A 224,403-nucleotide genomic window follows, 5' to 3' on the forward strand; every position below is an offset into this window, starting at 1 on the left:
AGAGTGACGTTCTCCCACCCCGCTCGGTCGACGCGCCTGCGAGCCCGTTCGAGCATCCCTGGCGTCAGGTCGATGCCGAGGACGCGCCCGCCCTCGCCGACTCGCTGGCGAAGTGCTGACAGGTTTGCCCCGGTGCCACAGCCCATCTCGACGACGACGTCACCTGGTTGCAACGCGAGCGCGTCGATCACATCGAGCCGCCAGCGGCGGACGACCGGTCCGCTTGCCAGTCGGTCGTACGGTCCCGCGATCCGATCGTAGAACTGCCGGATCGCCCGCCGGTCGGTCGGCATACCTAAACCAGGTCACGCGCCAGTTCGGCGACCGTGGGTGCGTCCGATCCGAGCAAATAGGCGATCGGTTCGACGCCGAACCCGCCAGTCTGGTAGAGGACATCTGCGTCGGCGATGCCATCGACGTCCGGGAAAGTAGTGTCGAGGTCCGCGTCTGCGTCGAACTCGGCCGCGACGTATCCCTGGGCTTGCAGGGCGTCGATCAACTCGGCCTCGTAGGCGACGTTCAGCGTCGCTCGGGCGTCGTTGCCGTACTCGCGGGCCGCAAGCAGGACGCTGGCGACGTGTTCGCTGACCCCAAACTCCGGATCCCCCGGGACCGACGCTCGCCCCTTCACGTCGAGGATCCGTCCGGGGACGGCCACGACGTCGTCGATGCCGTCCCCACCCGGGAGACACTCCACGAGGTTCGACCCGACGGCCGGGATCAGTCGGGCGAACCCGCTCGTGTTTTCGAGAATCCCTAGACCCCGGCGGACCGACGAGCGCGCACGCTCAGATTGGCGGACGCGACTCTCCGGATCGTGGATCGCGATCGTCCCGCCGTGTTCGGAGAGTTGCGGGAACGCCTCCTCGTGGAGTTGGGCGAGCAGATCACCCTCCTCCAGTTGGCGGACGAACACCTCCGCTTCGGCCAGGGCCTGGACGGTGCTGATCTCTCCGTCGGCCAGGCCGTCTGCCAGGCGCTCGACCAGTTCTTCGAGGCGCTGGTCGGAAAGCAGCCGCTCGTTGCGTTCGACCTCGCCGTGGGCGTACTTCGAGACCGCACTCTGGCTGATCCCCAGCAGATCGGCGACCTCTCGCTGGGTCAGGCCCCGATCGCGAAGGCGCTCGGCAAGCAACGATCGGAACGTCGGCAGGAACTCCTCGACGACGATCTCCTCGACGAATTTCATTGGTCACCACCGAACTCCCGGTCGCCCTGGATCCGCGATGCCTGTGGCCCCTCCTGGCCCTGGTACTTCGAGCCGCGTTCCTCGCCGTACGGGCGCTCTGCAGGGCTGGACAGTTCGGTGAACGTCAACTGCGAGATGCGCATGCCCGGATTGAGCGCGACGGGAGCGGTCCCGAGATTCGACAGTTCGAGGGTGATCTGGCCCTCGTACCCGGGATCGCACAGTCCCGCTGTGGCGTGGACCACGACCGCGAGCCGACCCAGCGAGGAGCGGCCCTCGACGTGAGCGATCAAGTCGTCGGGGATCGCGACGCGTTCTTTGGTCGTACCCAACACGAAATCGCCGGGATGGAGAATGAACTCCCCACCCTCCTCGACGACGGTCTCTTCGACGTACTCGTCGACTTCCTGCTCGCTGTTGGGGTGGATGCACGGAATGTTCGCGTGCTGGAACTCTAGGAACTCACGACCGAGCCGAAGGTCGACGCTTGCGGGCTGGACCTGCAAATCAAGATCGTCGAGTGGTTCGATACGGAGGTCACCCTCCTCGAGTCGCCGCAGAATGTCCGTATCTGAGAGTATCATACCCACCTCTCGAATGGCCGTCCTAATGAAGCGTCGGGTTCGGAAAAACGGGCGCGCTGATCGTCGACCCCACGTACAATCGTCGCCCCTTTGTCCACCCAGAACTGATCGCGAGTATGAAACAGGCGATCGTCGCCCGCGCCGACCTGAACATGGGCGAGGGAAAACTCGCCGCCCAGGTCGCTCACGCCTCGCTTTCGGCCTACGAGGATGCCGACCGGCGGACGAAAACCGAGTGGAAAGGCGAGGGCCAAAAGAAAATCGTCCTGCAAGCAGACGGCGAGTCACAGTTGTTCGAACTCGCCGATGTCGCAGAGCGCGAAGGGATCGCTCACGCCATCGTCCGGGACGCCGGCCACACCGAACTCGAACCGGGCACCGTCTCGGCACTGGCCGTCGGCCCGGCACGCGAGGATATCGTCGACCGTGTTACCGGCGACCTCTCGCTGTACTGATCGGCGACGACTCGACCGCTTTCAATCCTCCTATTTACCTCTTACTGAAGCCTTTATGTGTCACGTGCCCTAACTCGGAGTGAACACACGACCTATGCAAGGAAACCAGCAACAACAGGCCTACGATCGCGGGATCACGATTTTCTCGCCGGACGGCCGGCTCTACCAGGTAGAGTACGCACGCGAGGCCGTCAAACGCGGCAGCGCGAGCGTCGGCATCCGGACCGAAGAGGGCGTCGTCCTGGCGGCCGACCGCCAGGCTCGGTCGGACCTGATCGAACGCGACAGTATCGAGAAGACCCACAAGATCGACGATCACATCGCCATCGCCTCGGCAGGCCACGTCGCTGACGCGCGCAAACTCATCGACTTTGCCCGTCGGCGCGCACAGGTCAACCGGCTGCGCTACGACGAGCCGATGGGCGTCGAGTCCCTGACGAAGGCGATCACGGACACCATCCAAGAGTTTACCCAGACTGGCGGCGCGCGACCGTTCGGTGTCTCACTGATCGTCGGCGGGATGGAGAACGGCGAGCCACGCCTGTTCGAGACCGATCCCTCCGGGACCCCATACGAGTGGTCAGCCCTGGCGGTCGGTGGCGGCCGCGAGGATATCCAGGAGTACTTCGAAGAGAACTACGAGGACGGACTGACCCTCGAGCAGGGCGTCGGCCTCGCCTTGGAAGGGCTGGCCGAGCCTGCAGACGACGGCCTCGACCCCGACGGCGTCGACCTCCAGACGGTCGACGAGGAGGGCGTCCTCACGGTCGGCCAGGACGTACTCGAAGAGCATCTCGAAGAACGCGACCTACTTGGTGGTGACGACGAATGAACCCCGACATGAATCTCGACCCGACTGGCGACGACGCAATCGACCCGTACAGTCCGGAACTCGGCTCGATCGCGACCGAGAACGGTGACAAGGAAAACGTAACGAAGACCGGCACGACGACGGTTGGCCTCGCGACCGAGGACGGCGTCGTCATCGCGACCGACCGCCGAGCCAGCCTTGGCGGCCGGTTCGTCTCGAACAAGAACGTCGTGAAAGTCGACCAGATCCACCCGACTGCGGCCATGACGCTGGTCGGTTCGGTCGGTGGCGCCCAGTCGTTCATTCGCACGCTACGTTCCGAGGCCAGCCTCTATGGGACCCGGCGCGGCGAGCCGATGAGCATCAACGCTCTGGCGACGCTTGCGGGCAACTTCGCCCGTGGCGGCCCCTTCTTTGCGATCCACCCGATCCTGGGTGGCGTCGACGACGAGGGCAGTCACGTCTACACGATCGACCCCGCCGGCGGCGTCATGGAAGACGACTACGCTGTGACCGGCAGCGGAATGCAACTCGCCTACGGGACCCTCGAAGGCGAATACGAACCTGACCTCTCGACGGCGGCGGCCCGCGAACTCGCGACGAAAGCGGTCCAGGCCGCAAGCGAGCGCGACACCGGCTCCGGGAACGGGCTCGTGATCGCCGAGATCACCGACGAGGGCGTCGAGATCGACGAGTTCGACGAGCTTACGGACGCACTGTAGACGCGCGCGGTCTGTTTTCGATTTGTCCGTCGTTTCGGCCACAGAGACCAGCACGCTCTTTTCGGCCGACAGTGTAGCCAAACCGAATCCCCCACATGCGCCAGGCACACCCACTCGAGCAAGCGGTCGGGATGGCATACTACGTCAGCGATAGCGACGGCGTCGGCGGGCACCTCCGCCGTGAGCCCGCAGCCTTCGCTGTCCGCGAGATCGAGGCTTTCGACGTCGAGTCGATCGATGCCGAGCGCGGGGCATATCCCCACGTCGTCTTTCGGGCGACCCTCTCGGGGTGGGACACGAACGACTTCGCAAACGTCCTCTCCGATCAGCTGTCGATTAGCCGCGAACGTGTCTCCTGGGCCGGGACGAAAGACAAACACGCCCGGACGACCCAGCTGTTCTCCGCCACGAAAGTCGATCCTGGGGCTCTCGATGGGATCGACCTCTCGGAAGTCGAGATCGAAGTCTTGGGTCGAAGCGGCAGACCGATCCTCTTTGGCGACCTGGCCGGCAACGCGTTCGAAATCGTCGTCAGCGAACCGGACAGTCCAGACCGGATTGAAGCCGTCGTCGACGAACTCGCCACGTTCGCCGGCAGTGGATTCGACGGCGAGGGCGACGCGACGACCGTCGGCGTGCCCAACTTCTTCGGCCAGCAACGGTTCGGCAGCGAGCGGCCGGTCACCCACGAGGTCGGCCTCGCCATCGCCCGGGGCGACTGGAAAGCTGCGGTTCTCGCCTACGTCGGAAATCCACACGAGCGTGAGCGCGAGGAGACCCGTGAGGCGCGGGCATACGTTACGGAAACAGAAGACTGGGCGGGCGCACTCGACCGGTTGCCAAACCGGCTGGGCTACGAACGGTCGATGTGCCATCGTCTGGCCGAGAACGGGGCCAGCGAGCCAGACGACTTCCGGGACGCCTTGGAGGCCGTGCCAACGAACCTCCAGCAGCTGTTCGTCAACGCCGCCCAGTCCTATGCGTTCAATCGTATCCTCTCGGCACGGCTGGAACGTGGCCTGCCCTTCGACGAGCCGGTGGCCGGCGACGTGGTTTGTTTCGCCGACAGCGACGCTCCTGACGGACTCGAACTGCCGGATACCGATCGGATCCAGCGCGTGACCGAAGATAATGTCGGGACAGTTCGCCGACACTGTGAGCGCGGCCGAGCGTTCGTGACTGCGCCGCTGCTCGGGACGGAAAGTGAGCTTGCGGATGGCGAGCCTGGTGAGATCGAGCGGGCTGTCTTCGATGAGTTGGGAATCACTCCGGCGGACTTCGACCTTCCGGGAGAGTTCCACTCGGAAGGGACGCGACGGGCGATGTTGCTGCGGACGGCTCTGGCTGTCGAGCGCGATCCGCTGACGCTCTCGTTTGCGCTCCCGAAAGGTTCCTATGCGACGGTCGTCCTCCGGGAGATCACGAAGGCAGATCCAGCAGCCCTCTGAGTTGGCCAGTCAGCTCCGACGGCAGTCGATCGTACTCGACAGCTTCCCGCTCGGTCTCGCTGTGGGGTCGTTCGTAACTGATCGAAATGCGATCGAACCAATCAGGAACAGTATGGGAACTCCAGAGCACTCCGTACGACTTCGAAGACAGTGAAACCGGCTCACGCCCAGTATTCAGAGACGGCCTCCCGCTGTTGCAAGGCAGTCTAGGCCACCCCCACGGGCTGGTGGTGTTGGAGGGAACTGACGCCGTTTCGGCTCTCGACGCCACTGGCGCCCCTCCCAGTGTGACCGAGAAACCGTGGGGTATCGGCCAGGCTGATTTCCCATTCGCAAGTGAGCAGCAGTGGCCAGCCACAGACGACGAGACTAATCTCGACGCCAGCAGTTGATTCTGGCCCCTGCTTGGGAAGTGTGAGAGGGCTTCGTGATACGTAGCGGGACGATGGCAGCAGATGTCCTGACACGAGTTGTGTATTTGAAAATCTTAATGAGTGAGAGGTGCAATGACGTGGATATGGTGCGCAGTACCCGCCGGCAACTCCTTGCCGGTGTCACCATGGCCGCCCTCCCCAGTTGGTTCAGTATCGCCGCCGCAGGCGAGACGACAACTGGGGCCGAATCGTCCCCCTCCGAAACGGCAACGCCGACGCCCGACTCGGATGAGACAGCCCTCCCCGACGACGTCGAGGCAGTTCTCGATCCCATCCCGGAGTCCGTCGACGGCACGCAGGCCTCGCGCCTCAGTGTTACTGTGCCGTCGCCCGATCAAGAGACCACTGCGATGACGATGTGGGGAGCAGGCACAGATCAGTTCGATCTCGACGAGGAAGCTGTCGATCGAGTTGCAACTGCGATCTACGGTGAAAACCGAAAGCAGATCCTGGCGCTGGTCGGTTCGTTTGACGCCAGCGACCCAACCGTTCCGAAACGAGTACCCGAAAACGGAGTCCATCGCGACGACGGGCTCTTTGTTCTCGGTGTGGCTCCCCAGAGCGGAGCCTGGACCGACGGCCTCTCGGCAGCGAAAGATGCAATCGGTGACGAATTCGAGTTCTCCGAAGAGACGCGCCTGTCGCTGGCACAGGTCGTCGATTCGGCAAGCATTCAAGTATTCCCGTCGTTCCCTCCGAGTTCGGACACTGGCGTTCCCGATATCGACACGGACGGACTAGAAACGGTGGCCATTGGCGTCGATCGGATCGACCCGACGGCGATCAGTTTCTCTATTGTCGGTGTGTATACGGAGACAGCGGCCTACGACGGGGACGACTTCGAGGCGCTGTTGGAGAGTACGAGCGTCGACGACATCGACGAGAAAGCGATCAAACGAGACGGTCGCGTCGCCATCGGCACGACTCGTGTACCTGCCCCTTCAGAGGCACTCCGGGAACGCGCGCCGGATCTCTGGTTACACGTTCAGTATGATGCCCAAGCGGGGACAGCGAAACTCCACCACACGCAGGAAAAAGCGGTCTCGACGGAGGGGCTAGCACTGTACGTCGACGGCGAGAAAGTAACGAATGTCTGGAACGGCGAGACCTTCGACCCGGAAGAGGTCATCACCGTCGAGGCCGATCTGCTTTCGACGATCGTACTGGAGTGGACCGATCCGAAGCATCCCGAATACCAGACGGTCGTCAGTCACGAGCTGATCGCCGACGGTGTGACCTTCCAGGAGGACTACGACCGTGAGTCCAAGACACTGACGCTGACGTACACTGGTCCAGAGCCGATCACAGCCACTGAGCGCATCGAGATCGAACACCGTTCGACATCGGGCCGTGAGGACGACTACCAGCGACAGGAGACGACGGAACGATCTCTTGGGGCATCTCACGAGACGTTGTCCCCGGAAGACGAAATCGAGATCGACGACGTCACACTGTACGATCGGGTCACCCTTTCTACAACACACTCGGTTGAGCGAGGCACCGTGACCGAATCGACATCGACGTCGATTTACTACTTCCATGCCGAGGTCCCCGGGTACTTCTCACTCGATCAACAAGACCACCCCACGCTTGTGTATCAGGGCCGGGAAGCCCGTGACCCCGAACAGTACCGAGTGACCGTCGATGGCACGGAGCTTTCGAGCGGGTTAGACGATGAATACGAAACCCTCGAATCCGGCGACAGCGTGTCCATCGACGCCGATCCGGGGGCCAAAGTCCTCGTCGAGTGGGTCGGGCCGGGCGGGCCAGCGACGGCCTTCAGTGAGTATATCAAACCGCCGGTCTCCTTCGAGTTGCACCACTCTACGGACGGGTTCGAGCTCGTCTATCGGAGTGACGACGGCTATACGGGCGATCCCGATGCGTTCACCGTCCAGTCACACGGATTGGAGGCGAAAACGCCATTCGCCCAAGAGTACGAAACGCTTGCGGACGGCGACAGTATCGACATCGAGTTCGATCGGTTGAGTATCGTCACCGTAGAATGGACTGGGCCTGAAGAATCCGTCCGGATCGATGGGATTAGTCTGCGTCGCATGGTCCACTTCGAGATGGACGGGCAATCCCTGACGTTTGCAGGAGAGGGCGAGTGGTCGGCTGATGCCTTCGAGATGACGGTAGATGGCGAGTCAATCGACGGGTTCTCCGATACCGTCACCGAGGGCGATAGTATCGACCTCGCCGCCGAGACCGGATCGACTGTCGAGGTCGTCTGGAAAAACGGGTCCGACGAAGAGACTGTGTTCTCAGAGACGTTCCATCCACCATTCGAGTTCGACGTCGAATATGACGCCAAAGCGGAATCGCTGACGATCACCTCACAGACAGAGAGCGAAATCGACCCGGCGGAGGTAGCTGTCGCGACCTATGCCAGCCAGCGGACGTCGTATCCGAACGTCTGGGCCGACGAATACGATGTGATCGAGGCTGGAGATTCGATCACACTGTCGGTATCCACAGAGCCACAGGCACTCGTGGTCGAACACGAGTCCTGGGGAGCATACGTCTCAAAGCAGGTAGCCTGAGACGCAGCCAGGCACTATTCTACCGCGGACGATTCAGCGGTGGTTTCGCATTTTCGAATCGGAGTGGCGCCTCGACACTCGAGTGTGGCGGAGCCGAAGATGGGCACGCACGGCGAAGAATTTTGGCGCTCGGCGCTGGAAGCTGGGACATGCCAGACGAGCAGGCCGAAGCCGCAGGCCCGATCGACGCGTTTCGGTCCGTCTTCGCGCTCCGTCGAGACGTCCTCGTCCTCTCGATTGCGATGTTCGCCTTCAGCCTCGGCTTCCAGATGACCAGCCGCTTTCTCCCCGAGTACATGCGTACACTCGGCGCGTCGGGATTCGTCGTCGGTCTCTTCGGGACGTTCGGAAACATCATCTCGGCGGTGTTTCCCTACCCTGGCGGTGCGATCTCGGATCGGATCGGGTCGCGATACGCCCTGACGCTGTTTGGCTTCCTCTCGACGCTCGGGTTCGCTGTCTGGCTGGCCGCGGGCCAACTCGGCGCGTTCACGGTCGCCGGCCTGACCGTCGAGCCGTGGGTGTGGATCTTCGTCGGCCTGCTGTTGGCCCAGGCCTGGAAATCCTTCGGCCTCGGGGCGACCTTCGCCGTCGTCAAGCAGGCGACCGAGCCCTCGCGGCTGGCGGTCGGCTTCGCGGCGACCGAGACGTTCCGGCGGGTCGCCTTTCTGGTCGGCCCCGTACTCGCGACTGTTTTGATCGGCCTCCACCCGTCGTTTACAGTCAGTTTCCGGTACGTGCTCGCGGTCGCAGTCGCCTTCGGTGCTGTCGGGACGCTCGTCCAACATTGGCTGTACGACGCCAGCGAAGACACCATCGGCGATAGCTTCGCTGGCTTGGAACAGATCCGCGCGGACCTCCGAGAGATGCCCCGGGAACTCCGGCCACTGCTCGTCGGGGATACCTTGGTCCGGTTCGCCAACGGTATGGTCTACGTCTTCTTCGTGCTCGTCGTCACCCGATTTTTCGCGGTCGGCCTGGAGACGACCGTCGCCATCGGTGGCGTTTCCTACGCGATCGACCTCTCGCCGGCGGCCTTCTTCGGTGTCCTGCTCGGCGTCGAGATGTTGGTCGCGCTGCTGGTGATGGCACCCGCAGCGAAGGTCGCCGAATACGTCGGCCTCAAACCAGTCGTCGCGGTCGGCTTTGCGGTCTATGCGATCTTCCCGGTCGTGTTGATCAATGCACCGCCAACGGCGACCGCAATGCTCGCCGTCTTTGCCTTCTCGGGGCTGCGCTTTGCCGGCCTGCCGTCCCACAAGGCACTCATCGTCGGCCCAGCCAAGCAAGACACCGGCGGCCGTGTCACCGGGACGTACTACCTGCTGCGAAACACGGTTGTCATCCCCAGCGCGGCGATCGGCGGGTACCTCTGGGACTTTGCCAGCCCCGAGATCGCGTTCACGCTTGCGGCCGCGATCGGGGCGGTCGGGACGGGCTATTTCCTCGTCTTCGGCGAGGAGTTCGAGGCCTACCGGTGAGTCGCCCGAGGCGCGCGGATCGTCCCGCTTATTCGGCGTGAGTCCCCACGAGACAGTAATGCAGTGTCGAGAGTGCGCCGCTGACCTCGACCGACCGGGCGATTACTGTCTGGTCTGTCGAACAGCAAACGCCGACGTAGTCGTACTCGATCTCGATCGGGATCGGGCACGCGTAACGACTCTCGACGGCGAAAAGATCCTGGGGACGCGGGTCGTCACGACGACGCCCGAGGACGGCGAGCTAAGCGGCGTCGAGTTGCGCAACTTCGCCGGGCAAGTTGCCGACGAGGTTCATCGCAAGCGCCCGGAAGAAGTCTACGTCACCGGGGATCGGACGGTCATCGACGCCGTCCGGTCGCAGTTCCATTATGAGTGTTTTCGCGTCAAAGGCGACGATCCCGTCGAGCGCGTCATCGAGCGACAGGGCGAACCTGCCCTCGAGGTCGTCGAGGCCAGTCCCGCCGAGAAGATCGGTGGCACCCACTCGACGCTGATCGGCAACCGGGACGGCAAGCGAGCCATCGAAACCGTCGCGGGGCACCCACACGTCAAGAAGATTATCCCCGGACCGATCGACGCCGGCGGGTCAAGCACCCGTGGTGGCGTCCGGGCGAAAGCGACCCGCGCCGACGAGGGCGGCAACGTCCGACTCCTCATCCGGGATGGATCAAGTGTCCAGGAGAACCGCGTGGTGACGACCGCAGGCGATCGCGAACTCGGCGAGCACGTCCGGGCCGACCTCAACGAAGCACTTCGCGAAGTCGACCTGGCGGAATAGCTGGGCCGTCGTGGTGCAGTGCCCGCGACTCAACAGGTTTATGGGCGCGCTCGCCCGAACTGCTGGTACTATGGCTGAACGAGGAGAGACCGGCAGCGCCGGCCGGTTCGGCGCACGCTACGGGCGAGTCGCTCGGCGTCGCGTCGCACAGATCGAGGAAGACATGCGCGACGAACACGAGTGTCCCGAGTGCGGAAACGACCGCGTCTCCCGCCAGGGGACTGGCATCTGGGAATGTAGCTACTGTGGCTACACGTTCACGGGCGGCGCCTACAGCCCACAGACGCCGGGCGGTCGAGCAGCCGAGCGGTCGATCCGCGCTGCACTCGCCGAGACGGCGACCGAGGAGGAGTAACATGGCCTACAAGTGCTCGCGTTGCAAGCGTGACGTCGAACTCGACGAATACGGCGGCGTTCGCTGTCCCTACTGCGGGCACCGCGTCTTGCTGAAAGAACGGACCCGAGACGTCAAGGAAGTCAACGTCGAGTAGCGACGGACGTCGGATGGACCACGAGGCAGTTCTCACCGCCGCGTACGACGACCCCGATAGCGCTCGCCTCGTCGAGCGGAGCATTGCCCTCGAAGTCGACGAGATCGACGGCGATCGCACGCAAGCGCTGGTCGAGCGAGAGGGGGCGACACTGACCGTTACGATTCAGGCAGCTGATCTGGTCGCGTTGCGTGCTGGGCTGACGACCTGGAGTGGGCTCGTCGAGGTCGCCGAAGGTGCGGCAGGGATCTGAAAGCTGCCAGTTGCTCAGGTCCCACCACAGACGGCCACCTGCATGGGCACAGGGACTGCTTCGGTACGTTTATCCGAGAAATCGCCGTTGCCAGTGGCATGGCCCAGTACAGTCACTCGACACAGGCAAGCAGTGGCATCCCGGTCGTCGGCGGCATCATCGGCGGGGCGAGTGCGTACCTCGTCGGGTTTCTCGCGATCCTCTTTGCGAAGTCGGGAGCGATACAGAACGACCTCACGCAGACTCTCGGCCAGATAGGTCAATTGAGCAGCGACGTGACGCTCCCCGAAGCCTGGCAGGTCGGTGGGTGGGTCTTCTATGCAGCCCACAACGTCGAGATTACGATGGATCTCTCGACAGCGGGACAATCGATAAGTCGGTCCCTGCCGGTCACCAACGGGCTGTTGTGGGAACCGTGGTTCCTCGTCGTCCCCATCGTCGCCCTGTTGATCGCGGGGTTCATCGTGGCGTGGACAGCTCCCGTCCAGACCGCCGCGAGCGGGTTTCAAGCGGGCGCATCGGTCGTCCTCGGATACGGGTCGCTTGCTATCGGAGGTGTGTTTCTGACCGAGTGGGGGCTGTCGATCAGCCAGTTGGGGACCGAAGTCACTGCGTCCGTCGGGCCGAGTCTCGTGCCGGGAGTCGTCCTCGTTGGTCTCGTGTATCCGATTATCGGTGGCGGAATCGGTGGTATCGCGGCTAGTCGGACGTGAGACGGCCGCTTATCGAACGAGCCGTGACGAGTCTCGAAAGGTGGGTTTTTCAGTACGGGTCCCGACTTGGTTGGTATGCAGGGTAATCTACCACCTGAAGCACAAGAGAAGCTCGAAGAACTGCAGGACCTCCAGGAGACGGCCCAGGAAGTCGCCCAGCAGAAGGGGCAGGCCGAAACCCAGCTGACCGAGGCCCAGAACGCCTTCGACACGCTCGAAGACATCGACCCCGAGACAGGGATGTACCGCGAGGTCGGCGAGCTCCTCGTCGAGACCGACTACGAGACGGCCGAGGAAGACCTCTCGGAGAAAGTCGACACGCTCGAAGTCCGCGTCGAGACGCTCGATAAGCAAGAAGAGCGCGTCCAAGAGCAGTTCGAGGAACTACAGAGCGAGCTCCAGGAGATGCTCGGCGGTGCCGGCGGCGGCGGTCCGATGGGCGGCGCACCCGGCCCAGGCGCCGGCGGTGCATGAACACCGGTAACGACCCGGACGCCGAAACCGTCGTCGAGACAGCTGCGGAAGCCGCCGAAACCGTCGTGTTCTCGCGGCTGGACCGCTCGAATATCGAAGACGTCGACATCACTGTCAGCTTCGAAGACGGCCGACTCGAAGTCGACGTGTATCTCGATGCACCCGACGGGCAGGCCGATCCCGAAACTGTCGTCGACGACGCAGCGCTTGCGGCACGTGGCGCAGTTGACGAACTCTTCTCGTCGTAGCTCAGCCGCGATCCTCGAGGGTATGTCCCTCGGCACGATCGCTGATAAATCCCGTCCGGAAGCCGATCCAGGCGAGGACTGAGATGAACAGAATTGGCGGCAGAATCATAAAGCCCCACAGCGGATCGAGTCCCCACCCGAGCAACAAGAGGAGATCCGCGAGGCCAAGTGTTAAAAACGGGATCACCGCTTTGAGGGCCTGTCGACGGTCGAACTCTCGGTCCACGGGTGGCGCGGTCACAGCTACGCTACGGGACGGGCGAGCAAAAGGACGACGGCCCCGGAACCGAGCGGCGGGGGAGTACTTTTCAGGCGTCATGTCCAATTTCGCGGCATGGAACACGAAGCGACGATCGAGGGGGTCGGCGTCGGCGTCGGAGAGGACGGGGCGGGGGCGCCAGTGGTGTTGTTGAGAGCGCGCGAGCAACTGGTCCCGATCTTCGTGAGCGGCGATCAGGCCCAATCGATGCAACTGGCTATCGAAAACGAACCGTTCGAACGGCCGCTGACGCACGACCTCCTCATCGAGATGATCTCGGAGTTCGGCGCGGCGATCGATCGTGTCCGCATCGACGATCTCTCAGAAGGGACCTTCTACGCGAAGATCGATGCCGAACAGTACGTCGAGGGGTCTCGTAAGAGTGCAGTCTTCGATGCCCGTCCCAGCGACGGCATCGCCATCGCCCTCCGGGAAGACTGTCCGATCATCGTGTCCGACGAAGTGGTCGAACAGGCCGGCCAGCCCCCGGAAGCGTTCGAGCCGGACGACGAGCCGGACCTGGACATCGACGAACCCGCGGAGTTTTCCCCAGACCTCGAACCTGACGAGTCCGACGAGCCCGACGAGTTCGACTTCTGAACGGCATCGACCGAAAGCAGGGCGCTGTCGGAATCACAGAATCACTCGGAGCTAGTCTGGGATCGACCAACATCAGGCGGACACACCACGGCGTCACTCACGATGGGCGTCCCGACTGCAGCCCAGTGTAGATTGCTGACCGGGGATGGTTTGACTGGTCTCGTGGGCGAAGACGCAGATACTGATTTGTGTCTGGGTCCCGTACGCGAGTGCAAAGAAATGGCCGCACAATCTACCGACTACCGGGTCGAGCCCGAAACGATGGCGCGGCTCGAAGCGATCCTCGACGGCAGCGACCCCGGTGGCACGCTGGATATCTTCGAAGCACTGTCCGACGAGCGGCGGCTACTCGTTATGCGGCTACTCGGGGAGTCAGCGCTGTGTGTCTGTGATCTGGTCGCACTGTTTGAGGTCGACTACTCGAAGCTCTCGTATCACCTCAAGGTACTCAAGGACGCAGGCCTGGTGACGACAGACCGGGACGGGAACTACGTGACCTACCAGCCAAGCGAGTGTGGCAAAGAGGTTATCGACGTGATCGAACAGTTCGAGTGAGCCCCTCCAGCGCACCGCTCACTCCCGGTTTGTGTCCCACTCACTTTCGAGATGCTGTAACAGACAGAATCGCGCGGCTCGTTCCCCGGAGTAGCCCTGCCCCCAGAAGGGTTTGCGGAACCAGGTGCCAAGCGTCGCTCGCTGCTGATCCCACTCGACCCCGAGGCCAGCGAGGCCGGCAAACGAACCTGCCCGTTCTCCCGAGTTCGGTCGGACAACGTAGGTAGCGCCCTCACCGTTCTCGAAATCCGTCCCGCAGGTCTCGACCCACTCGACGGCCTCCTTCGGGTTCGAATAGGGATCCCAGGTGACGTACTCGGTGATCTCGTCGATCGCCGGCGCACCCTCTTTGACGTGTTCGTACAGTTCGAAGGGGTCGATATTGTCGGGGTGGAGGCGCTCGTACCGAAGGCGCTCGCTCTCCATCTCGGTCGGGAACAGCGACATTGCCGGATCATCACGAGGTGTCGTGATATGCGTTTCTACCGAAACGACGGAGAGTCGAAGCCGGCTCTCGACCATGACTGGGCAGCACCGTGAGAGCACTCGGCAAGTGGCCTACTCGGCTGGCCCGAACAGTTCCTCGAACAGCTCGCGGACGTTGTTCGCAACCTGCTGGCGGATGTCACGAACAGTCTCGGGATCTTCACCGTCGGGGTCGGGCAACGCCCAATCACGAACCTCGACGTCGGCATCGAGTTCGAGCGTCGAACAGCCCATCGTCGCTACGACGTCACACTCGTTGAGTTGGGCGGTCGAGACCGCCCGTGGGACCCGATCAGACAGGTCGACGCCGACGTCGGCCATCGTCTCGATAACTGCATCGTGGACCGCCTCAGCTGGGTCGGTCCCGCCGGTGACGATTTCTACCTCGTCTTCGAGCCCGCGGCGCTCGCGCTCGCGTTCGGCAAAGGCCGTCGACATCTGGCTGCGACCCGCGTTCTGGACGCAGACAAACGCCAGCTTGGTTACGTCTTCTGTCATCGAGTAGCCACAGGACTTCCCCAAAGGAGTAGATTGCTATGTTCGGTACATAGCTCTCGGTATCGTTGCCTTCGGACGCCCGTCTCACTGATACGAAACGGGAGGTGCTTCGAACGGCTCGGCGAGCACCGTCGAGAGCGTCTCGGCCGCACCGACGAACGGCGAGTGTGCGGGTTCCGAGAGTGGGTCCTCGCTGTGCCAGGCATACCGGACCGTCCAGTCGGGATCGACCACGAAGACCGCCCGTTCGGGAACGCCGGCGTGTCCGCGGACGTCCTCGGCGACGACGTCGTAGGCATCGGCGATCGACACGTGCAGGTCCGACAAAAGTGGAATGTCAATCTCGCGAGTTGCGGCGTACTCCTCGTGGGCAAAGAGGCTATCCGAGGAGATCCCCCAGACGACCAGATCGTCTCTGTCGAGCCACTCGCCGGCCGCGACCAGATCCGGCGTAATCGTCGGGACGAAATCGACTGGATACCACAACAAGAGTGCCGCCGAACCTGCCTGGAGAGGATCAAGCAGGTTGTAGTACTCGGGCTCGCCGTCGACGATGCCCGGCAGTGAGAAGTCCGGTGCCATCGCGCCGTCTTCGATCATGCCCGCTACTCCGGAGAGGGGCCACAAGAGCGTGGCGTCCATTCCGTCACTGATCGGCCACTGGGCACTCCCGTGACCGGAACGTTCTCTACGGCCCAGTCCCGTACTTCGGCCATGTACGAGGCCATCGTCTTCGACAACGACGGTGTGCTGGTGGAACTGACCGAGATGGCTCTCCACCGGCGCGCCGCCCGCGACACGTTCCGGCACGTGGGTGTCGACGATCCTGCCGACGAGCACGTCGAGGCGATGAGCATCGGCGTGACTGTCCCGAAGCTGCAGGCCGTCTGCGATCAGTACGGGCTCGATCCCGACCGGTTCTGGCACGAGCGCGACGAGTTGATGGCCCGTCGCCAGCAAGAGGCCATCCGCAACGGGGAGAAAGGCGTCTACGACGATATCGGGGTAATAGACGCAGTGGAGCGACCGATGGGCGTCGTGAGTTCGAACCAGCAGGCGACCGTGGAGTTCGGGCTGCAAACCTTCGACCTCGAGGACCACTTCGAGACGATCTACGGCCGGGCACCGACCGTCGAGAGCCTCCGGCGCAAAAAGCCCGCCCCCTACTATCTGGAGCAGGCCCTCTCGGACGTCGGGACCACGGACGCGCTGTACGTCGGCGACAGCGAAACCGACGTCGAGGCAGCCCACGCAGCTGGCATCGACGCGGCGTTCGTCCGCCGGCCCCACCGTGAAGGCGAGGAGCTATCGGTCACACCGGAATTCGAGATCGACGGCCTCACAGAGTTACCGGCGATTCTCGACGGCAAGCGGCCCGCAAGCGACTGACGACGGCGGCCGAACGCGGTCAGGACCCGCCGGAGACGAGATGCAGACCGACGATGCCGACGACGATCGTCCCAATAAAGAAAATGCGTGCGAGCGTGGCTGGTTCGTCGAAAAGCACGATGCCGAGAGAAGCCGTCCCGACGGCTCCGATTCCGGTCCAGACGGCATAAGCAGTCCCCACCGGGAGTTCTTTGACGGCCTGAGCCAGAAGGAGCATACTGATCACGAGCGCGACAGCCGTCCCAATGGTCGGCAACGGCTTCGAGAGCCCATCTGAGTATTCGAGCCCGATCGCCCAAGCGATTTCGAAGAGGCCAGCCACGAAGAGGATCCACCAGGCCATCACGCACGGGCTAGGCCAGTGACGCATCTAAACGCAGTGATCTGTATCGAAACCTTTCAGTCAGCCGTCCCCTTGGGACGAAGACGGACGCTGAAAAAGACCACAGTGGTTTTCTGTGCAGGACGGATCCGAAAGCGGCGACGGCAGAGAGCCATGCAGGTCTGCTCGCGGCGATCAGTCGGCCTGGATCGTGCTGTGGGAGGAACGAGCACCGCAAAGAGAGGGAGAGTATGCAGGAACTCCGCATCATCGTCGCGCTTGCTGCCGCCAGCATCTCGCTTCTGCTGGCGATATACACGTTCGTCGTCCGCTGGCATCGGCGCCCAAGCAAGACACTCGCGGCGTTCGGCGTGTTGATGCTCGGGACGACAGGATGGGCACTCACAGCGGGATTGGGGTATATCGCACCGACCGCCGACGGGATGAGACTGTGGCTCCACCTCGAACAGGTCGCCATCGTGCTCGTTCCCAGCGCGTGGTTCGCACTCGCAGTGTCGTATACGGGCCGAGAAAATTGGCTCACCCGGGAGACAGTCACACTGCTCGCCGTCGAGCCGATCATGACCCTGTTGGTGACGGCGAGTAATCGCTGGCACGGCCTCATGTGGGCCGAGACGACCGTGGCGACGGCCATGGACGGCACGGTGTCTCTGGAGTACACCTTCGGCCTGTATCACTATCTCCACCTGGCGTACTCCTATACGCTGGTACTGGCAAGCATCGGTCTGTTTCTGTGGATGGTCCTGACCTCCGATCGGCTCTATCGTCGCCAGTCGGTCGCGCTGACCATCGGCGTCCTGGCCCCACTCGCGACGAACATCTTCGCCGGGAGTGGGCAACCGTGGGACGTGCTGTTCACGATGCCGACGGGATTGACGATTGCGGGGCTGGCGCTTGGGTATGCCATCTTCCGCTTTCGATTGTTGGACGTCGTTCCAGTCGGGCGGGCGACCGTTATCGAGAAGATGCGTGATGGATTCGTCGTGCTCGACGAGCACGATCGGATCGTCGATCTGAACGCAACCGCCCGGACGTTAGCTGGTGACGATGTGATCGGCACGCAAGCGACGACGGCACTGCCAGAGTTGTCACAGTTGTTCGAATCTCGCGATCCCGAGAGTCGGACCCACGACGATATCGTCGTCGAGACCGACGACGGACAACGCTTCTATACGGCTCATCTCACCCCGCTCCGGGACGACGGTTCTCTCGGACGGCTGCTGACGATCCGTGACGTCACCGACAATCGACGCATCGAGAAACGCTACCAGGCACTCATCGAGAACGCGTCGGATATCATCACGGTCGTCGATCAGGAGGGAACACTGGCATACGTCAGCCCGTCGGTCAAGCGCATCCTCGGACGCGAGCCGGAGACACTCCGTGGCCAATCACCACTCGAATACGTGCATCCGGACGACCGCGCCCGAGTCAAAACCGCCTTTGCCGATATCGGCGTCGATACCGGAACCGTCCGGTTCGAGTGTCGGGTCGAAGACGCCGACGGGACCGTTCGCGTCGTCGAGTCGGTCGGTCAGGACCTCACCGAGAACCCATTCGTCCAGGGGATCGTCGTACACACGCGTGACGTGACCGAGCGACACCAACGGGAACAGGAACTCGAACGCGCGAACGAACACCTCGAGGCCTTTGCGAGTGCGATCAGCCACGACCTCCGAAACCCACTCAACGTCGCGGCGGGCAACCTCGAACTGGCGCGGACAGAGAGAGAAGAAGCATACTTCCAGCGCGTCGAAAGTGCCCACGAGCGGATGGAGACACTCATTGACGATCTACTCAGGCTTGCAAAGCAGGGCCAAACCGTCGCCGAAACGGACCAAGTAGATCTCGAGACGGTCGCAACCGACGCCTGGGAGACCGTCGAAACGGCCCAAGCGACACTCGACATACGAGAGACGGATACCATCGATGCCGACCGGAACCGGCTCAGGCAGTTGTTCGAGAACCTCTATCGGAACGCGATCGACCACGCCGGAGAGGACGTCCACGTTCGCGTTGGGACACGTTCAGATGGCTTGTTCGTCGCAGACGACGGGCCGGGCATCCCGGCCGACCAACGCCAAGCGGTGTTTCAAAGCGGCTACACCACGAGTACCGACGGGACCGGATTCGGTCTCGCTATCGTCCGAAACATCGTCGACGCCCACGGCTGGTCGATCCAGGCTGTCGAAAGCGAGTCGGGGGGCGCACGCTTCGAGATCAATTGTGTCGAGGCCATCGCGGAAACGACTGCGCCGGCAGCGCCATCCGGACAGGGGTAAGCGGTATCGGGAGCGCTGGTGGCCAAGCGACAGCGATATCCTGCGTAGTCTCGCACTGGCGCGGGACTGGGCGCCGATCAGTCGTCAGCCACGAGCGGTTCAGTTTCTGGTTCGACCAGCCGGTCGATCGCATCGACCATCGCCTCGACGGAGGCCCGAGTGATGTCGGCGTCGCTGCGTGCAACCGTCACCGAGCGATCGCCCCGCGACATCTCGACCTCGACGGTGACGAGAGCGTCCGTCCGGCCGGTGATGGCATCGACGTGGTAGGAATCGAGGTTCCAGTCGACGGCACGGCCCAGCGCGTCCTCGACGGCGTTCATCGCCGCGTCGACGGGGCCGTCGCCGACCGCGGCCTCGGTCCGCTCGACGCCGTCGATGACGACGTTGACGCTCGCGGTCGGTGTGCCACTTCCGGCGATAGTCGTCAGGTCCTCGACTCTGACACGGCGCTCGCGATCACGGTCCTGGACGTCCTCGGCGATGGCCAGCAGGTCGGCATCAGTGACGCGCTTGTCACGCTCGCCGAGTTCCTTGACGCGCTCGAAGATGGCGTCGAGTTCCGCATCGACGACTTCGATCCCGTGCTCGGCGAGGGCGGCCTCGACACCGGCCCGCCCGGCGTGTTTACCAAGCGCAAGCCGTCGCTCCCGGCCCACCTTCTCGGGTGGGTAGGGCTCGTACATCGACTCGTCTTTGAGCGTGCCGTCCGTGTGGATGCCACTCTCGTGGGTGAAGGCGTTCTCGCCGACGACGGCCTTGTTCGGAGCCAGCGGGATACCGGTCTTGTTGGCGATGAGCTGGGCGAGATCGTACACCCGGTCGAGGTCCATCGTCTCGACACCGTAACCGTGCTCTAAGGCGATGGCGACCTCTTCTAAGGCGACGTTGCCGGCTCGCTCGCCGATGCCGTTGATGGTCCCGTGGACGAGATCGGCACCGGCCGCAAGCGAGACCAGGGCGTTGGTGACCGCCAGCCCGAGGTCGTCGTGGGTGTGAGTGCTCGTCGGCCCGAGAGCCGCGAGCCGCGAGACCGCATCGAGCGTGCGATCGGGCGTGGCGTGACCAACTGTGTCGGCGTAGCAAACCCGATCAGCGCCGGCATCGAGGGCCGCGGCCATGAGTTCTTCAAGGAAATCCAGATCGGCCCGGGAGCCGTCCTCGCCGATCACCTCGACCCAGAGGTCGTGATCGACGGCGTATTCGACCAACTCGGCGGTGTCGGCGATCACATCCTCGCGGGTCGTCGAGAGCTTGCCCTCGATATGGCGGTCACTGGCCGGGACGACCAGGTGGACGCCGTCGACACCGGTCTCGACGGCGAGGTCGATGTCCCCGCGGACGTTCCGGGCGAAGCTGGTGATCGTCGCGTCCAGATCCATCGACGTGACGCGGCGGATCGTCTCGCGTTCGCCGGGGCCGGTGACGGCACTGCCGGCCTCGATCACGTCGATCCCGGCGGCATCGAGTTCGCGGGCGATGCGTGCTTTTTCCTCAGGGGACAGCGATACCCCTGGAGCCTGTTCACCGTCACGGAGCGTCGTATCGAGCAACGCCACGTCCGAGAGCGATTCGAGTGGCTCGGTCGCGGGGTGCTCGCCGAACAATCCTGGCAAAATTCGGTCCTCACTACTGGGGGAGAATTTCGCGCCCAGCCGCCGTGGGGCGACTTCCTCTATCCTCGATCGTCGGGGATGGATCCGACATTGTACCCGAGGGAATGTGCTCGACGTTCATGAAGATACTGGTCCCGGCACGGATCGAGTCCAGAAGAGCGCGGTGACGAAAAACGATCAGGCGTTGTCGTCTTCGAGGACAACACGATCGCCCACCTCGACGTCGTCGGCCCCGCCAGGGGGAAGCTCGATCACGCAGTCGGCTTTCGCCAGCCCGAAGCCGATCCAAGACCGGAGCGTCGATACCTGCTGGACGTCGCCATCGCGGACCCACACGACGTCGATCGGCGTGCGGACGAACACCATATCGATATCTCGGCGGCCGACGGCCTCGAAAGGAAAGACGAGAGCGAAGTCCGCTGGGATCGAGGAACGGCCCCGGAGTCCACGGAACTTCGCCCAGAAACCATCGGCGACGTGGACATCCGTCGCGAGCGTTCGACGCTCGGTCCCGTCGCTCGGGTCGTGGACGACGCGCATACTGGCTCGTCTGTGCGCCCGAAAATAATGGTTTGGAAGCAACCGGAGAGAGACAAAGAGCGAAAATTTTAGTGAGAGGGCCGTGAGCGTGGCATATCGATGCCGTATTGCCAGGAGTGCGGGACCGAAGTCGAACAACAGCAAGAGACCTGTCACGCCTGTGGAACCGTCCTGCGTTCCGGGCCAAGCGGGGCGGATACCCAATCAGCGGACCAGGCGCCACAGGATCAACCACCACAGGGCCAACCCCAAGGCGGGCAGCCACCTCAAGGGCAACCACCACAGGGCCAACCCCAAGGCGGGCAACCACCCCAAGGCCAACCACCGCAGGACCAACCCCAGAGCGGGCAACCACCCCAAGGCCAACCACCGCAGGACCAACCCCAGAGCGGGCAACCACCCCAAGGCCAACCACCACAAGGTCAACCCCAGAGCGGGCAACCACCCCAAGGCCAACCACCACAAGGTCAACCCCAAGGCGGGCAGCCATCCCAAGGCCAACCACCGCAGGGTCAGCCACCACAACGAGGCCAACCACCGCAGGATCAGGGCCGGCCCGCCCAGCAGCCACCACAGCAGCAGGGACAGCGCGCCCAGCAACCACGACAAGGACAAGGGCGCAGACCGCCACAACAGCCACGAGCAGGGGGGCAAGACGATGGCATCCGGCGGCGAAATCTGCTCGCGTACGGGGGCGGCCTCGCTGCGCTGCTCGGGGGCGGATGGCTGGCGTACGATCAATTCCTCGGGGGCGGTGGACCGGTCGGGGCCACCAAGTCGTTCATCAACGCCTTAGACGCCGGCAACGCCGAGAAAGCCAGCGAGCTGTTACACCGCAACACCCCGATCAGTGAGGTTCCGGATTACGCGATCCAGCAGTTCGAATCGATCGAAATCAGTGTCGACGAGGCCCAACTCGAAAGCGAGACCGAGACGAGCGCCACCGTCGAAGTAACGCTCACGGCAACGGAGTCAGCGTCCGGGCAAAGCCAATCGACGACACAAACCATCGAGCTGCGGACTGAGGACGGCGAGTGGAAGATCTACAGGACGGAACTCCTCTGAGACGGACATTCGAGACGCACCACACGGACGTTTTTGTCGAGCCGAGCCCTACGAACTGCAGGATGGAGAAGACCGACGCAGGGACGACCGTCGGCGTCGACGATCCATATGCGTTCCTCGACCGCTGTGACTACTGTACCGAAGAGGGGCGCTGTCGGTTCGCGGCCGAACACGGTGACCGAGACCCACCGTTTGCCGACGGGTTGAGTGGCCAAGACTTCCGGTGCCCAGTCGTCGGCGATCCGCTCGACGACGGGCTCACTGGCCCCTGGACCTGGAAAGACTGTCCACACATGCGATCGCGCGATCACGCACGCGAGTGTGCGCGGTGTGGCCTCGAAGCCCGGCGGTCGGCCCACGACGACGAGCGCCCGCTGCTGGAAGAACATCACCTCTCGTATGCCAATCGAGACAGCAACGCCGGTGGTTCGACGGCCGCCAGCGACACGCAGGCCCCCTCTGAGGGTGATACCCAGCGGCCGAGCCACGAGATCACGATCTATCTCTGCCGGTGGTGTCACGCCAAGATCCACAACTCCTGGGCGAGTGTCGACGATCCTGCGAATCCCGACCCGAATGCAATCGCCGCCCGCGAGCGACGGCGGAGTCGTGAACAAGCCCAACTGACTTTCGAGACGGCCGCCGACCGACGGGAGCGCGAGTGAACGCCACCGGATTCAGGCTGTCACCCACCCTCGTTTTCAATCGAGATAATCGGACGCGTACTCATAAGTGAACGTGACATAAATCGCACTATTGCGAACGAATGGTCGTGACGAAACAGGTGCTCGGCGTCAATTACGTGATGGCGACCGGAATCGTGCTGAGCGCGCTGTTCGTCCCGACGCTGAATGTGGCTGGGTCGAGTCCGCCCATCTTGATCGTGGGTGGGATGGGGCTGCTGGCAGCACTCGTCCTCGCAACTGCCGGCTACTGGCTCGACCAGTGTCACATGCACGGCGAGCAGATCTGGCGGGTTGCGACGCACGCGGGACTGGGAATCGGCGTGTTGACGTTAGCAAATCTGGTCGTCCTGCAGGTGGATGGGTTCGTTCGGTTCGGGTCCCCCGAGTCGGCGATTCTGGCGAGTTCCATCGCCATCGGCGGTGCCAGTGGTGCCGCCCTCGGGATCGTCCGGGAGTACGACCGTTCGACGACGACACTCACCCAAAGTACGGAAGTGCTCTCCCGAGCGTTGCGACACAATCTGCGCAACGATATGACCGTTATTCTGGGCCATCTCGACCAGCTCGACGGGAACGAGTCGAAACAGTCCTCTGAGCCGGTACGGGCGATCCGCCGGAAAATAGACGACGTGATGATACTTTCGGAGAAGGCCCAGGAGATAGAACTGGCAGTAACGGGAGAAAATCGCCAGCGACACCCGGTCGACGCAGCGGCGTTCGTCTCGCGGCGCGTGATCGCGATCGAACAAGCCCACGATGACGTCACCATCGAGACGGATATGCCCGACCAGACCTGGGTCGAGGGCGACTGGATGCTCGAAACGGCTATCGAAAACGTGTTCGAAACGGCCATCGGCAACGGCCAACCGGGTGCCGATCTGCTCGTCACGATCGAACACGGCGATCCCGGCTGGACGGCGATCAAGATTGTCGATCCGGACAATCACCTCCCGGCCACAGATTTCGATACGCTCAAAAACGGGACCGAGACGCCCTTACAACACAGCCAGGGGCTTGGACTGTGGCTCGCCAATTGGATCGTCGAAAGCTACAACGGTCGGCTCGACTTGGACCGTAGCGAAGACGGATCGACCGTGACGCTCTGTTTGCGCCGAGCAGTCCCGACCCCGAGAAACCGATAGCACCCACGAGATCCAACAGCGATCGGACGGACAAGAGCCGTGGCGCTCGCTTCTCGGTGGCCCTCTCAGAGATGTTTCCGGGGATATTTATCCGGAAGGGCGCTATCGCTCCCCATGACTCGCATCGACGTCATCGACAATCACGGCCAGTTTACGCATCTCGAACAGCGTGCCCTGCGCGATCTGGGCGTCGAAGTCGATCTCGTGGACAATACGACCCCACCCGAAGAGATCGACGGTGACGGTCTCGTGCTCTCGGGTGGCCCGTCGATGGATCGTATCGGCAACTGCCCGGCCTATCTGGATCTCGACGTGCCGATCTTCGGGATCTGTCTCGGTATGCAGATTCTGGCGAGCGAACTCGATGGCCGTGTCGACTCGGGCGAATACGGTGGCTACGCCGACGTCACGGTCGAGATTCTCGACGACGCGGACCCACTTGTCGGGTCACTCGCGCCGGAAACACGCGTGTGGGCCAGCCACGCTGACGAGGTCAAAGACGTGCCGACTGGTTTTGAGCGGACGGCTACCTCTGGAGTCTGTGGCGTCGAAGCGATGAGCGACACGGACCGCGATCTGTACGGCGTCCAGTGGCACCCCGAGGTCGCACACACCGAACGCGGCCAGGAAGTCTTCGAGAATTTCCTGGCCCTGTGTGAGTGAGACAGACACAAGTGGCGTACACGGGTAGATACTTTTAAGCGGATCGGGCATCCCACTCGTAGCAATGACGGCAACGCAGGGTGATCTCGCCCAGCTCTCCCGCTATATCTTTCGCGCGCCGCGGTGGTACTCGAGTATCAGCTTCGCGCTGCTACTGGCCGCCATCGCTGGACTCGCGGCCTTCGATTCGCGATACCTCCTCGAAAACGCCTGGGAAGGAGTGTTCTACATCGGACTTCCGACGCTGGCCGCCGGCGTCTTTACGCCCTACATCGATCGGGCGTTCGGTGGCCAACTGACACCCAATCGGGCGTCACTGCTCGCCCTCGGCTGTGAGTTGCTCGTGATAGCCATTTTGACGGCCGCGAGCATCGCGACCGTCCTGACTCCGCTAGGACAGATCTTCGTCTTCGACGCGCTGCTGTTCGCGCTAGCGGCGGTCTTCGCCGTGCGCCTGTTGATCGTCATGGCGGTCTCGCGCCACCGCCTCCTGGTGGCGATGGTTCCTGCCAGCATCCAGACCGTCGTGGCGGCCGCTCTGTTGTTCGTCTACAGCGGGACGATGCGCTATCTCGAAGTCGGTGGCCCGCTCGCCAGGTCGTTCCTCTCACGGCCGGAGCAGGCACCCCCGGAGCTGCTGGTCGTCCTCCCCAGTGACTTCGTGCTACTGGGGCTGCTCTGTGGGTTCTATGGGTTCGCCGTGTGGCTGTTCCTCGTGGTTATCGATCAGCCCTGGCGGCGAAGCCTGGGCGTCAGCGCGCTGGATTTCTTGCAGGGGTTTATCGGCCATATCGCGGAGGGGTCCCAGGAACTCGAAAGCTTCTTCGAGGAAATCGGAGAAGACGCGCTCGTCCCGGTGACGGTACTTTCGTTCCGTCGGCCCGATGGAGACGAGAAAGCGCGGTTCGTCCTCCCGATGATTCACCCTGGGCCAATGGGTGATATCGGTGGCGGAAACCTCCCAGAGCGAATCGCGAACGAGGCCGACGGTCTGGGCTTTCCGCCACACGCAACCGCCGGTCACGACTTCAACCTCGTCACCGAGGGGGAAGTCGACTCGATTCTGGAAGCGGCGACAACAGCCCACGATCGGATCGAATACAGCGAGACGGCGACCCAGGGCCAGCGCCTCCAGGAAGGGGAAGCCACGCTGACCGGGCATGCGTTCGGTGACGATGCCTTTACAACGGTCACGTTCTCGCCCGCTTTCGCCGACGACATCGAGTACGCGGTGGGCCTGTCCGCCCGGGCGGAAGCGCGAGCCGGCCACCTCGAAGACGTGATGCTCGCCGACGCCCACAACTGCAACAACGGTCTCGAAGGCCCCAACCTTGGCCACGTCGTCCCCGGCGGCGAGCGCTCCTTCGAGTTGATCCACGGGGCCGATCGGCTGGGCGAACGGCTCGCAGCCGCCGACCAGGGGCCGCTCCGGCTTGGCACAGCCTGGGACGAAACCCCCTGGGAACCCCAAGACGGGATCGGTCCACTCGGCGCTCGCGTCGCGGTCATCGACGTCGACGGACAGACGACGGCCTACGTCCTGATCGACGGGAACAACATGGAGCCCGGGCTGCGTGAGGAGATCGTCGAGACGATCGACTCGGTGGATCTCCTTGAAGTGATGACGTCGGACACACACATCGTCAACACTGTCGAGGCCGAAAACCAGGTCGGCGACGCGATCGAGAAAGCGAAGGTACTCGAATTGATTGACAACCTCGTCGCCGAGGCCATCGACGATCTCGAACCGGTCGAGGCCGGGATGGAGAGCGAACAGGCCGAAGTAACGGTCTTTGGTAACGACCGAACCGAAACACTGGCCAGCACCGCGAACGCGGTCGTCTCGCTGGGTGGTGCGATGGCGGGGGCGTTCATCCTCGCAGTGATGGCACTCAGCTTCATCCTGTTCCTGCTGGCGTAACGGAAGGCCGGCTCGCGGTGGCCGTCGTTCGTCGCCAAAAAGTGCCAAGAGAGTTGCACAGCGTGACTCTCGCTGTGCTCGATTCGCTGGTTCAAATCTCACATCACCGCGACACAGGAATCAGACGACGAGAGCGAGCACTCTGCTCACGGGGCGAGTTCAGAGAGCGCCGAGGGGGAGATTTGAACTCCAGCAAGACGTGCTCGCTTCGCTGCGCGCGTCTTGCAACGTTCAAACTCCCGCGTTGTACAACTTCCTCACGTCCGTTCGGAAGTAGAAGCGCCGAGGGAGAGATTTGAACTCTCGAGTCCGTGAGGACACCTGCTCTCGAGGCAGGCGCCTTGGCCAGGCTAGGCTACCTCGGCAACAATGTCGGGTACACTGCTGTCGTGTTTATCCGTTTCGATCCCAGTTCGGTCCCGATATCACTAAGTTACGCCCAACAGAGAGCCGGGACATGGACGTTTCCGAGGCGAGTGAGACCTGCAATAGACTTCTCGACGAGATCGAATCGGCAGTGATTACCGACCGCGAGTTTCTCGAAACAGTCCTCGTTGGCGTGCTCGGGCGCGGCCACGTCCTGCTCGAAGACGTCCCCGGAACGGGCAAGACACTGACTGCCAGGATGCTCGCCGAAACGCTTGGCGTCTCGTTTTCACGCATCCAGTTCACACCGGATCTGCTCCCAGCCGACGTCACCGGTACCCACGTCTACAACGAGCGCGACCGGACCTTCGAGTTCAGCGACGGCCCGATCTTTGCCCACGTTGTCCTTGCCGACGAGATCAACCGCGCACCGCCGAAAACGCAGAGCGCACTGCTAGAAGCCATGGAAGAAGGCCAAGTAACCGTCGACGGCGAAACCCACGAGCTCCCGGAGCCGTTTTTCGTCATCGCGACCCAGAACCCCGTCGATATGGAGGGGACCTTCGAGTTGCCCGAAGCACAGGTCGATCGCTTCGCGATCAAGACGACGATGGGCTACCCAGAGGCAGACGGCGAGAGAGAACTCCTCCAGCGGCGTCTCGATCGTGACCAACAGAGTCCGTCCGTCGAGACGGTCCTCGACCCCGCACAAGTCCAGGCGCTTCGGGCGGCTCCCGAGTCCGTTCGCGTCGAACCAGACCTGCTGGGGTACATGGTCCAGATCACGCGAGCGACGCGTGACCACCGCCACGTCGAGGTCGGTGTCTCCCCGCGTGGGAGTCAGCGGCTACTGGAGATGAGCCGGGCGCGGGCGGCCCTGGTCGGCCGGGAATACGTCACGCCGGACGACGTCAAACGCGTCGCCCAGCCGGCACTCGCTCATCGCATCGTATTGACCCCCGACGCACGCGTCGACGACATCGCCAAATCCGCCGTCGTCGATTACGTCCTCGAAGACACCCCCGTCCCGACGGTCTGAGAACACGCCAAGAGAGCCGCGTCGTCTGGGCGGAGGCGACCGCACTCGCCTATCTCCCGATTTTGAGTGCCGGAACGAGCGCGAGCAATCCAGCGAGTAGTAACACGACCGCAACCAGTGGCAAGTCCCGCGGTGTCACGGAAAAGCCGACCAGGACGACCGCGAGTGCGCCAACAGCCACGATCGTACTCCCGACAGTGTGTGCAAGCAAGAGGCGACGGCGGTCGGGGCCGGTACCCAGTTGTCTGGCAATGCCGATCGCGTGCTCGGCGATATCCCACGTCAACACGGCGCCACTTCCGGCGACGGCAACGAGTGTGGGGTCATAGCCCGCGACGCCAGCGACCAGAACCGAAGCGAAGAGTCCGGCTACACCGACACCGAGGACGAGTCGACGCCCGCGTTCGACCCCCACGAGGGCTCCGAGCGTCCCGGCGATAGCGAGGACGAAGCCCGCGCCGTTGCCCGATATCGATACCAGACAGACCACGGCTGGCAGGAGTGTCATCGCCACGCCGAACCGCGAGGGCCCAGCGGCTCGACTCATCGCGACCACCGCCGTTGGGCACGGTCAAACGCCAGTGGCAGTGGCTCCGCTGGCTGCCAGTCGACGACGCGGGCATCCGTCTTCCGGAGGGTCGAAAGGCGAAGCGTTCGTTCGATGCGCCCGACGGTCTGGCCGGCGGTCCCGTCGCTCGTCGGATCCGGGCTGATCACTGTCATCGGATAGCCCTGGGCCTGTAACTGGCGTGCGACCGCGGTACTCTCCTCGTCACAGAGGGGCGAGAACATGACGATCTGAGCGTCAGCGGGGAGGCGCTTGCGGAGTTTCGGCAGCCGGACGTGTGGGTGAAACGCCTGGGTCGGTGGCTGGGTCGAAAACGCCGGGTCATCGGTGAGTACCGTCTCTGCCCGTGCCCAGTGGACGTGCCCGGCGCCCGGGGACAGCCAACACCCCCGGGGAGACAGGGCAGCCAATCCAACCCGGTCGTCGGCATTCAGCAAGGCCCGAAACACTTTCGCGGCCGCCTGAACACTCCGATCGACGGCGGATGGCGCTTGCTCGTCGGGAGCGACGTAGGCGGCGGCGCGCGTATCGATCAGCAACACGACCGTCGCCGAGCGTTCCTCGCGGAACTGCAGCGTCGCGAGTCCCTGTCCTTGGGCGGCCCGGTTCCAGTCGATGCGCGAAAGGGGATCACCGGCACGATACTCCCGAACGGAATGGAACTCGAGCCCACTCCCACCGACGTCTGTCAGGACGCGACCGACGTGACTCGAAGCCTGTTGGCGGAGCGGAACCGTCGCCTCGAAATCCGGCCGGAGCCCGTAGGTGACGGTTCGATCGCCCTCGGTCGCCGTCCGAAACGTGCGTTCGATCGAGCCCGAGAGGTTGTGCGTGATCGTATAGGGCGACTCGAAGGTATGCGGGCCACGCGCAGCCTGCACTGAGTACTCGAACCACGTGGAGGCCCCCGGACGCAAGACGGTGCCGTGTCGTGGTGAGCCCTCGACGACGGTCATCCCGGCCGGGACGCCATCGACGATCCGGAGATCCGGGACCCACCGCCCGGAATCGTTGTGAACGGTAACGCGGACCTGAACGCGTTGGCCGGGGTCGGGATCGGTCGGTTCGATCGTCCGCTCGACAGTGATCGATTGTGGAGGCTCGACATCCATGGCCGCGTAGCCGACGACGAGCAACAACGGCCCGGCAACCAGCAACAATCCCGGCTTGCCCAGGCCGGCTCCGAGCCCAATCGCGAGCAACGCGACAGCACCCAACCCGCGCCACCGCCCCGTCGAGCGAACGGTACCGAACGTCGAGGGGCGCCGCGTGTGTGGGGCCGTCTCGGGGGAGTCGAACCCGTCTGTCGTTCGCTCGGGCAGGTAGCGGTCCGCCAAGTCCCCGACGACTCGCTCGACGCCGAGAACAAAGGGATTGTGTGGAGCGAGACGGACGGTCTCGAGACGGTCACGCAGAGTGCGATCGCCGGTCTGTTCGGCGAAAAAGTCCCCGGCCACCGGGTCGTCGCTCCAGGTCCCGTCGGCGAGGGCCGCCTCGATCGAGCCCACAGCACGATCGGCACTGGTCGAATCGAGGACGTCGGTCGTCACCCGCCGGAGGCGTTTCGAAACGCGCCGGCGGGCCTTGATTCGATCGGCCTGTGTCGGAAATGGCCCGCCAAGGAGCCGATCGAACGTCGACCCCGGAACCGACGTCGTCGAGCGGGCTTCGACAGTCGGAGGCGTCGATTCCGACACCGAGGAGACGATCCGGCGATAGCTGTACCAGATGCCCGCGATGACCGCGACCACCGAGATCACGTAGACGGCCAGGTATTCGATCGAGATCTCGACGAGCGACGGATTCCAGACGACGACTAACCCAACGCCGACGAGGAGAGTCCCGATCGCACCGATCACCGGAGAGAGAAGCGACTCGATACGCTGTTCGGTTTCGTCGTCACTCGCTACGGTGGGTGCTTCGGCGGCGTCAGATAGCATGTCTCGCTGCCCGGTCATCGTCGCTCCTCCTGTGGGCCAGTCTCGTCGGGACTCGTCCGCTGGCCAGACCTCTCTGGCGTAGCGTACGCGGCTTCGATCCGTCGGAGCGCATCCTCGGCGCGCTCGACCCGATCGGGCGAGGGCGGCACGTTACCGTATCGGACGGCCTCGAAGAGACGTGTGAGTTCCTGCACGTCGTCGGGATCCATGCCAGCCTGGATCGCCGCCTCCGCGAACTCGCCCGGGGTCGTCGTTTCCGGCTCCGACACTGCGAGGGCGTCGGCCATCTCAGCCCAAGCACGATAGATGGCATTCGTCGAATCGACACCGGCTGCCAAGCGCGACGCCGCCCGGCCGGCAGCCGATCCGACGGCGTCCAGCTCATCGACCGACGCCTGGTCGTCGACGGACGCCGCTTCGGTCGACTCCGACCGCCCACTAGAGAGGACCAGCAGTGCCACTGCCCCGAGGAGAACGACCGCGATCCCCCCCAGCGCCACGATCGGCACATCGACGCCCGGAGCGACGGGATTGACCGATCCCGACCCGCCCGGACCAGTGCCATTCGTGACGTTCTGGGGCTGGCGGCCCGACCCCGGAAAGCGCAACGAGAGGTCGATGAGTTGGAGGACGGCAAAAACGACCCCAGCCGCCAAAAGCGATGTCACGACGCCCTTGAGCGTAAGGGTCTGTATCCGCACGAACAGCCCAACGGCGGTGAACCCGACAAGCAGCGCCACGGCGATGGGCCGAACCAGTGGCGGGATATCGACCGTGATGTCGAACTCGTTGGGCTCCTGAGACGGCTGGTCGAGGGATACGCCACCCGACCCGTTACCAGGTTGACGCTCTGCGGTCTGGGTCGGAACGACCGCCGCCGCAACGATAACAGTCGCAAGCACGGCCAAAATGACTGTCACACCGACGAGGACGCGCTGGCGGTTTCGTCTCACCGATTGACACCCGTTAACACTGTCTGACCGTCCGGCGGTACCGTAGAAAAAGTGTCGAAGTCACCGCCGACACGTCAGGACCGATCAAAGACGAAGTGAGGAGATGATGAACCCGGCACCGATCAACAACAGCAGCAGTGTGCCGACGGGTTGGCCGCCAACAGCGACCGAATAGAGGATATAGACGGGGACGGCGACACCCATCGCGCCGAGACTGCTGATCGCCGCGTGGACGAAGATCGGCCGGTCGAGATCGCCCGCTCGGCCGATCTGGGCGGCGACGTTGATCGACTGCTCGCCGACGTCCCAGACCAGCACAGTCCCGATCATCGCGGCCGAGAGAAACGGAACCGGCAGGCCTTCGCTGCCGGCGAGTAACGTCCCGCCACTCAAGACGAGGACGCCCAGGCCAAGTATGCGCCGCGAGCCGAGTGCCGTGCCGAGCAACGCGGGGAGAGCGCCCGCCAGCCCGACGGCAAAGGCTGGGGGGACCGGCGCGAGCGGAGTTACGGCGAGGAGCGCGAAGGCCCCGGTCGCGAAGATGGCTCTCCCGTGGGGCCGGGGGGTGATCGCCACTAAGACCACCCTCGCTTTGCACGTTCGACGGCGGCGGGAAGGGACTCGTCTCGCTGCCAGTCGACGACCCGCGTGTCGGTCCGTCGCAAATGTGAGAGCCGGATCGTCCGTTCGATGCGAGCGAGTGTGCGCCCCGGTGTGCCGGTATTCGTCGCGTCCGGACTGATCACCGTGACGGGATACCCGTAGGCGCGCAGTTGGCGCACGATCGTCACACTCTGGCTATCACTGAGCGGGGAAAACACCACCAGCTGTGCGTTCGACGGAAGTCGCTTGTGGATCGTCGGCACCAGAACCCGGCGGACGAACGGCCGTTCGGGAGGGATCGGGCCGAAGGCGTCAGCCGCGGCCAGTAGTTCACGGGCACGCGTGAGATGCCGCGACCCAGCGCCGGGTTCGAGCCAGCAGCGTCGGGGGGAAAGCGCCGTGATGCCGACCCGGTCGTCGGCGGCGATCAGGGCCGAAACCAGTTCACTCGCCGCGAGAACACTCCGATCGACCGCCGAAGGGGCACCCGGGGTAGGTGAGACGTAAGCGTCTTGGCGGGCATCGAGCAGAAACATGACTGTTGCCGACCGTTCCTCGCGGAACTGCAGCGTCGAGAGGTCACCACCCTTGGCGGCCCGGTTCCAGTCGATTCGAGAGAGAGGATCACCTGGACGATACTCCCGAGTCGAGTGAAACTCCAGGCCGGCCCCGCCGATGTCGGTCAAAACGCGTCCGACGTGTTTCGAGGCCCTCTCCTGGAGGGGCATCGAGAGAGTCGACGCGGCGGTAATATCGTAGGTGATCTCCGCGTCACCGGCTGGCGTGATCGTCTCGGCACGCTCGATCGTCCCACTCGGCGTCCGCGTGAGTACGTACGCCGGGTCGAACGTGTGGCGGCCACGTGGCGCACTGACTGTGTACGCGTAGCCCGATGACGCACCGGGACGGAGCGACGTCCCGTGGCGGGGTGAACCCGACTCGACGATGAGTCCCTCGGGTACGCCGTCGACGAGACGCACGTCGGGTGCCCAAGTGGAGCCGACATTCTCGACGTCGACCCTGACGCGGACGGCAGCCCCCGGTTGCGGGTCGGGCGTCTCGATCGTCCGCGTGATGGCTAGTTCAGCCGTCGGGCTGTCCCAGACGACGACCGAGGCGGCGATCCCCAGCAATATCGCTGCGACGACGACGAGCGGTGGTTGGGACGTAAGCGTGCCGACGCCCAGCGCCCCAAGCGCCAGGGCCGAGAGGCCGTGCCACCGACGAGTGTATCGCTCGCCCGTCGGTGAGGGATTGGGCGAGGAGTCGGAACTCGCGATACGGCCACTCGAACGCTCAGATCGGTCGGCATCCTCGATGTCGAGTCTGTCGGCCAGTTCCGCGATGACGGCGACGGCCTGTTTCTTCGCGGGTGACGATTGCCCTCCCAACGCGGCGACCCGATCGAGCAACGAGGTGTTCGTCTCGTCTTCGGCAAACAACGACGACGCCATGGGATCGTCCGTCCAGGTACCCGATTCGAGGGCCACGTCCGTCGGCACCGTCGGATCGTCGCGTCGAGTGTGCGTCGTGAGAATCTCCTCGGTGAGTTCGCGCAACCGCTCGGTGAGCACTGTCTGCTGTCGAATACGCTGGCTTGTACTCGAGACCGTCGTCTCCAAGAGACGGTCGAACCTGGTGCCGGGAATCGAGACGGTCGTCCGAGCCTCGACAGCCGACGGCGTGGCCTGCCTGATCGATTCGGTCCCGCGACGCCAACCGAGTTGGACGGCCCGGAACAAAGCGACCGCCCCGATGACGATGACCGGCAGATAACTGGTCGACAGTTGCTCGCTCAGGCCCGGGACGAACAGGATCGCCAGGGCAGCCAGAACAGCAAGCGCTCCCACCACCGCGAGAGCGGTCCCGATCGGCTCGTCCGATTCGGCGTCCGATCCCCCGCCGGACTCGACGAACCGAGAGGGATCATCCCAGGGTGTGCCAGGCGGGGAACTCACGGATCGTCCCCTCCGGTTGTTTCCGTGTCGAGGTCGGCGTACGTCGCTTCGATCTCCCGGAGGGCTGTCCGTGCCCGTTGCTCTCGCTCGTCTGAGGGGGGCTCACCCCCATACCGGACGTCTTCGAACAGCCGTGTAAGGTCCTCGACGTGCTCGGGGTGCATGCCAGCATCGATCGCGGCCCGGGCGAACTCTGCCGGCGTCGTCGCGGCCGGGTTCGAGACCTCGAGGGCAGCCGTCATTTCCTGCCAGGCCTGGTAGACCGCGTTAGTCGTCTCCGTCCCGGCTGCCAGACGAGAGGCAGCGCGACCAGCCGCATCACCCATCGCTTCGAGTTGGTCGCTGTCGCGGTCGCTCGGTTGATCCGTAACTGCCTCGGAGACAGATGCGTCCCCGGAGAGGCGAACGATCGTTCCCACGGCCGCAACGACGACGACCACCAGAACGAGCCAGACCGCGAGTGGGAGGTTGGCGATCGATAGCGTCCGCTCGGGTGCGCTGACGAGCGGACCAAAGCCGCCGGCAGCGCCGCCCGGTAGGATTCCACCACGCCCCCCAAAAGAGCCGGCAAGCAACTCCAGCAACATCACCAACAGCCAGCCGAACAGCACAGCTATCACCGCGAGCATGGCGATTCGGGCGAGGTCACTCCAGGAGAACGTTCGAAAGGCGACGACGACCGCGAGCAGGGTCAATGCAACGGCCAAGACCTGAAACACTGGCAGGACACCCGGCGGAACGACGACATCGACCGACGATTGGTTGTCCGCCCCCGAGAACAATCCGCCCGTCCCGTTACCGCTGAAACCGAATTTCCCCCCACCACCGGTGTTGACTGTCGGATCCGTCAGCGTCGCTGCAGCCAGCGTCAGGGCGATTAGACCGAACACAGTGACGACGATGACGAGACCGCGACGACGATCCATGTGTTTCGCTGAGGTACTCTGTCGAGGACTGTGAGTGTTCGGGCTCGCCCCCTGTTTTCGTCTCCCGTCGTGGCTGTCAGCGCTCCGTAGCCACCGCCAGATGGCCCAAGGAGGGGAAACCGTGAGAGAGCGTTCTGGTCGTTTCGGCCGGGTCGATACCTCCGTCGCTCCGATTCTCTCTGGACTATCCGTCGCCCGCATCGCACATGCCGCCGTTGTGAACAGGAGGAGTCACAAGCGTCTCGAGGCGGTCAAGACCGTGGCGACCCAGTGATGCGGTCGGCTGAGACCGGTACACATCTGTCCAGACGGACAGTTCCTACGTGAGAAATTAAGTAGGCGGCCGTCCTATCGGACCGTATGAGTGGATCAGGCCGCGAAACGGAGTACGCCGTCGAGGACGTAACAGCGGTGTTCAAAGACCGGGACGACTACGCCGAGCCACTGACCGCAAGCGAGGTGGCCGAGGCGCTTGGGTGTTCTCGTCGGACGGCACTGAACAAACTGCACGACCTCGAAGCGTCGACGGATATCACGAGCAAGAAAGTGGGTGGGCGGTCGCGGGTGTGGTGGATCCCGGTCCACATCGACCGCTGAGGGGCCGTCGCGAGCGGGACATCCACGAAAGGAATCACCAGTGACGGCCTGGTCCCATCGGTTAGGCTTTCCCAGCGCCGACCAGCTCGATCGCCAGCTGCGTGGCTTCGAGGGCATCCGTCCCGAGCACATAGGTGATCGGCTCGATCCCGAACGCCCCCTCGTGATAGACGACTGCTGGCACCGCGCCACGATCACGGAACGCGGCTTCGAGGCGCTCGCGGCGGTTCTCGTAGCCGGCGTCGAACTGAAGGGGGTCGATGCCACGATCCCGTGCGGCCCCGATGAGCGATTCGTCGGTCGCGAGGTTCAACGCCCCGCGCTTGGACGGATCGACGGCCATCGCCGCCAGGATTGTCCGGGCGACGTGTTGAGAGCCACCGAACTCCGGGTTCGCAGGGACGTTGATCCGGCCGCGCATCGCGTGGACTCGACCCGGTACGGCCGCCACGTCTCGCTCGTCCTCGGCGTCGGGCAGGGCCATGCCCACGTTCGTCCCGACGTTTGGTACCGACGCGACCATCGCCGTCTCGTCAGCCAACAGCCGTGTGGCCGAGCGGACCGTCGAAAGGACTGCCCGCTCGTCGGCGACCGCTTCGTCGTGGCCGCGCAGGCACAGGTCACAACCCAGGCCGGCCAGTGCCGGGACCGCCTCCTCGTGAATCTCACAGATCGGTCCCCGATCCTCGAAGGCCCGGATCACGTCCAACAATTCACCCAGCGCGTCGTAGGCGTCCATCGACCCGTCCGCGAAGCCGGCGGCGATCTCGTCGATGGTCGACTGCATTCGCGGGTCCTCACTAAATCGGGACTCGACCGCAACGTCGCCACCGACGTACTTGCTGACGGCGGCCTGAGTCACGCCGAGGTGATCGGCGATCTCCTGTTGGGTGAGTCCGTGCGCGGACAATTCGCCAGCGAGCATGGCCCTGGCCGTCGGCAAGAAACGATCGACGACGATTTCGCTCGGAAATCGCATGCTGGGCGTTCCGACAGCGAGACCAAGAATCTGGCGACCCACCGGCCAGGGGTCGTGGCTCGCCAGCGAGAGTGGATATCGGGTAAGCGGACTCCCAATACGTAGCGCATCCGCTCTCGACGGTCGATCCGCCGACAGCGAGCGACCGAGATCGCAAGACAGGTCCCCCGAGGAGTGCCGACCGGATCGCCGTCAGTGATCGTCGACCCACTTCGCGCGCCGCACGTCGTAGCTCCCACACTCCGGGCAGGAGTGATACTGGACGGGCAGCGGCGTCTCACAGGAGAGACAGAGATAGGGAACCGTCTCAGCATCCTCAGACCCCAAGTTGAACCTGCCGCGGTCGAAGACACCCATCGTTACCACGCCTGAACTGTGAACCGAGACACGGAAAAAAGAGTGCTATTGTTCACACTGACAATTCGACCGCAGTCTGTCGATGTGAGCGGTTTTAAAAAGCCGGGAGAACTGAGAGCGGGAGCTGCCACCCAGCATCGCTGAATCCGGCTTCGTTCAAAGAGATGATGAAAACGTACTTTTCAACTGCATCCGAGAGAGCGTCCATGGGAAAACTCAGCACGACACAGGGAACCATCGATCGAGACGAGATCGGTCTGTTAGTCCCTCACGAACACATCTTCGCCGACCTCGGGCCGATGGAAGCAGAGAACTGGAAAGACACCGACCCCGAGGCGGTGATCGAACTCATCGGCCCGGAGATCGAGCGCGCCAAGGAGGCGGGGATCGACGCCCTCGTCGAGTGTACGCCCGAAGGCGTCGGCCGTCGGGTCGACATCGATCTCGCTGTCTCAGAGGCGACAGACTTCCCCGTGGTCGTGCCGACGGGGATCTACCAGGAGCCGAGCATTCCTCAGTGGGCCCGAGAGATGGGCATCGCGGAACTCACCGAGTGGATGCTCGATGAGTTGACCAACGAGATCGAGGACACGGGCGTGCGGGCGGCCTGGATCAAGGTGAGTACCGACGACGACGATCCCGAGGGCCTCTCAGACGACGAAGAGAAGATTCTCCGTGCCGCGGCGCGAGCCGGTGCCGAAACGGGCGCTGTCATCGGCAGCCACACACTGCACGGTAACGTCGCCCACCAGCAACTCGACATCATCGCGGAGGAAGGCTACGACCCCTCGCGGTTCATCTGGATCCACGCCCGCGCCGAGGAAAATCTGGACTATCACGAGCGGGCGGCCAAGCGCGGCGCGTTCGTCGAATACGACTGGATCGGTGGCCACGATCAAGACGATCAAACGTACATCGATCTCGTCGAATACATGACTGAGCGCGGATACACTGACAATATCTTACTGAGCCAGGACCGAGGCTACTACGACCCCAGCCAACCCGACGGCGGCGAAGTCGACCCGTACACCTACATCGTCGAGAAGTTCCTACCGAAGCTCCGGGCCGCAAACGTCCCGGACGCGGCCATCGACACGATCGTCCACGAGAATCCGCTGGACGCCTATTGTCGCTGAGTTCGTCCGAATCGCGTCGTGTTGTGTCCGAGTTGAACAGACGGCAGACGTTCCTGCTTGCCCTCTCCGGTCGCTGTGGGAGGCTGCGACTGGCGTGTTCAAATCGGCTCAAGATGGACTTTCGACTGCTCACGTGGTCCCAGCAAAAGTCCGCCCTCCCCGATTTGAACGGGGGGCAAGTCGATCTACAGTCGACTGCTCTACCAGTCTGAGCTAAGGGCGGTTACACTCACACGTAGGCCCGGTGGGAGACTTAACGGTTATCATTCGGAGCGAAAAACCGACCGGCGTCGGCCGGTCCTCAACACAACCGCTGACGTGCGTCAGACAGTCACGAAGATTGAAGTAGGCTCGCTGTCAAGCCGTAAGACAGGCTGTATGAGTAAAATCACGTTCCGCGCCGACGACGACCTCGTCGACCGACTGGAGGAGTTCGACGCCTCCAAGAGCGAGGTCATGCGCGAGGCGTTGCGAGCCTACCTCGACGGCGAGACGACCGAACCTACGCAGACGGATTCGGCCACCGCCGAGGAGAGTCTCGACGAACTCATCGCGGAACGCGTCGATGCCGTCCTCGAAGAGCGGCGTGACCGCCGGTTGCGGCCACAGCCCGAGCCACAAGACGTCAACGTGAACATCTCACTGGAGGAGGCCGTCGCGTCCTCGCCATCTCCAAGTACGGCCCCCGAACGCGCAACCGAGGAACCGTCCGTGGTCGAGCCGGACGAACAGCCCGGTAATCGGACCTGTTCCCAATGTGGCGAGACAGTCTCGGGCGATCACGTCTACTGCCCGAACTGCGGGGAGAAGGCTTCACGTCGCATCTTCTGTGACTGTGGCGACGAGCTCCGCTCTGACTGGGCATTCTGTCCGAGCTGTGGGCGGCGAACGCCAGCTGCTGACGTACTAGACCAATAAACGCCACGTAAACACACCTCTGGGCCGCTTTTTCAGGTGTTTACGCCTTGGCGTCTTACATCCGCCAAAACCTTTATGTCCCCTCACTCTGTGGTACGGTAATGCGTAAGACGGACTTGTCTTACACAGTGGCGTACCGGATGCCACCGACCGCTGTCTGGCGGTTATCGTGTGTAAGACGAGCGGGCGGCCCGCTGCGTCCGTCTTACCCAAAGGGGAACAATAAATATGGAGCGTGTGACACTACGGATTCCGAAACAGCAGATCGAGGAGGTCGAACGAATGGTCGAAACGGGGGAATACCCGAACCGGAGCGAGGCGATCCGGGCGGCCGTTCGAGATATGCTGGCCGAGCAAGAGACTGGCAAAGAGCGCCCATCCGAAAAACGCAAGCGGCGCACATGGGCGAAGGTGTAGACGATGCAGGATATTGTCAACTCGGCCCTCGAACACGAAGAACAGGAGAGCCGGGACGTCGATGCCGACGGTGACGAGTTCGGCGACCCGCGCATCGTGATCATCGGCTGTGGCGGTGCCGGTAACAACACTGTCAACCGGCTGTACAACATCGGCGTCGAGGGCGCCGATACGATCGCGCTGAACACCGACAAACAGCACCTCAAGATGATCGAAGCCGACACGAAGATCCTCGTCGGCAAGTCCCTGACCAACGGGCTCGGGGCGGGCGGCGACCCCTCGATGGGCGAACGCGCCACCGAGATGGCCCAGGGCACGATCAAGGAAGTGCTGGGCGACGCCGACCTCGTGTTCGTCACGGCCGGCATGGGCGGCGGGACCGGCACGGGCGCCGCGCCCGTCGTCTCGAAGATCGCCAAAGAGCAAGGAGCGATCGTCGTCGGCATGGTCTCGACGCCGTTCAACGTCGAGCGTGCCCGGACAGTCAAAGCCGAGGAAGGCCTCGAAAATCTGCGCAACGAGGCCGACTCGATCATCGTCCTGGACAACAACCGCCTGCTCGATTACGTCCCGAACCTCCCGATCGGCAAAGCCTTCTCGGTGATGGATCAGATCATCGCCGAGACGGTCAAGGGGATCTCCGAGACGATCACCCAACCGTCGCTGATCAACCTGGACTACGCGGACATGTCCGCGATCATGAACCAGGGCGGCGTCGCGGTGATGCTCGTCGGCGAGACCCAGGACAAGAACAAGACCCAGGAAGTGGTCAGCGACGCCATGAACCACCCACTGCTCGATGTCGACTACCGTGGGGCCAGCGGCGGCCTGGTCCACATCACGGGTGGACCCGACCTGACGCTCGACGAGGCCGAAGGCATCGCAAGCAACATCACCGATCGTCTGGAGGCCAACGCTAACGTCATCTGGGGAGCCCGGATCGAAGAAGAGTACAAGGGCAAAGTCCGCGTCATGGCGATCATGACCGGTGTCCAGTCGGCCCAGGTCTTGGGTCCGACGACCCAAAAGCAGGCCAACAAGTCCCGGCAAGCAATCGAGGACGTCGACGTCGAGGACACGTCTTTCGATGCCAGTAGCAACGTCGGCACCGACGCCAGCAGTCAGACCGACCGAAGCTTCGGGGAAACTGACGGCGGCCGAGATGCCGTCGAGCAGAACCACGGTCTAGACGTCATCCGGACAGACTGACCGACCCCTCGATCGGACGCATCACTGTTCGAAAAAGCGCCGTTTTCAGGCACCCAACGCATCCAGCAACTGGCAGCGTCGGCACCGCTCTCCGGTCGTCGGTCGTCCGCACGTGTCACACGACGCGTAGTCTCGGTCTTCGTCGACAGTCCGGGCCGCCTGCCTGGCCAACTGTTCGTATCCGGCCATGATCGAGTGGCGCGTCCCCGGATGGGCGTCTTCGAGTTCGTACAACAGTGACTGTATCTCACCGCGAAACGACTCTGAGGCGTGTGGACACTCGGTGATGTGTGCCGGGAGATCCCGGAGGCGGGCATACAGCGCGACCTCCTTTTCGGGGACATCTCGGAGTGGTTTCGCCCGTGGGACGTGCCGATCGGTCAACGTTCGCTCGTCGAGCGGGCCGAGGCTTGCGTCGAAGTGTTTTGCCATCTGGGCGATGTCGCCTTCGAGGAAGTTCATCAGCGCTGTCTCGGCTTCGTCGTCGAGGTTGTGGCCGGTCAACAGGAGATCGGCGTTGTACTCCTCGGCGTACGTCGAGAGCAGATCGCGTCGGAAGACGCCACAGTACGCACAAGCAGCCATGTCTTCGGGATCGTCTTCGACGACCTCGTCCATACGAACGCCGAACTCATCGGCGTAGGATATCGTCTCGTGACGGAGCCCAAGATCAGCAGTGAGTGACTCAGCGGCGTCGAGACTCTCGTCGCGGTAGCCCTCGATCCCCTCGTGGATCGACAGCGCGACGAGTTCGATCCGGGGATCCTCGGCGAAAGTCTCGGCGAGGATCTGCGTGAGGACGACGCTATCTTTCCCACCCGAGAGGCCGATCAGCCAGGTGACGGGTTCCTCCGGCGTGGCCCGTTCGGGAACGATGCCGTCCTCACGAATCCGACGGCGAACACGCTTCTCGACGGAGCGCCGGAAGTGGTCCTCACAGAGATGGGCCCCGGAGTAGGCCGCATGCATGACCGCCGCCTCGCCACACCGATCACAGTCCATTCACTGGCTCTCGGAGATACGCACCCGAGAGGATTACGCTTCCAGCCCGGCCGGCCCCTCGGACAGCACTGCACGCAGTGTGGCGAGCTGTCGCTCACGCGATCGTGAGGAGAACAGTTCGTGGCCGCCGTCGTAGAGGCGGATCCGCTCGGCCGGGACGCGCTCGCCGATCGCTCGCGTCGAGACGACCTGATCGGTCAGCGAGCAGAAGACGACGGCCTCGTCTTTGGCGGGCGGAAGGGTCCGGTGAGCCTGTTGGACTGTCCGGAGAAAAGCTGGCGAGACGCGATCGGCCCCCTCGGTAACCTGTCGCGCGGTAGCGTGAGCACCGAGCAACGACGGATCGTCGATCCCGCTGGGCAGCAACTTCACGTCGAGTGGGAACCGAGCAAATAAGTCCACCAGGCGTCCCCCATTCGCCGAGGAGAACCCCCACCACGGACTGAGATACGTCGTCGTCGAAGACTCGATGTCCGCGTGGGCGACGGTAAGCCCACCGGCGCTGTGAGCCAGCACGGCGGGGTTCGTGAGGGCGGCGGCATACGCCGAGACGGGATCGACCCACTCACGTTGGACGTCGGTAGCGTGGACCGGCAGCGTCGCTGTGTGGACTCGCCAGTCCTCGGCGAGTCGGTCGAGCAACCAGCGCACGGGCTCGTGGGTCGGCCGGTTCCCCCAGCCCAGGACGAACAACAGATCCGGATCGCTGTCGTCGCCAAAGCGGTCGAACTCCATGGCGGGCGTTGTCACCCGCGGCGGAAAAATCAAACCCCCGCAACGACCGGAAACCGTTTTGTCCATCCCGGCCCGAAGGTGGTCGATGAGCGATTTCGATCGCGACGTAGCTGTCGACCGCCTCGAAGGCATCCTCGAGGCAGTCGAACAGGAGACGATGCCGGTTCCCGTTCGTGAAGTCTGGGTCTACGGCGATCTGGCGCTGGGCCTCGATCCCGTCGAGCGACTCGACGTCTACCTCACGAAGGACCTGCTGTTCGGGCAGGCCAACGCGGAAGCGACGGCGTTGAACGAGAAGTTGGGCGTCGAGGGCATCGGCGAAACCGTCCGGACGGAGTGGGCTCGTGACCACCCGGACGAAATTGCAGCCGCCGCCAGCGGCCACGTCGCACCCGAGCAATGTCTCGCCGCCCACCTGACTGAAGCAGGCGAGCCGGTCCATCTGGAAGTCTGCAACGCTTCCTTCGAGGATAACGTCACTCGACGACTCGAAGGCGCACTCGCCCGCGGGAGCTACGAGGAGATCCTCGATCCACGCGGCGTCTGTCTCTGGCACGAAGGGACGCGATCGTCAGAGGCACTCGAAAAACTCCGGACAGGGGAGTACGTCTTTCCCACCCTCGCCGAGGCCCTCAAGCAGCTGGGGGCCGACGAGCAACAGGCCGCGACGGCCGCACAGACGCTGGGCGAGCAACGCGAACGCGAGCGTGGCGTCACTGTTCGCGGAGACGTACACTGACGGGAGGCGCCAGCGAGCAAATCACTCCGGGACCTGGCCGGTTGCGACGTAGAACGGGACCGTTTCTGTGCGCTCGTAGCTACGATCGCGCATCTGCTCGACGACAGTCCGCCCCATCTCGCGCCAACGTTCACGGAGCGCGTCGTACTCCGAAACGGAAAGGTCGCCCGAGAGCATCGTCGCCCGGTCGTCGTCGAGTCCCTGGCCGCTGACCTTGCGCTTTGCAGCTTCGAGGTTCTGCTGTGAATAGGGTGGCTCGATAGTCCGTTCGTGATCGTAGCGAGCGACGTCGATCGACGAAAGCCCCTCATTCTCCAGCAGTGGCCGCAATTCCGCCCCCAGCGCGACGTTCGTCCCGACGCCCGATAGATAGTGACGCCGTGCGGTTCGTGCGAGCGGCGGCTCGGTCGAGACGGTCGACTCGACGGTAACGGCACCGTTGTCCGGCTCGATTACCGCGACGCCATCCCGCGAAACGCGGACGAACTCCGCGAGGGCTCGCTTGGGTTCGGCAAGATTGATCAAGAGTGCCTGACAGACCACGAGGTCGAACGCATCGTCCGGGAATGGAAGGCGATACGCATCACCAGCAACGACCGGCGACACGAGGTGAGCCAACAATTCGGGGTCAGCGTCACAGCCGATGACGTCGCCATCGGTTTCCTCTCGCAGCACACGCGTCAGTTCGCCGGTCCCACAGCCGACGTCAAGGACGCGATCGCGGGCCGGAAGGTCAAGCGCGGAGAGTGCTTCGCGGGACTCCGCCCACATCCCGCGACGCGTGTGTTCGAGATACTCGGCGTCGAACCGGCGCATACGTCACCCTGACTATCTCCGGTGAAAAGCGAGTCGATCAGCGACTGTCTATGCGAACGGTTAGGCGTCCTGGCGCAGTTCCCGGGCGCGCTTTACGTTCCAGGCGAAGCCGCGTCCGTCCTCAGTTGGGGTCTCGAGAACGAACGGCAGGTCCCGGAGGTCGGGATGAGAGACGATCGATCGAATACCCTCCTCGCCGATCTCGCCTTCACCTAGGTGGGCGTGTTCGTCTTTGTTCGTCCCACAGGCGTGTTTCGAGTCGTTGAGATGGATACACTCCAGAGCATCCAAGCCGACGACCTCATCGAATTCGCTGACTGTCTCCTCGACCGCCTCGGTGGTCGATAGGTCATAGCCCGCGGCGAACATATGAGCCGTATCCAGGCAGATGCCAAGCTCCTGGTCACTTCGATCGAGGACCGTCGCCAGGTGTTCGAACTCGCCCCCGAGTTTGGTCCCGCTGCCGGCGTCGGATTCGATTAATACCGTCACGTCCGCGGGCACGTCGAGTTCATCGAGCGCGCTCGCGGCGTTGTCCAGCCCGGTACCGACACCAGCACCGGTGTGGGCCCCGAGGTGGACGTTCACGTACTGGATATCGAGTTTCGCGGCGGCCTCGACTTCCTGTTGGAGACTGTCGATCGACTTCGCCCGGAGGTCGTCCTTTGGCGTACAGAGGTTGACGAGATACGACGAGTGGATGACCCAGGGTCCGACATCCGCGTCCGCGGAATGCTCACGGAACGTCGTTGCTTCCGCGTCCTCGAAAGATGGGTCCTGCCAGACCTGCGGGGAGTGTGAGAAAATCTGTCCACAGTTGCCGTCGTACTCCAGTTGTTCCTCGAGGGCGTTCGAGACGCCGCCGGCGATCGAGGTGTGTGCACCGATTCGCATAGCAGAGAATCTAACCGGCGCGCTCAAAGTCGCTTCGAAGGTGACAACCGGACCGACACAGCCCTCGGTGGTCGAGATTGTATATAGCTTTATTTGGTTTACGTCGCTGGTGCCCACCCCGACACGTCGGGCTTTTGCCCGACAAACTCCTACCAAGGGATAATGGTCTCGAACGTCGCGCCTCACCTCGCGGAGCTAGAACCCGAGGATTTCCATCTCCTCTCTGGGATCGAGCAGGGAATGCGCTTCTCGGAGTGGGTCGCCCGCGAAAAGCTGCCGGAGTTTTCGCGGCTAACCACAGAGGACGCCGACTACCGGCTGGACCGGTGTGAAGATCGCGACCTGATCGAACGGAAGACGATCCAGTATACGGGGTTCCGACTCACTTTCGAAGGGTACGACGCACTGGCGTTGCACACCTTCGCCGAGCGCGAAACGATCGAAGGTGTCGGTTCGAGCCTGGGCGTCGGCAAGGAAAGTGACGTTTACGAAGTCCAGTCGTACAAGCCGCTGGCGTTGAAGTACCACCGGGAGGGATACACGAATTTCCGGGAAGTGATGCGTGAACGGGAGTACACCGCCGACCGTGAGCACGTCTCCTGGCTGTACACCGCTCGAAAGGCAGCCGAACGCGAGTATGGCGCATTGGAGGAGCTGTACCCAGGGGTCAACGTCCCGAGACCGGTCGATCACAACCGTCACGCGATCGTCATGGAGCGGATGGACGGCGTCGAACTCTCCCGGACCAAACTCGAACCCGGGCAAGTTCGGCCCGTCTTGGATCTCATTCTTCAGGAAATGGCCAGTGCCTACGAAGGCGGCTACGTCCACGCCGACATGAGTGAATACAACGTCTTCGTCGGCGAGGACGGCGTGACGATCTTCGATTGGCCACAAGCGGTCGAAACCGACCACGAGAACGCCGCGGAGTTACTGCAACGTGACGTCGAAAACATTATCGGGTACTTCGAGCGGAAATACCCCAGCCAGACCGATGATATCGATCCGTCAGCGTGCGCGCATGCGATCGAAAGTGGGACGTTCGAGTCGGTAACGGCCTAAGGCGCCGCTCTGCCCAGTGAAAACCCGGCATAGCCGGATTGCGAACGACCCTCATAAATCAGTTATCGCTATAGGAAATGACGAACAGCAACAGAACGTATCGACGGGGACGGCGACATTACCGACCGACGATGAGATGGCGAAAAACAGCCCCAAGCTGGCGAAAGTGATACCACGCGAGATCGCGTGGTCCGGTCAGCTCTTGGAAGGAGATACCCACGGCCTCGATTCGGAGGTCGGCAGCCGTCGCCGCGAGAGCGACAACACCACAGTCACAGGCAGGGCCGACGGAGATATGAGGAAGTGCCAAAGCCCTGATCGCCCACACGTCGGTCGACGGATCCGGGACACCAGTCGTTCGAGTGACTAGCTTGTTCAACGTCCACTCCGAAAGACGATCGAGTGCCGGCCGGGTCCCGAAGACGATATCCGCCTCGCCAGCAACAATCGGGGCAACAACGTCGTCGACCTCTCCGGGATCGTACGCGCCGCTCGGTTCAAACAGTGCAATGATATCACCTGTGGCCTGGTCGAACCCCGTCCGGAGTGCTTCAGCACGACCCTGTGGAACGTCGTGAGAGACGACACTCGCGCCGGCCGCCTCGGCGGCAGCAGCCGTCGCGTCGTCGGAGCCGTCGTCGACAACGAGTACGTCGTACGTCGCGACGAGCGTTGCGACGATTCCCCCGATGCGATCGGCTTCGTCGCGAGTCGGAACGACGACAGTGACCGAGTCGTCCATGGGCACGTTCAGGTCACCCCAGACTTGAGCCTGCGGGTATGGGCTTCGAGAAGAGTTCGAAGCGCTTAAGCGCCCAACGAGGGTACAATCGGCAACTCGCTGGTCTGCGGGCAGCCAGCGGGCACCTGTTCGACAGGTCGGAATGTGGCCGGACGGCCGGCTGAACCATCCAACGCCCGCGGTGAAAACATGGCACGAAGCTTCTATTCACACATCCGAGACGCCTGGAAAGATCCGGACGACGGCAAGCTGGCCGAACTCCAGTGGCAACGCATGCAAGAGTGGCGCGAGCAAGGCGCCATCGAACGCGTCGAGCGACCGACGCGACTCGACCGGGCACGCTCGCTCGGGTACAAAGCAAAACAGGGGATCGTCGTGGCACGGATCAGTGTCCGGAAAGGCAGTGCGCGCAAACAGCGACACAAAGCGGGTCGGCGCTCGAAGCGACAAGGCGTCACGCGGATCACCCGCCGGAAGAACCTCCAGCGCGTGGCCGAAGAACGCGCGACCAAGAAGTATCGCAACCTGCGCGTCCTCAATTCCTACTGGGTCGGCGAGGACGGCAGCCAGAAGTGGTTCGAAGCGATTCTCGTCGATCCCGATCATCCGGCGATCGAAAACGACGACGATCTCAACTGGATCTGTGACGACTCACAGGCCGACCGTGCGCTGCGCGGCCTCACGAGCGCCGGACAGCGCAACCGGGGCCTGAACGTTCGCGGAAAAGGCGCCGAACACACACGTCCCAGCAATCGCGGCGACAGCGGTCGCGCGAAGTAGCGACGCGACGATTCTCTTTCGGTTCGACATACGTCCAGAGGCTATTCTGGGAGTTGAGACTGGACAGGAGCGAAATCGAAGCGACCAAAGCAACGATCGAGAAAACGAGAGAGATTACCGAGCTGCTGCCGCGACGCGCTCTTTCTCTTCTTTCTGGTTGACGGCGTAGGTCCCGACATCGTTGTCGGCAGCGCCCACGAGTTGCTGGGCGAGGGCTTCTTCGGCATCGGTCGGCGTCTTGAAGGAGTCGTTGTAGACGCCTTCAGCGAGGAACTTCAGTGCCTGGTCGACCCGACGCTGCGGGGAGATGTCGACAGCTTTGGGCACCGAGATGCCACCGTATTTCAGGCGGACCGTCTCTTCGCGTGGCGCACTGTGCTCGATCGCACCGACGAGGATCTGGATCGGGTTCTCGTCAGTTCGCTCGTGAACGATCTCGAAGGCCTCACGGACCATCCGAGTCGTCTGCTGTTTCTTGCCCGTGTTCTCGTCGGTCTGCATGAGACGGTTGATCAACCGTTCGACGATCGAGATCTCGGACTTCTGGAACTGCTTGGTGGCGTGACGGCCCATCGTGTGGGCGATCGGCGTAATCGTGATGTACCGTTCGGTCGACGGATCCTGGAACTCGATCTCGTCGGTGGCCCAACGACCGAACAGCTTCGCACCAGTCGTGCTTTCGGCGTCCTCGGAATCGGAATCAGTCTCGGCACTCATGGTTATCGCACCGGTTTCTCGGCGTTACCGCGAACCAGTTCGATCATCGAGACGCCGTTGACTTTCTCGACCTTGTAGTTGACTCCGGAGAGGTCGCCCATCGCACGACCCTTTGCACCGCCGATGCCAGCGATGGTGACCTCGTCGTGTTCGTCGATGAACGAGATAGCGCCGTCACCAGGACAGAAGGCCGTGACCTGTTTGCCGTTCTTGATGAGCTGGACCCGAACACACTTTCGGATCGCAGAGTTGGGCTGTTTGGCCTCGATACCGACTTTCTCTAGGACGATCCCGCGACCCTGCGGTGCTCCTTCGAGCGGATCGGACTTGGCTCCGAGCCCGCGTTCGCGGCGAGCGTAGTCGGAGTCGGACCACCGGTGTTGCTGGCGGTCCTTCTTGAGTTTGCGTGCGGCGTACTTGCCGTTTGCCATAGTGACCGCAAGTACCCCGTGAAGCTACTTAAGCGTCTTCTTTCGAACCTGGAGTTACCAGCCGGCCACGTCGACGACTGGATGGCCTGCCCGTAGGGCGTAATTATCTCGATTGATACTGCTGGCGTAATGTTTAGGCAAGCAGTTCCCGAACAGGATTGCAGATTCCTCATATGAGTGACGCCTCGGGACTGCTGGCACGGTTTGAACGGTTGTTACCGGATACGATCAGACGACGGTACCTTCGAAAGTTCTTGCTCGTGGTGGTAGTCGTTGGCCTGGTCGTCCTAGGGATCGGGATCTTTACCCAACAAACGGTCTCGGCAGAGCTTACCGAAAACCGGAACGATCAGTTGCAGGCGGCCACCGAGCGGACAGCCGACAACGTCCAACGGTGGCTCGAGCAGAAACAGGGGGCAGCGGACTCACTGTCGAAAGATCCGGCGATAGCGTCCGGAGACTCGGATTCGGGGATGGTAAACATCGCCCTCCAACGCGCAAAACTGAACGGCGGGGAGAGTCTCGTCGCAGTACACTACGTCAATGTTCCAAAGCGACTGATCCGCGACAGCAGCGTCGACGGACTCGAAAATACGTCGCTTGAATCCCAAAACCTGCGGTGGGGGACGACATCGAGCGGGGATGGGCTATTGGGGATCGATCGTGATACCGCAGGCACCAAAGAGGTGTACACGGTCGACAATCGCTCGCTGATCGCGTTTTCCAGCCCGACACAAAGCTTCATGCACGGAGTGGTTATGGCCTACGATCTCGACGCCCGGAGCCAACAGTTCCAGAACGTCATCGAAGGCGGAACCACAGAAGTTGTCTCGACGTCGGGATCGGTGATGATCCCCTCAAACGAGAGTCAGGTCTTCGACCAGTATCCGGGCGGTGCCAACGCGACGGCGTTACAGCGGGGCGCTAATACGAGTGGTATCTTGAATCGGGGCGATGAATTGGTCGCCTACGCGCCGGTCAACGGCACCGATTGGGTCGTGGTCAAGAGCGTCCCAACCGCGAACGCGTACGCGCTGAAAAATACGATCCAGACACACCTCATTGGCCTCATTGGAGCGGCACTCCTCGGCTTAGTCGTCCTCGCCGTCTACGTCGGCCGAGACGTCATTCCGCGTATCGCGACCGTCGGCGAGCAGGCATCCGCGATCGCCGAGGGAGACCTAGACATTGCCGTCCAAGACGAAGGACGGATCGACGAAATCGGACAAGTCAGAGACGCATTTCGGGAGACGACGAACTATCTACGGACGGTCGCATCGCAGGCTGACGCTCTGGCACGCCAGGATTTCGACGATCCGGCGCTCGACGAGCGAGTCCCGGGAGAACTCGGGGCATCGCTCGAAACGATGCAAGAGGACCTCCAAGCGTCAATCGAAGAGATCGAATCCGCCAGAGAGCAAGCCCAGGCCTCGAAACAAGAGGCCCAAGCCATGGCCGAATCGCTACAACAACAGGCCGACGAGTTCAGCACGGTCATGGCCGAGGCAGCCGACGGCGATCTTACCCAGCGGCTCGACGAGGACGTCGACGACGACGCGATGCGTGCGATCGCCGTCGCAGCCAACGAGATGCTGATGGAACTCGAACAGACGCTACAGGAGGTGCGTGCCTTCGCGGAGGACGTCGACGCGTCAGCGGAAGACGTCGCTGCGAGCGCCAGCGAAGTACGCCGGGTAAGCGAGGACGTCAGCGAATCGGTCCAAGACATCGCCGAGGGAGCAGATCGCCAGGACGAAACCGTCCAAGACGCCACCGACGAGCTGACCGATCTCAGCGCCGCGATCGAGGAGGTCGCCTCCTCGGCAGAGGGAGTCGCACAGAAGTCCCGACAGGCAGCCGACCTCGGTGAAACGGCAAGCGAACTCGGGTCGGACGCCCTCGGAGAGATGGACGCCGTCGAGTCCCAGGCCGAGACGACGATCACAGAGGTCGAACGCCTCGAAAGCGCCATGGAAGAGATCGGCGAGATCGCCGGCTTGATCGACGACATCGCCGACCAGACGAACATGCTGGCGCTGAACGCCTCGATCGAGGCCGCCCGGGCCGGCGAGGCTGGCGAGGGCTTTGCCGTCGTCGCCGACGAGATCAAGGGGCTGGCCCAGGAGACAGCCGAGGCGACCCAGGACATCGAGCAACGCATCCAAGAAGTCCAAGAGACGACCGACCACGTCGTCGGTGACATGCACGAGATGGGCGAGAGCGTCACCGACGGGATCGACGCCGTCGAAGATGCCGTCCAGCTTCTCGAACAGCTCGTCGAACAGGTCGAGGACGCCGATACGGGCGTCCAGTCGATCAACGATGCCACCGACGACCAGGCCGATTCCACGGAGCAGGTCGTCGCAATGATGGACGACGTAGGTTCGATCAGCGAACAGACTGCCCAAGAGGCCGAGTCGGTCTCGGCGGCCGCCGAAGAGCAGACCGCTTCGATCACGGAAGTCAGCGAACAGATCCAGGCCCTGGCCGACCGTTCGAGTGGCCTGCGCGATGCGGTCGAACAGTTCACCCTCGAGGCGTCTGGTCCCGAGTCCGGACCCGAGACATCCGAGACACAGGACACCGCAGCCGACGGTGGCAGCCAGGAGTGAGAAGGGAGTGACCTGAAAGGGTCACAGCCCCAGGCCGGTACTGTACTCCAGGGTGCCAAAGCCAGTTCCGAGTGAGGCGTCGGCGAGATTCGTGCCCTCGACGTTGCCGGCGAGGCCGGCCATGCGGAACATGTACTCGTTGTAACTCCAGTGAGAGGACGTCCGGCCACCCAGTCGCTCACGTTCGAGCCAGTTGCGTGCGTGGCCGTAGGTCCGGGCGACGAAGCGAACGTAATCGCCGTCGTCGTTCTCGACACGGACATCGAAGTCCGGATGCTCGCCGGTGTCAAGGAGTGGCTCGACAGTGACGCGGTCGAACTCGACGTGACCACTGCCATCGCCCCAGTGCCAGAACCCCGACTGTCTGAGCGGGATCGTCAGTCGTTCGAGACTGTTCGAAGAGAAGAATGTGTACCCCCGTCGGAACAGCTGTGGGCCGACGAACGGAACCATCACCGAGAAGGAGGTCCCATCCGGGAAGATCGCCCAGACCCACTTCCAGGGGAACAGGGGCAGATCGAAACAGACACGCTGGAAGTAACACGACCCGGACAGCGTCTCTTTGCCGTCGGGGAGATCGAAGGTTCCCTCGAAGTCGAGCTGGCGCAACGCGACAACTTCGATGCCACCCAGCGACGTGTCGATGTTCACGGACTGGTGGGGAGCCGTCATCTTCGAGTCGAGGGCGGCCCGAGCCTCGAACTCCGCTTCGACGTCGTCGCCGACAACCGTCACTTCCAGGCCGATCGGATGCTCTGAGAGTGCAGCCACCTCACTCCCACGTCTGGTCCCGTCTGCACGTTCCCGCCAAGCTTCGAGACGCTGGTCGTCTGCTGAGAGTACGGCTTCGGCTGGCTGCGTGACAACGTGATCGTGGACCTGTTCGTCGTCGCCAGCCCACCCGACAGTGGAAGCGTTGAATCTGTCGACGCCGTCGGAGACGGGGCGGTCAGCGTCCATCCCTGGGGCCGGGAGGTCGTTGACGCGACACTGGTCACCCACACAGGCAGCAACCGAGAACATCAGCTGTCGGGGGCCGTACCCCGCCTCGCCTTCGGGGAACAGCAAGAAGAACCACCACGAGGAGGAACTCCAGTTCTGTCGCCCGGGGTTTTGAGACCAAATCTTCTCGAAGACGCGCTGGTGCTCGGCCAGGGATCTATCTGTGAACTCCGCTGTCATCGCTCGTACGTGCCGATTGATGCCACGAACAAAGCGTGCATCGGTTTCGACTGTGGGGCCTCGATGGCGTTCGCCCAAGAACCGAGTTGCCAGTCCGTCTGCCGCGTCCGATTACGCTTCGGTCAATTCGATCTCGTCGAAGTCGAAGTGACGGGCAGCGAGTTCCCGGACGAGTTCGATCTTCCGGCCGTCCGCTCCGATCGCGATACCGATATCACGGTCATCGACGTCGACGCTGGCGAGGCGCCCATCCTCGTCGTCTTCGATCGTGACAGCCTCGATGGCTGCCGGCGCAAACGCATTTGCGAGAAACGCTGCTGGCCTGTCGGCATCTTCGACGAGCGTGACGTCCTGGCCGAGTCGCTGCTCGAGACGATCGACGGTCTCGCCGTCACGGCCGATCGCCTTGCCGATTTCGCCGGTTTTGATGACGAAACCCACGTGGTCGTGTTCGTCGTCGAAGACACAGTCCCGGACGGTCACGTCCGCAACGTCTTCGGCGATGGCGATCGCACGACGCTGTTCGTCCGACAGGGAGATCGTCATGCGTCAGTCGGCTGCGCCGCCGCCGGTGTGACTGCCCATCCGGAGGTCGACGTCACCGGTTCCGAGCTTGATCGGCTTCCCGACGATGACGTTCTCGGTGACGCCGTTGAGGTCGTCGATCTCACCGTGGATGGCCGCATCGAGCAGGTGTGAGACGGTAACCTCGAAGGCGGCACGGGCCAGGACAGACTCTTTACTACCGGAGATACCGTGGCGACCGATCGACTCGATCACGCCACGGTTGGTCATGATGTCTGCCACGAGCATCAGATGGCGGATGTTCACGTCGTCCAGGCCCTGCTCTTCGAGCGTGTTCATCGTTTCTTCGATGATTGCCTCGCGAGCGGCCTCGACACCGAGGTTGCTGAAGATCTCGTGGATGTTGTTACAAGTCGTCCGAGAGGCGTCGACGCCCTCGATACCGATAACGTCGCCAAAGGCCGACCCCTCGGTGTAGAGGACGAACTCCTCGTTGCCGTCTTCGAGTTCCTCTTTCCGAATGACGACGCGGGAGACTTCTTCGATGCCCTTGAAGACGATCTCCCGCAGTTCCTCGACGAGCTGAAGGAGATCCCGGTAGGAGGGTTCTTCCGGACCGAACTGGATAACCGTCTCCTTGCGGATCGTATCGACACCGAGTTGGGACTCGATGGTGGTGGCGATTTCCTGGGCAACCTCGTCGACGCTGTCGGCAGTCGGCCACCGTTCTTTGAGCGTCTCGGGGTTGAGATCGATCTGGACGGCCATGTCGGCGACGTTCGTCGAGACGTCACCCAGCGCGAGGATCCGTGTCGCCTCGATCTTCCAGACGACCTCGTGGGCGCGTTCGCGTTCGGTCGCGTACTCCTCGTCGAGGTGAACTGTCATCATCGGCGTGTCTGGCTCCTTGCGAGCGTCGACTAGCTCGATGAGCCGCGGCAGCCCCTGGGTGACGTCGATCTCGGCGACCCCCGCATAGTGGAACGTGTTCATCGTCATCTGGGTGCCGGGTTCGCCGATCGACTGGGCCGAGACCGTCCCAACGGGGTCGAGCGGATCGACTCGCGTGTCGAGGTACTGCGACTCGACAGCTTTCGCGATATCGTCGGCTTGTTCGATGGTAACACCCTCGCGGTCTTCGATAGTCTCGTAGACGCGCGTCTTGAGTCGGCGCGGCAAGTCGGTGTCTTCGACGACCGCGCTGACGTCGGTGTCGACGTGCTCGAAGCGATCTAACGGATTGTATTCGGTGAATTCGCCGTTCATCAGTCATCACCCTCCGCGAGCCAGCGCTCGTCGGCATGTTCAGAGAGGTTCGTCGGCAAGGCCTCCCGTTCGAGGAACTCCGCCTTTGCCGCGTCGTCGTCGAATTCAGCATCGATGATCCGGTCGGCGATCGATTCGACATCGATGTCGAAGTCATCACTGGAGGAGACGTCGACCGGAGAGGTACCGTCTTCGCCGAATTCGAACTGGACGACAGTATCACTGGTGTCTCGGACTGTCCCGTCGTATTGAGTCTCCAGTTCCGACAGCGCGTTGATGAGTCGACGCTGGAGGTACCCGGACTTGGAGGTACGGACTGCCGTGTCGACCAGCCCTTCCCGTCCACCCATCGCGTGGAAGAAGAACTCCTTGGGATCGAGTCCCTCACGATAGGAGTGTTCGACGAAGCCGTGGGCGTCCGCCGAGAGGTCGTTCGGTTTGAAGTGACTGAGCGTCCGATTCTCGTATCCGCGGTTGATCCGCTCTCCGCGGACTGCCTGTTGGCCAACACAGCCGGCCATCTGCGTCAGGTTGAGCATCGAGCCACGCGCCCCGGAGTCGGCCATCACCACGGCCGGATTGTCCTCTGCGAAGTGGTCTTCGGCGATGTCACCCGCACTGTCACGGGCCTGGCCGAGCGTCTGCATGATCTTCATCTCCAGTGTCTCGTCGATCGTCCGGCCGGGAAGCGATTCGAGATCGCCCTGTTCGTACGTCGTGATCAGTTCCTGAACGCGCTCGTAGGCATTGTCGATGGCCTCGTCGACCTGTTCGGCCGCATTGGGCGGGATCGACTCGTCGTCGATACTGATCGAGAACCCGAAGTGCATGATCGTCCGGACCGCGAGCGTCGAGACCTCGTTGATAAAGATGCGGGCACGGGTCTTATCGTAGATCTTCGCGATCGAATCGACGACGTCTCCGCCGAAGGCACCGACCGCGCTGTCGTCGATCGTCCCCTCGACGAGTTGGCCATCCTCGATGACGACGTCGTCGCCGGCCTCGCTCGTGAATTCGAGGTTCAGATCGTCCGGCAAGAGTTCCGAGAAGATGGAGCGGCCGGTCCAGTAGGCGTTGCCGTCTTCTTCCCCGTCAGGTTCGGGCAGTGTATCGACGTTGGTCGCCCGCAACAGGTCCAAAGCCTGGGTCTCGTTGAACGTCGGGTTCTGGTTGGTCAGCAGGTACATCGCGGTGACGTGGTCCTGGATCGCGCCGACAATGTTCTCACCAAAGCGCGGGGAGAGCATCTGTTCTTGCACCCGCATGAGGACGCGAGCCTCCGCACGGGCCTCCTCGTTTTGGAGGGCGTGCATGTTCATCTCGTCACCGTCGAAGTCCGCGTTGTACGGCGGACAAACCGTCGTGTTCAGCCGGAAGGTCTTGTAGGGCATCACGACGACCTCGTGGGCCATAATCGACATCCGGTGCAGCGACGGCTGGCGGTTGAAGATGATGATGTCACCGTCGACCAGATGCCTGGCGACCTCCCAGCCGGGTTCGACTTTCTCGGCGAGTTCCTCGCAGTTCTTCTCGGTCACTTTGAGTCGGCGACCGTCGGGCCGGCGAACGTAGTTTGCACCAGGATGGGCTTCCGGCCCATTGGCGACGTACCGACGTGCGTCCTCGAGATTCCGCTCGTTGACGTTCATCGTCTGGGTCATCTCGCTGGCGACCCGGTCGGGCACGCCGACCTCGTTGAGCGAGAGTGTCGGGTCCGGCGAGATGACAGTCCGTGCCGAGAAGTTGACGCGTTTCCCCGAGAGAGACCCACGGAAACGGCCCTCTTTGCCTTTCAGGCGCTGAGAGAGGGTCTTCAGCGGGCGGCCCGAGCGGTGCCGGGCCGGCGGCGTTCCGCTGATCTCGTTGTCCATGAACGTAGTGACGTGATACTGCAGCAGTTCCCAGAGGTCCTCGATGATCAGCTGGGGCGCGCCGGCCTCACGGTTCTCCATGAACCGCTGGTTGATCCGAATGATGTCGACCAGCTTGTGCGTAAGGTCGTCCTCACTCCGCTGGCCGTTGTCCAGCGTGATCGAGGGGCGGGCCGTCACCGGCGGGACCGGCAGCACGGTGAGGATCATCCACTCGGGTCGGGACCGGTCGGGGTTGATCCCGATGGCCTCGATATCCTCGTCCGGGATCTCCTCGAACCAGTCCCGGATGTCGCTGGGCATCAGCTTGTCCATATCCTCATCGAGGAGATACGACGACGCACTCTCGAAGTCCAGTTGCTCGCCGAGATGTTCCTCTAAGTCGTTGAATCGGGAAAGCGCCTTGCCGATCTGCTGTAAGGCACCGATGTCGTTGCGGTCGGGCCGGTAGGTGCCAGAGAGCAGTTCCCGGATCCGACCCGCACTGAAGGCATCGTCGATGGCCTCGGCGAGTTCGTCGGGCGTAACAGGCTCGCCTTCGGGCGGATCCATCGCCATGCTGAGGCGTTCTTCGATCTCCGGATGGGGAACCTCGATGATCTCGTAGTAGGTCGTCGGTTTCTCGTGTTTGACGTCGAACTGCTCGGCCCCACAGTAGGGACACCGGCTGGCCGAGCGAGCCTGCCGGATGGCCGACTTCAACACGTCATCTAAGTCGTTGCCCAGCTCTGCCGTCCGACGGAGTTCCTGGCGGAATTCGCGTTTCTTCTCCTCGGCGGCGGCCTCGGCGGCCGCGAGGTCGACAGCGCCCTCGCCATCGGTGAACTTCGCGGCATCGACGGCGGTCAAGCGCGAACACTCCCGGCAGGTCCCTCGCAGTAGTCGCCGGATGAGTTTCGAGAAGCCGACGTGGATCACGGGCGCGGCGAGTTCGATGTGGCCGAAGTGGCCGTTACAGGCCCCGGAGTGTTTCCCGCAAGTCTTACACTCCAGGCCAGGGTCGATGACGCCCAGTCGCGGGTCCATCAGCCCCATGTCGATGGGGAACCCGTCGTCGTCGTAGGTGTCGGCCGTAATGACCTTCGTGGCACTCATGTCCCGGTACTCCTCTGGGTCCATCAGCCCGAAGCTGATCTTGCCGATCGACTTGGGTGATTGTCCGGTACTCATACTGCATCCTCCAGTTCGATCCGCGGCGCGATACCCAACGCTTTCATCTCGTCTAAGAGGAGTTTGAACGCGTAACTCATCTCGACCTCGTGGACGTCGGTCTCCTCATCGCAGTTGGGACAGTAGACGCGGCGTTGATCGACGTTCTCGACGGCGGTCATCCCACACTGTCCACAGACGTTGATCCACTCCTGGTCTGACTCATCGAGCAGGCGCTCTTTGAGCGTCAAGGCGGCACCGTGCCCGATGAAGACGTCCCGTTCCATCTCCCCGATCCGGAGCCCACCCTCGCGGGCACGCCCCTCGGTCGGCTGGCGAGTCAACACCTGGACCGGACCACGCGAACGGGCGTGGATCTTGTTCGAGACCATGTGGTAGAGTTTCTGGTAGAAGATGGTCCCGACGAAGATCTCGGCCTCGATCTTCTCGCCCGTGATGCCCGAGTACATGACCTCCTTCCCCGAGGACTTGAAGCCGTGATCCTCCAAGGAATCGCGGAGTTCTTCTTCGTCCTCGCCAGTGAAAGCGGTCCCATCGACGCGGCGACCTTCCAGGGCACCGACCTTCCCGCCGATCATCTCCAGAATGTGCCCGACAGTCATCCGCGAGGGGAGTGCGTGGGGGTTCAAAATGAGGTCGGGGACGACACCCTGTTCGGTAAATGGCATGTCTTCCTGGGGGGCAAGGTGGCCAACGACACCCTTCTGGCCGTGTCGCGAGGCGAACTTGTCCCCGAGTTCCGGGATCCGCTCGTCACGGACCTTGACCTTCGAGAGTTTCGAGCCATCCTCACCCTCCATAAGCGTCACCGTGTCGACGACCCCACTCTCGCCGGATCGCATCGTCACTGACGTTTCACGGCGCTTTTGCGGGCTGAGGCCGCCCATATCGTCCGGCTCTTCGAGGAACCGGGGCGGGCTTGTCTTGCCGAGCAGGACAGCGTTCTCGCCGACCTTCGTCTCGGGGTTGACGAGGCCGTCCTCGTCGAGTTGCGTGTAGGCGTCTTCGCCGCGAGCGCCCCGCACTTCGTCGTCCGGGATCTCGAAGCGGTCTTCCTGACCGCCCGGATAGCGGCGTTCCTCCCCCTCGTACGTCCGGAAGAAGTGCGACCGCGAGAGGGCGCGTTCGACCGATCCTCGGTTCATGACGAGGGCGTCCTCGATGTTGAATCCCTCGTAGGACATGACCGCGACCGTGAAGTTCTGGGCCGCCGGCCGGTCGTCGTAGCCGATCTGTTCGGTCGTCTGGGTCTTGACCATCGACAGCTGCGGGTAGTGCAGCAAGTGCTGGCGCGTGTCCGGGCGAACCCGGTAGTTCGCACTTGGCAGCCCCAGACTCTGCTTGATCATCCCCGATCCCATCGTAATCCGCGGGCTCGCGTTGTGTTCGGGATAGGGGATCATCCCGGCACCGATCCCGAAGATGAGTTGTGGGTCGACTTCGAGGTGGGTGTGGTCTTCCGTGAGTTCGTCTTTATCGACCGCAACGAGGATGTCCTCTTCCTCCTCGGCGTCGATGAACTCCACGTAGCCCCGGTCGACGAGATCCTCAAAGGAGAGGTCGCCGTCTTTGACCGCCTCGATCTCTTCCTCGGAGACGAGTGGCTCACCGTCACGAATGACCAACAGTGGGCGGCGGGCCCGGCCGGCGTCGGCGTTGATGATAACCTCGTCGGTACGGTCTTTGACCGAGACGTTGACCATCTCGCTGACCTCGCCACGGCGGCGAGCTTCGCGTACCTGGTTTGCGAGCTGTTCCGGTTCGGGATGGGTCCCGACGAGACTTCCGTTGACGTAGACTTTGGCTTCGCGTCCCTGACTCATGTTAATCGTCTGCGGGCTGTTGTGCGCTGGTTTCGATCGCGGGGATGCCCTGTACCCCCATGTCCGCGAGTGTATGTTTCAGATCGCGTTCGTCCTCGACGTGCTGGGAGAGCTCCATCGCCTGCGCGAAGTTCTTCACCAGTCCACAGTTCGGCCCTTCTGGCGTCTCGGAGGGGCAAATGCGACCCCACTGGGTGGCGTGGAGGTCACGCGCTTCGAAGTGGGGCTGGGAACGGCTGAGTGGCGAGCGCAGGCGTCGCAGGTGGGAGAGAACCCCCATGTAGTCGGTACGGTCGACGAGCTGGGAAACGCCCGAACGGCCCCCGACCCAGTTACCCGTCGCCAGTGGATGTTCGAGTCGTTCGGTCAGGACGTCCGAGCGGACGACCGTCGAGACCGAGAGTTGACGGTTACGCATGTTGGCGCGTTCGAGCTGGTATTTGACGTCCCGTGCCAGCTTGTTCAGTGCCGTCCGGAAGAGGTCCCGCATGAGGTCGCCCGAGACTTTCAAGCGCTTGTTGGCGTAGTGATCTTTGTCGTCGGACTCGCGGCGTTCTAAGGCGAGTTCGAAGCACGCCTCGGCCATCCGGCAGAGGTAGTAGGCCTTGTTGATCCGGACCTCTTCTTCCTCGACACCTTCCTCGTGGAGGTGTGGGAGGAGGTACCGATCGATGACGTAGTTGGCCCGCTTGAGCTGGTAGTTTTTGCCCTGGCCCGAGGCGACGCGTTTGCCAAGCGTCTCGATGGCTTCTTCCTGGGACTGGACCTCTGCAGCCTCCAGGTTTTCGAGCATGAACTTCACGATCTCGGGATCGTCGCTGACGCGATGGACGATCTCCTCGTCGCTCTCTAAGCCGAGTGCGCGAACGAGCGTGACGAAGTTGATCGATCCCGAGACGCTCGGGAACGAGACTTCGAGCAACCCATCTCGGGTGCGTTCGGTCAGGACCAGCGCTCGGTAGCCCCGACGCTGACTGAAGGTCTTGGCGACCTGGATCTCGTCGCCGTATTTGGAGTCGTATTCCGCGAGGATCTTGTTCGGCGCGAGGTCCTCGCTGGTCATCAGGACCCGCTCGGAGCCGTTGACGATGAAGTATCCACCGGGGTCGGCAGGGTCCTCACCGATGTCGATCAGTTCCTCGTCGGTGAAGCCGGCAATGTTGCACTTCTCGGAGCCGACCATGATCGGCATCCGGCCGACCTTGGTTTCGGTCTGGTCGACGACCCGCTCTTCTTCCTCTTCGCCGCCCTTGACGATGGCCATCTCCATGAAGACCGGGGCGGAGTAGGTGATGTTCCGGAGGCGCGCTTCCTGGGGGTACAGCAGTTCCTCACTGCCGTCGGCCTCCCGGACGCGGGGCGTGACGACGCGGACGTCGCCGAGTTCGACCCAGACGGGTTCTTCGCCTTCCTTGTCACCGATGTCGGTATCGATGGTCGCCTTCTCGTCGACGACCTCCTGCATCCCCCGGTCGAGGAAGGCGTTGAACGACCGAAAGTGGTGTTCGGCGAGTCGATCCCTCGAGAAGTATTCCCGTGATATGGCGCGATGATCTTCCGTATCCATGTTATTCTACGACGAGTCGGTACACCACGGCGGTGTCGGTTGTTCGTGAATCCCGGATGACCTTGATCACGTCGCCGACTTCCGCCTCGTTAGGCAAGGCGGGATCGGCACGCTTGATCTTCGGCAGGTCAGTCCGTTTGATATCATACTCCGCGAGCACGTCCTCGAGTTCGTCGTCGTCGAGGATGGTGTGTTCTGGAACGAGTTCGTGTTGACTTACGTCTACCATGTGTGTGATGTCGAGTGTGGCGGGCTGGAGAAGGTTGTTGTCACGAGATACTACAGATTGCTACCGGTGGAAGCCATATAACGCTTACCAAAACCGCCGGCAATAGCTGTCGGCGTACAGGCGTTCAGTACCGCCACGTAGGCCGACTGCAGGTAAATGTGTTCTGGTCGGATACCCCCTGGCAGGCGGGGCGATGTGGAGTCAGCGACCGGGGTGGTCGTCGTCGGGACCGATCGGCACGCACTACGTCAATCACCACCACGTGAGTGACCGACAGTCCGGGTCTGTTTGGAAAGTCTTAATATTACCACCCGGATACGAAGGAGTGTAGCAGGCCCGGATGGTGTAGTGGCCCATCATACGACCCTGTCACGGTCGTGACGCGGGTTCAAATCCCGCTCCGGGCGTCCCAGTTTTTGTTTAGGTCCCACCCTTAAGAGGGACTATTACGGATCTAAAGCGGCTGTACCTGCCTTTCTCCAGTGTCCCGATTTCGCTCTAACGAGTGCCGTCCCACCGACCCACCCTCCCGGTTGTACGGTGCGATATAGCCCGACGACCCCCTCGCGGGGTGACGTCGGGCTTAGGCCGGCCCGTCCAGCCACCGGAAGCGAGGTAGAGGGCGCGCGGTTCGTCGACGAACGAGCGACCTTTAGGAGCGACGCGAGGAGATCGGCCGCGAGCGCCAATCGCGGCCGACCGCGCGGCCGGCCGGAAGCGGTCCCCCTCCCATGGGGGACCGACCCGGAAGGCCGAGCGCATGCCCTCGACCGAAGGGAGAGGGCATTCGTCTGCGGTGTGGGGGGCGGTCGCGGTGAGTAAACAATCTTCTATCACCGGACCACACGCTCCCTCTTGGCCTTCCAAGGCTAACCGTACAGACCCACAGAACGACGACGAAAGCGTCTGTACGGGCGAAATCGAGGATGAAGCGTCCGAAACCTATCGCGATATTGCGATGGAGTTCGTCAAGGATGCCGAGGGTGACCTCGCCGGACGGATCTTCCGTGCAATCTCGGTTAGTAGCGATACCAAACTCCGACGTGAAGCGGTTCGAGAGCGACGTGGAGAACCTGGCTCTTTCCGGTCGAAAAGTCTCGCCGGAGTTATGCAGGAGTTTCTGACATGGTATCAGCGCCAAGACGACCTCGTGCTAGAGTTTCCTGACTTTCAGATGGATGCCGGTTCATCCTATGACGAAGATGCAGCACGCGAACGCTACGGCCGTCTGCGTGACCTCGAACGTGGCGCGCTTGAAGCATGTCGGCAAAGCAGCGATGACCTCTATACGGCACTGATCGGGATCACAGCCTCACACAAGAACGCCAATAACCAGTATCGTTGCCCAGCTGATCACTGGCGTGAGATGCGTGACTCCTGGTCAGATCACGTTCGCCAGGAACAGCAACGAGTGTTCGACCAGCTCGGCGCTAACCGGTATGACCCGGATGATCCACCAGAACGCTGGTGGGAGTACGTTCGGATCGTCGAGCCGCACAAGAGCGGCTACGGTCATCACCACATCGCGGTTGTGACGAATTTCGAGATCTCCGTCGAGGACTTCGAGCCGGTGATCACAAAGCACGTCGAGGAGACCCCGAGTGCTAACTGGTCCGCCCATCAGATCCATGCTGATCACCCAGAAGACCGGTGTGTGTCGGTCAATCGAGTACAGCCAGAGAGTGACGGCGATGGCGTGGGAAACCTCGCGTCGTACCTCTCGGGCTACCTTTCGGAATTCACCGATGACGATGAGGACGACGATGAATACCTGGACCTGCTCGACAGAGCAGCGCATGAAGTGATGTTCTCAGCAGTCCAATGGGCTACGGCGTCCCGGAAAATCGACTTCTCGAACGGTGCGCACGCTCTGCGTCGGATCGGCAACGACCTTCGGCCAGAGGAGTACCAAACTCCAGAACCAGAGGGTGACGTCCCTGCTCCGACATCGGTAGTGAATCAGGTTACCGGTGACTCTCATCTCATCCTCGAACCTGGTGGTGTCGAGATGGTGCCTGTTCAAGATCGCCCGGAGTACGATCCTGAGAAGGTGTTCCCAGGTGGCGCGTTAGAGGCCACCCGGTGAGTGGCAACACTGTCTTGACTGCCGATCTGGTGACGGCGCGCAGCGCCGGAACCCGTACTCTGGAGCAGCGCGCAGTGATTTGCCCCGAGCGACAGAGCGAGGGTAACAGCACGAAAGCCCGGCAGTAGTAGCGCAGCCCGGACCGGCAAGCTGGACCGAGCGGCGGAGTGAGTGGGCAGATCTTACGAGCACCGCAAATACCGAAAAAGATGTGCTTTTATGTTTTAATAACTAGAGTTAATGTTTTAAGCAGACCTGCAAGATACAAAGCGCTCATGCAGCACAGCGAGAGAACAGACTCAGAGAACATCAAAGTATTAGAAGAGGTTCGCTGCTCAAAATTTACAGAAGTTGCCAGATGGCCCAAAAAGGACGGCGTTATGTCGGGAGCTCGGCGTTGACTGGACCAATGTCTTCGCGATGCCGAAAGTAGTCTACTTCTATAAGCTCGTTCGCAAGATGGTGGCGATGACAGAAGTGATTCTGATCTCCCTGTGGCTTTGGATATTTTTCGATGCACATCAGAGCTGGTTTCCCACCATCTTTTAGAAACTCACCGAATTGTTCGAATTTATCTTCCTGGTGGATATGCCACATATACCAGTTTTCAAAACACTGGTGCCCGATTGCCTGCTCCTTGTACGGCTGGACAATATTTTGCGGGACACCGAATTCTGGCTTGTGTACATATTCGATTCCGCCAACGTTCTCAAACTGACTTTCAAGAACATCTACGTTAAACTCAGGTTTGTACATCGATTCGCCGGAAGCACGTACGTCTACGAGGATATCGACATCTTTCTTTTTGAGATTTTTCACAAGTTCGTCAAAGTCTATTCCGCTATATCCGACCGTTACCACTGTATCGTTCTGGAACCGTTCAAGCTGCCGTCGCGCTTCGTCACGGCTCCAATTATTTTCGATCAGACGCTTCGTAAACTCTTCCTGATCTTCTTTTGGTAGTTGTGCGACAACCAAACCTTTCCGGCCCGCAAGATCCCCTTCTTTCACCCGCTCATAGACGGAGTCTGCGAGGTCCATGACAAGAGTGATTTTGTCCTGTACCGTTCGCGGCGCCATACCAGTAATATCCCCGATTTGTTCTTGTGAGAGGCCATATTCAGTATATAGCTCTTTACAGAGCTCGCCAATCTCCTCGTCCTGCATTTCTTTCTGCATCTGGTTCGTTTTGATAGCAAGCCCACGTGCATGCTCGTCGTCCAGGTCTTTTACGGTGGCCTCAATTTCGGACCAACCAAGACGTCGGGCAGCTTGAACTCGGTGAGCCCCAGATACCACGTCGTATTCGTTCGCACTCTCGTCCGATGCGGGGCGAACAATAATTGGATTCCACTGTCCGTCTTCTTGGAATGACTCTTTAATTTCTTCAACGTGTTCTTCGTCGATTTCTTCGCGGATCTGGAAACCAGGGAGCCCGATTTTGTCCAAGGCTATTTGCATAGGCCATGATATGCTCGACCCCCACTAAAGCACTTCCTTGTCCCCCCACATTTAACAGCAATCACTTTGAATACAGAATCCAGATGTCAGGCACTTTGCCAGACGACGCAGAGATTATTGACGATCTTGTTGTTCTCGGGCGTGCCGGGCCAGAACTGATCGAAAAAGATGGTAGACACACCGTTTGTCTTGGTGGATGGTCTGAATCAAAAGGATTTGTACGACTGTATCCGACACACAAATATTCGAACGCAAAGCGATGGAATGTTATCAAAGTGCCTGTAATAAAAGATCCGGATGATTATCGGGATGAGAGTTGGAAGATCGTTGGATCTAAAGAAGATTGGGACCACTTACATGAAAAAATCGAAAAGGTTGACGAACTGAGTCGGCCAGAAGCTATCGAACTTACTAAGAAGATTCCAAAGACTTGTCGACACATAATCAACAATCGAGAACAGAGTTTGGGATTGGTTGAACCAGAAATCGAGAATGTCTATTTAAATCCAATCGAAGATCCCGAACCAATTCATACCGATCTTGAAGGGAATCGGTTGAAGTCAAAGGGAGCATATCAACAGAAACTATACGTTGAATATACGTGTAAAGATGTTTGTGAAGCAAAAACTGGCCACGACCAACACTGTATAGAATGGGGCATGTATCGATTCTGGGATAATCATCCGGATAGAGATCCTGAAGAAGTTATTGACGCACTCCATCTTAGAGATGATGACTATAAAAAATTCTTCTTTATTGGAAACCAAAAGAACCATCCCACATCATATATCATAATTAGTGTGATTAGATGGAAAAAAGATAAGATGTTTCAAAAACGGATCAGCGATTGGTGATAATCAAGGGATGGCAAAAAGACGAATATTTTGTAGACCGTATGAAAAGGCCCGGAATCACACAATCATTATTAATTCGTTGCAGTGATTTTGTTTCTTTTCTTCTCGTAGTTTTTTCTTGACTATGTCATCCTGTCCTGGGCGAGTATAATTATGTAACTTCGGAAATGCGCTCGAAATCGATAGCACGCGTTCCAAGAGTGATTTCCTTGTCGTATGCGTTATAAATGCTCTTGCCGACTTTTCCGCCATCCTCATCCAGGTAGTGGAGTTCGTGCCACCAGATGTGTTTTAGAATCTCCTCATCGTGCAAGTCATCATTACCGATGAGCACATCGTAGACTACTTCCGGGAAAGTGAGGTCATCCAATGAAGGCATATCGGGATCTGGGTTCGTTGGTGATGGAAATTGTTCGGGAAAGACGATGACATCGGGGATGACGTGCCCATCACTGGTAGTTGCACCAGCGGGCTCGTCGTGATTGATGATGTAACTCGGATTCTCATCATGATTTATTCCCCACCGTACAACCCGATTGATGATTTCATTGAGACGCGAGTCCGGAGCCTTCGTATTCATTGAGTTCCTTTCCATCCAAAAGACGAGAATATCGGTGTTGGTTGGTACGAGTAAATGGCCGATGCTTTGTCCTTCTCCGCCTTTTATGTCCATTGCAAACGTTTCCTCGGTGACCTTCAAACGACCCTTAAAATCAATACGCTCATCGTCACGCTGATCAACGTAAGTGAGTTTGCCGTCATCTTGGGCAGGGTCAAGAAGTTTGTCTCGAACAATATCCTCACTGTCAACACCTCGACTCTGTTTGTACGTCCCATCTAAAGAGTGGATAGCATCAACGAGTTCCCGGTTATATTCCTGCGGTGTGATGGCGCGCTCTTCGAAAACCTCGGGATATTTATCGCCGAGTTCTTCAATCAAGCTTTTGACCTCAGCAATAGTCTCTTCCCGGTCCTCGGTGCCTAAATCGGAAAATCCGAGAACGTCAGTCCACTTGTCCTTGTCAGTCACATAAAAGATGCTCTGTTGTGCAGAAATAATCTATGAGTCCATAGATACCTATGCATAGTCCCTTAACTACTGATTTGAAAGATGAAGAGAACAGAGTATAGTTGAAAATCAGAACTCGGTCAAAGACCGTTGCTGAAGCGATGACAGACGCTCGACGATTACATCCTTGAATTCTTCGTTCAACTCGTATCCAATGCACGGACGGCCGAGTTCGAGCGCAGAGACCGCAGTTGTTCCGGATCCGAAGAAAGGGTCGAGTACCGTGTCACCTGGGTCAGTCGAAACGTTGACGATGCGATCGATAAGTGAGGTGGGATATGGGGCCTTGTGTAGCACGTTCTGCCCCACTGTTCCCCGTTTCACCGGATGCCGCCACAAGTTGCCGAGGCGATGCCCCTGGGCGACGGCAGGGTCTTCGATACCGTTCTGACCCTCCTTCGCGTGGAACTTGTGGTCCTTTGACTTCGACAAATAGACGACGTACTCCTTCTTATTCACGACGTTTCGGTCGGTCATACCGGCGATGGCAGTCGGCTTGTACCAGGTGACCATGTCTTGGAGTAGAAACCCGGTCTCTTCGGCTCGTTCGGCGATGTGATATGGAAGGAGTTTAAGATCCCCTTGTTCCATTACTGTGTCAACGACCACCCACATAGTTCCATCTTCGCGAAGTACGTCGTAACATTCGCTCCAGACCGCCTGCATCCGATCGAGGTAGTGGTCGTACGATTCGTCGGCTGTGCCGATTTGGTTCTCGTGTCCGTAATCCTTGAGGTCCCAGTACGGTGGCGAAGTGATGACCGATTGGACGATTCCATTCTCAACTTCGGCCATATTCTCGCTCGTCCTCCAGTTAACTTTGAGATCGTCGAACGACTTGAGATCGACCATCTATCCGTTCACCTCCTCGCGCAGGGCCGATGCGTCCAATGGCTCAGCTCTACGCCCCTCGCTAGTGACGATATCTTGGATGTCGTTTGTCCAAAGAGTATAAATGGTCTCTCCTTCGCCGGACCCCACAAGGACGCACCGGCGGAGTGCTTCTTCGATCGGTATTGGGTTTACCTCATCAACTTCTTGATTATCGGTCTGGGTGCGGTCTTCTTCTAACCATACATTCCCCGGATCCTTACCATCAGGGTTGTACCGCCGGACTTTAGTGTCGTGATAGGCACTGTTGCCTTCCTCACGCTCGCCTCCCCACTCATTACCTTCGTACACATGTGCCACCCTGATTTCGTCCTTGTGGAATTGGTACTCACGTTTGTCTTTAACAAAGAATAGAATTTCGTCGTATGCAGACTCCATATCGCCACCGCGGTCTTCCCACTGGTGGACCGTTATGTTGTTCTTCAAGATGAGGCCTGATTCTTTCCGGGCGTAGTCAGCCACTGCCATCGCCACGGGTCGCAACCGTCCCCCTGAAACATGTTCGGTGCTACCACCCACAAGGTTTCGTTCGGCTCCATACGTTCGTAGATCGCACTCCAGAGTCCCTGCGTTGCTTCAAGAATGTCTTCTTGAGTGTCGGCATCCGACGCCAACCGACCTAGGTCGACGAGATACATTTGATTGATATCTTGGTTACCATTCGGGGTACTTGACTGTTGCAACATCTTCGTCAATACCTAGGTAAATAACTATGCATAGGTATTTGGGTATATATTGCTTATCACCGACCCATATTAATCTCAAGACATAATGGGTTTGACGCTGACGGATGCGAAGCGCAAGGTACTCACCCTGCTTAATGAGGAACCGCTCCACGGCTACGCTCTCGCCAAAGAGCTAGGGAAGCAAGGCCCCACTGTATATAAACATCTACAAGAACTAGAGGAAGCCGGTTATGTTAAGAGTGAAGAGAATGGCCGGCGGAAGGTATACACGCTCACCGAGCGCGGACAACTCACGCTTAAGGCCGATCGTGTCAACGAATGATTGAGCCATTCGCCACGGCAAAGTTCAATATCCGTTTCGTCCCGACTACTGACATGGATTGTATTTGGCATTCTCTATCGACAATTTTTTATAATTAATGTTGGATTCACTCTCTGATACGGATCGCTTTACGTCATTTCCACTTGATTGCCCGCATCCGGGCGGTAATACCGGTAAACAATCATACTAATCCGGATAATCCATGTATGGTTTAGCTATAGATCATATCCATTTTATATTAATATAATAAGATGACCCACCGATCTAGTAAATTGACCTAACAATTTGAGTCACTCTTTCGTTCGAGAACACCGTTACACCGCGGCGTAGCCCTATTTGATATAAATGGCTTCTTCGAATACCCTTCATAGAAAGCCAAAATGAAGGGAACTCATCACAACACAAGCCGGCCACCTGACAATCAGTTCACGGACTACGATACACCTGACGAGTACGTTCGTGCAAACCGAGAAACGCTAATCGAGGTGATTAAACACGGAAGTACTGATTGGGTTCGAGCACTTGCTCTCGCGGCTTTCGTCGAATACGGCGGCGAGCCCGATCGGGAACAACTCCGGCGTGAAATCGAACGGATGAATCGGTTAGAAGACTCTGAATGAGGTCAACTATCGGCTTCGTCAACGAAACGACGAGCAGTCTCGATCACATCGGGATCGCCCCCGAGCGCCTCGACGAGCGGTTCCATCTCTTCGAGGCGTTCGAGCAATTCCGGGTTCTCCTTGGCGAAGCCCATCAACTGACGACGTTCCGCTTTCTCGACTTTTTCCAGATCCTCCTCTGCCCCTGGTTCGATCACCTGGTGACACCACATGCAAAAGTCCTCCTCCCGCGGTGTTTCTTTTCCACACCGGGGACATGTGACAGCCGCGATCGGGTCCGGTTCCTCCTCACTCACGTCGAGCCCATGGGCCTTTGCGAGTTCACGGTCACTGGCTTCATCGAAGACAGAAATATATCGAGCCGCGGCTTTGCTCCCCCGCGTCCAGCCGTGATGATCCTCAAGAGTCGGCTGATTGACGCCGCGACTCGCCAGAAACGACGCAGAAGACTTCCGGAAGTTCGTGAACGTGACCGGCTTATCGACTCCGGCGTGATCCGCAGCCTGTCGTGGAATCTTCCGAGCCATCTGATAGGAGATCTCTTCACCACTCCTGAGTTTACACCAGAGTGGCGCAGTCCGTTCGTTATCCCGCGGGTGATCATTCAGCCACCGATTCAGATACGGAACAGAAGTGACCAGCGTGATTGTTCGCTGCCCCTTCTTCCCATCGACAGTGATCTGCAGACCGTGCTTGTGATCACTCACGTCACCTACCTGGAGGTCCAGCAACTCCCCGGAACGAGCCCCCGAATCAAAGGCAACGGCGATGAGAGCCGCGTCCCTTGCGTTCATCGTCTCCTCAATCATCGGCACTACCTCGTCATCCCAGTCCAACATTTCACCCGGATCGGGTTTCGGATCGTAATTTCGACTCGTCGTCGTAGGGATCCAACTGAGACTTTCTGGGATTCCATCATCGTCAGTGGGCACATCGTACCCTCCCTCAACGACGCGCTTCCCAAACATCCGGAAAGCGATCCGGTAATCCTTGTTCGTCTCAGGTGTATCCTCCGGGTCGTGTTCTCTGTGAATCCAACGGACGATATCTTCAGCTGCTTCTCGGTCTTCGAGCGCCTTTGCCAGATGATTCCTTTCAGCTTCGGCGATGATCGTGCAATGTCTGAGCAGCTTTTCTCGTCGTTGTTTACCATACTCCGACGGGAGCAGCGACATGCGCTCATCAAACGCGATCAGAAGATCACGGTCTTTGTCACTAACCTCACGTTCACCGTCACGGAGTTGATCGACGAGCCGAGTAAGCTGTCGATCCGGATGAGTTACCATTATTGCTCTAACCAATCTTTAAGTGAAGGGGAGTTAAACCTAGGGTTAATGTCCCGCTCCGGGCGCTTCTCTGCATTCAACTCCGTGAGCGACCGCGTTAGCGTGTCGCGAACATCTGATTTGCTGTGTGCGCTCCAAAGAGATTTGAACTCTAGAAGACGAGCGCCAGCGAGTCTTCTACTAGTTCACAATCCCGCTCCGGGCGTACTTTTCCGAACTCGATCACTAAGCGATGGGTCTCGTCGCCGAGCGACTCGAGTTCGGTCGATACCCCAGAAGGATTTGAACACACGGAGTCACAGCCCCGGAACGTCTCCCAACGGGTTCAAATCCCGCTCGGGGGCCTGGCGTCTTCCGGCCTTCGCGGCGACGATCTCGCCGCCCAATCCCGTTGAATCCACGCCACTCACTTCGTTCCCCTGGCTGTCACTCGGTCGAATCGACAGCATCGCTCCCACAATCGGGGCAAGTCTCGTAGTCCGTGAAAAATTCCGACTCGCAATCCCCACAGCGATGAGTTGGCTCGCTGGCGTTGTCAGCCGCGCCCTGTTTGAAGGACTCGACTTTACGGCCGAGATTCTCGAACAATCCCATGGACACACAACGCGGGCGAGGACAAAAAGGGTGGCTCCCGATTCAGACGTGGCCTACAACGGAAGCAACGTCGAGACACGGGCGTTGTCTTTGAGCCGGATCCCGTCGCCGCCCACGGAGAGAGGTACTGGATCTAGGTCGGTGACACGAAGCGACGGATGGAACGCCCCGGCGTCCCTGACAGCGTCACGAGTCTGGAGCCAGTAGGACTGGTCGGTCGTGGTGAGAGACTCGTTGAACGCCACCAGATACTGGCCAGCATCGAGATGATACCACTCGTAGTCGTCGTCGCTGTTGTGGAGGGTGGTCTGGACCGCGCGCAGGTCGGCGGCTTCGAGCTCACCACCGCCGAAGTCGACGCGACCGGGGGCGGCGACTTCGTAGACCTCCGCCACCGTGAGATCGAGACCTGGGCTGTCGGTCTGTGTTGGTTCGTAGACGATTCCCTCGACGGCATTTGTCAGGTTCGAAGTCATCGGCTGCTAGTGACAGGCTCGACCGACAACAAGGTTCGTCTCGTGTACCTCGCTGGATCACTCGACGTCGCTGGCGAGTACCTGCAACTCGTCCAGCATCGGTCCGTCGTATGTCTCTTCGAGCAGCGCGACGAGCACGGCGACACCCAGTGCACGGCGTGTCGCGGGGCGAAGGTCAGTGTCCGGAGAGGTATCGTCTTCCAGAGCCTGGAACTGTGCGTCGTCGACGTCGAGTACCTCAGACAGCTGGAGCTCGCCCACGGAAGCCAGATGAGAGAAGTCTTCGATCGCGGCGGTCAGTTCCGCCCGGAGGTTCTCGTGATAGCCGGTCGACGGATCGAGTGGTCGCGCCCCGTGGCGCACACCCTGGAGGTACTGGACCGACGTCCGGCCGAGAAAGCCGTCCCGGTCGTCGCCCTCGAACACGAGTCGCTCCCCACACCGATCACAGTACCGCGCCCCCGCCTCGGCGTCGGCCCCGCAATACGGACACTCACGCATACGGCGACGTTGTCCCCATCCGACCTACTGTCTTTCGGCACAATGGGCTACCGCTGTGGGGCTGGTCACCGATCGAGCAGCGCGGCACCGCAAGCGAGTAGCCATGTTGCGGGCTCGGTGTGTCCCGAGCGAACGATGCGCCCGAGACGCTGCCGGCGAGAAGGGTTTAGTGACGGCGGCCAAAGGGAAGCTATGGACCAACCGGACGATGCAGGGGAGTTGCCGGGGATGCTCGTCGAGGAATATCTCGAACGCGAATCGGGGATCCGGACACTACTCGACGATCTCGAACGACAGGCCCTAGAGGGAGAACACGAGGCCGTCCGAGAACGTATCAGACGACTCGCCGAACAGAACCGCGGCGTCTTCTTCACGGTGGCGCTGAGCCTGACCGGATCAGCACAGTTCTTCGGCGACGTCGAAGCACAGCTTGACGTGACCGCGGCCGACCGATTACGGGACCTGGCCGAGACCTATCCGTCCTTAGCGGAGGCGTTCAGCATCGTCCGCAACGAGCAGGCACGGGACCGACGGAACCCCGTCACCGGCCTGGAGACGACGACGAGCTATCACGCCGAAGAAGCGCTGCCATTGATCCGCTACACCGTCAAGTCGGGCGACGTTGCCCTCTATGAAGGGTGTGAATCACCGGAGGAAGTGCTCGAAGTCGGCACACAGTTCGTCCGCTCGACGACCGACGCCCTAGAGGCCGCGATGGGCGACGACTTCTCGGTCAACACCGAAGAGTTGAGCAACCTCATCGATCGCCGGGAGGCACTGGAATCAGAACTCGACCGCCTGCGGAGCCAGATCGACGAACTGCGGCGGCGGCCAGTCGGCAACGAGTGATAGCGGTCACCGGCCCCTAGAGGGCTTCGAGCAACCGATCGATATCGTCTACAGTGTTAAAGGCATGAACAGAGGCACGGACCGCACCGGGAGGGAACGGCAACGGCCGGACAACCACACCTGCCTCAGCTAGTGCCTCGACGGTGGCTTCCGGGGCCTCTGCCTGAAATGTGACCAATCCCGACTCGTAGTCGCGTGGACTGATGAGACGATCACCGAGCCCCGCCTTCAGGCGGTCGGTCAGTCGCTCGATCCTGGCCTGGACGGATTGCATGCCGACCGACTCCAGCAGGTCGATCGCCGTCGCCAGGCCAACGTGGGGGGCGGGCGAGGTCGTCCCGAGTTCGAACCGGGCGGTACCCGCCTTGTACTCGTAGGGTGAGCCGGTTGGATCCTCGACGCCGCGATACCCGATCCGTCGGGGAGTGAGCGAATCGATCGTGTCGGGGGCGACATAGAGGAAGCCCGCACCCCAGGGACCAAGCAGCCACTTGTGGCCCGACCCGGCAACGAAGTCCGCGCCCCAGGATTCGAGGTCGACGGGACGTTGGCCGGGCGACTGGACGGCATCGATCAGGACCTGCGCTCCAGCCTCGTGAGCGATTTCGACCACCTCCTCGACGGGAAGCCGGGTGCCGTGACTCCAGGAGATCGAACTCATCGCGAGCAAGCGTGCGTCTGCCACGACATCACGAAGGTCGTCGAGATCGAGTCGGCCATTGGTGGTTTCGAGGGTCCGTACCTCGAGACCGTGGAGGTCGGCCATGCGGTCGAACGGGAGGATGCCGGCCGGGTGTTCGAGGTCGGTCCGGACGAGTACGTCACCAGGCTCGAAATCGATCGACGACGCGATCACCGAGATGCCCTCCGCGGTGCTCCCGGTGAGTCCGATCGATTCAGGAGTGGTGCCCAGAAACCCGGCGATCGTCTCGCGGACGGCCTCGTAGGTGTCCCAGGCGTGAGGATAGATCCCCGCCTCGGCGGGAGCCTCGAAATTGTGATACTCGATCCAATCCGTCATCGCCTCGACGACCGGTCGCGGGGCGGGACTGCTCGCGCCGGTGTTGAGATAGGCCACCTCGCTCGTGACGGGCATGGTCGCGCGAAGGTCCGCTGGATCCATACGAAAACGGACGGTCGGGAGGCACGTGAACCCCGCGGCCGACAGGGGAGAGAGCCGCCGACGGTGACCGCTAGCCGACGAGGACACTGACGGCCAGCGTCCCGACGCCCACGGCGATCAACGCCCCGCCCAGGTGGCCGGCCGCGGTAGCGATCGCGCGGCGGCGACGCCCGTCCTCGTAGAGACGGACGGTCTCGAAGGCGAACGTCGAGAACGTCGTGAACGCGCCACAGAAACCCGTTCCTAGCGCAAGTGCGGCTGGCTCACCGACTGGCGCAGCGACGATCGCCCCGAGCAGGAAGCTTCCGAGGACGTTGACCGCGAAGGTGTCCCCACCCTCGCGCTCGATCCACTGACCGACGGCATGGCGTGTGAGTGCGCCCACGATCCCACCGAGGCCGACCAACACGGCAGGGTTCACGCGACCAACCCCCTGGAAACGGCCCGGCCGGCGAGAACGCCCGCGATCCCGAGCGCATAGTTGGCGAGAATATTCCCGACGGCCCAGGTTGGCGACAGGCCGGCCGTCTGGACGGCAAACGTGCTGTAGGTGGTAAACGAGGAGAGAAAGCCGGTCCCGACCAACAGCCGGGTCTCGGTCGACAGCAGGTCGGCGAGTCGCTTCTCGTAGAGGACGATCCCCAGTCCGAAGCTTCCGAGCGCGTTGGCCACGAGCGTCCCGACGACGGGAGTGGGCAATCCAGCGGAGAGTGCGTACCGCAAGATCGCCCCGGCGAACCCGCCGATGGCGATCAACACCAGCGGTTCAACCCGCTTGAGGGGGTGGGGCTGGCTCAGTTCCATCAGTGGCGATTTCGAGCCGGGACACTCGTGGGTTTCGATGCGGTGAGGAACCGATCAGTCACCCAGGCGCGTAGCAACGAAGGACACACCGATCGACAAATGCTCACATCGACTCGGTGTGCTGTCTGCGAAGTCTGACGTACGCTTCCGTAATGGTGGCAATCGAGAAGACGCCAACGATACTCGAGACGAACACACTGGCGACGGTCCCAAACGTGCCGGAAATCGCACCCGGGAAGAGCGGGACAACGAACCCAACGAGGAACAGCACGACAGCGACCCCGAACAACAGCCAGCGATTGCCCTTCGTGAGTGCCCACGTTCCCGAGATGGCCCTAGCCGGCCCTTTATCCGCGACGGCGATCTCCTGGCGGAAAAACAGCGTCCCGACGTAGACGAAGATCGCGGGGATGACCAACAACAGGAGCCCCAGCCCGATTGCGACGAGCAGGACGATCCCACCGAGGAAGCCATAAAGCGTCGCAACGCCCAGCCGGCGGGTGACGAGATCGCGTGGGATCCCATCGAGTGCACCGTCGGCAAAGGCCCGGATAGCAACGATATTGATTGCTTCGCCCAGCAGCGCAAGCAGGATAATGCCGGCGACGATCGTGGGGACTGAGATGTCGATCGTCAGTCCCAACGCGTCGACCGTGCCTTCGAGTTCGGTCAGCGCCGTCTGCACCTGTGAATCAGTGGCGTCGAAGTTCTCCTGCAAGTACGTGATCATTGCCTCGCTGACGGTCAGTTGAAGCGACTGCCAGAAAACGGTACTCACGATGCCGATAGCGGAGATGAGAACGACAAGTTGGGCGCCAGTCCGGGACAGCAATCCGTCGAGGCCATCCGCCAGGAGCGCCTCGAAATCCAGCGACGTGGGTTGGTCCAGGTCGACGTCGTGATCAGCCGTCGGTCGCTCGTCGTCCATCAGTCACGCCCCCCCGACGATCGCAGCTGTGGTTGCTCGATGGCCAGTCTCGACGCCCACGTGACATCGGCAGTCGACGATAGATCGTACCATTGGTCCATCGTTCGCCCAGCCACCACAAAAAGCCACATCCATCGAGGGCGGTCGGCGGCTCCCGACAGAGCCGCCCCGGGCGCAGCCGACGGACTCACGACCCGTCCCAGTCGATCCAGTCTTGCTCCCAGCCGGTCCGTGACTGGGCTGCCTGGCGGGCGCGTTCGTCATCTTCCCGGTGCATCCGGTTGCGCTCGATGGCACCGACCTGTTCGCCCTCGACGAGCATCGGCCGGAAGGCAACTGGTCCGCACTCGGCGACGACCTCGTCGCCTTCGAAGACGGCCAGGGTCTGCTCGTGGGCGCCGAGTGGCATCACGAGTTGCCCACTGGGGGTGAGTTGCTCGCGGAGTGCCTGTGGAGGCTCGACGGCCGCCGCTTCGAGGAGAATGCGGTCGTAGGGCGCGTACTCGGGGAGCCCAGCCGCCCCGTCCCGGCAGTCGACGAACACCGAGTCATAGCCCGCCGTCGATAGGTTCTGTCGGGCCTCGTAGACGACCTGGCGGGTGATATCGACAGCCTGGACGTTCCGGGGACCGACGATCGCAGCCGCAACCGCCGAGGTGTAGCCGACGCCCGCGCCGACGATCAACACCGAGTCGTCTGGCTCGACAGCTAACGCCTCGAACAACCGGGCGACCGTCGAAGGCGCGAGGACGCGCGTCCCCAGGCGTTCGGTCTCCCGATCGGCGTAGGCCGCCCGCTCGTCGTCGAAGAAGGCGTGTCGCGGCACGGCATTCATCGCCGTCGCGACGGCTTCGCTATCGAGGACAGCGCGGCTCTCGTGGCGGAGCCCGTCGATCATGTCCTCACGCAATACCGCAGGATCCATTGAGCGAGATTACGAGTCCACCCTAATGAACATCGCGTTCCCGGGTGGTCTCTGGCTGGCGATCACGGCGACTCGTCGCTACCCTGCATCTGGACGAATCGGACCCCACCGAAGTCCTCACGCTCCGTCGAGCCGTCCGGATGCTTGCTGACCCGGACCAGTCGCTGTGAACGCGTGCCGATCGGCCCGAGAAAGACGCCATCGGGCCGGAGTTGATCGAGGACGGCAGGCGGGATATCCGTCGCTGCACAGGTGAGATACGCCCGGTCGTAGGGGGCGTGTGCCGGCCAGCCCTCGTGGCCATCGCCGACACGGACTGACACGTCGCCGTAGCCCAGGTCGGCTAACCGCTCGCGGGCCTGTGTCGCAAGCGAGGCGTGATATTCGACACTGTAGACGTGCTCGGCCCCGACGACTTCGGCGGTGACGGCAGCGTGATAGCCACACCCCGTGCCGATCTCTACGACCTCCTGGCCGGGTTCGAGGTCGAGGCGATCGACCATGATCGCGACCATGTGCGGGGCGCTGATGGTCTGGCCCTCGCCGATCGACAGCGGACGGTCGGCGTAGGCCCCTCGACGGCTAGACTGGGGGACGAATGCGTGTCGCGGCACGGCCGCAAGCGCGTCCAGGGCTCGATCGCTCACCCGGTCGCGCTCTCTGAGGTCCTCGATCAGGGCAGTGCGTCGCTGTCGCCAGTTGTCGTCTCCTCCGTCTGTCGCAGCACGATCGCGGTCCGAACCCCACCAGCGGGCCATCCCTACCACGCCGACCAGGCGTCGCTGGTCTCGTCTCGGAGGTAAAGTCGATTGACGTCCTTGGCGGGGGCACTATCCCGGTCGTGGTCGAGTTTCTCGTACTCGTAGCCGCGGGCGTCGTCCCGGAGGTGAATGCCCTCGATCGTATAGGTGAACTCACCCAGTTCGTCAGTTTCGCCGACGACGAACTCGTAGTCGCCAGGGACGTGCAGCGTCTCACTTCGCGTCTCGTCACGGGCTCCCGACTTGGGGTGGACCGTCGCGTTGACGCTGACGTTGCCCACCGCGCGCGTCCAGATCGTCTGGACGTCCTCGACAGGTGCCTCCTCGACTCGGCCCTCCTCGTCGAGTTCGAGACTGGTGATCCGGACCGTCATGATCGCGTCCGCGGTCTCTAAGACGAACTCTTCGCCGACGGCCAAGGTTTCATCGGCGGGCGGTTCGGCCGTCGCCGTGAACGATTCACCGTCCTGTGAGACGACGACATCCCGTTCGACAGTCCGTGCCTCGGGGAGAGAGGTCTTGTGAACGTGGTCACACTCGGTACATCGAACCGTCGCCTGCCCGCCGTGGTTGAGAACATCGTGAACAGTCTCCAAGTCGGGCGAACAGGCCGGACAAGGCAGCCCTACCCGCTGTGTCGAGTCGGTCATGGCCGAGCGTACTCGACCCGAACGTAAAAGAGCGCCGTCGGAGCGACGCGACCGACAGGCGTCCAACGTGGTCGTTCAGGGCGTCGGAAGTGTGATTTCCTCGCCGTCGACAGCGACGGTCGGATCCTGGAGGATGCCATCGAGGTGGATCGGTGCCGAAGTGTCACCACCGAAGCCCGCGTCGTCGCCGATAGCAAAGTGGACCGTCCCGCCGGCTTTCTCGTCGAGCAGTACCGACCCGACGAGCTGGCGGACGCCGACGTTCGTCCCGATCCCGAACTCCGCGAGGTTGTAAGCGTCGTCGCCGACTTCCGCGGCGGCTTCCTCGACCTGGCCGCGGATCGTCTCGTCGTCGATCTCGGTGACGGAGCCGTCTTCGACCGCGATGCGAACCGCCTGCTCGTCGCTGAGTCGGCCGTGTGGTGCCATCGTCCCGGTCACGACGATCGTTCCCGTCGCAGTCGCCGGACTGATAAACACCTCACCAGCGGGCAAATTCGACATCTCCCCGGCGTCGTGAACGATGCCCGTATCGAGTTGCCACTCGCGATCACCAGGCTGGAGCCGGATATCGGTCCCTTGCTCGGAGGTGACCCGAATCTCATCGGCGTCAGCGACCCGCTCGTGCATGGCTTCGCTGTGGTCCTGAATCTCGGCGTAGTCGACGTTCAGGCCGGTCGTGAACACGTCGTCAGTGATCCCCGGCAGTGTTGCCACCCGGGCACCGGCATCGTTGGCTTCAGTTCGAGCGCGCGTGTGACTCAGGCTCTTGGTCGTGGGCGCGAGGACGACATCGGCACTCGCCATCGCGGTTGCCACCGTTGTTGGGGGCTCGGCTCCGTGCTGCTCGCCGGGTGGATACTGGAGGATCATCGCGTCGTCTGTCGTCTCGCTGGCAGCCGCGTACAGCGCCTCGGCGATCGGCCGACGTCGGTCGTCGGTAACGATCAGGCAGGATTCTTCGGCCTCGAGGCCGAGACACTGCTGGATTGCCGTTTCAGCTGGTCGGCGAAAATCGTCGTCGCTCATGGCAATCGGTACGGGGGCGAACGATTAGTGTTTTCGGCCTCGCCGGAGTTCGAATCCGTCGACCGATTCCGTTGTCCGCCCGATAACGACTGCCGCGGGCGGAGTGAGTGAGACACTAGTAATCGAGCAGAAAACAAAAGAGAAGATCTTTCGCCCATATTGAACATTCGAAGAGGGATCTGAGCGGGTGCTGGACGACAGCTACCCCGGGAGAGATATTTTTGTATAGAATAGTAAATAATATAATTTTGAGTTCGAAGAATATTTGTGAACGAACAATATGTTTAAATGGACATAGCGACCACTCCCGCCTGTGAGTCTACGAGATCAACAGCCCGGGGTCGCGTCGTTCACCGTCGAAAACATCGGCGGGATCACGTCGACCAACGTCGACGTTGAACCGGGAGTTACCGTTCTGGTGGGGGAAAACGCTACCAACAGGACGTCGTTTCTACAGGCGATCATGGCTGGGATGGGGTCCGATCAGGCCTCGCTGAAAGCGGATGTTGATCAGGGCCGCGTCGAGATGACGCTGGGGGGAGAAGACTACGAGCGGACCCTCGAGACGGCTGGCGAGGCGGTACAGTACGACGGGGATGGGTATCTGGATGACCCGACGGTCGCAGAGTTGTTCGCCTTTCTGCACGAAGCAAACGAGGCACGACTGGCCGTCTCGCGCGGGGCAGATCTCCACGAGCTCATTATGCGACCGATCGACGTCGAAGAGATCAAAGAGGAGATCGAGCGCCTGCGCGAGGAGAAGGGGTCGATCAACGACAAGCTGGCCACCATCGAGTCGCGCAAACGCGATCTCCCGGAGCTCGAAGAACGACGGGATACAATCGAGGCGGAGATCGAGAGCAAGCGCGAAGAGCTGGCCGAACTCGAGGAGACGATCGACGAGAGTTCAAACGATATCGAGGAGAGTCAACGAGTCAAAGCGGAGTTCGAGGATGCACTGGAAGAACTGCGGTCGGTCCGCTCCGAACTGGAAACCGTTCGTCGAGATATCGAAACCCAACAGGAGAGTATCTCGTCGCTGCGGAGCGAGCGGTCGGAACGGGAGACGGAGCTGTCGGAGCTCCCGGCACCAGAGAGCGATGACACTGTGTTGGCCGAGAAAATCGAGACACTCCGGAACCGCCGCCAATCCCTAAACGGCGAGATAAGCGACCTCCAGAGCCTCATCAGCTACAACCAGGAGCGACTCGAAGAAGGAGACTACGAGTTGCTGGGTGACGTCGAAGACGACACAAGAGCACAGAACGGGAACGTCACGGATCAACTGCTCGAGGATGCCGACGAAGAAGTCGTTTGCTGGACGTGTGGGTCACGCGTTCAGCGCGACCAGATCGAAGAGACAGTCACATCCCTCGAAGATCTTCGGGAACAAAAGGTCCAGACGCTCAACGACGTCAACGACGAGCTCGACGAGTACGAAACCCGGCGCCGAGAGATCGAACGTACCCGACAGCGACGCGACGAGATCGAGCGCGAACTCGAAGAGATCGAGACGGAAATCGAACGGCGGCAAGAGCGTATCTCCACACTGAAAGACAGTCGTGAGGAACTTACCGAAGAGATCGAGCGCCTCGAAACGACGGTCGACGAGTTCGAGGATGCCGATTTCGAGGAGATTCTCACACTGCACCGAGAAGCCAACCAGCTCGAATTCGATATCGATCGCCTCGAATCGACGCTCGAAGACGTGACCGACGAGATCGCCGAAATCGAGTCGATGATCGAGGAAGGCGAAGAGTTACGGGAGCGACGCGAACGGCTAGGAGAGCAACTCACGGACGCTCGGACGCGGATCGAACAGATCGAGAAAGAAGCCGTCGAGGCGTTCAACGACCACATGGACGCGATCCTCGATATCTTGGAGTACGAAAACCTCGATCGGATCTGGATCGACCGGACGACAGAGTCAGTCCGGCAAGGTCGAGAAACAGTCGATCGGACGGTGTTCGAACTCCACGTCGTCCGCACGACGGACAACGACGTGGCGTACGACGATACGATCGACCACCTCAGTGAGAGTGAGCGGAAGGTTACGGGCCTGGTCTTCGCTCTCGCTGGCTACCTCGTCCACGACCTCCACGAAGACGTCCCCTTCATGTTGCTGGACTCACTGGAGGCGATCGACGCAGAGCGGATCGCCAGACTGATCGACTACTTCGCGGAGTATGCGGAGTATCTGGTCGTGGCGCTACTGCCCGAAGACGCTCAGGCTGTCGACGACGACTACCGGCGATTGACCTCAATATGATGCCCGAGCCGTCGCGTTTCGCGCTCGATAAACGAAAATAGATCCATGGCCAACGAGCAGACAGACAAGCCGTCGAGCAAGGTAGCACGGTTGATCGACCGTTACGATCTGGGCGACCTCGGGGCGGAACTCGAATCGCGCTGGACGGCCGATGGAGACCGACGGTTGAGCCTGCGGGACCTTGCGGAGCTATTCAACAAGCGACTGCTGGCACAGACACTGGTTGAGGCGGGCATGAGTACGCTCGAAAACGATGTCGACGCGATCTATCGGAACCTCACTGACACGGACGTCAGCGCAGGCGTCCGAACCGATACCCGTGAACGGCTCCAGCGAAACGGTGTCGATCTCGAGCAACTCGACCGAGACTTCGTTACCTACCAAGCGATCCGCTCGTACCTCAAAGAGTGGCGTGGTGCCGAATACGAGCAGCCAGCAGCCGAAGAGAAGATCGAAAAAGACCAGGAGTCGATCCAACGTCTACAAACACGACTAGAAGCGATCACTGAAACCCGGATCGAGAACCTGGGCGAAACCGACCGCATCGACGTCGACGACTTCGAGGTGTTCGCCAGCGTCCAGGTGTTGTGCCAAGAGTGTGGGACACAGTACGACGTCGACACCTTCCTCGAACAGGGCGGCTGTGACTGTACGCGCAACGAGAAATGATCGAAACGCCCTGAAACCGGAGGCGCGACGATCGACGCACAATTTGTGTAGAGCCAAGCCTCGAAGCGAGATCCCTGCAGCGACATCTCTGTCGGTGGTCGTTGGACATCTTCGGGACCAAAAAGTTAGATCTAAGACAAAACTGGATGACTACCGAAAAGTGTCAAAAAGCCACGCGAAGTGGCCGGGCCGTGAAGATCGGCGAGCGTCAGTCGGCCTGCTCGATCAGCACTTCGGCAGCTTCGAGTTCCTGGCCGGTGAGGGCGTTGAGGTACGCGCCGCCGGCGATGGAGATGTGATCGTAGTCGTCCTCGTCGAGTCCGTACATCGACAGCGTCCGGGCGGTGTCACCGCCACCGACGACCGAGAAGCACTCTGTCCGACCGATCGCATCGATGAGTTCGACCGTCCCATCGGCGAAACGCTCGTCTTCGAAGACGCCGACCGCGCCCTTCACGAAGACGGCCTCGCTGTCCTCGATGATTGGCACGTACTCCTCGATGGTGTCGTGGCCGATGTCGAGGTAGCCGGTCTCTTTCTCCTCGATGTCCGCCAGCGCGATCTCTGCGCGTTCGCCCTCAGCGTCCTCGTAGGCGAAGTCGACGGGGAGTTCGAACTCCTCACGACGGTTGGCAACGAGGTCTTCGAGCGTGTCTTTGGTCTCGTCCCACTGGTCGTCAAGCAGGTCCATCCCACCGACGTCGTAGCCGACAGACTTGCCCTCCGCGCGGAGGAACAGTTCGCCCGGCAGGCCGCCGATGAGGAACGTGTCGATGGCGTCGCCCAGATTGTTGACGACGCTGATGACGTCTTCGGACTTGTTGCCACCCAGGACCATCGTGACCTGGCCCTCGGTCTCGCGGGCGCGCTCGGCGACGCCCGTGTTGTACTCGTACTCGGCTTCCATGACGCGGCCCGCGTAGGCCGGCAGTGCCAGTGCGAACCCGACCGTCGAGGCGTGGGCGCGGTGGGCCGCCGAGTAGGCGTCGTTGACGAAGGCGTCGAAGTACGGCGAGAGCGTCTTCACGAAGTCGCTGTCGGCGTGTTCCTCGGGGGCCTTCTCGGGCAGTTCGTCGTCGACCATCCGGGTGTTCTCGAGCAGCAGGATCTCTCCGGCTTCGAGCGCCTCGATGGCGTCGATAGCGTCGTCGCCGACGGTATCCTCGATGAAGGTGATCGGCTTACCGACGTATTCTTCGAGAATTTCGGCGTGCTGGTCCAGCGAAACGAAGTCGTCGCGGCCGGGCCGGCCCTGGTGGGCCATCAGGACGACTTTGTTGTCCCGATCGGCGAGTTCGCGGACCGTCTCCGCATAGCGATCAAAGCGGTGGTTGTCCTGGACGACGCCGTCCTCGACCGGCGAGTTGAGGTCGACGCGGACCAGGACGCGCTGTCCATCTGCGAGGTCATCGAGCGTGTTGAATGCAGCCATGATTGGTGGGTTTCGTGTTCTGAAAGAAATTGCGTCCCTGTACACTACGGAAGGGGATCGGACCGATTAGACGATGTCTTCGGCCAGCCGCATCATCTGGGCGGTGTAGCCCATCTCGTTGTCGTACCAGGCGAAGATCTTCGCGAGCTTGCCACCCTGGACGGTCGAGGTCTTCTGCAAGTCGACACAGGAGCCGTACTCCCAGCCGACGATGTCACGGGAGACGATCGGGTCGTCGGTGACGCCCATCGAGCCTTCGAGTTCGCCGTTGGCGTATTTCTCGAAGGCGGCGTTGATTTCTTCGACGTCCGGGTTGCCGGGCAGGTCGACGACGATCTCGGTGATCGAGCCGGTCGGGACCGGGACGCGGATCGCCATGGCCTCGAACTTGCCCTGCAGTTCGGGCAGGATGTTCGGCGTCGCGGTCGAGGCGCCGGTCGTCGTCGGGACGATGTTCTCGGCGGCCGCCCGACCACGACGGGTCTTCGATTTGGGACCGTCGACGATTGCCTGACTGCCAGTGTAGGCGTGGATCGTCGTCATCTCGGCAGCGTCGACGCCGAACTCCTCGAGCAGGACGTACATCGGCGGCGAGACACTGTTGGTGGTACAGGAAGCAGCCGAAACGACGTCCTCACCGTCGTATTCGTCGTCGTTGACGCCGTAGACGAACTGCGGGACGGGCTTGTCGCCTTTCGGCGGCGCGGAGATCAGGGCCTTCTCGGCACCGGCGTCGAGGTGTGCGCTCGCCTCGTCTTTGGTGCGGAAAATGCCCGTCGACTCGATGGCGACATCCACGTCCAGGGAGTCCCACGGCAGTTCCTCGGGGCTCTGGATGTTCAGCAAGTCGATGTCGTTGCCGTCGACAGTGAGCGTGTCACCGTCTCGTTCGACGTCGTACGGCAGGTTGCCAAGGGCACTGTCGTACTTCGTGAGATATTCCATCTTCTCGAAGTCCATCACGTCGTTGATACCGACGATCTGGACGTCGTCGTTCTCGAGGGCAGCACGGAGGGTACAGCGGCCGATTCGACCGTAGCCGTTGATCCCGATGCGGACCGGATCGCTTGCACTCATAGTAGTATAGCTCCGTATGAAGGTAGCGGCAACATTGAGTAAATGTTTTTCGATATGGCGAAGTGAAAGGCGAGTATCTCACGATCGATACTCGTGAAGGCGGTATATATCACTATATTCACGCACGGACAGACATACGTGCAATCGAATTCGAGGGAGACAACGGGTGGGGGAATTTCGCCGTTCAGAAGGCTTTTGATGCGTTCGACCCTACTAGCGAGCATGCGAAGAGACGACCGCGACGACCCGTTCAACGACTTCTTTCGTGAGCTTGAGCGGATGATGAACGACATGACCAGTGGTGAATTCGACATGCACGTCGAACGCCGCGAGGGCGAGTCAGCGACGACGAACAACGTTCATCTGGATGTCTACGAAGAGGACGAACGACTACGTGTCGTCGCCGACTTGCCGGGCGTCTCGAAGGACGCGATCGATCTCAAGTGCGATGGTGAACGACTCACGATCGATGCGGCCGGCGATCAACGGGAATACCACGAGCGGGTGCAGCTCCCGACCCGCGTCGACGAACACACGGCCGAAGCGAGTTACAACAACGGTATCCTAGAAGTGACCTTCGAGACGGGCGAGGACTCGGCGGCAATCGACCTCTCCTGACACTGTTCGATCTTTCCCCAGGACCTCAAAGTTGGGACAGCAGGATCTCAAACGCGCCACTCGTAGCCACAGGACAGACACGCGTAGTGACGCCAATCGGTTCCTCCCGGGACCGAATCCTGGCCCACTTTCTGTTTCTCGTCGCTCCCACACTCCGGGCACTGATGCAATTCTACCGCTGACATAGCATCAACTAATTTTACACGGTCTATAATAATGTTTTTGTGACTGAACGATACCTGTCTATACTGCTGGACAACAGTTGCACAGGAGAGGAACTCGCAGTCTATCGGTTGATACTGGCCGGGGCAGATATACGACAGAAGTAGTATGCTTCCTACGAAGGAATTTGAACGGGGAGAACGAGGATAACAGTAGCGGCAATCGCGTTTACAACCAGAGGGTCATTTCGCGGTTCGGCGCACGAGATCAGCGACGTGATCCCAGAAACCGGCGATGTATTTCTCGGCGTCGTCGATCGTTGGCCGTGCGTTCGTCTCGGTAACGACGGCGCCGTCGGCGGTCACGAGCAAGTCGATACCGACGATGGGGACGTCCATCGCGGAGGCGGCCCGTTCGGCGAGACGACGGTGGTGCTCGGCAAGATCGACAGGCTGGGCGGTTGCGCCGCGGTGGACGTTGTGTTTCCAGTGGCCCCCGACATCGTTTTCGGCCAGGCGGCGTTCGACGGCGCCGACGTACTCACCATCGAGGACCATCACACGATAGTCAGTTGCGTCCGGGAGGAATTCTTGGACGAGAAACGACCGGTCACCAGTTGCCCGGTAGTCGTGGACGAGGTCGAGATAATCACAAATGCCCAGGAAGGAATCTATATCGTGGGCCAGTGTGACCCCGTTCCCGCGGGTCGTCGAATTGGGTTTGACCACCACAGGTGGGTCGAACTGTTCGAAGACGGACTGGAGTGTCTCGCGATCGACGGGATTGGAGACGAGCGTCGTCTTTGGAATCGGGAGGCCGTCAGCTTCGAGGCGCTGGAGGGCCCCTGCTTTGTTGCGCGAGCGTAGCACACACGCGCGGTCGTTGATCCACGGCACATCGAGGGCGAGTGACGCAACGTCACCTTCCATCAGTCGTGGCGGGAAAACATAGCCCACGTCGACAGCAGGGAATGGATCAGTTCCGAGTGGGACGGTCCGCTCGTCGGTTCGAATCGGGACGACTTCGATCCCGCGGTCGGCGAGAGGATCAGACAGTCGCTCGTAGGTCTCCGCTTGCGTCGAGACCGCCAGCCGGAGCATATGTGGAGTGGGGCCAGCATTCGGAAAACTGTTCGGTCACCGCGGGTGCGGAAACGATAACGGTACCACCGATCCGTGTTTCCCACTGCCTGGCACTCAAATCGGGTCACCGCATCCCGATCGCGGCGTGCATATCGGTCGCCACGTCGCAGACGATCGTTTCCGCGCGATCGATGTCTGCAGTCAGGAAGCCATGGATCATGTCGTCTTCGTGGCGGTGGGTGACGGCAACGCCATCGGACTCGAGTCGCTGTGCGTACGCGAGGCCGCCGTCCCGGAGCGGATCGAACCCGGCAGTGACGACCGTCGCCGGCGCGACGCCGGCCAGATCACGGGCATGGATCGGATCGGCGTAGGGGTTGTGGCTGTCGAGTTCGCTCTCGTAGTAGCACTCCTGGAACCACTCGAGATCCTCGGCAGCGAGGGCGATCCCGTCGTTTTGGGCCACCGAGTGCTGGTCGTCCCGGATACCGATTCCGGGGTACAGCAGGATCTGGTAGTCGATCGCCGGGCCGTCACGGTCCCGGGCCAACAGGGCACTCACGGCGGCCAGTGTCCCACCCGCGCTGTCGCCAGCTACGGCCAGATGGCCGTCCGAGTCGAGACGGTCCGGATTGGTCGCCGCCCAGCGAGTGGCGGCGAAGGCATCTTCGACGGCCGCTGGGAACGGGTGCTCGGGCGCGAGTCGGTACGCGACGGAGACGACGACCGCGCCAGTCTCTCTGGCGAGCCGCCGGCAGACCGTATCGTGGGTCGCGATACTGCCAAAGACGAAGCCCCCACCGTGGAAGTACACGAGTGTCGGATACGGTCCCGGTTGGTCCGGTTGGTAGACACGAACCGGAATGTCGTCGTCGGGACCGGGAATAGTCCCGTCGGTCGTCGCTCCGACAGCGGGCGAGCCTCGGCCCCCAATCCACGTCCCGATGCGTTCGAGCGCCCGGATCAGTCGTCGATCGTACCGGGAAATCGGTGGCAGGCCGAGTCGTCGCTGTCGATCGACGATGGCACGGGCCTGGGGATGCATCTCGTCGGCACGCATAGCCGGGCCTTCGAGGAGCGATAGCAAAAGGGTGCCGCGAACCCATCGCGACCGGGAGCCGTGAGTGACTGGCCAAACGCATTTCCGGAGCCTGACCCTAGTGTGAACATGGCGACGACAGACTCCGATCCGCCCGATTCGCGGGCTGGGGCCGGGTTACTTCGGGACTCCGATCGGATCACCGTCCTCCACGTCGACGACGACCAGGCCTACGCGGAGATGGTCGCGGTCTACCTCGAGCGTGAGGGCGACACGATCGAGGTGCTGCGTGCCGAGAGCGTCTCACAGGCCCTCGAAACGATCGAAAACGAACACGTCGATTGCGTCGTCAGCGACTACGATATGGGAGGGGCGACCGGTCTGGAGTTGCTCGATGCCATCCGGGAGCAGCGGCCCGATCTCCCCTTTATTCTGTTCACCGGCAAGGGCGACGAAGGGATCGCAAGCGAGGCGATCTCGGCTGGTGTCACCGACTACATCCCCAAGAAGAGCGGTACTGACCAGTACACGGTCTTGGCGAAGCGAATCGAAGACGCGACGAGACAGTACTACGCGGAACTGGAAGTCGAGCACACGTTCAAAGCGATCGAAACGGCCCGGGAAGGTATCTCGTTTATCGACCAAGCGGGGACTTTCTTGTACGTCAACGACGCGTACGCCGAGACGTTCGGCTACGAGCCGGCCGACCTAGAAGGCGAGCACTGGGAGAAACTCTATCCCGACGAGCACGTCGAACAGGTCTACGAAGAGATCCTGCCGGCGATCCCGGCGGCGGGTTCCTGGTCGGGCGAGAGCGTCCACGTCTGTGCGGACGGCAACCGGGTAATCGTCGACCACGCGTTGGCGATGACCGACGCCGGAACGCTGCTGTGTCTGGTCGACGATATTACCGAACAGAAACACCGCGAGCAGACGTTACGGCGCGAGCGCCAGCGATTCGAGCGGTTCGTCGACGCCGTCGAGGGATACGCGATCGTCAGCCTCGACCCGGAAGGGTTCGTCACGAGCTGGAACGACGGGGCCGAGGGGCTCCTTGGCTACGATAGCCGGGCCATTCTGGGTGAACACGTCTCGGCGTTGTACCCCGAGGATAAACGTGAGGCGGCCGTCCCCGAACAGAGACTGGACGAAGCACGCACAGAAGGAACCGTCGAGGATGGGGGCTGGCGCGTTCGGTCTGACGGGTCGACGTTCTGGGCGGACGTGACGACGAGCGCGGTCTTCGACGCGGAAGGCACCCACGAAGGGTTCTTGCAAGTGATGCGAGATATCTCCGACCAGCGAGACGCCGGGCGCTCGCGGGAACACGACCGAACGTTTCTGGAAGACGCACTCGACGTCCTCGAAGACGTTGTTTACGTCCTAAACGAAGACGGCGAAATCGTTCGTGTGACCGAGCAGGCAGTCGAAAAGACCGGCTACGAGCGGGCAGAGCTGCTATCGATGGACGCCCTCGAGTTGTTCGCTGACACGGACCGGGCTAGAATCCGGGCGGATATCGAAGCGGCGTTCCTCGATGGAGCCTCGACGATCGAGGCTGAACTCGTCCGGAAAGACGGCCAGACGATTCCGTTCGAATTCCGGAAACGCCGCCTGGCCGACCAAGAGGGCAACGTCTACGTCGCCGGCGTCGGACGGGACATTAGCGAACGCAAGCGACGCGAACGGCAGCTAAAGCGGCAGCTCGAACAGTTCGAGCACTTCGGGAGCGTCGTCTCTCACGACCTCCGGACGCCGCTGCAGACGGCCAGGGGACGGCTCGAACTCGCCGCCGAAACTGGCGAAGAGAGACACTTCGAGGCGGCCGAACGCGCCCTCGAACGCATGGAGACTCTCCTGGGGGACCTCTCGAAAGTAATGCGGGAAGGAGAGTTCGTCTCCGAAGTACACCCAACCAGTCTGCTCGAAGTGGCACAGCCAGTGTGGGAGTCGCTGGCCCCTGGTTGTGCAACTCTCCAGTGTGAAGACGACGTGACGATCCAGGCAGACCAGCGCGCACTGGAGCGCCTGTTCGAGAACCTGTTCAAGAACGCCCTCGAACACGCGGGCGCGAACGTGACGGTGACTGTCGGCCGATTTCGAGACGGCTGGTACATCGAAGACGATGGCCCGGGCGTGCCAGCCCCAGACCGTGAGCGAATCTTCGAGGCCGGCTATTCGACGGCCACGGAGGGGAGTGGATTCGGTCTCGCGAGCGTTCGGCAACTCGTCGTCGCTCACGGCTGGGACATCACCGTGGCAGAGGGGGAAAACGGCGGTGCACGGTTCGAGATCACGGACGTCGCTGTCGTCGAGTGAGCAGACACCGCTCGTCGAAAGCGCTCTCGTTTCCAGTGACGGCCGAAACGGGCAAGCGGCGACACTGGAGTTGCGCCACAGAACCCCTTCTGTTCGTGTGGAAATGTCCCACAGGGAGGAGTGTCTGACGTCGGCGACAAAGCAGATGAAACGGCCCCACGTTGACCAGAGAGCAATATTGAGCACTACAGAGGCAAAATAGTAGTCACCACGTCTGGACAGCGGACAGTGACGGCGGGGGACCGATCACACCGCTCACTCGCCAAGTGTGGCCACGTCTTCGGCACGGACCTCACGGTCGTCCGGGAGTGTTTCGATGCAGTCGTGACACAGAAAGTGTTCGGTCCCATCGGCCAGTTCCAGCGTCATCCCGCCGGTCGCTGACTGATCCACACTCCACATGTCACCGATACCGCCGGCGATCCGAACTGCCGCACCGCAGCCGTCGCAGGGCTCGCTCGTCATACGTGCTGTTCGGGACCCAACGCGCAAAAAGCGTCCGCCCGGTCACTCACCAGCGGCGTCCGGGTCTGGAATCTGCTGGCCGTCGAAGCCGGGGTCGACGTACTCCTCGCGGTCGGCTTCCTCGATCAGCGCCCAGTCGGCGAGTTCGGGCTCTGTATAGGAGCCATCGAGTTGCTCGAACCAGTAGACGAACGTGTCGGTTTCGAACCGAAAGGCGAAATCCTCGACAGTTACCGCTGTGCCCTCGTCGGTTTCGAGCACGTCGCCGACATCGAAGGCGGCGTACCGCGAGAACTCGATCGCCAGGTTATGCTTGCGGTTCGCTGGGAAAGTCGCGGTCATGGTTCGGTCTTCGAAGACCCGGCAGTAAGCGCTTTTGCTGGTGTCGGTCGCCTCCCGTTCACGCGAAGTCATCGAGACCGGCCTGCTCGTCCGGCCGAGGGCGGACACCGTCGTCGGTCCGGCTTCCCTGCCTATCGCGAGAGCGCGACAGCGATGCTCGCCGGGCCACTGCCGGATCGGACAGCGCTTCCCGGGCACGATCCGAAAGGGCTGCCCACCGATCGAGAGCCGCCTCGCGGCGCGCCTCGAAGTCGACGATCGGGGCGGGATAGTCCTCGCCGATGATAACGCCACACTCCTGCTGGACGGATTGTGGCGCTCGTTTTGGCCGGTCGAGGTATGCTGTCGGGAACGATCGCAATTCGGGAACGTATTGCGTGATAAACCCGCCGCCCGGATCGTTGTCCCGAACCTGCTTGCGTGGGTCGTAGAGCGAGTCTCACTCTATCGACCAATTCTCAATACTGAATATTCGAGGTTATGTTTTAATGTCCTGCCCGGTCGTACAATGTGACATGGTGTCAATAGACGATCTCAGTCACGTCGAGTACGAACGATCCGGTAGTGTCGGGGTGTGGAGAATTACTGACTTCGCCGCGTATTTTGACTCCGGCGAAATAGAGCACGGACAAGACCACTATCGGGAGGAAGCAGGGAAAGACAGCATGGATGGCACAGTCATCGTCATTGAAAATGCAGAGTCGCTGGGAAGTGCCATCCAAGATTCACTCGACCACATCAACGAGGAGTGGTCAAAATTGGCCGACGACGTGAACATAGATCGGCTCGCGTACGTCGCTGAGGGAATGATGTCGACGACTGTGAAAATGAAGACGGAGACCGACGTCGAAACAGAATCGTTTGATTCGGCTGAGGAAGCGGTCGAATGGTGCCAACGGGCCTGAAGTGACTACGATACGGACAGCAGTCCACTGTGGATATGTCTATGAGTGCCATTTCGTGACGTGTCCAGTGTACAAGTCGAGCGGGTTTTCTGTCAATAAGCAGATAGCGAGATAGTGAGCAGTGTCCCGAGTGTACCCGCCAACTCGTGCACTGGCTGCTAATCCACGACGAGCAGACGGCGATGTTCTGGACGGTATCGTAGCGACGGAAGAACAATCTGGCCTGTTTCTGATCGTATTCGACGAACGGGGCGTCAGTTGCTTTGGTCAGCTAGCAGGCGAGGAGTTTACTCTCACAGTCGGTCGGGATCGACCATCGGCTCGGGATAGTCCTCGCCGAGGACGACGCCACGGTCGCGTTGCTCGCGGTCGTTCATCCGCCAGGGCTCGCGGGCGTACTCGGCGATCAACCCGTCGAGTGCCGGACACCACTGGGTGATGTACTCCGCGCCAGGATCGTACCGCTCGGCCTGGGAAAGGACATCGAACCCGCCTTCGCGACTGTCGTTGCCGACCTTCGCGATGTACGCCCAGTTGCCGTAGTTCGAGGCCGGGTCGTAATCGAGCAGGTGGTGCTCGTAGTGGGCCCCACCCCACCGCCAGTCGATATTCAGGTCGTGGACCAGGAAGGAGGCGGCGTTCTGGCGAGCGCGATTGCTGACGTAGCCTGTCGCCGCGAGTTCCCGCATAGCGGCGTCCACGAACGGCACCCCCGTTCGTCCTTCCTGCCAGCGTTGGAAGGCAGCCTCGTCGCGACGCCAGTGGATGTCGGTCCGCTCACGGATCCCACCCGGCCTGAAGAACTGCCCGCCGTACTTGGCGAACTGGAACTGGAAGAAGTCCCGCCAGCGCAACTCGAAGCGGAGCCAGTACGTCGAATCGTTGGCGACGCGTTCGCGCTCGTAGGCCTGGACGGTTTGATAGACGTTGCGGGGCGACAGACACCCGACGTTCAGCCACGCCGAGAACTTCGAGGAATAGTCCCGGCCGACCAGCCCGTTGCGGGTCTGTTTGTACTCCCGGAGGGAGTCACTCTCCCAGACGTACTCCTCGAGACGATCCTGAGCGGCGGTTTCCCCGCCCGCGAACTCCAGGGCCATTCGGTCATCATCGGGCACGTCGCCGAGGACCTCCAAGGTGTCGAGGCCGGGGATCGATCCGGCCTCGGGCGTGTCCGCCGGCAGCGGTGGAACAGCAGGCGCGTCGAGCGGATCCCGGACGTGGCTCTCGTTCTCGACCGCCTTGCGCCACGGGGTGAACGTATCCGGCATCTCGTCGTACGGCGTGGGCAGATCCTCGACGTGATGGAGCGTGTGCGTCCAGTGTCGCGTTACCGCGAGGTCGTCCGGTACCGCCGCTCGAAGCTGGTGTTCGCGCGTCCGCTCTTCGGGGAGCGCAAGCGTCTGGCAGTGCAGGCGGTCGGCGTCGACGTGCTCGACGATATCGGGCACCACCTCGTCGGGACGCCCGTGGCGGACGAGCAAGTCCCCGCCGGCATCGCGAAGCTGTTCGCGCAGGTCCGCAACTGCCTCGCGCTCGAACTGTGCCCGACCGGCACCGATGCCGTCGTACTCGAAAGACGCGGGGCCGCCGAACTGCCGCGGGCCGTACCGCCGTGGGTCGAAACAGTAGACCGGCAGAACGCGATCGGCCGAACACGCGTCGGCGAGTGTCGGATTGTCGTACACTCGCAGGTCACGCCGCAGCCAGACGACAGCCGTCTCTGACATAGGAGGAAGTGGGGGCTGTAGTCACTTGGACGGCGGGGTTGAATCGCCGGTTCGCCAGCAACATTTGAGTGTGCCGACACGACTATGCGGATAGATACCGAGAAGCACGTATGGCGATCGCCCGGCGTCAGTCCGGCACGCTACCGGCGGCCCGAGCGCTGGCGTCCCAGATCCACCCCGTGTTCATGTTGCCCCCGGTGGCCGTCTCACTGACGGGATCGCTACTTGCCGCCCGGGAGACAGGCTCGTTCGGGCCGACGATCGCTGCGCTGCACGCGACGGCCATCTTCACAGCCGTCTACACCGCCCACCTCAAGGATGGCTACGTCGACTTCTTCGTCCGCGGCGAGGACGACGATCACCCGCTGTCGGCCACTGGCTGTCGGGTCGGGCTGGTCGCGGCCGGGGTGGTTTTCCTGGCCGCGCTGACCGGGGTTTTCCTGACGGCTGGGCTGGGTGGTGCCGCCCTGACCGCGCCGACGTGGGCGCTGGGATACTTCCACGCCCCGCAACTCGATACGAATCCCGTCACGGCGACCGGTGGGTATCCAGCCGGGATCGCGCTTGCGCTACTGGGGTCGTTCGTCGCCGGCCACGGCTCGCTGACGCCAGCTGTCCTGGGCCTGGCGGGCGTGTTGCTCGCGGTGCTACTGGGGATCAAGGTGATCGACGACGCCCAGGATTACGCCTACGACCGGTCGATCGAGAAGCGAACGGTCGCCGTCGTCCTCGGGCGGTCGCGAGCACGCCAAACGGCCGAAGGGTGTCTGGCCGCCGGATTGCTCGGCGTGGCCGGCCTGGCCGCAACCGGCGTGTTCCCGACGGGGACGATACTCGCAGTGTTCGCGTTCGGCGGCGTCGCGGCGATCGCGCGCCGGGCCGACCCGCGGCTGGCGACGATGTTGCTGGTCCGTGGGGCGTACGTGTTTCTCGCGCTCCTGTTGATCGCACTGTGGTATCGGCCAATGGCTGGGCCGCTCCCGATCGATATCGGAGTCTTCGGTCCGTACACCTACCTCGCGACGGAGGTGGTCTTTGGCGCGCTCGCCCTAGCGCTGTTGTGGCGAGCCGAGGCCATCGCGAGTGCAGCCCGAAGTATCGTCGTCCTCTATCCGCTGGCGTACGTCTGGGACTGGTACACGCTCGAAGTGGGCATCTTCGCCATCGAGTTACGGACTGGGATCGACCTGCTCGCCATTCCGCTCGAAGAGCACCTGTTCATGATCGTCGTGCCAGGGCTAGTGATTGGCATCCACGAAACGTTGCGAGACAGCGATACGTGAAGAGAGTCCGTATGCCGGGCGATAGATACACTCATGGGGCGTGTTTCGCGTCCCCGTGGTACGCCATCTCTCGGAAGCCTTATACATCCCACTCCCCTCGGTAGATTCGCAATGGCAACTGGTACGGTCGATTTCTTCAACGACACTGGCGGTTACGGTTTCATCGAGACTGAGGATGCGGACGAAGACGTATTCTTCCACATGGAAGACGTCGGCGGCCCGGACCTCGAAGAAGGACAGGAAGTCGAATTCGACATCGAACAGGCCGAGAAGGGCCCCCGCGCGACCAACGTCGTCCGCCAGTAAGGCTTTCGACGCGACTCGCGATTCTCCTAATACACTATCAACCGGGTAGCCGACGGCTCGTCGGCTCGTTCCCGCGAAGAGAGCCGGTGCTTACTGCGTGATGTCGGCCAACGGGACGAGCCGATGCTCCATCGTTGGCTTCGTATAGCCTGACGATTCCTCGGTGACGCCTGCAGTGTACACCGTCACTTTCTGCTGGAGGACGTGTGGCTCACCCTTGGTGTTGTGGATCACGTCGATGGACTCCCAGGCTTCGGCTTCCATATCGGAAGTGGTGGTCGCCGTGACAATAAGGTTCACCCGGCGACGACGGTCGCCGTGGTCGGAGAGTGCAACGGCAGTCACCGATAGCGTGCGGAACGCTCATAGCGGCGAGTGTCCTACTGGGTGGCGATGAGTCGGCCACCCGAATACGATTTCTGGCTGTTCGATCTCGACGGGACGCTCGTCGACGTCGAGGGCGACTATCCCCAGCAGGTGTTCGATCGGGTCGGCGAGCGACTCGACTACGACTTCGACGAGCGAGAGATCCGGGTCCTCTGGCATGGACTCACTGGATCACGAAACGACCAGCTCCGGGAGTGGGGACTCGATCCCGACCAGTTCTGGCCGGCCTATCACGAGATCGAAGACCCAGCGGCCCGGGCACAGGCGGCCTACCTGTACGATGACGCCCGAGAACTGCTCTCGACGATCGACGCACCGACCGGGATCGTCACTCACTCCCAGCCGTACCTGACGGGACCGACCCTCGAGACGCTGGGCCTTGGCGAACAGTTCGACGCCGTCGTCTGCTGTGACGGGGACCTCGGGTGGAAACCCGATCCCGCGCCCGTCGAGCGCGCGATGGCCGATCTTGGTGTCGATACCAACGGCCACGCTGGTGTCATGGTCGGTGATAGCCCTCACGACGTCCGAGCCGCCCACAACGCCGGCCTAGACGGGATCCACGTCGAACGGTTCGATGGGACCGACCGCCCGGGGGACATCGACGGCGAGCAGCACGTCAAGCGGCTGGACGAACTCCTTTGAGCGGGTCGAGTGGCTCTGTCCGGGATGACACACCAGCGTAATGCTCATCTGCTAGCCAGAAGAAGCGTCGTGAAATGGTGTCGATCGCCCTCCTCGGCGGCACGATCGTGGCGCTGGTCGGACTCGCAATCGTGGCGCTTGGCCTTCGAGAGTTGTCCTTCGCCTGGCGTGTCTATCGCGGCGACCCGCTTGCCGTCTTCGAACTGCCCAACGAGACCGGCCCGGTCGAGGTGATGGGGACGGCCGAGCCCGGTGAGGGGACCGCCCAGGCACCGATCTCCGGGGTCGAGACCCTCGTCTGTGAGTGGGCCGTCCAGGAACGACGAACCAGCGGCGGCACGCACGGCTCGCGGACGTACTGGAAGACCCTCGACCAGGGATTGGTCGGTGGCCCCTTTCGGCTGGCTGATGACACTGCCAGTTGTCGGGTCGAACCGGCTGGCTCGGTCCGGGAGTTCGAGGAACACACGGTAACAGTCCCTGCAGGGACGACCCCACCCGAACGCATCCGACAGTTCGTCGCCGAGAACCCGAACGTCTCGCCACAGGACGAGACCCTGGACATCGGGGTCGCCGAGTTGCATATTGGCAACGAACAGCGCTTCGTCGAGCGGCGGCTCGATCCGGGCGAGGACTGTTACGTCTACGGCCGCGCCCACGCCGATCCGACCGCGGGTGCTCGCGGGGGCGAGGTCAACGTCCGTGTCGATGGCCGTGGAGTTCGTCGATTCTTGCTCGCGGATCGTCGGGAGCGCGGCGTCGCCTGGGCAGTCGCGAAGATCGGGTTGGCGGCTGTCGCTCTCGGCCTTGGCGTACTGGCGCTTGGCGCGGTCGGGCTGGTCGCCTGACCGTTGCCGTGTGACAGCAGCAAGCGTCCCTCGAAGTGTCGATACCACCGTGTTTTTGGCCCTACCGCTCGAAAGACGGTCCATGTCAGCGCTCCGTGAGGCGATCGAGGACTTGCCCGAGGCAGTCTTCGCCGACTTGCTCGAATCCGAAGATGCCTACCTGCTCGTACTCGACATGCCCGGCAGCACTGCCGAGACAGTCGACGTCTCGGTCGAGAACGGGCGATTGCTCGTCGAGGCGCGTCGCGAGAAATCGATTCCCGCGGACTTCGAGTACGTCTCCGAGGAGCGATCGCTGTTCCTCGACGTCGAGGTCCCCTTGCCGCCGGCCGTCGCCCCCGGCGATGCCCAAGCGACCGTCGAGCGGGGTGTCCTCGAACTCCGACTCCCGAAATCGACCGTGACGACGAGCGAGTCGATTCCCGTCGAGGACGCCTAGGGGTGGCTGTCGGGTGTCCCTCCGTACCTACTGGCGGTTTGTCGCCGTCGTCCGGCAGTTCCTCCCGCTTGCGCTCACCTACGCCCGGGACCGCCGGCGGTTCCTTCTGTTCGGTCGAAGCCGGAGTGTCTCCAGCCAGCAACGCCGAGATCGAGCCGAGCGACTGCTGCAGTCGCTTTTGACACTCGGGCCGACGTTCATCAAGCTGGGGCAGTTGCTCTCGACGCGGCCGGACGTGCTCCCGCCGGAGTACGTCGAGGAGTTCTCGAAACTCCAAGATAGCGTGCCCCCAGCCGACTGGGAGAAGGCCCAGGCGGTCATCGAAGACGAGCTGGGCACAGTCGAGGAGCGATTCAGCGAGTTCAACACTGAGGCGATCAGCGGCGCGAGTCTGGGGCAGGTCTATTACGCCGAAGTCGGGGACGATCCAGTCGCGGTAAAGGTACGTCGGCCGGGCGTCGAACAGCTCGTCGAGTCCGACCTGCAGGTCGTCCAGTGGCTGTTGCCCATCATCCTGTATTTCGTCGACGATGCGCGATCGTTCTCCCTCGAGACACTGGCCGACGAGTTCGCCACGACGATCCGCGAGGAGATGGATTACGAGCGCGAAGCCGAGATGTTGACCGAGATCCGGGGAAACTTCGCTGCGGAGGAGGGAATTCGAATCCCGCCTGTCGTCCAGACCCACTCGACGCGACGGATCCTCACTATGGAGTACATCGAGGGGACGAAGATCAACGACGTCGAGGAACTCGATCGGCGTGGCGTCGACCGGACAGCACTGGCCGAGAATCTCGAACGCGCGTACTTCCAGATGATCGTCGAGGATGGTGTCTATCACGCTGACCCCCATCCCGGGAATCTCGCCGTCCAAGACGACGGGACGCTCGTGTTCTACGACTTTGGCATGAGCGGCCGGGTCGATGCCTACCTTCAAGACCGGATCATCGACTTCTACATGGCCGTCGCCGACCAGGACATCGACGCCATCCTCGATGCACTCATCGCGATGGGGACACTCTCACCGGAGGCGGACCGACAGGTCATGGCCGAGGTGATGGAACTGGCGATCGCCGACGCCCGGGGCGAGGATATCGGACAGTACCGCGTCCAGCAGATCATCCAGAAGGTCGAAGACACGATCTATGAGTTCCCGCTCCGACTGCCATCGAACCTGGCGCTTGTCCTCCGGGTCGCGACGGTCGTCGAAGGCGTCTGCGTGACGCTGGATCCGGAGTTTGACTTCATCGACGTAGCGACGGACTTCCTCCGAGAGGAGGGCTATCTAGAGGAGAGTGCCAGGGAGTTCGTTCGCGATCGAGTCGAGGAAGTCGGACAGGCAGGACGGTCGGCGGTTCGGATCCCACCGAAACTCGAGACGACGCTCGACCGGATCGATCGGGACGACTTCTACGTCAGGGCCGACCTCGAGGACTCCGACGGCCTGTTGGACGCTCTCGCGGCGCGGCTCGTGCTGGGACTCTTTGCGACCGGCGGGTTCGTCTCGACAGCGGTGCTGTACTCGTTTTCGACGGTCCGGGCGACGCTGCTCTCGCTGCTGGTGACACTGCTCGTGTTGTTCGGTCTCTATCGGTCGTTCCGACAGCGGCAGTCGATTCGGGCCAAACCCCAGTTCACGCGCCAGAACATGCGACAGCGTGATGAAACGGGACAGCCCGACAGCCCGGCGATCGGGGCAGACGGCCCGGTCAGTGACGAGGAGGCCAAATCGCCCACGGAAGATCGCTGGACGTAGGCGCCGGAAATGGCCGGGAAACCGCCAGTGACGACGCGATGCGTTCCAAACCGTTTATACTCATCCCCGGACAATCCCGCCACATGGCAAAACAGCAGACCGAAGTGCGAGAGCTCGACGAAGGGAGCTACGTGATGATGGACGAGACGCCCTGCAAGATCACGTCTTACAGCACGGCCAAACCAGGGAAACACGGCAGTGCGAAGGCCCGTATCGACGGGAAGGGCGTTTTCGACGGCAAAAAGCGGAGCCTCTCCCAGCCGGTCGACGCGAAGGTCTGGGTCCCGATCATCGAGCGCAAACAGGGCCAGGTCGTCTCGGTCTCGGGCAACGACGCTCAGGTGATGGATCTGGAGACCTACGAGACGTTCACGATGCGCGTCCCCGAAGACGAGAATCTCGAACCCGACGACGAAATCGAATACCTCGAACTCGAAGAGCAGCGCAAGGTCGTATAGATGGTTTTTCCCGGCGCACTCGCCGACCGCGAGTCGGCTGCCTATGCGGTCGTCGGTGCGCCACTCGATGTCTCGACAACCTTCCAGCCGGGCGCTCGTTTCGGGCCGGATCGCATCCGGCAGTTCGCACGCTCCTTCGAAGATTACGACCCGAAAACGAACAGTCACTTCTCCGCTCGCGGCGTCTACGATCACGGCGACGTCGGGGCGATCGGTGCGATCGACGACGCCGAAGAGTACCTGACGTTTCTCGAAGGCGAGGTGCGCGATCTCCACGCCGATGGACTGACGCCGTTGCTCGTCGGCGGCGAGCATACCGTCAGCGTGGCGGGCGTCCGCGCGATCGACCCGGACGTCTTCGTCTGTCTCGACGCCCACCTCGACCTGCGGGCAGAATACGCCGGTGATCCCGACAGCCATTCGACGGTGACCCGTCACGCCCTCGACGTGGCCGATCGGGCGGTGATCCTCGGAGCGCGGGCGGGCAGCGAAGCCGAGTACGATCGGGCGAGTCAGGCCGACGTCTCCGTCGTCCCGCCCGCGGACGTCCGCGACTGGACGCCCGGCTTCGACGACGAATCGGTCTATCTCAGCGTCGATATCGATGCCGCCGATCCAGGGTTTGCCCCGGGGACCGGGACGATGGAACCCGGTGGACTGAATCCACAGACGATGGACCGCCTGGTTCGCGAGGTTGCCCCCCACGCCACCGGGTTCGACGTGGTGGAAGTCAACGATCGGGACGACGGTCAGGCAGCCGCGCTGGCGGGGAAGCTACTACGGGCGTTTGTCTACGCCCACGCTGCGGACTGACCGAGTGGACGGGCTCGGGAGTGGGCCGCCGGGGTTTTTGCCCCGCCCGATCCTACCACCCGGACATGGACCGCTTGGCATCCTGTTACTTCTGTGGCGTCGCGGTAGAGGCTCCACTCCAAGAGTATCCGGTCGTCCCGCGGGATCTCCGTCCCGGCGTCGAAGACCAGAGTACGGTCGTCCTCTGTCCAGAGTGTCGACGGAAACTCTCGACAGTCGTCGAGCGGGTCGTCGACGCAGCGACTGCGCCCGGAGCGGTTGACGGGCCAGATACCGCCCAGGAGACGCTTTCACGTGAGGAAGACAGAGAAGCCACACGACCAGGACCCGACAACTCGGTACTCGACGGGTTCGATCACGAGCGCCCCGATCTCCTCGAGATCGACGGAGCGGAAGACGACGAAGGCAAATCTGCCGGAAACCACGGCAGCGACGCGAGGGCCGGCAAGCAGGAGGAGACGACCGACGACCGGACGGGCACCACGGACCCAGCGCCCAATCGAACGAGCGAGACGACTGAGGAACAGCCGGGAGACGAGAATCCAACCGGGGCGAGCGAGGGGCGGGCAGAGACAGACGAGCGCGAGGACTCGACGGACGGGGCAACCGACGAGACGACAGCCCTAGCAGCCGACGCGGATTTCTCGCGGTCGGCGTACAACCGCGTGGTCAAGCTCCTCCAGAATCGGGAGTTCCCGGTCGACGCTGACGATATCCAGACGGTCGCCAGAAGTGCCTACGAGATCGAACGTCGGGAATCGGAGGCAGTCATCGACGCACTGATCGAGCGCGACGTCATCGAGCGCGACGGGAACCAGCTCTACCGGGCTGAGGACTGACGGGGCCGAATCTCACTCCCGACGAAGACGCTTCCATCCACCACGGTCGGCGTCGAGTGGTCACGATTGCTGGCCTCGTACCGGCAGATGGGAGATATTTTCGTTATCAACGAGAGGGTGTGCTGTGAGATGTCGCTCGTGTCGATTCGAGTATACAACACCTGGCAGTGGAGTATCTCACAGATCGGTGTGACACAACTTCAGGTCCCCGAAACGACACGGCGATTGTCTAATTTGCAAGAAGACTCCAGAACGACTACAGTACCGCCCCCAAAACGGGCAGGTATGAACTGTAGCGAAATTGCCGAGCGGTTCGATGAGCGCCTCGACGTCGCTGATTACGCCGATATCGACGCCAGCGCGAACGGACTTCAGGTCGGGCCAGGGAATAGCGAGGTCGAACGCAGTGAGACCTCGGAACGTGCGAGCGGTGAAACCGCGAGCAACCAGGTCGAAGACGTCGCTGTCGCGGTCGACGCCGCCGTCGAGACGATCGAGGCGGCCCGCGAAGTCGAGGCTGATCTGCTGGTCGTCCACCACGGGCTGTTCTGGGGTGACGGAATCGAGCGCGTGACAGGCGAGTCCTACCGGCGACTGGCCCCGCTACTGGAGGGGGACCTTCCGCTGTATGCGGCCCATCTGCCGCTGGACGGCCACCAGGATCTCGGTAACGCGGCCGGGCTGGCCGATGTCCTGGACCTGAGCAACCGCGCGCCCTTCGGCGAACTCGGCGGGGAGTACATCGGCCAGCGCGGCCGGATGCCGGCGATGACAGTCGAGGAACTCGAAAAGCGACTTGCCAGCGAACTCGATATCGGTGGCCAGCCGATACAGACCCTCGACTTCGGCCCCGAAGAGATCAGCGACGTGGCGATCGTCACTGGCAGTGGGACCGACTGGATCGATGAGGCCGCCGAGAAAGGGGTCGACGCACTGGTGACGGGCGAGGGCAAACAGGCGGTCTACCACCGTGCGAAGGAACTGGGACTCACTGTCGTCCTGGCGGGCCACTACGCCACGGAGACCTTCGGGGTCCGTGCCCTCGCCGGCCTCGCCGAAGAGTGGGGCCTGGAGACGACGTTCATCGACCACCCGACCGGCCTCTGAGCATGGCCGTCGACGGGGCGGAAGTGCCGGCATTCGAGTCGATCGACAGTCACGACGAACTGATCGACTGGTCGCGCGCCTACGCCCGGGAGGCGCGCCGCGAGTGGCTACTCGACGTTCGGTTGGATCTCGTCGAGTGGACCGTCTCGACGCGGGCGCGCCGCCGGGCAGCAGCCGTCAAGCGGCCACAACTGCCGGATGCGACCGTCGGTGAGCCGATCAACTGGGACGATGTTCCCGACAGCGATGGCCGGCCCCTTCCCTGTACGGTCGCCTTGACCTGGGACGCCTTCGCGGAATTCTCACGTTCGGAGTGGGCATCGACGCTCCGTCACGAGTTGCTCCACGTCGAGCAGTTCCAGCGCTTCGGGACGACCGACCACGGAGCGGCATTCCGCCGACGCGCCCAGGAGATCGAGACCGACATGCACTGTCGAAGCTTCGCGACGCCGGAGTGGCTGTTCCGCTGTGGGGACTGTGGCCGGGCGGTCGCCCGGCGATATCGGGACTGTCAGTTCGTCGCCGAGTACGAGCAGTACCGCTCGGAGTGCTGTTGGGCTCCGTTGACGATGAGCCACCCCGAGTCGTGAGCCCCGGAGCTACCGCGATCGTACGCTTCAAGCGCCTCGCCCGTGGAGGAGTGACTATGACAGACGACCACGCCGAGAGTCATCGCGAGACGTTCGGTCACGATCCGATCGGGCACGCCGAAGTACGCGCTGGAATGACAGTCGGAGAACTCGCCGGAGAGTACGGCGAAGGCGGTGTCGGCGCGAACACACTGTACGAGGCCGTCGACATCTACAGCGAGATGCTCGGCGACGACGTGACCAACTTCCTCGGTTTGGCGGGGGCGATGGTCCCGACCGGGATGCGCCAAATCGTGGCCGACCTGATCCGGGACGGCCACGTCGACGCGCTGGTGACGACGGGCGCGAACCTCACCCACGACACGATCGAAGCGATCGGCGGCAAGCACCACCACGGCGAGGTCGTCGCCGAGGACGCCACCCCCCGCGAACACGACGAGCAGTTACGCGAGGAGGGTGTCGATCGCATCTACAACGTCTATCTCCCCCAGGAGTACTTTACGACCTTCGAGGAGCACCTCCGGGACGAGGTCTTTCCCGTCTTGGAAGCGGAAGGAAGCGTCTCGATCCAGCGCCTGACCGAGGAGCTGGGCCGAGCCAACAGCGAGATCAACGAGCGTGAGGACGTCGAAGAAGGGCCGGGTATCGCCGCCGCGGCCTACGAGAACGACGTCCCGATCTACTGTCCCGCCGTCCAGGATTCGGTACTGGGCTTGCAAGCCTGGATGTACAACCAGACCAGCGACTTTACGCTGGACGCGCTGGCGGATATGACACAGATTACTGACATTGCCTACGAGGCCGAGCAGGCCGGCGCGCTGGTGGTCGGGGGCGGCGTCCCGAAGAACTTCGTCCTCCAGACGATGTTGGTCAGTCCGGACGCCTACGATTACGCCGTCCAACTGACGATGGACCCGCCCCAGACTGGTGGTCTCTCGGGCGCGACACTCGACGAAGCCCGCTCGTGGGGGAAACTCGAAAAGGCCGCCCGCAACGCCTCAGTGTACGCCGACGCGACCATCACGTTCCCGCTGCTGGTGGCCGCTGCGCGCGAGCGAATCGACGAGTGACTGCGAGCGGAGCGGTTTTCCCGTCACCTTGGGCAGCCAGCGCCCCCCAGTCGTTTTGGCCGTCTTCGTCCTCGAATGTCGCCTGACGACGGCCACACCGACGCGCGTTGGGTTCTCGGGATCGTCTCGGCCCACTCACGCACAGCGAAGGGAAAGTCAAGGGTCGACAGCGGAGATGCGGGCGAGACCGCCACCAATCGTTATTGGGCCGGCGGATAGAGGTTCGGTCGTATGTACTACCGACGACTTGGCAAGACGGGACTCGAAGTGTCGCCGATCGCCCTGGGGACGTGGCGGTTCGGGATGGAACACGAGGAGACGGGCGTCGTCGAGACGGGCCGGGAGGAAGCCCACGAACTGCTCGACGCTTACGCGGAGTTGGGTGGGAACTTCATCGACACCGCAAACGGCTACGGCGGGGGCGACAGCGAGCGCTGGATCGGCGAATGGCTCACAGAGCGCGACCGTGAAGACTACGTGATCGCTTCGAAGTGCTACTGGTCGCAAGAGTCACGGTTCCAAGAGAACCTCTCGGCGAAGAACGTCCGGGCTGAAGTCGACGGGTCGCTCGATCGCCTGGATACGGACTACCTGGATATCCTGTATTTACACCGCTTCGACGACGAGACGCCAATCGAGAAGACGCTGCGGACGATCGACGATCTCGTCAGTGAGGGCAAAGTCCACCACGTCGGCCTCTCGACGGCCGACGCCTGGAAACTCACCAAGGGTCTCTGGAAAGCCGACGTCAACAACTACGAAGCCGTCACCGTCACGCAGCCGCTCTTTCACGCCGCCTACTACGAGGACGTCACAGAGTATCTGGACGTCTGTGCCGATCAGGACCTGGCAGTCTGTCCGTACTCGCCGCTTGCCGGTGGGTTCCTGACGGGCAAGTACGAGCGCGCCGGCGACGGGACATACGAACTCGACGCCCCGGAGGACGCCCGCGCCCAGCTCGACGACCGCTTTCTGGACTTTTATGTCTCCGAGCGGGGTTGGCACGTCCTCGACGAGGTGCGGGCAGTCGCCAAAGCGGTTGGAGCCACACCCGCACAGGTCGCCCTTCGGTGGTTGATCGACCAGCCCGAGTTCACCTGCGTCCCGATCGTCGGGGCCCGAACGGTCGAACAACTCGAGGAGAACCTTGGCGCGATCGAGGTCGAACTGACCGACGAGCAGTTCCGACGGATCTTCGACGCGCGCTACGACGAGGATGGATCCCTCTATCAGACAACCGCCTGACGTGCATCATGGACTGGAGAGGGCCATCCAAGCGACTTACCCGACGAGTGTGAGGCCAGTAACGTCCTGAACCGGTTCGATGTCCAACCCGAAGGCAGCGAGTAGCCGACAGTGGCTCTCGACGTGGTCCGTCACGTCCGGAATCGAGATCTCGCCGCCTGCAGCCGCCAAGAACGGGACGAGTTGGTCTGCGAGATGAGCGTCGACGGCCGCGGGCGAATCCCGGACGTCGAGTGCTCGATCGACAGCCTCACTGGCGACGTGCTCGGCCGGTTTCCCGCGTTCACCGAGTGCGGAAACCCCTGCGACCGAAGCCTCGAAGTCGAGTCGAATCACCAGGCTCGAACCCGTCGATGGCGTCACCGAATGCTGGGTCGTCACAGCCGTGACGTCTACGCCCGCCGCCGCGAGGGCGTCGGCTGCGGCGGTTGCCTGGCGCGTCGCTACGTCTGCGTCCTGCAGATCCATCGACGCCGTAGCGTAGATCCGTGCCCCGACGAGTCCCCCCGGATCACCGAGCGCGAACGACTCGAGCGTCGACGGCGCGAGGCAAAGTGTCGCCTCACCACCGCCGGCCGGATAGAAACCGGGTCGGTCGACAGTGACGCCGGCGTGAACGCCGTGGTCTGCCAGGACCGGGAGTTTGACCTGGCGGTGGTAAGCCATCGGCGGCGACCACTGGACGTCCGTCCCGCCAGTGGCGGTGAGGACGAGTGGCTCCTCGAGGACAGTGGCCAAGGGCACCACGGCGTCGAACAGGAGCGGGATGCTCCCCGCCGTGCCGATATCGGCGCTGTAACGGCCGCCTCGCGGGTCTTCAGGGTCGAAGGTGACCGTCGTCGCGCCGATCTCGCGGCCGTGGACCGTCGCGTTGGAAATATCCGCGAGTACGTCCAGAACAGCCAGATGCTGGGGTCGAAGCCCCGGGTCGGGGCGAGAGCCTCGGACGTCGGTCATCTCGATTGCCGTGCCGGTCATCGCCGAGAAGGCCAGCGCCGACCGGAACAACTGTCCACCGCCCTCGCTCCCGTCGAGTTCGAGCACGAGCGGTGTTTGGTCCCGAACGGCCCTGAATGGAGCGGACGGTGAGCAACCGTTTTGCGCCTGCCGCGTGTACCCTCGGCTGGCCGATGACGAGCCCACGGGCCGAGCCGGCCTCACGACCCGGCGACGACGAGCCCTATGAGTGCCGAGGCCAGCTTTCTATCCATACATTTGCGAGGAGAAGTGAACGAACGGCAGAGAATTGCGTCTGCTACCCTCTGAGAGGGGACAGTTGCCAATTGGAGCCAAATCAAGGATATACTGGGAAGACGAGTATCTAAGGAGTTCAATTCCCCTCCAGAGCCCAATGATCCATCTCTGGAAATTCCTTCCTTCCCAATTCCCGTATCATACCACCGTGCAGCGTATTTCCGATCTGCCAAACTTGATACTTTTCGGTTTTCAGAGAGTCCCCATGAACTGCGTAACCATCCATGTCAAAGAAATACATATTTAGGGCAGTCATTTTGGCGCAATCTGAATCCTTATCCTGCGCGTAAAAGATTGCATCCACATCTGATGGAATCGTTAGGGCTACGCTGATTAGGAGACGTCCGCTGCCAGAAAATGGGTCAGAAATAGTGATAATGCCCTCCCGGGTTTCGTCAATGTCGACTGTCATCGAAGCCATAGCATTGCCGATCTTGTGCGGCGTGAAGTACTGCCCGAACGAATTACTATCCATCCCTAATTCTTCATAGATGACTCCGAGTAAATCCATATTCGTTTCATCAATTCCTCGTTTGAGTTCTCCAAAAGCTTGTGCGTAAAGATCGATGGGACGCTGGCCTTCCGGTTGATCGTTGTCGTACTTCTCGACAATCTCTAGGTAGCCCTCATCATTTCCTTCCAAGCTATAGAGCATGAGATCGATCCAGTCAGAGAAAATTTCGTAGCGGGAAAGGCCTTGATCCCCAATCCGTTCTATTATCTCTACTATCGGTTCGACCTGTTTCTGAAGTTGATCGTGTTTTGGAGTTCGTTTCATTTCCCGTCTCCTCACTTACCACAAACGCCAAGCGGAGCAGTATAACCATAGGTAATAAGTAACGCCCAATTTTGATTCTTTGGCCGAGAGAGACCCGCTGACTCAGTGTTGAAAGACCGAAACTAGAAATTTAAGTGAATTTTGGGAAACCCAAAAGCTAAGTGGGTTGCACTCTCACAACTTCATGTGGCGGTTGACATGAGAGAAGGCGGAACGCGGTTGGAAATCCTCGCTGCAGTCGCGACACTCGAACGCGACCGGGAGGCGCCGCCCCGCCAGAAAGACATCACAGAACAGGTCAGCGTGACACGCGGTACTGTCTCAAAGACGTGCAGCGCGCTCGTCGACGAAGGACAGCTCCTCCTCAACGACGGTGAGTACCGTGTCAACGAGGAGATGCTCCTGCTCATCTACAAAGAGCATCTCGAGGGCTACCTCATCCGAGACTCTGCGAACAACGGGTTCGCGGACCTCGTCGAGGCACGGAACGAACTCCGGATCGAACTGAAAGGCGAACTCCGGCAACTCGTCACCGACGGCGACGACGGCCGGCGACGCATGATGATCGACATCCTGCGCGAGGTACTCGTCTACGCATTGTCGTTCCGCGAGATCCAGACGCTCCGCGACTACCTGTTCGCGGTCGACCACCTCATCCGGACGCTCGCCGCCCACATCACCACCAGCCAGAACTTCGACGGTTCGGACGTCGCCCACTCTGACGGGATCCGGCTGGTACTCCTCATCGCCGTCACGCTCGACCGCGGGTACGCGATGCTGGCCCGTCTTCGCGCAGCCCACGACGAACTGGAAGACCACCTTCCCGGAGCACCGCCCGAAGAACAGATGATCGACTACCTGACGACCAAGTAACACATGACACAGAACGTATACGACGACGTCACGCCGGAAGAGCTCGGTAAGAAACTGTACAACTGCGCAGACGCGATCCGAGACACCGTCGACGAGACCCGGTACAAGGACTACATCCTCCCCCTGGTGTTCTACAAAAGCATCGACGACACCTTCTCCGACCGGTTGGAAGACAAGAAGGAACAGTTCGCCGGCGACGAAGAACTCGCACGGAAGGCCATCACCGACCTGACCGTTCCCGAGGACTACCGGTGGGAAGCCGTCACCGAACAAAGCGAGAACATCGCCCCCTACCTCGACGAATCGTTCGACGCCCTGGAACGCGAGAACGACAGCCTCCGCGGCGTCGTCCGCGTCACCTACAGCGACGAGGATGCACTGACCGATCAACGGCTCCGTGACCTTATCCAGCGCATCAACCGGTTCGAACTGAGCACCGAGAGGGTGGAGAAAGACTTCCTCGGCGAGGCCTACATGTACATGGTCGGCGAGTTCGCCAAGGACGAGGGCAAGGATGGCGGCCAGTTCTTCACCCCGCCGGATGTCCTCGACCTCGGTGTCCGCCTACTCGGCAACAGCGGCGGCCAGTACGGCTTCGGCAAAGGCGCGTCGTTCCACGACCCCACCGCGGGATCCGCGGGCTTCCTCGTCCATGCAGCCTCCTACGCCCGCAAGAACGACGCCGGCGAACCCAGCACGTGGACTGTAACGGGCCAGGAACTGAACGCCGACATCGCGGCAATCGCACAGGTCAACACGTTCCTCCACGGCCTCGACGCAGAGATCCGGCGCGAAGACTCGCTGTCCGATCCCGCGTTCCCCACGTACCTGCAAGACGACGAAGGGTTCGACTACGTCTTCGCCAACTTCCCATTCTCGTCCGACTGGAATAAGGACGATCGGAAGGACGACAAGTGGGACCGGTTCGACTGGGCAGACAAGTTGCCGCGCGCGGACCGTGGCGACTACGCCTTCATCATGCACATCGAGAAGCTGCTGAACGACCGCGGCCGTGCCGCGATTGTCATCCCGCACGGAGTGCTCTTCCGGACGAACGAAGGCCGGTATCGGGAGACGTTGATCGAGGAAGACATCATCGAGTCAATCATCGCCCTCCCCGACAACCTGTTCCAGAACAACTCGATCCCTAGCGCCTACCTCGTCCTGAACAAGGACAAGCCCGAGGACCGTAAGGGTCAGATCGAGTTCATCCACGCCGACGACGAGGTGTTCTACCGCGACGTCAGCAACCAGAACAAGCTCACCGACGAGGGCCTCGACCACATCGTCCAGAACTTCAGCGACTGGATGACCGAGGAACGGATCAGCCGGACAGTCTCGCTCGACGAGATCCGGGAGAATGACTACAACCTCAACGTCGCGCTGTACGTCGATACGACGGGACCAGAAGAAGACATCAACGTCACGGACGAACTCGCAAAGCTCCGGACGACGCAAGCTGAGCGCGACGAGCTGGAAGCCGAGATGACCCAGCACATGGAGGCTCTCAATTATGAGTGACGAGGTCCCGCTGACCGAGTTCAGCGACGCGGAAGCCAGCCAGTCGACCGAGTACGTCGACACCCCGGTCGGGGAGCTGCCAGCCGATTGGGATATCGAATGGCTGGATGACGTCTGCTCCATCAATCCCGACGGCTTCTCCAAGGACGAATGGCCGTCCGACACGTTCGACTACGTGTCGCTCTCCGACGTGTCCGGAGGCACTATCCTTCAGAGTAATTCAACCCCGGTGGACGACGCACCGAGCCGGGCCCAGCGCCAGATTCAGCAGGGCGATGTCCTCGTGGGCACCGTCCGCCCTAAACAGGTTAGCCACGGCCTGGTCACTGAGGAATACGACGGGGATATCTGCTCCTCCGGGTTCGGCGTGCTCCGACCTGGCGCCCGCGTCAACGCCCACTACCTGATGCAGGAAGTCCTCTCCCACCGCTTCTTCCGGCAGATGGAGGCGTACGTCGCCGGGTCCGGATATCCGGCGGTTAAACACAGTGACCTCCGGAAACACCGCGTCGCCCTCCCGTCGCTGACAGAACAGCGCAAAATCGCCAGCGTGCTGTACACCGTCGACCAGCTCATCCAGAAGACGGAAGATGTCATCGAACACGCAAACCGGATCAAGACCGGGGTCACCCAGGACGTGTTCGAGAACGGGACGAAAGACCACACCGGGAAGCAGGAAGCGAAATCCGGTGTCTACCCGGCCGCGTGGGAACTTGTCCGGTTCGAAGATCTCATCACCAACACGCGGTACGGCACAGACACCAAGTCCAACACCGACGGCGACGGCTACCCGACGCTCCGCATCCCAAACGTCGTCGACAAACGGCTGACGCTGGACGACCTCAAGTACACCCCCGTCGACGACACGGAACTGGACCGGCTCCGTCTCGAAGAGGATGACCTCCTCATCGTCAGGACCAATGGTAACCCGGAGTACGTCGGGCAGTGCATCACGTTCCCCGGATTCGACGACGACTACGTCTACGCATCGTACCTCATCCGGCTTCGGGTCGACGAAACCCGGGTACTCCCGGCATATATCCGCGAGTTCCTGAACTCGGAGCGCGGCCGTGCCGAGATGCGTGGATGGATCCGGAGTTCGGCCGGGAACTACAACCTTAGCGTGGGCGCGCTGGAGAAATTCAAGATTCCGGTCCCGTCGCTCGAGGAGCAGGCTGAGATGGTGGATCACATCGAATCGGTCGACCACATCGCCGAGGAGAACCGACACTACCGCGGCCAGCTGCAACGGTTCAAGCGTGGTCTGATGCAGGACCTCCTCTCCGGCGAGGTCCGTACGACCGGGAAGGGAATCGACATCCCCGACGAGGTCAAGAACTATGAGTCAGAATAAATTCCCCAGCTTCAACGAACAGAAGGTCGAGTACGCGCTACTCGACTGGCTCGCCGACGCCGGCTGGAACACCTACGGCGGCCCCGACGAGCCGGACGGCGGCGTACAGCTCGACGCGAAACACGGCCGCGACGACAAGAGCGAGGTCATCTACTGGGAGCTGCTACGTGAGCAACTGATCGCCCTGAACGAGGAGGTAACCGATCACAACGTCGACGACGTGATCACGTCCCTCCGCCGTGACTTCGCTGGCGACAATCTACTCGAAGCCAACCGCAACGTCCAGGAACGTCTCCGGAAGGGGCGGCAGGTGAACCTGTCCAAGCCGGACGGTACCTCGGAGAAGGTGATAGTCGACCTCATCGATCACGAGACACCAGAGAACAACTCGTTGATCGCCGCCAACCAGTTCCGCGTCCGCCAGGACGAACTGGTGATCCCGGACGTCGTACTGTTCGTCAACGGCATCCCACTCGTCGTGACGGAGCTCAAATCGCTCACTCAGGACAGCACGGTCGCCGACGCGATCGACGACCTTCACACCTACGAGGAGGACGCACCACGACTCTTCGCCCCGGTCCTGTTCAATATCGCCGCAGACCACGAACACGCCCGGTACGGTGCCGTCGACGCACCCGAGACGCACTACAACCCATGGCAGCCCGACGACCCAATCGGCTCCCACAGCGAGCTCAAGGAGATGGCGCACTCGCTGCTGACGCCGGGCACGCTGCTGGACATCGTGAAACACTTCGTGTTCTACCAGCGGCAGCCGGGCGGCAACGCGAAGATCATCCCGCGCCACATGCAGTACCACGGCACGAACGCCATCCTGCAGCGGGTTAGCCGTGGCCGGTTCGAGAACGGACTGATCTGGCACACACAGGGTAGCGGGAAGTCGTTCACCATGTTCTTCACCGCGCGCAACCTGCTGTACCGGCCGGACATCATCAAAACGCCGCAGGTGCTCATCCTGGTCGACCGGCAGAACCTCCGGGATCAAATGTCGGACGACCTCGGGAAGCTCATCGACTTCGAGCACTACGATATCGTCACGGATGGCGCCGACCAGCTGCAGTCACTGATCGAAGAAGGCCAGAGCCAGGTTGTCGTCACCACCATCCAGCTATTCCAGGACATCGACGAGAACATTCAGGAGAACGACGAGACCGTTGTCCTCTCCGACGAGGCCCATCGGTTCATGGAGGCGAAACTGGGCAGCAAGCTCGATAACGCCCTCCACAGCTACTACCACTTCGGGTTCACCGGGACACCGGTGAACGAGAACACCGAGGCCGGCCGAAACACCTTCCAGCACTACTCGGAACCGCAGGACGAAGAGGGATACCTCCACTACTACTCGATGGGGGACGGTATCGAGGATGATGTTATCCTGCCGGTTCACTTCGAACTCCGGCACGGGAACCGCGACTGGGAGATCAACGATGACATGATGGACCAGGCGCACGAGGCCGCGACGGGCGACCTCGACTACGAGGAACGCGATCAGCTGATCCGCGAGACGATCAACCAGCAGACGCTCGCCGAGCTCCGACCACGTGTCGAGAGCATCGCCGAGGAGATCGTCCACCACTACCGGGAGAAACTGGCGCCCAGCGGCTGGAAGGGTATGGTCGTCACCCCGTCCCGGAAGGCGGCCGCGCTCTATGGCGAAGAACTACAGAAGCATCTGGACCCGGAAGAGGTCGAGGTTGTGATCTCGTCGGCCGGGAGGTCGGATCCGATCACCCGGACATACCACACGTCAAAGAGTGAACGGGAGCGCATCGTTGAGGAGTTCAAGGATGAGGACGGCGACCCGAAGATCGTGGTCGTCTGCAGCATGCTGCTCACCGGGTTCGACGCCCCGATGCTTAAGACGATCTACCTCGACCGGCCGCTGACGAACCACAACCTGCTGCAGGCAATCGCCCGAACGAACCGGCCGGCCGAGGGGAAACAGAACGGCGAGATCGTGGACTTCGCCGGCGTATTCGCCGAGGGGAACGTCGAGGAGGCGCTGAACTACTACCCGCCGAACGTCCGTAAGGCGGCCGCGGAGGACGTCAACGAACTCCTGGACAAGTTCGATACGAAACTCCAGGAGGCGATCGACCTATTCGACCACATCGATATCGACGACGACCCCGAGACGGTGGTCGAGTGCCTGACGTACCTGCGGAAGGACGTCGAGGCCCGCCGCCGGTTCAAGGAACTGTACCGCGACGTGGAAAACCTGTACGACACGCTGGCGCCGATGGGCGAACTCGAAGACAGGGACACCGGCCGCCCGCAGAAGTACAGCTGGCTGACGCAGCTCCACCTCGCATACCAACGCAGTATGAACCGCGAGAGCGAACCTGAGAAGCGGCTGCGCGAGAAGACGAAAGAAATCGTCGAGAACAACGTCGAGGTCGACGCCGACTGGCTGGATGAGGAGTTCGAGGTCGTAGAGTTCGGTGCCGACCACCTCGAACGCGTCCGGGACATGGAGGCGGAGCAGGGGATCACCGAGGTTGCCGGCGCGGCCGACGACTATCTCGACGAACGGTCCGAACACCACCCGCGGTACCGGCGGTTGAGTGAACGCGTTCGCGAGGTCGTCGACAAGTGGGAGAGCGACGAGGTGACCGCCGACCGCGCGTACGAGGAACTGGTCGAACTGGAGGAGGAAATCCTGTCGGTCGAAGACGAAGCCGAGGAACGTGGACTGTCACCGTCCGGACATGCCCTGTTTGCGGCGTTGATGGACGACGGCGAGGAGGGCTTCGCGGAGTACATCGACAACGAGGACGAGGCCGAGTTCATCGCAAAGCGTGTTGACGAGGAGTTTGTGAACCGCGTCGACCTGTCCTACAGTGGCTGGAAAACGAGTAAGCGGACTCGGGAGGATATCCAGAAGCTGTTGCTTGAGGTTGTCGCGATCGAGGGCGAGAAGCCAGACCTCTGCAAGGACGACCGTTTTCTCGATGACGCTCGCGAATATCTGATCGAGAACTATCCTGACAACTAATGATGGTCGTCGAGAGTATCGACGGCACTCCTTCCTTCTTCGATTGTTTCGACATCAAGCGGCTCCAAAAACTTTGAGTCTAACTGGATGCGGTCCTCAGACTCTTCAGGTTCTGATTCATCCGAGATGGGAAAGGATGTCCCTGCTCGGGGGTTAGGATACCGAACGCGTAACGACTTATGATTGACGCGGACCACTCGTCCCACCTGCCGGTTCGGGTTTCGGAACGTCACAATGCTGCCCTCTTCCAAATGTTCACGGAGCTCCTGGCGACGCTGTTCTCGCCGTTGCTCGGTTTGTTCGGAAACTGACGACCCAACCGCGTTCAGGGCTCGTTGCTGCGCTCCATTCGCAGCCGATTTGATCCCGCTGATCCTCTCCTCAAGTTCGTCGCTTGCTTCCCGTTCCAGTCGGCTGCGTTTCTGTGCCTGCTTCGATGGATATCTCGATCGTCCGGCCTCTATTGGTGATGCTATCTCAGCCATCCGCCGCCGCTTTCCCATCCAGTCGTTGAACTGGTGACGAGCCACGTTAATCCGCCGTAGCAAAATATCGTCGTGAAGGTATTCGAGTTTAGCTTCGTCCGGTAGATCTGAGTAGATTTCTTGAATATAATCCACCGTCTCTCGTGGCGGTGACCGAACACCGGTGAGAGAGATTTCATACACCGCACCGATAACTACCTCAATTCGATCCGGGTTATCAATGTCCGGCAGTTCGTTCTTTTTATCGATAGCTTGCAATGTCTTCTGCCTACCGGCACCGATACCAATCGGAGTATCCATCATTTGGTCCCTCCTGCGAATGTATCTCCGATATCTGCGCACAACACCACTGCGTTCCGAGGAGATAATATAGGATTTTGATCAAAACACATTACGTCTTCATACTTCGACATTACACTTCTGTGCTCCTTGCAGGTACATAAATTTGGCAATCGTATAAGGAGAGACCTTGTCCATAATGTCCCCTTCTCATGGAATAGCGGACAGACCAAGAGACTTCGACGAGACGCGGTTCCGCGGCGGGGGGCTGAGGGACACATCGGATTGTATCTCGAACCGCAGAGCCCCCGCGTCTCTTGACGAGATGATGGACTAGTCGTAGAGCCGGGCTCGCTCTGAATACGGAAATCTCCAATATCAACGAATTTCGATTTTCGGAATAGAAGTGTTCACTGTGCGATTAGTCGCGTTCTGTGTCGTACAGCGGCAGGTCAGCAAGCGCCTCAGAATCGCAGTCGAACGGACTCGGGAGTTCGTCAACAAAGGCCCGCACGAATCCCCTGGTTCCCGGCTCGACCATCACCTCTGCATCCGCGTGAACCGTCTCACCCTCTTCGTTCTCGTAGGTCGTGGGGAAGAGCACGGGAACTCCCTCCTCAAGATACTCCTGCGAGACGTTTCTGAGCGCCTCGCTCTCCGTATCGAGGTTCCCGTCCATGTCAATCGTCCCGACGACCTCACCCCGCTCGTGATTTAGTATCTCGACTTCGACCATGATATCTTACTCTATCGGCGGTCGGAGGTCGTGACGACGGAAGTCCATCGTCTCACCGGAATCAAACTCGACCCGATATAGTTGCGAGTCTTGGTCGCCGCCAGTGACCGTGCCTGCGTCATCACTCAGTATCGACACGATTGTTCCGTGCTGTCCGTGAAACTGCTCGTAGTCGATATCACTCTCGTCGGGAATATCTACACGAACACGGTCACCCTGGGTGAATTGTTTCATAGTGGTAGGACGTCTGTTAGCCGGTGCTATGCTCGAAGTCGGTCATCTCTGACCACTCACAGCCACACGATTCGCAAGTGTAGCATTTCTTGATGCCAGTTCCCTCTCGTTTGTCGAACACCCAGACGTCATCATCATCGCCACACTGCGGGCACGTTTCTTCGACCTTCCATGCTGTAGCCATTGCGTATCAGACTTCGTGTTCAGAGCGGAGCTTGGTTAAAGTACGCAGCAAAGTCATTCTGAATCGCCTTCCTCATCTTCGGTCTCATCGTTCGCCATCCCATCAGCAACGGCCCACCCGAAATCCTCCTCCATCCACTCCGCTATCTCGGCGGCATCGGCGTCGGGGCCGGGACGTTCGGGCCGTTCGGGATCGTCCATGCGTTGTAGTATTTCTCCTGACAGTATTTAATCGCCAGTGATGTGTTACTCATCGCCCCCGAGCGCCCACAACGCCATGTCGAGCGTCCGGAGGCTCACGTCGTACTCATTCGCTATCGCCCAGCACGCACCAAGGTAAAGCAAGTAGTCCTCGACGGTTGGGTTATCGGGCATCTCATCGGGCAAGTACCCGTTCTCGTGCAGCACACCCCACGCCTTCCAGTCGAGCACGGTGAAGCGGTCGGGGTTCATGAACAGGAGAAACGCAGAGCCCATACGTTCAGCTACGCCGGTGATTTCAGTCAAGTGCATCAGTTTCTCGCCGGGCGAAGAGGCAGCAATCGCCTTCTCGATTTGTGAGGTGACAAACGCTTCGTCGTTCGAGTTGAAATCATCGAGAACCTTTCCGACGAACGGTGAGCCGGTCATTTTCCATCGTACAATCCATTCCAAGTCATCCCATGTCCACGACCCCTCCTCGAACGCCAAAGGAAGCGTTTCGAGACGTTCTACTTCTTCGGCATACAGGTCCTCTTCCGCCTCGTAGGCGACTTCCTGCTCTTCGAGTAACTGCTGGGAGAGAGTCATACGAGATAGTCCTTGCACAACCCTCCGAGCAGTAAGAAGTTATAGCTTACTCAAGTCGAGATAGGCTACTTTAGATGTTATTCCATTTCTCCAACGTAAGTATCGCACTATCACTGTGATATCCTCTATGCGATACTCCGCTCGTTGGATGACTATCTGCGACGAGCGTATCCTCGAACGTCTATCGGAGGTCGAGACAGACACGCCGAAGGGTATGGCCGATAGCGGTGATGTCCGGTTCAGTCGCCAATACATCGGGGAGCGCTGTCGAGAACTGACGAACTACGGGATGCTCCAACATCTCGGCAATGGCGTCTATCGAATTACGGAAACAGGAGAGCAGTATCTTGAGGGCGAGGTTGATGCAGAAGAACTCGAATCTGATTCGGACGGCGAACAACCGGAGTGAGAAACTATGAATGACCGCACTGAGATTCGACGACGAGTACAAGCACTCAAACAAGGAGACGTTATTCACGTAGATACGAACGTAGATATTCAAGACCGCGAGTTTCACGTCGAGAGGGTGGAACCGGCCGAGCTTCACGTCCGGGACGGGAATAAACACTATCGAGTCTACGTAAGAGGGACCGGCAACCAGAAGGGAGTAGGGGCATACGTCATTAATCTCGATCGACCGGAATGGTCAGGACGAGTCAGCGACCATATCCCACCTGAACTATTTTACATTGAAGATGAGAGCCTTCCAGCCGGGAGAGGCGAACATACCGAGGGGTCGATAACGAAAATTGAATGACAGCCATCGCAACAATCATTAATCCAACATGATTTCCAAGACATTATCCACAGTATGGGGGTATTAGGTATTGTTTAGCTCCTCCTCAAATATCGGGTAGTAGACGTATGGCTTCCCCGGCTGCATCGTATCCTTCTCTCGTGCGAGTATTTCGTAGTCACGTAGTTCTTCGAGCGCCTTCCGCGTCTGCTCTCGGCATACATCCACTTCTTCGTGGTTGGCGATTTCATCGACTTTCGCAGGATACAATTCAAACGTAGCGGTGAGAACCTTATCCGACGTTACCTGACTCACTTCGGATCGCGGGCCACGACCTGACCATGGCGGAGTGTAGGTATCGTTGTAGTCAGGCAGTTCGCATGTGCTCACACGATAACTGTCATCCTCACGGACGAGCCATTTCCGAGGCTCGTTCCAGTCTGTCGTCGGAAATTGTTCACAGGCGAGCGTCATCAGTTGTTTGACGACCTCGATATTGCCCTCGAAGAACCAGCCGAGATGATGTGCGAGTTCGGCTTCAGCCTGCGAACGGTCGTTGTGTCTTGCGTCTGAGTATCGTCCTTCCCAGAGAGCCTTTCGGCGGTCATCCCCGAGGAACGCTCGTAGTCGTGTCGCCAGTTTCCCGAACGACGCGTTTACGTCATCAAGACATGCCACCTGTGATGAGCCAGTCGATACCGCGGCTGGAGACCTCGATTGTTGCGCGGGTCGCTGTGGCAGTGCAGACTGAGAGATGTGTGCCAGGGGTCTGTCGTCGAGAACGGCATAGCGCCCAGCGTCGTCGGCAGAACAGTCGTGCCAGTCCTTCGAACACGAGTCCAGATCAGAACCGGGTCCGACGACATACTGATTCTCAGCGCGGATTTCGCCCCATCCTCTCCAACTATTACTTACTGCGTCACTGACTGCGTAGTATCGATGCTCGCCTCCGTGCGGCGTTTCGACCGTGAATGTTGGGGGTAAGGATGTGACCGAGTCAGGGACGGGTTGGTTTCCGTCGTAATCATCGATATCGACGATAACCAGTCCGTCACCAGCCATTACTCCGTAATTGCCGGCGAGTTCGTCAGCCGGGTACTGATGTGCAGGGTCTGTATGGTCGACGCGGCTCTTCTTCGTGCCGTCTTGTAACGGTACGAACCGCTCGACGTCTAACTCGCCTCCTGCTATCCGATTGCTAAGGGCTGACCGGGGGCCAGTTTGTGTGGCTAGTCCCTTGCCGGAGCTATGCGCTGTGCTGTCTTGGCTCGACAGATTTCTAGGGTCGGAGTCCGTATTATGATTTGTCCGGGTCATTGTCTTGGTATCCATGGCTCGGAAGCCCGCTGCCCGCAGGCCTACCGTCCATATCGTCCCGTCTCGTGCTCGATTCGTCGGGTCACAGCGAGCGAGCACCGAGACGGGGTTACGTTTTAATCAACGACCACCTCGCCAGATGCGTCTCGCTCGACGTGGTCGAGAATGCAGCTTAGGAGTTCGTCATAGCTCTCGCCACCCCGCTTCAGGTTACAAAGACGCGTTTTCGTGTCGTCGTCAAGCGCGATTGTGGTTCCAGTCATATCAAATATATAATCTACAGAGAGCAATAATGAGGTGGTTGAAGCCGCGAGTGTTATGGCTGCATACAGACGACCGCTTCCTGGGAGCCTACCCGTTCATTAACCACGTAGAAGGGGTCGATGTGAGCGATATGTTCTACCACATGCCAGATGAATTCAGAGGGCAAATCACGCCGCGAAGCTGCATCAATTCGCTCAACTAGCTTATCTTTTGATAGCAGATTCACCTCACTATCAGCTGTGAGGAATTCTGAGGTGAGGTCAGGGATAATCAGATTTGTTGGTATTTCATCCACGTAATCAGGAGTGAGGAAATAATAAAAACGTGATTTTCCCTGACTGGCATCGATCCTCACGAGTTCCCCGTGGCCGGAGGCCATATATACGTAAGCTTCAGCCGATTCAAGCTCAATATTATATAATTCGCTAACAATGTGGGCCAATGTTGCATACGAGAGTGGCTCACCAGTTCCGCTCGTAGCGTCTTTAAATATAGCCTCCCAGTCGATATCCTTCGTGGGGCGCTGGCCTATTTTGTCTACGTTACGTCCGTCGTCAAACTGGATTTCATCCATTGTTTCAACACCTATGTGGAGCCATCCAGCGAACGACCACAACACGACTGAGCCATCGAAACTCCACGAGGTAGAGTCAGGTACTATCGGATGTTACACTTCAGTTCCACACAGAGGGCCATATTTAGGACGAAGAGTTACCACGCTAGAAGTTAGCATAGTACCCCTAAGCCCACTCATTATTAAGTAGATTATATCCCCATCAACGCAGATGCTTGCGGTCTAAGCAATGGTAGAGGAGAGTCGATGGAACACACGGATAATTCTGTCTATCATCAGACAACGTAAGCTGCTCACGTCTCCACGAAGTAAACACAGAGACAACGACTCGGACTAGTGCTGAGATAAGGCACACAGCGAGAAGGAGAATGTCTATTTGAGTGATTTTCGAGATTCCGGAATATAATTTTCACCACCAGACCTACTAGCGTCTTCTCCGAGCGCCGTATCATGCCTGACCGTTACTGTCCGGCATGTGGTATCGAACTCGACCATGATCCGCGCTACTGCCCCGAGTGTGGAACGGATCTCGAGAATCAACAGAGCGAGGACGAACACTCGATATCGAGCAACTCTTGGAGTTGGCGTGACCCTTCGGGACCGTTCCGATCGCCACGTCTGGCTCTTCGATCGGTGATCGTCGTTGGGTTCGTCTCGTTCCTGCTCTCGATCGGGCTCAACGCTGTGGGACTGCCGATCAACGAGTTACCCCATCCAGTCCCGATCGCCCTGTTTGCCTTCTGGGCAGGGGTCATTATGATCGGATTGCCGCTGTGGGGACTCCTACACATCACGGACAACGTGCTCGGATTTCTGAAGCACGAATAGCCCACCCGCAGAGACGAAGCAGCCTTGCGTCTCTCGGGAGGCAGGTTCTATCTGTCCCGTCGTAGGGGGCGGTGCGACGGACAGGGAGAGACTGTCGTCTCTTGCGTGACACTCGAAAGCAGGTATCGCGACGAGTGTGGATATCGCAGACGAGCGAATACTGATGAGGCACTTCACGCAAAATTTTGCAGAAGGTCCGTCTCGTCAGATGTAGCGACTTTCTCAGACCGAAAACACTCGGTCGTCTCCGCGTTTCATTGGATGTCCGATAGAACACACCTGCCTGCCTCGTCGACCGTCAGACGAACGAGTCTCTTCGCGTCTGTGGGTGTTGCTATACGAAGGGAGGTCTACAGGTCGAGTGACTCGATGCACTCAAGATATGACTGCTTCGCATCATACCTGTCAACCCTTGTGTACAAATCCATTGTGCGAGAATTTGAATCGCCCCTGATGTACTGCAATATGTGGTCGGGCATCTCGTGATTGCGCATTAGCGTCGTGAACACCGTCCGGAACGTGTGAGGCGTGAATTTGCGGTGAAAGCGCGTCTCGCCTTCGTCCATCACGCCTGCTCTGACCGCAGCATCACGAACGGCCCGCTGCACCTGCGTCGTCTGGACGCGGTTCCCCTGTATGCTCAGGAACAGGTACCCGGAGTCATTGTCCGGGCGGACGAGTCGATACCGCTTGATGGCGTGTTTCACTTCCTCGTCCACGGGGACGACCGTCTGACTCCCGCCCTTGCGCTCTCGTAGGCGAATGAATCCCTCGTCGAGCATCAGGTCGTCCTGTTCGATTTCGAGGGCTTCCCGAATCCGGCACCCGGTCTTGGCGAGGATGACGGCAATCGCCTTGTTCCGCGGGTCGGCGATGTTGTGGACGATTTTCTTCGCGTTCTCCCACGTTGCGCAGTCGGGACGCTCTCGGTACTTCTGTGGGATTTCTTCGAGGACGACCGCCGCCGGGTTCCCCGTAATGTTCTCGAATCGCGGGCGCTTCATCGCCCACCCGTAGAACGACGACAGCGATTCGAGGTATCGCCGCTTCGTGTTCTGTGAGAGGTCGCGGGCGGCAAGCGTGCTGACGTAGTCCTCGATATGTTCCGGCGTGACGTCTTCGGGTGCGAGGTCGGGAAACTCCTCGTGGAAGAACGATTTCAGCGTCCGTGAGTAGGCGTTGAGCGTTCGACGACTGCGACCCATTGCCTGCTTACGTTCGATGAAGTCATTGACTGCGTCGTGCTCGTTCTCGTAAATCTTCTCGCGGGTCGTGCCCGTCATGCCTCAACCACCTCCGCATCAGCGTCGTCGTGAGCGAGTCGCCAACCATACCCCTGTTTGTATTCGACCTTGTTTTCTTCCGCGAGGTCGAACAGTTGCTCCTCGACGGCATCCTTGACGATACCGGTGAGAACGCCGCTGTCCGTGACCTGATGGAGCACCTTGTTGAGCGGTTGGTAACTCTCAGTCAGGAACGCAGTGACGAACTCCTCGTGTTCGATATCGATTTCTCCCGGCTCGGAGTTACGAGCGTCTTCGAGGTCGTCCTGTAACTGCTCGACTTGCAGTTGAAGCTCCTCCACCTTTGACTCGTTTTGACTGTACGCGAGGAATCCTTCCTGACGGGCAGCGCGGGCCTCTTGTATCAGTTCGTAGAGGTACTTCGACCGGCTCCCGTAGCCCTGCTCCTCAGCCTCCTCCATCCACTGCTCGGCGTGTTTGCGACTCGGGTAGAGGGCGACGTAAGTCGTCTCCTCTGACAAGCCGACCTCGTTCTCCCACTCGGTCTGCTGTGGCTCTTCGTCACTCATTCCTATCTCACATTAGACACTTACAACTGGACGTTCCTAGGCATTGTGGATAGATACGATGGATATGGTGACTGTGGGCGTTGTAACACCTCGACCGAGCACTTTTGAGGGAGGTGTTTGAATCACGATGCATGCCGAATCCACTCTTCTCCACGTACACACAGGGCGAAAATCGAGTTACATCAACAGTCATCGCCGTTCTTGAGCACGTCAACAATCAGTTAGCAGAGGATATTCTGGAAGCACTGACCGACGAATCGGACCTGTCGCTCGTCTCGTTCGATAATCAAGTGACAGGCGTCGACTCGGTTCCCGATGCTACAATCAAGAGTTCAACCGCGCTCTGGTTCGAGACGAAGACGAGTCGGGATGCTGTGGACAAAGAACAACTCGAAAACCATCTCCATGCACTCGAAGAGGACGAAGCGGAACTACAGCGTCTCATCGTTCTGACTCCTGATGCACGACTCCCTGATGAGGTGGCAGAAATTGAAGATGGGCGTATCGTGTGGGCCAACTTTGACTCGCTCATTGATACCATCGAGACGGTGCTTGAGCGAGATGTAGGGAATGCCGAGGCGAGTATGTCCGTCCCCACAGAACGTGAAGCGTTCCTCCTGCGCGAGCTAAGTCGCTTCCTCTATGACGAGGACTTAGTCAGTGGCAAGGAGGACCGCGTGTTGGTCGTTGCAGCTCGTAGGGCATGGCCAGAGTATCAGGACACCGGCCTATACTTTTGCCAGCCGAATCGCTCATTCAAACCCGTCGACCATCTCGCATTCTACAGCGACGGTGAAATCAAAACCGCGATCCCATCAGTAACGGACGCTATCGAGAGTATCGAACTCACCGAGGAAACAGTGCGAAATCGCGCAAACCTCACGCAGTCACAGCGTGAGCAATTGCTTGATGCAGTGACTCAATTTCGAAAGGAGGAGTCCGAACGGTACGGTGAGACGGAGAAAGTCATCTTCCTACAGGATGGTATCAAACTCGACCATCCGGTGAAGAACGACAAAACTGCGAGTGATTCTGACCGGACGGTTGCCTTCGTCCAGGGGCATCGCTATGTCTCATTCTCGAAATTGCGGGGTAATCCCGATTACACAAGTGAATTAGAAGACTCGGACTGACTACGAGGCTATGGCGGAGTCGTTTCGTTGACAGCGTTCTCGAGTAGGTCCAGAAATCCACTATCGTACCGCTCGCCGACGTGATTCACGTTCCAAAGCCCTGATTCCCGTATCGCCCGACTCTGGCTGTGCCGACCGAGCCATCCGTCTACCCGTGGGTCAATCGATTGTTCATCGAAATTGCTGAGGAGGGCGATAATGTTCTGTTCGAGATACGCCCTGTCACTGTCTGCACTCGGTTCGTCGTCGAGATTTACCCAGAGGAATGGCTGTTCGCGAATGTAGGTGCTCACACGGCGTTCGAGGATGTATTCCTCGTCACGTACTTCTGACCGCTCACGCTCGATGCTCGACCAGCGTTTGTCCCAGTCGGGATAGTCGTCGTGGAGGTCGTGCTTCTCGATGATGGCCTCGCCGACGCGCTTGCGATACACAGAGCCGCGGTGAGCGCCCCCGTGAGGATGGTTGGAACTCCCGCTGCCCGTTCCGTAGTGTTGTTTCAGCCTATCCCAGAGCGACGTGCTGCTCCCCTCAGACACCGCGTGTGTCCCGATTCGGGTAACGCGCGACTGGTCAGTCGAGTCACGTGTTTCGCCCGGTTCGAGGAAGAAGTAGACACCGCGGTCGGGCCAGTCCATGTATCCAGTGCAGTTCTTGAGTTTCCGCGTACCGCCGACTCGTTGCTCAAGATTGTCGAGTAACCCATAGAAGCGGCCGAGGTCGTCCTGACGAGCCATTCTTACACGGTTCCTCTCATTCACGCACAAAGAGTTTCACCACTCGGTGCGACGGCTTCGAGTAGAACGTCGGATGGATATCCTCGTACTCTCGCCGTGTTCCAAAGACAAACGATACGACTCCGTTCTCGACTGTGAGGACGTGGACGAGCACTCGCGTGAGGAATTAGTGCAAGAACACAGCGAGTACACCACGATTGCGGCAGACATGTATACTGGTCGTGAACACAAGCACGTCGAAGAGGCAGTAACTCATCTCCGTGAGGTTGCAGACGTCGACTGGTATATCATTTCGGCAGGGTTCGGACTGCTACGTGACGAGACTGAAATCCCGTCCTACGAGTGTGGTTTCAGCGATATCGAATCCGTTCGAACACGAGCCAAGCGAGCGGGATACGATATTAATGACCTGACGAACGACGAGACGATTCAGGCAGTCGGCCGTGAGAAGGGAATACCTCAGGCGTTCAGTGATGTACTGTGCCGAGAGTATGACTTGCTATTCGTCGTCCTGAGTGAACCGTATCTTCTTTCAGTGGTGGATGCTCTCACCGAGGTACCAGAGCAAACGACAGCATTCGCGTTTGCATCGAACGGGAGTCGGCAGTACGTCGGTGATTGTACTTGGATTCCCGCCACAGAAACGGAACGACAAGCCCTCGAAACGACGTGGATGGAACTTCGAGGTGAACAATTGCTTGAGGTTGTGAAAACACTAGACATGGAAGAACTGACGGAGGTGCCAGATTCTAGAGGGTTGCGAAGGTTAACTGAGGCCACCACTATCGATGAATAGCGGATACGCCAAACGGGTAGACGACAAAGTCATTCACGGAGGTAATGTGAACATTAGATTCCGCTGTATATCCACATGGATTGACCCTCAGGCTGTGCAAGGATATCATGTACAGATTAAGGATTCTGCGCGGGGAAATACAGCTGTTCGGACGTGGGTACGAGATTACGAGACGATTGACTACGTGCTAGATGGGAAGTCAATGGCTCAAGATTGGGCAGAAGAATTCTGCCACCAGGCGAATCAGTGCGTCTACCTTCGGGATAGCAATCCCTCTGATAGCAGATGTGATGGCTATCTCGTAGCTGTTGAAGGAAGTGGACCGAGAATATAGTGCGTTGTCATCGCCCCTTCATGCATATCTCGAAGATAGTGACTATCGCCTCGATTGTCGTATTAAAATGCTCAACTGCTTCTTCCATAGAAATCTGTCCGGCGTTTTCATCATATCCAACATGAACGATGGCATTATCACGCTCTCTTTTGAATCCGAGGTAGCTATCATACGAGGAGTGATACTCATCGTCAACCATACTCGTGCCAGTAACAGTTTTCAGTCCGTGTTTGACCGTTTCCTCCCAACTCAGGAAACGGCCTCGACGACACTCATCGAATATCTCCTCAATCTGGACCTCTGATTTTCCTTGGATTCGCATAGTTCGGTAGAGTTGTCGATACAGGTGGTTTTCAAACGCAGCAGACAGCAGAGGTAAGACTGCCATGAAATTTGCACTATGGAGGGCGGAGGAGGCTTCTCTCATGAGTTCTATCCATGCTGGGTCATCTATATTGGCCAAGTGAATTGTATTATGATACCCCACCTCTACCTCCTCAGGCGGATTTTCGCTCTCTCCGTCTTTAAGAGATGTTATGAATCCGATTTCACCTCCGCCAAGGGGGACTGCATCAACGACTACCGAGCTATTCACTTCAATTGGGCCTGTATGGGCTCTGACTACTGTATCATCTAATTTATCAGATGGAACGCCTGCGGCGTCAGATAAGTCCCAGAGGCGAATTTCGCCAACCTCAAAATCACCGCCGACACCCATTAGTCCAACCTCGTGCGTTTTTCCTACTTCAAATGTAGCCGTATCTGAATTAGCAAATGCACCCATTGAGAAGGGAACACCCGTCCATCGTTGCTCAGGTACGCTCTGTAAGTATGCCGTGAACGCGTCCTCTGGGTGAATTTCAACATTACAATATGGACAGGTAGCACGAGTCTCGAACGGTCGTACTGTCTGAAACTCAAAACGGTTCAAATGGGCTCTAGTATATTGTCTTCCACACTCGGGACAAACCAAATTCGGGTTCTCTGAGTTAGTTGCAGCCACAGTAGTTCTGGTAATGTAGCCGCATCTCAAAATGATTCCTTTGGAAGGACCATACCTCATCCAGTCAAATTACACTTTCACGTTGGTTGTCTAAATTTCAAGACCGTTCCAAGCGAACGAGTACCACATGTCCGAACAGGCGCGAAAATTCGACCTCAACATGGAGGAGGTGCTTGAGGCCTGGGGCGTCGCAGATGCAACCCGAGAAGTAATCGCCAACGCCCTCGACGAACAGGCCCTCACAGACACGGAAGAAGTAGAAATCTACGAAGACGACGAGGGGAGATGGCACATTCGGGACTACGGTCGAGGGCTACGCCACGAGCACCTCACGCAGAATGAGGACGAAGAGAAACTGAACAACCCGGACAAGGTAATCGGGAAATTCGGCGTCGGATTGAAGGACGCGCTTGCGACGTTCTACCGAAACGGAGTCGACGTAACCATACACTCGAAGCACGAGACGATTACCGTCGAGAAAGCACCGAAGGCTGATTTCGAAGACATCGAAACGCTGCACGGACTCATCTATCCACCAGAGCGAGATATTGAGGGGACGGACGTGGTTCTCGATGGTATCTCGGAGAGCCAAATCGACCAGGCCAAAAGCAACTTTCTGCGCTTCACCGACGACGAACTCTTGGAGAAAACCAAGTTCGGAGAGGTCTACGCTTCCCCCGCAGGCGAGGATTCCCGTATCTATGTTACAGGGCTCAAGGTCGCTACCGAAGAGAATTTTCTGTTCAGCTATAACATCACGAAGACGACGAAGCAGGTACGAGACGCTCTGAATCGGGAGCGTTCAAACGTAGGGCGCACAGCATACAGTTCGCGGGTGAAGGACATTCTACGAGAGTGTGAAACCACGGATGTCGCTCAACGCCTTGTCGACGACTTCGAGAACTTCACCGATGGAACGACGCACGATGAGGTGAACTGGAAACCGATTCGTCTACACGCAGTAAAGCTCCTGAATGAAAGAGACGATGTTGTATTTGCGACCGTGGACGAGCGACACTCAAACGCGGACTTGCTCAACCACGCTCGTAGAGACGGGTATCGAGTCGTCACCGTCCCCGAGAACATCCGTAACGAGATTCAGGACGAGCGAGATTCCGAAGGGAACCGCCTTCGTGACGTTGCCACATATCTCGAAGAGTACAACGAGAGTTTCGAATACGACTGGGTTCCCGAGGACGAGATGACAGAGAACGAGCGCGAGGTGTGGAATCACAGGGACGACATTCTCGACCTCCTCAACAACCCGCCTGTAGAGGAAATACGGGTATCAGAGACGATTCGAATGACCGAGAGGGGAGAGATGGCTAACGGTGTCTGGGATGGCAGTGAGCAGCGTATCGTCATTCGTCGGCAACAGCTCAACAGCGTTCGAGATTTCGCCAGCACGTTACTCCACGAAGTCGCACACCCGAGAAGTGGGGGAGCACCTGACCTCTCGCAACCATTCGAGGACGCACTGACAAGCCTACTAGGAGAAGTCGCCGAATCCGCTATCGACAAACAATGAGTCATCATAATCGGTCCGTCTGGCGTGAATGCCCCGAGTGTGGCGAGAACCAGAAGGTGAAGCAAGGTGGATGGGCAACGTGCCGAAACTGCGGTGAGAACTTTCACGTATAGCCATCTCTGGACCACGACGGAGGACGAGGAGCGTGCGAACCTTGATACTTCGAGGTTCGGAACAGTTCGGATAACATGGCTGAGCGAGCGTTCATGGTTCGCGCCGGGAATGACAACGAGTTAGTCGAAGAATTCGAGTCTCGTTCTCTGGTCGCAGTCGGCTGGGAGGAGTTGGGGGATGTTTCTGACGTCCGGTCATATGAGGAGATGAAGGCCCGATTCAATTCGACCGACGAGTATTCCGAGCACAATAGCCGGCGTATCGCCCAGAATGCAGGGCAGGTGAATCGATTCGCGCTTGAGATGGAGGAGGGGCATCTGGTTTTGAGCTACGACAAGACGGAGCGCGAGTATCTAATCGGAGAGGTCACGAGTGGGTACGAGTGGAAACCAAGCGACCACCCACAAGGATATCCGCACGTCAGGCGTGTCGAATGGGAGGACACAGTTTCCCGTGACGAGTTCACGACCTCGACAAAAAATACGCTCGGAAGCACGCTGACGGTGTTCTCGCTTGACGACTGCATTGATGAAATCACGGGCGTTCTAAGCGGGGAGACGCCCGATGAGAGCGAGGACGACGAGGACACCGTACCATTCGTCGACGAAGTGGAGAACCAGGCAGACGAACTCATCTCCGACATTCTAGCGAACATGGACCCGTTCGTCTTCGAGGAGTTGGTCGCCGCAGTCCTGCGAGCGATGGGATACCATGCGAAGAAAACGCGGGACAGTCAGGACCGCGGTATTGACGTGGTCGCTCATCCCGACTCGTTGGGGTTCGAATCGCCGTATATCAAGGCACAGGTGAAGCGCCAACAATCGAAGGTTGGTTCTCCGGAAATGCGAGCGTTCACAGGAACTCTCGGAAACGGCGAACGAGGTCTATTCGTTTCGACTGGTGGCTATACGAGTGATGCACAGGATGCAGCACGGAACGCCGAACAACGAGTCACACTCATCGACCGGGATGAGTTCATTGACCTCCTGATTCAGCACTACGACGACCTCGAATCCGAGTATCAGGCGACGGTTCCCCTAAAGCAGGTCTATATCCCCTCACAAGACCCACCTCTCGAGGAATAACAGAGCAAGCAGAGCATATTGCCAGTCGGATTTATTGTTCTCCCCTAGTTTCCCACTAATATGAGCGTATTTCTCATTCAGACGAATGGCCGGGAAATCAGCGAGGATGCCGCGCCAGAGTATATTCGAGGTGCTAAAGGTCCGACATTCGTTGATGAACCGCTTCGGCATCACCGATATTTCAACGCTGACCCCTACTGGAAACGTGAGGGATACGAGCGCCGGGATGCATGGGAAAACGCGACAGAGGGGGACACCGCGCTTTTGTACTGCTCATCCTCCGTTGATGAGCATCCGACCTGTATCAGTCACATCCTCCCCATCCATGGCAAGCAAATCGATGCTGACGGGGCACTACTGAAATTTGAAACGGCGATTGAGATTGAACCCAAAATCAACTACCAAGATATTCAGCGGCTTGTTGACCAAGGAGAATTCTCGGAGAAGATGGGTTACTGCGGTCAGCAGGGATTCAATTTCACACAGGTCGCAGCCTCAGACCTCGACAGAGTTGACGAACTCACGTCTCGGGTATGAACGAAGAGTAGGTGCGTCGAGCGATGACTGATGCTCTTGATACGGTGAGATGCGGCGAAGTATTATAACTCAGGACCACATTCCACGGGATAGACACGGTGCGTTGGAGACACAATAGCGGGAACCTGGTCCTGCAGGTTCGAATCCTGCTGGGGGCATGACGGCGGGTCGGAGAGTACCGCTCTAAAAAGTCTCCAACATATGATGAAGGAATTAATCGTATCTGGTATCACAGGCATCGTATTTGCAACTATTGGCACTGCGCCGGCCCTAATCGTGGCGCTGTTGGTGTACATCAGTCTTCGACTGGTGAAGACCGCCCTCACACCTCCGCTCGCTACACCTCCAGAGACTTCTCTATGCGAGACAACGGATATACGCTGTATGATTATTGATGCAGAGCAGCCGAATGACGGAACGAGCGAGCTCTATAGACGCGCTAAACACATTCACTATGGATAGATTGTGTGTCGTGAGTGCCGAGGCCGCCATTTTTGACGGTAGAAGAAGTCTCTGAGGGAGTCTGGTTGTGGCCACGGTAGACATAGGCCCCGGTCAGATCTACGCCGGGCAGGCAGACACGGATTTAAGAACGTTGCCGAGCAATCATACGGTATGGCCGCCGAAATCTCCGACCGGGTTCGAGAAATCGCCGAAGCCCGCGGTCTTCCGGAGTCCGAGGTGTTCGAGCAGGCACTCGAACGCGGTCTCGAAGACCTGTTGGAGGACCTCGTTCTCGCGCGGTACCTCGACGGCGAACTCGACCGTCAGGAAGCGATCGAACGTGTCGGTCGGACGAAAGTCGAACGGGCGGAGCGAGAGCGTGAGGTCGTCGAGGAAGACGTCGACTGGGGCCTGAACGCGTGACGCTCACGGCTGTCTCGGATGCGGGACCGCTCATCCATCTCGCCGAAATCGATTCACTCGAACTGTTCTCGACGTTTGACACACTCCTCGTTCCGGAGACGGTTTACGAGGAAGTCGACGTCGGTGGTGTTCCGGACGGGATGGCCGACCTCTCGTACGAACTCGTCGAAGCCGACGAAAGCCGAGTCGGAACTGAGGAACTGGATGCCGGAGAACGCGCCGCGATTGCGGTCGCAAAAGGCGGGGAGTCGTTCTCCTAGCCGACGACCTCGCCGCCCGAGAGACAGCATCCGACGCGGGCGTCGAAGTACGCGGTTCTATCGGCATCATCGCGCTCGGTTACGGGCGCGGGTTGCTCGACAGAGACGAAGCGGCATCCCGTATGCGAGCACTCCAGCGTGAGGCGAGTCTCTTCGTGACCGAGGCGGTCGTTGAGCATGGCATCCAGATACTGGACGAACAGTAACGGAACGAGTGGACTCTATAGCCGCGCTGAACACATTCACTATGGATAGATTGTGAGTCGTGAGTGCCGAGGCCATACCGAGACCGCGGTCACGGCGGCCCCACAATACTGCTCGCGACTGTGCGTCGATTCGATCCGTGCGCCGGTGGCAAACCGATCCAAACGCGGTCACTGCCGTTCAGCTGGCGTCGAACACCGCAGACAGAGGACGCTCTCTGCGACCCAGTTGACGTCGGTCGAGCCACACGCTGGACACTGGTAGTTCGCGTTGTTGTATTCCGTCGTCCCGCGTGGGGCAGCGAGATAGCCGTCCGCGAGGACCGACTCGAGGAGCGCCGGAAATCGCTGGCGCTTGAACGTCGCTCGGTGGGCGAGAAATTGACCCGGCCTCGACGGATCCGAGCCGTGGAGGGCTTCCCAGGTGACGGCAATCTCCCCGTTTGCCGTACTTCGGGCGACCTGCTGGAGCGGGGCTGTGGCCGCCTCGAAAAGCGGTGTCGTCCCCCAATACTGTGGCTCCTCGACCGATTTGGCGGCCCCACGATAGGCTTGGGCTGCCTCACTGTAGGCCTCGGCTGGACCGTCGAGTCCGCCGGCGAGTCTGGCATCACCGATCAGTTCCTGAAGACAGGCTTGCTGTGCGGGGTGTTCGAGGACCGTCTGGAGGTCACGACCAATCGCAGCAGCCTCGGTCCCGCGATGCCGGGCCCGAGTGTGACAACCGGCGACACGATAGCAGAGCGCGCTCGTCACGTGGTGTTTGAGGGCGTTCCCGACCCACCCTTTCTCGTCGGCATCGAACGGGCTTTGGCCTGGCCGTGGCGCAGTGAGTGTTTGCCAGCCGGCCCGCGCGAAGGCGTCTCCTGCAGTCTCGTAGTTGCGGTCGGCGAGTGCGGCGACAGCCCGGTCGTCGTAGTCACCAGTTTGTGGGCACATGGCTACCGCTTTGCACTCCACCGTGAGAAACGTTCGTTATCGAAAGCAGCGGGTGGACCAGATCCGTCGTGGAGACCGCGGCGAGTGCCGAGCAGCTGCCTGCCGGCGAGGGACAGCCCGGCGATTAATGACCAGTGCCTGCGAACAGCTATGCATGGATATCGTCGCCGTCGCGGCCGTCGCCGAGAACGGTGTCATCGGTGATGGACCGACCCTGCCGTGGCACTTGCCCGAGGAAGTCCGCCGGTATCGTGAGCGTGTTGCCGGAGAAACCGTCGCCATCGGCCGCCGGACTTTCGAGATGTTTGAGGACCCGCCCGGAGCCAGACAACTCGTGTTGAGCCGTACCGAGCGGACGTACGACGAGCCAGCGGTCGTCCACACCAGCGGCGTCGAGGCAACGATCGAACGCGCCCGCACGGAAGACGCGCCGGTGCTGTACGTCCTCGGCGGGGCGGCGATCTACGCGGCCTTTCTCCCGTATTGCGATCGGCTGCTGGTGAGTCGAATCGATGGCACGTACGAGGGCGACGCCGAATTTCCCGATTTCGACACCAGTGTCTGGACCCGGACGGACGATACACGCTTCGAGGGATACACGCTCGAACGGTGGGAACGAGCGGACGGATAAGTTCCATCACGAATGGGGCTTGCGGACCACCGAACCTGGGCTAGACAGCACCGCGTCAAGACGACTCCGAGAGCGCCTCGTGGTCGTCCGGACGGAACACGCGCAAGATGTCGCGACCGAGAGGGCGGGATTCGATCTCGACGAAGCCAGCGTCGGTAAACACCTGCTTCCAGTCACGATAGTACAGCGGCACCTCGTCGTTGACGTAGGTGACCGCCGGGTCGCCGGACTGCCCGGCCTCGACCTCGCTCTCGTTTTCGATCGTGACGAGAAGGGCATCCGTAATCCGGCGAAGTTCAGCAAATACCCAGTCGGCATCGGGATGAACGTGCTGGAGGGTTTCGACGGAGTAGACGGCCTCGAAGGCCCCGTCGTCGAAGTCCTCGACGACATCCTCGATCGCTTCAAAATAGAAGGTACCGTCGGCTGCGAGAGCCGGGTACGCATCAGTCATAACGTCGAGAGCATCCTCGTTGACATCGACACCGGAGAGTGACTCGAATCCACGCTGCTGGAGATGAGAGAGATGCCGGCCGGACCCAAAGCCCAGTTCCAGCACCGAGTCATCCTTGGCGATAGTCCCAGCCAGCAGGTCACCGATCGCCTCGCTTTTCTCGTCCGGACCGTAGTGGGCGTAGTACGCCGGGGAGAACTCGCCGGATCGATCGGCCCACGTGCGGCGGACGTCGTTTGAATCCACACCCACTGTTCGGTAGGGAGACAGAAAGGTTCCTCGACACGCCGGCCGGGAACAGCGAGCAGTCATCCAATGCAGTCACGTTTTCAAGTGGGGAGCTCGTTGATCCGATATCGAGATGGCCGACGAGCAGACCGAGCGGAACGAACTTGCGTGGTACTACGACGCCGTGACGACTGTCTCACGGACGTTTGCGCTCACCATCGACGAGTTGCGCGAGCCGATGGCCCGGGAGATCTGTCTCGGGTACCTGCTCTGTCGGATCGCCGATACCGTCGAGGACGCTCGCCACATCCCGCCCGGGGAGCGGGTCGCACTCCTCGAGACGTACAGTCGTGCCCTGGACCCGGACGACGAGACGTCGATCGAGGCGTTTCGGACGGCCGTCGAACCGTGGCTCCCCACCGAGCCAAGCGACGACTGGGATGTCGTCGCTCGCGCCCCGGAAGCCGTTGGGGAGTTCGAGTCGCTCCCGGCGGCTTCCAGAGACGTGATCCGGCCGTCGATCCGGGAGCTCGTCGACGGAATGGCGACGTTCGTCGAGCGATACGCCGACACCGGCGGGCTTCGCCTCCAATCGTTCGAGGAGCTAGAGTCGTACTGCTGGTACGTGGCCGGGACCGTCGGTGAGTTCGTCACGTCGCTCTTACTCGAAGAGGTCGACCCGGGACAGCGAGAGTCGTTTCGCGAAGACGCCGAATCGTTCGCACTGTTGTTACAGCTCGTCAACGTCGCCAAAGACGTCGCGACGGACTACCGGACGGAACGGAACGTCTACGTGCCACAACCCTTACTCGCCGAGGAAGGGCTCGAACCCGCGGACATCGCCGATCCGTCGAGCGGGGCGGCGTTCGCGCCGATCATCACGCAGATCGTCGAGCGAGCCGAGCGATACCTCGATGGTGCACAGTCCTGGCTCGAAACCATGCCCGAAGTGCGTGGCAACACCCGGGCGGCGTGGGCGATCCCGTTTTTACTCGCCGTCGGGACGATCCGAGAGCTGAAATCGAACCCGGCGGCCGTCGTCGAAGCGGGCAGCGTCACCGTCTCCCGCCAGGAAGTGCTGGCGGTCCGGGCTCGCTTCGCTGGCGACAACGAACCGGATATCCAGGCTCTACGAGAAGAGCTGCGCCAGGCGCCACTCGGAGACTGACCGCCACGAACGGACGCCGCCGGGGGGGCACGCCGACGGAGAGATCGAGCCTCGCGCGGAATGGTGCCGTCACGAACCCGAAGACTGGACGGGACGATCGCAAATGGGTGGTTATTCCTGTGGCCAGGTCGAACCGTCGCGTATGGACGGATACAACGAACACACCGACCGAACAGCGGTGACGAAACGATGAATCCCTCGCGTGTCGATTTTCTCGTCGACCTGGCGTATGGGGCGCTCATCTTCGTCGCAGTCGGGATTATCTTCGTCGCCGAGACCAGTGTCGGCGTGGCTTTCGGACTGGGTGCACTGATCGCCTACGTCATCCACATTGCCTGGAAGATGGGGCGGTTCGACCCCGACTGGATGACCAGCGAGATGGCCCAACGGGTCGAAGAGACCGTCCACAACGAGGTCGAACAGACCGTCAGCGAGACCGTCTCTAAAGAGGTCGATCGCGTCGAAGAATCGGTCAGCGACGAGGTCGAACAGACCGTCAGCGAAACTGTCTCCAAGGAGGTCGACGACGTCGCCGAACAAGTCGGCGAGACAGTCACCGAAGAGGTGACCGAGACCGTCAGCGAGCAAGTCGAAGAAACCGTCGAGGATACAGTCAGCGAGCAAGTCGAGGAAACCGTCAGCGAGGAGATCAGCAAGGCGAGCGAGCGCGACGAAGACGACGACGCCTCGTAAGCGCGGGTACTAGCTCAGGTGGGACGGCGACGACGTGGGGCGCAATCTCGCGCGAACGCGGGACGCTGCCGTCGGTCGCGTGTTTGCCAGGGAAGTGTCGCCAGCGTGGATGCAGTATAATACATCGGATACATCCGAGAGCGGTGTCGCTGTAGTCAGGAGACGCCAGTTATCGGACGCATCACGGAACTGCACGCAGGGGACAACGAGCGCCGTTACTGGTCCCATTCGACCTCGGCGACGTCGTCGGTCTCCCGGAGAATGAAGGGACCGATCGAGAGGGTGTGCTTGGTGACCGTCGCGATCCGCACGATGTAGGCAAGCAGGAGCAAGAACGGGATCAGCGCGACCGTCGTCGCGGCTGCCACGATCGGGACCAACATGTCGACGCCAGCGACAGCCGGTGTGTGCGTCGACGCGTCGAAAAACGCGACCATCGTTGCCGAGACCAGCAACGCCGGGACCGATGCCACGAGGATCCGCCGCGAGAGGTCGATGAGATCCCACTGGAAGTACAGCGTCTTGAAGTGTTCGCGGGCGGGGCCAAACAGTTCTAGCGTGTCGATCAACTGGTCGAGGGCGGCCTGCCCCTCCGTATCGAGGGCATCGCCGTAGCGCTCGTGGATGCGGCGGGCCGTGAAGATCTTCCAGGAGTAGTTGAAATCGAGCGCCGAGGCGATGACGTCGAACTCGCCAAAGCGAGCGTCGTCGAGTCCCGTCGCGACCGTCTCGGAATTTGCTATCAGACTATCGGTGAAATCTTCAACCGCCTCCTGCAGCTCCGTATCGGACGTGCTCGCGTCCGCGTCGGTACTGACGGCGTCCCGGAGGTCACGTGCCCGCTCGCCGGAGACCTGGACGAGCGCCCGGAGGAACTGTGCCGGCCGAGCCGGACTCACGGGCGTTCCGACGGCGTCGGCGACGTCCTCGCGGAACGCCATGGCCTCCTCCATGCGCTCGCGCTGGTCGCCCGCAGCACCGAGTTCCTGAGAGAGCACCAGTTGGTTCAGGGTGAGCACGAGCGTGACGCCGGTGATCGTCGCCGTCAACAGGGCCTGAAAGAGGGTGTCCACCGAGTCACCCGATCGGATTGCGACCTCGGCGGCCGGCAGAAGGGAGCCTGCAGCGGTCAGCGTGACGAACACGACCGCGACGAGCAATCCCGTGACGAGCCACCGATCGGCACCCATGAACAGCCAGAGCTTCGAATCACTCCCGCTGGCCCGATCACGTAACCGATCGCTGGGCGCCTCGCCGGCACCTGGCATGGCCGAAGCTACTGGCGTCGGCGGGAAAAGTCCTCTGTGGTCGGCAACGGACTGGGCCGGGCCAGAATGCGGGCGTACACCTGGAGAGCCAGGCGAGAACAGCGACGGCGACGCGAGGTTGGGACTACGGGCCGGAAAGAAATCCCAAGAAGCCCTGCGTCAGTCGATGTGCCCTTCGCGACGGAGCTGCTCGGCGTCGGCGTTGTCGTAGCGCCACTCGACGTTTGCCTTCTCGTCTTGCCAGTCCCACGGTTCGGCCAGCACGACGTCGCCCTCCTCGATCCAGACGCGGTACTTCATGCGCCCGGGGATGCGCCCCATGCGGGTCTTGCCGTCCTCACACTGCAGTTCGACGTGGTTGCCGCCGTTGTGCTGTGTCACCACGGCGAACACCTCGTCGTCGTCGGGCATCCGAAGATTCCGGCGCCCTGATTCTTCGCTCATAGCATTGTTAGGACCCGGACACGCTAAAGGCGTGCGGGACCGGTGGTATCTCGCCCCATGGGCGTCTCTCACAGAGGGAGTCGGGCCACAGATAGCCACGAACGGAGATGAGAGACCGTGAATTGCGTTGCTCCGTCTCGCGCTCGCTACCACGATCGCCCAGTAGCGACTCACGCAGTCAAACCGATACTGGCCCGACGGCCGGTAGTGGAGCCGACCAGAAGAGAGACTGGACTGACACAGTGCCCCGAGACTGGCCGAGGGCTCTCAGGTGCGATCGGCAGTGTCGTCTGTGGAGTCGTCGGCCGCGTCCGAATCGGATTCGGATGCTGTCGGGTCCTCGGCCGCTGAGTCAGTCTCCGTAGCGTCGGGTTCTCCCGACGGGTCGTCACTCACAGCCCTGCTTTCGTCGGGTGTGCCGGCGCCTGATGACGAGTCCTCTCCAGCGTCTCCCACTGGCGTCGAAGCGTCGGACTCGCTGGGCTGGCCGGCCCGGGGGTCCTGTGGGTCGACGCCGGCCGGTGGCTGTCCCTGGCCGGGCCGAGTGCGGTCGTCACCCTGGCGCTGCTGGGACTGCCCCTGGCCCCGAGAGTGGCGCCCGCCTCGCTGGCGTGGCTGTGCGTTATCGGGCTGTTGTCGGCCGGTCTGCTGGCCACGTTGCGGGGTCGTCTGCTGGCTGCCCTGGCTCGGCTGCCCACCCTGCTGGCGTGGACCCTGGCCACGGGGCTGGCCCTGGCGTTGTCCGGCGCGTTGACCGGGCTGGGTACCCGCACGACCGCCGGCGTCTCCGCGAGGCGGCTGGGCCGCCTGACGGGAGCCACCTGGACCACCAGCCCGCGGGGCAGGGCCAAAGCCGAGTTGCCGTCGCAACCCATCGAAGTAACCGCGTTTGTCGGCGAACACGAGCACGAGCAAGACGAGCCCGGCGACGAGCAAGAGCAGTGACTGGGTTCGAAGTTGAGCGAAGATGCCGTCGACGAGAGCGATCGTCACGTCGGCAAAGCGCTGACCGTCCGGCCCGCCGATAGCGTCCCGGATCGCCGAGGTGAGTGGATCACGCGCCAACAATGCTGGGAGAAATCCGGCGATGCCGGCGATCAGTGAACTCGCGCCGACTGTCCGGCCGACGGTCCACAGCGAGCGCGTGAGTACGGCGAGGACACCGATCACCAACAGGGCCAACGCGGGCAACGCCAGGGTGAGCAGATCGACGAGCTGGACGCCGTCAGCGGCGGTATCGAGACGGTCCCGCGCCTCGGTATCCATATTTTCGGTCAGCGAGAGAGTGTTGGGCAGCTCTTGGTCGAGTCGCTCACGGACGATCACCTGGGCTCGCTCGGCGATCCGCTGTGTGAGGGACTCGACCTGCTGGCGGTATTCCTGGTAGGTGAGATCGCTCGTCAGTGCGTCGACCGTCGCGAACTGGAAGTCGACAGCCCCATCGGTGAGCTCCTGGTCGTACCCGCCGACTTCTTGGCGCGTCGCCGTTTCGAGTTCGGACTTGAGTTGCTGGTTGACGGTCTGGAGATCTGCTCCATCGCCCAGCGACGACTGGAACTCGGCCCGGGTCTGCTGGAAGCTCGACTCGCTGTCGAGTAAGCCTTCGACGGTCGTGGCGTCGATCTGTCCGCCGGCCCCGTCGAGTTGATTGGCCGCGATGTCGGCCAGGGCAGGCGCGTCGACGGCGATCATGCCCTCGGTGACTGCCTGTGCGAAGTTCGACTTTACCGGCGCGAGATCGACCGAAAGCGACAGCGAATCCGTCTCACCGTGGAGAAACGCGTAGATCGCATCGATGTTCTCGTTGGTCTGGGTCCGGACGTACGACTCCGTGAGCGCCTCGTCGACGAGCTGCTCGGGTTCGACGCCCGAGGCGTCGATCTGGGCCGGCAACGCCCCGCTCGTATCGAGATCCACCGAGTCGATCTCGGTGCTGATCCGTTCTTCGAGGACGTCTATCGCCTCGGTATAGGCGTCCTCGTCGTCGAGTGTGTCGGTCACGTAATCGGCACGCAACGCGGTTTGTCCGGCCGTAATGAACACGTTGCTCCCGACCAACGCCACGACGAGTACCACTCCGGCGAACGCGAGGCCGAGCCGACGCCCGAAACTCATGCTCGCCGCCCCCCAGTTGTCCGTCTCAGTGCTGTCTGCTGTCGGCGATCGGTGTGGGCTGGGTGCTCCATGTCTGCCAGTTCGTTCTCACGCAGTGAGTAAATGCTTGCGGCCGGCACAGATCGAGAGGCGACTCGAATCCGGAAGGTACTGAACGGTGGCCCGCGAGATCGAAGACACGCGTGCGGATTAGTCACTATTTCGAGTGGGAAGACGCGATCACCGGCGGACAGGCCCAGTCAGTCCGCCAGCAACGGACGATCCTCGATCGGGCCGGGATCGAATACACGACCGAGCCCGATCTCGGGGCCGATCTCTTACACCTCAACAACATGGGGCCACAGTCGGTTTTCTACGCCTGGCGCGCCCAGCGGGCCGGCGTGCCGGTCGTGATTCACACCCACCAGACGGCGGCTGATTTCCGGGAGAGTTTCGCATTCTCGAACCTCCTGGCCAAGCCCCTGCGGCCCTATCTCGAAGCGGCCTATGGACTGGGCGACCGGTTGATCTGTCCGTCCGAGCACAACCGCGACGTGATCGAAGGCTACTGTGACGTCCCGACGTCGGTCGTCTCGAACGGGTTCGATCCCGAACGCCTCGAGGGGTTCGAGTCGCTCCGCGAAGCGTATCTCGACCGCTACGATCTGGACCCCCCGGTCGTGTTCAACGTCGGCCACGTCATCGAGCGCAAGGGCCTACGGGCGTTCATCGAGACGGCCCGGGCGATGCCGGAGCTGGATTTTGCGTGGTTTGGCTATCTCAACCCGACCGGTGGAGGCCGACTGGACAGTCTGCTTCGCTCACAGACGGCAAAGCAACTCGTCGCGAACGCGCCCGAAAACTGTACGTTTACCGGCTATATCGAGGATATTCGGGGTGGGTTCGCGGCGGGAGACATCTTCTTTTTCCCGACGAAAAACGAGAACGAGGGAATGGCGCTGCTCGAAGCGATGGCCTGTGGCCGGCCGCCGGTCGTCCGAGACATTCCGACCTTCGAGTGGCTGACTGATGGCGAGGACTGCCTGAAGGGAAGCGAGGAGTTCACCGAGCCGATCGATCGCCTGCGGGACCCGGAGCGACGTGAACGACTCGGAAAACGGGCCAGCGAGCAGAGTGACTCCTACACCATCGATGCGATCGCCGACGACCTTCTTGCGGTCTACCGTGACGTCCTCGCCGACGAGCGATAGCGAAGCCACGAGAGCCAGCGGCGTGACCCGCTCTATCACGCCTCACGGAGCATCCTTCTGTCTGGATCACGTCCGGACAGTATGAACTACGAGCAGGCCTTACAGCGAGCCCACGACGCGCTGCCCGACCGCCCGGCGGCCGACGAACGACGACTCTCGATCCCCGATCCCGAGGGCGAAGCCGACGGGGCGTTTACCCGACTGACGAACCTGGGAGCGATCGCGGACGCCCTCTCTCGCGATGCCGAACACGTCCACCGCTCGATCCAGCGCGAACTCGGTACCAGCGGGCAATTCGAGGACGACCGCGCCCGATACAACGGCGAGTTCGACGGCGCGGACTTCGCCGCAGCGATCGACAGCTACGTCGCCGAGTACGTCACCTGCTCTGAGTGTGGCCTGCCGGATACGATCTTGGCGACCGAGAACGGTATCGACATGCTCCGCTGTCAGGCTTGCGGGGCCTTCCGGCCCGTCGAGACGCGCGCGTCGTCGTCGAGTTCGCAAGGCCAGCGCCCCACCCTCGAAGAAGGCAAAAGCTACGAGGTCAAGATCGTCGGCACCGGCCGGAAAGGTGACGGCGTCGCCGAGAAGGGCAACTACACGATCTTCGTCCCGGGAGCCAGCGAAGGCGACGTCGTAGAGGCGTACATCGAATCGATCAACGGCAACCTCGCGTTCGCCCGTCAGGCCTGAGCTACGGCCGGTGGGTCCGTAGAGCGGCCACAGGGGTGTCTCGACACCGACCCGATACGTTAAACTCAGTGACGGTCGAGTATCGGTTCGATGACAGCGTCCCAGTCGGCCGGAACGCCCACTCGTCGCGTCGGCCTCTGTCTCGATATCGACGGGACGATCCACCGACACGGCTCGATCTTCGTCGAAACGCTCGCCGTCCTCCCGTATGCGAGTGAGCTCCCGCTGAGTGACGCCGATCGAGCGGCCATCCGGAACGTGCTCGGGGCGGTCGCCGACTACGCCGGAGGCGATCGCTCCCGGGACCGGTGGCTGGGCGCCTTACGCGGCTGTGACGCACTCGCCGCGATGGGACTGGATGCTATCGTCGCTCGCGTCCTCGCGAAGGCGATCCGACTGCGCGCCCGAGGAGCCTCGCGGAGTGGCCCGACCGGCGATGGAGCGGACTACCGGTCGATGCAGACACAGGTACTCGACGCCTACGGCCAGTTGCTGAGGGACAAGCGCGCCGAGCAGATCGACGACGCCGTGACAGCGGCGCTCGGGCTCGCCGTCCGTGTCGACGAACGGCTTCAGGAAACGCTTCGTGAGCGCGGTGTCGACGTCGTTCTCGTCACGGACGTCCCGACACACGTCGCCACCCAGTACGCACAACTGATCGATGATCGTGTCCGAGTGGTCGGCACCGATTTCGAGACGCGAGACGGTCGCTTCACCGGCGAGTACAGCTTCGTCCAGAAGGGGCCAGCGGTCGAACGACTACGCAACCGACGAGACTGGGACTACGTGATCGCTGCCGGTGATTCGGCCAGCGACCTGCCGATGGCCCGAGCGGCCGATCTGTTTCTGGCGGTCGCCGGTCGCGGGAACGTCATCGAGGAGTTGCCAGCCGAGTCCCGGACAGTCAGTGCGGAGGCCCTCGGTGCAGACCAACTCGATCGATCGACCGACGTGGTGACTGTCCCCCGGGAGATGGCTCTCGGGACAGCGCTCGAACGGACGATGGCAGCATGTCCGTTCGGATCCGACGACAGTGAACCGGGATCGGCAAACGAGTCGGGGGGTAAGCGATGACCATGGCGTCGATCGCCGGGCAGGTCGCCGACGGACTCGATGCCGAGTCGACCGGGTGCCAGAAACTCGACGGTGGCATGATCGGCCGTGTCTATCGCATCGACTTCGCCGAGCGGTCGCCGGTCGTCGCCAAGACCGGAGAGACACCACTGTCGGTCGAGGCGAAGATGCTGGAATACCTCGCCGAGCACTCGGCGCTACCGGTCCCCGACGTGTTGTGGGCCAGTGACGAACTCCTGGTCATCGAGCACGTGGCAGGCGAGTCGGCGATCACGCCCCCAGTCGAGCGCAACGCCGCCGAACACGTGGCGGCGTTACACGACGTTACCGCCGAGGCCGTGGGCTTTCCCTTCGATACGCTCGTGGGCTCGCTCGACCAGCCAAACCCCTGGCGTGAAAACTGGATCGCGTTCTTCCGGGCACAGCGACTGGTCCCGCAACTCCGTGGCGCTCGCGAGGACGGCCCACTCGGTGACGATCTGGCGGCGCGGGTACAGGCAGTCGCCGACGACCTGGAAGACCTACTGAGCCAGCCTGCAGAGCCCGCACTTCTCCACGGCGACGTCTGGCGGACGAACGTCCTCGCGGCCGAGGGCGAAGTCCGGGCGTTTCTCGATCCGGCGACCTACTACGGGCATCCCGAGATCGAACTCGCGTACATCGACTGGACCGAGACGTTCGGGAACCCGTTTTTCGACCGTTACCGGTCGTTGCGATCGATCGAACCGGGGTTCTTCGAATCGCGCCGGTTCGTCTACCGGCTGTATCCGCTGTTGATCCACGTTGGGCTGTTCGGCGAGGAGTATCTGCCCGGCCTCGAAGCGACCCTTGCCGAACTGGGCTACTGACCGTCCCACGAGTCGACAGCCAGAGCGTTTATCGCTATCGCCTCCGAGACGCAGGATGATGGACGCCGTCCCAGTCTGGCGACTGACCCGGACCAGGTGCGGGCGAGCACTGTGGAACGCACTCACGAATCGGGGGATCAGGATTGCCCGCCTTCGCCTCTACCGGACGGAAGCGTTCGATGTCCCGGTACCGTCGCTCTCGCCCGACCTCTCGTTGGCCGTCGATCGCGGAGCCGATCGTGACAGCGACACGATCGAGGCCCCGATCGCTCCCGACGACTGGGTCGTCCGGGTCGAGACGATCGAAGGCACCGTGGGATCGGTTGTCCTCTCGATCGACCGCCAGGTCACTGTCGAGCCGATCGATACGACCCTGCAATTCGACGGAGGGTACATCTGGGCCTTGTACGTCACCCCAGCCTATCGACGACGCGGGATCGCGTCGGCACTCGTCGCACAGGCAGCGGCCCTCGCGGCCGCGGAGACCGGGGCCTGCCTGGCGCTGGTCGCCCCCGATAACCGCCCGTCACAGCTAGTGTTCGAAGGACTGGGATTTGCCGTCGAAGGATCACTCTCACACGTGCGTCTCCCCGGTTTCGAGTGGACAAGCAGCCTCGATGGCTTGGTGGGCGTCCAGCCGGTCGAGAGTTAACGAGAAGGGCCAGCTGGATCGAGTCACTGCTCGATCGGCGTGACCAGCTTGGGTCCCGTCGCCGTCGGATCGTTGACAGCCCGCGAGACGGGATCGACGCGAAGGTGCTGGGCTGAGAGCGGTTCCAGCAACGACGCCGCCCGACCGGGGTCAGCTGACAGCCAGGGTCCCTCGGCGTCGGGCGGCAACACGACCGGCATCCGATCGTGGAGTGGCTCGATCGCGTCGTTGGCCTGGGTCGTGACGATGGTGAACGTCTCGATCGGTTCCGGCTCGGCCGTAAGCGACCCCAGCTTCGTTTGAGTCCTCGAGGGCGTCCACCGTTCCCAGAGACCCGCCATCGCGAATGGCTCGCCGTCGGTCCGTCTGACGAAGTGGGGACGGCGCTGTCCGTCCGGCGCCCCCCACTCGTAGAACCCGTCAGCGAGGACGAGACACCGCCGTTGCTCGGCAGACTCCCGAAAACTCGGCCGCTCGAAGAGCGTCTCGGCGCGGGCATTGGTGTGACGATGGGCGTCCAGATCGTCGGCCCAGGACGGGATCAGTCCCCACTGGCGCGTCCGGATCTGGCGTGACTGCTCGGCGTCGATGACCGGCAGCGACTCGCTCGGAGCGGCGTTGTACGTCGGCTCGAAGTCACACGCCATGGAGGCGTCGAACCGCGCTTCGAGATCAGTCGGCGGCGTGAACAGCCCGTATCGACCGCACATACGCGGTGTAGGGCCACCGGCGGACAAAAGGCTGGGGCCTGTCGAGAGTCGCCTGCGCGCGTTCGCCACAGGCGTTGCCCCTGTCCGCCCTTGGACAGTCAAACGCTGCCGGCCAGGTTGCAATACCGCCCGTACGTTCAAAACGGATAGCGACCAAGTGAGAAGTGGTACCATGGCTAGCGACCCCGCATTCGAGATCGAATCCCGTCCACAGCGGGAATACGATCGGGCGGGCCGCCTCTCCTACGAGGGCACCACGCTGTTCCGACTCGAACCGGCGGAGCAACGTCCGGAAGCGACCTTGCGGGCCTACCTCGATGGCGTCCTCGACGATGGCCCGTATCAGTACGGGGATTTCCACGATCTACCGATGGTCGTCTATCTGGTCAGAGACCGAGAGACCGGTGACGTGTTCCGGGCGTCGATACGGGACGGGGCGATCCGATTGCACGTGCTCCCCGAAACGGAGGCAGCGGGCCTCCGACGGTTCTTCGGGCGCTTACAGGCCTACGCTGAAGACGAGTGGACCGTCGACAACCGAACCACGGCCGGCTGAGTGGGATACTGGGTCCCCGGTGACCGTGTCCCAATCGTGTTCGGTCGTTCGTGGCTTAGACGCCATCGACAGTCGCCCGGTACTCGCTGATCGCCGTTCGGGCATCCTCGATGGTCGCTGCCGTCTCGTCGGCCGTCTCTTGCTGGATCTCGTCGAGTGCGGTCTGGATGCGGGCCATGCGACCGTGATCCGGACCGCGGTCGGCTTCGGCCAACTGGTCGAGTTGAGCGGCGAGATCGGCGAGGCGATCTGCGTTCGTCTTGGCACTGTCGGCGGCCGAATCGAGTCGCTCGCTTGCGGTCTCGAGTTTGGTGCGTGTCATAGCTGGTGGTGGCAGGCCACCCACAAAATGGCTGGCGCTGGTGGCAAAACGAGGGTGGTATCTCGGACGTGAGAGGCGCCGCCTCGAGACGCCCGAAATCACTGCCGAGAGCGAACCAGCGGAACGGTTTCCCGGACAGCAAAGTCGAAGCGGTCGGTCGCCAACAGCCCGACTCCGAACAGTCCGGCCACAGCGACCGCGAGCCAGTTGCCGTACCAGGCGTTGATCGCGCCCCACAGGATCACGAAACTCACGAGGTCGTCGAGCATGAAGCCCGTCCGTTCCAGTCGGTCGAGCAGTCCAGCCCGCTGAAAGCCCAGATCGAACGCGAGCACGGCGACGCTGGCACTCAGTACCCATCCGAGGTAGTTCGACAGCGGGACACCGTAGAACTGGGCAGCCGTCGCACCCGCCCACAGACCATCGCCCGACAGCGGGGGTGCATACTCCCAGAAACCGAGTCCGACCGCTCCTGGATCCAACACGAGGTCCATCGCCAGGACGGTCGCGATGACCGCCGGAAGCCGGACCCGCGTCAGCGAGGCACGGTCACCGAGCAAGAGCAGACAGAGCAGGTAAGCGTTCAACACCAGTGGGAAAAAGAAGATCGGCAGGGCTGCCGGGACGGTGTCGAGCAACATCGGTCCGAGGTCGATGGCGTACTCGAAGTGGCCATAGGGGAGTCCAGTCAGCACGCCCGTGAATTCGATCCCGTAGGTGTAGAGTGTCAGGGCGACGATCGCGAGGCCGGCCCGGCGGTCGACCAGGGGGGCGATCCCGGCGATCAGCGGCAGGCGCATCACGGCGGTCCCAAAGAGAACCAGATAGGGGTTGAACTCGAGAATCCCCGGGAACCAGCCTTCGGCGCTGGCGAGGAGCATGACGGCGCCGATCGCGGGGAACGTCACCGCGATAGTGAAGCGATTGTCGGCGACCAACCTGTCGAGTCGCGCCTCGAATCGCCGGCGGTCGAGGTCAACCACCGTACATCACCCTCCAGAGATAGCCCATCGTCAGGACGGTCCCGACGACGGTGTTGATCGCCGGGAACCACCAGTAGGCGCGGTCGACCACCACGTCCGAGACGGCAATGACGAGTTGCAAGAGCGGGTAGACGGCGAGGACAGTACCCAGCAGTGGGTGAACCAGGGCGAAGGCACCGGCTGCAAGCGCCCAGACGGCCCCACAGTAGGCGTAGGTCCGGCGCTGGCCCAGGACCGTCGCCGTCGTAGCGATGCCAGCCCGGCGATCAGGTTCGATGTCGGGGATCGCCGAGAAGGTGTGCATCGCCATCGTCCAGAGCCAGCCGCCGACGATCGCCGGGAGGGGCGGGAGCTGGCCCGCAACGGCCGTGAACGCGAGGACGCCGGGCAGGACGTACAGTCCGTTCGAGAGTGAATCGAGGCCAGGCGTCGTCTTGAACCGGAACGGTGGGGCGCTGTACTCGACGGCGAGAACGAGGAATCCCGCCAGGGTGACTTTGCCTGCAGGCCCGACGACGAAGGCAAAGGGAAGCGCGAGCAGTCCCGAGACGAGCACGACCCCAAGAACCCACCGGTCCCCGGAGAAGCGCGCTTCCGGCCCGTCTTCCTTTTTCGGATTCTCGACGTCGATATCGACGTCGAAGACGTCGTTGACACCGTAGAGGAAGACGTTCGCGGGCACGAGAAAGTAGGCGAACAGCGCGACCGAGAGTGGGGTGATCAGCTCCGCTGTCGATTCGGCGGCGTAGACAACCCCAATGACGACCGGTCCGGCCAGATACAGCCAAAACCGGGGTCGGGAAAGGACCAGCAGGTACCGCACCCGGTCGAGCAGACTCGAACGCCCGGGACGCCGTGACGTCGTCGCCATCATCGACTGTTCGAAAGCACCGCCTCGGCCGCGTGCTCGCCGCTGATCAGACACATCGGGACGCCGACCCCTGGCGTCGTATAGCCACCGGTAAAGTACAGATCCTCGACGTTCGAGGATTCGATCGGCGGACGGAACATGGCCGTCTGGCGCAAGGTGTGAGCGAGCCCCATCGCCGTGCCCTTCGTGGCGTTGTAGCGCTCGCCGAACTCCGAGATAGAGAACTGTTCTTCGAGAACGATCCGGTCTTCGAGATCGACGCCGGTGTTCTCGGCGATGTCGGCGATCACTTTGTCGCGATACCGGTCTCGCGTCTCCTGGGGATCGTCGAGGCGGGTGGCGATCGGGACCAGGGCAAAGAGGTTGGTGTGGCCCTCTGGCGCGACATCGTCGTCGGTCTTGGAGGGAACACAGAGATAGTAGGAGGGATCATCAGGCCAGGCCGGGTCCTCGAAGATGTCGTCGAAGTACGCTTCCCAGTCGGTCGGCATGACCAGGGAATGGTGGGCCAACTCGGGCACGTCGCCTTCGACGCCCAGATACAGCAAGAACGCCGAGGGCGCGTAGGTCCGGTCGTCCCAGTACTCGGCATCGTACTGGCGCTCGTGGGCCGGCATGAGATCCTGTTCGGCGTGGGCGTAGTCGGCGTTGGCGACGACGGTGTCGGGTCGGCGCTGTTCTCCCTCGGCCGTCTCGACCAGAAATCCCTCCTTGCGGCGCGTGATCTCCGTGACTTCGGTGTCGGTCTCGATGGTCACACCCAACTCCTCGGCGAGATCGACGATCGCGTCGACGACAGCCCCGATCCCGCCCGGCCCGCCATCGACTGGCTGGGGGTAATAGACGCCGAGATTGAAATCGGCGTGGCTCATCATGTTGTAGATCGCGGGCGTGTTTTTGGGCGAGCCACCGAGGAAGACAAGCGTGTACTGGACGATCTGGCGGAGTTTCTGATTCTCGAAATAGTCCTCGACGTGGCCCTGCATCGAGCCGAGTAGCTTCAGCCCGAGCGTGCCGGTCTTCATGAGCGCCGGATCGACCCAGTCTTTCCAGGTCGGCCGGTACTCGTAGACGAAGTTCTCCATCGACAGTTCGTAATGGCGCTGGCTCGTCGCGAGATAGTCGTCGAAGGCCTCGCCAGCGCCCGCCTCGTAGGACTCGAAGAGTTCGCGGTTCTCGTTGCGATCGGCGCTGATGTCGACCTCGTCCCCGTCCTTGAAGAAAATCTTGTAGTGGGGGTCCAGCCGTTCGAGTTCGTAGTAGTCGGTGGGTTCGTGGTCGAAGTGCTCGAAGAAACGTTCGAACACTTCCGGCATCAGGTACCACGACGGGCCCATGTCGAAGACGAACCCGTCGCGTTCGAGGCGGCTGGCCCGCCCGCCCACGGCGTCGTTCTTTTCGAGGACGGTGACGTCCACACCGGCGTCGGCAAGGTGGCACGCGGCCGAAAGGCCGCCAAAGCCCCCACCGACAATCGTCACGTCGGCGTTCGTTGGTGCTGTCATCGAGCCCAACCAACGACCGGCACCCGCTTAAATGTCGGCACGAAGAGCGATCGAGGACGGGAACCCGATCACACAGACCGGGCGCTTGCCCGATGGGTCTCAACTCACGGTAGCTCCGCCGCGTCGAGTCCCACCGACACGTTCATACCCGTCGGTCGGGAACAACCGGCCGATGAGTAATAATAACCAAGCCGTTCTTAATAACTCTCGATCGGAGACGCTTCTGGGGGGCCTCTCGACGGCAATATTGCTCGGACTGACGGCACTTGCAGTGGCTGGATTCGGCGACAGTCGGGGGGTGGGAAAGCTCGTCGTCATTTCGTGGGTTGCCTTCGGGGCGATGGCTGGCGGCGCACTCCTCGGCGCCTGGTCGAACGGGCGCCACCCCCGGAGACTCGTGTGGGGATACGGACTGGCAAGCGGTGCGATGATCGCCAGCGCCGCGGCGTTTCTCGTCCCGCAAGCAATCACTATCAGCCAGGATCCACGCCTCGGTGGGTTCGGCATCGCTGCCGGGATCCTCGTGGGCTACAACGCTCACACGATCGGTCACCGGCTCTCCCATTTGGATCTCCCGATGGACACGACGGCGACCGAACTGGCGGCTCACGCGCTCTCGGCGGGATTGATCATCGGACTCATCTACGGCCAGATGCCGGATCTCGGCCTCCTGCTGGGATTATCGATCATCTCCCATAAGGGGCCGGCGGGGTACGCTGCTGCGCGTCGGCTGGCGCTAGACGGGAACTCGACCGTTCCGCTGTTGTTGCCGGCGGCCGGCGTCGGGCTGACGGCCCTCCCGGTCGCGATGGTGAATCTGCCGAGTACACCGGCGATAAACGCCGTCGTCTTCGGGTTCGCCGCGGGGGTTTTCCTCCACATTGCGATGGACTTCCTGCCCTCGTGTGAGGTCGGCGGCGAGATCGACCAGGCTGCGGGGATGACCGAGACCTCCCACGAACTGCTCGATCGCCTCCGCGTCCAGTCGCTGTTCTCGACGACCCTGGGCGGCCTCGCGGTCGTCGTCGCCTGGGCACTCGTCACGTAGTCCGCACACCCCCTCGCGCGTATCGAGGACGAAACGGTCTTAGGACTGCCCATTTTGGCCAATTCGTCGTCGTCGGGATCAGCGAGGCGACGCCACAGGAACCCACCAGGGACGCGCTTCGACGGTCGCAACCGGGAAGCTGAGTCCAAGCCGACGATGGCATCGGTGCCTGGCCCGACCGCAAACCAGTGAGTCACAGCGCGGAGAGATCCCGATTCCACACGGTTTTGGTCTACCTAAAACCGATGCCCTTATGTCTGATTAGGCGAGCCTAAATTCCAATGCCATCCAGACGGGAGGTACTGGCGAGCGGCGCAGCGTTGTTAGGGACAGTCGGGCTAGCAGGTTGTTCGGCCCCTGAAGAGACGACGACGGAGGGCGGGTCGGGTAGGAATGGCCAGGCGGACGCAAACGCGGCCGTCGCGGCCGAGTGGAACACCATGCGAGCCAGAGTGCGAGACGCGGTCGCACTGGGACGGGCCGGGGCACCCGACGCCGGTGGCGCCCTCGCCCAAAGCGTCTTCGCACGCTTCGAGAATGCGGGCGGCGAGTACGGCGCTCACGAGATGCTCGAAGGGACCGACAGCGAGGCCTACGAGGGCTTCGAGTCGGCGCTGGGTGCCCTTCGATCGGAGGGACTGTCTGCGGGTGATCTCCAGCGGGCCAGCGACGCCGCCGACACCGCGACCGGCCATTTGGCCGACGCCCAGGGCGCACTGCTCAGCGAGGGGACGGCACAGGCCTACGATCTGCAGGCTCTCGCGGCAACCGTCCAGAACACCGCGTTCCTGCTCGAAACGGACAATCCCGACGCCGCCGCGACCGTCGCCGAGGATGCACAGGCACGCTTCGAAGACGGTCTCGGGAGTGCCTTCGAGTCCGCTGACAGCGACACTTTCGATTCCTTCGAGGGGAGTCTGGAGAATCTCGTTTCGAACGCTGGCTCGGGCAACAGCGAGTCGGCGATGGCCAACGCCGATCTGGCCGTCGAGACCGCCGTGGCCGGGAGCTATAGCCTGGCTGACGACGAGCACGCAGCAGGGGCCGGCCACGTCGCACTGTTCGGTGCGATGGGCTGGGACGCTGCAGCGCTTGCTTCGTTGGGCGGCCCCTCACTCGGTGTCGCACACGCCGCGACGCTGACCACGTACCGAGCCCGGGTCGCCGATGCCGCCTGGCTGGTCGCAGCGGGCGAACGCGAGCAGGCCGCCACGGTCGTGACCGACGTCTTCGCACACTTCGAGGGCGCACGCGCCCACGACGGCCTCGAATCCGCGGCCGCCGACGCCTACGAAGGGTTCGAATCCGGACTCGAAGCCCTCCAGACGGCCATCGAGGAGGGCGAGGACATTGCGGAGCCGCTGGCGACCGTCGACGAGAATCTCGTGGCCGGGATCGAAGCACTGACCGGCGAGGCGGCACCGGTCCTGGCCGCCGCGTTCTTCCGGGCTCGGGTCGCCGACGCCCGCGAGCGCTATCGTCGCGACAAGGGTGACGCGGCGGCGTCGATCGCCCAGGACCTGTTTGCCCGCTTCGAGGAGGACGAACTCGGGTTCCACGAGGCCGTCGAGGAGACGAGCGAGGACCTCTATGACGCCTTCGAGGAGGAACACCTCGCGGGCCTGATCGACGCTTTCGAGGCCGGCGACGACGAGGCCGTCAGGACCCACGACGAGGGCATCCACTCGACGTTGCTGGAATACGCGACGACCGCCGCCGAAACGCCGGTCGTGAGCGCGGGCGAGGCTGCCATCGTCACCGCGCGCGGATTCGACGCTGCCGTCCTCGATACGCTGGGCAACGACGATCGCGCCCAAGCCATCGCCCAACGGGTCTTCGAGCACTTCGAGGGCGACCCCGGCGGCTACCACGAAGCCCTGGAACACGCCGACGCCGAGACCTACGAGGCCTTCGAGGCAGCCATCGGTGCGGTGAGCCAGGCCGCCGAGAACGGCGAGCCCGTCTACCCGCCGACAAAGACCTTCGGCGGCGAGGCCGTCGCCTCGGCCTACGCCGTCGTCGAAGCTGCGGGCGGTCCCCAGCGTGAGGTCGCACTCGGCATCGCCGAAGATGCCTTCGCTCGCTTCGAGAGTGCGCGCGTCCACGAACTCCTCGAGGAGGCCGACCGCAACGCCTACGAGACCTTCGAGGCATCGCTGGAAGGGTTAGTCGAGGCACTGGACGGCGGTGGCGACGTCGCAAGCGCCGCCGAGTCCTTCGCCAACGCCACCCAGTACGCACAGTTCGCCCTGGTCGATGCCAGCGAGGACGTGCCGCTCGATCTCGACCTGGCTGGCGCACCCTCGGGTGGCCACAGCGAGGAGAGTTCGAGTGGCGGGCACAACAGCAATCTCTCGGGTGGCCCCAACGTCGTCGAGGGCGTCCCCGAGGACGCCGACCACGTCGTCGACATGACGGCCGCGGCCTTCGAGCCCGAAGAATTGACCGTCGAAAGTGGCGATACCGTCGCCTGGACGTTCGTCGGTGGCGAACCCCACTCGGTCAGCGCCTACGAGGAGAAGATCCCCGACGATGCCGAGTACTGGGCCTCCGGCGGCTTCGATAGCGAGGAAGCTGCTCGCGAGGGCTGGACAAACGGCGAAGGGGCCGTCCAATCGGGCCAATCGTACGTCCACACCTTCGAGACGACCGGCGAGCACGGCTACGTCTGCATCCCCCACGAGGCCGTCGGCATGGTCGGGACGATCGTCGTCGAATAGCCGGGAATCCCTTTTATTGGCGGTCTAGACGGGCGGTGTTGAGCGCAATCGCACCAGCCCACCGACCGAAGACGCCACAAGAAATAACTTGCTTGGTGTAAGATATTTCCAACACCCTATGTTAAATAGACCTAACATCGGAGTCGGAAGCCCCCAGACGCTGTACCGGGTTGTCCGAGCGCTCTACCTGCTAATAGTGATCGGGTTGGTGAACGCCGGGATCAGATTCGAGTCGGCACCACTGCTGGCGCTGGGTGGCGTGCTGTTCGTCGGATTTCTCCCGGCGAGTCGATGGCTGGGGACTCGACTCGGGATCGAGGAAAACGACGAGCGTGTCCGAAGGCTGATTCGGACGGCTGCCAGTCGGGCACTGTACGCGCTGTTCGCGATCGGGTTCCTCGCGTACGTCCTCGGCGCACTGCTCGACGCACAGGGCAGTCTATCTGGCCCGGTCGAGACGTTCATCCAACAAGGCGAGATCGTCTTCGTCTGGGTCGGGATGACCGCGATCGCCTCTTCGGTGGCCCACAAAGGCTGGAACCTGCTCCGGGCCCGGCGGTTGGAGGGGTAGGATGGACTTCGAGACGACGGTCAAAGAGCGACGCGAGGACGCCGGGTTGACTCAGGCCGAACTCGCCGATCGGGTCGGCGTCACTCGCCAGACGATCCTCTACGTCGAGAAAGGTGAGTACAACCCCTCCCTGGAACTGGCCTGGCAGATTGCCCGCGAGTTCGACGCCCGCATCGAGGACGTCTTCGACCTGCCAGAGAGTACGGATCCCGCCTGAACGACGATCCTGACGCCGACTTCCGCATCACAGGCGTCGCTCAGCTGTACCCGCGCCAGCGGTGCCCACACTCTTTGCACTTGAAAAAGCGTGTCGGCGGTTCGTCCGCGGAGCCGGTCTGCTTGATCGTGTACCAGGCGTGGCCGTGGCCACACTCGTCACAGTGCACGTCATCAGCGGTGGGCTTGCCCTCGAAGTTCGCGTCTTCCTCGGTCTCGATCAGGTCGTCGTCGCTCTGGTCTTCCGTCGAAACGAAGTCCTCGGCCAGCTCCTGATCTTTGGCCTCACGATAGCCGCAACTCTGACAGACCATCTCGTCGCCGTCGGCGTCATCAGAACTCGAAGAGTGCTGATTGCTCGTCGAGCTCCGTTCGACGGCGTGCATCATCGAGCCACACTCATCACAGAACTGCATGCTACTCACACGGACGGGCCAGAGGGTCTAAAGTGACACGTCTGTGCGCCTAGTCGGGCTCGTAGTCGGCCAGTTCCTCGCGCTCGGCGACGATCGGGCAGTCGGCCACCCGGACGGTCTCGCTGTCGACGAACTCGATGATGTCCGTTCCGTCGTTAGAACACGCCACGTCGGGCGGTTTCGAGAAGTATTCACACCGTTCACAGTACGAGTGTTTGTCCACCTCGGCAAAGCGCCGCTGGCCCTGGCGTTCGGTCTCGGGTTCGGCCTCGCTCCGAGAGAGTGCCTCCCACAGCTCGGAATCGCGTTCGGCGTCGACTACCCGGCCCTCGCCGAGTCGATCGAACGGAGCCTCCCCACGGCGATCGACACCGAGCCGATCGAACGGATCGTCGACATCACTGTCGACGACGGGCTGCTCGTCGGCGTCAGCGCCTGTCTCGGGCTGGTGGGCGGCATCTGCCGGGGTCGAATCGGTCCGGTCGTCGTAACCAAAGGCATCGAAGCGACCGGTCTCCGATGCAGCGTCGCCACGGGCATCGGCCTGTTGGTCGCCGAGATCAGCGAACGGGTCGGCCGGGCGATCGTCGACGTCGATCCGCTCGAAGGGGTCTTCGTCCCCACCATCGGTAGGGGCGAGTGGCGCGTCGTCACCCGCAGAGATCGCCTCGAACGGATCGCCCGCCGCAGTGTCTTCGTCCGCCGCCGAGTGGGAGTCTCCGTCCGGATCGTCGTCGTCACTCATCGCCAGTCTCCCTGTCCTGTCGCCGAGATGTCCCCGTCTCGACCACTGGTGTCGCCAGCCTCGATCTGGGATGCAACGACCAGTGCGGGCTTGCTGAAAAAGCCACTCGCGGGCTCGACGTTGGTCACCGCGGCGTTGCAGTGCGGACAGGCCGGCCGGGTCAACAGCGCTATTTCGACGGCATTATCACAGTTCTGACAGACTGCCCGGCTAACGTCGTGCCCGGCCGCAGCGGCCTTGAGCCGTTCGAGCGTGTCGGTGCCACGCTGTTGCTGTGTGTCCCGGAGATCGCTGACCGCCCAGGCGACAGTCCGGAGTTTCTCCTCGGCGTCGGCCAGACGGTCGTCGTGCGTGTCGGTAGTGCCATCGAGTGCTTCCAGTGACGCTTGCAGTGCTGCCAACTCGTCGGCATCGGGTGCGGCCTCGATCTCCGCTTCGAGGGCCGCCATCGCAGCCTCGATATCAGCCAGTCGGTCGTCGATCGCATCGAGTCGCTCGAAGGCGTCGTGGTCGTGATCGGCCGGTGCCTTTTCGTCAGTCTCGCGTTTGACCTGAACGACCCGCTCGCGGACGTCTTGGAGTTTCGACTGGAAGTTCCGCTCGGCGGTCGCGATGCGTTCCTCGACGGCCTCGCTGTCCGCGAAGCGCTCGCCGACCGCCGAGGCGACATCCTCGGCGATCGCAGGTTTTTCTTCGGCGAGGACGTCAGCCACGACGGCTTCGATTCGGTCGCGATCGACGGCCGTCGGCCCGACATCGGCGGGACTGTCGTCGTCGCGGTCTGCAGTCTGCCGGTAGGCTGCCACGAGCTGTTCGAGCACCACGTCGCGGTCGACGTCAAGCTCCGCGGCCCGCTCGTCGAGCCACTCAGCCAGGTCCGCGGGTAGCGACGCCGTCACGTCTTGCGACTCGGTCGACTCGCTTCCCATCACTGGCAGTTCATCGAGCGGATAGTTAAGGGTTTGCCACTCGTTCCCAGGATCGATACTTGCCGAGGGGAGCGCCTCAACGGATCTTCCGGACGTCCGAGATGTCGAACCCGTCGTCGTCGATCTCGGTCTCGAAGCGCACGATATTCTCGTCTTCGAGCTGAGAGAGCACACCTCGAAATTGCTTGACGACGAGCGTCCGGGCGCGGGTGCTGCCGCCGCTCTCCCACTCAAAGCGCATGGTTCCGTTGACGGCATCGACGAGCTGACCGAGGCGCTCAGACGAGAGTGTCTCGTGATTGATGTGGGCAAGAACGAGTCCGTCCCAGCGATGGGCCGCCTTCTGGAGGCCCTTGAGGACGTACGTGATGTCAGGCCAGGAGACGTCCTCGTCGTTGGCGGCGACGAGATCCGTCAGCGAATCGATCACGACGAGGTTATCGGCCGCATTGTCGGTCATCAGGTCACCAAAGGCCGACAGCAACCCCTCCCGGTCGGTCCGGGAACGCAGGTCGGTCACGCTCGGCGTGCGTTGGGCGTACCACTCCCGGGGGAGTGGACTGGCGTGAAAGAAGTCAGTCGAGAGATCGTGGAACGTGATCGCCTCTGTGGCACCGTCGACGATATCCGTCTCTAAGGTCTGTGAGAGTTCCCAGCGGAACTGTGACTCCCCCGCAGTAAAGGAGACGTAGTGGATCTCCTCGGGAAGCGTCGCGTTTGCCGCGAGATCGCCGTAATACAGATCGTGCAGGTCCTCGTTGCCTCTCGCGAGGCCGTTCATCGTCGCGGCCGTGTACATGAACTCGCGTGCGCCGGCCCCCGATTCGCCCGAGAGCAAGACGACTGTCCCGCGGGGTGCCCCGCCGTCGATCAGCGAATCCAACTGCTGGATACCCAAGGGGATGCGCTCCATACCCCACGGTCACGGCCAGTCCGCTTGTGTGTTACGCCGGGCGGAGACGCCTGTGACGTTTGCAGCCACCGGTGGCTTCTAACCGGCGGCGAGTCAACGACACACTATGGACGAAGACGCCTTCATCGAGCAAATTCGTGCCGACAACGACACCGCCCTCTCGCGGCTGGGCTCCTCGAAAGCCCTCTATGCCGATACGGACGGGGACATGGACGACGAGACGGTCCTCTCGGCGGCCGCCGACGCCGAACACCACGCCGCCGTCACCTATCAGCAGTGGGCCGACACCGAGGACACCGGCGCGGTCGCCGACGCTTTCGCAGAGACAGCCGCCGAGGAACGCGACCACTACGAGCGCGTCGCCGGACAGCTCGACGAGCACGAACCGGGCGAAAGCGTCCCCGCGATCCAGCAGTACCTCCGTGCTCTCGATGGAACGGTCGATCGCCTGGGTGGGTTCGTCGGTCGGACGATCGCCGCCGAGAAGTCAAAAGAACAGTTTACGGGCTACTTCGTCGGTGAGGCCGATCCCCAGACCGCACAGCTGTTCCGGGATGTCGGCGGGGACCTCGACCCGCAACTGGACCGGGCCGGCGAGTTACTCGAATCGATCTGCGACGGCGAAGGCGACTGGGAGCGGGCGGCTGAAGCCGCGAGTGGCGCGATCCAGGAAGCCTACGACGCTTACACGGAGTCCCTGGAGTCGATGGGCGTCAACCCCAAGCCGGTCTGTTGAGCGACGAGTGGCCACGGGCCGAATTCCAGAAATACATAGTCCGGTCTCGGCGCACGCGGAATGTGAGCACGCATTCTTTTGTTGGCGAGCCCCGACGTAGACCATATGACCGTTCTCATCTACGGGGCCTACGGGTACACGGGCGAACTCGTCGCCCGGGAGGCCGTCGATCGGGGTCTCGATGTCGTCCTCGGCGGGCGCAACGGGACGAAAACGCGCGGCCTCGCGTTCCAACTGGACGTCGACTCCCGTGTGTTCCCCGTCGCGGAGGCACGACACAATCTCGACGGGATCGACGCCGTTCTCAACTGCGCGGGTCCCTTTAACAAAACCGCCGACCCGATGGTCGAGGCCTGTCTGGCAACCGGAACGGACTATCTCGATATCACTGGCGAGATCCCCGTCTTCGAGGCGCTGGCCGAACGCGACCGGGACGCCGAAGACGCAGACATCTGTCTCCTGGCGGGCGTGGGTTTCGACGTCGTTCCGACCGACTGTCTGGCCGCCCATCTCCACGATAGACTGCCGACTGGGACGCAACTCAGACTGGGAATCGACACGCCGGGCTCTGTCTCGGGCGGGACGCTGGCAACGGCACTCGACCAGATTGGTGCGGGCGGGATGGTGCGACGGGACGGGCGACTCCAATCGGAACCGCCCGGATCGCGAACCCGGACCATCGACTTCGGAACCGGACCGACACACGCCGTCAGCGCGCCGATGGGCGACGTCTCGACGGCCTACTATTCGACGGGTATCGAGACCATCGAAGTGTACCTGTCCGCTCCCGAGTACGCCGAGTACCTGCTCCGGGCGAGTGCCGCTGTCTCACCGCTGCTGGCAGCTCCCACGGTCAAGCGCGGATTACAGGCACTCGCCCGGACGTTCGTCAGCGGGCCGTCCGAGCGCGCACGGCAGCGCGATCGAGTCTCCCTGTGGGGAGAAGTGAGCGACGGCGAGAAGACGGTGACGTCGCGGCTGGAGACGCCCGAAACGTACGCGTTGACGGTTGATGCGGCGACGACAGCCCTCGAACGGATCGACGCCGATGCCGACCTGGCCGGCTACCAGACGCCAGCCACGGCGTTCGGACCCGAATACGTCCTGAATCTGGACGGGGTCGCCGGGTTCGTCGACGAATGAGTCCGCTGTCGAATAGCGCCTGGTCGTCTCGATACAACAGAAGGCTGACAACTGTGGCACCCGGAGCGTGACACCGATGGACGTCTCCGTGCTCACCGTCGGCGAAGAGCTACTGGCCGGTGATATCGACAACACCAACGGTACGTGGCTCGCCTCGGCGTTGACGGCCCGAGGCGTTTCAGTCCGACGGATACTCACCGTTCCCGACGATCGGGACGTGATCGCCGAGCGGACACGAGCACACAGTGAAGCCTTCGATGCCGTGATCGTCACCGGTGGGATCGGTGGAACGCCTGATGACGTGACGATGGAGGCCGTCGCGGACGCCTTCGATCGAACGTTGGTCGCCAGCGATCTCGCCATCGCCCACGTCCAGCAGCGACTGGCTGCGGTTGGCGAGTCGGTGCCCGAACTCGACATCGATATCGAGGCGGAAGCCGCCATCCCGGAGGGGGCCAAACGGTTGTCCAATCCCGAAGGGTTAGCACCGGGCTGTCGGCTGGACAACGTCTACGTCTTACCGGGGATCCCAAGCGAGATGCGAGCGATGTTCGAGACGATCGCCGAGGAGTTCACGGGCGAGGTGACTGAACGGGTCCTCTACACTGTCGAGCCCGAAGCGAACATCGTCACCGACCTGACCGAAGCACGCGACCGCTTCGAGATCCGAGTCGGCTGCTATCCGGACAAAGACGCCCGCCACAACCGGCTCAAACTCACCGGCGCTGACGAGACGGCACTCGACGACGCAGCAGCCTGGCTCCTGGACACGATCGACGCCAGCGAGACACCAGTCGAACGCGAGTGGGACCCGGACGAAGAGCCCACTGGCGGGCCGGAGTGACGGACCCATCCGTGCGGCCAGTCCCGGACCCTCGCCCGTAGCTGTGAGCCTGTTCGAGCACTGTGAAGAACTCGTCGTGTCGAGGGCTGAGTCGAGCGAGGCCGTCAAGTAGATCAAGCGGTATGGCTAGGACAATGAGCGACACCGGCGGCCCTCTCTCGCCCGACCGCCCCGATGCCGAGACGACGTTCCGCGTCGAGGCCCCGTTCGATCCCGCAGGCGATCAGCCCGACGCCATCGCACAACTCGCCGACGGGTTCCGGCAGGGCATGGACGAACAGACCCTCCTCGGTGTCACTGGCTCTGGCAAGACCAACACCGTCTCGTGGGTCGTCGAAGAGATCCAGCAGCCGACGCTGGTCATCGCCCACAACAAGACGCTGGCGGCCCAACTCTACGAAGAGTTTCGGGAGCTCTTTCCGGACAACGCCGTCGAGTACTTCGTCTCCTACTACGATTACTACCAGCCCGAGGCCTACGTCGAACAGACCGACAAGTACATCGAGAAAGACGCCTCGATCAACGACGAAATCGATCGGCTGCGCCACTCGGCGACCCGCTCGTTGCTAACCCGTGACGATGTGATCGTCGTCGCCTCGGTCTCGGCCATCTACGGCCTCGGTGACCCCAGAAACTACATCGACATGTCGCTGCACCTCGAAGTCGGCCAGGAGATCGACCGCGACGAGTTACTGGCCCGGCTCGTCGACCTGAACTACGAGCGCAACGACGTCGAGTTTACCCACGGCACGTTCCGCGTCCGTGGCGACACCGTCGAGATCTACCCGATGTACGGCCGGTATGCCCTTCGCGTCGAGTTCTGGGGCGAGGAGATCGACCGCATCTCGAAGCTCGATCCACTGGAAAGCGAGCTCAAAAGCGAGGAACCGGCGGCCCTGATCCACCCCGCCGAACACTACTCGATCCCCGAGCAGCGACTGGAAGACGCAATCGCGGAGATCGAGGAGCTGCTGGACCAACGGGTCAGTTACTTCGAGCGCCAGGGCGACCTGGTGGCCGCCCAGCGCATCGAGGAGCGGACGACCTTCGATCTGGAGATGCTCGAAGAGACCGGCTACTGTTCGGGCATCGAGAACTACTCCGTCCACCTCTCGGATCGGGAGTCAGGCCAAGCCCCCTACACCCTGCTGGATTACTTCCCCGATGACTTCCTGACGGTCGTCGACGAGTCCCACCAGACGATCCCCCAAATTCGGGGCCAGTACGCGGGCGACAAATCCCGCAAGGACTCGCTGGTCGAGAACGGCTTCCGCCTGCCGACGGCCTACGACAATCGCCCGCTGACCTTCGAGGAATTCGAGGAAAAGACCGACCAAACGCTGTACGTGAGCGCGACGCCTGGCGAGTACGAACGCGAGCAAAGCGCGCAGGTCGTCGAGCAGATCGTCCGTCCGACCTATCTCGTCGACCCCGAAATCGAAGTCAGCTCCGCCCAGTCGCAGGTCGAGGACCTGCTGGATCGTCTCGACAGCCTCCCGGACGACGAGCGGGCCTTGGTCACGACGCTGACCAAACGGATGGCCGAAGATCTCACCGAGTATCTCCAAGAGGCAGGCGTCGCCGTCGAGTACATGCACGACGAGACCGACACGCTCGAACGGCACGAACTGGTCCGGGGGCTGCGGGCCGGGGAGTTCGACGTCCTCGTCGGGATCAACCTCCTCCGGGAGGGCCTGGACATTCCGGAGGTAAGCCTGGTGGGCATTCTGGACGCCGACCAGGCGGGGTTCCTGCGCAGCGAGACGACGTTGGTCCAGACGATGGGCCGGGCCGCCCGGAACGTCAACGGGAACGTCGTGCTGTACGCCGACGATCCGAGCGACGCCATGGAGGCAGCCATCGAGGAGACCAAGCGCCGGCGACGGATTCAACGCGAGTACAACGCAGAACACGGCCACGAGCCGGCGACCATCGAGAAGGCCATCGGCGAGACGAATCTACCCGGGAGCAAGACAGACACTGGCGAGTCGGCAACCGCCGACCCCAACGACGAGGAAGACGCCGCGCGGCTGGTCGAAGAGCTACAACAGCGCATGGAGGCGGCCGCCGACAACCTGGAGTTCGAACTCGCGGCCGACATCCGCGATCGCATCCGGGAGTTGCGCGAGGAGTACGACCTCGACGGCCCCGAGGACCCTGGCGCGGAGGGCGTACCAGCCCCCGAGCGGTGATCGAGCGGGGCCAGCACCGAGCGGGACCCGCCCGGATGCGGGGCTTTTTGTCGGTCTCGCGTGAGCCGTGACGTATGACAGCACGTCGCTGGTCGCGTCGGACCGTATTGGCGAGTGTGATGGCTACCGTCGCCGGCTGTACGGGCATAGAGAGGGATGGCGAAACAGCGACGGACCCGCTGCCAGCGACGACCACCGATCGGCCGACGCGAAGCGACGACGAACCACCAGCCACAACGACAGCCGACCCAGCCGATACCGAGCGTCCCGAGACGACCAGTGTCGACGGCGACCGACAGACGAACGTGCCGTTCAGGGAGACCCCAGAGCGGACGCTCGAACTCGATCTCTACGAGCCGCCAGCAGGCACCGACCGACCGTTCGTGCTCTTTGCCCACGGCGGGGGCTGGATCGGCGGCGACAAGGGATACCGACCGATGTTCGACGAACTGGTCGATGCTGGATTCGTCGTCGCGGACGTCCAGTACCGGCTGGCCCAAGAGAAGCAGTATCCCGCGGCCGTCCGGGACGTCGTCGCGGCCCTGAAGTGGCTCCGGGCCAACGCCGACGCCCACGGCATCGACCCGGAGCGGGGCGCGCTTGCGGGGTACTCCGCGGGCGCACACCTGGCAGCACTCGTCGCCGTTGCCCCGGCACACGAACGGTTCCAGCCTGCAGACTTTCATCCGGACGTCCCGGTCGCCGTCGACGCGCTGGTGGGCTATAGTGGCCCCTACGACTTCACCGACGCCGGCATCGGGGACAATCCGCTTGTCGCTGCGTTCTTCGGCCCCGAGGCGGACGCGGAAACGCTGCGGGAGGGATCGCCGGTCACACACGTCGACAGCGGCGACCCGCCGGCGTTGCTGGTCCACGGAACGGAAGACGGGGTTGTCCCCGTTCGTTCGACGGCAGTCCTCGCCGACGCCTACCGGGACGCAGGCGTGACGGTCGAGGTGATCACAGGCGAGGGGGCCGACCACGGCATGATCGACAGCGCGGAGTGGCGCGAACAGACGGGAGCGAAACAGCGGCAGTTCCTCACCGCCCACCTCGGCGGTACCCGTTCAGAACGATAGGTCGGAGGTCGATTCGGGCTGGGCAGTACTGACGGGATGGAGCACGGGCTGGCGGTATCACTCACCAGGTTCGATACGATACCCGTCGTTGTCCGGCGAAGCGATGCGAACGGTGCCGTCGATGCCGATTGTCTCGAGTGCCTCGACAGCCGCCTCGCGGACGTGATCGCTCCGCGCTGGTCCCGTGATCGCATAGACTGTCGGCCCCCAGGAGGACTGGGTGACGCCATCGACGCCGGGCACGCCCGAGAGCGCCTCGATCAACTGGCCCGCGGGCGGCCGGTAAACGCCACCCTGTTCGTCGGCGTACCAGGCGCCGTTGAGACGACCGAGCCGCGAGATCGCCGCCCCGAACGTGGCCCGGTCGCCCTCGGCGATCGCGGGAAGCAAGCGCTGGGTCAGTAAGGGCGCGATCTCGTCGGCGATCCCGGGATCGGCCCGTTCGACGGCTGTTCGCATGCTTGCGTCCTCGCCTTGGCCGCTCCGGCCTGTCTCACCCGCCGGCGTGACGAGGACGAACCGCCAGGAGTCGGGCACGTCGTGGCGAGCGACGACCGGCGGTGTGGTCCAGGCACCCGTCTCCGGGGGGCTGTGGGTAAACCGCTCGGTCGGGTGACCGCCGTCGATGACGAACCCACCTTGGCGGAACGTCGCGATTCCGACCCCGCTACGCCCGCCCCGACCGAGTGCAGGGGCTCGTTCCCGGACGGCCGGATCCAGTCCGTAGGCGTCGGCGATCGCGACTACCGCGGCGAGCGCGAGGCGCGTCCCGCTCCCGAGGCCGGCGTGGCGGTCGAAGCGGTGGCTAACCGTGACTGTCGCCCCTGGGACGTCCAGTGCCTCGATCGCCCGGCGTGCGTACGGTTCGACAGCGCCATCGGAACAGACGAGGGAGTCGGCCCGGTGGGCTTCGAGGACGAGCCGTGGCTCGTCGATCGCGAGTCCGATCCCTCCATAGAGGCGATCACGCGCGAGCGAGAGATTTTGGAAGCCGGCGTGTAAGCGTGGGCCGATCGATACCCGCGTCATTGCCGGTGTTTGGAGGAGGTGTCTCTTGAAGGCTCGCGTCTCGTGGGGCGGGCGTCATCGACATGTGTACCGCTGCGTACCGGCCACTGCCAGAAGCCTATCGACACTGACAACTCGCCCGGTCGGTATTTATACCACCATCAACAACTATAGATTATGAACAAAACCCGGAAAACGACCGGGCTTGCCGGCATGGACGGTGTGCTAGATGGGGGACTCATTCCTGGGAGAAACGTCCTTCTCAGGGGGACGCCGGGGGCCGGCAAGACGATCTTCGGACTGTACTTTCTGTCGGCGGGCGTCGAGGCGGGCGAGCAGAGTCTCTACGTCAATCTGGGGGAACCACAGGCGTACGTCGAGGAGACGGCCGAGGCGTTCGGGTTGGAAACGGAGGGGATTCACTTTCACAACCTCTCGCCGACCAGCGAACAGTTTGCCGAGCAGGAATCGTACGACGTCTTCGAGTCCGCCGAAGTCGAGCAGCCGGAGTTCATCGACTCGCTTCGAACCGTCGTCGACGAGGTCGAACCGGACCGGGTCCTGCTGGACCCGATTACGGAGTTCCGCTACCTGACGACCGACGAGCGGCAGTTTCGGAAGGGAATCCTCGGCCTGCTGGATTATCTCAAAGACGCCGGGGCGACGGTGATGTTGACGTCACAGGCCGGCGAGACAGTCACAGACGAGGATCTGCAGTTCCTCGTCGATAGCGTCGTCACACTCGAAGTGACCGGCGACAGTCGATCAGTACAGGTTTCGAAGTTTCGAGGGTCGTCGTTCCGTCGGGGCAAGCACTACTACGGCATCGACGACGAGGGACTGACGGTCTGGCCGACGCTAGTCCCCGGCGAGCAAGAGCGATCGATCGAACCCGGGACGTTGTCATCGGGCGTTCCCGAGCTCGATAGCCTCCTTGGTGGCGGGCTCGATACGGGCACGGTGACGATCCTGAGTGGCCCGACCGGTGCGGGCAAGACGACGACCGGGGTGCAGTTCCTCACGCGAGCGGCCATCGAAGAAACCGAAGGCATCCTCTTCCAGTTCGAGGAGGCCGAACGGACGATCCGCGAGCGGGCCGACGCGATCGGCATGCCACTCAAGAAAGTACTCGAAGAGGGGTGTCTGTCGATCGTCGAAATCGAGCCCGACGCATACACTGTCGGTGAGTTCGAGCAACTGATTCGAGAAGCCGTGAGGGATGGGGTCGAGTTGGTGATGATCGACGGCACACAGGGGTTCAAACAGAACCTCCGGGGTCTCGAGGACCCGACGGCTGCGCTGTTGCGGGTCGGTCGATACCTGCGGGCAGCCGGCGTCTCGACGATCCTGGTCAACGAGGTCCACAATATCACAGGGGACTTTCGGGCCACCGAGGAACGGACGAGCAACCTCGCGGACAACCTCGTCTTCCTGCGTCACGTCGAGTACCGCGGCGAGTTGCGGAAAGTCATCGGCGCGTTGAAGATGCGGACCAGCGACTTCGAGCACAGCCTGCGGGAACTCGAAATCACGCCCGAGGGGATCCGCGTCGGCGAGCCACTCCCCCAGCTGCGCGGCATTCTCACCGGGACACCGGACTGGGAAACGGCCGACGTCCCGGACGAGACCAACGCGAAACAGGACTGACCCAGCCATGCCACAGCCTGAAGAGACCGGCAACGAGGCACACGCCCAGCCCAGCGAGTCAAGCGAGGAGCGAGCACCCGAACGGACGCCGGTCTTGACACTCGTGTCTAGTCCGGGAAATCGGCGAGTACTCGAAGACTGGCTAGCCGATCACGAGGCGTATCGACACGTCTCGCGTGACGCCGACGTCCGTACAGCCGACTTCGAGTGTTGCCTACTCGACAAAGAGATGCTGTTCGAACACCGGGCGGGCCTGCTCGAACGGCAGGCCAGCGAGGGGAGTATCCTGCCGTATCTGTTGCTCGTCCCCGAAGCAAGCCACGGTGAGATGCGGACCCAACTCGAAACCGAGTACCCTGACCTGTGGGCGGCGATCGACGGGCTGATAGACATGCCAATCTCCAAGGATCGCCTGGCAGAGCGGATTGCAACGGTGCTCCGGCTGCGCGGCCAGTCCGTCGCCGTAAATCAACAACGCGAGCAACTCGACGTGTTGAACCGGGTCCTCCGCCACGACATCCGCAACGACGTCCACGTCATCTTGGCCTGGACGGAGAACCTCGGGGAGATGGTTTCGCCCGATGGACAGGAGTCTATCGAGAAGATCCTCCGGGCGGGCAATCACGTCGTCGAACTCACAACGAGCGCGCACGACATCGCGGAGATGATTCACGGCGAAGGATCGCCAGATCTATCGGCCGTCTCCCTCGAACGGATTCTCACGGACGAACTCGAAAAGCGACAGGAAACACACCCAGGAGCCGACATTTCGATGCCCGATCCCCCGAGTCCGGAGACACGCGTTCGGGCCAACGAGATGCTCTCCTCGGTGTTTCGCAATCTGGTCAACAATGCCGTCCAGCACAACGATTCCACGGAGCCAGCGGTCACGGTCACTGTCGAAGAATACGACGATCGCGTCAGCGTCGTGGTTGCGGACAACGGGCCTGGGATCCCCGACGAGCACCAAGACCGACTGTTCAGCGAGGGGAAAGCGGGGATGGACAGTGAGGGGACCGGGATGGGACTGTTCCTCGTCGACCGACTGGTCGAGAGTTACGGTGGCGAGATCCGGATCGAAGACCCAGAGGCCACGGCGGAATCTCCCGATGCGGACGCCGATCGGGGGGCCGTGTTCGTCGTCGAGTTGCCGATGGCTCCCGAGCGGGGCTGAACGGACGGCGGCGACATTTCGGCGCGAGCGGAGCGATAGCCGAACGTCAGGGCAAGACAAACCTATAGGGTCTTGCCGGGAGAATACTAGAATATGTGCGCGGCCGTGGCGAAAAAACAGAGCGACGTCCTCGTGGTCACGGCCGATGAGAGTTTTGCCAACGCCTGTCAGAAGCAGCTACCGAGCCAGGCCGCCCTGGCGGTCGAAACAGTTTCGACGGTCGGGGCCGCGATCGATCGTCTCGTCGCCGAGAACGGGATCGACTGCATCGTCAGCGATCACGACCTGCCAGACACTGATGGGATCGCGTTTCTGGAAGCCGTCCGATCCCAGGCACCGACGCTACCCTTTGTCCTCTTTACGAGCGAGGGCAGCGAGGGGATCGCGAGTCGGGCGATCACCGCTGACGTGACCGAATACCTCATCAAGGACGACCACAGTGGCCAGTGGGCGCAACTCGCAGCCCTCATCACGGATGCGGTCGCGTACCGCCGAGCCCACGCGGAGTTCCGGGAGACGGACATCCACGCCACGGCCCTGCTGGATGCTGCCCACGACATGATCGCAGTCGTCCGCGATCGAGAGGTGGCGTTCATCAACGAAACCGGGCTCGAACTCATGGGACTGCCAGATCGCTCGGCCGTCCCGGACCGATTGCTCTCCCAAGCGTTGTCCGGCCGGGAAGTCGACGACTTCGAGGAGCGACTCGAAGCTGTCCGAGACGGGTCCCAGAGCCTCGATCGAGTCGCCGGGACCCTCACGCAGACGGACGGAACGACCGTGCCCGTGGCGGTGACCGCCACGCACTTCGGGTGGGCCGACGAGCCGGCGACCGTTCTCGTCGTTCGGGACGTCAGCGACCGCGAGCAACGCGAGCAGGACCTGGAACTGAAAGACCGCGTACTGAGCGCGGCACCGATCGGGATCACCATCGCCGACGCAACCGAGCCGGACAACCCACTGATCTACGCCAACGACGCTTTCCAAGCACTCACCGGCTACAACGAGGGGCAAATCCTCGGGTACAACTGCCGGGTCCTCCAGGGACCCAACACCGACCCCGCACGCGTCGCCCAGATCCGCGCGGGGATCGAACGCGAACAGCCAGTTACCGTCGAATTGCGGAATTATCGGGCCGACGGCAGCCAATTTTGGAACCGTGTGACCGTCGCCCCAGTCGAGAACGATGCGGGGGAGGTCACCCACTACGTCGGCTTTCAGCAGGACGTGACTGAACTCCAAGAACGGACTGAACAACTGGCCCACTACAAGCGGGCCATCGACGGCGCGAACGAACGCATCGCGGCCGTCGATACCAACTACGAGTACATCTTCGCCAACCCGGCCTATCGCGAGTTCCACGGCATCGAGGACGATGTGCGAGAGGTAACCCTCCCTGAAGGCATCGGGCAGGAGGCGTTCGCGATCGCTCGCCCGTACGTCGAACGGGTGTTCGCGGGTGAATCGGTCCAGTACCGGACGACCCGAGACGTCCCGGATAAACCCACCCGGACGTTCAACGTCCGCTATCACCCGCTCGCGGATCCATCGGGAGGCGTCGCGGGCGTCGTCGCCACGCTCCAGGATCTGACCGCACAGGTCGAACGGGAGAAGCAACTGACCACACTCGATCGGCTGTTGCGACACAACATCCGCAACGAGTTGAACACGATCCTCGGCCGGGCATCGATGATCAAAGAGGCAGGTGGCACGATCGAACAACAGGCCGAACCGATCGAGCGGGCGGCCGAGCGTATTCTCGAACAGGCCGAGAAAGAACGGGAGATCATCAAACTGCTGACGGCCGTCTCGACGCCACAGTCGATCGACCTCGTGACGATAGTCGAGACAGTCCGGGACACTCTCGAAACGGCCTATCCGGAAGCAACCGTGGCCGTCGAGACACCGGAGTCAGTCACAGTCCAGACGATCGCTGAGATCGAACAGGCCATCGAGGAAGTCATCGAAAACGCCATCGTCCACACCGAAAGCGAGACGCCCAAAGTGACAGTCACCGTCGAGAGAGGACCCGAGACGGTCGAAGTCACGGTGGCGGATCGTGGCCCCGGCATCCCGGCCGAGGAACGGCAAGTGATCCGCGACGACAGTCCGGTCGAGCCGCTACGTCATAGCGCGGGGATGGGGCTGTGGCTCGTCAAACGGATCTGTACGCGGGCCGGCGGGACAGTGCGCTTTGCGGAGAACGACCCGCGAGGGAGCGTCGTCACGCTCGTCATCCCCCGGAGGAACCCATCCATCGATGAGACACAGGTGGGAACGACGATCGAGTCGAACTGACAGGTCGATCGAGCGGTCCGACCGGGAGACGAGCGGGCCATTCCGTTTTCGCCGCTGATAGCCAGGCCAGTAGGTACATGCCCCACGGCGTCGACAGTGTAGCCAATGCCACATCGGATCCTCTGTGTGGACGGCGACACGGACGCCCGGGCGGAGACCGTCGACACCCTCCGGTCGGCACTGACCGACCTCGAAGTTGGCATCGAAGGGGTCGGGACGGTGGCCGACGCCGAGGCTGCTCTCGGGACGGACACCGACGCGATCGTCACCGAGTACGAGCTGCCCGACGGGACGGGCTTCGATATCGTCACCGCGGCTGGAGATATTTGTCCCGACGCCGGGACGATCCTCTATACCGAAACCGATCCGGGGACCCTCGACACGACGGCACTCCGGGGGACGATCACCGAGTACGTCGGGAAAGGATCGGTCTTTGGGAGCGAGCGCCTGGCGGATCTGGTGCGGACGACGATCGCATCCAGACCCCAGGGGTCCTATCCTGTGCCACAGAACGAGGCCGATCGCCTTGCAGCCCTTCGATCCTACGATCTGGAGAACGAGGCACTCATCGAAGCGCTCGATCGAATCACCGACCTGGCGGCCACCCACTTCGAGGTCGAGCAGGCTTCGATCAACCTCATCACCGAACACAGCCAGGAGTTTCTGGCGTGTTACGGGGACGCCGCCGAGTGGGAGCGGATGGATCGAGAAGACTCGATCTGTACGTTCACGATCCTCGAAGACGACGGCGTGATGACCGTCGAAGACGTGACCGAAGATCCCCGATTCCAGTCCCGAGCGGACGCGCTGGTCGACCTCGGCATCCGGGCGTACATGGGTGCAAATCTCGTCACGAAACGTGGCCTCGTCATCGGCCCACTGTGTGTCTACGACGACGAACCCCGATCGTTCACCGCGGCCGACGAGGCGTATCTCACGGAGTTGGCAACCCTAGCGATGGACCTGATCGAGTGTCACGCTCGACTCGATGCGGCCGAGGATCCCGCGGAGGTGGACCGATGAGTGGCGATCCCGACGGCTACGGGTTCGGCGAGCAGTTGCCCATCGAGCCGATCGACCCGGGCTCGACGGTGCTCGTTGCGGGGCCAGCACTCAGCCCGGCCGAGTCACTCGTCAGATCGCTCGTCTTGCAGGCGGCCGAGGACGACGAGGCGTCGCTGTTTATCTCGACGAACAAGACCAGCGAGAAGCTCCTCACGGCGTGTCGACGGACAGACCCGGCCCTGGACACCTCGCTGATGGGTATCATCGACTGTAGTGGCCAGGAGCCAAAGCCAAACGAGACCGACGCTGCGCTCAAATACGTCTCGACCCAGAGCGACCTGACCGGGATCGGGATGAAGTTCTCGGCGCTGTACGAGTTGCTGTACGCCGAGGCCGCCCAGGGCCGCGTCCGGACAGGACTCATCAGCCTCTCGTCGCTCGCCATGTACGTCGACCTGCGGAAACTGTTCCGGTTCGCCCAGACCCTCTCGGGGCGTATCGACAGCGCCGGCGGGCTCGGCGTCTTCGCGATCGATCCAACCACGCACGACGAGCGCACCGTCAACACACTCGGCCAGGTCGCCGACGGCCGGATCGAAGTGCGGGAATACGACGGTGACGACGAAGACATCGACGGGGAATTGCGTGTTCGTGGACTGCCCGAGCAACCCAGCGGCTGGCAGCCGTTTGCGCTGTCCTGATCCGACCCACTCCCCGATTTCGGGACGCTCGTAACCCCATCTGCGCTCGGACTCGGAAACAATCAGCCCCACCGCGTCCTTTTTACTCGCTCCGGGGCTCCCTTTGTGCATGTCCAACGACGACAGGTTCTCCCGCGACAAAGACGCGGACCTTCCGAGCACAGACGTTACCGAGGGGCCGGACAAGGCACCCCACCGGGCGATGTTCCGCGCGATGGGCTACGACGACGCCGACTTCGACTCGCCGCTGGTCGGCATCGCCAACCCCGCTGCCGATATCACGCCCTGTAACGTCCATCTCGACGACGTGGCCGAGACGGCCTGGAATGGAACCGACGAGGCGGGCGGGATGCCCGTCGAATTCGGGACGATCACGATTTCCGATGCCATCTCCATGGGCACCGAGGGGATGAAGGCTTCCCTGATCTCCCGGGAAGTCATCGCTGATTCCGTCGAACTCGTCTCCTTCGGCGAGCGCGTCGACGGCCTCGTCACGATCGGCGGCTGTGACAAGAACATGCCGGGGATGATGATGGCGATGATTCGGACGGATCTGCCGAGTGTCTTCCTCTATGGCGGATCGATCATGCCCGGCGAGCACGACGGCCGGGACGTCACCATCGTCCAGGTCTTCGAGGGCGTGGGTGCCCACGCGACCGGCGACATGGACGACGAGGAACTCGACGAACTCGAACGCAACGCCTGCCCCGGCGCGGGGGCCTGCGGTGGGATGTTCACCGCCAACACGATGGCCTCGATCTCGGAGGTCATCGGGCTGGCACCGCTTGGCAGTGCGTCCCCACCTGCTGAAGAAGAGTCACGCTACGACGTCGCCCGCGAGACGGGTGAACTCGCCGTCGAAGTCATCGAGGAGCGCCGTCGGCCCTCCGACATCCTCTCGCGGAAGTCCTTCGAGAACGCCATTGCCCTCCAGACAGCCATCGGCGGGTCGACCAACGCCGTCCTCCACTTGCTGGCGATGGCCGCCGAAGCGGGCGTCGAATTGGATATCGAGGATTTCGACGAGATCAGCCGACGGACGCCCAAAATCGCCGACCTCCAGCCCGGCGGCGAGAAAGTGATGAACGACCTCCACGAGATCGGGGGCTTGCCGGTCGTAATTCGCCGGCTGCTCGAAGCTGGCCTCCTCCACGGTGACGCGATGACGATCACCGGCCGGACGCTAGCCGAGGAGATCGAATATCTGGAGGAGGCCGGTCGACTCCCGCCCGAAAGCGAGATCGACGCCGACTTCCTCTACTCGATTGACGACCCCAAGGAACCCGAGGGTGCGATCAAGATTCTCACGGGCAATCTCGCCCCAGACGGCGCGGTGCTGAAGGCAACGGGCAACGACGAGTTCTACCACCAGGGTCCGGCCAGGATCTTCGAGGACGAGGAGGACGCCATGGAGTACGTCCAGGAGGACCGCATCGAATCCGGCGACGTAATCGTCATTCGCGGCGAGGGACCGAAGGGCGGACCGGGAATGCGGGAGATGCTCGGTGTGACGGCTGCCGTCGTCGGCCAGGGTCACGAGGACGACGTGGCCCTCCTCACTGACGGCCGCTTCTCCGGCGGGACGCGCGGCCCGATGATCGGCCACGTCGCCCCCGAGAGTTTCGTCGGCGGGCCGATCGGCGCGCTCGAAGACGGCGACACCGTGACGGTGGACATTCCAGAGCGCACGCTCGATGTCGATCTCAGCGACGACGAGATCGAGCGCCGTCTTGCGGACCGCGACGACCCCGAACCGACCTACGACAATGGCGTACTGGCGAAATACCACCGGGACTTCGACTCGGCGGCCAACGGCGCGGTGTCGAATCCCGGCGTCAAGCGGGAGTGATCACTCGAACACGCCGGCCATCACCGCGCGTTCGGCCTTCCGAAGGTGGTCCGAGACAGTGCTGGCTGCACAGTCAAGTCGTGCGGCGACATCGGCCACTGACGCGTCTCGTGGGACGTCGTAATATCCCATCTCGACAGCTGTTCGGGCAACCTCACGCTGACGATCCGTGAGATCGAGGATCCCCTGGGATGGCCCACGATACTCGCCGATCGACTCGACCGTCACGTCGATCGCGTCCGGGACCGTCTCGACCACCGCTTCGAGGGCATCGGCTCGGCCCACGATCCGCAACCGCGTGGTGCCGTCGGCGTCGTAGACCACTGGCGGGACCAACACGACGTGTTTGCCTTCGAAGGTATCGCGCAATCGTCGATCGACGTCGCGCGTTTCGTGTTCGACGTACGCGTAGAACGAATCGTCGTCGATCGGCGTCAGATCGTACTCGGTGACGAACTGTGCGTCCTCGATCGCCTCCCGGTAGGGCTCGATCGGCCCGGCAACGCGAAAGAGGAGGACGTCAAGTTCACTCCGCGAGAAGTTCCAGATCAACAGTTCCGCCTGCTCGAACCTCGACGCTTCCGCGATGAACGTGTGCATCGGGTTCCGCCAGTCGGGCGGTTCCGTGAACGTCACCGCGAGAGATTTCACAAGGGATCGTTGCCACCTGCACTTCAAAGCACTAGTGAATTCGGCAAAACCAGCTTTGCCAGGGTCCACTTCACCCAGGGCATGGGTGCTGTCACGCGGACTGGTCGCGAGCGATCGGGAGACTGGGAGTCTATCGTCGCCGAACTAGACGGAGTGGTCAGCCGCGAGACCCACAGCAACGCCCCCGGGATCGTCGTCCGGGCCGACGCCGTGGCCGCCATCCTCGAAACCCTTCGTGATCGGGCGGGCTTCGATCACTGTGCCTGCGTCACCGGCCAGGAGTACACCGACCGCTTCGAGACGATCTATCACCTTCGGAGCTACGACGACCCAACCCGCGAGCTGAGCGTCGTCGTCCCGACCAGCAGCGACGAGCCGGCAAGCGAATCGGCGGCCGCCGTCTACGAGACGGCCGACTGGCACGAGCGAGAGGCCTACGACCTCCTGGGGATCGAATACGACGAGCATCCCGATCTTCGTCGCATCCTCTTGCCCGACACCTGGCAGGGCCATCCACTCAGAGACGACTACGACCAGACGCAGTCTCAGGTCGTCACCTATCGGGAGAACGTCAATCCGATCCAGAACGATCACGAGCGAAGCAGCGACACGATGTTGCTCAACATCGGGCCCCACCACCCGGCGACCCACGGCGTCCTCCACGTTCAGGTTACCTTGGACGGTGAGCAGGTCGTCGACGCCGAGCCGGATATCGGCTACATCCATCGCTGTGAGGAGCAGATGTGCGAGCAAGGCACCTACCGCCATCAGATCATGCCCTACCCCGATCGCTGGGACTGGGGTGGTGGCGGATTGCTCAACGAGTGGGCCTACGCCCGTGCCGCCGAGGACCTGGCGGACATCGAGGTTCCGGAGTACGCCCAGGTCGTTCGGACGATGAGCGGGGAACTCTCGCGAATGCTCAGTCACTTCCTCGCTGTCGGGGCCTATGCCCTGGACGTGGTCGGGGACTTCACCGCGACGTTCATGTACGCGATTCAGGATCGGGAGCGAGTCCAGAGCCTCCTCGAAGATCTGACCGGCCAGCGACTCATGTTCAACTACTTCCGGCTGGGTGGGGTCGCGTGGGATCTGCCCCAGCCACGCGAAGCGTTCCTCGAAAAGGTCCGGGAGTTCCTCGATTTCTTGCCCGACCGGCTGGCCGAGTATCACGACCTGCTCAGCGCCAACGAGATCCTGCAACTGCGGACGCTGGACACTGGCTATCTCGATCCCGACGTGGCCAAATCCTACGGCGTCACTGGGCCAGTCGCCCGCGGGTCGGGCATCGATTACGACCTCCGGCGGGACGATCCATACGGCTACTACGACGAGCTCGACTGGTCAGTCGTCATCGAGGACGGCTGTGACAACTACGCCCGGCTGCTGGTTCGTATGCGCGAGATCGAAGAGGCGGCGAGCATCGTCGAGCAGTGCGTCGATCTGCTGGCGGACTGGCCCGAAGATGACCGGCAGATCCAGTCGAACGTCCCCCGTACCCTACGGCCCGACCCCGACACCGAGACCTACCAGGCGGTCGAAGCGGCCAAAGGCGAACTCGGAATCTACATCCGGAGCGACGGCACGGACAAACCAGCGCGGTTCAAGATCCGCGGCCCCTCCTTCTCGAATCTGCAGGCCATCCCGGAGATGACCGAAGGCGAATACCTCGCCGACTTCATCGCCACGCTTGGGAGCCTCGATACGATCATGGGCGAAGTCGATCGCTGAGGGTCACTGTGTACCGTCCCGGGTGGCTGCTACCACAACCTGTCCGTAGGCGATCCCGCCGTCCCCCGGCGGTACGCGATCGTGGCCGAGCCATTCCAGGCCGGCCTCACGAACTCGCTCCCGTACGGTCCGGGTGATCGCGTCGTTGTACGCCACGCCGCCAGTGAACCCAACCGTCTCGACGCCCCGTGACTCGGCAACCTCGACAGCCACCTCGGCCAGCCCCTGGGCCAGCGCCCACTGGGCTGTCGCGGCCAGATCCGCCGTAGTGTGATCGCCAGTCATCGCAGCCAGATCACAGAGGAGTTGACTGCTATCCAGTACTCGGTCGCCGTCCCGACTCACGTATGGAATATCGTAGTCGAGCACGTCTCCCTCGACCCCAGTCGCTTCGAGTTTCATCGCCGGTTGGCCCTCGTAGGAGCGTTCGGTACAAACGCCCAGGAGCGCACTCACCGCATCCAGCAATCGGCCCGCACTGCTCGTCGTGGGCGTGTTGACACCCTGCTCGAGTTGCTGGCGAACCGTCGTGGCGTCGCGCTCGCTATCGACGCCATCCCGTTCGACCAGCAGTTCGTCGATCCGCTCGTCGTCCTCAAGGAGACTCGCCAAGATGCGTGCCGGGCGCTCGATCGCGGCCGTCCCGCCGGGGAGTTCGAACGTCGAGAGACCACCAGCACGCTCGTAGTCTGTGAGCGTTGCGTCGAGTACTTCCCCGCCCCAGATCGAGCCATCCGGTCCGTAGCCCGTCCCGTCGGCGGCGATCACGACCGCCCGGTCGCGTTCGTGTTCGGCCAGCAGCGAGGCGGCGTGGGCGTGGTGGTGCTGGACGCGAATCGGCCCCGCGAGGCCCTCGTCGTCGACGTAGGCCTTGGCTTCCCTTGTCGTCAGAAAGTCCGGGTGGGCGTCACAGGCCACGACGTCGGGGTCGGTGCCGAGCAGGTCCCGGAGATGAGCGACCGTTTCCCGGAGGTACTCGACCGTCTCGGGGTTGTCGACGTCGCCGACGTACTGGGAGGGGATCACGTCGCCGCCCTGGGTCAGGGCGACGGTCGCGTCGAATTCGGCTCCGAGGGCGAGGACGTCACGGTCAGTATCGGCAGGGAGGGGAAGCGACTCCGGGACCCACCCGCGGGATCGACGGACGAAGCGGCGTTGTCCGCCCGAGAAGCGAGCAACACTGTCGTCACACCGCATCACGATCTCCCGGTCGTGGACCAGGGTAGCGTCGATCACTCCCGCCAGATCGGCCAGGATCGATTCCCGGTCGGTTGCCATTGGGACACCGGGCATGTTGGCGCTAGTCATCACGAGAGGTCCCGCAACGTGATCGAAGAGTCGGTGGTGGAGCCCAGCGTAGGGCAACATCACGCCAACGGTGTGCAGCCCGGGCGAGACCGCAGCGAACCAGTCGGGCCGCCCGTCGGCCACGCCGTCGAGCAGCAAGATCGGCCGCCGAGTATCCCGCAGAGCCTCGCGTTCGGCCCCCGAGACGCGAGCGAACGTGTCAATCGTCTCCAGATCGGGAGCCATCAGCGCAAACGGCTTCTCGGGGCGACCCGTCCGCTCACGGAGGTCCGCGACGACGGCGGGATCACTCGCGTCACAGACCAGATGCGTGCCGCCGATCCCCTTGATCGCGACCAGATCGCCGTCACGGAGTGCCTCGCCGGCTCGGGCGATCGCATCCTCGCCGGCTGCCAATCGGGTCCCATCGTCGGCAAGCAGCGACAGCGACGGCCCACACGCGGGACAGGCGATCGTCTGGGCGTGATACCGGCGGTCGCTGGGGTCCTCGTAGTCGTCGCGACAGTCGCCACACAACGGGAACGCGTCCATCGAGGTCCGCGGGCGATCGTAGGGCAGTTCGCGAATGACCGTATATCGCGGCCCACAGTCGACACAGGCCGTCGCCCAGTAGTCGTGAAATCGCGAGTCCGGATCCCGGAGGTCATCGAGGCAGGCGTCACACATCGCCGTGTCCGGCGGAATCGTGCCCGAGCCGCCCGTCGAATCCGTCGAGGTGACGATCTCGAAGCCTTCGAGACCCGTTGGATCGTCACGCTCGACAGTGATAGTCTCGACCCGGGCCAGCGGTGGCGGATCCTGCCGGAGCGTCGTGAGGAACGACTCGATGGCAGCGGCCGAGCCTTCGAGGACGATATCGACCCGGCCGTCGCCGGTGTTTTTCACCCGACCGGCGAGACCCGCATCAGTTGCCGTCCGGTAGACGAAGGGCCGAAAGCCGACCCCCTGGACGACGCCAGTCACTGAAACGGTCGCTCGGCTTCGATCGGTCATTGGCTCGTAGAGGGCGGTCCGGCCTGTTGAATGTGCCGACCAACGTCTTCGCCCCCAAAGCGTGACACCCCACGGCCGGTCCTGACGATAGTTCAGTACGTTTAACTCCACGAGCCCACAATTAGATGTAGAGTGGATGAAATAGATAATCGCAAATATTGGCTCGTCGCGATTTTCGCCTTCGTCGGCCTCGGGGGCGCGATGATCCAGGCCCGCGGGGCACTCATCCCCACATTCGAAGGGTACTTCGGCGTGAGCAAGGGCCAGCTGGGCCTGGTCACACCGGTGGGGACCGTCGGGTTCGTCGCCGCGATGGTGTGGCTCGGCCCCGCCAGCGGTCGGGTCGATCTCCGGCAGTTTCTGCTCGGCGGTGGTATCCTGACGGCGATTGCCCTGGTGTTGATCGGTCTTGCCCCGACGTTCACCGTGTTGCTGGCCATGGTCGGCGTCCGGAGCTTCGGCATCGGGATCTTCAGAGCACTGGATCGGCCGACGCTCAGTCACCTCTTTCCCGACTCCAGGGCCCGAATCTTCACCCTCCAGGAGATGGCGTGGGCGGTCGGGGCAACGACCGGGCCGTTGCTCGTCACGGCCGTCCTGTTGCAGTTTTCCTGGCGACTTACGTACTTCGTGCTCGCCGCTCTTACCGTGCCGGTACTCGTCGTAGTCTGGCGGCTGGAACCGCCGGCGGGAACGGTCAACGAGAAGTCCTTCGCGCTGTCGGACATGCGCTCGGTGCTTGCCCATCCGAGCGTCTACGGAATGGTCGCGGCGATCGTCCTGGTCGGCGGAATCGAGAGTGCCTTTTTCACCTGGTTGCCCTCTTATGCCGGGGAGATGTTCTCCGATGGGGTCGCAAGCATCACGCTATCGATCTATCTGGTCTCCTATATTCCGGGCCGATTGGCGTTCAGTCGCCTGGGCGAACGCTACCGGTTTACGGATCTATTGGTCGGTGTCACTGTGGTGTTGACCGGGTTGCTATACGCGGCGTTCGTCCTGGCTGAGGGCCCGGAGTTGCTCGTGCTCATCTTCGCGATCGGCTTTCTGGTCTCGGGACTGTACCCGACGCTGATTTCACTGGGCATCGAGTCGAATCCCGCCTATACCGGCCCAGTAAATGCGATCGCGAACGTCGCCACCCAGGTCGGGTTCTTCACGGTTCCGGCGGCAATCGGCTTCCTCGCGGAAGGCTCGACGATCCAGCAAGCGATGCTGGTCCAGATTGGACTCGCCGGCCTCCTTGCGATCGTCTTGATTGGACTTCGCCTCGGACCGGTCGAGGATGGCTGATTTCACGCTGAAAATTGCCGGCTTGCGGAGTAACTTCCAAAGGCTGGCAATACAGTTCGTTTAACCGATGAAACCAATTCGAACCAAACAATGAAAAAAGAGAACAATAAGAAATATTGGATTTTGGCATTGTTCGCGTTCGTCACGCTCGACGGAGCCCTCATCCAGGCCCGTGGGGCGCTAGTGCCGACGTGGAAGGAGACGTTCACGACAAGCGAGACGTTCCTAGGGTTAATCACGCCCGTGGGGACTGTCGGGTTCGTCGCTGCGATGGTCGTCTTCGGGTCGGCCAGTGGCCGGATCGACATCAAGCGAGCCCTGTTGGCCGGCATCGCAGTGACGGCCGCCGCAGCGTTGTTGATCGGTGCCTCACCGACGTTTCTGCTGTTGCTCGCGTTCATCGGCCTCCGAGGTTTCGGGACGGGGATCTTCCGGTCACTCGATCGGACGGTACTGAGTCATCTCTATCCCGAAAGGCGCGCTCGCATCTTCAGTCTCCACACGATGGCGTGGGCGATCGGCGCGACGGCGGGGCCGCTGCTCGTCACGGCGGCGCTGTGGCTCTCCGGGTGGCAGTTGACGTACCTGGTGCTCGCGTTGCCACTCGTCCCGATCTTCGTCATTCTCTGGGGACTCGATCGGCCGGCAACGCTGGCTAACGAACAGTCCCTCTCGCTGGCCGACGTTCGGGACTTGCTGGGCGAACCCGGCATCTACGGGATGGCCCTGGCCTTGCTGTTCGTCGGGAGCATCGAGAGCGTCTTCTTCCAGTGGTTGCCGTATTACGCCACTGAATTGTTCTCCCGGGACGTTGCGAACCTGACACTCTCGATCTACCTGGCAGCCTACGTCCCCGGCCGCTTTGCGTTCAGTCGGCTGGCCGAACGCTATCGATTCACTGATCTGGTGGTCGCTGTTGGGGTCATCCTCGTCGGCTCGCTGTACGCCATGCTCGTACTCGCGGAGGGTCTCGTCGTATTAGGGCTCGTGTTCGTGATCGGCTTTTTCGTCTCCGGACTGTTCCCGACGCTCATCTCGATGGGGATCGAGTCTCGTCCGTCCTTTACTGGCCCGATCAACGTCGTGGCCAACGTCGCGGCCCAGACGGGCTTTTTCATCGCGCCCGCGACGGTCGGGATCGTCGCTGATGCGACCTCGATCGGGACTGCGATGCTACTCCAGATCGGACTGGCCGTCGTGCTGACTATCGTGGCGCTTGGTCTGAAAGTCGGGCCACTTGGTAGCCGCCGATCGACGGCGTCCGAGTAGCCACTATCGTTCGGAGCGAAACAGAAAGCGGAGTCGATAGTCGTCGTCGGGCTACAGTAGACGGGTTACTCGTGGTCGTGAGTGTGACCGTGAACCGTCTCACCGACGTAGGCCTCGTGATCGTGGTCGTGGACGTGTCCACGCTCGTCGAGGAATGCCGCCAGTTCGTCCAGGCCGTCGCCGTGTTCGGCACTCGTCTGGAAGGTCGGCATGTCGGGTGCAATCTCGTTGACGTCCGATTCCATCAGACCCAGATCGGCGTTGACCGCCTCGGCGATGTCGACCTTGTTGATTACGGCACCGTCACAGGCCTGGAACAGGAGGGGATGTTTCCGCACCACGTCGTCGCCTTCCGTGGCTGAGACCACCAGCACGCGAGCCTGCGCCCCCAGCGGGAAATCGGCCGGACAGACCATGTTCCCGACGTTCTCGATATACAGCGTATCGAGTGCATCGAGATCGAGGTCTTCCAGTGCGCCCTCGACCAGCGAGGGATCGAGGTGACACTCCTTGCCTGTATTGACGTTTGCGACAGAGACGCCCAGTTCCCGAAAGCGCGTGGCATCGTCCTCGCCGGCGACGTCGCCGACGATCACACCGATTTCCTCGTCCTCGGGCGCTCGCTCGATCAGGCGCTCGATGAGTCGGGTCTTGCCACTGCCGGTCGCACCCAGAAACTCCGCGACGAAGATACCGTGCTCGTGAACGACACGATCGTGGAGGTCGTCGGCCTGCTGTTCAAACTGGGCGAGGATGTCGGCCTCTGCATCCCCGTTGCCGTGTTCGTGGTCGCCCTCGCCATGACCCATCCGATGGGCCTGCAGGGGGCCAGGTGTCTCGGCGTCGCCAAGTAGTTGGTCGAGCAGTCGGTCGATCGGATTCGTGTCGGTGAACGGTTGTCGTCGTTCGTGATACATACTCAGTTACTCGCGTTTGAACCGGGGGGATCGGCTGTCGGTTCAGTGTCTGGAATCGTGACGCTCATTAGTTTACACTCGTTGCCGGCGGCGAGTTCGATTCGCTGGTCGCACTCGGGACAGGTGAGATCGGGCGCGTAGGCCAGCGCTCGGTCGACCGTCTCCGGTTCGCCACTCCAGCCACAGTCACATTCGGCGTGGGGAGCCACCGTTTCGATCTCGATGTCGAGATCGGCCTCGCCGACCGTCGAATCGGCCGCCGCGTCGAGACACGTCCCCAGTTGGTCCGGATTGACGTGGCTGGCCTCGCCGACCGAGACCGTAATTCCCTCGAACGTCTCCGCGCCGTGGTCGGCCGCGGCTTCCCGGGCCGCATCGAGTACTTGCGTCGCGATAGAGAACTCGTGCATGTCAGCAGATCCGTGGGAGTTGTTCACCCTCCGGGGGCGTCAGATAGCGGCGGCCAAAGCCAGTATCGAGGACGACCTGGCCGGTGTGCTCCTCGACGACCTCGCCCACGATCGCAGCGTCTTCGCCTTTGGGGTTGTCCCGAAGTGCTTCGAGAACAGCTTCGGCATCGTCACTGGCGACACCCATGGCGACGACACCCTCACAGGCCACGTCGAAGGGCTCGATGCCGAGCACCTCGCCCGCCGAGGAGACAGGTCCCGAAACCGGGATTGCTGGCTCGTCGAGATCGATCCCGACACCGGCCTTGTCCGCCATCTCGTTCAACACCGTCGCGAGGCCACCCCGCGTCGGGTCTTTCATCGCCGTCACCTCGCCGGCGTCCATGGCAGCACGGACGAGATCGTTGACCGGCTGGACGTCGCTCGCGAGACCGCCACCGAAATCAAAGCCCTCGCGTTCGGACAGCAAGGAGATGCCGTGATCGCCGATGGTGCCCGAGACGATGAGTGTATCGCCGACCGAGAGACCAGCGTCGGGGACGTGGCCCCCCGTCGGGACGACGGCGACGCCTGTCGTATTGATCGCGAGCGTGTCGATCTCGTCGCTGCCCATCACCTTCGTATCGCCGGTCGTCACGGTCGCGCCGGCCTCCGCGCAGGTCTCGCGCATCGACTCGGTGACGCGCTCGACGGTCGACTGTGGCGTGCCAGCCTCGATGATCAACGAACTCGTCAGCGCCAGAGGGTCGGTCGCACCCATCATCGCCAGGTCGTTGACCGTCCCCGAAATCGCCAGCCGGCCGATGTCACCGCCGCGGAAGAACAGCGGCGTGACGACGTGGCTGTCGGTCGTGACGACAACCGAATGGTCGTCGTCGATCGGTTGGACCGATCCGTCGTCTAAGGCTTCCAGCCCCACATCTGCCTCGCTGTCGGCAAAGCGGGACACGGCCATGTCTTCGATCAAGTCGGTCATCTGCCCACCGCCCGCCCCGTGGGCGTGAGTGATCACGTCGTCGCCCGTGTAGCCGTCACCGCTCGATTCGTCGGCCGTTCGGTCGTCGTCGCTATTGCTCATCTGAGTCCCTCACAGATCCGGTTGCCCGCCGTATTCGAGCCAGATCTTGCAAGTCCCCTCACTGGAGACCATACAGGCCCCGACGGGATCCTGGGGTGTACACTCCTCGCCGAACAACTCACACTCGTCGGGATCGGCCTTCCCGGCCATGATATCCCCACAAATGCAGTCCTCGGTCAGCGGATCGGACGCACCCGCATCGACGTCGATGTCGAAGCGCTCGCGGGCGTCGTAGTGAGCGTAGTCGTCGCTGATGACGAGATTCGCGTCGGGGATCTCGGCGATGCCACGCCACTCGCCGCTGGTAGTGTCGAAGACCTCCCACATCGCCTCCTTGGCTGGGACGTTGCCGTCCTCGGTGACACACCGCTGGTAGGCGTTTGCGAGACCGGCTTCGTCGTCCCGGATGAACTCGAGCAAGCGCGCGAGTGCAAACAGGATGTCGATCGGTTCGAACCCGCCGACGACAGCCGGCGTGTCGTACTCGGAAACGAAATCCTCGAACAGTCCATAGCCCGTGATGACGGCGGCGTGGCCCGCCGCGAGGAAGCCATCGACGTCCGTGTCGGGCATTTCCGCGACGATCTCCATTGCCGGCGGGACGTACTTGTGGGCCGAAAGCACCGAGAAATTCTCGGGGGGATCGGCCGTGAGAACGGCCGCCGTCGGGGCGGCAGTCGTCTCGAAGCCCGTCGCGAAGAAGATGACCTCGCGATCGGGTTCCTCGGCGGCGATCTCGGCGGCCTCGCTGGCGCTGTAAACCACCCGAACGTCTGCGCCTTCGTCTTTGGCGTCGGCGAGGCTCTTCTCCGTGCCGGGCACGCGGAACATGTCGCCGTAGGTGGCGACGATCTTCCCCTCTTCGGCCAGGGCGACGGCCTCGTCGACTTCGGGCATGTTGGTCACACAGACCGGACAGCCCGGCCCCATCCGCACTGTCAAATCGTCGGGGAGGATCGACCGCAGGCCGAACTTCGCGATGGCCTGTTCGTGAGAGCCACAGACGTGCATCACGTTGACCGGCTCGCCGATGTCGTCCATCAGTGACTCGAGTTCCTCGGTCAGCTGTTCTGCCTTCTCGGGGTCGCGAAACTGGAGTTCCCCGTCCCCATCGTCGGCTGTGCTCGCCATCTATCGACCCTCGATCCCGAGCTGTTGGCCGTCGCTGGCGCCGATCTCTTCTAAGGCTTCGTCTTCGTCGCCTTCGAGGAACGATTCGTAGATCTCCATCGTCTCCTCGACTTCCTCTTCGGGGATCTTCCGGATGGCGAAGCCAGCGTGATTGAGGATGTGATCACCCACCGCGACGTCCTCATCGACGACGTCGATCCGGACCGTCTTCTCGACGTCCCAGAACTCGGCGCGCGCTTCGTTTCCGTTTATTTCGACGATCTCTCCAGGGATGCCTAGACACATGTACTATCACCTTGATCTGTTGTCTCGCCCTCACGGCATTGTTCCGTCGGAACCGGACGATCCGGCCGGGGTCCGGGGGCTGTCACGCGTCGGGACACGCGCGTGGCCCGATTGCTCGCCACAGCACCGGGACGGTCGGATCTCATACGAGAACACAGGGTTCGACTGTACTTCACTGTGAGCCCTCTTCCCGGACCGTGATAACTTCGATGATAGTCGATACACAATCGGAACGAGCCGAACTACTCGGGGACGACCGCAGAGGCAGGCAGTGGCCAAACTGTTATGTCTGGGGTGGTCGTGGGAGACGTAATGGACCGGGACCACGCCGTCTCCGCGCTCGTCCGGCGCGTGTCCGTCGGTGGCTTGGTCATCTCACTGCTGGGGTTCACGTTGACTCGCTTCACCGTCACATTGACTCTCGACGGTGACCCGCTGCGGTTCGTGGTCGCGGGACTACTCCCGTTGACGCTCGGGCTCGGCCTGTCGGCGTTCGGAATCGCCCTCGCGATCGGCTCCGTCGGTCGCGAGTACGCCCGGACGACGGCGGTCTGGACGGTCGTCGGTGCCGGCGCGATGCTCGTACTCGTCGTCCTGACAATCGTCGGCGCTGGGATCGATCAGATGGGCCAGATGGGGGGCGTTACCCCCGGAGCGTACCTGTCGAATTTCCTCATCGGCGGGGCCATCGGTGGCGCGCTGACGGGCCTGTACGCGGCCGAGAACCGCAAACAGCGAATTGCCCTTCGCCAACAGACAGATCGGCTGGCGGTACTCAACCGGAGCCTGCGCGATCGGGTGCTCAACGCCGTCCTGGCGATCGACGGCCAGATGAGCGTCGTTGCCGATCGCGACGATCCGCAACTGTACCAACAGGTCGCCAGCACCGTCCGCGATCAGGCCGACACCATTCAGCGGACCGTCGAGGACGTCAAGTACCTCGCACGATCGACGGCCGACGCCCAGAAACACCTCGATGCGATCGATCTCACCCAGGCCCTGGAGGAAGCGATCGCATCCGTCGAGGCGGAGTATCCCGACGTCGAGATCGAGGTGACCGACAGACCTGACGGTGAGATCGCTGTCTGGGGCAACGTGATGCTCGAACGCGCGATCGAGCACGTACTCGCGCGGGCAGCCGACGACGAGGCCACGACACGTGTGAGGATCGCCGTCGAATCGACTGCTCGGACCGCTCGACTTCGAGTCACCGACGACGGCGAGGGACTGTCCCCGGCCCAACGACGCATTCTCGAAGGCGGTGCCAGTGGCGAGTACGACGACCCGTCGGTCGGGTTCGGTCTCAACGTGGTGCGGCTGGTGACCGACACCCTGGACGGGAACATCACGTGTGCCGAGACCAACGGCGAGACGACCGTCGAAGTAGAAGCGCCGCGAGCCGACACCGACACGCGTCCCGGCCAGGCAAGTGGGACCGATGTCCGGGCCTACGGCGTCCCGACGACCGATCTGGGGATCGCAGTGGGGGCGGCCATCCTCGCCGGGGTCGCCATGGGACTGGTCGGACAGGCGACATCCGGTGTCGTGCCGATCATCGGCGCGCTGTACGGCAACACGAACGCACTCGTCGGGTGGGTTACCCACGAGTTCCACAGCGTCGTCTTCGGCCTCGTGTTCGCTGGAATACTCGCGACGGTGCCGGAGGGGTACGCCGAGGACTGGCGATGGTGTCTGGCGACCGGATTGGGCTGGGCATTTACCCTGTGGCTGGTTGCCTCGGGGATCGTCATGCCACTCTGGCTCGAACTCGTCGGGATTCCAGCGGTCGTCCCGAGTCTCTCACCCTGGGGTCTGCTTAGCCATCTGGTGTGGGGTCTGACACTCAGCGTCTTGTACATGGGCGGGACGATGGTGCTCGACCGACGAGGACTCGCCAAATCGGGGTGACCGGGAGGGCGCCGGTCGTACATGTGAACGCGATCAGTGGTCCGACGCCGACTCGAATCGGATCTCGAAGGCGACGGCATCATCGTCGCTTCGAGCCAGGCTGAGAGCCCCATAGGAATCGATCGATCGCTCCGCAAAGTAGAGTTTGAGGCCACTCTGTCGCGTGACTGGTTCGAACAACGCATCCTCGATACCTGCCGGGAGGGTCGCCGGCCTGGCAGTAAAGCGGGCCAGAACGGCCCCGTTTTGGGCCTCGAAGGCACACTCGATGCGCCCATCTGGCGCTGCAATCTCGGCCAGGGCTTCCAACAGCAACGCGAGATCCTGGGCGACCGAGGCACCGCCCACGACCGTCGGTCCGTCCTCGGGGATCTCCATCGACAGGTCCGCGTCGATCTCGGCGAGGTGGCTCGCCTGCTCGCTCACGCTGGCCAGCTCAGTGGCTGGTGAGACGCTGTCGAACTCGGGGGCTGGGCCGAGACGATCGACGTGTTCGGCGACCGTCGCGATGGTCTCGACGCGGTCGGCGATCTTCTCGACGTGCTCGCGCGACGTCTCGTCGGTGACGCGTTCTCGGAGATCCGCCAGACAGAAGTCGATGACTGTCACCGAATTGTTGACGTAGTGGCCAAAGACGGTGTTGAGTTCGGCCCAGCGCTCGCGCTCGTCTTCGAGTGCGGCAAGCCGGGATTCGACGCGGGTCACCTCCTCGGCACGGGAGAGTGCGCGAGCCTCGAAGGAACCGATAGCCGCCCCGAGCAAGCCCCCGACACCGAGGGACACCTGGACGATGTGAACCAACTCCTCGTCGGTGACGGTCTCCTGGGCCATCGGTTGCACGAGAAGAAAGATCGCCAGCAGTACGCCAGCCCCCAGTCCCGTCCACGCGAGAATCCGCTCGTTTCGGGCAGTAGAAAATGACTGATCCGAGAGCCAGTAGGCGACATAGAGCAGCCCGATGCCAGCACCGCCAGCAACGACTAAATTACTCAGTATATGCCAGGTGGTCACAGTGTATATCTCGTGGGTGAGAAAGTGCACCACGGCAAAGCTGACGAGTCCGGCACCAGCGAGTGCGAGGACCGACGCCACTCGGTTCGTTCGCATCAAGATTCAGCTATCACGCCGATTATCAAAAATGTAGTCACTAGCTGCAGTCACGACAGATCGGGCCCCAACGAAGAGACTCGCCAGGGAACGCTCTTGGACCCGGCCGAGTGGCCTGTCACTGCCGAAGACGACCGGAAGTGCCGATTCGTTGCCCAGCACAGTGCCAGCAGCCACGTCGTAGCTTGTCCGCGTGCTCTCCTGTCTGCCGTTTCGGACTTATCGAATCATCTCTTCCGGCGGTAAGCATACGCCGAGCGAAGCGAGCGCGTTTCCCTGCGAGCGGGCCAACGGCCCGCGAGCAGATGTTTTTGGTCCACCGGTAGAGCAAGCTCTACCGAGCCTTGACTCGCTTCGCTCGTCAAGACAGCTTTTTGCAAGGAGGGTTTGCGCAGCGAACCCTCCGCAGTAAAAAGGTGGTGTAGTGGGGCCGCCGACAACTCGCTTCGCTCGTTGTCGAGCACTCAGTTTTCGTCCGTCGCTCGCCGTGCTCGCTCGGAGCGAAAACTGAGAACGCCGAGATTCGAACGAAGGAAGACGGTCCTGCGCTCGTCGCTCGGTCTCACTTCGTTCGACCTCACGACGATTCGCGGGCTGCGACTTCCAGGCTCGAATCTCGTCGGATCCAGCAATTGCTGCTCACGTACTTGTTCCCAGCAAATGGATGGGGCCGCCGAGATGAGCGAATCCTTTTCGACGCGATTCATCCGAGTGTTGCTGGAATTGGGACTCATGGGTGTGGGTTTCATTCGATGTAGCTGCGACGCGATTGCATCCGCTTGAGCAGGTCTGGCTGATCGTAGTGGGTCCGAATCACCTGCGGCGTGGCGTTCACGCGCTCGGCCAGCACCTCCGGCGGCCAGCCTTCGTCGCGGTGGTGGGTGATCGAACCCGTTCGAATCCGATGCGGTGACCGAGCAGACGGGCAGCGCGCTTCATAGCCGTGTTCGCGGGCTTCACAGTCCTCCGGGTCGCGGTCGTGCGGACAGATCCCGTACCGGCACGGCTGGGTGATCGTGTTGAACCGGGCGCGAATCGCTCCCTTCGACATGCGGCCGGTTCCCTTCTGACTGGAGAACAGCGGCTTCCGGCCGTACTCGTCCTCGAACTCGGGACGGGTCACCTCGATGTACTCGCGGAGGATCGCGCCCATGTCCTCGGAGAGAGCAACCGGGCGCTCACCGTCCTCCTTGTTCTTCAGCGGGGTGTCCGACTTCGGCCGGTGCCGGAAGTAGACGAACGGCACGTCCACGCTCTCCAAGTCCTCCGTGTCGAGATCGTCCAGGTGGGCCAGTCGTTCGAGATCGTCCTCAACGAGGTAGCAGTCTCGAAGGTCGAGCGAACGCAGCGCGCCGAGACGCACGCCGGTGTGCCACGCGAGCGAGAACATCACGTGGTCCCGACTTGCGTACTCGTACCGTTCGAGATCGTCGAGGATCGTCTCAGCACGCTTGGCCGTCAGCTTCTCCTCGTTCGCCACCTCTGCCTTCGAGAGCGTCGGCACGTCCACTTTCGCGGGAAGCTCCGGCGGGACGGCCTCGACGTCGACGCAGAACTCCAGGTACAGTTTGACCGTCCCGAGTTGGTTGTTCAGCGCGCTCTGGCTCAGGTCGTCAGAACGGCGGGACGAGTCGAACCGGAACACGTCACGACCCGTGAGGTCGTTCAGATTCCGGATTCCCTCGTCTTCGAGCCAGTCGACGAACTGCCGAATCCGGTAATAGTAGCTCTGGACGGTCTCGTCCGCTTTCGTCGCTCGCTGGCGGTCGAGCCACATTTCCATAGCTTCACGCGGGTCGAGTGGTTGGAGATCGCCGCTCACGGGTCGACCTCCAGGATGCGGTGCCCGCACCGCGAGCAATACGTCTCCCACGACGGGAGCCGAGGGTCAGCCGCGCCAGCGAGACGTGACGACGGTTTCGGGTCCCGGCACGTGCAGACACAGCTGTTCACCGGCATTCTACGCCCTTCTGGATCAGGCGGAGATTCTGATTTGCTGATTGAACTCATCAACAAACCACACCTCAACGTCAATTCCCATAAAGCTATCCCTAATTAGGGTTCTTGTTTTGGGGGTGTGCGTTAAGAGGGTTGTAAAGCGGAGTACCTTTTTGTCAATCGGGCCCTCAGCGATGCACATGGCCGATGAAAGTCCAGAACCCGACTGGCTTACTGATATGGACAAAGAGATTCTGGAAGTCCTCAGCAGTGAACTCATCCTCACTCCAGCAATCATCGCAGAGAATATCGGACGATCAAGGAAGGGAGTCTCTAACCGCCTCAATTCTCTTCAGGCGGGCGAGTTAGTTGAAAAAGTCGATAGAGGAAAGTATAGGATTACAAGCGATGGTGAACTGGTTTGGAAATCTATAGACGGTCTACAATATAGTTCGCGGCGTATCCGAGTTGCTCAAGAGAAAGCCATCAACTGGAAACTAGGAGTTTCCAAAGAAGAATACGAAGACATGGTGAAAGAAGAATATAACAAGCTACGAGAGAAGGAGATCGAGCCAGAAGGCGACAAGGATCTATATGACCTAGCTTTCGAACGTGCTGAAGATAGGCTCAAAGACGAGGAATAGACTCAATATTATGAATAGTGGATATCAATTATAATTCATCAACTCTCTATCAGACCATCTGGTGAACACAGAAAATGCGAAAATAACTGAAAGTGGAACTATGAGATGGTAGTAAAATACTTATATGAGTTGATATCATACAACTGCAATATAAATACAGTGGATTAATGTTTTGTGCAAGGGACATCAGTACCATCCCATGGCTGATGATGATTTAGACGATTTCATCGATCCAGAAATACTTCGAAAACATCTACGTGAAGAAACAGAGCTACAAGTCGGCACCGATGGAAGAGATAAACTAGTCGCTCATCTAGAAACAATTACATTTGCAATTTGGAATCAAGCAGCAATTCTAGCCGACGAAGCGGAAGATCGACGAATAACTGATGAGCACGTAGGAGAGGCATTCGGTGATCTAGTCAAACACCATGACGAAATTGGGAATGCAGCAAATGAGGTACGCGATTTGTATATGAGGCTGCAAGAAATTGAGCAGCAAACTCCTCTTTACGTCCAATATGAAGGTGATAGTGATGAGTAATAAATTCTTTTTCCGAGACGAATACACTCAAAATGAAAAGATCGATCGGATTCCAGCTAGTTCGTTTTCGACGAGAAGTGATGTTGTTTCTGAATTCATTGACGAAAATATTGAGTCTGAGTTCCAAATAGATGAATTAACACAAGAAGAAACTATTAATCGTATTAGAATTGAGACAAGTAATGAAGAATTCGATGAATTCATTGATGATCTCTTTGAGGAAGAAGGGAAAAGAGGAGACCCGTTCAATATAAGGCTATTTGAAATCCCCAACAAGATCGATGAGGATACCCTTGAAGATAATTGCAGGAATTTAGAGGATATTGAGTTTACTGAAGATATTGATGGGACATTAACTACATTACAATTAAACAATATCAATCCCCATCTTGGGTCTGAAATGAACTTTGTTGATTTGGAGTTCAAAACACCGATTCGAGAAGAAGAATATAGTCCAAGCCAAGAAACTCCTGTAGAAATTATCAATTCTAGTGGGGAGCAGGTCGCTTATAGCGCTAATCCAGAGCATACAGTTCGGGTGATGTCAAACGAAACAATTGAAGCGCGAATTTACATCGACCTGAATTCAGTTGTCATCTCAAACTCAGGAGTTGACAAAAAACATCAAGAAGCAATCACATTGATTGTGGATAGACTTGGACAACAGACTATTGAAGCATCTTCTTCCGAAGATCAAGGGGGAGAAAACAATGAGTGATAAATTTGCAAAGGAATTGAATGAGACGAAGCTATTACTGTTAGAGAGGCAAATGGAGGGGAACACATCGACTTTGCGGTTTGATGTACAATTGGCAGCTCTAGAAGGTGCTACGTTTAAAGGCACAGAAGGTCACAATATGAGGGGTGCACGGCCAGTCCGAGAAACGGACGATGCCGGAACAATCGATTTGATTAAATTTAGAGTGGAGTATGAAGGAGAACCACTTGAACCAGAGCGAAACGTACTCCTAAAAATAGATCAAAAGGGTCGGGTGAATTGTCAAACATATGTCCAACCCCAGCTTTTGGACGCAGTCTTGGCCGAATTAAATGAGATCGAGAAAGTAGAACAATACTTAAGTCCATTATCGGACCATATCCAGACACATGTTGAGAATTATTTATTCGGGAAGTCCCCCTCAAAAATTGACCGATATAGAGATGATACAAATTATGGATTTAATAACCTCATCTCTCACTATTTCGATCAAGAAAGACTGACCGAAGCAGAAACTCGATTATTTAAATCAATCATTGCTAACTTATGTATTGAAATATCAAAGAATGGTATCCCAGATCCAGATAGTATGTCCGAAGTAACATCGATGGACAATGCAGAGCTTCCAACAGATGGTGAGGAGCATTTAGAGCAATTTTTCGAATACTGCTCAGAAGAAAATGATTTGAGCGACTGGGAATTTGAAGAACTCGTCCCTCATATTGTTTATCTATCAGAAAGGGAGTGGACTCAACCGATCAATACCTTGCAAGAAGTGACTGATCTCTATGACCTTGACTGAAGAACAAAAGATACTACACCGCTGTATATTCCACCACAAAGTATCTTCAGTCTTGGAATTGTCATATAATGAGTCGGAATTGACACAATGTTTGGAAGAACACGATATTAATGATAGATATTTATCTAATCTTCAGACTATATTCAACATTCGGACTCTAACACCAGAAGATGACGAAGAGGATGGTGAGCAAGTTACAAAGTATCAACTAGAATCAGATAGTTTAGTGGACGAGTGGGAGAAGTGGATACGCGAAACAGGAATTTTCGAAGAGTTTTCATTAACGAAGATCTCGGAGACAAGATTCGATGCACGGGGAAGGTTCAATGGGTCCGATATCGATTTTATAATATTCTTCGACAAAGATGAATTAGAAAGATATAATCTTCAACCAGAATCATTAGAGTTTGGGATTGGATTTTTAGATTCTCTTCACCTTCGAGATCACGATCATGTGTTTGCGTGGTATGAGCCGTTTGAGGATGATTTTGAAGAAAGATTTCGCCGCCATATAAATAGTTATCAGCAAACAATTGCAGCAGGATTTGCAGATGAAGTTAGTGTTGAAGGGTACAAAATTAAGATACAAAATAGCATTCAAAATTATCTTAAGGACAGTGGATATTCGATACGAAGAGAGGTAGGAGATGCAGTCCCTGTAGCTCCAAATTTCGGCATCAATACAGGTCAATCAGATTTTGCGGCAGTAAAGACAGATTTGGATGAACAAGTGGTTTTGTGTAGATGTGATAAAAAAGACACATGGCATATACATCGATTTATGCAGGGAACCATTGTATCTGCAGAAGATGATGATGATATAGAGCATTTATTAGACGAGATACAGAACAAAATTAGAGCATATGATAAGATAAAAACATATTCTGAATCTATCAATCGGTTTTCAACCGGACTTAGTGTGTTTTCAACTATAGTTGCTACATTCATACTTGCTCAAAATCTATCTTCCTTCAGACAATTATTATCAACCACATTTGGGGTGTCTGTCCCAGATATCTCCTTAGCGGTCAATATTACCGCTGTTATATTCATTTTAGTAATATTTTTTGTCATATCATTCCCTTATCTGTATCAATTCGCGGTATTCGATTGGGAGATTCAGCAATCAAATGAATGAGGGGCCAAAATCGATCAATCCTTGCCGGAGAGCGCGGACTATCAAGCTTTCGTACAGGCAGCTTCAGTTTTCCGTCATCAGGGATAGTATCATTGCACACACCTCTCAAGAATGTTCTCCGCCCTCCGGCCGTCGGGCCGCTCGCTCTCAGGTCCACACATCGATGATCGGCGGGTCATTCTCCCGATCGATCATGGGCAACTCGTCATCATCCTGAGCAACGTCCTCGACAGCTTCGAGGTCGCGCGGTTGTGGACCAAGCGACCCACTCGGCATGTCCCAGACGGCATACGCACCGAGGTAGTCAATCAGACACCGATACGAGGTTTCTTCGGGCAACGTCGACCGCACGCCGGGCCGTTCGACCTCTGTGATCGCGCGTTCTATCGCGGCTTCGAGATCGTCGAGATCGTCCCATCGACGCCGCCCGAGTTCGTCCCGGATCGGCGTTTCACTGGCGTTCTTCACTGAGTCGAGCGAACACCATCGGACAGCCTCACGTACGTCCGGGTCGCGGGTGTGTTCGTTCGGCTTGATTCCCTCGGTGATCGCCTTCGAGCACGACCAGAAGCGCCGGTTCGTCGCCCAGTACAGCGCCAGTTTCCACGTCGCCGCTTTGTCTGCGTACGTCTCTCGCTCGGCGTCGTCGGGCTCCTCGAAGGACTCCGTGGCGTCCAGCAGCGACCCGAACGTCACGCTCAGGTACTTGCCGAGGTATCCGCCGGCGGTCGCTTCCATCGCGTCGGCGTCGTCGCCGAACTCGATCAGGTCGTGCGCCTGGGTCCGCTCTCGAATCCACGCTTCACCGTGATCGTGGTCGCCGAAGCGGTACCAGTCTACGAACCCCTCGTCGCTCTGGAACTCGGGTTCCAGGTCGGCGAGATCATCGCGATAGACTAGCGGGTACGTGTCGACGATCTCCGCCTGTCCGTAGTCCATCCACTTCGCTTTTAGTTCTCCTTTGTCGCACAGCCACGGCATCCCGTCTTTGTCGCGGGTCGGTACGTCGAAAAATAGGACATGCAGGTGCGGATACCCTTTCTCGGTGAACTCCAGCGCCTTGATGTACTCCGGTCGCTTGCGCGGTCGCCCGGTCACCTCGTCGTCGAGTTCGGGACGCCAGCCGACCGTGCCCTCGTTGCGGGTGTCGCCTTTCGTCGACGGGTCGCTGTCGAAGTACGACAGCAACCGATTGAAGTTCTCATTGATCGAGTCAATTCCGTCGAGCAGCGAGTCCTGGCGCTTCGGGTCAGTCGTCAGCGTACACAGCACCGCGTTCTCGGCGTGCTGATAGCCGTATTCCAGCGCGTCGTTGAATCGGGCAAACTGCTTCGAAATCCGTCCTTGATCGTTGAAGCGGGTCTTGTACCGCTTGGTCATCCGACGCGTCGATTCAGCGCCGCGATCGTCGACCATGTAGACGTCGAACAGCAGCCGGTAGTCCTCAATGCGATTCAGGTAGGATGTAAAACCGTCTTCGAGCAGGTCCCGAAGCCGGTCATCCACTGAATCGACCATTGAGAGCCTGTTTCGCAGAAACTCGCGATCATACAGGAGATCGTCAGCGGTGGCCGTTTGAGTAATGCCTTCTGTAATCAAGTCAAGAAGCCGCAGGGTGGGCGTGACCATCAGAACGCCTGACGACTCCGATTTTCGCACGTACGGCTCCTGAGGGTCGGCGAGATCGTTCACAAACCTATACGCGAACTGATAGTCTGCATCCGAACCTTCGACACGTTCGCACTGCTCCGGCGAGACGCCTTTCACCGCGTACGAGACAACGTGCGTCAGCGGTGTTCCTTCGGGATGCTCCGCGAGGAACTTCGCTATCCGTACTCGTTGCTCGTCACGCTCGGTGAGCGTCCCGTCGATCAGCGGGCCGTGGCCGAGCAAATCATGCTCGTCCAGCAGGTCCGCTAACTCGGGAGTGTTACATCTGGAGAGGTCGAGTCCGCCCAGGTGTCCGGGTGGCTCGACGATACTCATAGGAGCGCAATGAGGAAGCTGCGAGTGTACTGGAGAGAGGCTGCGCTACTCGTGACGGGACTGCCGACCCCCGTGAAGGGGGCCGGCACTCCGTCGGACCCACGATTGACACGGTGGGTGGGTCGGGCGGGGGACCACACCTGTGGTCCGGCGATCATCAGTCAACCGTGCCGGACGTTGAGTGGTCGTCCTGAATCCCTCGATCACGAGGGTTCGGCTCCGGGGAAACCTCTCTCGACGACCGCAGCGAAGAAGTCCCCTCACCCTCCGGGTTCGGGGAGTGCGCTCGGGCTTCCGGGTCGCCCCGCGAGGGGGCGCTTCCAGTCAGTCGAGCCGGTGCGGACCGCGATTGGCGCTCGCGGTCCGGTCCGGGATGCTCACTCCGTTGCGCTTCCGGGCCCGCCGGCTCTCCCTCGCCCTCGCTTGTGGCGGCTGTGTCGCCGCGAGAAAGACCGATAGCGACGACACAGGACCGACAGAGGCGGTGACGCGTGGTCTCGGCGTCAGCATGATTGATGCACTCCTCACCGCAATTTCCACAGAAGTACCGGACGAACTGTGACCAGTCCGTCATCACTGACCACTCTCCTCGATTGCCTCGATCGCCCGGCGGACCTGGGGGTCCGTCGCGCAATCAGGTTCTGGAAGTTTCGGCGGGCCACGGAGCTGATTCAGCACATCGATAATCGACGGACACGCGACACACAACGGGACCGTCAGACGATCAGTCATCGGCGACACCCCGCAGGTTTTCTTTGCGGTGATCCCAGCGTACCGTGACTTCTACGGACTCCGGCGTATCGATCGCCGGAACGAGCAGGTCGCCGACCTTGATCGGTGCGGGCGGCACGTCCTCGTCGAGATCGAGCCACTCGTCCAGTGGGCGATGATGGACGTCGTAGAGATCGGAAAAGACGTCATGCGGGTCTGCACCGCCAGCGATCGCACACAACTGGTGAACGTACACCAAGTCGTCGGTACCGCAAGCGCGACAGCGGGCGCGCTGGTAGCCGTTCCCGTTATCGTGAATGACTGGCCGACGCCGCTGACGGGATTTAGACATCCCGATCACCACCCTGTAAACCAGCTTTCGAACTCCTGTCAGGGATTGACCGATCGTCCTCGACGAGACGCGAGGCACGAAGGAACTCACACGGAGCGAACGGCCACCGTTCACGACGGGACACCTCGATAATATGATGCAGTCTGCGAACTGAGAGGTCGGGGATATTGGTGCTACTTAAAGACCGACTTATTTCCAGAGAAACCGTCTCAGGAAAATGTCCGCTCGCACACCTAAACGTATAGGTGTGCGGATCTGTCAAAAGTTTGAGTGGGGCCGCCGAGATTCGAACTCGGGTCCGACGCACCCCATGCGCCGAGGATACCGCTACCCTACGGTCCCGCGATTCGAAGATCGAGAGAGTCGTAGTTAAGGCCTTCGTTTCGTCCGTTATACCAGCACGCGTTCGAGGTCCACGACCGGCCCCGCATTGGCTGTTGGCTCCCCCACGAGCCGTCCGAGACAGACCGCAGCCCCGTTTGGGGTGTAGCAGGCCACGAGCGGTTCAGCGGCGGGATCGAGCCCATCGTCGGCGTCGATCACGCCCGGGGCGTAGACAGATGCCCCTTCCGCGACCGACGCTGCGGCGCTCTCGGCGATCGTCACCGCGGGGAGATCGACCAGCGCCCGTTCGGCTGGCTGCACAACGTCTCGCAGTGGTTCGGGATCGCCGTTGTCCCGCCACCACGAAAGCGCGTCGGTGACGTCGTGCAGTGTCACCAATTCGCTGTCGTCGAAGGGCTCGGTCCCGACCCGGCGGAGATCGCCCATGTGCGCGCCAGTCCCCAGGGCGAGGCCGATATCGTGACACAGTTTCCGAATGTAGGTGCCACTCGCACAGCGCACACGAAGGAGGGCCTGTCGGTCTTGCTGTTCCAGCACGTCCAGGTCCAAAATTTCCCGGCTGCGGAGGCGGCGGACGACGGCGCTTTTCTTGGGTGGTTTCTGGTAGATCTCGCCCTCGAATTCGGTGGCGACCCGCGCCAGATCGGCTGCCTGCACGCGATCGTGTAGTTCCAGGACGGCGACGTATTCCTTGACGCTATCGTCGAAAACCTGTGCGATGCGCGTCGCGTCACCCACCAACATCGGCAGGCAGCCGGTCACCTTCGGGTCGAGCGTGCCGGCGTGGGCCGCCCGCTCGACGTCGGCCAGGTCGCGCATCCAGGCGGCGACCTGGTGGGCAGAGGGGCCGGGTGGCTTATCGAGGTTGACCACCCCAAACTGGAGCAATGCGGCGGGCGAGCGTTCTTCAGGCGGGCCACGGAGTGTCATTAGAAGTCGTAGTCGATGTCGTCGATGGGAGCTTTGCCTTCGTCGCCGTTTGCCTCGTAGGACTCGACGGCGTGCAGGACGACGCTCAACACGCCCTGGGGACTCCAGCGAGCAGTGTTGATCGCCAGGTCGTAGATCGACAGATCGTCGATATCGATACCGTAGTAGTCCTGATATCGCTGGGCTTCGCTCTGGCCACGCTCCTTGGTCTCGGTTTTGGCCTGTTCGATCGGTTTGTTCTCCCGCTGAGAGATTCGATCAGCCCGGATGGTGAGCGGGGCATCCAGCCAAAGCTTCAGGTCCGCGTGATCACCGGCCATCCAGCCGGCCAGCCGTGATTCTAACACGAGGTCGTCACGATCCTGGGCCGTCGTCCGGAGGCGTCGATCCAGGTCCAGGTCGATTGCCTCGTCGTCTTCGGCCTGCTTGTTCAGTTCGAGTGGCGTCATCCCCCGTTCCTCGGCCAGCGATCGGAAGATGTCGCCGCCGCTGACGTGATCGTAGTCTAACGCGTCGGCGAGACTCTCCGCGAGCGTACTCTTGCCGCTGCCGGCGGGGCCGGAGACGGTGATCAACATATGCCACCTGCGAACGGCGCGGTAAAAAGCAGTGTGTCTCGCGGTTCAGGTTGGCGTCGTCTGGACGTTCAGGGCCTTGCGGACGATCTGGCTGAAGGATAGCGAACAGATGAAATACCAGAACAGCCAGGCTGGCCAGGGACCGAGCGTCCCAGCATTCCAGTTGGCGACCTCGCCGAACAACGGCATGACGATCGCCACGCCGTCCAGATCCAGATTCCCAGTCCGCCAGTACAGCCACAGGAACACCGGGATCGTCAGCAGCATGATCCAGACCATCGGGCGGATCTGCTGTTTGAACATGCCCATCTGGTCGCTCATCATCTCCATCTGTTCCTGCTGGATACGATCGAGTTCCTCGTCGTTTCCTTCTTCTTTGGCCTGTTTGCGACGCTCTTTGAGCCGTTCCATCTTCTCCTGGTGGTCACCCATCCCACTCATGTCCATGAGATTGTCCTGGAGGAGGGCCGACCAGAGTCCCGTCAGCGTCGCCAAGACGAGAATGACCATGTAGAAGGGCAACATCGACTCGACCGGACCCAAGACGGTATCGAGCGTCGTCCCGACAGTGTTCTTGATCGACGGGATCGAGTAGCCCAGGATGAGCGATACCGCGCCGACGCCGGCGAGTTTGTCCCAGGTCGTCCAGCCACCCTCCTCGTCGTCTTCGGGTTCGGCGACCTCCAGGGCCTCCTGGACGCCCTCGGGATCGTCGACGACGAACCCGTCACCGTCGGCGTCGACCAGCAGGCCAGTTTCGATCAGTCGGCCCCACTGGCCGCTCGTGAGGTCGTCGCTGACGTCACCCCACGAGACAGTACCCTGTTCGTCGGCCGTCGACAGCACCGTCTCGATCGCCCCTTCCATGCTCCCGTCCTCGGCGACGAGACGGTCTATCTTCTTGCCTGTCCGTGCCATCGTACCCCCTCTAACGAGCGCAGGTAAATCAACGTTGTAGTTTCCATACGATCACGTCCCAACGAAACACGTCGCCGCTCCGGCTGCAAAGTTGGCGGCGATCCAGGCTCAGACAGTGTCTTCGACGGCCGCCTCTAAATCTGCCCAGACCGCATCCAAGGACTGTTCGCCGTCGATCTCGACGAACGCGTCGCGATCGGCGTAGTACTCGATGACGGGTTCGGTGTTCTGGGCGAAGACATCGAGGCGATTACGGACAGCGTCTTCCTGATCGTCCTCACGCTGGATCAACTCGCTGCCACACTCGTCACAGACGCCCTCCTCGGCTGGCTGGTCGAACTCGACGTGGTAATTTTCGCCACACTCCTCACAGACGCGACGGCCGGTGAGTCGATCGACGAGTTCGGCCTCGGAAACCGAAAGCGAGACGATGACGTCCAGATCGGTCATCGATTCGAGTTCTTCGGCCTGGTCGAGATTCCGAGGATAGCCGTCCAAAACGAATCCATCCGCGCTGGTCAGGGCCTGCTCGACGATGGCGTTGACCACTTCGTCGGGAACGAGTTCGCCCCGATCCATGTACTCGCCCGGCGTCTCGTATTCCAAGCCGAGATCCGAGATGTCCATGTCCTTGTTCGATCGGAGTGCATCCCCCGTTGTGACGTGCTCGACACCGAACGCATCGACGAGATTCGAACTCTGTGTGCCTTTCCCCGCGCCTGGCGGTCCCAACAGCAGAATTTTCGGCTGACTCATAGGGGAGGATTCGCCACCGGTGATTAACTATGTGACGTTTGCCGATTGACGCTCGGTATGATCAGGTGGCCCCAGATCACTGGTGGTCGTCCAACATTGCCGCGGCGTCATCAACTGATTCGGCCACGAAAACGTCGTAGCCTTCCTCAGAGGACGCTTCGTCGCCGATCCGTTCCCACTGGAATTCAGCCGTGACCGACTCACCGGTGACGCGGACGACGGTATCCATACCGAGTCGGCCCGCCTGCCTGGCCCCGTCTTTGAGACTCGCTTCGGCAGCCGCGGCCGCCGGCTTGAACCCGGAAATGTCGTTTATCAATTCCCACCCATCGTCGAGGTCCTGTGCGCCATCGGCCATCGCATCGACCACGGCGTCAACCTCGGACGTATCGAGTTGCCCCTCCAACGTGAGTGTCATCCGATTCTTTGCCGTCTGCACGTCGAGATTGTAACTCCCCATCACCCTATTTTAAACGTTTTATGATTATATATCTTCGGACTACAACAATTCGATCGCGCTTCCAGGAGATGGCGGCCAGTCACAGCAGCGTCACATGGGAATTCCTTAACCACGTTCGACCACAATCCCCGGCGATGAGTGAGCTACTCGTACGGGCTGCCCGCGGCGAGCACACGGAGCGGCCACCAGTTTGGCTGATGCGCCAGGCAGGTCGCCACCTCCCCGAGTATCGCGAGATCCGCGAGGAGTACGACTTCCTCGAAGCCGTGACGACCCCCGAGATCGCGGCCGAGATCACACTCCAGCCCTGGGAGCGGTACCGGCCCGACGGGGTGGTCATGTTCTCGGATATCCTGACGATCCTCGAACCGCTCGGGTTCGACTACCACATCGAACCGGGGAAAGGCCCGATCGTCGAAGAGCCCGTCTCCGGCCCGACCGATATTCCACCCGCATACGCATCCATCCCGGACGAACTCGATTACGTCGGGGCCTTGCTCGACCGCCTCGAAACGCGAGTCGGCGACGAAACCGGGGTCATCGGCTTCGCTGGCGGCCCCTTCACGCTTGCCGCCTACGCCATCGCCGGACATCCCACCCGGAATCACTACCCCGTCCGGCAGTTCCGGGCGCGCCATCCAGACGCATTCGGCGACCTGCTTGGGATCTTCGCCGAGGCCGTCACGAAATTCCTCAACTATCAAGTCGAGCACGGCGCGGACGTCGTCCAGCTATTCGACACGTACGCCAGCGTGCTCCCGCCCACAGACTACCAGGAATTCATCCAGCCCCTCCACCGCGAGATTCTGTCGGCGGTCGACGCTCCAACGATCGTCTTCGTCCGGAACATGAGCGGCCGACTCGACCAACTGGCGGCCACCGGTGCTGACGTCGTCGGTCTGGACTGGACCGTCGAGATGGACGCGGCCCGCGAGCAATTGGGCGATCGAGCCGTCCAGGGGAATCTCGATCCATCGGTCCTCTTTGCCGATCCGGCGACGGTCCGACAACGCACGCGAGACGTAATCGAGGCCGCCGGCGCTCGTGGTCACATTCTCAATCTCGGGCACGGCGTCCACAAAGACACGCCGATCGAGGGCGTCGAAGCCTTCGTCGAGACGGCAAAATCGATCGAGCGCTAGTTACTCCATGGGCGCGTTCAGACACATCGTCCCCGGTTCATCCCGGCACTGGCACTGCCGGAACTGATAGACGGCGGGGTCAAAATCCGCGATGAAGGGTTCGACCAGATCCTCGAGGACGCCGACGAAGCGGTCGTCGTCGTGGGGGATCGGGACGCGGTGGAAATCGAGGCCTTCCGCCTCGGCCTCCTCTTTCAGTTCGACATCGAGTTCCGAAAGCGTCTCGCTCTGTTCGTGGATGAAGCTGATCGGCTCGACGACGACCCGCTCGGCATCGACGGTCTCGATGACCTCCTCGATCTCGGGTTCGGTCCACGGGATGCCCCGGTTCTCGTGGTTCTGGTAGCCGAGTTCGTACGCGTCGATCCCGAGCAGGCCCGCGACGGTCTCGACGTACTCGGTGACGTAGGTGTCATAGCGACTGCCCTCCTCGAGGTAGTGCTGTGGCGTCCCGTGAGCAGAGAACACGACCGCCGTATCGGGATCGTGCAGGTCGACGCCCTGCTCGTCGGCGAAGTCGGCGATGTTGTCCACCCGCAGGCGGGGATAATCGGGGTGGCGGTGCCAGCCCGAGAGTTCCTGCACATCGCCGTCGAATTCGCGCTCGTCGGCGGCCGCCCGCAGTTCCTCCAGTGCGTCGACGGTCGTCGAGGGGCCACAGAGCGGATAGATCGGCAGGCCGATGATCCGGTCGTGGCCGTCGTCGATGGCCGCGTCCAGGGCGTCCTCGATGAACGGCTCGGTGAACTGCATCCCGATGTAGGTCTCGACATCGCGGCCGCGTTCCTGAAGTCGGGCTTGCAGGGCGTCGGCCTGGTTGCGGGCCTGGCCGTTCAGCGGCGAGCCACCGATTGCCTCGTACTCCTCGATCAGCGGGCCGGCACGGCGTTCGGCCAATTCGCGACTGCGTTCGCGGGCCTCGGCCTCGGTGGTGTCGCCCTCGATCTCGCGATTGTTGAAGAAGATGCGTTCGAGATACGAGACGACGGCCTCGCGTTCGGGGGTGGCCGGTTCACCGAAGTTCAACAGCAGGATGGCACTTGACATGCGTGGTTCTTACGGCTGGATCGGAAAAGGGGTTTGCCTGCCAGCAGACTAGTTACCGGCGACGCTTAGGACCGCCAGTAGGCTCGCGTCAGCAGGACGAGCACGGGGAAAAGCTCCAGACAGTCGATCCACAGCAGGAGGACCATCAACAGCTTCGACGTGTCAGGAACGGTAGGTGGCTGTTCATGGGGTAGACGACACCGAACCCTCGCCGGATGGTGGCGTAAATTTCTCGGTCAGTCCGAAAATACGGCCCGGTTCCGGTCCCAAAATATATTCCCAGTCGAAATTGCATGATAGCTATGGAAAATACCCGGTTGGCGACTTACTGCTTCGCATCGGCAGTAGGGGGGTACATCACATATCGTGTCTTTTCCCCCTTCCCCAATGGGTCGTCCGTATACATTTTCACAGTGATGTATTTCCTACTGTTCCTCGCAGTGCAAGAGTATCAACAGACAGTTGATATGTGAGGGTCTAACGTCTCACGACCGCCAGTAGGCCCGCGTCAGCAGGACGAGTACCGGGAAGATCTCCAGGCGGCCGATCCACATCAGAAAGACCATCCACAGTTTCGAAGTCCAGGGGAACGGCAGGTAGTGCTCCATCGGGCCGACGACGCCAAAGCCCGGCCCGACGTTGCCGATCGTCGCGGCAATGGCACTCAACCCATCCAGCACTTGCAGTTCCATCCCGACCCGTCCGGCATCGAGCATGAGGACGACGACGCCGAGGAAGAACAAGGCGATATAGAGGAGGGTGAAGGTGTGGATCCCGCGGACCGCCGACTCGTCGAGTGCCCGGCCGCCCAGCCGGACGGGACTGACCGCCTCGGGATGGACCGTCGTGAACAGCTCCCGTTTGATCGACTTGGCGATCACCAGCCAGCGAACCATCTTGATCGCACCGCCGGTCGACCCCGCCGAGCCGCCCAGGAACATGCCAAAGAGCAGAAGATACTGGCCCGTCGTCGTCCAGTTGTTGAAGTCGAAGCTCGCGTACCCCGTCGTCGTGACGATCGAAACCACCTGGAAGAGGCCGTGCCGGAGCGATTCTTCGATCCCAGCCAGCCCGGCCGTCCCCGGCAAGCTCGGCCCCACGAAGAGGACGACCGTCAGCACGGCAGTCAGGGTGGCCATCACGCCGGTGTAGAAGCGGAACTCCTCGTCTTCCAGCAACGAGAGTGGTTCCCCGCGAACCAGGCCCCAGAACAGCGCGAAGTTGGTCCCCGCGACGACCATGAAGGGGATGATGACCCACTGGACAGCCGCCGAGAACGCCTGGATCGAGTACGCCTCAGGGGAGAACCCGCCGGTCGGCAGTGTCGTCAGGCCGTGAGAGATCGCGTTGAACAGCGTCATCTCCTGGGCGAGGCCAGTCAGTTGCAGCCCGTACAACAGGAGAATTTCGAGGACAGTGAAGGCGAAGTACGCGATCCACAGCACCCGGGCCGTCTCGGCGATCCGGGGCGTGAGTTTCTCGATGCCGGGACCGGGCGCTTCGGCGTCCATCAACTGGGCACCACCGACCGAGAGTTCGGGCAGGATCGCTACCGCGAGGACGACGATCCCCATGCCGCCCAGCCACTGGGTCAGCTGTCGCCACAACAAGAGGGCGTGAGAGTGGTGCTCGACGCCGATCTGTCCCATCACCGTTGCCCCCGTGGTCGTGAAGCCGCTCATCGATTCGAAGAGCGCGTTGGGGACGTTGGGCCAGCTAAGCGTCGACGCCGTGCCATGGTCCGCAAGCAAATACGGGATCGTCCCGACCAGCGCTACCGCCAACCAGGTCGCTGCGACCATCAGGAACCCTTCGCGAGCGCCCAGATCGTGGTCGTCGTCGAGTTGGGAGAGGGCGAAGCCGGCGAGTGTCGTCACACCGATCGTCACGAGAAACGGAATCCAGCCCTCACCGTAGATGACGGCCGTGACGAGCGGGATCGAGAGCGGTACGGCGAGGTACAGCAGGACCCGGCCGGTCAACGAGAGGCTGGCCCGCCAGTCTACCCGGACGTACCCGTTCATAGTTTGGCGAGTGTCTCGTCCAGCCCCGCGGCTTCGGCGAAGACGACGACGTGATCGCCAGTCTCGACGATTGTCTCCCCGCGTGGCCGGATATACTTGCCGTCACGCGTGATCGCACCGACGACGACGCCATCCGGGAGATCCACCGCGACTTCACGGATCGGCCGGCCATCGAAAACACTCTCCGAATCGATCTCGATCTCGATGACCTCTGCCTGATCGCTGCCGATGATGGCGACGTTCTCTGCGTGTTGTTCCCGGGTGAAGCGCGTGATCTCTTCGGCGGCCACCTCGCGGGGCTGGACGGCCACGTCGATGCCGACAGTCTCGAACAAGTCGACGTACGATCGGTCTTCGACGACGGCGATCGCCCGGTCGGCACCGAGTCGCTTCGCGAGCAATCCCGCAAGCAGGTTTCCCTCGTCGGACTCTAAGGTCGTGACGACGACGTCGACGGCGTCGATGTTCTCCCGCTTGAGGAAGTCCCGATCGGTCGCGTCTGCTTCGAGGACAGTCGTTCCCGAGAGGGCCTCGGAGAGATACCGGGCTCGTTCGGGATCGTGGTCGATCAGCTTCGGGCGAATCCCACGTTCTTCTAAGAGTTTGGCCGTCTGGTAGCCGACCGAACTCCCACCGACGACCAGAACGTCGTGATAATCGTCGTCAGGAGCGACGGCGTGGCTGAACGCCGTCACTGCCTCGTCAGTCCCGATGACGACTACCTCGTCGCCGGCCGTGAGTGTCGTCTCCCCACGGGGAATGACGATCTCCTCACAGGTGCCGTCCTCGTCGGGACAGAGGATCGCAGCGAACGTGAGATCATCGAAGTGATCTGCTTGGGCGACGGTCTGGCCGGCAACCGGGCTGTCCGCGGCGAGTTCGAAGTCGGCCATCTGGATGGTACCCTCGGCGAACGTATCGACATCCCGGGCAGCCGGAAGCCCGATCATGCTCGCGATCTTCCGGGCGGTTAGCAGGTTCGTCCCGACCATCGCGTCTACGCCCAGCGCCCCCTCGGCGTTGTTCCAGGTGTTGAGGTACTTCGTCGAGCGCACGCGGGCGATCGTCGTGACGTCGGCAAGCGTCTTCGCGGTACCACAGGAGACGATGTTCGTCTCGTCGTCGTCTGTCACGGCGATCAACAGGTCGGACGCTTCGAGACCAGCCTCCCGGAGCGTCTCGATGGCCGCGCCGTCGCCCTCGATCGCCAGCACGTCCAGTTCGTAGGTCAACGCGTCAATGCGATCGCCGTCGACGTCTACCACGACGACCTCGTGTTCATCGGCGAGACTCCCAGCAACGCTGGAGCCGACTTCGCCAGCGCCGATGACGATCACCCGCATCCGCGTCCCTCCATCATTGTCCCGAGATATCCGCGCGTGTCGGAAGTGTGTTTTCACATACTAGCAGTGCTGGGGACGGCTCTCGAGAGCTCATTGTCCCGTAAACGCCGACAGCGTCCCCTCGGAGATCCCGGATCGAGAGTGGACCGTGATGAAGTCACCCGCCTCGATGGTCGTTTCGCCCGTCGGCGAGATCGACTCGCCGTCGCGGTTGATCCGCACCACGAGGAGATCCGACGTCAACACCCCCTCCTCGTTGGCTTCTTGGAGGGTTTTGCCGACGATCGGCGTCTCGTCTTCCACGATCAACTCGACGACGTTGGCATCACCCGTCAGCCCGGCGACGCCCGAGACCGGCGAGATCGGCTCTTCGTCGCGAGGGCCAAAAGGCGCGTAAGGTCTAAAGTACTCCCGATAGCCCAGGTCCTCGTCGTCGATCTCGATCCCCAGCGAGCTGAGATCCTGGGCGATGCGCGTCAGATCGTCGGTGTCGGTCCCGACCACTTTGATCCGGAGGTCTCCCCGGCCCGAGAGGATCTCCCTGACGTTGATCACCCCCGAAATGTCCAGTGCCCGCCGGGCGAGTTCCTCCCGGTCGCGGTCGCCCGTCGAACAGACGTAATGGTTGACCAGGCGCCCCTCGACTTTCTCGTAATCGATGTGGGCGTGATAGCCCTGGATGATCCCCTCTTCCTCGAGTTGGCGGATCCGGTTGCGGACCGTCGGTGCCGAGACGTCGACCTGCTCTGCGATGTCCGGTGCCGAGGTGTGGCGCGCCTCCTGAGAGAGATAATACAGGATTTGTTCGTCGATCGCGTCGATACTCCGGGACATGTTCGTCGTCGATATCGATCGCGTATCGCCTTTTATATTGCGTAATCGATCCGATCACACGCGCCGAAAGCGCCACCATTTGGCGATGTAGGCGCTGATTGCAGAGGTGAAGACCTCTCTCAGGAGTGACCCGGGCGACAACGTTTCACGATCGATACGATCGGATGGAACGGCAATATGACTGACACCCTCACGGCGTCTCCCGTCGTGACGGTCGCCGACGACGGGGACGCACGGGACACGGCAACGGGGCTCGAAAGGGCCGCATTCGAGCACGTTACCGCCGTGTACGTCGTCGAGAAGGCGGTGAATGCCCGGGGAAGCTCTCGATGAAACAGGCCGAACAGCGGTCGATACAACCGTCGAGGTGTTCCGGGAGGTGATTCCCCACGTCGAGACAGAGTTCACGTATCACGCCGACGTGATCGAGGGCGTCTTGGAAGTTGCGGTTGACCCCTCGGCGAGCGCCCTCGTGTCACCCTCGGAGCGGGAATCGGGTCGCACAGGCCCTCTCGGGAGAGGCTGCGCTCACCCCGTCACAGGGACGATCAGTCGGTGATCGCGCTACCAGACGGACGAGAGGATCGAAAGTCGACAGGGAACGTGTCACGTCCGGCGACCGCTTGACGGTCGATCTGACCAGAGTTAAGTCCCCGACCGCGTTTAGGGCCATTATGATCCGCCAGTGCTCGGGACTCCGCGTAGAGTCGAGACCGTGCGGAAACCGTTCGACTGACCGCCAGAGTGGTGATCAACAGTGACCGACGGAGACAGTCCCAGGGTTCCCTGGACGACAACCACGAACGGTACCGGAGGGTATCGATGAGCGAGGAGGAACTCGCCAAGGATCTCGGCCCGCTGGCAGCACTGACCATCGGCGTCGGGACGATGATCGGCGCGGGTATCTTCGTCTTGCCGGGAGACGCGATCTCGACCGCTGGATCGCTGGCCGTCCTGTCGTTCGTCGTCGGCGGGGCGATCGCACTCCTGACGGCGTTGTCGGCGAGTGAACTCGGGACGGCAATGCCACGCTCTGGTGGCGCGTATTACTACGTCAACCACGCACTGGGCCCACTCTTTGGCTCGATCGCCGGATGGGCCAACTGGCTCGGGTTGGCCTTTGCCTCTGCCTTTTACATGGTCGGATTCGGCCAATACATCGGACGAATCGCCGGTGTCGCGGGCACCGTCGGGGTTGGCCCCGTCACCGTCGACGTCGTGTCGCTGATCGCCCTGGCCGGCGGGACGTTCTTCGTCGGCGTCAACTACGTCGGCGCCAAGGAGACGGGCCGTCTCCAGAACGTGATCGTCCTCATCCTGATCGCGATCCTGACAGTGTTCACACTCGTCGGAGGATTCCAGGCCGATGTTTCGAACCTGCCGAAAAACGAGGGACTGACGCCCATGCTCACGGCGACGGGATTCATTTTCGTCTCGTATCTCGGCTTCGTTCAGATCACCAGTGTCGCCGAGGAGATCAAGGACCCGGGGAAAAACCTCCCGCGGGCGGTCATCGGCAGCGTCGTGCTCGTGACCGGTATCTACGCCTTGGTCCTGTTCGTGATGAGTGCCACAGTCGAACCCGGATTTATCGCCGGGATGGGTGAAAACGAGATCGCCGTCGTCCAGGTCGCCGAGCGGCTACTGGGTCCGGTCGGTGCCGTCGCGATGCTCTTTGGCGGCCTCCTGGCGACAGCTTCCTCGGCGAACGCCTCGATCCTGGCCTCCTCGCGCATTAACTTCGCGATGGGGCGGGATCGCGTTATCTCGCCCGACCTCAATAGGGTTCATCCTCGGTTCTCGACACCCTACCGATCTATCGCGATCACCGGCGGACTGATGCTCAGCTTTATCATCGGCGTCGATCTCGTGGGCGGCAACGCCGTCACGACGCTGTCGGGGCTGGCGAGTTTCCTTCACCTGATTATCTACGGGCTGCTCAACGTCTCGCTAATCGTGATGCGAGTCACCGACCCGCCTGACTACAACCCGGACTTCCGGGTGCCGCTATCGCCGATCACGCCTGCGCTGGGTGCAATTACCTCCTTCGCGCTGATCTACTACATCGAGCCGATGGTGACCGCCTTCGGTGCTGCCATCGTCGCGTGGGCCGTGATCTGGTATGCCGGCTACGCCCGCGAGCGGTCGCTGACGACCGGGGTCCTGAGGAAGTACCTCCGGGAACCGCGGCTGACCGACGGACCCGGCGAGGACATGCCCGACGACGACAAGGACTACCGGATTCTGGTGCCACTGGCCAATCCCGAACACGAGACGGAACTGATCTCGCTGGCGAGTGCGATTGCCCGCCAGCGCGGCGGGACCGTCGTCGCGACACACATCGTCACCGTCCCGGATCAGACCTCCTTAGAGTACGGCGCCGAGCACATCGATCAACTCGACGCCGAGAGCGAGTCACTTCTGGAGACGGCCCAGCAGGACGCCACGACACATGGCGTCCCCGTCGAAACTCACACGATCCTCTCTCATCGCTCCTTCGGCGAGATCTTCGACGCCGCGAAAACCCACGACGCGGACCTGATCGTCATGGGCTGGGGTCCGGATTCCCACGGTGCACCGGGCCGTGCCGAGGGAGCCCTCGACGAGATCACCGAGGACGTCCCCTGTGACACCCTGGTCTTCCGGAATCGCGGGTTCGATCCGGCGAAGATCCTGGTACCGACGGCCGGCGGCCCCGACTCGGAGTTGAGCGCCGCGACGACCGCTCTCCTGGAATCGGAGTACGACAGCGATGTGACCCTGCTGCACGTCGCCGAAGATCGCGCCGAAGGCGAGGCGTTCCTCGAAGAGTGGGCCGCCGACCGCGGTCTGGAAGACGCCACGCTACGCGTCGAGACCGGCGACATCGAGTCCGCGATCATCGAGGACGCCCGGGACGCCACGCTGGTGGTCGTCGGCGCGACCGAACGCGGACTCCTCGATCGACTCGTCCGGGGTTCGGTCCTGATCGACGCCATCGAGGACGTCGAGTGTTCGGTACTCATGGCCGAACGGAAGCGGGACCGATCCCTCTGGGAACGGCTGTTCGGATAACCGGCCGAGGACCCGGCGGAGTCGAATGCCCAATACTATGTACTGCGGTACGATACGGACAGCTATGAGTGTCGATCTCGGTTCGGACGATCGAGCGCTACTCGAACACGTCCTCCTGCCGGTCGCCAACGAAGACGACGCCCTGGCGACGGCACGGGCACTCGAACCGTACGATCCCGAACACGTCACGGCCATACACGTCGTCGAGAAGGGCGGAGGTGTCCCCGACAAGACGCCCGTCGAGCAATCCGAGGACCTCGCCGAAGAATCCTACGCGGCGGTCCGAACTGTCTTTCCCGACGCCGACGACTACACTGGGTACGCCCGGGATGTCGTCGAAGCGATCGACGAAGCCGCGGCGGATATCGACGCGAGCGCGGTCGCCTTCCAGCCCCGGGGCGGAAACCGCCTGATCCAATTCGTCTCGGGTGACACCACGCTGAAGCTGGTTACCGAGGTCGAGCACCCTGTGATAACGCTACCACACAACGACACATGAGCGAGGAAGAACTCGCGAAAGACCTCGGATTGGTCTCGGCGATGACCATCGGTATCGGGACGATGATCGGCGCGGGCATCTTCGTCCTGCCGGGCGTGGCAGCCAACGCCGCGGGGCCGGTCGTCGTCGTCTCTTTTGTCGTCGGCGGCGTGATCGCGATGGTCAACGCGCTGTCGATCTCGGAACTCGGGACCGCGATGCCGAAAGCCGGCGGCGGGTACTACTACATCAACTCCTCGCTTGGCCCCCTCTTTGGCTCGATCGCCGGGATGGGCGACTGGATGGGGCTGGCCTTTGCCTCGGCGTTCTACTGTATCGGGTTCGGCCAGTATCTCGTGGAGTTCGTCGGCTTGCCTGCCGTTCTCTTTCTCAATCCGATCCAGGTCGGCGCGCTGCTGGCGGGTGCCCTGTTCGTTGGTGTCAACTACGTCGGCGCAAAGGAAACCGGCGGCGTCCAGACCGTGATCGTCTTCATCCTCCTGGCGATCCTGACGGTCTTTGCCATCGCCGGGTTCACCGCCTTCGAGTACGCGACGCTGGTCGGCGAGGACGGCATCGCACCCAAAGGGTACGGTGCGATTCTACCAGGGACCGCCCTCGTCTTCGTTTCCTTCCTCGGCTACGCGAAGATTGCAACTGTCGCCGAGGAACTCAAAAACCCCGGGCGGAACCTCCCGATCGCCATCATCGGCAGTGTCGGGATCGTGACCGTCATTTATGCGATTCTGGTGACGACGATGCTCGGCGTGATTCCCTGGCCGGACCTCAGTCAGGAGGCCCCCGTCGCCCAGGTGGCCGACATCGCGTTCCCGGCCTCGATCGGCCCGATCGGCGGGGTCGCGGCGGTCGCGGCCTCGACGATGACCCTGGGCGCGCTGCTGGCGACGGCTTCCTCGGCGAACGCCTCGATCCTCGCCTCCGCGCGGATCAACTTCGCGATGGGCCGAGACAAGATCGTCAGCGCGTGGCTCAACGAGATCCACCCCCGCTTTGCGACGCCCTACCGATCGATCCTCGTCACCGGCGGACTCATCGTCGTCTTCATCGCCTTCCTCGGGCGCGATATCGAGGTACTCGCAAAGGCCGCGAGTGTCCTCCACCTCATCGTCTACGCCCTGATGAACGTCGCACTGATCGTCTTCCGAGAAGCAGACACACCCGAGTACGACCCCGATTTCGAAGTGCCGCTGTACCCGATTACGCCGATCGTGGGCACGGTCCTCTCGCTGGGGCTCGTCGCCTTTATGGCGTGGTACGAGATCGCGCTTGCGGGCAGTTTCGTCGTCCTCGCGATCGTCTGGTACTTCCTGTATGCCCAAGACGAGACGAGTGCAGAAGGCGTCCTCTCGGAACTAGTCAGCGAACGTGAAGAGAAGCTCCCCGACCAGATCGTCGACGCCACAGAGGCGGCCGCCCCGACGGGCACGGAGGGGCCGACGATCATGGTCGCGCTGTCGAATCCGCGCTCGGAGCAGGCTTTGATGACGCTGGCCAGCGCGATCGCCAAACACGAGGGCGGGCAGGTCCTCGCAACACACATCGTCACCGTTCCCGACCAGACGAGTCTCCAGACGGCTTCGGAACGACGAGCCGATATCGACACGGACTCCGAAGCACTGCTGGCAGACGCCGAGGCCGACGCCGAGACGTTCGGCGTGCCCGTCGAGACGAAGACGATCCTCTCTCACCGGGGACTAGAAGAGGTTTTCGACGCCGCCCGCTCGAACGACGCCGATACGGTCGTGATGGGCTACGGCGGGGCTCGCTTTGCCGGCGGCCGCGCCGAGAGTGCACTCGACGAACTCACCCACGATCTGCCCTGTGACTTCCTCGTGCTCGATGGCGACGAATGCGGCCCCGAGAACGTGCTCGTCCCGACGGCTGGCGGTCCCTCCTCGGACCTCTCGGCGGAGGTCGCCCGGGCGCTGCGGGACTCGCTTGGCGTCTCTGTCTCGCTGCTCAACGTCTCCGAGCCAGGCGAACAAGCAGAGAGCCAAGAATTCCTGGCCGAGTGGGCGGCCGGCCACGACCTCGAAGACGCCGAGTTCCTCGTCGAAACCGGCGATATCGAAGAGACAATCGAGCGCGTCGCCGACGGGTTCGACCTGTCGATCCTCGGGGCGACCGAGCGTGGCCTGCTCTCCCGGATCGTCCGCGGGTCGCTGGTCTTCGACGCGATCGAGCGGATCGACGGGCCAGTACTGCTGGCCGAACGACCATCGCGACGCTCGCTAAAAGAACGGCTGTTCGGCGGGGACTGACGCCAATCGTGTCGGTTTGGGCCGATTTCGATTGTCACGCACGGATCGGAACGCTCACCTTTACTGCTCGATATGCACTCAGTAACCAGATTGAGGAGTGACCTAACGTGTATATCATCATCGTCGGCGCCGGCGACATCGGGACGCCACTGATCGAGATTGCGACACGCTCGGGCAACGAGGTTGTCGTCATCGAGCGAGACAGTGAACGGGCAAACCGGGCGGCCGATCGGTTCGACTGTCTCGTCCTCGAAGCCGACGCGACGACCAACGCGACCCTCGAGGACGCCGGCATCGAACAGGCCGACGCCGTCGTCTCGACGACCGACCGCGACGCGACGAACATCATGGTCTGTCTGCTCGCAAAGGAGTACGACGTCCCGTCGATCCTCTCGGTGGTCCACAACCCCGAGCACATGAACCTCTTTGAGCGGATCGGCGTCAACACGATGGAAAACCCACAGGAACTCATCGCCGAGTACCTCTACCGGGCAGTCGCACGGCCGGCTATCGTCGATTACATGCGCATCGGCGAAGAGGCCGAAGTGTTCGAAATCGAGGTGACCGAGAACGCGCCGATCGCGGGCAAGACACTCCAGGAAGCAGCCGACGAAGGAGTGCTCTCTCAGAACGTGCTCGTCGTCGCGATCGAGCGAGACGATACCAGCGAGCCGATCACCCCGCGCGGCACCACGACGATCCACGCGGGAGATCTCCTGACGGTGTATTCGGCCGTCGGTGCCGATCCCGAGGTCACCGACATCTTCGGCCACTACGAAGACCGGATCGAGTGACGGATAAAGACGTTCCCGATTACCGCACACAGTCATGAACGGAACGACAGCGACAGTCGGACGCGACGTGGGCCGTATCCTCGAAGCGCTCGGCGGGCTGATGGTCGTCTCGATCCTCGTGCCGCTGGCGTGGGGCGAGTGGTTCGGCGCGGTCGCCTTCGGGGCGTCGGCCTTGGTCCCGCTTGCCGTCGGCTATGGCCTCCACCGGCACTTTGCCGACGCCGACTCACCCTCGCGTCTGCACGGAATGGTCGTCGCCGCCACGGGCTGGCTGCTCGTGGGTGTGTTCGGCTCCGTTCCCTTCCTCCTGATCGCCTGGGGGGTCCACCTCGATCTGCCGACAACCCTCGAATCGACGCCGACCCTCGCGGCCTTCCGGGAGCCACTCAACGCCGTTTTCGAGTCGACGAGTGGCTTCACCGGCACCGGCCTGACGATGACCGACAACGAAGAAGTGTTGCCCCGCAGTCTCCAGTGGTGGCGGACGTTCATCGAATGGGTCGGCGGCGTCGGCGTGATCGTCCTGACGACTGCGGTCCTCGCCCGCCCCGGCAGTGGGTCGCTGACGCTCTACGAGAGCGAGGCCCGCTCCGAGAAGATCCACCCGAGCATCGTCTCGACGGTCCGGACGATCTGGTGGATCTTCCTTCTGTTTACCTTCGTCTCGATCCTCGCGCTGTTCCTCGCCGGCATGCCCCCCTGGGACGCGATCAACCACGCGATGACCGGTCTCGCGACGGGCGGGTTCTCGATCACCGACAACTCGATTGCGACCTACGACAGCGCCCTGATCGATACGGTCCTGATCCCGATCATGCTGCTTGGCTCGATCGCCTTCCCCGTCCACTACCTCATTCTCCAGGGTGACCTCCGGAACTTCTATACCGATCTGCAGACCCGCTGGGTGTTCGTTTACATGGGGGCTGGGTCGGCACTGTTGTGGGCGTTCCTGTACGTCGGCCCGTACGACTCGCCGCTCAGGGCCGTCCGGTACGGCGTCTTCCAGTTCGTCTCGGCGGCCACCTGTACGGGCTTTCAGACGGCCGTCGACACGACGAACGTGGCACTCGGGGCCTGGCCGGCACAGGCCCAACTCGTCGTGGCATTCGGGATGTTCGTCGGCGGGGCAGCCGGATCGACCGCCGGGGGGATCAAAATCATTCGCGGGCTAACCCTGATCAAGGGGATCCGCTATCACGTCGCCGACGTCTTCTATCCGGACAGCGCCGTGCGACGGCTGGATATCAACGGCCGGCGGCTGAGCGAGACCGAAGCCAACCGGGAGTTCGTCGAGGCGACCATCATCGTCGTGCTCTGGATCGCATCTCTCATCGTCGGGACATTCCTGTTGTTGGTTCTCCTCCCTGCCGAGGAGTTCTCGCTGGCCAATGTCTTCTTCGAAGTGGCAAGCGCCCAGGGCAACGTCGGACTCTCCTCGGGCATCACCGGCCCCGACTCGCTGCCGGCCGTCGGCAAGGTCGCCTTCCTCGGGCACATGTGGATCGGGCGCTTGGAGATCATCCCGATTCTCGTGGCGCTACGGACACTGTTCCGTCGCGGGGGGATGTACCCATGAACCTCGCAGACCTCCCGATCGTCGGGACCGTCTACGAGTCGGGGGCAGACGATCGCGTCTACGACGGATTACTGTTGGCGGGCCCAGTCGTCATTGTGCTCGTTGTCGTCCTGGAGACCATCATCGAGCAATCGACCGGCACTGAACTGCTCGCGGAACTGTTCGCGATCGCATACATCGCTGTCTTTCTCGGGTACGTCCTGTATCGCGGTGGCGATCAACTCCTTGGCGACGGGTGAATGGCTACTCCAATTTGGCTGGCGCAATCGTGACTCGAAGCGCATCAGGTGAGCTTTCCAATTAGGGACGACTGCGGCGACCGTCACCGTCTCGACCATCGAACGCGATGTCGTCACCCCCCTCGACGACGTTCAGTCGATCCACAATCTCGCGGGAACCCAGTCGCTGCCGCAGCCAGAAATCCGGAACTGCTGGCGTGTTCTTTCCAGATGAACCCAGTCGTCTTCGAAGCCACCGAAGACGACAACCAGGTGTCATCGACCGTTCGAAGCCCGAACCGGCGGTATTGAGTGCGAAAATAGCAATGTCAATCAGGTCAGGGAGTGACTGCCGTCGACGCTGACCCCGATATCGCCATCCCTCGCAAATTCGGAGACGACGATAGATACGACAATACGTTGATGATAGAGCGTCCGCGAACGTAGCGAGCGGTTCACCGACGACGAGCGGTCGAAGACCGTGAGTCGTCGGCCGTTTTTGGTGCAGATTTTTGCCGCGTCAAGTGGGACTTTCAGTCCCACTGACCGTGCAAACGGGCCTCGCGAGGCGGTTTCACCGCCTCGAGATCGCGGCGCGTAGCGCCGCGCACGGCCCGTGAGCAGAAGTGGTCGCGTAGCGAACCCGAGCGGGAAAAAGGTGCTAGCCGAACATCTGGCGCATCATGGGATGCATTTCCATGAGTTGCTCTTCGGCGATCTCCTCGTAGAGCTTGTAGGTGATCGAGACGGTCAGCAGCAGCCCCGTCCCGGTGACGCCACCGATCGTACCGAGCATGTTCGCCATGACGGCGAGCAGCCCGACCAGTGCACCACCGATGACGGTCACTTGTGGGATATAGCGTTCGAGGACCTTCTCCAAGACGCCGGGATTCTGACGGAAGCCGGGGATCTGCATCCCGGAGTTCTGGATCTGCTGGGCCGTCGCTTCCGGGCCCATGTCGGTGGTTTCGACCCAGAAGATCGCGAAGATCGCACCACCGATGATCATGAACGTGAGGTCGACGCCGACCCGGAGGAGGACTTTCCAGACTGGTTGTGAGACACTACCCAAGAACCAGGCCCATTCGCCGGGCGACTGGATCGGTGCCAGATAGTAGAAGAGCCCACCGGTCGGCTGGGAGCCGCTATACTGCCCCAGCCAGGCCGGTAAGGTCCCGAGTTGCTGTTTGAGAATCCGGCCGAGGAACTGAATGTTCATCTGCAGCGCCCGGACGAGGATCATCGGCAGGACGCTGGCGTAGATGAGCTTCACAGGGAACCGACCGCGAGCCCCCTTCACCCGGGCGTGGCTGAGCGGGATCTCGACACGGACTGACTCCGCATAGACGACGATCACGAAGATCGAGAGCGTCGTGAGGATAGCGATGAGCCCGATATAGTTCTGTCCACTCGTGTGGAACAGAAGTTGTGTGATCCCCTGAGACGTCAACACCGACGGGACATCGACGAACCCGGCCACCGCGCCGATCCAATAGGGGATAAAGCCCCAATTGCCGGAGATCTGGGGGATCGCGATCAACCCGCCGACCAGACTCTGGCTGACGCCAGCAATGATGAACAGGCCGATCCCGCTGCCGACGCCCCATTTGCTGATCACCTCGTCCATGTAAAGGATGAGGACACCGCCGACGAAGATCTGAGCGAACATCAACCACTTCGTCCCGGCCACACCCAGTCCGAAGACTGGCTCAGCTGGGAGGAAGTCGGCGGCGAACACCATCGGAAAGCCCGTCAACACGATCATCACGAGCACCAGTAGCTTCTGGAGCCCCTGATAGAGGATCTGATCGCGCGGGTTGTTCTGGGTATCCAACCCGAGTAAGTCCGCCCCGCCGAGCAACTGCAAGACAATGCTCGCGGTGACGATCGGGCCGATCCCCAACTGCATGATCGAGCCCTGCTGAGTGGCAAGGATCGACGAGAACCGGCCGAATGCGTTCGATCCACCGGTACCAAGGCCGTACAGGTTGATGTTTCTCAAGAAGAAAAACAAGACCAAGACGCCGGCCGTCCAGCCGAGTTTCCGCTTGAAGGGGACGTGGCGGTCCGGTCGAGCGACTGACGGCATCCGCGTTAGCAGTGGTTCGGCGGTGTCCTTCCAGCTCATCCTTACTCGTTATCGTCGGCGTCGTCCTTGTCAGCCTGTCGCTGTTCGCCTCGCTCGCTCAATTCAGCGCTTCCACCGGCAGCCTCGATCTTCTCGCGGGCACCGGCCGAGAAGGCATCGGCGACGACGGTCAGTTCGTTGCGAACCTGCCCGGCACCGAGTACCTTCACCGCGTCGGCGTCGAAACCATCCTCGACGACCTCGCGGGCGTCGATCCGGTAGCCGTCGCCGTCTTCTTCTGCAATGCCGTCGGCAGCCAGTAAGGCGGCGTCCTCATCGAGTCGCCGGATGTCGACCTCGGCAATATCCTCTTTGGTCTTCTCTGGCCGCGTGAAGCCGCTCTTGCCGATCGGCGGGTGAAGATGTTGCTCGTGTTTGTCACGACCGGCATCGCCGCGCCCACCGCGGTGGCCGGCCCCACGACGGTTCTTGTGTGTGCCGCCACCGTGCGTTCGAGACCCACGCTGGCGTTTGCTTTTGTCTGTCATTATCGCATCGCCTCCAACAGTGCGTCGATGCCCGCAGCATCGTGTTTGCCGAGTTCGCCACCCTCTTTGACGGGATGTTTGATCCCGTCGTGGCCCTTCCGGGGCGGGTGCAGACGAAGCGTCGGTGAGAGGTTGGCCTCCTGCAGCGTGGTCTCTTCGTCGACCAGCGCCGAAGCCAGATCCGCGATGTCGTCGTAGTTGGTGTTCCAGCCGACCCACTCGTCGTCGACGGACGCCTTCTCACCGTCGGCATCGGCGGCCGGTTCCGCTCGCCGTTCGAGCAAGAGTTCGACCGTCTCGACTGACGGTTCGCCGTAGGCGACAACGTCGTTGACCTTCGTGATCATGCCCCGATACGTGTCGGTCTCGGGGACGAGCGTCGCGTGATTGACGCGACCGAGGTTGAGCATCTCCAGAGTATCGACGACGTCCTGGCTGACGTCGACCTCGCCGCGCAGTTGGACGATCGCTTGCATCACTCGATCACCTCACGCTCTTGGAAGGCTCGCTCGGGGACCCGCGCTTCGGCCGTGTTGCGCAGGGCGTTGAACGTCGCCTTCGCGAAGTTGACCGTCGTCCGGGTGTTCCCCGACGAGCGGGTCCAGATGTCTTCGATACCAGCCAGTTCGAGGACGTGCCGAACGGTCTCTCCGCCGGCCAGCCCGAGCCCGCGCGGGGCAGGCTGGAGCTCGACCTCGACGCTGCCGGCCTTGCCGGTGGTACGCAGCGCGACCGTGTGCGGTCGCCCGCAACCACATTCCCACGAGCCACACCCGCGGGAAACGTCGATCATGTTCAGCTTGGCGATGTCGATGGCCTTCTGGATTGCGCCGCCGACCTGATCGTCTCGGCCCTCGGCGTAGCCGACGAGCCCGTCGCGGTTACCCACGACGACGACACAGCGGAACTTCACCCGGCGACCCGAGTCGGTCATCCGCTGGACCATGTTGATGTCCAGCACTTCGTCTTCCAGCCCAGGAACGAGCTGATCGACGATTTCCGATTCCTTCAGCGGCAGCCCGGCGTTCAGGGCGTCGCGCATCGAGTCGATCTCGCCGTCGGCGACCTGCCGGCCGAGCCGCGTTCGTGGTTCCCATCCGTCAGCGCTCATAGTTCGATGTCACCTTCGAGTAGCGTCTCCCGCACTGCGTCAAAGTGTGCGGGCAGTTCTGTCGCGTCGAATTCCCCACTATAGAGCCCCTCATCGAGGGACTCGGCGTACTCGGCGATGTGCTCGCCGCGCGTCCGTGGCCACTCGGCCAGGACATCGTCGTTGTGGGGAATCTCCAGGCCGGCGTCGATCGCTCCTTCCTGGATCGCGAATACTTTACTTCCTGGCGTCGGCGTGTTGAGCCCAATGTCCAGCACTGCCTCCTCGTAGCCGGCCTCGATCGCCCGCAGCCCCGCGAGCAGTCCGGTCAGGTACGCGGCGGGCAGGTTGCCCGTCGGCGCCTCCCAGCCGTACTCGGCGAGGTCGTTGGCCGTGGCCGCTGCAACAGTCTCGTCACCGTTGGGACCCGTTGTCACCAGCTGCGCCCTGGCCTGGCTGTTCGAGAGCCGCGCCACGAGGCGTGGCTTGCCGGATTTCAGCAGGCGCAACCGCTGATGGTAGTCCGTCCGAGATTCGCGGCGCCGACGCATCGGCACCTTGTAGCGTGGTCCTGTCGCCATCACTGATCACCGTGTTGGTCGTCGATATATCGGTTCAGGTCACCGACGTCGTCGAATTCGCCGCCGCTGGCCTGATCGTACAGTTTGCGATACTCCGTCGGCGACAGTTCGCCACTGTCCCGGAGTTCTCGCAGCCGCTCGCGCTGGGCCCGAATGCGGGACACCCAGTCGTCTTTCTCGTTCTGTCGGGCTCCCGCGGAACCCTTCCGGGACCCGTGTCCCTTCTGGTGGCCGTAGGCGCGCTTCTCTTGGCGCTCTTTGGCCCGACCGCGGGAGTTCCCACTCTTTTCTTTCGTGCGGATGATGCCCTGGTCGATCAGGTCACGGACGTCCTCGCGGGTGATCGCATCCGCGATTTCGCCCTGTGCCTCGGGGTCGAACCAGACGCGGTTCTGCCCGACGTCCAGAACGTCTGCCGCCAGTCGCTTCTGTGCGCTGAGATCACTCATCGTCGCTCACCTCGACTTCGACGTAGGTGGGATTGAGTACGCGAATCTCCTCGCTCTCGGCGCGCTCTTCGATCCGTTCGCGCTTGCGTGCCCCGACTTTCGAGGCGATGCGCACCGCTTGGGTATCCCCGTCGACACCGTCGAGATCGTCGACGTTGTGGACGCGAACTTCCTCGAAGCCGGAGGGGTGCAATCCGCGAGTCGCCTTGGGAGTGCGGAACCCGGCCTCGACCGTGTCGCCTTTGCCCTTGATGCCGCGGCGCTGCTTCGAGAGGGTGCCCCGCGGTCGTCGCCAAGACGTCGGCACGCGCTTTTTCTTGTGGTAGTCCTGTCGATTGAACTGCGGCTTGCCTTCGCGGCGGCGCTGGACCAGCAGCCGGGCCTCCTCGTCGGAGAGATCCGGCTGCTTGTCGACCAGCCCACGAGGCTGCAGTTCAGTCTCGACATCCTCGGCTTCCTCAGCGGCCTCTCCTGCCTCCTCGACGTCGGCAGCTTCGGCCTCCGAGACGTCGAGTTCGCCGACGTCAGCCTGGATCCGGGCCGCCAGAGCGTTTCCGACGCTCTCGACCTCGGTAAGGGCGTCCTGATCGGCGCGTGCGACGGCTTCGACAGTCTCGAAGCCAGCTTCGCTCAAGGCATCTGCCGTCTCCTCGCTGACGCCGCTGATATCCGTCAGCCCCTCGTAGTCCGCGAGTGTCTCCGTGTCGCCTGCGGACTCGTCCTCGTCGGTCGAAGCGTCTTCGACCTCGGCATCGGCGTCGTCTGCAACCTCGACGTCGCCGACGTCGGCCTTGATCCGGGCCGCCAGGGCGTTACCGATTCCCTCGACCTCCGTGAGTGCCGATTCGTCTGCTGCTCGCAGATCGTCGACAGTTTCGAAGCCGGCCTCGGCCAATGCGTCGGCCGTCTGGTCGCCAATGCCGCCGACGTCCGTAAGTTCCGTAGGTTCTTCCTCAGCCATCAGACCTCACCTCGATTCGGTTTGTCCGTGATGTAGACGCCGTCCTGGAACACCCGGACGTCTTTGTCGGTGACACGGGTGAGCTGTTCGATATCCGCGGCCGTCTGGCCGACGTCTTCGATACTGGGACCACGGAGCGTGATCTGTTCTTCGTCGATCTCGACGTCGGTCTCGCCGTGGATCGGCGTCCGGCGGGGAGCCTTCTCACCGAGGAAGTTCTCGATGACGACTTCCTCGCTCTCGGCGCGCACCTGCATCGGGAAGTGTGAGTAGAAGACCTCCATCTCGTAGGTCCATCCCTCGGTGACGCCGTGGAACATGTTGCGCACGTGGCTCTCGAAGGTCCCCAACGTGGACATCGTCTCGGCGTCGTCCTCGGTCGATTCGATGACGATCGTCTCGTCTTCGACATCGACAGCGACATCCGGATACCAGAGTCGACGCGTCACGCTGCCTTCGGGTCCCTCGACAGTGAGTTCGAGGTGGTCGACCTCGGCACTGACTTCGTCAGGTAGCTGTAGTTCTGTGCGTGGCATTGTCAGTATACGTACGCGATCACCTGGCCACCGATGCCCGCCTCGCGGGCCTCGTAGTGGCTCATGATCCCGTGGCTCGTGGTCACGATGAGTGTCCCGTAGTCACGGGCCGGGAGGAATCGCTTCTCCCACTGCTCGAACTCATCGGCGCCCGCGGTATAGCGGGGCTTGACCGAGCCACACTCGTTGATCGCACCTTTCAATTCGACCTCGAACTGCCCGGCTTTGCCGTCCTCGACGCGCTCGAAGCCGTCGATGTATCCTCGATCGTAGAACACTTCGAGGACACTGCCGATCTCGTTCGAGGCGGGCTCGACTGTGTACGTCAGTTTGCCAACGCTCTCGGCGTTATCGACGCCGGAGAGAGCGGCACTGAGTGGATCGTTACCCGTCATCGTTAGCTGTACTTCTTGAATCCCATGTCGCGGGCAATCTCCCGGAAACATTGCCGACACAGGTACATATCGTATTTGCCGACCAGACCCTGCTTGCGACCGCACCGCTGGCAGGCTTCGAGCTGGCCGGTCCGTTTGGCGGCCTGCTCGCCGGTTTGTTCGCCCGCGTCGGCGTCAGTTTCACTCTCGCTCATTCGCTCACCTCCACGTCGAAGGTCGACTCGACGAATGCGACGGCGTCTGCAGGGTCGAGTCGATGATTCGACGGAATCGGGCGTGAGGCCTTATCCCGTTTGCTGACCCGGTAGCCCGGGCGCGTCAGGTTGACCGTCACGTCAAATCCGTAGATTCCGATCGTCGGATCGTACTCCTGGCTCGGGAAATCGGTGTGTTCCTCGATCCCGAAGCTGAAGTTGCCCGTCTCGTCGAACTGTGCAGCCTCGATATCAGCCAATTCGAGGGCTGTCTCGAGGAACGACTCGGCGGCCTCGTCACGAAGCGTGACTTTCGTCCCGACCGGATCTCCCTCACGGATGTCGAACTCGCCGACAGTCTCTCTGGCAGTCGTCCGGACCGGCTGTTGGCCCGCGATCTCAGCCAAAATCTCCTCTGCGTCGGCGAGTTCCTGGCCACCGCGGCCGATACCCATGTGGACGACGACCTTCTCGACCGACGGTTCACGCATCGGGTGGAACCCGGCCTCGGTCTCGGAGCTCATTCGTCGTCACCTCCGTCTTCGTCGTCGGCAGCCACAGCGTCTTCGTCAACGACGTCTTCGGTTTCCTCGTCGGCTGCCGAATCGTCATCGCTGCTCTCGTCGTCGCTGGTGAAGTTCTCGTCGATGACGACGACGTACTCCTCGACGGTTTCGAAGGTCGAGCCGTCCGTCCGTTCGACGATGACGTTGTTGTCGGCACTGCTTGCCGTGACTTGGATCGTCTCGATCTCGCCGATCTCGCCGGCGTGCTGGCCGTCGACGGCGGTGACGAGTGCGCCCTCCTCGTAGGTGAAGTGGGCGACGATCTCCTCGTCTTCGTTGGCCACGACGATCGAGTCGTTAGGCGTGTAGGGGTCGTCCTCGCCGACCAGCAGCGTCTCACCGTCGTGTAGGGTCAGCTGCACGTCGCCGCCAGGGACGTTGCGTTTCTCGACGATCTTGCCCAGTTTGGATTGGGCGGATTCCTCGTCGATGGGAGTCAGCGCGAGCCGACCACCATCGCCGGGGAAGATCCGGTAAAACTCCTCGCGTTCCCTGAAGGCGAGAATGTCGAACATTCCCACCGGACGCGTTTCGTCACTTTCGGGCTCGCCGTTGATCAACACCTGGTCCTGATCGAGTGCGAACCGGGCCTCCTTGCGGCTGTCGACGTACCCCAGAACGTCCCGAAGGACGATCAACAGGGGTACGCCCGCCTCGCCGTGTGGGCCGGCGTCGGCCGACACGGTGAAGGTCTCGGTCTTGCGCTCGACGGGCCAGCGTTCCGGTACCGAGAGTCGTTTCTGGTGGTTACTCATTTATTCGTCCTCCTCGAGTCGCTGCCGTCGCACGTCATCAGACAGGTCGAGGTCCGTCACGCGAACGTTACTAGCCTCCAACCGGCGGGGGGTTTCCTCGCCGTCGGCAGTCTCGACAGTGACCTCTTCGACGCTAATCGTCGCGTCTCGGAGGTCGACATCGGTAACCTCGCCTTCCTCGCCGGCGAAGTCGCCGCGCATGACCTCGACCGTATCGCCCACGTTGACGCGGACACGACGCTGTCCGTACTCCTCACGGAGGTCCGTCGAAAGCGTCGAACGGACCTGCTTGTGTCGCTCGTGCAACGGAGCGCGCTCGGTCTGATTGCGCTGTTTGGTTGGTTGTTCACTCATAGCTAGACGATCATCGTAGCAGTCGAGGCGATGGAGCCAAAGCGTTCGGCCACCTCGCGGGCAATCGGGCCCTTGATCTCGGTGCCGCGGGGGTCTTCGTTCTCGTCGACGATGACCGCCGCGTTGTCTTCGAACTTCACGCGCTGGCCGTCCGGTCGCCGGATCGGCTTGCGCTGACGAACGACCACTGCTTCGAGGACCTGGCGGCGCATCTCCGGCGTGCCCTTGGTCACCGAAACAGTGATCTTGTCACCGATTCCCGCCTTCGGGTGGCGGTTTTTGGTCCCGGAGTAGCCAGCAACGCTGATGACTTTGAGTTCACGTGCGCCCGTGTTGTCGGCACACGTGATCAGCGAGCCTTTCTCTAAGCCCTGGGTGACGTCGGCATTGAGGGCTTCCATCAGTCCGCACCTCCGTGTTTCTCGACCACTACGTGAGACTTCGTCTTCGAGAGTGGTCGGGTCTCTGCAATCGTGACCGTGTCGCCTTCCGCCAGGTCCACGCACGGGGGTGCGTGGGCTGGAATCCGACTCCGCCGTTTCATCAGGCGGTCATACTTCGGCACGGGTACGTCGTACTCGCGCTCGACGACGACGGTCTTGTCCATATCTGTGGACGCGACGGTGCCTTCGATCGTCTGTCCCCGCACGGAAAGGGTTCCGTGGAACGGGCAGTTTTGATCGTCGCAGGTCGCATCCGGTTGTCGTACGTTCAGTCCTAGCGCCATGTGGATTCACCTCTGCGTTCGGTCCGTCTGGCCGGGCGAGCGATCAATCGCTCCCCATCGACGGCGACGGTAACGGGTTCGCCCGCATCTGGGCTGGCCCCCGCGTCGCCAGGCAGGTCGAACGCGAACGTCGCGCCGGCCTTGGGAACCTGCCACGTCCGCCCACCCTGCTCGATCGAGACGGTGTTGGTCGACTCGGCGACGACCGTACCGTCGATACCCACGAGCCCAGGATCGGCCGCATCGCTGACGCGAGCGGCGAGCCCGAGCAGTTCGTGGCGAGCCAGGGTGGCGGGTGTGCGTGGCATTACGCTGTTCCTTCTGAGGCCGTCTCGGCCTCACTGTCTTCGTTTTCGATCGTCTTGATCCGCGCTATTGCCTTGCGGATCTCCTTGATGCGGCCCGGGTTCTCCGGGGCACCACCCGCCGCCTGGACGGCGCGGGCATTCAGCAGTTCCGTCTGGAGGTCCTCGAGTTCGGCCTCTCGCTCGGCCGCCGTCATGTCGCGGATCTCCTCGGGATGGAGGATCGTCATTCGGCATCACCCTCCGTGTCTTCGTCGTCCATTTCGTCGAGGAGTTCCTCGGCTTCTTGTTCGGTCTCCTCGTCGAGTTCCTCGTCGACGGCCGACTCGAGTTCGTCGAGGTCTTCCTCGACACCCGAATCGTCCGGGACATCGACGTCGTCGAATTCCTCGGCCTCGTCGGCTTCTTCGACGATCTCCTCGTCAGGCGTCGCTTCCTCGGCCGTCGCCTCGGCGTCCGCTGCGGTCGCCGACGCGTCGTCCTCGCCCTCCTCGGGCTCGCCGGACAGCAACTCCTCGACGGAGTCGCCCTCGACGTCCTCGACGTACTCGCTGACGTCGACGTCCTCGTAGATCTCGAAGTCGTCGGGCAGCTCGGCCTCCGGCGGAATGATCTTGACATCCACACCGATGGTGCCAAGCTTCATGACGGCGACACCCTGGCCGTGGTCGACAATGTCCTCGGCAGGTTCGCCGTTGTGCTTGATGTAGCCACGGTTGAACTTCTCCACGCGTGAGCGTGCACCCGTGACCTTCCCCGAGAGGACGATCTCGGCACCCTTCGCGCCGGCCTCCATGATCCGGTCGATCGTGGTGTGACCGGCCTTCCGGAAGTACCAACCGCGTTCGAGGGCGTTAGCCAGGCGGTCGGCGACGATCCGGGCGTTGAGGTCGGGTTCCTCGACTTCCTGAACGTCGACCTGCGGATCTTCGAGACCGAACTCCTCTTCTAAGGTCGTGGTGATCTTGCGGATGTTCTTCCCACCCTTGCCGATCACCATACCGGGTTTCTCGGCCTTGAGGACGATCTGAGTCCCCATCGGCGTCTTGGCGACTTCCATGCCGCCGTAGCCGGCCCGACCGAGTTCGTCTTCGAAGAACTCGTCGATCTGGGTGCGCTGGAGGCCATCCTCGATGAACTGCAGTTCGTCGGCCATCAGGCATCACCCTCCGCGTCGGGTTCGACCAGGATCAACTCGACGTCGACCTCCGGCGTGTTCCACTCGTTGGCTCGGCCCATCGCACGGGGCTGGCGACCACGCTGTTCGCCGACCTTGTGGGCGGCGACGTGCATGATCTCCATCGAGTCGCCGTCCATACCCGCGTACTCGGCGTTGCCGATGGCGTTCTCGAGCAGATCGAGGAACGCCTCGCTGGCTTTCTCGGGAAAGCGGCCGGCGTCCCAACCCTCGATGTCCTTCCGGTGGCCGACGCCCGAGTTGTGGGATTTAAACGGCACTGATTGGGCGCCCTCGATGACGTCCTCGAGGTAGGCGACCGCGTCCTCTGCGGTCATGCCCTTGATCTCCCGGGCGATGGCCTTGCTGTGCTTGTGGCTCATCTGACGCTCCCGGAGCATCGCTTTCGCCGTCCGCTCCGGATCCGCGTCGACTGAGTAGCTGATTCCCATGTGTTACTTGAGGGGCACGAACTTCGAGGAACGGGTCGCCCCGATCCCGGCCTGTCCGTGCTCGACGCTCGTGCGCGTGAGCTGGAACTCGCCCAGGTAGTGGCCGAGCATCTCCGGCTCGACGTTCACGCGCTCGAAGCTCTCGCCGTTGTGGACCGCGAACGTGATCCCGACGAACTCGGGGAGAATCGGCATATCCCGCAGGTGGGTCCTGATCGGGTTGTTTGCCGTCTCCTCCTCGCCGGCCTCGCGGGCCGCTTCGAGCAGCTGTTCTTTCTCGTAGGACAGGCCGCGTTTGATACTTCGCCGCTGGCGTGCGGGCAACAGTTCCGCGACTTCCTCAACGTCCATCTCCTGCAACTCCTCGAGCGTATGACCACGGTAGGTAAACTCGCCTTCGTGGCCGATCTGGTAATCACTAGAACTCATTCGTCACCACCTCGGCCGGTGCGTCGCGAGGAGATGTCGCCCACCTTCCGGCCCGGCGGGGCGTCCCGCGAGATGGACTTCGGTTTCCCGGGGTGCTGGCGGCCGCCACCACCGAACGGGTGGTCGACGGCGTTCATCGCGACCCCGCGAACCCGCGGCCACTTCGTCCCGCGAGACTTCATCTTGTGATATTTGTTGCCGGCCTTGACCATCGGCTTCTCCGTGCGGCCACCGCCGGCCACCACGCCGATCGTCGCCCGACAATCCGGATCCAGCCGTCGAACCTCGTCGCTTGGCAACTGG

At 61.6% G+C, this 224,403-nt stretch carries 237 protein-coding genes, 4 tRNA genes and 3 pseudogenes (2 of these 244 only partly in view); 112 read left to right on the forward strand and 132 right to left on the reverse strand.

Annotation, left to right across the window (positions count from 1 at the left end; genetic code table 11):
* The 3 genes in view from FR699_RS06755 to dcd are tightly spaced (at most 2 nt apart) and all read right to left on the reverse strand, a layout consistent with a single transcriptional unit that may run on beyond the window.
* Positions 1-293 carry the beginning of a class I SAM-dependent methyltransferase gene (locus FR699_RS06755; protein ID WP_154551176.1) on the reverse strand. 376 nt of this gene lie to the left of the window's left edge, so the window shows 293 of its 669 coding nt (coding positions 1-293); it begins with the start codon at positions 291-293; the stop codon falls past the left edge of the window.
* A gap of 2 nt (positions 294-295) precedes the next feature.
* Positions 296-1,189, reverse strand: a complete 894-nt coding sequence (locus FR699_RS06760) for a thiamine-phosphate synthase family protein (RefSeq protein ID WP_154551175.1) — start codon at positions 1,187-1,189, stop codon at positions 296-298.
* Positions 1,186-1,773, reverse strand: coding sequence for a dCTP deaminase (gene dcd, locus FR699_RS06765; RefSeq protein ID WP_154551174.1), 588 nt, complete (start codon positions 1,771-1,773; stop codon positions 1,186-1,188). The genes FR699_RS06760 and dcd overlap by 4 nt, the downstream gene beginning before the upstream one ends.
* Before the next feature lie 116 nt (positions 1,774-1,889).
* Here dcd and pth2 point away from each other — a divergent pair, with 116 nt between their 5' ends.
* The 13 genes from pth2 (at position 1,890) to FR699_RS06830 (ending at position 12,627) form a co-directional block, all read left to right on the forward strand.
* Positions 1,890-2,228 carry a peptidyl-tRNA hydrolase Pth2 gene (pth2, locus tag FR699_RS06770; protein WP_154551173.1) on the forward strand — a complete coding sequence of 113 codons (339 nt, stop codon included), beginning with the start codon at positions 1,890-1,892 and terminating at the stop codon, positions 2,226-2,228.
* Between the two features lie 94 nt (positions 2,229-2,322).
* Positions 2,323-3,060, forward strand: a complete 738-nt coding sequence (psmA, locus tag FR699_RS06775; RefSeq protein WP_158854890.1) for an archaeal proteasome endopeptidase complex subunit alpha — start codon at positions 2,323-2,325, stop codon at positions 3,058-3,060.
* Positions 3,057-3,761, forward strand: coding sequence for an archaeal proteasome endopeptidase complex subunit beta (psmB, locus tag FR699_RS06780; RefSeq protein WP_158854892.1), 705 nt, complete (start codon positions 3,057-3,059; stop codon positions 3,759-3,761). Before psmA ends, psmB begins: the two co-directional genes overlap by 4 nt.
* Positions 3,762-3,856: 95 nt before the next feature.
* On the forward strand, positions 3,857-5,209 hold the full coding sequence (gene truD / locus FR699_RS06785) for a tRNA pseudouridine(13) synthase TruD (RefSeq protein ID WP_158854894.1): 1,353 nt from the start codon (positions 3,857-3,859) through the stop codon (positions 5,207-5,209).
* A gap of 517 nt (positions 5,210-5,726) precedes the next feature.
* Positions 5,727-8,189: a hypothetical protein gene (locus FR699_RS06790; protein WP_158854896.1), complete on the forward strand. Its 2,463-nt coding sequence runs from the start codon at positions 5,727-5,729 to the stop codon at positions 8,187-8,189.
* A gap of 149 nt (positions 8,190-8,338) precedes the next feature.
* Positions 8,339-9,670 (forward strand): MFS transporter, encoded by a 1,332-nt coding sequence (locus tag FR699_RS06795; RefSeq protein WP_158854898.1) that lies wholly within the window; start codon positions 8,339-8,341, stop codon positions 9,668-9,670.
* Positions 9,671-9,728: 58 nt separating this feature from the next.
* Entirely contained in the window at positions 9,729-10,448 is a 720-nt protein-coding gene (locus tag FR699_RS06800) for a DUF2103 domain-containing protein (protein ID WP_154551168.1), read from the forward strand.
* A gap of 70 nt (positions 10,449-10,518) precedes the next feature.
* A complete protein-coding gene (locus FR699_RS06805; RefSeq protein WP_154551167.1) occupies positions 10,519-10,803 on the forward strand; it encodes a 50S ribosomal protein L37ae in 285 nt (94 codons plus the stop codon).
* Position 10,804: 1 nt separating this feature from the next.
* On the forward strand, positions 10,805-10,939 hold the full coding sequence (locus FR699_RS06810; RefSeq protein ID WP_154551166.1) for a DNA-directed RNA polymerase subunit P: 135 nt from the start codon (positions 10,805-10,807) through the stop codon (positions 10,937-10,939).
* A 13-nt stretch (positions 10,940-10,952) separates the two neighbouring features.
* Positions 10,953-11,192 carry a KEOPS complex subunit Pcc1 gene (locus tag FR699_RS06815; protein ID WP_154551165.1) on the forward strand — a complete coding sequence of 80 codons (240 nt, stop codon included), beginning with the start codon at positions 10,953-10,955 and terminating at the stop codon, positions 11,190-11,192.
* 98 nt (positions 11,193-11,290) lie between these two features.
* Positions 11,291-11,905, forward strand: a complete 615-nt coding sequence (locus FR699_RS06820) for a hypothetical protein (protein ID WP_158854900.1) — start codon at positions 11,291-11,293, stop codon at positions 11,903-11,905.
* Positions 11,906-11,980: 75 nt separating this feature from the next.
* On the forward strand, positions 11,981-12,379 hold the full coding sequence (locus FR699_RS06825) for a prefoldin subunit beta (RefSeq protein ID WP_154551163.1): 399 nt from the start codon (positions 11,981-11,983) through the stop codon (positions 12,377-12,379).
* Positions 12,376-12,627, forward strand: a complete 252-nt coding sequence (locus FR699_RS06830; protein ID WP_158854902.1) for a DUF3194 domain-containing protein — start codon at positions 12,376-12,378, stop codon at positions 12,625-12,627. Before FR699_RS06825 ends, FR699_RS06830 begins: the two co-directional genes overlap by 4 nt.
* Position 12,628: 1 nt before the next feature.
* On the opposite strand, the gene FR699_RS06835 is transcribed toward FR699_RS06830, so the two are convergent.
* Positions 12,629-12,868: a hypothetical protein gene (locus tag FR699_RS06835; RefSeq protein ID WP_158854904.1), complete on the reverse strand. Its 240-nt coding sequence runs from the start codon at positions 12,866-12,868 to the stop codon at positions 12,629-12,631.
* A gap of 93 nt (positions 12,869-12,961) precedes the next feature.
* Here FR699_RS06835 and FR699_RS06840 point away from each other — a divergent pair, with 93 nt between their 5' ends.
* Together FR699_RS06840 and FR699_RS06845 are read left to right on the forward strand one after the other, a co-directional pair.
* Positions 12,962-13,486, forward strand: coding sequence for a bifunctional nuclease family protein (locus FR699_RS06840; RefSeq protein WP_154551160.1), 525 nt, complete (start codon positions 12,962-12,964; stop codon positions 13,484-13,486).
* 219 nt (positions 13,487-13,705) lie between these two features.
* Complete coding sequence (locus FR699_RS06845) at positions 13,706-14,041, forward strand: helix-turn-helix transcriptional regulator (RefSeq protein WP_154551159.1); 336 nt, start codon at positions 13,706-13,708, stop codon at positions 14,039-14,041.
* 69 nt (positions 14,042-14,110) lie between these two features.
* Here FR699_RS06845 and FR699_RS06850 read toward each other — a convergent pair.
* From FR699_RS06850 to FR699_RS06860, 3 genes and pseudogenes are all read right to left on the reverse strand, one after another.
* Positions 14,111-14,488: pseudogene (locus FR699_RS06850) on the reverse strand (GNAT family N-acetyltransferase); the annotation flags it as partial.
* A gap of 111 nt (positions 14,489-14,599) precedes the next feature.
* Complete coding sequence (locus FR699_RS06855) at positions 14,600-15,025, reverse strand: low molecular weight phosphatase family protein (protein WP_158854908.1); 426 nt, start codon at positions 15,023-15,025, stop codon at positions 14,600-14,602.
* Positions 15,026-15,109: 84 nt separating this feature from the next.
* Entirely contained in the window at positions 15,110-15,625 is a 516-nt protein-coding gene (locus FR699_RS06860) for a redoxin domain-containing protein (protein WP_158854910.1), read from the reverse strand.
* A 114-nt stretch (positions 15,626-15,739) separates the two neighbouring features.
* Between FR699_RS06860 and FR699_RS06865 the strand changes: the two genes are divergently transcribed.
* Positions 15,740-16,414, forward strand: a complete 675-nt coding sequence (locus FR699_RS06865) for an HAD family hydrolase (protein WP_158854912.1) — start codon at positions 15,740-15,742, stop codon at positions 16,412-16,414.
* A 19-nt stretch (positions 16,415-16,433) separates the two neighbouring features.
* Here FR699_RS06865 and FR699_RS06870 read toward each other — a convergent pair whose 3' ends face one another.
* Complete coding sequence (locus tag FR699_RS06870; RefSeq protein ID WP_154551156.1) at positions 16,434-16,757, reverse strand: multidrug efflux SMR transporter; 324 nt, start codon at positions 16,755-16,757, stop codon at positions 16,434-16,436.
* Positions 16,758-16,987: 230 nt separating this feature from the next.
* On the opposite strand from FR699_RS06870, the gene FR699_RS06875 reads away from it, so the two are divergent.
* Complete coding sequence (locus tag FR699_RS06875) at positions 16,988-19,039, forward strand: histidine kinase N-terminal 7TM domain-containing protein (RefSeq protein ID WP_158854914.1); 2,052 nt, start codon at positions 16,988-16,990, stop codon at positions 19,037-19,039.
* Between the two features lie 77 nt (positions 19,040-19,116).
* On the opposite strand, the gene FR699_RS06880 is transcribed toward FR699_RS06875, so the two are convergent.
* Both FR699_RS06880 and FR699_RS06885 read right to left on the reverse strand, forming a co-directional pair.
* The gene (locus tag FR699_RS06880) at positions 19,117-20,655 is read right to left on the reverse strand and encodes a (R)-citramalate synthase (RefSeq protein WP_199268297.1); all 1,539 of its coding nucleotides are present in this window, start codon (positions 20,653-20,655) and stop codon (positions 19,117-19,119) included.
* A gap of 177 nt (positions 20,656-20,832) precedes the next feature.
* On the reverse strand, positions 20,833-21,195 hold the full coding sequence (locus FR699_RS06885; protein ID WP_154551153.1) for a DUF192 domain-containing protein: 363 nt from the start codon (positions 21,193-21,195) through the stop codon (positions 20,833-20,835).
* Between the two features lie 99 nt (positions 21,196-21,294).
* Here FR699_RS06885 and FR699_RS13145 point away from each other — a divergent pair, with 99 nt between their 5' ends.
* From FR699_RS13145 to FR699_RS06910, 5 genes are all read left to right on the forward strand, one after another.
* Positions 21,295-22,260, forward strand: a complete 966-nt coding sequence (locus FR699_RS13145; protein ID WP_199268298.1) for a zinc ribbon domain-containing protein — start codon at positions 21,295-21,297, stop codon at positions 22,258-22,260.
* 62 nt (positions 22,261-22,322) lie between these two features.
* A complete protein-coding gene (locus FR699_RS06895) occupies positions 22,323-22,925 on the forward strand; it encodes a hypothetical protein (RefSeq protein WP_154551152.1) in 603 nt (200 codons plus the stop codon).
* Positions 22,926-23,026: 101 nt separating this feature from the next.
* A complete protein-coding gene (locus FR699_RS06900) occupies positions 23,027-24,088 on the forward strand; it encodes a sensor histidine kinase KdpD (protein ID WP_158854916.1) in 1,062 nt (353 codons plus the stop codon).
* Positions 24,089-24,202: 114 nt separating this feature from the next.
* Positions 24,203-24,751, forward strand: coding sequence for a GMP synthase subunit A (locus FR699_RS06905; RefSeq protein WP_158854918.1), 549 nt, complete (start codon positions 24,203-24,205; stop codon positions 24,749-24,751).
* Between the two features lie 64 nt (positions 24,752-24,815).
* Positions 24,816-26,672, forward strand: coding sequence for a DUF2070 family protein (locus FR699_RS06910; RefSeq protein WP_154551150.1), 1,857 nt, complete (start codon positions 24,816-24,818; stop codon positions 26,670-26,672).
* Positions 26,673-26,952: 280 nt separating this feature from the next.
* Here the strand turns inward: FR699_RS06910 and FR699_RS06915 are convergent.
* Positions 26,953-27,037 (reverse strand) — tRNA-Ser (locus tag FR699_RS06915).
* A gap of 92 nt (positions 27,038-27,129) precedes the next feature.
* Between FR699_RS06915 and FR699_RS06920 the strand changes: the two genes are divergently transcribed.
* Positions 27,130-28,077: a MoxR family ATPase gene (locus FR699_RS06920; protein ID WP_158854920.1), complete on the forward strand. Its 948-nt coding sequence runs from the start codon at positions 27,130-27,132 to the stop codon at positions 28,075-28,077.
* 49 nt (positions 28,078-28,126) lie between these two features.
* Here the strand turns inward: FR699_RS06920 and FR699_RS06925 are convergent, their stop codons facing one another.
* The 6 genes from FR699_RS06925 to FR699_RS06950 all read right to left on the reverse strand — a co-directional run bounded on the left by FR699_RS06925 (position 28,127) and on the right by FR699_RS06950 (position 35,025).
* The gene (locus tag FR699_RS06925; protein WP_154551148.1) at positions 28,127-28,624 is read right to left on the reverse strand and encodes a hypothetical protein; all 498 of its coding nucleotides are present in this window, start codon (positions 28,622-28,624) and stop codon (positions 28,127-28,129) included.
* A complete protein-coding gene (locus FR699_RS06930; RefSeq protein WP_199268299.1) occupies positions 28,621-30,603 on the reverse strand; it encodes a DUF58 domain-containing protein in 1,983 nt (660 codons plus the stop codon). The genes FR699_RS06925 and FR699_RS06930 overlap by 4 nt, the downstream gene beginning before the upstream one ends.
* Positions 30,600-31,538 carry a DUF4129 domain-containing protein gene (locus FR699_RS06935; protein WP_154551147.1) on the reverse strand — a complete coding sequence of 313 codons (939 nt, stop codon included), beginning with the start codon at positions 31,536-31,538 and terminating at the stop codon, positions 30,600-30,602. The genes FR699_RS06930 and FR699_RS06935 overlap by 4 nt, the downstream gene beginning before the upstream one ends.
* An 84-nt stretch (positions 31,539-31,622) precedes the next feature.
* The gene (locus FR699_RS06940) at positions 31,623-32,114 is read right to left on the reverse strand and encodes a hypothetical protein (RefSeq protein WP_158854922.1); all 492 of its coding nucleotides are present in this window, start codon (positions 32,112-32,114) and stop codon (positions 31,623-31,625) included.
* The gene (locus FR699_RS06945) at positions 32,114-34,099 is read right to left on the reverse strand and encodes a DUF58 domain-containing protein (protein WP_158854924.1); all 1,986 of its coding nucleotides are present in this window, start codon (positions 34,097-34,099) and stop codon (positions 32,114-32,116) included. Before FR699_RS06945 ends, FR699_RS06940 begins: the two co-directional genes overlap by 1 nt.
* Positions 34,096-35,025 (reverse strand): DUF4129 domain-containing protein, encoded by a 930-nt coding sequence (locus FR699_RS06950; protein ID WP_158854926.1) that lies wholly within the window; start codon positions 35,023-35,025, stop codon positions 34,096-34,098. The genes FR699_RS06945 and FR699_RS06950 overlap by 4 nt, the downstream gene beginning before the upstream one ends.
* Positions 35,026-35,385: 360 nt before the next feature.
* Between FR699_RS06950 and FR699_RS06955 the strand changes: the two genes are divergently transcribed.
* Positions 35,386-35,622 (forward strand): HTH domain-containing protein, encoded by a 237-nt coding sequence (locus FR699_RS06955; RefSeq protein WP_154551146.1) that lies wholly within the window; start codon positions 35,386-35,388, stop codon positions 35,620-35,622.
* 61 nt (positions 35,623-35,683) lie between these two features.
* Here the strand turns inward: FR699_RS06955 and FR699_RS06960 are convergent, their stop codons facing one another.
* Together FR699_RS06960 and FR699_RS06965 are read right to left on the reverse strand one after the other, a co-directional pair.
* Positions 35,684-36,601, reverse strand: a complete 918-nt coding sequence (locus FR699_RS06960; protein ID WP_158854928.1) for a thiamine-phosphate synthase family protein — start codon at positions 36,599-36,601, stop codon at positions 35,684-35,686.
* 192 nt (positions 36,602-36,793) lie between these two features.
* Positions 36,794-36,958 (reverse strand): hydrogenase maturation nickel metallochaperone HypA, encoded by a 165-nt coding sequence (locus FR699_RS06965; RefSeq protein WP_233263419.1) that lies wholly within the window; start codon positions 36,956-36,958, stop codon positions 36,794-36,796.
* 206 nt (positions 36,959-37,164) lie between these two features.
* Between FR699_RS06965 and FR699_RS06970 the strand changes: the two genes are divergently transcribed.
* Positions 37,165-38,094 (forward strand): phosphotriesterase, encoded by a 930-nt coding sequence (locus FR699_RS06970; RefSeq protein WP_233263377.1) that lies wholly within the window; start codon positions 37,165-37,167, stop codon positions 38,092-38,094.
* A gap of 149 nt (positions 38,095-38,243) precedes the next feature.
* Here FR699_RS06970 and FR699_RS06975 read toward each other — a convergent pair.
* Positions 38,244-38,317: transfer RNA gene (locus FR699_RS06975), tRNA-Tyr, on the reverse strand.
* A gap of 155 nt (positions 38,318-38,472) precedes the next feature.
* Between FR699_RS06975 and FR699_RS06980 the strand changes: the two genes are divergently transcribed.
* The 3 genes from FR699_RS06980 (at position 38,473) to ftsZ (ending at position 40,638) form a co-directional block, all read left to right on the forward strand.
* Complete coding sequence (locus FR699_RS06980) at positions 38,473-39,012, forward strand: zinc ribbon domain-containing protein (RefSeq protein ID WP_154551135.1); 540 nt, start codon at positions 38,473-38,475, stop codon at positions 39,010-39,012.
* 228 nt (positions 39,013-39,240) lie between these two features.
* A complete protein-coding gene (locus tag FR699_RS06985; protein ID WP_154551134.1) occupies positions 39,241-39,429 on the forward strand; it encodes a ribbon-helix-helix domain-containing protein in 189 nt (62 codons plus the stop codon).
* Between the two features lie 3 nt (positions 39,430-39,432).
* Positions 39,433-40,638 carry a cell division protein FtsZ gene (ftsZ, locus tag FR699_RS06990; protein ID WP_154551133.1) on the forward strand — a complete coding sequence of 402 codons (1,206 nt, stop codon included), beginning with the start codon at positions 39,433-39,435 and terminating at the stop codon, positions 40,636-40,638.
* 45 nt (positions 40,639-40,683) lie between these two features.
* On the opposite strand, the gene FR699_RS06995 is transcribed toward ftsZ, so the two are convergent.
* Together FR699_RS06995 and FR699_RS07000 are read right to left on the reverse strand one after the other, a co-directional pair.
* Positions 40,684-41,640, reverse strand: a complete 957-nt coding sequence (locus FR699_RS06995; RefSeq protein WP_154551132.1) for a TIGR00269 family protein — start codon at positions 41,638-41,640, stop codon at positions 40,684-40,686.
* A 33-nt stretch (positions 41,641-41,673) separates the two neighbouring features.
* Positions 41,674-42,375 carry an alpha/beta fold hydrolase gene (locus FR699_RS07000; protein WP_158854934.1) on the reverse strand — a complete coding sequence of 234 codons (702 nt, stop codon included), beginning with the start codon at positions 42,373-42,375 and terminating at the stop codon, positions 41,674-41,676.
* 85 nt (positions 42,376-42,460) lie between these two features.
* On the opposite strand from FR699_RS07000, the gene FR699_RS07005 reads away from it, so the two are divergent.
* Positions 42,461-43,114, forward strand: coding sequence for a hypothetical protein (locus FR699_RS07005; protein ID WP_154551130.1), 654 nt, complete (start codon positions 42,461-42,463; stop codon positions 43,112-43,114).
* Between the two features lie 21 nt (positions 43,115-43,135).
* Here FR699_RS07005 and FR699_RS07010 read toward each other — a convergent pair whose 3' ends face one another.
* Both FR699_RS07010 and FR699_RS07015 read right to left on the reverse strand, forming a co-directional pair.
* Positions 43,136-43,930 (reverse strand): class I SAM-dependent methyltransferase, encoded by a 795-nt coding sequence (locus tag FR699_RS07010; RefSeq protein WP_154551129.1) that lies wholly within the window; start codon positions 43,928-43,930, stop codon positions 43,136-43,138.
* A gap of 60 nt (positions 43,931-43,990) precedes the next feature.
* Positions 43,991-44,824, reverse strand: coding sequence for a deoxyribonuclease IV (locus FR699_RS07015; RefSeq protein WP_154551128.1), 834 nt, complete (start codon positions 44,822-44,824; stop codon positions 43,991-43,993).
* A 162-nt stretch (positions 44,825-44,986) separates the two neighbouring features.
* Between FR699_RS07015 and FR699_RS07020 the strand changes: the two genes are divergently transcribed.
* Positions 44,987-45,886, forward strand: a complete 900-nt coding sequence (locus FR699_RS07020; protein ID WP_154551127.1) for a serine/threonine-protein kinase RIO2 — start codon at positions 44,987-44,989, stop codon at positions 45,884-45,886.
* 118 nt (positions 45,887-46,004) lie between these two features.
* Here FR699_RS07020 and FR699_RS07025 read toward each other — a convergent pair whose 3' ends face one another.
* A complete protein-coding gene (locus FR699_RS07025; protein WP_158854935.1) occupies positions 46,005-46,628 on the reverse strand; it encodes a glycosyltransferase in 624 nt (207 codons plus the stop codon).
* Positions 46,629-46,817: 189 nt separating this feature from the next.
* On the opposite strand from FR699_RS07025, the gene FR699_RS07030 reads away from it, so the two are divergent.
* The gene (locus FR699_RS07030; RefSeq protein WP_154551125.1) at positions 46,818-47,408 is read left to right on the forward strand and encodes a 50S ribosomal protein L15e; all 591 of its coding nucleotides are present in this window, start codon (positions 46,818-46,820) and stop codon (positions 47,406-47,408) included.
* Between the two features lie 114 nt (positions 47,409-47,522).
* Here FR699_RS07030 and FR699_RS07035 read toward each other — a convergent pair whose 3' ends face one another.
* Both FR699_RS07035 and FR699_RS07040 read right to left on the reverse strand, forming a co-directional pair.
* Entirely contained in the window at positions 47,523-48,125 is a 603-nt protein-coding gene (locus FR699_RS07035; RefSeq protein WP_154551124.1) for a 30S ribosomal protein S7, read from the reverse strand.
* Between the two features lie 2 nt (positions 48,126-48,127).
* Positions 48,128-48,556 (reverse strand): 30S ribosomal protein S12, encoded by a 429-nt coding sequence (locus FR699_RS07040; RefSeq protein ID WP_154551123.1) that lies wholly within the window; start codon positions 48,554-48,556, stop codon positions 48,128-48,130.
* Positions 48,557-48,729: 173 nt separating this feature from the next.
* Between FR699_RS07040 and FR699_RS07045 the strand changes: the two genes are divergently transcribed.
* Positions 48,730-51,168 (forward strand): methyl-accepting chemotaxis protein, encoded by a 2,439-nt coding sequence (locus FR699_RS07045; protein WP_158854937.1) that lies wholly within the window; start codon positions 48,730-48,732, stop codon positions 51,166-51,168.
* Positions 51,169-51,189: 21 nt separating this feature from the next.
* Here FR699_RS07045 and FR699_RS07050 read toward each other — a convergent pair whose 3' ends face one another.
* The 7 genes from FR699_RS07050 to FR699_RS07080 all read right to left on the reverse strand — a co-directional run bounded on the left by FR699_RS07050 (position 51,190) and on the right by FR699_RS07080 (position 60,801).
* Positions 51,190-52,350: a hypothetical protein gene (locus FR699_RS07050; protein WP_158854939.1), complete on the reverse strand. Its 1,161-nt coding sequence runs from the start codon at positions 52,348-52,350 to the stop codon at positions 51,190-51,192.
* A 111-nt stretch (positions 52,351-52,461) separates the two neighbouring features.
* Complete coding sequence (locus FR699_RS07055; protein ID WP_154551120.1) at positions 52,462-52,896, reverse strand: NusA-like transcription termination signal-binding factor; 435 nt, start codon at positions 52,894-52,896, stop codon at positions 52,462-52,464.
* Between the two features lie 3 nt (positions 52,897-52,899).
* Entirely contained in the window at positions 52,900-54,141 is a 1,242-nt protein-coding gene (gene rpoA2 / locus FR699_RS07060) for a DNA-directed RNA polymerase subunit A'' (RefSeq protein ID WP_154551119.1), read from the reverse strand.
* A complete protein-coding gene (locus FR699_RS07065; protein ID WP_154551118.1) occupies positions 54,141-57,182 on the reverse strand; it encodes a DNA-directed RNA polymerase subunit A' in 3,042 nt (1,013 codons plus the stop codon). The genes rpoA2 and FR699_RS07065 overlap by 1 nt, the downstream gene beginning before the upstream one ends.
* Positions 57,179-59,005: a DNA-directed RNA polymerase subunit B gene (rpoB, locus tag FR699_RS07070; protein ID WP_158854941.1), complete on the reverse strand. Its 1,827-nt coding sequence runs from the start codon at positions 59,003-59,005 to the stop codon at positions 57,179-57,181. Before rpoB ends, FR699_RS07065 begins: the two co-directional genes overlap by 4 nt.
* Position 59,006: 1 nt before the next feature.
* On the reverse strand, positions 59,007-60,572 hold the full coding sequence (locus FR699_RS07075; RefSeq protein ID WP_158854943.1) for a DNA-directed RNA polymerase subunit B'': 1,566 nt from the start codon (positions 60,570-60,572) through the stop codon (positions 59,007-59,009).
* A 1-nt stretch (position 60,573) separates the two neighbouring features.
* The gene (locus FR699_RS07080; RefSeq protein ID WP_154551116.1) at positions 60,574-60,801 is read right to left on the reverse strand and encodes a DNA-directed RNA polymerase subunit H; all 228 of its coding nucleotides are present in this window, start codon (positions 60,799-60,801) and stop codon (positions 60,574-60,576) included.
* A 334-nt stretch (positions 60,802-61,135) separates the two neighbouring features.
* Here FR699_RS07080 and FR699_RS07085 point away from each other — a divergent pair.
* Together FR699_RS07085 and FR699_RS07090 are read left to right on the forward strand one after the other, a co-directional pair.
* Positions 61,136-61,208 (forward strand) — tRNA-Asp (locus tag FR699_RS07085).
* Between the two features lie 407 nt (positions 61,209-61,615).
* Positions 61,616-62,887 (forward strand): hypothetical protein, encoded by a 1,272-nt coding sequence (locus FR699_RS07090; RefSeq protein ID WP_158854945.1) that lies wholly within the window; start codon positions 61,616-61,618, stop codon positions 62,885-62,887.
* 378 nt (positions 62,888-63,265) lie between these two features.
* On the opposite strand, the gene FR699_RS07095 is transcribed toward FR699_RS07090, so the two are convergent.
* Positions 63,266-64,348 (reverse strand): ParB/RepB/Spo0J family partition protein, encoded by a 1,083-nt coding sequence (locus FR699_RS07095; protein ID WP_158854947.1) that lies wholly within the window; start codon positions 64,346-64,348, stop codon positions 63,266-63,268.
* A gap of 83 nt (positions 64,349-64,431) precedes the next feature.
* Between FR699_RS07095 and FR699_RS07100 the strand changes: the two genes are divergently transcribed.
* Positions 64,432-65,202 (forward strand): hypothetical protein, encoded by a 771-nt coding sequence (locus tag FR699_RS07100; RefSeq protein WP_158854949.1) that lies wholly within the window; start codon positions 64,432-64,434, stop codon positions 65,200-65,202.
* A gap of 151 nt (positions 65,203-65,353) precedes the next feature.
* On the opposite strand, the gene FR699_RS07105 is transcribed toward FR699_RS07100, so the two are convergent.
* From FR699_RS07105 to FR699_RS07115, 3 genes are all read right to left on the reverse strand, one after another.
* Entirely contained in the window at positions 65,354-66,232 is an 879-nt protein-coding gene (locus tag FR699_RS07105) for a hypothetical protein (protein ID WP_158854951.1), read from the reverse strand.
* A gap of 108 nt (positions 66,233-66,340) precedes the next feature.
* Positions 66,341-67,123: a site-specific DNA-methyltransferase gene (locus FR699_RS07110; protein ID WP_158854954.1), complete on the reverse strand. Its 783-nt coding sequence runs from the start codon at positions 67,121-67,123 to the stop codon at positions 66,341-66,343.
* Positions 67,124-67,630 (reverse strand): hypothetical protein, encoded by a 507-nt coding sequence (locus FR699_RS07115; RefSeq protein WP_199268300.1) that lies wholly within the window; start codon positions 67,628-67,630, stop codon positions 67,124-67,126.
* Positions 67,631-67,933: 303 nt separating this feature from the next.
* On the opposite strand from FR699_RS07115, the gene FR699_RS07120 reads away from it, so the two are divergent.
* Positions 67,934-68,170 (forward strand): winged helix-turn-helix domain-containing protein, encoded by a 237-nt coding sequence (locus tag FR699_RS07120; RefSeq protein ID WP_158854955.1) that lies wholly within the window; start codon positions 67,934-67,936, stop codon positions 68,168-68,170.
* Between the two features lie 380 nt (positions 68,171-68,550).
* The gene (locus tag FR699_RS07125; RefSeq protein ID WP_158854957.1) at positions 68,551-68,790 is read left to right on the forward strand and encodes a hypothetical protein; all 240 of its coding nucleotides are present in this window, start codon (positions 68,551-68,553) and stop codon (positions 68,788-68,790) included.
* A gap of 2 nt (positions 68,791-68,792) precedes the next feature.
* Here the strand turns inward: FR699_RS07125 and FR699_RS13310 are convergent, their stop codons facing one another.
* From FR699_RS13310 to FR699_RS07140, 4 genes are all read right to left on the reverse strand, one after another.
* A complete protein-coding gene (locus FR699_RS13310; protein ID WP_233263378.1) occupies positions 68,793-69,599 on the reverse strand; it encodes a tyrosine-type recombinase/integrase in 807 nt (268 codons plus the stop codon).
* 903 nt (positions 69,600-70,502) lie between these two features.
* Complete coding sequence (locus FR699_RS13150) at positions 70,503-70,670, reverse strand: hypothetical protein (protein ID WP_195837611.1); 168 nt, start codon at positions 70,668-70,670, stop codon at positions 70,503-70,505.
* A 53-nt stretch (positions 70,671-70,723) separates the two neighbouring features.
* On the reverse strand, positions 70,724-71,146 hold the full coding sequence (locus tag FR699_RS07135; RefSeq protein ID WP_154551115.1) for a dCTP deaminase: 423 nt from the start codon (positions 71,144-71,146) through the stop codon (positions 70,724-70,726).
* A gap of 57 nt (positions 71,147-71,203) precedes the next feature.
* On the reverse strand, positions 71,204-71,647 hold the full coding sequence (locus tag FR699_RS07140) for a zinc ribbon domain-containing protein (RefSeq protein ID WP_158854962.1): 444 nt from the start codon (positions 71,645-71,647) through the stop codon (positions 71,204-71,206).
* A gap of 192 nt (positions 71,648-71,839) precedes the next feature.
* Between FR699_RS07140 and FR699_RS07145 the strand changes: the two genes are divergently transcribed.
* Positions 71,840-72,496 (forward strand): hypothetical protein, encoded by a 657-nt coding sequence (locus FR699_RS07145; RefSeq protein ID WP_154551113.1) that lies wholly within the window; start codon positions 71,840-71,842, stop codon positions 72,494-72,496.
* Positions 72,497-72,512: 16 nt separating this feature from the next.
* Here the strand turns inward: FR699_RS07145 and FR699_RS07150 are convergent, their stop codons facing one another.
* The 8 genes from FR699_RS07150 to FR699_RS07185 form a co-directional block, all read right to left on the reverse strand.
* Positions 72,513-73,619: an aminotransferase class V-fold PLP-dependent enzyme gene (locus tag FR699_RS07150; protein ID WP_158854964.1), complete on the reverse strand. Its 1,107-nt coding sequence runs from the start codon at positions 73,617-73,619 to the stop codon at positions 72,513-72,515.
* A 70-nt stretch (positions 73,620-73,689) separates the two neighbouring features.
* Positions 73,690-74,040, reverse strand: a complete 351-nt coding sequence (locus tag FR699_RS07155; RefSeq protein WP_158854966.1) for a CrcB family protein — start codon at positions 74,038-74,040, stop codon at positions 73,690-73,692.
* Complete coding sequence (crcB, locus tag FR699_RS07160; RefSeq protein ID WP_158855718.1) at positions 74,037-74,417, reverse strand: fluoride efflux transporter CrcB; 381 nt, start codon at positions 74,415-74,417, stop codon at positions 74,037-74,039. Before crcB ends, FR699_RS07155 begins: the two co-directional genes overlap by 4 nt.
* 109 nt (positions 74,418-74,526) lie before the next feature.
* A complete protein-coding gene (locus tag FR699_RS07165) occupies positions 74,527-75,351 on the reverse strand; it encodes a hypothetical protein (RefSeq protein ID WP_158854968.1) in 825 nt (274 codons plus the stop codon).
* A gap of 187 nt (positions 75,352-75,538) precedes the next feature.
* A complete protein-coding gene (locus FR699_RS07170) occupies positions 75,539-76,276 on the reverse strand; it encodes a protein-L-isoaspartate O-methyltransferase (protein ID WP_154551109.1) in 738 nt (245 codons plus the stop codon).
* A 62-nt stretch (positions 76,277-76,338) separates the two neighbouring features.
* Entirely contained in the window at positions 76,339-77,034 is a 696-nt protein-coding gene (locus FR699_RS07175) for a protein-L-isoaspartate(D-aspartate) O-methyltransferase (protein WP_154551108.1), read from the reverse strand.
* A gap of 2 nt (positions 77,035-77,036) precedes the next feature.
* Positions 77,037-77,687, reverse strand: a complete 651-nt coding sequence (locus FR699_RS07180) for an HVO_0476 family zinc finger protein (RefSeq protein ID WP_154551107.1) — start codon at positions 77,685-77,687, stop codon at positions 77,037-77,039.
* A 75-nt stretch (positions 77,688-77,762) separates the two neighbouring features.
* Positions 77,763-78,716, reverse strand: coding sequence for an aminopeptidase (locus tag FR699_RS07185; protein WP_154551106.1), 954 nt, complete (start codon positions 78,714-78,716; stop codon positions 77,763-77,765).
* Positions 78,717-79,029: 313 nt separating this feature from the next.
* Between FR699_RS07185 and FR699_RS07190 the strand changes: the two genes are divergently transcribed.
* Entirely contained in the window at positions 79,030-80,985 is a 1,956-nt protein-coding gene (locus FR699_RS07190; protein WP_158854970.1) for an archaea-specific SMC-related protein, read from the forward strand.
* A gap of 45 nt (positions 80,986-81,030) precedes the next feature.
* Positions 81,031-81,654 (forward strand): rod-determining factor RdfA, encoded by a 624-nt coding sequence (rdfA, locus tag FR699_RS07195; RefSeq protein ID WP_154551104.1) that lies wholly within the window; start codon positions 81,031-81,033, stop codon positions 81,652-81,654.
* 208 nt (positions 81,655-81,862) lie between these two features.
* Here the strand turns inward: rdfA and pgk are convergent, their stop codons facing one another.
* Complete coding sequence (pgk, locus tag FR699_RS07200; RefSeq protein ID WP_158854972.1) at positions 81,863-83,086, reverse strand: phosphoglycerate kinase; 1,224 nt, start codon at positions 83,084-83,086, stop codon at positions 81,863-81,865.
* A gap of 66 nt (positions 83,087-83,152) precedes the next feature.
* A complete protein-coding gene (gene gap / locus FR699_RS07205) occupies positions 83,153-84,163 on the reverse strand; it encodes a type I glyceraldehyde-3-phosphate dehydrogenase (protein ID WP_154551103.1) in 1,011 nt (336 codons plus the stop codon).
* 222 nt (positions 84,164-84,385) lie between these two features.
* On the opposite strand from gap, the gene FR699_RS07210 reads away from it, so the two are divergent.
* Positions 84,386-84,781, forward strand: a complete 396-nt coding sequence (locus FR699_RS07210; RefSeq protein WP_154551102.1) for an Hsp20/alpha crystallin family protein — start codon at positions 84,386-84,388, stop codon at positions 84,779-84,781.
* A gap of 47 nt (positions 84,782-84,828) precedes the next feature.
* Here FR699_RS07210 and FR699_RS13155 read toward each other — a convergent pair whose 3' ends face one another.
* From FR699_RS13155 to FR699_RS07220, 3 genes are all read right to left on the reverse strand, one after another.
* Positions 84,829-84,966 (reverse strand): hypothetical protein, encoded by a 138-nt coding sequence (locus FR699_RS13155; RefSeq protein WP_195837610.1) that lies wholly within the window; start codon positions 84,964-84,966, stop codon positions 84,829-84,831.
* 219 nt (positions 84,967-85,185) lie between these two features.
* On the reverse strand, positions 85,186-86,043 hold the full coding sequence (locus tag FR699_RS07215; protein ID WP_154551101.1) for a RimK family alpha-L-glutamate ligase: 858 nt from the start codon (positions 86,041-86,043) through the stop codon (positions 85,186-85,188).
* A gap of 106 nt (positions 86,044-86,149) precedes the next feature.
* Positions 86,150-87,085: an alpha/beta hydrolase gene (locus FR699_RS07220; protein WP_158854974.1), complete on the reverse strand. Its 936-nt coding sequence runs from the start codon at positions 87,083-87,085 to the stop codon at positions 86,150-86,152.
* A gap of 108 nt (positions 87,086-87,193) precedes the next feature.
* Between FR699_RS07220 and FR699_RS07225 the strand changes: the two genes are divergently transcribed.
* A complete protein-coding gene (locus FR699_RS07225) occupies positions 87,194-89,383 on the forward strand; it encodes a PAS domain S-box protein (protein WP_158854976.1) in 2,190 nt (729 codons plus the stop codon).
* Positions 89,384-89,638: 255 nt separating this feature from the next.
* On the opposite strand, the gene FR699_RS07230 is transcribed toward FR699_RS07225, so the two are convergent.
* The 3 genes from FR699_RS07230 to FR699_RS07240 are packed head-to-tail and all read right to left on the reverse strand — an operon-like array spanning position 89,639 to position 90,572.
* The gene (locus FR699_RS07230) at positions 89,639-89,848 is read right to left on the reverse strand and encodes a hypothetical protein (RefSeq protein ID WP_154551098.1); all 210 of its coding nucleotides are present in this window, start codon (positions 89,846-89,848) and stop codon (positions 89,639-89,641) included.
* Between the two features lie 42 nt (positions 89,849-89,890).
* The gene (locus FR699_RS07235) at positions 89,891-90,190 is read right to left on the reverse strand and encodes a hypothetical protein (protein ID WP_158854978.1); all 300 of its coding nucleotides are present in this window, start codon (positions 90,188-90,190) and stop codon (positions 89,891-89,893) included.
* Between the two features lie 58 nt (positions 90,191-90,248).
* Complete coding sequence (locus tag FR699_RS07240) at positions 90,249-90,572, reverse strand: FAD-binding domain-containing protein (protein WP_233263420.1); 324 nt, start codon at positions 90,570-90,572, stop codon at positions 90,249-90,251.
* A 106-nt stretch (positions 90,573-90,678) separates the two neighbouring features.
* Between FR699_RS07240 and FR699_RS07245 the strand changes: the two genes are divergently transcribed.
* On the forward strand, positions 90,679-91,095 hold the full coding sequence (locus FR699_RS07245; protein WP_158854980.1) for a hypothetical protein: 417 nt from the start codon (positions 90,679-90,681) through the stop codon (positions 91,093-91,095).
* Between the two features lie 293 nt (positions 91,096-91,388).
* Here FR699_RS07245 and FR699_RS07250 read toward each other — a convergent pair whose 3' ends face one another.
* Positions 91,389-92,825 carry a DASH family cryptochrome gene (locus FR699_RS07250; protein WP_158854982.1) on the reverse strand — a complete coding sequence of 479 codons (1,437 nt, stop codon included), beginning with the start codon at positions 92,823-92,825 and terminating at the stop codon, positions 91,389-91,391.
* A 110-nt stretch (positions 92,826-92,935) separates the two neighbouring features.
* Here FR699_RS07250 and FR699_RS07255 point away from each other — a divergent pair, with 110 nt between their 5' ends.
* Positions 92,936-94,108: a lycopene cyclase domain-containing protein gene (locus FR699_RS07255; RefSeq protein WP_158854984.1), complete on the forward strand. Its 1,173-nt coding sequence runs from the start codon at positions 92,936-92,938 to the stop codon at positions 94,106-94,108.
* 111 nt (positions 94,109-94,219) lie between these two features.
* Positions 94,220-94,414, forward strand: a complete 195-nt coding sequence (locus FR699_RS07260) for a cold-shock protein (RefSeq protein ID WP_008526685.1) — start codon at positions 94,220-94,222, stop codon at positions 94,412-94,414.
* A gap of 90 nt (positions 94,415-94,504) precedes the next feature.
* Here the strand turns inward: FR699_RS07260 and FR699_RS13165 are convergent, their stop codons facing one another.
* Entirely contained in the window at positions 94,505-94,678 is a 174-nt protein-coding gene (locus tag FR699_RS13165) for a hypothetical protein (RefSeq protein WP_199268301.1), read from the reverse strand.
* A gap of 129 nt (positions 94,679-94,807) precedes the next feature.
* Here FR699_RS13165 and FR699_RS07265 point away from each other — a divergent pair, with 129 nt between their 5' ends.
* From FR699_RS07265 to FR699_RS07315, 11 genes are all read left to right on the forward strand, one after another.
* The gene (locus tag FR699_RS07265) at positions 94,808-95,446 is read left to right on the forward strand and encodes an HAD family hydrolase (protein WP_158854986.1); all 639 of its coding nucleotides are present in this window, start codon (positions 94,808-94,810) and stop codon (positions 95,444-95,446) included.
* Between the two features lie 74 nt (positions 95,447-95,520).
* Positions 95,521-96,294 carry a hypothetical protein gene (locus FR699_RS07270; protein WP_158854988.1) on the forward strand — a complete coding sequence of 258 codons (774 nt, stop codon included), beginning with the start codon at positions 95,521-95,523 and terminating at the stop codon, positions 96,292-96,294.
* 82 nt (positions 96,295-96,376) lie between these two features.
* Complete coding sequence (locus FR699_RS07275; protein ID WP_154551091.1) at positions 96,377-96,733, forward strand: Hsp20/alpha crystallin family protein; 357 nt, start codon at positions 96,377-96,379, stop codon at positions 96,731-96,733.
* 13 nt (positions 96,734-96,746) lie between these two features.
* Complete coding sequence (locus FR699_RS07280; RefSeq protein ID WP_158854990.1) at positions 96,747-98,489, forward strand: AarF/ABC1/UbiB kinase family protein; 1,743 nt, start codon at positions 96,747-96,749, stop codon at positions 98,487-98,489.
* An 83-nt stretch (positions 98,490-98,572) separates the two neighbouring features.
* Positions 98,573-98,947 (forward strand): translation initiation factor IF-5A, encoded by a 375-nt coding sequence (locus FR699_RS07285; RefSeq protein WP_154551089.1) that lies wholly within the window; start codon positions 98,573-98,575, stop codon positions 98,945-98,947.
* On the forward strand, positions 98,948-99,760 hold the full coding sequence (locus FR699_RS07290; protein WP_158854992.1) for an arginase family protein: 813 nt from the start codon (positions 98,948-98,950) through the stop codon (positions 99,758-99,760).
* A 65-nt stretch (positions 99,761-99,825) separates the two neighbouring features.
* Entirely contained in the window at positions 99,826-100,599 is a 774-nt protein-coding gene (locus FR699_RS07295) for a hypothetical protein (RefSeq protein ID WP_158854994.1), read from the forward strand.
* A gap of 285 nt (positions 100,600-100,884) precedes the next feature.
* Positions 100,885-101,706: a Nif3-like dinuclear metal center hexameric protein gene (locus FR699_RS07300; protein ID WP_158854996.1), complete on the forward strand. Its 822-nt coding sequence runs from the start codon at positions 100,885-100,887 to the stop codon at positions 101,704-101,706.
* 2 nt (positions 101,707-101,708) lie between these two features.
* Positions 101,709-102,296, forward strand: coding sequence for a SprT-like domain-containing protein (locus FR699_RS07305; protein ID WP_158854998.1), 588 nt, complete (start codon positions 101,709-101,711; stop codon positions 102,294-102,296).
* A 56-nt stretch (positions 102,297-102,352) separates the two neighbouring features.
* Positions 102,353-103,366, forward strand: coding sequence for a deoxyhypusine synthase (locus FR699_RS07310; RefSeq protein ID WP_158855000.1), 1,014 nt, complete (start codon positions 102,353-102,355; stop codon positions 103,364-103,366).
* Positions 103,367-103,597: 231 nt separating this feature from the next.
* Positions 103,598-104,611 carry an aldo/keto reductase gene (locus tag FR699_RS07315; protein WP_158855002.1) on the forward strand — a complete coding sequence of 338 codons (1,014 nt, stop codon included), beginning with the start codon at positions 103,598-103,600 and terminating at the stop codon, positions 104,609-104,611.
* 36 nt (positions 104,612-104,647) lie between these two features.
* On the opposite strand, the gene rtcA is transcribed toward FR699_RS07315, so the two are convergent.
* Positions 104,648-105,655, reverse strand: coding sequence for an RNA 3'-terminal phosphate cyclase (gene rtcA, locus FR699_RS07320; RefSeq protein WP_154551079.1), 1,008 nt, complete (start codon positions 105,653-105,655; stop codon positions 104,648-104,650).
* A 286-nt stretch (positions 105,656-105,941) separates the two neighbouring features.
* Complete coding sequence (locus FR699_RS07325; RefSeq protein WP_158855004.1) at positions 105,942-106,643, reverse strand: N-6 DNA methylase; 702 nt, start codon at positions 106,641-106,643, stop codon at positions 105,942-105,944.
* Between the two features lie 186 nt (positions 106,644-106,829).
* Here FR699_RS07325 and FR699_RS07330 point away from each other — a divergent pair, with 186 nt between their 5' ends.
* Genes FR699_RS07330 through FR699_RS07345 form a run of 4 tightly spaced genes read left to right on the forward strand, consistent with a single transcriptional unit; the run spans position 106,830 to position 113,404 of the window.
* Entirely contained in the window at positions 106,830-107,516 is a 687-nt protein-coding gene (locus FR699_RS07330) for a hypothetical protein (RefSeq protein WP_199268302.1), read from the forward strand.
* Positions 107,517-107,519: 3 nt separating this feature from the next.
* On the forward strand, positions 107,520-109,037 hold the full coding sequence (locus FR699_RS07335; protein ID WP_158855006.1) for a class I SAM-dependent DNA methyltransferase: 1,518 nt from the start codon (positions 107,520-107,522) through the stop codon (positions 109,035-109,037).
* The gene (locus tag FR699_RS07340) at positions 109,030-110,391 is read left to right on the forward strand and encodes a restriction endonuclease subunit S (RefSeq protein WP_158855008.1); all 1,362 of its coding nucleotides are present in this window, start codon (positions 109,030-109,032) and stop codon (positions 110,389-110,391) included. Before FR699_RS07335 ends, FR699_RS07340 begins: the two co-directional genes overlap by 8 nt.
* Positions 110,378-113,404 (forward strand): type I restriction endonuclease subunit R, encoded by a 3,027-nt coding sequence (locus FR699_RS07345; protein WP_158855010.1) that lies wholly within the window; start codon positions 110,378-110,380, stop codon positions 113,402-113,404. Before FR699_RS07340 ends, FR699_RS07345 begins: the two co-directional genes overlap by 14 nt.
* Here the strand turns inward: FR699_RS07345 and FR699_RS07350 are convergent.
* The 5 genes from FR699_RS07350 to FR699_RS07365 all read right to left on the reverse strand — a co-directional run bounded on the left by FR699_RS07350 (position 113,401) and on the right by FR699_RS07365 (position 116,110).
* Complete coding sequence (locus FR699_RS07350) at positions 113,401-114,189, reverse strand: hypothetical protein (protein WP_158855012.1); 789 nt, start codon at positions 114,187-114,189, stop codon at positions 113,401-113,403. The two genes, FR699_RS07345 and FR699_RS07350, sit on opposite strands and share 4 nt — an antisense overlap.
* Positions 114,190-114,589: 400 nt before the next feature.
* Positions 114,590-114,904: a hypothetical protein gene (locus FR699_RS07355; RefSeq protein WP_199268303.1), complete on the reverse strand. Its 315-nt coding sequence runs from the start codon at positions 114,902-114,904 to the stop codon at positions 114,590-114,592.
* A 6-nt stretch (positions 114,905-114,910) separates the two neighbouring features.
* Positions 114,911-115,138, reverse strand: coding sequence for a hypothetical protein (locus FR699_RS13465; RefSeq protein WP_370515553.1), 228 nt, complete (start codon positions 115,136-115,138; stop codon positions 114,911-114,913).
* 237 nt (positions 115,139-115,375) lie between these two features.
* Positions 115,376-115,522 carry a hypothetical protein gene (locus FR699_RS07360; protein ID WP_158855014.1) on the reverse strand — a complete coding sequence of 49 codons (147 nt, stop codon included), beginning with the start codon at positions 115,520-115,522 and terminating at the stop codon, positions 115,376-115,378.
* A gap of 45 nt (positions 115,523-115,567) precedes the next feature.
* Positions 115,568-116,110 carry a hypothetical protein gene (locus tag FR699_RS07365; protein ID WP_158855017.1) on the reverse strand — a complete coding sequence of 181 codons (543 nt, stop codon included), beginning with the start codon at positions 116,108-116,110 and terminating at the stop codon, positions 115,568-115,570.
* Between the two features lie 127 nt (positions 116,111-116,237).
* On the opposite strand from FR699_RS07365, the gene FR699_RS07370 reads away from it, so the two are divergent.
* Both FR699_RS07370 and FR699_RS07375 read left to right on the forward strand, forming a co-directional pair.
* On the forward strand, positions 116,238-116,519 hold the full coding sequence (locus FR699_RS07370) for a MarR family transcriptional regulator (protein WP_158855019.1): 282 nt from the start codon (positions 116,238-116,240) through the stop codon (positions 116,517-116,519).
* Positions 116,520-116,525: 6 nt separating this feature from the next.
* Positions 116,526-116,867, forward strand: coding sequence for a hypothetical protein (locus FR699_RS07375; RefSeq protein WP_158855021.1), 342 nt, complete (start codon positions 116,526-116,528; stop codon positions 116,865-116,867).
* A gap of 63 nt (positions 116,868-116,930) precedes the next feature.
* Here the strand turns inward: FR699_RS07375 and FR699_RS07380 are convergent, their stop codons facing one another.
* Positions 116,931-118,178, reverse strand: coding sequence for a bifunctional DNA primase/polymerase (locus tag FR699_RS07380; RefSeq protein ID WP_158855023.1), 1,248 nt, complete (start codon positions 118,176-118,178; stop codon positions 116,931-116,933).
* Between the two features lie 301 nt (positions 118,179-118,479).
* A complete protein-coding gene (locus FR699_RS07385; protein WP_158855025.1) occupies positions 118,480-119,001 on the reverse strand; it encodes a hypothetical protein in 522 nt (173 codons plus the stop codon).
* 450 nt (positions 119,002-119,451) lie between these two features.
* Between FR699_RS07385 and FR699_RS07390 the strand changes: the two genes are divergently transcribed.
* Positions 119,452-119,829 carry a zinc ribbon domain-containing protein gene (locus tag FR699_RS07390; RefSeq protein WP_158855027.1) on the forward strand — a complete coding sequence of 126 codons (378 nt, stop codon included), beginning with the start codon at positions 119,452-119,454 and terminating at the stop codon, positions 119,827-119,829.
* Positions 119,830-120,179: 350 nt separating this feature from the next.
* Here FR699_RS07390 and FR699_RS07395 read toward each other — a convergent pair whose 3' ends face one another.
* Both FR699_RS07395 and FR699_RS07400 read right to left on the reverse strand, forming a co-directional pair.
* Positions 120,180-121,112, reverse strand: a complete 933-nt coding sequence (locus FR699_RS07395) for a tyrosine-type recombinase/integrase (RefSeq protein ID WP_158855028.1) — start codon at positions 121,110-121,112, stop codon at positions 120,180-120,182.
* Positions 121,109-121,642, reverse strand: a complete 534-nt coding sequence (locus FR699_RS07400) for a hypothetical protein (protein ID WP_158855029.1) — start codon at positions 121,640-121,642, stop codon at positions 121,109-121,111. The genes FR699_RS07395 and FR699_RS07400 overlap by 4 nt, the downstream gene beginning before the upstream one ends.
* Positions 121,643-121,773: 131 nt before the next feature.
* Here FR699_RS07400 and FR699_RS07405 point away from each other — a divergent pair, with 131 nt between their 5' ends.
* A complete protein-coding gene (locus tag FR699_RS07405; protein ID WP_158855030.1) occupies positions 121,774-122,775 on the forward strand; it encodes a hypothetical protein in 1,002 nt (333 codons plus the stop codon).
* A gap of 8 nt (positions 122,776-122,783) precedes the next feature.
* Here FR699_RS07405 and FR699_RS07410 read toward each other — a convergent pair whose 3' ends face one another.
* Positions 122,784-123,512 carry a hypothetical protein gene (locus FR699_RS07410; RefSeq protein WP_158855031.1) on the reverse strand — a complete coding sequence of 243 codons (729 nt, stop codon included), beginning with the start codon at positions 123,510-123,512 and terminating at the stop codon, positions 122,784-122,786.
* 73 nt (positions 123,513-123,585) lie between these two features.
* On the opposite strand from FR699_RS07410, the gene FR699_RS07415 reads away from it, so the two are divergent.
* Positions 123,586-124,308, forward strand: coding sequence for a hypothetical protein (locus tag FR699_RS07415; protein ID WP_158855032.1), 723 nt, complete (start codon positions 123,586-123,588; stop codon positions 124,306-124,308).
* 341 nt (positions 124,309-124,649) lie between these two features.
* Here the strand turns inward: FR699_RS07415 and FR699_RS07420 are convergent, their stop codons facing one another.
* Positions 124,650-125,426, reverse strand: coding sequence for a hypothetical protein (locus FR699_RS07420; protein WP_158855033.1), 777 nt, complete (start codon positions 125,424-125,426; stop codon positions 124,650-124,652).
* A gap of 346 nt (positions 125,427-125,772) precedes the next feature.
* Here FR699_RS07420 and FR699_RS07425 point away from each other — a divergent pair, with 346 nt between their 5' ends.
* The 5 genes and pseudogenes from FR699_RS07425 (at position 125,773) to FR699_RS13470 (ending at position 130,242) form a co-directional block, all read left to right on the forward strand.
* The gene (locus tag FR699_RS07425; protein WP_158855034.1) at positions 125,773-127,173 is read left to right on the forward strand and encodes an ATP-binding protein; all 1,401 of its coding nucleotides are present in this window, start codon (positions 125,773-125,775) and stop codon (positions 127,171-127,173) included.
* A gap of 188 nt (positions 127,174-127,361) precedes the next feature.
* Positions 127,362-128,372 (forward strand): restriction endonuclease, encoded by a 1,011-nt coding sequence (locus tag FR699_RS07430; RefSeq protein WP_158855035.1) that lies wholly within the window; start codon positions 127,362-127,364, stop codon positions 128,370-128,372.
* A 60-nt stretch (positions 128,373-128,432) separates the two neighbouring features.
* On the forward strand, positions 128,433-128,909 hold the full coding sequence (locus FR699_RS07435; RefSeq protein WP_158855036.1) for a hypothetical protein: 477 nt from the start codon (positions 128,433-128,435) through the stop codon (positions 128,907-128,909).
* 615 nt (positions 128,910-129,524) lie between these two features.
* On the forward strand, positions 129,525-129,776 hold the full coding sequence (locus FR699_RS07440) for a hypothetical protein (RefSeq protein WP_158855037.1): 252 nt from the start codon (positions 129,525-129,527) through the stop codon (positions 129,774-129,776).
* Positions 129,773-130,242, forward strand: a pseudogene (locus tag FR699_RS13470) (nucleic acid-binding protein). The gene FR699_RS07440 and the pseudogene FR699_RS13470 overlap by 4 nt, the downstream one beginning before the upstream one ends.
* 168 nt (positions 130,243-130,410) lie before the next feature.
* On the opposite strand, the gene FR699_RS07450 reads toward FR699_RS13470, so the two are convergent.
* A complete protein-coding gene (locus tag FR699_RS07450) occupies positions 130,411-131,178 on the reverse strand; it encodes a hypothetical protein (protein WP_154551078.1) in 768 nt (255 codons plus the stop codon).
* A gap of 127 nt (positions 131,179-131,305) precedes the next feature.
* Here FR699_RS07450 and FR699_RS07455 point away from each other — a divergent pair, with 127 nt between their 5' ends.
* Positions 131,306-131,809: a dihydrofolate reductase gene (locus FR699_RS07455; RefSeq protein WP_229770508.1), complete on the forward strand. Its 504-nt coding sequence runs from the start codon at positions 131,306-131,308 to the stop codon at positions 131,807-131,809.
* Between the two features lie 55 nt (positions 131,810-131,864).
* Here the strand turns inward: FR699_RS07455 and FR699_RS07460 are convergent, their stop codons facing one another.
* Positions 131,865-132,509, reverse strand: coding sequence for a bifunctional 2-polyprenyl-6-hydroxyphenol methylase/3-demethylubiquinol 3-O-methyltransferase UbiG (locus tag FR699_RS07460; RefSeq protein WP_158855038.1), 645 nt, complete (start codon positions 132,507-132,509; stop codon positions 131,865-131,867).
* A 115-nt stretch (positions 132,510-132,624) separates the two neighbouring features.
* On the opposite strand from FR699_RS07460, the gene FR699_RS07465 reads away from it, so the two are divergent.
* Both FR699_RS07465 and FR699_RS07470 read left to right on the forward strand, forming a co-directional pair.
* A complete protein-coding gene (locus FR699_RS07465; protein WP_158855039.1) occupies positions 132,625-133,659 on the forward strand; it encodes a phytoene/squalene synthase family protein in 1,035 nt (344 codons plus the stop codon).
* Between the two features lie 189 nt (positions 133,660-133,848).
* Complete coding sequence (locus tag FR699_RS07470) at positions 133,849-134,352, forward strand: hypothetical protein (protein ID WP_154551075.1); 504 nt, start codon at positions 133,849-133,851, stop codon at positions 134,350-134,352.
* Between the two features lie 215 nt (positions 134,353-134,567).
* Here FR699_RS07470 and FR699_RS07475 read toward each other — a convergent pair whose 3' ends face one another.
* The 3 genes from FR699_RS07475 to FR699_RS07485 form a co-directional block, all read right to left on the reverse strand.
* Positions 134,568-135,620, reverse strand: a complete 1,053-nt coding sequence (locus FR699_RS07475) for a hypothetical protein (RefSeq protein WP_154551074.1) — start codon at positions 135,618-135,620, stop codon at positions 134,568-134,570.
* Between the two features lie 159 nt (positions 135,621-135,779).
* The gene (eif1A, locus tag FR699_RS07480) at positions 135,780-136,064 is read right to left on the reverse strand and encodes a translation initiation factor eIF-1A (RefSeq protein ID WP_158855040.1); all 285 of its coding nucleotides are present in this window, start codon (positions 136,062-136,064) and stop codon (positions 135,780-135,782) included.
* A gap of 267 nt (positions 136,065-136,331) precedes the next feature.
* The gene (locus tag FR699_RS07485; RefSeq protein ID WP_158855041.1) at positions 136,332-138,179 is read right to left on the reverse strand and encodes a hypothetical protein; all 1,848 of its coding nucleotides are present in this window, start codon (positions 138,177-138,179) and stop codon (positions 136,332-136,334) included.
* A 182-nt stretch (positions 138,180-138,361) separates the two neighbouring features.
* Here FR699_RS07485 and FR699_RS07490 point away from each other — a divergent pair, with 182 nt between their 5' ends.
* The 5 genes from FR699_RS07490 to FR699_RS07510 all read left to right on the forward strand — a co-directional run bounded on the left by FR699_RS07490 (position 138,362) and on the right by FR699_RS07510 (position 142,639).
* The gene (locus FR699_RS07490; protein ID WP_158855042.1) at positions 138,362-139,369 is read left to right on the forward strand and encodes a glycosyltransferase family 4 protein; all 1,008 of its coding nucleotides are present in this window, start codon (positions 138,362-138,364) and stop codon (positions 139,367-139,369) included.
* 81 nt (positions 139,370-139,450) lie between these two features.
* Positions 139,451-140,065 carry a translation initiation factor IF-2 subunit beta gene (locus FR699_RS07495; RefSeq protein WP_154551070.1) on the forward strand — a complete coding sequence of 205 codons (615 nt, stop codon included), beginning with the start codon at positions 139,451-139,453 and terminating at the stop codon, positions 140,063-140,065.
* Between the two features lie 90 nt (positions 140,066-140,155).
* A complete protein-coding gene (locus tag FR699_RS07500; protein ID WP_158855043.1) occupies positions 140,156-141,139 on the forward strand; it encodes an HAD family phosphatase in 984 nt (327 codons plus the stop codon).
* A gap of 2 nt (positions 141,140-141,141) precedes the next feature.
* Positions 141,142-141,987 (forward strand): fructosamine kinase family protein, encoded by an 846-nt coding sequence (locus FR699_RS07505; RefSeq protein WP_154553165.1) that lies wholly within the window; start codon positions 141,142-141,144, stop codon positions 141,985-141,987.
* Positions 141,988-142,045: 58 nt separating this feature from the next.
* Complete coding sequence (locus tag FR699_RS07510; RefSeq protein WP_158855044.1) at positions 142,046-142,639, forward strand: GNAT family N-acetyltransferase; 594 nt, start codon at positions 142,046-142,048, stop codon at positions 142,637-142,639.
* A gap of 23 nt (positions 142,640-142,662) precedes the next feature.
* Here the strand turns inward: FR699_RS07510 and FR699_RS07515 are convergent, their stop codons facing one another.
* Positions 142,663-143,349, reverse strand: a complete 687-nt coding sequence (locus FR699_RS07515) for an SOS response-associated peptidase (protein WP_158855045.1) — start codon at positions 143,347-143,349, stop codon at positions 142,663-142,665.
* Positions 143,350-143,521: 172 nt separating this feature from the next.
* Between FR699_RS07515 and FR699_RS07520 the strand changes: the two genes are divergently transcribed.
* Complete coding sequence (locus FR699_RS07520) at positions 143,522-143,905, forward strand: hypothetical protein (RefSeq protein WP_158855046.1); 384 nt, start codon at positions 143,522-143,524, stop codon at positions 143,903-143,905.
* Between the two features lie 55 nt (positions 143,906-143,960).
* Here the strand turns inward: FR699_RS07520 and FR699_RS07525 are convergent, their stop codons facing one another.
* From FR699_RS07525 to FR699_RS07540, 4 genes are all read right to left on the reverse strand, one after another.
* Positions 143,961-144,227, reverse strand: a complete 267-nt coding sequence (locus FR699_RS07525) for a hypothetical protein (RefSeq protein WP_158855047.1) — start codon at positions 144,225-144,227, stop codon at positions 143,961-143,963.
* Positions 144,228-144,325: 98 nt separating this feature from the next.
* A complete protein-coding gene (gene cruF, locus FR699_RS07530; protein WP_158855048.1) occupies positions 144,326-145,210 on the reverse strand; it encodes a bisanhydrobacterioruberin hydratase in 885 nt (294 codons plus the stop codon).
* Positions 145,203-146,084 carry a prenyltransferase gene (locus FR699_RS07535; protein ID WP_158855049.1) on the reverse strand — a complete coding sequence of 294 codons (882 nt, stop codon included), beginning with the start codon at positions 146,082-146,084 and terminating at the stop codon, positions 145,203-145,205. The genes cruF and FR699_RS07535 overlap by 8 nt, the downstream gene beginning before the upstream one ends.
* Positions 146,081-147,586 (reverse strand): NAD(P)/FAD-dependent oxidoreductase, encoded by a 1,506-nt coding sequence (locus tag FR699_RS07540; protein ID WP_154551062.1) that lies wholly within the window; start codon positions 147,584-147,586, stop codon positions 146,081-146,083. Before FR699_RS07540 ends, FR699_RS07535 begins: the two co-directional genes overlap by 4 nt.
* Before the next feature lie 172 nt (positions 147,587-147,758).
* Here FR699_RS07540 and FR699_RS07545 point away from each other — a divergent pair, with 172 nt between their 5' ends.
* The 4 genes from FR699_RS07545 (at position 147,759) to FR699_RS07560 (ending at position 152,142) form a co-directional block, all read left to right on the forward strand.
* A complete protein-coding gene (locus FR699_RS07545; RefSeq protein ID WP_158855050.1) occupies positions 147,759-148,634 on the forward strand; it encodes a ZIP family metal transporter in 876 nt (291 codons plus the stop codon).
* A gap of 281 nt (positions 148,635-148,915) precedes the next feature.
* Positions 148,916-151,354 (forward strand): DUF5059 domain-containing protein, encoded by a 2,439-nt coding sequence (locus FR699_RS07550; protein ID WP_158855051.1) that lies wholly within the window; start codon positions 148,916-148,918, stop codon positions 151,352-151,354.
* A gap of 118 nt (positions 151,355-151,472) precedes the next feature.
* Entirely contained in the window at positions 151,473-151,925 is a 453-nt protein-coding gene (locus FR699_RS07555) for a hypothetical protein (protein ID WP_158855052.1), read from the forward strand.
* 1 nt (position 151,926) lies between these two features.
* On the forward strand, positions 151,927-152,142 hold the full coding sequence (locus tag FR699_RS07560; protein WP_154551058.1) for a helix-turn-helix transcriptional regulator: 216 nt from the start codon (positions 151,927-151,929) through the stop codon (positions 152,140-152,142).
* 40 nt (positions 152,143-152,182) lie between these two features.
* Here the strand turns inward: FR699_RS07560 and FR699_RS07565 are convergent, their stop codons facing one another.
* From FR699_RS07565 to FR699_RS07580, 4 genes are all read right to left on the reverse strand, one after another.
* Entirely contained in the window at positions 152,183-152,557 is a 375-nt protein-coding gene (locus tag FR699_RS07565; protein ID WP_154551057.1) for an RPA12/RPB9/RPC11 RNA polymerase family protein, read from the reverse strand.
* A gap of 49 nt (positions 152,558-152,606) precedes the next feature.
* On the reverse strand, positions 152,607-153,302 hold the full coding sequence (locus FR699_RS07570; RefSeq protein WP_154551056.1) for a hypothetical protein: 696 nt from the start codon (positions 153,300-153,302) through the stop codon (positions 152,607-152,609).
* The gene (locus tag FR699_RS07575; protein WP_158855053.1) at positions 153,299-154,231 is read right to left on the reverse strand and encodes a hypothetical protein; all 933 of its coding nucleotides are present in this window, start codon (positions 154,229-154,231) and stop codon (positions 153,299-153,301) included. The genes FR699_RS07570 and FR699_RS07575 overlap by 4 nt, the downstream gene beginning before the upstream one ends.
* A gap of 76 nt (positions 154,232-154,307) precedes the next feature.
* Entirely contained in the window at positions 154,308-155,144 is an 837-nt protein-coding gene (locus FR699_RS07580; RefSeq protein WP_154551054.1) for an HTR-like protein, read from the reverse strand.
* A 106-nt stretch (positions 155,145-155,250) separates the two neighbouring features.
* Here FR699_RS07580 and FR699_RS07585 point away from each other — a divergent pair, with 106 nt between their 5' ends.
* From FR699_RS07585 to FR699_RS07605, 5 genes are all read left to right on the forward strand, one after another.
* A complete protein-coding gene (locus FR699_RS07585; RefSeq protein ID WP_154551053.1) occupies positions 155,251-155,880 on the forward strand; it encodes a rubrerythrin family protein in 630 nt (209 codons plus the stop codon).
* 105 nt (positions 155,881-155,985) lie between these two features.
* Complete coding sequence (locus tag FR699_RS07590; RefSeq protein ID WP_154551052.1) at positions 155,986-157,023, forward strand: trans-acting enoyl reductase family protein; 1,038 nt, start codon at positions 155,986-155,988, stop codon at positions 157,021-157,023.
* 76 nt (positions 157,024-157,099) lie between these two features.
* Positions 157,100-157,867 carry a molybdopterin-binding protein gene (locus FR699_RS07595; RefSeq protein ID WP_158855054.1) on the forward strand — a complete coding sequence of 256 codons (768 nt, stop codon included), beginning with the start codon at positions 157,100-157,102 and terminating at the stop codon, positions 157,865-157,867.
* Positions 157,868-158,001: 134 nt separating this feature from the next.
* Positions 158,002-160,059: an excinuclease ABC subunit UvrB gene (gene uvrB, locus FR699_RS07600; RefSeq protein ID WP_158855055.1), complete on the forward strand. Its 2,058-nt coding sequence runs from the start codon at positions 158,002-158,004 to the stop codon at positions 160,057-160,059.
* Between the two features lie 74 nt (positions 160,060-160,133).
* Positions 160,134-161,138, forward strand: coding sequence for an alpha/beta hydrolase (locus FR699_RS07605; protein WP_158855056.1), 1,005 nt, complete (start codon positions 160,134-160,136; stop codon positions 161,136-161,138).
* A 57-nt stretch (positions 161,139-161,195) separates the two neighbouring features.
* Here FR699_RS07605 and FR699_RS07610 read toward each other — a convergent pair whose 3' ends face one another.
* Positions 161,196-162,167: a beta-ribofuranosylaminobenzene 5'-phosphate synthase family protein gene (locus tag FR699_RS07610; protein WP_154551048.1), complete on the reverse strand. Its 972-nt coding sequence runs from the start codon at positions 162,165-162,167 to the stop codon at positions 161,196-161,198.
* Between the two features lie 156 nt (positions 162,168-162,323).
* Between FR699_RS07610 and FR699_RS07615 the strand changes: the two genes are divergently transcribed.
* From FR699_RS07615 to ilvD, 6 genes are all read left to right on the forward strand, one after another.
* Positions 162,324-163,793: an ATPase domain-containing protein gene (locus FR699_RS07615; RefSeq protein ID WP_158855057.1), complete on the forward strand. Its 1,470-nt coding sequence runs from the start codon at positions 162,324-162,326 to the stop codon at positions 163,791-163,793.
* Between the two features lie 7 nt (positions 163,794-163,800).
* Positions 163,801-164,967 (forward strand): HAMP domain-containing sensor histidine kinase, encoded by a 1,167-nt coding sequence (locus FR699_RS07620; RefSeq protein ID WP_158855058.1) that lies wholly within the window; start codon positions 163,801-163,803, stop codon positions 164,965-164,967.
* A gap of 93 nt (positions 164,968-165,060) precedes the next feature.
* Complete coding sequence (locus FR699_RS07625; protein WP_158855059.1) at positions 165,061-167,265, forward strand: PAS domain S-box protein; 2,205 nt, start codon at positions 165,061-165,063, stop codon at positions 167,263-167,265.
* Positions 167,266-167,370: 105 nt separating this feature from the next.
* The gene (locus FR699_RS07630; protein ID WP_158855060.1) at positions 167,371-168,288 is read left to right on the forward strand and encodes a GAF domain-containing protein; all 918 of its coding nucleotides are present in this window, start codon (positions 167,371-167,373) and stop codon (positions 168,286-168,288) included.
* Entirely contained in the window at positions 168,285-168,971 is a 687-nt protein-coding gene (locus FR699_RS07635; RefSeq protein WP_158855061.1) for a hypothetical protein, read from the forward strand. The genes FR699_RS07630 and FR699_RS07635 overlap by 4 nt, the downstream gene beginning before the upstream one ends.
* A gap of 109 nt (positions 168,972-169,080) precedes the next feature.
* Positions 169,081-170,820 carry a dihydroxy-acid dehydratase gene (gene ilvD / locus FR699_RS07640; RefSeq protein WP_158855062.1) on the forward strand — a complete coding sequence of 580 codons (1,740 nt, stop codon included), beginning with the start codon at positions 169,081-169,083 and terminating at the stop codon, positions 170,818-170,820.
* Here the strand turns inward: ilvD and FR699_RS07645 are convergent, their stop codons facing one another.
* A complete protein-coding gene (locus tag FR699_RS07645) occupies positions 170,821-171,471 on the reverse strand; it encodes a helix-turn-helix domain-containing protein (protein WP_154551042.1) in 651 nt (216 codons plus the stop codon).
* Between the two features lie 81 nt (positions 171,472-171,552).
* On the opposite strand from FR699_RS07645, the gene FR699_RS07650 reads away from it, so the two are divergent.
* On the forward strand, positions 171,553-173,202 hold the full coding sequence (locus FR699_RS07650) for an NADH-quinone oxidoreductase subunit D (protein ID WP_158855063.1): 1,650 nt from the start codon (positions 171,553-171,555) through the stop codon (positions 173,200-173,202).
* Positions 173,203-173,205: 3 nt separating this feature from the next.
* Here the strand turns inward: FR699_RS07650 and hypF are convergent, their stop codons facing one another.
* Positions 173,206-175,503 (reverse strand): carbamoyltransferase HypF, encoded by a 2,298-nt coding sequence (hypF, locus tag FR699_RS07655; RefSeq protein ID WP_158855064.1) that lies wholly within the window; start codon positions 175,501-175,503, stop codon positions 173,206-173,208.
* Positions 175,504-175,635: 132 nt separating this feature from the next.
* Here hypF and FR699_RS07660 point away from each other — a divergent pair, with 132 nt between their 5' ends.
* Both FR699_RS07660 and FR699_RS07665 read left to right on the forward strand, forming a co-directional pair.
* A complete protein-coding gene (locus tag FR699_RS07660; RefSeq protein WP_158855065.1) occupies positions 175,636-176,796 on the forward strand; it encodes a sugar MFS transporter in 1,161 nt (386 codons plus the stop codon).
* 90 nt (positions 176,797-176,886) lie between these two features.
* Positions 176,887-178,065: a sugar MFS transporter gene (locus FR699_RS07665; protein WP_158855066.1), complete on the forward strand. Its 1,179-nt coding sequence runs from the start codon at positions 176,887-176,889 to the stop codon at positions 178,063-178,065.
* Positions 178,066-178,130: 65 nt separating this feature from the next.
* Here FR699_RS07665 and hypB read toward each other — a convergent pair whose 3' ends face one another.
* The 5 genes from hypB to FR699_RS07690 are packed head-to-tail and all read right to left on the reverse strand — an operon-like array spanning position 178,131 to position 181,886.
* Positions 178,131-178,982, reverse strand: a complete 852-nt coding sequence (gene hypB / locus FR699_RS07670; RefSeq protein WP_158855067.1) for a hydrogenase nickel incorporation protein HypB — start codon at positions 178,980-178,982, stop codon at positions 178,131-178,133.
* Between the two features lie 2 nt (positions 178,983-178,984).
* Positions 178,985-179,392 (reverse strand): hydrogenase maturation nickel metallochaperone HypA, encoded by a 408-nt coding sequence (locus FR699_RS07675; protein WP_154551037.1) that lies wholly within the window; start codon positions 179,390-179,392, stop codon positions 178,985-178,987.
* 1 nt (position 179,393) lies between these two features.
* Complete coding sequence (gene hypE, locus FR699_RS07680) at positions 179,394-180,470, reverse strand: hydrogenase expression/formation protein HypE (protein ID WP_158855068.1); 1,077 nt, start codon at positions 180,468-180,470, stop codon at positions 179,394-179,396.
* Positions 180,471-180,479: 9 nt separating this feature from the next.
* Positions 180,480-181,601: a hydrogenase formation protein HypD gene (gene hypD, locus FR699_RS07685; protein WP_154551035.1), complete on the reverse strand. Its 1,122-nt coding sequence runs from the start codon at positions 181,599-181,601 to the stop codon at positions 180,480-180,482.
* Positions 181,602-181,886: a HypC/HybG/HupF family hydrogenase formation chaperone gene (locus tag FR699_RS07690; RefSeq protein WP_154551034.1), complete on the reverse strand. Its 285-nt coding sequence runs from the start codon at positions 181,884-181,886 to the stop codon at positions 181,602-181,604.
* A 312-nt stretch (positions 181,887-182,198) separates the two neighbouring features.
* Here FR699_RS07690 and FR699_RS07695 point away from each other — a divergent pair, with 312 nt between their 5' ends.
* Positions 182,199-183,794 carry a sensor histidine kinase KdpD gene (locus FR699_RS07695; protein WP_158855069.1) on the forward strand — a complete coding sequence of 532 codons (1,596 nt, stop codon included), beginning with the start codon at positions 182,199-182,201 and terminating at the stop codon, positions 183,792-183,794.
* A 33-nt stretch (positions 183,795-183,827) separates the two neighbouring features.
* Here the strand turns inward: FR699_RS07695 and FR699_RS07700 are convergent, their stop codons facing one another.
* Both FR699_RS07700 and FR699_RS07705 read right to left on the reverse strand, forming a co-directional pair.
* Entirely contained in the window at positions 183,828-184,901 is a 1,074-nt protein-coding gene (locus FR699_RS07700) for a hypothetical protein (RefSeq protein WP_158855070.1), read from the reverse strand.
* Between the two features lie 745 nt (positions 184,902-185,646).
* On the reverse strand, positions 185,647-186,723 hold the full coding sequence (locus tag FR699_RS07705; protein ID WP_158855071.1) for a site-specific integrase: 1,077 nt from the start codon (positions 186,721-186,723) through the stop codon (positions 185,647-185,649).
* 316 nt (positions 186,724-187,039) lie between these two features.
* Between FR699_RS07705 and FR699_RS13170 the strand changes: the two genes are divergently transcribed.
* The 5 genes from FR699_RS13170 (at position 187,040) to FR699_RS07730 (ending at position 190,685) form a co-directional block, all read left to right on the forward strand.
* Complete coding sequence (locus FR699_RS13170) at positions 187,040-187,483, forward strand: hypothetical protein (protein WP_199268304.1); 444 nt, start codon at positions 187,040-187,042, stop codon at positions 187,481-187,483.
* A 199-nt stretch (positions 187,484-187,682) separates the two neighbouring features.
* A complete protein-coding gene (locus tag FR699_RS07715; RefSeq protein ID WP_158855072.1) occupies positions 187,683-188,027 on the forward strand; it encodes a hypothetical protein in 345 nt (114 codons plus the stop codon).
* Entirely contained in the window at positions 188,020-188,745 is a 726-nt protein-coding gene (locus FR699_RS07720; protein WP_158855073.1) for a hypothetical protein, read from the forward strand. Before FR699_RS07715 ends, FR699_RS07720 begins: the two co-directional genes overlap by 8 nt.
* A complete protein-coding gene (locus FR699_RS07725; protein ID WP_158855074.1) occupies positions 188,738-189,547 on the forward strand; it encodes a hypothetical protein in 810 nt (269 codons plus the stop codon). Before FR699_RS07720 ends, FR699_RS07725 begins: the two co-directional genes overlap by 8 nt.
* A 91-nt stretch (positions 189,548-189,638) precedes the next feature.
* The gene (locus FR699_RS07730; RefSeq protein ID WP_158855075.1) at positions 189,639-190,685 is read left to right on the forward strand and encodes a hypothetical protein; all 1,047 of its coding nucleotides are present in this window, start codon (positions 189,639-189,641) and stop codon (positions 190,683-190,685) included.
* 147 nt (positions 190,686-190,832) lie between these two features.
* On the opposite strand, the gene FR699_RS07735 is transcribed toward FR699_RS07730, so the two are convergent.
* From FR699_RS07735 to FR699_RS07775, 9 genes are all read right to left on the reverse strand, one after another.
* Entirely contained in the window at positions 190,833-192,203 is a 1,371-nt protein-coding gene (locus FR699_RS07735; RefSeq protein WP_233263381.1) for a hypothetical protein, read from the reverse strand.
* Between the two features lie 1,041 nt (positions 192,204-193,244).
* Positions 193,245-193,403 carry a hypothetical protein gene (locus FR699_RS07740; protein WP_158855077.1) on the reverse strand — a complete coding sequence of 53 codons (159 nt, stop codon included), beginning with the start codon at positions 193,401-193,403 and terminating at the stop codon, positions 193,245-193,247.
* Positions 193,396-193,734, reverse strand: coding sequence for a hypothetical protein (locus tag FR699_RS07745; protein WP_158855078.1), 339 nt, complete (start codon positions 193,732-193,734; stop codon positions 193,396-193,398). The genes FR699_RS07740 and FR699_RS07745 overlap by 8 nt, the downstream gene beginning before the upstream one ends.
* A 271-nt stretch (positions 193,735-194,005) precedes the next feature.
* A tRNA-Pro gene (locus FR699_RS07750) sits at positions 194,006-194,076 on the reverse strand.
* 48 nt (positions 194,077-194,124) lie between these two features.
* Positions 194,125-195,009 (reverse strand): RNA-guided pseudouridylation complex pseudouridine synthase subunit Cbf5, encoded by an 885-nt coding sequence (locus FR699_RS07755; RefSeq protein WP_158855079.1) that lies wholly within the window; start codon positions 195,007-195,009, stop codon positions 194,125-194,127.
* Positions 195,009-195,587: a (d)CMP kinase gene (gene cmk / locus FR699_RS07760; protein WP_154551030.1), complete on the reverse strand. Its 579-nt coding sequence runs from the start codon at positions 195,585-195,587 to the stop codon at positions 195,009-195,011. Before cmk ends, FR699_RS07755 begins: the two co-directional genes overlap by 1 nt.
* A 45-nt stretch (positions 195,588-195,632) precedes the next feature.
* Entirely contained in the window at positions 195,633-196,505 is an 873-nt protein-coding gene (locus tag FR699_RS07765) for a DUF106 domain-containing protein (protein ID WP_154551029.1), read from the reverse strand.
* 108 nt (positions 196,506-196,613) lie between these two features.
* Positions 196,614-197,261 carry an adenylate kinase gene (locus FR699_RS07770; protein ID WP_158855080.1) on the reverse strand — a complete coding sequence of 216 codons (648 nt, stop codon included), beginning with the start codon at positions 197,259-197,261 and terminating at the stop codon, positions 196,614-196,616.
* Positions 197,262-197,337: 76 nt separating this feature from the next.
* A complete protein-coding gene (locus FR699_RS07775; RefSeq protein ID WP_154551027.1) occupies positions 197,338-197,721 on the reverse strand; it encodes a hypothetical protein in 384 nt (127 codons plus the stop codon).
* 134 nt (positions 197,722-197,855) lie between these two features.
* Between FR699_RS07775 and hemE the strand changes: the two genes are divergently transcribed.
* Positions 197,856-198,863: a uroporphyrinogen decarboxylase gene (gene hemE, locus FR699_RS07780; RefSeq protein WP_154551026.1), complete on the forward strand. Its 1,008-nt coding sequence runs from the start codon at positions 197,856-197,858 to the stop codon at positions 198,861-198,863.
* Here hemE and hemH read toward each other — a convergent pair whose 3' ends face one another.
* From hemH to FR699_RS07800, 4 genes are all read right to left on the reverse strand, one after another.
* Positions 198,864-199,910, reverse strand: coding sequence for a ferrochelatase (hemH, locus tag FR699_RS07785; protein ID WP_158855081.1), 1,047 nt, complete (start codon positions 199,908-199,910; stop codon positions 198,864-198,866).
* 485 nt (positions 199,911-200,395) lie between these two features.
* Entirely contained in the window at positions 200,396-201,934 is a 1,539-nt protein-coding gene (locus FR699_RS07790; protein WP_158855082.1) for a TrkH family potassium uptake protein, read from the reverse strand.
* The gene (trkA, locus tag FR699_RS07795; RefSeq protein WP_158855083.1) at positions 201,931-203,277 is read right to left on the reverse strand and encodes a Trk system potassium transporter TrkA; all 1,347 of its coding nucleotides are present in this window, start codon (positions 203,275-203,277) and stop codon (positions 201,931-201,933) included. Before trkA ends, FR699_RS07790 begins: the two co-directional genes overlap by 4 nt.
* Before the next feature lie 90 nt (positions 203,278-203,367).
* The gene (locus FR699_RS07800) at positions 203,368-204,111 is read right to left on the reverse strand and encodes an Lrp/AsnC family transcriptional regulator (RefSeq protein WP_154551022.1); all 744 of its coding nucleotides are present in this window, start codon (positions 204,109-204,111) and stop codon (positions 203,368-203,370) included.
* 177 nt (positions 204,112-204,288) lie between these two features.
* Here FR699_RS07800 and FR699_RS07805 point away from each other — a divergent pair, with 177 nt between their 5' ends.
* The 8 genes from FR699_RS07805 (at position 204,289) to FR699_RS07840 (ending at position 212,534) form a co-directional block, all read left to right on the forward strand.
* Positions 204,289-204,444, forward strand: coding sequence for a hypothetical protein (locus FR699_RS07805; protein ID WP_154551021.1), 156 nt, complete (start codon positions 204,289-204,291; stop codon positions 204,442-204,444).
* Positions 204,422-204,670, forward strand: coding sequence for a hypothetical protein (locus FR699_RS07810; RefSeq protein WP_158855084.1), 249 nt, complete (start codon positions 204,422-204,424; stop codon positions 204,668-204,670). Before FR699_RS07805 ends, FR699_RS07810 begins: the two co-directional genes overlap by 23 nt.
* Positions 204,671-204,933: 263 nt before the next feature.
* On the forward strand, positions 204,934-207,165 hold the full coding sequence (locus FR699_RS07815; protein ID WP_158855085.1) for an amino acid permease: 2,232 nt from the start codon (positions 204,934-204,936) through the stop codon (positions 207,163-207,165).
* Between the two features lie 64 nt (positions 207,166-207,229).
* A complete protein-coding gene (locus FR699_RS07820) occupies positions 207,230-207,664 on the forward strand; it encodes a universal stress protein (protein WP_158855086.1) in 435 nt (144 codons plus the stop codon).
* Positions 207,661-209,925 (forward strand): amino acid permease, encoded by a 2,265-nt coding sequence (locus tag FR699_RS07825; protein WP_158855087.1) that lies wholly within the window; start codon positions 207,661-207,663, stop codon positions 209,923-209,925. Before FR699_RS07820 ends, FR699_RS07825 begins: the two co-directional genes overlap by 4 nt.
* Before the next feature lie 107 nt (positions 209,926-210,032).
* Positions 210,033-210,719: a TrkA family potassium uptake protein gene (locus tag FR699_RS07830; RefSeq protein WP_154551018.1), complete on the forward strand. Its 687-nt coding sequence runs from the start codon at positions 210,033-210,035 to the stop codon at positions 210,717-210,719.
* A gap of 34 nt (positions 210,720-210,753) precedes the next feature.
* The gene (locus tag FR699_RS07835; RefSeq protein WP_158855088.1) at positions 210,754-212,295 is read left to right on the forward strand and encodes a TrkH family potassium uptake protein; all 1,542 of its coding nucleotides are present in this window, start codon (positions 210,754-210,756) and stop codon (positions 212,293-212,295) included.
* Entirely contained in the window at positions 212,292-212,534 is a 243-nt protein-coding gene (locus tag FR699_RS07840; protein ID WP_158855089.1) for a hypothetical protein, read from the forward strand. Before FR699_RS07835 ends, FR699_RS07840 begins: the two co-directional genes overlap by 4 nt.
* Positions 212,535-213,174: 640 nt before the next feature.
* Here the strand turns inward: FR699_RS07840 and secY are convergent.
* From secY to FR699_RS07945, 22 genes and pseudogenes are all read right to left on the reverse strand, one after another.
* On the reverse strand, positions 213,175-214,641 hold the full coding sequence (gene secY, locus FR699_RS07845) for a preprotein translocase subunit SecY (protein ID WP_154551013.1): 1,467 nt from the start codon (positions 214,639-214,641) through the stop codon (positions 213,175-213,177).
* A 2-nt stretch (positions 214,642-214,643) separates the two neighbouring features.
* A complete protein-coding gene (locus FR699_RS07850; RefSeq protein WP_158855090.1) occupies positions 214,644-215,129 on the reverse strand; it encodes an uL15m family ribosomal protein in 486 nt (161 codons plus the stop codon).
* The gene (locus FR699_RS07855; RefSeq protein ID WP_158855091.1) at positions 215,129-215,605 is read right to left on the reverse strand and encodes a 50S ribosomal protein L30; all 477 of its coding nucleotides are present in this window, start codon (positions 215,603-215,605) and stop codon (positions 215,129-215,131) included. The genes FR699_RS07850 and FR699_RS07855 overlap by 1 nt, the downstream gene beginning before the upstream one ends.
* Complete coding sequence (locus FR699_RS07860) at positions 215,605-216,240, reverse strand: 30S ribosomal protein S5 (RefSeq protein WP_154551010.1); 636 nt, start codon at positions 216,238-216,240, stop codon at positions 215,605-215,607. Before FR699_RS07860 ends, FR699_RS07855 begins: the two co-directional genes overlap by 1 nt.
* The gene (locus tag FR699_RS07865; RefSeq protein ID WP_154551009.1) at positions 216,237-216,800 is read right to left on the reverse strand and encodes a 50S ribosomal protein L18; all 564 of its coding nucleotides are present in this window, start codon (positions 216,798-216,800) and stop codon (positions 216,237-216,239) included. Before FR699_RS07865 ends, FR699_RS07860 begins: the two co-directional genes overlap by 4 nt.
* Positions 216,800-217,249, reverse strand: coding sequence for a 50S ribosomal protein L19e (locus tag FR699_RS07870; RefSeq protein WP_154551008.1), 450 nt, complete (start codon positions 217,247-217,249; stop codon positions 216,800-216,802). The genes FR699_RS07865 and FR699_RS07870 overlap by 1 nt, the downstream gene beginning before the upstream one ends.
* The gene (locus FR699_RS07875; RefSeq protein WP_370454839.1) at positions 217,242-217,925 is read right to left on the reverse strand and encodes a 50S ribosomal protein L32e; all 684 of its coding nucleotides are present in this window, start codon (positions 217,923-217,925) and stop codon (positions 217,242-217,244) included. Before FR699_RS07875 ends, FR699_RS07870 begins: the two co-directional genes overlap by 8 nt.
* Before the next feature lie 123 nt (positions 217,926-218,048).
* Positions 218,049-218,210: pseudogene (locus tag FR699_RS13475) on the reverse strand (helix-hairpin-helix domain-containing protein); the annotation flags it as partial.
* Positions 218,210-218,746 carry a 50S ribosomal protein L6 gene (locus tag FR699_RS07880; RefSeq protein WP_158855092.1) on the reverse strand — a complete coding sequence of 179 codons (537 nt, stop codon included), beginning with the start codon at positions 218,744-218,746 and terminating at the stop codon, positions 218,210-218,212. The pseudogene FR699_RS13475 and the gene FR699_RS07880, both read right to left, overlap by 1 nt.
* Positions 218,747-218,748: 2 nt before the next feature.
* Positions 218,749-219,141, reverse strand: a complete 393-nt coding sequence (locus tag FR699_RS07885; protein WP_154551005.1) for a 30S ribosomal protein S8 — start codon at positions 219,139-219,141, stop codon at positions 218,749-218,751.
* 2 nt (positions 219,142-219,143) lie between these two features.
* Positions 219,144-219,335, reverse strand: a complete 192-nt coding sequence (locus tag FR699_RS07890; protein ID WP_154551004.1) for a 30S ribosomal protein S14 — start codon at positions 219,333-219,335, stop codon at positions 219,144-219,146.
* Positions 219,332-219,859, reverse strand: a complete 528-nt coding sequence (locus FR699_RS07895; RefSeq protein ID WP_158855093.1) for a 50S ribosomal protein L5 — start codon at positions 219,857-219,859, stop codon at positions 219,332-219,334. The genes FR699_RS07890 and FR699_RS07895 overlap by 4 nt, the downstream gene beginning before the upstream one ends.
* Complete coding sequence (locus FR699_RS07900) at positions 219,856-220,656, reverse strand: 30S ribosomal protein S4e (protein WP_154551002.1); 801 nt, start codon at positions 220,654-220,656, stop codon at positions 219,856-219,858. The genes FR699_RS07895 and FR699_RS07900 overlap by 4 nt, the downstream gene beginning before the upstream one ends.
* The gene (rplX, locus tag FR699_RS07905) at positions 220,657-221,010 is read right to left on the reverse strand and encodes a 50S ribosomal protein L24 (RefSeq protein WP_158855094.1); all 354 of its coding nucleotides are present in this window, start codon (positions 221,008-221,010) and stop codon (positions 220,657-220,659) included.
* A gap of 2 nt (positions 221,011-221,012) precedes the next feature.
* Complete coding sequence (locus FR699_RS07910) at positions 221,013-221,411, reverse strand: 50S ribosomal protein L14 (RefSeq protein WP_158855095.1); 399 nt, start codon at positions 221,409-221,411, stop codon at positions 221,013-221,015.
* Complete coding sequence (locus FR699_RS07915) at positions 221,411-221,737, reverse strand: 30S ribosomal protein S17 (protein WP_154550999.1); 327 nt, start codon at positions 221,735-221,737, stop codon at positions 221,411-221,413. The genes FR699_RS07910 and FR699_RS07915 overlap by 1 nt, the downstream gene beginning before the upstream one ends.
* On the reverse strand, positions 221,728-222,045 hold the full coding sequence (locus tag FR699_RS07920) for a ribonuclease P protein component 1 (RefSeq protein ID WP_158855096.1): 318 nt from the start codon (positions 222,043-222,045) through the stop codon (positions 221,728-221,730). The genes FR699_RS07915 and FR699_RS07920 overlap by 10 nt, the downstream gene beginning before the upstream one ends.
* Positions 222,045-222,272, reverse strand: a complete 228-nt coding sequence (gene rpmC, locus FR699_RS07925) for a 50S ribosomal protein L29 (protein ID WP_154550997.1) — start codon at positions 222,270-222,272, stop codon at positions 222,045-222,047. Before rpmC ends, FR699_RS07920 begins: the two co-directional genes overlap by 1 nt.
* Positions 222,269-223,198, reverse strand: a complete 930-nt coding sequence (locus tag FR699_RS07930; RefSeq protein ID WP_154550996.1) for a 30S ribosomal protein S3 — start codon at positions 223,196-223,198, stop codon at positions 222,269-222,271. The genes rpmC and FR699_RS07930 overlap by 4 nt, the downstream gene beginning before the upstream one ends.
* Positions 223,198-223,671 carry a 50S ribosomal protein L22 gene (locus FR699_RS07935; protein WP_154550995.1) on the reverse strand — a complete coding sequence of 158 codons (474 nt, stop codon included), beginning with the start codon at positions 223,669-223,671 and terminating at the stop codon, positions 223,198-223,200. The genes FR699_RS07930 and FR699_RS07935 overlap by 1 nt, the downstream gene beginning before the upstream one ends.
* A gap of 3 nt (positions 223,672-223,674) precedes the next feature.
* Complete coding sequence (locus FR699_RS07940; protein ID WP_154550994.1) at positions 223,675-224,100, reverse strand: 30S ribosomal protein S19; 426 nt, start codon at positions 224,098-224,100, stop codon at positions 223,675-223,677.
* Positions 224,097-224,403, reverse strand: the 3' end of a protein-coding gene (locus FR699_RS07945) for a 50S ribosomal protein L2 (protein ID WP_154550993.1). Its footprint extends 422 nt past the window's final position; the window shows 307 of its 729 coding nt (coding positions 423-729); its start codon lies beyond the right edge, outside the window — the gene reads right to left on this strand; its stop codon occupies positions 224,097-224,099. The genes FR699_RS07940 and FR699_RS07945 overlap by 4 nt, the downstream gene beginning before the upstream one ends.

Origin of the sequence: Halorhabdus sp. CUG00001 (genome assembly GCF_009797925.1) — an archaeon.
GTDB lineage: Archaea > Halobacteriota > Halobacteria > Halobacteriales > Haloarculaceae > Halorhabdus.

Bases quoted from the DNA above. Each gene is read 5' to 3' on its own strand.
- FR699_RS06760 (WP_154551175.1), bottom strand. From the start codon at position 1,189: ATGAAATTCGTCGAGGAGATCGTCGTCGAGGAGTTCCTGCCGACGTTC.
- dcd (WP_154551174.1), bottom strand. From the start codon at position 1,773: ATGATACTCTCAGATACGGACATTCTGCGGCGACTCGAGGAGGGTGAC.
- pth2 (WP_154551173.1), top strand. From the start codon at position 1,890: ATGAAACAGGCGATCGTCGCCCGCGCCGACCTGAACATGGGCGAGGGA.
- psmA (WP_158854890.1), top strand. From the start codon at position 2,323: ATGCAAGGAAACCAGCAACAACAGGCCTACGATCGCGGGATCACGATT.
- psmB (WP_158854892.1), top strand. From the start codon at position 3,057: ATGAACCCCGACATGAATCTCGACCCGACTGGCGACGACGCAATCGAC.
- truD (WP_158854894.1), top strand. From the start codon at position 3,857: ATGCGCCAGGCACACCCACTCGAGCAAGCGGTCGGGATGGCATACTAC.
- FR699_RS06790 (WP_158854896.1), top strand. From the start codon at position 5,727: ATGGTGCGCAGTACCCGCCGGCAACTCCTTGCCGGTGTCACCATGGCC.
- FR699_RS06795 (WP_158854898.1), top strand. From the start codon at position 8,339: ATGCCAGACGAGCAGGCCGAAGCCGCAGGCCCGATCGACGCGTTTCGG.
- FR699_RS06800 (WP_154551168.1), top strand. From the start codon at position 9,729: ATGCAGTGTCGAGAGTGCGCCGCTGACCTCGACCGACCGGGCGATTAC.
- FR699_RS06805 (WP_154551167.1), top strand. From the start codon at position 10,519: ATGGCTGAACGAGGAGAGACCGGCAGCGCCGGCCGGTTCGGCGCACGC.
- FR699_RS06810 (WP_154551166.1), top strand. From the start codon at position 10,805: ATGGCCTACAAGTGCTCGCGTTGCAAGCGTGACGTCGAACTCGACGAA.
- FR699_RS06815 (WP_154551165.1), top strand. From the start codon at position 10,953: ATGGACCACGAGGCAGTTCTCACCGCCGCGTACGACGACCCCGATAGC.
- FR699_RS06820 (WP_158854900.1), top strand. From the start codon at position 11,291: ATGGCCCAGTACAGTCACTCGACACAGGCAAGCAGTGGCATCCCGGTC.
- FR699_RS06825 (WP_154551163.1), top strand. From the start codon at position 11,981: ATGCAGGGTAATCTACCACCTGAAGCACAAGAGAAGCTCGAAGAACTG.
- FR699_RS06830 (WP_158854902.1), top strand. From the start codon at position 12,376: ATGAACACCGGTAACGACCCGGACGCCGAAACCGTCGTCGAGACAGCT.
- FR699_RS06840 (WP_154551160.1), top strand. From the start codon at position 12,962: ATGGAACACGAAGCGACGATCGAGGGGGTCGGCGTCGGCGTCGGAGAG.
- FR699_RS06845 (WP_154551159.1), top strand. From the start codon at position 13,706: ATGGCCGCACAATCTACCGACTACCGGGTCGAGCCCGAAACGATGGCG.
- FR699_RS06855 (WP_158854908.1), bottom strand. From the start codon at position 15,025: ATGACAGAAGACGTAACCAAGCTGGCGTTTGTCTGCGTCCAGAACGCG.
- FR699_RS06860 (WP_158854910.1), bottom strand. From the start codon at position 15,625: ATGATCGAAGACGGCGCGATGGCACCGGACTTCTCACTGCCGGGCATC.
- FR699_RS06865 (WP_158854912.1), top strand. From the start codon at position 15,740: ATGTACGAGGCCATCGTCTTCGACAACGACGGTGTGCTGGTGGAACTG.
- FR699_RS06870 (WP_154551156.1), bottom strand. From the start codon at position 16,757: ATGGCCTGGTGGATCCTCTTCGTGGCTGGCCTCTTCGAAATCGCTTGG.
- FR699_RS06875 (WP_158854914.1), top strand. From the start codon at position 16,988: ATGCAGGAACTCCGCATCATCGTCGCGCTTGCTGCCGCCAGCATCTCG.
- FR699_RS06885 (WP_154551153.1), bottom strand. From the start codon at position 21,195: ATGCGCGTCGTCCACGACCCGAGCGACGGGACCGAGCGTCGAACGCTC.
- FR699_RS13145 (WP_199268298.1), top strand. From the start codon at position 21,295: ATGCCGTATTGCCAGGAGTGCGGGACCGAAGTCGAACAACAGCAAGAG.
- FR699_RS06895 (WP_154551152.1), top strand. From the start codon at position 22,323: ATGGAGAAGACCGACGCAGGGACGACCGTCGGCGTCGACGATCCATAT.
- FR699_RS06900 (WP_158854916.1), top strand. From the start codon at position 23,027: ATGGTCGTGACGAAACAGGTGCTCGGCGTCAATTACGTGATGGCGACC.
- FR699_RS06905 (WP_158854918.1), top strand. From the start codon at position 24,203: ATGACTCGCATCGACGTCATCGACAATCACGGCCAGTTTACGCATCTC.
- FR699_RS06910 (WP_154551150.1), top strand. From the start codon at position 24,816: ATGACGGCAACGCAGGGTGATCTCGCCCAGCTCTCCCGCTATATCTTT.
- FR699_RS06920 (WP_158854920.1), top strand. From the start codon at position 27,130: ATGGACGTTTCCGAGGCGAGTGAGACCTGCAATAGACTTCTCGACGAG.
- FR699_RS06925 (WP_154551148.1), bottom strand. From the start codon at position 28,624: ATGAGTCGAGCCGCTGGGCCCTCGCGGTTCGGCGTGGCGATGACACTC.
- FR699_RS06930 (WP_199268299.1), bottom strand. From the start codon at position 30,603: ATGACCGGGCAGCGAGACATGCTATCTGACGCCGCCGAAGCACCCACC.
- FR699_RS06950 (WP_158854926.1), bottom strand. From the start codon at position 35,025: ATGGATCGTCGTCGCGGTCTCGTCATCGTCGTCACTGTGTTCGGTCTA.
- FR699_RS06955 (WP_154551146.1), top strand. From the start codon at position 35,386: ATGAGTGGATCAGGCCGCGAAACGGAGTACGCCGTCGAGGACGTAACA.
- FR699_RS06960 (WP_158854928.1), bottom strand. From the start codon at position 36,601: ATGCGATTTCCGAGCGAAATCGTCGTCGATCGTTTCTTGCCGACGGCC.
- FR699_RS06965 (WP_233263419.1), bottom strand. From the start codon at position 36,958: ATGGGTGTCTTCGACCGCGGCAGGTTCAACTTGGGGTCTGAGGATGCT.
- FR699_RS06970 (WP_233263377.1), top strand. From the start codon at position 37,165: ATGGGAAAACTCAGCACGACACAGGGAACCATCGATCGAGACGAGATC.
- FR699_RS06980 (WP_154551135.1), top strand. From the start codon at position 38,473: ATGAGTAAAATCACGTTCCGCGCCGACGACGACCTCGTCGACCGACTG.
- FR699_RS06985 (WP_154551134.1), top strand. From the start codon at position 39,241: ATGGAGCGTGTGACACTACGGATTCCGAAACAGCAGATCGAGGAGGTC.
- ftsZ (WP_154551133.1), top strand. From the start codon at position 39,433: ATGCAGGATATTGTCAACTCGGCCCTCGAACACGAAGAACAGGAGAGC.
- FR699_RS06995 (WP_154551132.1), bottom strand. From the start codon at position 41,640: ATGGACTGTGATCGGTGTGGCGAGGCGGCGGTCATGCATGCGGCCTAC.
- FR699_RS07000 (WP_158854934.1), bottom strand. From the start codon at position 42,375: ATGGAGTTCGACCGCTTTGGCGACGACAGCGATCCGGATCTGTTGTTC.
- FR699_RS07005 (WP_154551130.1), top strand. From the start codon at position 42,461: ATGAGCGATTTCGATCGCGACGTAGCTGTCGACCGCCTCGAAGGCATC.
- FR699_RS07010 (WP_154551129.1), bottom strand. From the start codon at position 43,930: ATGCGCCGGTTCGACGCCGAGTATCTCGAACACACGCGTCGCGGGATG.
- FR699_RS07015 (WP_154551128.1), bottom strand. From the start codon at position 44,824: ATGCGAATCGGTGCACACACCTCGATCGCCGGCGGCGTCTCGAACGCC.
- FR699_RS07020 (WP_154551127.1), top strand. From the start codon at position 44,987: ATGGTCTCGAACGTCGCGCCTCACCTCGCGGAGCTAGAACCCGAGGAT.
- FR699_RS07025 (WP_158854935.1), bottom strand. From the start codon at position 46,628: ATGGACGACTCGGTCACTGTCGTCGTTCCGACTCGCGACGAAGCCGAT.
- FR699_RS07030 (WP_154551125.1), top strand. From the start codon at position 46,818: ATGGCACGAAGCTTCTATTCACACATCCGAGACGCCTGGAAAGATCCG.
- FR699_RS07035 (WP_154551124.1), bottom strand. From the start codon at position 48,125: ATGAGTGCCGAGACTGATTCCGATTCCGAGGACGCCGAAAGCACGACT.
- FR699_RS07040 (WP_154551123.1), bottom strand. From the start codon at position 48,556: ATGGCAAACGGCAAGTACGCCGCACGCAAACTCAAGAAGGACCGCCAG.
- FR699_RS07045 (WP_158854937.1), top strand. From the start codon at position 48,730: ATGAGTGACGCCTCGGGACTGCTGGCACGGTTTGAACGGTTGTTACCG.
- FR699_RS07050 (WP_158854939.1), bottom strand. From the start codon at position 52,350: ATGACAGCGGAGTTCACAGATAGATCCCTGGCCGAGCACCAGCGCGTC.
- FR699_RS07055 (WP_154551120.1), bottom strand. From the start codon at position 52,896: ATGACGATCTCCCTGTCGGACGAACAGCGTCGTGCGATCGCCATCGCC.
- rpoA2 (WP_154551119.1), bottom strand. From the start codon at position 54,141: ATGAACGGCGAATTCACCGAATACAATCCGTTAGATCGCTTCGAGCAC.
- FR699_RS07065 (WP_154551118.1), bottom strand. From the start codon at position 57,182: ATGAGTACCGGACAATCACCCAAGTCGATCGGCAAGATCAGCTTCGGG.
- rpoB (WP_158854941.1), bottom strand. From the start codon at position 59,005: ATGAGTCAGGGACGCGAAGCCAAAGTCTACGTCAACGGAAGTCTCGTC.
- FR699_RS07075 (WP_158854943.1), bottom strand. From the start codon at position 60,572: ATGGATACGGAAGATCATCGCGCCATATCACGGGAATACTTCTCGAGG.
- FR699_RS07080 (WP_154551116.1), bottom strand. From the start codon at position 60,801: ATGGTAGACGTAAGTCAACACGAACTCGTTCCAGAACACACCATCCTC.
- FR699_RS07095 (WP_158854947.1), bottom strand. From the start codon at position 64,348: ATGCAAATAGCCTTGGACAAAATCGGGCTCCCTGGTTTCCAGATCCGC.
- FR699_RS07100 (WP_158854949.1), top strand. From the start codon at position 64,432: ATGTCAGGCACTTTGCCAGACGACGCAGAGATTATTGACGATCTTGTT.
- FR699_RS07110 (WP_158854954.1), bottom strand. From the start codon at position 67,123: ATGGTCGATCTCAAGTCGTTCGACGATCTCAAAGTTAACTGGAGGACG.
- FR699_RS07115 (WP_199268300.1), bottom strand. From the start codon at position 67,630: ATGGCAGTGGCTGACTACGCCCGGAAAGAATCAGGCCTCATCTTGAAG.
- FR699_RS07120 (WP_158854955.1), top strand. From the start codon at position 67,934: ATGGGTTTGACGCTGACGGATGCGAAGCGCAAGGTACTCACCCTGCTT.
- FR699_RS07125 (WP_158854957.1), top strand. From the start codon at position 68,551: ATGAAGGGAACTCATCACAACACAAGCCGGCCACCTGACAATCAGTTC.
- FR699_RS13310 (WP_233263378.1), bottom strand. From the start codon at position 69,599: ATGATTGAGGAGACGATGAACGCAAGGGACGCGGCTCTCATCGCCGTT.
- FR699_RS13150 (WP_195837611.1), bottom strand. From the start codon at position 70,670: ATGGGATTGTTCGAGAATCTCGGCCGTAAAGTCGAGTCCTTCAAACAG.
- FR699_RS07135 (WP_154551115.1), bottom strand. From the start codon at position 71,146: ATGACTTCGAACCTGACAAATGCCGTCGAGGGAATCGTCTACGAACCA.
- FR699_RS07140 (WP_158854962.1), bottom strand. From the start codon at position 71,647: ATGCGTGAGTGTCCGTATTGCGGGGCCGACGCCGAGGCGGGGGCGCGG.
- FR699_RS07145 (WP_154551113.1), top strand. From the start codon at position 71,840: ATGGACCAACCGGACGATGCAGGGGAGTTGCCGGGGATGCTCGTCGAG.
- FR699_RS07150 (WP_158854964.1), bottom strand. From the start codon at position 73,619: ATGGATCCAGCGGACCTTCGCGCGACCATGCCCGTCACGAGCGAGGTG.
- FR699_RS07165 (WP_158854968.1), bottom strand. From the start codon at position 75,351: ATGGACGACGAGCGACCGACGGCTGATCACGACGTCGACCTGGACCAA.
- FR699_RS07170 (WP_154551109.1), bottom strand. From the start codon at position 76,276: ATGGATCCTGCGGTATTGCGTGAGGACATGATCGACGGGCTCCGCCAC.
- FR699_RS07175 (WP_154551108.1), bottom strand. From the start codon at position 77,034: ATGGCCCGCTGGTGGGGTTCGGACCGCGATCGTGCTGCGACAGACGGA.
- FR699_RS07180 (WP_154551107.1), bottom strand. From the start codon at position 77,687: ATGACCGACTCGACACAGCGGGTAGGGCTGCCTTGTCCGGCCTGTTCG.
- FR699_RS07185 (WP_154551106.1), bottom strand. From the start codon at position 78,716: ATGAGCGACGACGATTTTCGCCGACCAGCTGAAACGGCAATCCAGCAG.
- rdfA (WP_154551104.1), top strand. From the start codon at position 81,031: ATGGCCAACGAGCAGACAGACAAGCCGTCGAGCAAGGTAGCACGGTTG.
- pgk (WP_158854972.1), bottom strand. From the start codon at position 83,086: ATGGCTGCATTCAACACGCTCGATGACCTCGCAGATGGACAGCGCGTC.
- gap (WP_154551103.1), bottom strand. From the start codon at position 84,163: ATGAGTGCAAGCGATCCGGTCCGCATCGGGATCAACGGCTACGGTCGA.
- FR699_RS07210 (WP_154551102.1), top strand. From the start codon at position 84,386: ATGCGAAGAGACGACCGCGACGACCCGTTCAACGACTTCTTTCGTGAG.
- FR699_RS13155 (WP_195837610.1), bottom strand. From the start codon at position 84,966: ATGTCAGCGGTAGAATTGCATCAGTGCCCGGAGTGTGGGAGCGACGAG.
- FR699_RS07215 (WP_154551101.1), bottom strand. From the start codon at position 86,043: ATGCTCCGGCTGGCGGTCTCGACGCAAGCGGAGACCTACGAGCGACTG.
- FR699_RS07220 (WP_158854974.1), bottom strand. From the start codon at position 87,085: ATGCGTGCCGACGAGATGCATCCCCAGGCCCGTGCCATCGTCGATCGA.
- FR699_RS07225 (WP_158854976.1), top strand. From the start codon at position 87,194: ATGGCGACGACAGACTCCGATCCGCCCGATTCGCGGGCTGGGGCCGGG.
- FR699_RS07230 (WP_154551098.1), bottom strand. From the start codon at position 89,848: ATGACGAGCGAGCCCTGCGACGGCTGCGGTGCGGCAGTTCGGATCGCC.
- FR699_RS07235 (WP_158854978.1), bottom strand. From the start codon at position 90,190: ATGACCGCGACTTTCCCAGCGAACCGCAAGCATAACCTGGCGATCGAG.
- FR699_RS07245 (WP_158854980.1), top strand. From the start codon at position 90,679: ATGTCCTGCCCGGTCGTACAATGTGACATGGTGTCAATAGACGATCTC.
- FR699_RS07250 (WP_158854982.1), bottom strand. From the start codon at position 92,825: ATGTCAGAGACGGCTGTCGTCTGGCTGCGGCGTGACCTGCGAGTGTAC.
- FR699_RS07255 (WP_158854984.1), top strand. From the start codon at position 92,936: ATGGCGATCGCCCGGCGTCAGTCCGGCACGCTACCGGCGGCCCGAGCG.
- FR699_RS07260 (WP_008526685.1), top strand. From the start codon at position 94,220: ATGGCAACTGGTACGGTCGATTTCTTCAACGACACTGGCGGTTACGGT.
- FR699_RS13165 (WP_199268301.1), bottom strand. From the start codon at position 94,678: ATGGAAGCCGAAGCCTGGGAGTCCATCGACGTGATCCACAACACCAAG.
- FR699_RS07265 (WP_158854986.1), top strand. From the start codon at position 94,808: ATGAGTCGGCCACCCGAATACGATTTCTGGCTGTTCGATCTCGACGGG.
- FR699_RS07270 (WP_158854988.1), top strand. From the start codon at position 95,521: ATGGTGTCGATCGCCCTCCTCGGCGGCACGATCGTGGCGCTGGTCGGA.
- FR699_RS07275 (WP_154551091.1), top strand. From the start codon at position 96,377: ATGTCAGCGCTCCGTGAGGCGATCGAGGACTTGCCCGAGGCAGTCTTC.
- FR699_RS07285 (WP_154551089.1), top strand. From the start codon at position 98,573: ATGGCAAAACAGCAGACCGAAGTGCGAGAGCTCGACGAAGGGAGCTAC.
- FR699_RS07290 (WP_158854992.1), top strand. From the start codon at position 98,948: ATGGTTTTTCCCGGCGCACTCGCCGACCGCGAGTCGGCTGCCTATGCG.
- FR699_RS07295 (WP_158854994.1), top strand. From the start codon at position 99,826: ATGGACCGCTTGGCATCCTGTTACTTCTGTGGCGTCGCGGTAGAGGCT.
- FR699_RS07300 (WP_158854996.1), top strand. From the start codon at position 100,885: ATGAACTGTAGCGAAATTGCCGAGCGGTTCGATGAGCGCCTCGACGTC.
- FR699_RS07305 (WP_158854998.1), top strand. From the start codon at position 101,709: ATGGCCGTCGACGGGGCGGAAGTGCCGGCATTCGAGTCGATCGACAGT.
- FR699_RS07310 (WP_158855000.1), top strand. From the start codon at position 102,353: ATGACAGACGACCACGCCGAGAGTCATCGCGAGACGTTCGGTCACGAT.
- FR699_RS07315 (WP_158855002.1), top strand. From the start codon at position 103,598: ATGTACTACCGACGACTTGGCAAGACGGGACTCGAAGTGTCGCCGATC.
- FR699_RS07325 (WP_158855004.1), bottom strand. From the start codon at position 106,643: ATGAAACGAACTCCAAAACACGATCAACTTCAGAAACAGGTCGAACCG.
- FR699_RS07335 (WP_158855006.1), top strand. From the start codon at position 107,520: ATGACACAGAACGTATACGACGACGTCACGCCGGAAGAGCTCGGTAAG.
- FR699_RS07340 (WP_158855008.1), top strand. From the start codon at position 109,030: ATGAGTGACGAGGTCCCGCTGACCGAGTTCAGCGACGCGGAAGCCAGC.
- FR699_RS07345 (WP_158855010.1), top strand. From the start codon at position 110,378: ATGAGTCAGAATAAATTCCCCAGCTTCAACGAACAGAAGGTCGAGTAC.
- FR699_RS07350 (WP_158855012.1), bottom strand. From the start codon at position 114,189: ATGGATACTCCGATTGGTATCGGTGCCGGTAGGCAGAAGACATTGCAA.
- FR699_RS07355 (WP_199268303.1), bottom strand. From the start codon at position 114,904: ATGGTCGAAGTCGAGATACTAAATCACGAGCGGGGTGAGGTCGTCGGG.
- FR699_RS13465 (WP_370515553.1), bottom strand. From the start codon at position 115,138: ATGAAACAATTCACCCAGGGTGACCGTGTTCGTGTAGATATTCCCGAC.
- FR699_RS07360 (WP_158855014.1), bottom strand. From the start codon at position 115,522: ATGGACGATCCCGAACGGCCCGAACGTCCCGGCCCCGACGCCGATGCC.
- FR699_RS07365 (WP_158855017.1), bottom strand. From the start codon at position 116,110: ATGACTCTCTCCCAGCAGTTACTCGAAGAGCAGGAAGTCGCCTACGAG.
- FR699_RS07370 (WP_158855019.1), top strand. From the start codon at position 116,238: ATGCGATACTCCGCTCGTTGGATGACTATCTGCGACGAGCGTATCCTC.
- FR699_RS07375 (WP_158855021.1), top strand. From the start codon at position 116,526: ATGAATGACCGCACTGAGATTCGACGACGAGTACAAGCACTCAAACAA.
- FR699_RS07380 (WP_158855023.1), bottom strand. From the start codon at position 118,178: ATGGATACCAAGACAATGACCCGGACAAATCATAATACGGACTCCGAC.
- FR699_RS07385 (WP_158855025.1), bottom strand. From the start codon at position 119,001: ATGGATGAAATCCAGTTTGACGACGGACGTAACGTAGACAAAATAGGC.
- FR699_RS07390 (WP_158855027.1), top strand. From the start codon at position 119,452: ATGCCTGACCGTTACTGTCCGGCATGTGGTATCGAACTCGACCATGAT.
- FR699_RS07395 (WP_158855028.1), bottom strand. From the start codon at position 121,112: ATGACGGGCACGACCCGCGAGAAGATTTACGAGAACGAGCACGACGCA.
- FR699_RS07400 (WP_158855029.1), bottom strand. From the start codon at position 121,642: ATGAGTGACGAAGAGCCACAGCAGACCGAGTGGGAGAACGAGGTCGGC.
- FR699_RS07405 (WP_158855030.1), top strand. From the start codon at position 121,774: ATGCCGAATCCACTCTTCTCCACGTACACACAGGGCGAAAATCGAGTT.
- FR699_RS07410 (WP_158855031.1), bottom strand. From the start codon at position 123,512: ATGGCTCGTCAGGACGACCTCGGCCGCTTCTATGGGTTACTCGACAAT.
- FR699_RS07415 (WP_158855032.1), top strand. From the start codon at position 123,586: ATGGATATCCTCGTACTCTCGCCGTGTTCCAAAGACAAACGATACGAC.
- FR699_RS07420 (WP_158855033.1), bottom strand. From the start codon at position 125,426: ATGGGTGCATTTGCTAATTCAGATACGGCTACATTTGAAGTAGGAAAA.
- FR699_RS07425 (WP_158855034.1), top strand. From the start codon at position 125,773: ATGTCCGAACAGGCGCGAAAATTCGACCTCAACATGGAGGAGGTGCTT.
- FR699_RS07430 (WP_158855035.1), top strand. From the start codon at position 127,362: ATGGCTGAGCGAGCGTTCATGGTTCGCGCCGGGAATGACAACGAGTTA.
- FR699_RS07435 (WP_158855036.1), top strand. From the start codon at position 128,433: ATGAGCGTATTTCTCATTCAGACGAATGGCCGGGAAATCAGCGAGGAT.
- FR699_RS07440 (WP_158855037.1), top strand. From the start codon at position 129,525: ATGGCCGCCGAAATCTCCGACCGGGTTCGAGAAATCGCCGAAGCCCGC.
- FR699_RS07450 (WP_154551078.1), bottom strand. From the start codon at position 131,178: ATGTGCCCACAAACTGGTGACTACGACGACCGGGCTGTCGCCGCACTC.
- FR699_RS07455 (WP_229770508.1), top strand. From the start codon at position 131,306: ATGACCAGTGCCTGCGAACAGCTATGCATGGATATCGTCGCCGTCGCG.
- FR699_RS07465 (WP_158855039.1), top strand. From the start codon at position 132,625: ATGGCCGACGAGCAGACCGAGCGGAACGAACTTGCGTGGTACTACGAC.
- FR699_RS07470 (WP_154551075.1), top strand. From the start codon at position 133,849: ATGAATCCCTCGCGTGTCGATTTTCTCGTCGACCTGGCGTATGGGGCG.
- FR699_RS07475 (WP_154551074.1), bottom strand. From the start codon at position 135,620: ATGCCAGGTGCCGGCGAGGCGCCCAGCGATCGGTTACGTGATCGGGCC.
- eif1A (WP_158855040.1), bottom strand. From the start codon at position 136,064: ATGAGCGAAGAATCAGGGCGCCGGAATCTTCGGATGCCCGACGACGAC.
- FR699_RS07485 (WP_158855041.1), bottom strand. From the start codon at position 138,179: ATGAGTTTCGGGCGTCGGCTCGGCCTCGCGTTCGCCGGAGTGGTACTC.
- FR699_RS07495 (WP_154551070.1), top strand. From the start codon at position 139,451: ATGAACTACGAGCAGGCCTTACAGCGAGCCCACGACGCGCTGCCCGAC.
- FR699_RS07500 (WP_158855043.1), top strand. From the start codon at position 140,156: ATGACAGCGTCCCAGTCGGCCGGAACGCCCACTCGTCGCGTCGGCCTC.
- FR699_RS07505 (WP_154553165.1), top strand. From the start codon at position 141,142: ATGGCGTCGATCGCCGGGCAGGTCGCCGACGGACTCGATGCCGAGTCG.
- FR699_RS07510 (WP_158855044.1), top strand. From the start codon at position 142,046: ATGGACGCCGTCCCAGTCTGGCGACTGACCCGGACCAGGTGCGGGCGA.
- FR699_RS07515 (WP_158855045.1), bottom strand. From the start codon at position 143,349: ATGTGCGGTCGATACGGGCTGTTCACGCCGCCGACTGATCTCGAAGCG.
- FR699_RS07520 (WP_158855046.1), top strand. From the start codon at position 143,522: ATGGCTAGCGACCCCGCATTCGAGATCGAATCCCGTCCACAGCGGGAA.
- FR699_RS07525 (WP_158855047.1), bottom strand. From the start codon at position 144,227: ATGACACGCACCAAACTCGAGACCGCAAGCGAGCGACTCGATTCGGCC.
- FR699_RS07535 (WP_158855049.1), bottom strand. From the start codon at position 146,084: ATGATGGCGACGACGTCACGGCGTCCCGGGCGTTCGAGTCTGCTCGAC.
- FR699_RS07540 (WP_154551062.1), bottom strand. From the start codon at position 147,586: ATGACAGCACCAACGAACGCCGACGTGACGATTGTCGGTGGGGGCTTT.
- FR699_RS07545 (WP_158855050.1), top strand. From the start codon at position 147,759: ATGAGTAATAATAACCAAGCCGTTCTTAATAACTCTCGATCGGAGACG.
- FR699_RS07550 (WP_158855051.1), top strand. From the start codon at position 148,916: ATGCCATCCAGACGGGAGGTACTGGCGAGCGGCGCAGCGTTGTTAGGG.
- FR699_RS07555 (WP_158855052.1), top strand. From the start codon at position 151,473: ATGTTAAATAGACCTAACATCGGAGTCGGAAGCCCCCAGACGCTGTAC.
- FR699_RS07560 (WP_154551058.1), top strand. From the start codon at position 151,927: ATGGACTTCGAGACGACGGTCAAAGAGCGACGCGAGGACGCCGGGTTG.
- FR699_RS07565 (WP_154551057.1), bottom strand. From the start codon at position 152,557: ATGCAGTTCTGTGATGAGTGTGGCTCGATGATGCACGCCGTCGAACGG.
- FR699_RS07570 (WP_154551056.1), bottom strand. From the start codon at position 153,302: ATGAGTGACGACGACGATCCGGACGGAGACTCCCACTCGGCGGCGGAC.
- FR699_RS07575 (WP_158855053.1), bottom strand. From the start codon at position 154,231: ATGGGAAGCGAGTCGACCGAGTCGCAAGACGTGACGGCGTCGCTACCC.
- FR699_RS07580 (WP_154551054.1), bottom strand. From the start codon at position 155,144: ATGGAGCGCATCCCCTTGGGTATCCAGCAGTTGGATTCGCTGATCGAC.
- FR699_RS07585 (WP_154551053.1), top strand. From the start codon at position 155,251: ATGGACGAAGACGCCTTCATCGAGCAAATTCGTGCCGACAACGACACC.
- FR699_RS07590 (WP_154551052.1), top strand. From the start codon at position 155,986: ATGACCGTTCTCATCTACGGGGCCTACGGGTACACGGGCGAACTCGTC.
- FR699_RS07595 (WP_158855054.1), top strand. From the start codon at position 157,100: ATGGACGTCTCCGTGCTCACCGTCGGCGAAGAGCTACTGGCCGGTGAT.
- uvrB (WP_158855055.1), top strand. From the start codon at position 158,002: ATGAGCGACACCGGCGGCCCTCTCTCGCCCGACCGCCCCGATGCCGAG.
- FR699_RS07605 (WP_158855056.1), top strand. From the start codon at position 160,134: ATGACAGCACGTCGCTGGTCGCGTCGGACCGTATTGGCGAGTGTGATG.
- FR699_RS07610 (WP_154551048.1), bottom strand. From the start codon at position 162,167: ATGACGCGGGTATCGATCGGCCCACGCTTACACGCCGGCTTCCAAAAT.
- FR699_RS07615 (WP_158855057.1), top strand. From the start codon at position 162,324: ATGAACAAAACCCGGAAAACGACCGGGCTTGCCGGCATGGACGGTGTG.
- FR699_RS07620 (WP_158855058.1), top strand. From the start codon at position 163,801: ATGCCACAGCCTGAAGAGACCGGCAACGAGGCACACGCCCAGCCCAGC.
- FR699_RS07625 (WP_158855059.1), top strand. From the start codon at position 165,061: ATGTGCGCGGCCGTGGCGAAAAAACAGAGCGACGTCCTCGTGGTCACG.
- FR699_RS07630 (WP_158855060.1), top strand. From the start codon at position 167,371: ATGCCACATCGGATCCTCTGTGTGGACGGCGACACGGACGCCCGGGCG.
- FR699_RS07635 (WP_158855061.1), top strand. From the start codon at position 168,285: ATGAGTGGCGATCCCGACGGCTACGGGTTCGGCGAGCAGTTGCCCATC.
- ilvD (WP_158855062.1), top strand. From the start codon at position 169,081: ATGTCCAACGACGACAGGTTCTCCCGCGACAAAGACGCGGACCTTCCG.
- FR699_RS07650 (WP_158855063.1), top strand. From the start codon at position 171,553: ATGGGTGCTGTCACGCGGACTGGTCGCGAGCGATCGGGAGACTGGGAG.
- hypF (WP_158855064.1), bottom strand. From the start codon at position 175,503: ATGACCGATCGAAGCCGAGCGACCGTTTCAGTGACTGGCGTCGTCCAG.
- FR699_RS07665 (WP_158855066.1), top strand. From the start codon at position 176,887: ATGAAAAAAGAGAACAATAAGAAATATTGGATTTTGGCATTGTTCGCG.
- hypB (WP_158855067.1), bottom strand. From the start codon at position 178,982: ATGTATCACGAACGACGACAACCGTTCACCGACACGAATCCGATCGAC.
- FR699_RS07675 (WP_154551037.1), bottom strand. From the start codon at position 179,392: ATGCACGAGTTCTCTATCGCGACGCAAGTACTCGATGCGGCCCGGGAA.
- hypE (WP_158855068.1), bottom strand. From the start codon at position 180,470: ATGAGCAATAGCGACGACGACCGAACGGCCGACGAATCGAGCGGTGAC.
- hypD (WP_154551035.1), bottom strand. From the start codon at position 181,601: ATGGCGAGCACAGCCGACGATGGGGACGGGGAACTCCAGTTTCGCGAC.
- FR699_RS07690 (WP_154551034.1), bottom strand. From the start codon at position 181,886: ATGTGTCTAGGCATCCCTGGAGAGATCGTCGAAATAAACGGAAACGAA.
- FR699_RS07695 (WP_158855069.1), top strand. From the start codon at position 182,199: ATGGACCGGGACCACGCCGTCTCCGCGCTCGTCCGGCGCGTGTCCGTC.
- FR699_RS07700 (WP_158855070.1), bottom strand. From the start codon at position 184,901: ATGCGAACGAACCGAGTGGCGTCGGTCCTCGCACTCGCTGGTGCCGGA.
- FR699_RS13170 (WP_199268304.1), top strand. From the start codon at position 187,040: ATGGCCGATGAAAGTCCAGAACCCGACTGGCTTACTGATATGGACAAA.
- FR699_RS07715 (WP_158855072.1), top strand. From the start codon at position 187,683: ATGGCTGATGATGATTTAGACGATTTCATCGATCCAGAAATACTTCGA.
- FR699_RS07720 (WP_158855073.1), top strand. From the start codon at position 188,020: ATGAGTAATAAATTCTTTTTCCGAGACGAATACACTCAAAATGAAAAG.
- FR699_RS07725 (WP_158855074.1), top strand. From the start codon at position 188,738: ATGAGTGATAAATTTGCAAAGGAATTGAATGAGACGAAGCTATTACTG.
- FR699_RS07735 (WP_233263381.1), bottom strand. From the start codon at position 192,203: ATGGTCGATTCAGTGGATGACCGGCTTCGGGACCTGCTCGAAGACGGT.
- FR699_RS07740 (WP_158855077.1), bottom strand. From the start codon at position 193,403: ATGACTGATCGTCTGACGGTCCCGTTGTGTGTCGCGTGTCCGTCGATT.
- FR699_RS07745 (WP_158855078.1), bottom strand. From the start codon at position 193,734: ATGTCTAAATCCCGTCAGCGGCGTCGGCCAGTCATTCACGATAACGGG.
- FR699_RS07755 (WP_158855079.1), bottom strand. From the start codon at position 195,009: ATGACACTCCGTGGCCCGCCTGAAGAACGCTCGCCCGCCGCATTGCTC.
- cmk (WP_154551030.1), bottom strand. From the start codon at position 195,587: ATGTTGATCACCGTCTCCGGCCCCGCCGGCAGCGGCAAGAGTACGCTC.
- FR699_RS07765 (WP_154551029.1), bottom strand. From the start codon at position 196,505: ATGGCACGGACAGGCAAGAAGATAGACCGTCTCGTCGCCGAGGACGGG.
- FR699_RS07770 (WP_158855080.1), bottom strand. From the start codon at position 197,261: ATGAGTCAGCCGAAAATTCTGCTGTTGGGACCGCCAGGCGCGGGGAAA.
- FR699_RS07775 (WP_154551027.1), bottom strand. From the start codon at position 197,721: ATGGGGAGTTACAATCTCGACGTGCAGACGGCAAAGAATCGGATGACA.
- hemE (WP_154551026.1), top strand. From the start codon at position 197,856: ATGAGTGAGCTACTCGTACGGGCTGCCCGCGGCGAGCACACGGAGCGG.
- hemH (WP_158855081.1), bottom strand. From the start codon at position 199,910: ATGTCAAGTGCCATCCTGCTGTTGAACTTCGGTGAACCGGCCACCCCC.
- FR699_RS07790 (WP_158855082.1), bottom strand. From the start codon at position 201,934: ATGAACGGGTACGTCCGGGTAGACTGGCGGGCCAGCCTCTCGTTGACC.
- trkA (WP_158855083.1), bottom strand. From the start codon at position 203,277: ATGCGGGTGATCGTCATCGGCGCTGGCGAAGTCGGCTCCAGCGTTGCT.
- FR699_RS07800 (WP_154551022.1), bottom strand. From the start codon at position 204,111: ATGTCCCGGAGTATCGACGCGATCGACGAACAAATCCTGTATTATCTC.
- FR699_RS07805 (WP_154551021.1), top strand. From the start codon at position 204,289: ATGACTGACACCCTCACGGCGTCTCCCGTCGTGACGGTCGCCGACGAC.
- FR699_RS07810 (WP_158855084.1), top strand. From the start codon at position 204,422: ATGCCCGGGGAAGCTCTCGATGAAACAGGCCGAACAGCGGTCGATACA.
- FR699_RS07815 (WP_158855085.1), top strand. From the start codon at position 204,934: ATGAGCGAGGAGGAACTCGCCAAGGATCTCGGCCCGCTGGCAGCACTG.
- FR699_RS07820 (WP_158855086.1), top strand. From the start codon at position 207,230: ATGAGTGTCGATCTCGGTTCGGACGATCGAGCGCTACTCGAACACGTC.
- FR699_RS07825 (WP_158855087.1), top strand. From the start codon at position 207,661: ATGAGCGAGGAAGAACTCGCGAAAGACCTCGGATTGGTCTCGGCGATG.
- FR699_RS07835 (WP_158855088.1), top strand. From the start codon at position 210,754: ATGAACGGAACGACAGCGACAGTCGGACGCGACGTGGGCCGTATCCTC.
- FR699_RS07840 (WP_158855089.1), top strand. From the start codon at position 212,292: ATGAACCTCGCAGACCTCCCGATCGTCGGGACCGTCTACGAGTCGGGG.
- secY (WP_154551013.1), bottom strand. From the start codon at position 214,641: ATGAGCTGGAAGGACACCGCCGAACCACTGCTAACGCGGATGCCGTCA.
- FR699_RS07850 (WP_158855090.1), bottom strand. From the start codon at position 215,129: ATGACAGACAAAAGCAAACGCCAGCGTGGGTCTCGAACGCACGGTGGC.
- FR699_RS07855 (WP_158855091.1), bottom strand. From the start codon at position 215,605: ATGCAAGCGATCGTCCAACTGCGCGGCGAGGTCGACGTCAGCCAGGAC.
- FR699_RS07860 (WP_154551010.1), bottom strand. From the start codon at position 216,240: ATGAGCGCTGACGGATGGGAACCACGAACGCGGCTCGGCCGGCAGGTC.
- FR699_RS07865 (WP_154551009.1), bottom strand. From the start codon at position 216,800: ATGGCGACAGGACCACGCTACAAGGTGCCGATGCGTCGGCGCCGCGAA.
- FR699_RS07870 (WP_154551008.1), bottom strand. From the start codon at position 217,249: ATGAGTGATCTCAGCGCACAGAAGCGACTGGCGGCAGACGTTCTGGAC.
- FR699_RS07880 (WP_158855092.1), bottom strand. From the start codon at position 218,746: ATGCCACGCACAGAACTACAGCTACCTGACGAAGTCAGTGCCGAGGTC.
- FR699_RS07885 (WP_154551005.1), bottom strand. From the start codon at position 219,141: ATGACGGGTAACGATCCACTCAGTGCCGCTCTCTCCGGCGTCGATAAC.
- FR699_RS07890 (WP_154551004.1), bottom strand. From the start codon at position 219,335: ATGAGCGAGAGTGAAACTGACGCCGACGCGGGCGAACAAACCGGCGAG.
- FR699_RS07895 (WP_158855093.1), bottom strand. From the start codon at position 219,859: ATGAGCTCCGAGACCGAGGCCGGGTTCCACCCGATGCGTGAACCGTCG.
- FR699_RS07900 (WP_154551002.1), bottom strand. From the start codon at position 220,656: ATGAGTAACCACCAGAAACGACTCTCGGTACCGGAACGCTGGCCCGTC.
- rplX (WP_158855094.1), bottom strand. From the start codon at position 221,010: ATGAGTGAACAACCAACCAAACAGCGCAATCAGACCGAGCGCGCTCCG.
- FR699_RS07910 (WP_158855095.1), bottom strand. From the start codon at position 221,411: ATGGAAGCCCTCAATGCCGACGTCACCCAGGGCTTAGAGAAAGGCTCG.
- FR699_RS07915 (WP_154550999.1), bottom strand. From the start codon at position 221,737: ATGGCGCTAGGACTGAACGTACGACAACCGGATGCGACCTGCGACGAT.
- FR699_RS07920 (WP_158855096.1), bottom strand. From the start codon at position 222,045: ATGCCACGCACACCCGCCACCCTGGCTCGCCACGAACTGCTCGGGCTC.
- rpmC (WP_154550997.1), bottom strand. From the start codon at position 222,272: ATGACGATCCTCCATCCCGAGGAGATCCGCGACATGACGGCGGCCGAG.
- FR699_RS07930 (WP_154550996.1), bottom strand. From the start codon at position 223,198: ATGGCCGACGAACTGCAGTTCATCGAGGATGGCCTCCAGCGCACCCAG.
- FR699_RS07935 (WP_154550995.1), bottom strand. From the start codon at position 223,671: ATGGGAATCAGCTACTCAGTCGACGCGGATCCGGAGCGGACGGCGAAA.
- FR699_RS07940 (WP_154550994.1), bottom strand. From the start codon at position 224,100: ATGAGTTCTAGTGATTACCAGATCGGCCACGAAGGCGAGTTTACCTAC.